We start from the raw sequence: 223,601 nt of genomic DNA on the forward strand, positions 1-223,601 counted from the left end.
GACCGCGTGCAGGATCTCGGGCCGCGAGGCGACGACCGGCGGGTCCTGCGGGTTCGCCGCCGTGAGCGGGTAGTTCGGGACGTAGCGCAGGACGACGTAGACCGCGAACGCGACGACGGCGCCGGCGGCGACGAGGAATGCGGCGTAGCTCAAAGTGAGCCGTAGGCGGGCGCTCATGGCGCGGCGAGGCGGTAGCCGGCGCCGGACACGGTGACGATCAGGTCGGGCTCGCCGAGCGCCTTGCGCAGCGTCGACATCGTCACCCGCGGCGCGGTCGTGAGCGGGTCGGCGTGCTCGTCCCACGCCTTCTCGAGCATCGTCTCCGCGCTCACCACGCCGCCGTCCGCGCGCAGCAGCAGTTCGAGCACGGCGAACTGCTTGCGGGTGAGCTTCACGTAGCGGCCGTCGCGGTAGACCTCGCGGCGGAACGGGTCCAGCGTGACGCCGGCGAACTCCAGCACGGGCGGTGCGACCGCCGGCGGCCGGCGCGCGAGGGCGCGCAGGCGCACGACCAGCTCCTCGAAGGCGAATGGCTTGGCCAGGTAGTCGTCGGCCCCGAGCGCGAAGCCACCGAGCTTGTCGTCCAGGCGCGCGGCCGCGGTCAGCATCACGATCCTCACGCCGGGGTGTTCGCGGGCCACTACCCGCGCGACCTCGTCGCCGTGGGTGCCGGGGAGATCGCGGTCCAGCACGAGGACGTCGTATTCGGTGACGGCGATGCGCGCGAGCGCCTCGTCGCCGTCGAGCGCGATGTCGGCGGCGATCGCCTCGCGCCGCAGGCCCGTCTGCAGCGCCTCGGCGAGGAAGCGCTCGTCCTCGGCGATCAGCACCCGCATCCAGTCCACTGTAGGCGGGGCGAGGTTGCGAAAAGGTATGCGAAAGCGCGTACGCGGACGCAACGGGCGCGGCGCTTGCCTGGATGGGATGAACCGCACGATTCCCCGTTGTCTCGCGGTCGCCGCCGTGGCCGCCGCCTGCTTGTACTACGCGCTCGACACCTCGGGGGCGAGCCCGTCCGCCCCGCGCGTCGTCGCGACCGCGACTCCCTCGGCCAAGGGCCTCGATCCCGCGCTCCAGCGTGCGCTGACCCGCGCGACCGCCGCCGCGCGGCGCGATGGGATCACGGTGCGCGTCACGAGCGGCCGGCGCAGCAAGCAGTACCAGCAGCAACTGCTCGACGAGGCGATCGTCCGCTACGGCAGCAAGCGGATCGCGCGCCAGTACGTCAACACCCCCGGCCGTTCGACCCACGTCAAGGGGTTGGCGGTCGACATCGGCCCGACCGACGCCGCCTACTGGATGATCCAGCACGGCCCGGAGTTCGGGCTCTGCCAGATCTACGCGAACGAGGTCTGGCATTTCGAGCGGGTGACCAAGCCGGGCGGGACGTGCCCGCCGCTGAAGGCCAACGCGGCGGGCGGTTGAGCGCGCGCCGCCTGTCGCTCCCGTGTGACCGTTCGTCGCGCCACAGCGACCGCTGATCGATTCACGGTTTCGCGATGGGCCACCGCGCGTACGTTCACCGCGATACCCCGCGGTGAGGAGGAGAGACGCGATGGTGGACTGGGATGGCATCGAGCGCTCGGAGGAGTTCCGCGAGCTGGTCAAGAAGCGGCGGAGCTTCGTCGTCCCCGCGACGATCTTCTTCCTCGCGTACTACATGGCGTTCATCATCGTGGCCGGGTACGCGCCCGACTTCATGGGCGAGTCCGTCTATGAGGGGTTGACCGTCGGCTACTGCTACGCGCTGACGCAGTTCGTCATGGTCTTCGTGCTGGGCATCTGGTACCTGCGCAAGGCCGAGAAGGAGTTCGACCCGCTCTCCGATGCGGTCGCGGCCGCCGGGGTCGCCGACGAGGAGACCGGGCGCTTCGAGCGCGGCGAACCGCGTCAGGAGGTCGCGCGATGACGCTGCTCGCCGACATCAACACCGAGGCCGTGGTGATCTTCGCCATCGTCCTCTCGATCACGCTCGGGATCACCTTCTGGGCGTCGAAGCGGGCGACGAGCGCGGTCGGCTTCTACGCCGCGGGCCGCCAGATCACCGGCCGCCAGAACGGCTTGGCGATCTCCGGCGACTACCTCAGCGCCGCGTCGTTCCTCGGCATCGCGGGCCTGATCTTCCTCTACGGCTTCGACGGGTTCCTGTACTCGATCGGGTTCCTCGTCGCGTTCCTGACGGTGATGTTCCTGCTCGCCGAGCGGATGCGCAACGCGGGCAAGTACACGATCGCCGACGTGCTCTCCTTCCGTCTGAACGAGACGCCGGCGCGCGCTGCCGCGGCCCTGGGCACGTTCGCCGTCGTGACCTTCTACCTGATCGCGCAGATGGTCGGCGCGGGCGTGCTGATCCAGGCGCTCGTGGGCATCGACTTCTCGCTCGCCGTGATCATCACCGGCGTCTTCATGCTCTGTTACGTGATCTTCGGCGGCATGGTCGCCACGACGTGGGTGCAGATCGTCAAGGCCGTACTGCTGATGGCGGGCATCCTCGTGATGTCGATCTTCGTGCTCGGCAAGGTCGGCTTCAACCCGGTCGAGCTGTTCAACCGGGCGGAGGCGAACACGACCGCCGAGTCGACGTTCTCGCTCGGCCCGGGCACCTACCTGCCCAAGCCGCTGGACACCGTGTCGCTGGGGCTCGCGCTCGTGCTCGGCACGGCCGGGCTGCCGCACATCCTGATGCGGTTCTTCACGGTGCGCAACGCCAAGGCCGCGCGCTCGAGCGTGGTCTGGGCGATGTTCATCATCGGCTTCTTCTACCTGCTGACGACGTTCATCGGCTTCGGCGCTCGCGCGTTCCTGGGCGAGGGCGGCGTGGAGGCGGCGGGCAAGGGCGGCAATCTCGCCGCGCCGAACCTGGCGGCGTTCCTCGGCGGCGGCGAGGGGACGTTCGGCGGCGATCTCTTCCTGGCGCTGATCGCGGGCGTGGCGTTCGCCACGATCCTCGCGGTCGTGGCCGGGTTGGTGCTGAGCGCGTCGAGCGCGTTCTCGCACGACATCTGGTCCTCGATCGTGCGCAAGGGCCAGGACTCCGAGCACGAGGAGGTCATGGTGGCGCGCATCGCCGCGTTCGCGATCGGGCTGATCGCGATCATCATCGCCGTCATCGGCGGCTCGGGCCTGAACGTGTCGTTCATGGTCGGCCTGGCGTTCGCCGTCGCCGCCAGCGCGAACTTCCCGGCGCTGCTGCTCGCGCTGACGTGGCGGCGGTTCAATACGACCGGCGCGATCACCGGCGTCCTGCTCGGCGTCGTGAGCTCGATCTTCCTGGTGATCGTGAGCCCGAAGGTGTGGCCCGGCGCCGACACCGTGACCGGCTCGCCGATCGGCTGGGAGCTCTCGAACCCGGGCATCATCTCGATCCCGCTCGGCTTCCTCGGCTGCTACCTGGGCACGATGCTCAGCCGCGAGCACAAGGCGGAGCGCACGTTCAACGAGCTGTTCGTGCGCTCAGAGACCGGGTTGGGATCCGAGCGCCCGATCGAGGCGGTCACGCACTGACGGGGGAACCCACAGGGGCGGAAACGAAGGGCCACGAGCTGTCCGCGCGGGTGCGAGCGCGGAACGACTGCCTCGTGGCCCTTCGCGTTGCGCGGTAGGCGCCGTGGCCGTCGGTCCGGACGAGTGCGACGACGCGTCTCCCCGCGCGGATCTCCACGAGCACCCCGCCGTGCGGGATGTGGCCGCCGCGCAGGCGGCCCGAGAAGCGCACGAGCGCGCCGTGGCGGCTCGCGCGCAACGTGCCGGCGGCGGTGACCAGCAGGCGCACGGTCGCGGCGCCGATCTTCAGGTCGCGTGAGGCGCCCGCGGGGGCGACGTAGGTGAAGCGCCCGTCGCTCGCGCTGCCGATGCTTCCCTCGCGCCGCGCCGTCGCGCCGCGCATGCGCAGCTTGGCTCCCACGTCGAGGGTCGCCCCGGCGGCTGGCGCTCCGTCCGCGCCGGTCACGCGCCCCCGGACCTCGACCCGCTTGCCGTAGGAGACCTTGATCGTTCGCCTCGAGAGCGAGACGTTGCGGACCGGTGCGATCGCGGCGGGCGGCGTGAGGGCGGGCGGCGACGGGGGCGTCGCGGCGGACGCGGACGTAGCCGCCGGGATGGTCAGCGCGGCGCTGCGGACGCTGGTCGCGCCGCCGAGGTCGGTGGCCGTCACGACCGCGCGGACAGCGTGGCCGGCGTCGGCGGCGGACACCCGGTAGCGCGAGTGCGTGGCGCTCTCGATCCCACCGCACTCGGGTGCGCAGCGCAGCCAGCGATACGTGTACGCGACGGCCTGGCCATCGAACCCGGCGGGCGTCGCCGTGAGCGTGTCGCCGGTGCGCGCGACGGTCACCTGACCCGCGACCGGCGGGGAGTTGTCGCTCATTCGCGTGACCGGCCCGTAGACCGTCTCGAGGTTGCCGGCGGCATCCTCGAGCGTGGCGCTCACGACGTGGGCGCCATCGGGAACCCGCGCGCTGTCGAACGCCAGCTCCACCGGTGCGGCCGGCGGACACGGGACCACCGCCTGGAAGCCATGTGCGTCACCCGGCAAGGACTCGCACGACAGCGCTGTCGCGCGCACGGTGCCGTCGACCGTGAGCGCCGCGCGGGCCAGCCCGGAGCCGCGGTCGGCCGCGGCGAAGGTCACCGCGGCAAGGCCGTGCGCGGTCTCGGGGAGCCCGGCGACGTGGGTGGCGGCCGGCGCCTCGGGGTCGTCGAGCTCCGCGGACAGGGCCGAGGTGCTCGTCTGCACGGGCCCGGCGCACAGGGCTGCCCGACACGTCTGACGGAGCTCGATCAGCGAGCTCCCGGCAGGCAACGCGAACGTTCGCGCGGCCTCGCCCAAGTCGCCGGCCCAGGAGGCGACGAGGCCGATGTCGGTGTCGAGCTCGACGTGTGCGCCAGGCTCACGGGCGCCGCTGACACTTCCCGTCCAGCGCACCTGCGTGAACGCGGTGCCCTCGGGCGCGCGCAGCCACCAACCGCCGGTCTGGCTCGCCGGGATCATCCCCGGCGCCCACTCGAACACGGCTGAGGACTCCGGCCCGCGGCAGCGGTCGTAGTGGTTCATCGTCGGCACCGGTACTTCATACGGCTCGAACGGGTGCATCGACAGCGGGGCGTGGTCGGGGCCGGAGCACGCATAGACGCGGTAGGGAGCCGCGAGGGCCGCCGGCGGCGCGAGGAGCAGCGCGGCCGCGGCGATGGGGAGGATGGACTTCATGGCCCTTGTAGGGCCGCGCGGCGAAAACTACTCGGCCGGCGACGCGCGAATGCGCCGCCGGCCGAGCGGTTGGGCTACGGGTTCGTCGTCGAGAGCGTGAACGTCAGCGTCTGGCTGTACGCGCCCGTCCGGAGCGGGTCGTTCGCGTCGACGTGCTGCTTGAACGTGATGCCGACGACGCCGCCGGTCACGGGACCGTTCCAGGTCGCCGGCGCCAGGTCGACCACCAGCGGGCTCGCGAGCGCGAACGCGCCATTGGCCAGGTGGCCGGGGTCGGACACGGTCAGCGCCGCGTCGGCCGCCGTCGAGGTGACCGTCGCCGTCGTGGCCGCGCTGTAGTCCTTCGTCACGCCCGGCGCGAACGCGCCGAAGCTCGCCGGCGCGCCCAGCGTCAGCGCGAGCGTCGCCGGCACCGAGCCGCCGACGGGCGCGTCGGCCGACGTCGAGACGATCGGCTTGCCGTCGGTCGCGACCGCGAAGACGTGGATCGCCGAGTTGCCCGCCGTCGGCGAGGTCAGACGGACCCACGCGGGCCGCTTGCCCGCGGCGAGCGGGAGCGTGGTCGAGTACATCGCGGCGTGGGTGGTGTCCGTCCCGGCCGTCGTGTCGCGGTAGGTCGTCTCGAACACCAGCGAGTTGTTCGCCTGCAGGTTGCCGGGCGTCCAGTCGCTGAACGACAGCGGCGCGCTCACGAGCGAGCCGTCCGTGTACGCGATTGTCGCGACCGTGTCGGCCGGGCCCTTGATCGCGGTGGCGAGGAAGCCGAGCTTCGTCGCCCCCTCGACCGGGCCGAGCGCGATCCGCTGGCCCGCGACCTCCAGGTTGTCGAAGCCGGGGGTCGGCACATCCGGCCAGGTGTAGCTGAGCCCGTCGGCGTTGATCGACGCGCCCGGCGCGGCGCCCTTGGCCGCCAGCGCCTCCTTCGAGAACGCGTGCCCGGTCCAGTCCAGCGACGCCTCCGCGTGGAACGCGTCACGCGCGATCCCGGCCTGATCGAACAGCTGGGTCAAGGGCAGCGGACCGCGCTTGTCGAGCGTGATCGCGAACACGTGGATGAAGCCGGCGCCGGCGGCCGGGAGGCTCAGCGACACGGGGGTCTTGCCCGGGTCGAGCGCGATCGCGGCCGAGAACAGGAACGCCTTCACGTTCTCGGTGCCGGTGCTGGTCGTGCGGCGCGGCGTCACCGCGACCTGGCGGTTGCCGGCCGACGGCTGCGAGCCGCCGCCGCCGAGCGTCCAGTCGCCGAACTGCACCGGTGCCTGCGAGGTGCTGCCGTCGCTGTAGGTGACCGTGGCGGTCGTCTTCGACGGGCCGTTGGCGGCAGAGCCGAGGACGCCGATCCGGATCGCGCCGGTCGTGTCACCGAGCGCGATGCGCGTGCCGTCGGTGAGGTAGTTGTCGTTCGAGCCCGTCGCGACGTCCGGCCAGGTGTAGTCGAACCCGCCGATCGAGACCTTGGCGCCGCCGCTGATGCCGACACCCGCGAGGGCCTCGCGGGAGTAGCTGTGCCCGGTCGAGTCGAACGCCGGACCGGCCGTGTGCGTGTCGGTGACCGTGCCGACGCTGTTGAACAGCGCCGACAGCGGCTTCGGATCGTCGACCGCGACCTTGGCGACGACCTTCGGCAGCGTCTCGCCGGTCGAGGCCTTCAGGCCGAGATCGAGCGTCGCCTTCGTGCCCTTCGGCGTGCTCGCGTCCGCGCTGATCGTGACGTCGGCCGTGGCGCGGGCGCCCGGGGCGAGCACGATCGGGTCGGCCGCCAGCGAGATGTGGTCGGCCGGCGCGTTGTTGAGCGTCACCGTGAGCGGCGCCGTCGTCGTGTTCTGCAGCGTCAGCGTCGCGCCGGCCTTGCCGCCCGGATCGAGTTGCAGGTTCGACGGGTCGAGCGCCGCGATCGCCGGCTGCTCCCCGCCGCGGAACGACGGCGGCAGCGGCGCGTTCGTGCCCCACGTCGTCGCGGTGTCGGTCAGGTCGTAGTCGAGCGTGTGGTCGCCGGAGATGAAGCTCTCCGCCAGCCACGGCTGGTTGTAGGCCGCGCCGTCGAGCTTGAGCGCGGCGACGTACGGCTTGCCGGCGGCCGCCGCCGGGGCGTTGATCGTCAGCGTCTGACCGCTCTGACGGTGGACGACGACCTTCGTGAACGTCGGGCTGCCGAGGATCATCTCGGCGCGGCCCGGGATCATCGGGTACATGCCCATCGCGGCGAAGACGTACCAGGAGGACATCGTCCCGAGGTCGTCGTTGCCGGGGATGCCGCGGGTCGCGGTCGTCCACAGCGTGTCCTGGACCTGGCGCACGACCTGCTGCGTCTTGGCCGGCTCACCCGACCAGGCGAACAGCCACGGTGCCCACATCGACGGCTCGTTGTTGAGCTCCGGGTGCGTGCCGCCCGCGCCGGTGAACGCCCAGTTGGCGCCGTTGTGGAAGTAGGCGTCGAGGCGCTTGGAGGCCTGTGCAGGCCCGCCGAGGGCGGCGAAGAGGCCGTCGACGTTGAACGGGACGTTCCACAGGTACTGCGCGGGGCTGCCCTCGGCGAAGTCGCTGCCGCCCGCCTTGTCCATCCCCGGCCAGGTGCCGTCGGCGGCGCGGTTCTGCACGTAGCCGGAGTCCAGCCCGTCACCCGGGACCGCCGTGACGTGGAAGATGTTCTGCCAGGCCTGCGCGCGGGTCATGAACTGCGCGTTGGTGGTCATGTCGCCGAGGCGCTTGGCCAGGTCGGCGATCGCGAAGTCCGCGGTCGAGTTCTCGAGCGTCTCGCTCGCCCCGCTCCACGCGTTGGACGGGTTCGGGTAGAAGCCGTCGAGCAGGAATCGGTCCAGCGACGGGCGCTGGCCCTTGGCGGTGTTCATCCAGCCGATATGGCTCAGGTCCGCGGGCGTCGGGACCGTCGCGGCCTTGACCAGCGACTGCAGCCCGGCCTGCGCGTTCCACTTCGTGCCGCCGAACGCCAGGACGGTGTCGACGAACGCGGGCGACGGGTCGCCGGACATGACGGACACGGCGCCGGAGTTGTGCGTCCAGCGATCCCAGCGGCCATCGGCATCCTGCGTGGACTGGTTGTAGAGCGACTGCGCCATGTCGCTGGCGACGCTCGGATCCAGGAACGAGACGAGCTGCACCTGGCTGCGGTAGATGTCCCAGCCCGAGAACGTCGCGTACTGTGCGCCCTGGCCCGGCTCGATCGTGTGCGTCTTCTGATCCATCCCGCGGTAGCGGCCGTCGACGTCGGAGTAGACGTTCATGTGCAGCAGCGAGTGGTAGAGCGCCGTGTAGAAGATCTTCTGCTGCGCGGCGGTGCCGCCGTCGATCTCGATCCGGTTCAGCTGCGTGTTCCACGCGTCGTGGGCCTTGGTGGCGACGCCGTCGAAGCTCGTGCCCTCGGGCTGCTCGGCGTCGAGGTTCTTCAGCGCGCCCGCCGGGTCGACGTAGGAGACGCCGACGCGGACGCCGACCTGCTTGTTCGCGCCGGTCGTGTCGAACTGGACGTAGGCGCCGGAGCCCTTGCCGGGCGTCGGGTTGCCGCCGGCCGTGCTGACGCCGCCCGAGCTGCCGCCGTCGTAGCTCGTGCCGCCGCTCGCGGTCTTCGCGTCGGCGGTGACCGTCGCGTCCTTCCACGTCCCGTAGTGCGTGAAGTCGGCGTCGAACTTCGCGACGAAGTAGAGCGTGTAGTAGCTCGTGCGGTCCGGGTTGCCGTCGAGGTTCTTATTGCCGCAGAAGTTCCCGGACGTCACGGAGCCGCTGATCGTGCGGGTGGCGGGGTCGATCGTCACGTCGGCGTCGCTGGAACCGACGAGGCCGGCGCTCGTGCGCACGAGCATCGTCGACTTGGTGCCGCTCGGGTAGGTGAAGCGGCCCGCGGCGGTGCGGGTCGTGGCCGACAGCTCGGCCTTGATGCCGCTGTCGAGGCTGACGGAGTAGTTGCCCGCCTTCGCGCTCTGGTTGGCGGTCGTGAAGCGGGAGCTGTAGGTCGCGTCTTTGACGTCCGCGGCGGGTGACGTGGTGACATCACCGACGTAGGGGAAGAACGGGACGTCGCCCGCGAGACCACCGCAGCCGGCGCCGGAGACGTGGGCGAGGCCGAACCCGCGGATGCGGTTCACGCCGTCGGAGTACCCGCTGGAGTTGACGTTCGCGGCCTGGTTGCCGTTCGTCTCGTCGGGGCTGAACTGCACCATCCCGAACGGCGTGTCCGCGCCCGGGAACACGTTGCCGCCGTTGGCGGTGCCGATCAGCGGGTCGACGAGGCTCGCCGGATCGCTCACCGCGGCGTTTGCCGCAGGGGCGAGCAGGGCCACCGCCGCGAGCGCGGCGGGCAGCAGCTTCTTCAACAAAGGGACGTCCTTGATTCAGGGGAGAGAGATGCGCGCGTGACGCTAGGCGCGCATCCCCGTCCAGCTGTAACCCCTGCGTGAAACGCCGTCGCGAGGCTCAGAATCGGCTCATCCGCCGAAAGTCAACTGCGCCGGGTGGGGAGGGGGGAGCGGCGAGCCACCCGTCCCGGGCTGCCGTGAGTCCGCCTCGCGGCTCGGCTCTGTTGCCCTCGAACTGCCGTGCCGGGATACCGATAGTTACGGGCTACGGAGAAGGAAAGCGTGTCCCACGCGCCCGTCTCTCGGTCGCCGTGGTCGACCGTGCGCGTTTGAGGCTCGGAGCGCGGGTTTCGATCGGGTTCGCACCGTTCGAGTTGGCGCGTAGGTAGGGGTGTATGACGAAACCCCCCACAGAGAGGGCGGTTCGTCACACACCCCCTTCGCGACCGGTGGTCGTTTGCTCGTCGGGTGGTCGGCGTGCGTGAGAACGCGCTTTCTGTCTCCGTGGCCCGACTGTCGGTATCCCGGCACGGCGCTTCGGAGCGACAGAGCCGAGGACCGAGCGGGTCCACGGCAGCCCGGGACGGGTGGCTCGCCGCTCCCCCTCCCCCACCCGGCGTAGTTGACTTTCGTCCCTAGCGTGAGGCAACGGCCTCGGGGGCGTGCAGTGCGGCCATCAGCGCGGCGACGTTGTGTGGGCGCTCGCGCAGCGAGAGCGCGATCATCGTGCCGAAGGCGATCGGCACCGAGACGGCCGCCGGTTGGGTGAGGATGGCGCCGAGCGCCGTGTCCTCGCCGACGTCGCCGATCAGCCCGGTGGCGATCATGCCGGTGGCGACGAGGGCGCCGGCGAGCATTCCCGCCGCAGCGGCGCCGGCGGTCAGGCGCGGCCACCAGACGCCGAGCAGCAGCAGCGGGCAGAACGTGCTGGCCGCGAGCGCGAAGGCCCAGCCGACGAGCACGGAGATGTCGACCTCGCGTGTGGCCAGGGCGAGCAGGCCGGGGATGACCATGCCCGTCGCGGCGGCGATCCGGAACCGCATCCGCCCCCGCCGCCGTTTGCCCGGCCAGACGTCGTGCGACACGGTCCCGGCGATCGACACCAGCAGGCCGGAGGCGGTCGACATGAACGCCGCGAACGCCCCGGCGGCGACGATCGCCGCGAGGATGTCGCCCATCGCGCCCGGCCACGCTGCCGCGGGCACCAGCAGCACGACCGAGTCGGTGTCACCCGTCACGTAGAGCTCGGGCGTGAACGCCCGGCCGAGCAGGCCGTAGACGGCGGGGAAGAGGTAGAAGGCGCCGAGCAGGCCGAGCACGCGGACGGTGGTCCGGCGGGCGGCCGACCCGTCCGGGTTGGTGTAGAAGCGGACGAGGATGTGCGGCAGGCCCATCGTCCCGAGGAACGTCGCCAGCAGTAGCGAGTAGATCAGCAGCGGCGAGCTGCGCCCGGAGTCAGAGACCGGCCGCGACCACTCCTCCCCGGTCTGCGCTTCGATGCCGTCCGCGACGGGGATCGCGGTGTCCGGCGGGATGTACAGGTCGCCGGCGGGCACGGTCCGGGTCTCGCCATTGTCCGGGAACGTCAGCGTGCGCGCGCGGTCGAGCTCCACGGTCATGCCCGCCGGGCCCGTGCGCGGCAGCTCGGAGCCGAACAGCGCGGCGCTCGCCGGCAGCCCGCCGAGGTGGATCAGCAGCAGGATCGCCGGCAGCGCGATCGCGAAGACCTTGACCCAGTACTGGAACGCCTGCACGTACGTCACGCCGCGCATGCCGCCGAGCACGACGTTGACCGCGACGATCCCGGCCACCACGGCGACGCCCACCCAGTACGGCGCACCGGTCACCGCGCGCAGCGTCACGCCCGCGCCCTTGAGCTGCGGCACGAGGTAGCAGCCGCTGATCAGCAGCACGATCGCGGCGGCGAGCAGCCGCATGTGCCGCGCGGGGAGGCGGGCCTCGGCGAAGTCGGGGATCGTGTAGGAGCCGAAACGCCGCAGCGGGGCGGCCACGAACAGCAGCAGCGTGAGGTAGCCGGCCGTGAACCCGACCGGCAGCCACAGCGCGCTCGCCCCGAACTTCAGCATCAGCCCGGCGACGCCGAGAAAGCTCGCCGCGCTCAGGTACTCGCCGCTGATCGCGGCCGCGTTCCACCACGGCGTGACGGCCCGGGAGGCGACGAAGAGGTCGCTCGTCGTCCGCGCGACGCGGACGCCGTAGGTGCCGATCCCGAGCGCGGCGCCGGTCACGCCGACGATCGCGAGGATCGCCAGCGTCACCTGTGGCCGCGGCCGGTACCGCGGTGGATCGCTGGCCAGATCACCGGGCGGGGCCCGCCAGAATCCGCTGTGGTGCCGGCCGCGGTCACTCGTCTTCCACCAGCTCGCGGAACGCTTCGTCGAGCCCGTCGGCGCGCCGCTGCTCGAGCAGGCCGATCGCGAAGAAGAGCGGGAACGGCGGGACGACGACGAGCCAGATCGGCAGCGGAACGCCGAGCAGGTGGGCGTCCTGGAGGCCCGGGAGGAGGTAGAGGATCAGCGGCAGCGCGCCGATCGCTCCCCCGAACGCGACGAGCGAGAGCAGCGCGAGCCGCAGCTGCTCGCGCCGCAGCCGCCGCAGGTAGACCGCGGCGTGGGCGGTCGCCTCGGTCAGGTCGGAGGACGGAAGGCGGCTCATGTGCGCAGGCGCCGGCGCAATTCCGCGACCTCGCGGCGCGCGATCGGCAGCTCGGCGCCGTCGGCGAGGAACAGCAGCGCGGTGCCGTTGAGCTGCGGGCGCACCTCGACGGCGCGGCGCAGGTTCACGAGGAAACGCCGGTGGACGCGGTGGAAGCCGTGTGGCTCCCAGCGCCGTTCGATCTCGCCGAGCGTTCCGCGGACCAGGAAGCGGCCGTCGGGCGTGACCACCCGCACGTAGTCGCCGTGGGATTGCAGGTAGAGGACGTCGTCGCGGCGGACGAGGCGCGTGCCGCCGCCGGAGACGTCGACCGCGAGCGTGTCCGCCTCCTCCTGCGGCGGGGAGACGATCCGCGCGAGCGCCTCGGCCACCCGCGCCCGCGACACCGGCTTGAGCAAGTAGTCCAGCGCGCGCAGCTCGAACGCCTCGACCGCCGCCGACTCGTACGCCGAGACGAAGATCAGCGCCGGCGGGCTGGCGAACCGCCGCAGCACCCGCGCCAGCTCGACCCCGTCCAGCCCCGGCATCCGCACGTCGAGGAAGACCGCGTCGTAGGCCTCGCCGGTCAGCGCGTGCAACGCCTCCTCGCCCGACGCCGCCGTGTCGACCGTGTCGACCGCCGGCTGCGCCCGCAGCACGCGCGCGAGATCGTCGAGCGCAGGCCGCTCGTCGTCGACGGCGAGTACGCGGAGCGTCACGCGGCGCGCACCCCCGCGCGGAACTTCGGGACGAGCATGCGGACGGTTGTGCCCGCTCCGGGGGTGGACTCGACCTCCAATCCGTACTCGGGGCCGAAGGTCGATTGGAGGCGGGCGTGGACGTTGGCGAGGCCGATGCCCGCCCCGCGACCCGCCAGCGCCGCCGCGGCCTCGTCCGCGCTCATGCCCGCGCCGCCGTCCCTGACGGTGAGCTCGACGTCGGCGTCGAGGTCGGCGCCGAGGATCTCGATCCGGCACGGGCCGAGCGCGGACTCGACGCCGTGGCGCACCGCGTTCTCGACCAGCGGTTGCATCGAGAGCACGGGCACGACCGCGGTCAGCACCTCGGGCGCGACGCTCACCCGCACGTCCAGCCGGTCCCCGAAGCGCGCCTGCTCGAGCCGCAGGTACTTCTCGACGTAGTGCAGCTCGTCCGCCAGCGTCACGTAGGAGCGGTTGCCGCGAAACGCGTAGCGGGTGAACTCGGCGAATTCCGTCAGCAGCTCGCGGGCCTCTTCGGGGCGGGTGTGGATCGAGTTCGCCACCGCGGCCAGCGCGTTGTAGATGAAGTGCGGGGAGATCTGCGCGCGCAGGGCTCGCAGCTCCGCCTGGGCGAGCCGTTCCTCCTGCGCGGCGAGGAACGACAGCTCGACCTGGGCGCTCACCAGCGACGCGACCTCGCTGACCACCCGCGTGTCCTCCGGCCGCAGCCGCCGCTCTGGCCCGTAGAACGCCGACAGCCGCCCGATCCGCGTCTCCTGCACGATCAGCGGCGCCACCACGGTGTGCCCGTAAGGCGGCGGGCCGTTGACCACCGCGACCCGCTCGGATTCCGGGAGCCAGTCGCCGGCGGCGGGAAGTCCGTCGGTCGCGAGCACCTCGCCCCCGGCGTCGATCATCACGCCCTCGGCCTGCGTGAGCGCGTGCAGATGCCCGATCGCCTTGCCCGCCGACTCGCGCGTGAGCCCCCGGCGCAGGTGCGGCAGCGTCGCGGCCGCGGCGTGCAGCGCGGCCCGCACGCCCTCCTCCCCCGGCGCGAGCACCCGCCGCGGTGCCGCCAGCCGGCTCACCGCCAGCGCCGACGCGGTGAGGACGACGCCCAGCAGGACACCCAACAGCACGTCCACGGAGCGAGGATACGGGCGCATCCGCGACGATGCCGCCGGTTCGCCGCTCAGCAAATCGCCACCGAAGCCGATCACGGAGGTATGCGGCTTCCGTTCAGATCAGCTCCGGTGCGGCCCGGCTTCGCCGCGCGCCTGGTCTTCGCGGTGCTGGCGTCGTTTGCCCTCGCGGGCGCCGGTGGCTACGGATTGATCAGCCGTCAGATCGAGCAGCGGGTCATCTCAGGGCACGTGAAGGACCAGCGGGCGGATGCGCGCAGCTTCGCCGCCATCGGCCGGCGGGAAGAGCGCCACGAGGCGACCATCGCCGAGATCGACGAGGTGCTGCACGCCATTCACCGCCGTCCTGGAACGCTCGAGACGCTGCTGATCGACGAGCACGGGGTGGTGCGGGCCGCCGGTGGCGATGCCAGAGCCGTCGGTGAGATCGACCGCGACTCACGCATCGACGGGGCGTTGAGCCACGGGCAGGAATACGCGGGTCGCGAGGCCGACGAGACCGCCGACACCCGCGATCTCGAGTTCGTGATGCCGCTCGTCATCCGCGGGAAGCGCTACGCGTACGAGATGACGCTCGACCACGCGAGCCTCGACGGCGAGCTCCGTGGAGCGCGCCACGGGCTGCTCTACGCCGGGCTCTTGATGTTCCTCCTCGGCGGCGGCGCCTTCTACGTCGCCGGGGGACGTTCGCTGCTCAGCAGCCATCGTCTGGCGCTGCACCGCGCGACCCGGGACGGCCTCACCGACCTGCCCAATCAGCGCGCCTTCCATCAGGACCTGCCGGCGGCGGTCAAGACTGCGGCGCGCCACGGCGATCCGCTCGTCCTAGTGCTGCTCGATGCCGACGACTTCAAGTTCCTCAACGACCGTCACGGCCACCCCTACGGCGACGAGGTCCTGCGGCGGATCGCCGACGTGCTCCGCGAGGGACGGGCGGGCGAGACGTGCTACCGCATCGGCGGCGACGAGTTCGCCCTGCTGTTGCCCCGGACCGACGCGGTGGCCGCGCGCTCGCGCTCGCGGCGGCTCATGCGCGCGCTCGCCGCGGCCAACGTGCAGATGAGCGTGGGCGTGGCCGAGCTGTCCCCCGGCCGCGGCGCCGACCTCCTCCGCCGCGAGGCCGACGCGGCGCTCTACGAGGCCAAGCGCCGGGGCGGCAATGGCGTCGTCCATGTCGAGGATGTGCGGTCGGAGGTCGTCATCACAACGAGCCAGAAGCTCGAGGCCATCCATCGCCTGCTCGAGGAGCAGCGCCTCGACGTGGCCTACCAGCCGATCTGGAACCTCCAGGGGCACGAGCTCCTCGGTCTCGAGGCGCTCGCCCGCCCGCACGCCGACTACGGCTTCGAAGGCCCGGCGGAGGCGTTCGACCTGGCCGAGCAGGTCGGCCGCGTCCCGCAACTCGACAAGCTCTGCGTCGCACGGGCGGTCGAGATCGCTCCGCGCTTGCCCGAGGGCGCGCTGTTGTTCGTGAACCTCTCCCCGCTCACCTTGGACGTGGGCGGCGAGGACGAGGACTGGCTGTTGCATGCCATCGAGGCCGTCGGGCTCGCGCCGTCGCGCGTGGTGATCGAGGTCACCGAGCGTTTCGGAGGGCGGACCGCGGGCGTCGTCAAGTGCCTGCAGCGGCTGCGCGAGCAGGGGTTCAAGCTCGCACTCGACGACGTCGGCACGGGCAACTCCGGGCTGGAGATGCTGCGGCTCGTCGACGCGGAGTTCGTCAAGCTCGACCGCAGCATCGTCAGCGCCGCTCCCGACGACGCCAATGCCCGCGCCGTGCTGCTGGCGATGGCCACGTTCGCCAGCCACACGGGCGCGTTCGTGATCGCCGAGGGGATCGAGGACGAGGATGTGCTCGAGTTCATCCGCGACATCCACCAGGGCGCGTTCAGCCGCGAGGCGATCATCGGCGGCGGGCAGGGCTATGGTCTCGGCCGTCCGTCGACCGAGCTCGACGTCGCCTCCGCGCCGGCCGAGCTCCTGGGCGCTCCGGCGGAGGCGCGCACGCGGGAGTTCCTCGCGCGCGTCCCGTAACTCCGGGGTGGTATCCCGATTGTTCGCCGCCGCCGGAGCTGGAAGGGTTTGCGGGATGCGCGCTCGCATTCTCCTGACTCTGGCGGCCTCCTTCGGGGCCTTCACCTTCCTCGCTCCCACCACCCACGCGCGGGCCCAGGCCTGCTCCGCGGACACCGTCCAGCAGGCGCTGGTCTCGATGGGCAAGCTCACGCAGGAGGACATCGACGGCGGCGTGGTCGTCGACCTCGTGCGCTGCGGCGACATCACCGCCGACGGCGTGTCCGACGCGCTGTTCACGCTCGCCAGCGGCGGGACCGCCGGCGACACGCGCTTCGGCGTGCTCAAGGGCAACGCGGACGGCACGCTCGGCGCGCGGATCCTGTTCAAGCAGGGCTACAAGGTCGGCATCGCGCGCCACAGCAGCCGCGCGTTCGACGTGATGCAGCCCTACTACGCCGCCGACGATCCCAACTGCTGCCCGAGCTCGTTCCGCCAGACCCGGTACACGTTCAGCGGCGGCAAGTTCAAGGCCGGCAAGGCGAAGAAGCTCAAGAAAGCTCCCGCGCGCTTCTACAAGCCATAGTGTCGGCATAGCCACCGCCGACTCCGCCACCACTTCGAGCAGCTCGGGCCGGACCGCGTGGGCGCGCAACCTCGCCGCGCCCATCCGCAGCTACCTGCACGACGAGACCGGCGGGGCGGTGGTCCTGGCGTCGGCGGCGATCGCCGCGCTGCTGTGGGCCAACGTCTCCCCGAGCTCCTACGCGTCGGTGTGGGAGACGCACGTCGCGATCGTGATCGGCGACCACGAGCTGGCCGCGGACCTGCGCGGCTGGATCAACGAAGGCCTGATGACGCTGTTCTTCCTCGTCGTCGGGCTGGAGGCCAAGCGCGAGCTGGACCTCGGGGAGCTGCGCGAGCGCACCCGCCTCGCGATCCCGGTGGTCGCGTCGCTGGGCGGGATGGTGACCGCCGCCGCGCTCTATCTCGCGATCAACGCGGGCGGCGACGGCGCCGTCGGCTGGGGCGCGGCGGTCTCGACGGACACGGCGCTGGCGCTCGGCGCGCTGGCGCTGCTCACCCGCGGACGAGCGATCCGCCTGCGCGTCTTCCTGCTCACCGTCGTGGTGATCGACGATCTCGCCGCGCTGCTGGTGATCGCGCTCGGCTACTCCGAGCACGTCAACGTCACGGCGCTGGCCGTGGCGATCGGGCTCTTCGGCGTCCTGCTCGCGCTGCGCTGGGCGGGCACGTGGCGCGGCCCCGCGGCGGTGCTGGTCGGCACCGGGATCTGGTTCGCGATGTTCCAGTCCGGCGTCGACGCCGTGATCGCCGGGCTCGCGATCGGCCTCGTGACCAGCGCCTACCCGCCGCCGCGCGACCAGCTCGAGCGCAGCACCGAGCTGACCCGCTCCTTCCGCGAGCAGCCGACGCCCGAGCTGGCGTACTCCGCGCGCGCGTCCTTGGTCTCGGCGATCTCCCCCAACGAGCGCCTGCAGTACCGGCTGCACCCGTGGACGAGCCGCGTGATCGTCCCGCTCTTCGCGCTTGCGAACGCGGGGATCACGATCGACGGCGACCTGCTCTCGCGCGCGCTCACCTCCCCGGTCACGCTGGGGATCGTCGCCGCGTACGTGATCGGCAAGCCGGCCGGCATCCTCGGCGCGACCTGGCTGTCGACCCACATGGGTCACGCGCGGCTGACCGTCACGTGGCCGGTGCTGATCGGCGCGGCGGCGACGGCCGGCATCGGCTTCACCGTCTCGCTGCTGGTCGCGACGCTCGCGTTCACCGGCCCGCTGCTCGACGAGGCCAAGCTCGGCGTCCTCGCCACCGCGATCCTCTCGCCCGCGCTCGCGTGGGTCGCGTTCCAGGTCGTCAAGCGACTGCCGGCCGATGTCCGCGCGCGCCAGCTGGGCAACACCGCGGAGACGATCATCGACCTCGACGACGAGATCGACGACGCCCGCGACCACATCCGCGGGCGCATCGACGCGCCGGTCACGCTGCTCGAATACGGCGACTTCGAGTGCCCGTACTGCGGCCACGCGGCGCCGATCATCCGGCGGATCCTCGACAAGCACGGCGAAGACGTCCGCTACGTCTTCCGCCACCTGCCGCTGACCGACGTGCACCCGAACGCCCAGAGCGCGGCGGAGGCGGCGGAGGCGGCGGCCGCCCAGGGCAAGTTCTGGGAGATGCACGACCGCCTCTTCACCCACCAGGACGCGCTCGCGCCGTCGGACATCTACCGCCATGCCGCGGCGCTGGAGCTCGACCTGAATCGTTTCGCGGACGACCTGCGGCGGCGCCGCCACGCGCCGCGGGTCGCCGAGGACGTGCGCAGCGCCGACGCCAGCGGCGTGTCGGGCACGCCGACGTTCTTCATCAACGGCCGGCGCCACGTCGGCGTCTACGACGTCGACACCCTCACACGCGCGGTGAAGGCGGCGCAGACGGCCGCCGCCCGCGCCGTGCCTTCGCCAGCCGGCGCTGCAACTTCCGGTTAGCGATCGGGTCCTCAGGGCCGATGTAGCAGGCCAGCACGGCGTAGAGCGGCTTCAGCCGCAGGCTCCACGGGTCCAGCTTGAGGCGGTGACCGTCGGCGATCAGGTGCAGGAGATGGCCTGAGCTGGAGCCGAGCTCGGCGTGGGTGAGCCGGTCCAGCCGCAGCGGCACATCCCAGCCGCCCAGCTTGCGGGCGTAGAGCACGTCGCCGTCGACCCACACGCGCGCCCACAGCACCACGGTCCACCCGAACACGGCGCCGAGGACGAGGACGATGCCGGCGAGGTAGCCGTCGGCGGAGTGATCGGTGAACCCCGCCACGCTCAGCGCGCCGAGGCACGCGAAGCCGACCAACGCGCGGACGCGGCCGCGGCCTACGAGGCGAGCGTCGGGTCCGGGCCGGGCGGGCGTCATGGCGAGGGCGAACGTACCGGCGAGGGCTGCGCCTCGTGGGCTTTTGCAGGTCACGCGAACAAAGTTCGGGCGGGGGGAGGCTTTGGCTGCGCGACTGGGATAGTGCACGCACCATGATCCGGTTCTTCCTCGCGCTCGCGCTCCTGTTCCTCCTCGTTCCCGCGACCGCCGAGGCGGCCTGCGGCGTTCCGGCCGCGCGCGCCGAGTACGAGACCCCTGCGGTGCAGGTGTATGCGAGCAAGCACCAGCTGATCGCGTGCTATCGCGCCACCGGCAAGGCGCGGATCGTCGGCGAGAGCTCCAATGACGGGATGGGGACGGATGAATCCGGCTCCGTCCTCGGCCTCCTCGGCGGCCGCTGGCTCTACACCAGCCTCTTCGCGTCGGCGGCGGAGTCCTCGGACGTGCGCATCGACTCGCTCATCGATCTGCGCACGAACCGGGCGGCGAAGGTGACGGTGCTCGACGAGGACACCGACAACCAGGTCGTCGCCCTGGCGGGTGCGCTCGTGAGCGCGGGGGAGCACGGCGTGGTCGCGCGCTTCACCGGCGGCCGCAAGCAGGTGCTCGGCACGGTCTCCGCGACCGGGCTCGCGGCGAGCGGCGCGCGGGTGTACTGGCGTGAGGCGGGTGCGCCGCGCACCGCGCTGCTCGACCTGCCCGCCGCCGACAGCGCCCGCCCGGCGCCGCGGGCGCGGACGATCGGGCGCTGCAAGCCGCGGGCCGGGGCAAAGCTGCTGTTGCGCGACGCACACATCGTGCTCACCCGCGCCGGCGGCGCCACGTGGGCGTGCCGACGCGGGACGACGCGCCGCCTCGGGGATACGACCGACGCCTGGATCCTCAGCGACCGCAAGGTCGCCTACGTGCGTTCCGGCGCCGTGGGTGTGCTCGACGTCGCCAACGGCAAGTTCCGCGAGCTGGAGAGCGGTGGCGGCCCGGTCGCGGCCAACGAGTGGGCGCAACTTGCCGGGACTCCGGTCGGTCTGCGCATCTGGCGTGCGAGCGGGCCGATGCCTGAGGGCGTCTCGCCGGACGTGGTCACGGCGGTCGCCCTCGGTGAAGGGGTCGGGGAGCGTTACGCCTACTGGCTGGACGCGGGCGGCGCGCCGCAGTCGGCGGTCATCCCCTACTAGCGAGCGACTACTTCTGCTCGAGCTGCGCCTTGGCGGCGTCGAGCTGCTTCTGGGCCTCGGCCGGGATCGCCGTGTTGTCGTCGACGCTGTCGATCGCCTTCGCGGCGGCGTCGTTGGCGTTGGCGACGAGCTCGTCGGCGTCGGATTGCGCCTTGGCGACATCGACGTCGGTCGTCGCGGCCTTGGTGGCGTCCTGGGCGTTCTTCATCGCCTCACGCTGGTAGTCGAGCGTCTGCTGCGTGATGTCCTTGGCCGTCTTGGAGGCCTCGTTCGTGTTGTGGTTGACGGCGACGAGGGTGCCGACGGCGATGACGGCGCTGACGCCGAGAGCAGCAATTCCGCGAACGATGAGCATGGTGGTCTGTTCCTTGCGTTTCGGGGGGTGTGGGGCGAGGGGAACTCTCTCTTTTTCACCCCCTGCGCATCGTGGAGTCACCCTGTCGGAAGGCTGGCGGTCGTCCGACACGAATCGTCGAGTTGCCCGCCCGCTACGCCTATGCTTTTTCCCGGTCGGACGGATGACTGAGGAGGAGCCGTGACGTACGAGGAGGCCGTCGCCACCCACGAGTGGCGTGTCCCGGAGCGGTACAACATCGCCGAGGACGTGTGCGACAAGCACCCGGCCGACAAGCTCGCGATGATCCATGAACACTTCGACGGGACCGTCCGCGAGGTCCGCTGGGGTGAGCTGCAGGAGCTCTCGAATCGCTTCGCGAACGCGCTCACCGCGCTCGGCGTCGTCAAGGGCGACCGCGTCGCGATGCTGCTGCCGCCGACGCCCGAGACCGCGGCGGCGTTCTTCGGCACGTGGAAGACGGGCGCGATCCTGCTCTCGATGTCGGTGCTCTACGGCGACGACGGCATCCGCCATCGCGTCAGCGACTCGCAGGCCAAGGTGCTGGTGACCAACGCGGCGAACCGCGACCGCGTCGATTCGAACCTGGTCGAGCACGTGCTCGTACTCGATGACGATGTCTTCGCCAACGCCTCGCCGGAGTTCGAGCGGGTGGACACCCTCGCCGACGACCCGGCGCAGCTCTACTACACGTCCGGCACGACCGGGCTGGCGAAGGGGATCGTCCACGCGCATCGCTACCTGCTCGCGCACGAGGAGTTCGTCTACTGCCACGACGTGCAGGACGGCGAGCGCTTCCACGGGATGGGCGAGTGGGCGTGGGCGGCGGGCATCGCGCCACTGCTCGGTCCGTGGCGCTACGGCGCCGTCCAGCTCGTGCTCCAGCGCCAGGGCGGCTTCGACCCGCGCCAGCAGCTCGACTTCCTCTCCCGCCACGAGGCGACGAACGTCTTCACGACGCCGACCGCGATGCGCTCGATGATGACGATCCCGGACGCCGGCACCACGTATCCCGAGAAGTTCCGCGTGGTCTGCAGCGCGGGCGAGCCGCTGAACCCGGAGGCGATCCGCTGGTTCCGCGAGCAGTACGGGCTGACGGTGCTCGACTACTACGGGCTCACCGAGTCCTACCCGCTGGTCGCCAACTATCCGTTCATGGAGGTCCGCGAGGGCTCGATGGGCCGGCCGATGCCCGGCTGGGACGTGCAGATCCTCGACCCCGACGAGCAGCCGGTCCCGCAGGGGGAGCGCGGGGAGATCTGCCTGCGCGCCCGCTCGAACCCGCACTATCCGCTCGGCTACTGGCGCAACGAGGAGGCGGCGAAGGAGACGTTCGGCGGGGACTGGTTCCACACCAAGGACGCCGCCAAGTTCGACGCGGACGGCTACGTCTGGTACGAGGGCCGCGCCGACGACGTGATCATCGCGGCCGGGTACCGGATCGGCCCGTTCGAGGTCGAGTCGGCGTGCCTGGAACACCCGGCGGTCAAGGAAGCGGCGGCGGTCGCCTCGCCCGACGAGCGGCGTGGCAGCGTCGTCAAGGCGTTCATCGTGCTCGCCGACGGACACGCTGGCTCGGATGAGTTGGTACGCGACATCCAGTCCCATGTCCGGTCGCGGTTGTCCGCTTACGCCTACCCTCGGAAGATCGAGTTCGTCGACGACCTCCCGAAGACCCTGACCGGCAAGATCCGGCGCATCGAGTTGCGGCAGCGTGAGGCCGAAAGCGCCTAAGGCGCCCACTCGCGCGCTGCTGCCGCAGCCGGTGGCCCGGATCGTCGGGTTGGCGGCGCTGGGCGCGCTCGGGGCCTTGGAGTGGCAGCGGCTCGTCGGGGGCCTGAGCTCCGGACGGGCGCTGTTGTGGGTGCTCGTCGCGTTGGGCGCGGCGGCGGCCGTGCTCGGCGCCGAGCGCCTTCCCGCCGGGCGGCTGCGGGTGCTCGCGCTCCCCGCGGTGACCGTGATCGCGCTGTTCCTCGGCTACTGGCTCTCTGGCGCCGGGTTGAAGCTCTTGAAGCCGCACGGGTGGGACGATCTGCTGTCCGGGCTCGGCGGCGGCCTGCAGGCGCTGGGGACGGTGCGCATGCCCTACGTGAGCGCGGATCCGTGGCCGCGGATCGTGCTCGAGCTGCTCGGCGCCGAGTTGCTGATCCTCGCCGGGCTGCTGACGTTCTGGCCGCGCTCGCCGCGGGCAGGGGACGCGCGCGTGCCGCTGACGCCACCGGAGCGCGGCTATCCCTTCGTCGCGGTCGCGGTGCTGTTCGTCGTCGTCGCCTCGCCGGTGATCTCGCTGGGCGGAACCGCCTCGTCGCTCCTGCTCGGGCTCGGTCTGGCGGCGCTGACGGTCGTCTTCCTGTGGCTCGAGCGGCTCCCGTTGCGGCCCGGATTGGGGGTCGCGGGGCTGATCGCGGTCGCGCTGCTGGGCGCGCTGCCCATCGCCGCGGCGGCCGACCGCGGGCAGCCGTGGTTCGACTATCGCTCGTTCGCCGAGAGCCTGGGGCCGGATGACCCGGTGCGCTTCTCGTGGAATCAGAGCTACGGGCCGATCACCTGGCCGCGCGACGGCAACGAGATCATGCGCGTGTCCTCCAAAGAGCCGCTGTATTGGAAGGCGCGCAACCTCGACGTCTTCTTCAAGGATGGGTGGACGACGCGCTCGGAGCCGCTCGACCCCGGCCCGGATCCGCTCTTCTCGCTCGACCTGCCGGACGATGTCCAGGACGCGCCGGCTTCGTGGACGCACACGGTCTCGGTCTCGATCCGGCGGATGCGGATCCGCGACGTGATCGGCGCCGGGACGACGGAGTCGATCACGGACGGCTCGCGCGGCGTCGAGCAGGGCATCTCGCCCGGCACGTGGGACGCGCCGAGCGTGCTGCGCCGCGGCGATTCCTATACGGCGAAAGTCTACGTTCCGACGCCGACGCAGGAGCAGCTCGCCGACGCCACGACCGGCGCGGTCGAGCGCCAGCCCGACGAGCGCGTGATCACGGTCCCGTTCAAGCCGAGCGAGGTCAGGTCGATCCCCCGCAGCGCCGCGAGCATCATCGCCAAGACCAAGGCGGGCCCGATCACGGACGCCGAGGTGCATTTCAGCTCCTGGGAGGGCGTCGGTGCCGACCGCGTCTCCTTCCCTGGCACGGGGCGCTCGGACTTCGACGTCGACTCCGTGATGAGGCGCTCGATCTACGAGCAGACGTGGGAGCTCTCGAAGAAGCTCAAGAGCGAGTCAGCGCAGCCGATGGACTACGTCCGCGCCGTCTACGACTACCTGCACGGGCCGTCGTTCCGCTACGTCGAGCGCCCGCCGCAGCCACCGGCGGGTCAGGCGCCGCTGGAGTACTTCATCAACCAGACCCACGAGGGCTACTGCCAGCACTACGCGGGCGCGATGGCGCTGATGCTGCGCATGGCCGGGATCCCGGCGCGCGTGGCGACCGGCTTCTCCCCCGGCGGCTTCTCGGCGCGCAAGAAGGCCTGGATCGTGCGCGACACCGACGCCCACGCGTGGGTCGAGGTGTGGTTCGACAAGTACGGCTGGGTCACGATCGACCCGACCCCCAACGCGACGCCCGCGCGTTCGCAGATCGCCGCGCTCGCGCCGCTCCGGGGCGCCTCGCCGCCGCCCGCCGCGGCCGACACCGGCGCCGCCGACGCGGCGGCCAACACCGAGAAGCCGAACATCTCGGTGCGCCCGGAGCTGCGGCTCGGCGTCGACGAGCCGATCTCGGGCGCAACGGCCAGCGATAGCGGCGGGATCTCGTTCTGGATCTGGGCGCTCGGCGTGCTCGTCGTGGCGGTCATCGTGCTCGCGGTGGCGCTCTTCCTGCGCCGCCCGCGCGGGAAGACGCCGATGGACCGGGCGATCAACGAGGTCGAGAACGCCTTGGAACGCGTGGGCCGGCCGGTGACCGTCGGCACCACGATGACCCAGCTCGAACGCCGCCTCGGCTCACATTCGCCCGAGGTGAAGGCCTATCTGGCGGCGTTGGCCGCGGGTCGCTACGCCCTCTCACCGCCGCCGTTGCCGCGCAGCGGCCGGCGGGCGCTGCGGCGAGCCCTGGCGCAGGGCCTCGGGTTCGGCGGCGGGTTGCGGGCGCTGTGGGCGCTGCCGCCGCGTGTCGAGCGCCCGGCTCGCGAGCCGCGGTCGCGGACCTTCGAGGTCGACACGACGGTGCGGGTTCAGAGCTGATCAGGCGGGCGGGCCGGCGTGGCCCGCGAGCACGACCCATTCGCCGGCGCGCTCGACGAACACGAACGTCACGTGCATGTCGTGGGCGCCGGGCTCGCCCGCCCGCTCGAACTCGTCGTGCATCACACCGGTGAGCACCGCGACCTCGCCCGCGACGACGAGCTCGGGCGCGACGAGGTCCTGCGCCCGCCACACCAGCGCCCCGCCGGTGTTCCCGGCGATATACGCCTCGAGGTCGCGCACGTCGCCGCGAGGGGTCGTGAAGCGGAAGTCGGGATGGTGCACGGCGCGCAGCTCGGCCGCGTCGCGCGCGACGAGGGCGGCGGAGCGGCGGCGCACGACGGCGAGGATCGCTTCGATCATGAGGCGCTGCCGCTCAGCCGCGTCGCCTCAGGCCGTCAGCGACGCGCGGCGCGACTCGCCGCGGATCTCGGCCAGGATCCGCTCCAGGCGCGGCTCGGACGAGTGGTCGACGTAGCGCATCGTCGCCGCGACCGCCGGGTGACGCTGCTCGATCGCGGTGTGCATCGCTTGCGCGACCGCGCGGTAGGACGCGTGGCCTTCGCGGGCGGAGCGCAGCTCGGTGAGGTGCATCGCCTCGCGCGCGTTGAGGTCCAGGACGTAGCGGATGCGGTAGCCGAGGCACAGCGCGTACGGGGCGGCTTCTTGGTGACCCGCTTCGCGCAGGCGCTCGTACTCGGCGCGGGAACGCTCCAGGGCGCGCTCGTAGAGCTCGCCGCAGCCGGCGTCCGCGACCTCCTCGGGGATCTCGGCGCCGAGATCCGGCGTCAGCGGCTGCCACTGGACGGTCAGCATGCGATGGCGCTGCAGGTCGCGGAACGCGCCGTAGTCGGAGACGATCTCGAAGCGGTAGCGCAGCGCCTCGAAGCCGCGGCCCGGGCGGTGGCGGCGGTTGCTGCGCTCGCCGACGAGGTCGGCGAGCATCCGCGCGCGCTCGTCGTCGCTGAGGTGCTCGACCGCGCTCAGCGCACTGGCCTCGGGCGTGCCCGCGGCCTCGAAGAGCAGCGCGGCGAGCAGGCGGTTCTCGTCCCCGTCCACGTGCACGAGCTCGACTGAGGAGCGCGCCTCGCCGGCCTCGTCGCGGTCGAGGCCGAGGCGCTCCGCCCAGCGCCGCTCCGCGGCACGGCGCTCGCTCAGGTAGTCGATCCAGACGTCACCGCGCCCCGGGCGCTCGATGCGCGAGACGAAGCTCGGGATGACGGCCTTGACCGCCTCGAGCATGCGCTGCCCGCAGACGCGCGCCTCGGGCAGCGGGTGCGCGAGCAGGTGCATGATCAGCTGCTCGTACGCCTGGCCGCTCGCGTAGATGCCCATGTGCGAGAGCGAGGCGGCGGGGAGGAGGCCGCGCAACAGGTCCAGCGCCTTGGCCTTGACCGCGCGGCGGCGGACGGCCTCCGACTCGCCGGGCGTGGTGGGGAACGTCTCGTCCACCCACGCGCTCACGCGCGGCAGGGCCTCCGAGTAGGCGGCGAACAGCGCGTCCATCGACGCGACGTACTCGGGGCCGAGCTCCGCGTCGCGGTGGTAGCGGTAGCCGCCGCCCGGCATCGGCGCGTCGTAGGCGATGTAGCGGGTGGACTGCTCGAGGTAGGACGCCAGGCGCGGGCGCTGGAGCAGCTTCGTGAGCACGTTCGAGCACCACTCGACCGCGATGTGCGCGCCGCCGAGCTGCGCCACCGAGTCATCGCCATAACCCACGAAGATCCGCTCGAAGAGCTCCGCCGCGCGGCCGCCCTCGACGTCGTCTGCGGCGTGGGCCTCACGCTGCGGGAGCGAATCCGCGAACTCGTCCAAGAACAGGCGCCGCAGCGTGCCCGGGTACCGCGAGTAGCGGGCGAACATGGCGCCCTTCACGGTTTCCGGCAGGTCCACGAGCGCGAACACCGGCCCGTCCACGTTGGAGAAATGCGGCGCCAGGCGGGCGCGTTCGGGCGCGGTGAACTCTTCCACCCCTCGACCCTAGCGAGCAAATCGGCAGAATCCGACGGATGGCGATTCCGGTTTCTGGAGTTAGCGAGCTCGTCCTCGAGGTCGTCGACCTCGAGGCCTCCGAAGCGTTCTACGCGGGCGCGCTCGGGTTTCCGGTCGTCGACCGCTGGCCCGATCGCGAGGCGATCTGGGTCATGGCCGGCGACCGTACCCGCATCGGCCTCTGGCGCCCGCAGGTCGGGCTGGAGAAGGGCCGCGGCGGCGTGCACGTGCACTTCGCGATGCACATCGCCGAGGCCGACTACGACGCCGCGGTGGCCGAGCTGCGGGCCAAAGGCCTGGAGGTCGCCGAGCACGCCTTCGGCGCCTACCAGCATTCGCGCGCCGCCTACGTCAACGATCCCGACGGCCACCTGGTCGAGTTCTGGACCTGGGACGTGGCGCACCACCTGGATTAGATATGCATCCCGCCTGAGACCTCGATGCGCTGGCCCGTGACCCAGTGGTTGCCCTCGCCCAGCAGGGCGGCGATGGCCGGGCCGATGTCGTCGGCGACCGCGTAGCGTCCGAGGGCGGTGATGGATGCGATCTGCTCCTGGAAGTTCGGGTTGTCGCGCAGCAGGCCGTCGCTGAAGTCGGTCGCGACGGCGCCGGGGGCGATCACGTTGACGGTGATGCCGCGCGCCCCGAGCTCCGCCGCCAGGTAGCGCGTCATCACCTCGACGGCAGCCTTGACCGAGCCGTAGGTCATCCGCTCCGGGTACGTGAGCCGGGTGAGGCCGCTCGAGAGGTTGACGATCGAGCCGCCGTCGGCGAGCAGCTGGTTCAGGGCCTGGGTGAGGAACAGGACGCCCTTGAAGTGGACGTCGACGAGCGCGTCGAAGTCCTCCTCGGTGATCGTCGCCAGCATGCCGCCGCGCGACATCCCGCCGTTGTTGACGAGAAAGTCGAACGTATCGCGGGCCCACGTGGCGTTCAGCGTCTCGCGGACGGTGGCGGCGAAGGCGGGGAAGGACGAGATGCCTCCGACGTCGAGCTGCAGTGCGACCGCCTTGCGGCCCAGCGCCTCGAGCTCGGAGACGACGCCGGCGGCTTCGCCGGCGTTGGTGAGGTAGGTGATGATCACGTCGACGCCGTCCTGGGCGAGGTGCAGCGCGGTGCTGCGCCCGATGCCGCGGTTGCCGCCGGTGATGAGTGCGATCTTGGAGGGCATGGCAGCGATGGTCGGTCCCCCTCGACGCCGCGAAAAGAGGTCGCTTCAGCCAGGGACGGACAATCCCTGGCTAATCGCCGGATCACGTCCGATACTGGACGGCATGGATCGCGACGACCTGGCCGACTTCCTCCGCAGGCGCCGGGAGGCCCTGCAGCCCGAGGACGTCGGTCTGCCCGCCGGGCGGCGGCGGCGGACGTCAGGCCTGCGGCGCGAGGAGGTCGCGGCGCTCGCGCACATGTCGACCGACTTCTACGCCCGCATCGAGCAGCGGCGCGGGTCGCGACCGTCCGAGCAGACGATCGGCGCGATCGCCCGCGCCCTGCGGCTCACGCAGGACGAGCGAGACCATCTGCTCGGCCTCGCCGGGTACACCCCGCCGCCGCGCGGGTTCCGCACCGAGCACGTCAGCCCGGCCCTGATGCGCGTGCTCGACCGCCTCGACACCCCCGCGCAGGTCGTCTCCGACCTTGGCGTCACGCTGCAGCAGAACGCGCTCGGTGCGGCGCTGATGGGCGAGCACACCCACCACACCGGGCTCGACCGCAGCGTCTTCTACCGCTGGTTCACGAACGACCCGATCGAGCGCGCCCTGTTCCCGGAGGAGGACCACCCGATCCACTCCCGCAGCTACACCGCCGCGCTGCGAGCCGTTCACGGCCGCACCACCGGCGACCGCGAGGCGGACGAGCTGATCGGCGCGCTGCTGCGTCAGAGCCCAGAGTTCGCCGCCCTGTGGGACCGCCACGAGGTTGCGATCCGCACGGACACCCGCAAGCGCATCCAACACCCCGCCGTCGGCCTGATGACGCTCGACTGCCAGATCCTCACCGCCGAGAACCAGCTCGAGCGGCTCGTCGTCTTCACGGCGTCCCCGGGGACTGAGGACGCCGAGCGGTTGGCGCTGCTCTCGGTGATCGGCGCCCAGACGTTCACACGGGTCTAGCTCGGGACGAAGTCAACTGCGCCGGGTGGGGGAGGGGGAGTGGCAGTGCCACCCGTCCCTGGCTGGCGTGGGTCCGCTCGGTGCGCGGCTCTGTTGGGATCGAAGTGCCGTGCTGGGATACCGGCAGTTACGGGCGTGGTGCTGACACCCCGGTCCGCGCGGGGCCTTGCGGTGATCGGTTTCGGCGAGCAACGAAGTCATGCGCGTGGGGGGTGAGGAACAAATGCGTCCTGTGAGGACGCAAATGTTCGTCACCCCCACCAGCGCGCCAATTCGACCAGTGCGAACCTGATCGAAACCCGCGATCTGTCTGTCAAACGCGCACGGTCGACCATGACGATCGGGACAACCGCGAGTGCGGGACACACTGACCAGCCCACGCCCGTAACTGTCGGTATCCCAGCACCACGCTTCGACCCAACAGAGCCGCGCCGCGACCCGGACTCACGGCGAGTCAGACCCGGAGGGTGCGCCACTCCCCCCTCCCCACCCGGCGCAGTTGACTTTCGTCCCTAACCCGGCAACGGCACGCAATCGAGCCGCTTCCCCACGAGCGCCCCGCGTTGCACCGTCGCGCTGACGAGCGACTTGTGCACTGTGAGCTGCTTGCCGCCAAGTCCGAACTTGAGCCCGATCTTGGCCGACACCGAGAGCCCCCGGGAGGTCTCGTTGACCGTGGAGACGATCGTGTCAACGGTGCCGTGTGTCGCGATCCGGTCGAGGATCACCTGCCGCATCGACCCGAGCGGCGCGGCGCGAGGGACCCCGTAGTCGTCGACCGCGGGGCGGATGTATTCGAAGTTGGCCGGATCGCTCACGTCGAGGTGTGCGGCGACCTCGGTGACGGTGTTGCCGGGCGGCTTGGAGATCGCGGTGCGCAGGACGAACTCGCGCGGCTCGCCGTGGGGCCCGCGTGTGTACTCGGCGACCCATTGGGCCTTTCCGAGGTCGACCGGCGACGACAGGAGCGGGAGGTTCACCTCGGGCGCTTCGATCGCCTGGCGGGTATAGATGGTCGTCGACCCGTCCCGGGAGCGCCGAAAGCCGACCGCGATGTTCCCCGTGGCGCTCGTGCCGCCCAGGCCCGCCGCGTGATCTTCGGAGCCGACGCTCACCCCGGCGGCGCCGGCCACTTCGGCGGCGCCCTCACCGGACCACCACGACGCGGGCCAGCGCTGCTCGTCGATGGCGTGCTCGACCGAGTGCTCCAGGAAGGCCTTGGCCGTCGCCTGGTCGGGGAACACCCACCCGCGCGCGCCCTGAATCCGGGCTCGCACCGTGCCGTCCACGCCGGCGTCGAACCGGACGGGGCCGGCTTCCCCGCCGAACCCCAGAGCGCCGGCGAAGCCCCCGGTGACCCCCGCGGTGCGCACCACGAGCACGGTCCCGTCCGACTGCGGCGTGACCGTCAGCGTCGACTTCTCGCCGAGCTCGAGGCTGAAGGCCGTGATCGAGCCCTCGTGACCCTTCAGCTCCGTACGCAGCGGACACGGCGCGAGCTTCGCGCGGCGGGCGTCCTCGGAGTTGCAGACGTCGCCGCCGACGACGCACAAGCCGTGCTCGAAGGCCTTGACGATCGCGCGGGCGATGTCGGGGGCGCCCACCGCCGGCGCGGCGAACACCAACAGCGCCGCCAAGAGGGCGACGGCGGCGATGTATTCGAGTGACGCCTGACCGGCGGTGGGATGCGATCGCACGACCCTCAGAGGAGGGCCGCGCGAAAGTTCGCCCCGGTCGGCGAGGAATTTCTACAGCAGCGACTGGATCGCGTCGCCGGCGTCCTTGGCGACGTTGAAGAGCGGCTCGGGGTAGATCCCGAACACGAGCGTCACCAGGGCGCAGACGACGGCGACGAAGACGACCTCAGGCTGGCGCAGCGTGCGGCGCACCGGCTCGGAGGTGTCGAAGTCGGACTCGATGATCGCCGAGGTCGCGCCCGGCTCGCGGCCGGCCGCGCGGGCCTCGTCGTCGGCCTCCGCGGACCCGCCCGCGATCACCGGGCGAGCGCTGGCGCGTACGAGCGGCGCCGGGGCCTCGGAGGGCGAGCGCATCCAGACCGCCGCGACCACCCGAAGGTAGTACGCCAACGAGACGGCGGAGCCGAGCACGATGACGATGCCGAGCCAGGCGTAGCCGTTGTCGACGGCGGCGTTGATCAGGTAGAGCTTGCCGAAGAAGCCGGCGGTCGCCGGGAAGCCCGCCAACGCGAGCATCGCGATCGTCATCGGCCAGGCCAGCAACGGGCGGTCGCGGCCGAGGCCGTAGAGCGAGGAGATGTCGTCGCCGATTCCGGCCTCACGCTCGCGCGCCGTGATCACCGCGAACGCGGCGAGGTTCATCACGACGTAGATCATGAGGTAGAAGACCGTCGCGGAGATGCCGAGCTGCGTGGTGACGACGACGCCCGCGAGCATGTAGCCCGCCTGCGCCACCGAGGAGTAGGCCAGCATGCGCTTCAGCGAGGACTGGCCGATCGCGCCGACGTTGCCGACGATGATCGTGATCACGGCGAGCGTCGCGAACGCGGGCGCCCAGGTCGCGGACGCGTCGATCAGCGCGACGTCGAAGAGCCGCAGGATCACGCCGAAGGCGGCCGCCTTGGTGGCCACGGCCATGAAGCCGGTGACGGGCGTCGGCGCGCCCTCGTAGACGTCCGGCGTCCACTGGTGGAACGGCGCGACCGAGGCCTTGAAGGCGAGCCCGACCATCACGAGCCCGACGCCCGTGAGGAACAGCACGTCGTCGGAGATCGAAGCGCCCGCGGCGGCGAGGTCGGCGTAGTTCGTCCCGCCGGCGGCGCCGTACAAAAGCGCCAGGCCGTAGAGCAGCGTCGCCGAGCCGACGGAGCCGATGATCAGGTACTTCAGGCCCGACTCGAGCGACTGCTCGCGGCGCATGTGCGTCGCGCAGAGGACGTACAGCGGAATCGAGAGCAGCTCGAACCCGATGAACAAGACGACGAGGTCGTTGGCCGCGACCAGCACGACCATGCCGAGGATCGACGTCAGCAACAGCGCGAAGTACTCGCCCTCACCCGCCTCGGCGGTGGCCGTCGAGCGCCACGCCAACAACACGGCCGCGATCCCGCCCGCGACGAAGATCATCATCAGCGTCAGCGTCAGGTTGTCGATCACCAGCGCCTTGGCGACGATCGCCTCGTTGACGTCCCACTGCCAGACACCCAGGCCGGCGGTCACGCCGAGCGTGATCAGCGTCAAGACCGGAACGACGTTGCGGCGGATGAACGACGAGCGCGCGAGGCCGACGAGCAGCACGATGCACGCCCCGGCCGTCAGCGCGATCAGCGGGGACAGCGCGTCCCAGTTGATGTGCGGACCCTTCACGGTCGCCTGTGCGAGCAGACCCGTCATCGCTGCGCCACCGCCTGCACCGTCGTCTTGATGGCCTCCTGCCCCGCGTCCAGCGCGAGCTGGGGGTAGAGCGCGAAGGCGAGAATCGCCAGGATCAAGGGCACGAGCACGAGGCCGTCCCGGAAGCTGATGTCGAAGGACTCGACCTTCGGCCCGACGCGGTTGTGCATCGAGCGGATGTACATCCGCAGCGCGTAGACCGACGCGAGCACGACGCCGATCGAGGCGATGAACGCGATCGCCTGCACGGAGTTGAACGTCCCGAGCAGGATCAGGAACTCGCCGACGAAGTTCGCCGAGCCCGGCATCGCCAGGGTCGCGAGCGCCGCGATCAGGAAGAGCACCGCGAGCACCGGGGCGCGGAACGCGATCCCGCCGTAGTCGCGGATGTCCTCAGAGCCCTGCGCACGATCGGCCAGCAGCGCGATCACGAAGAACAGCGGCGCGACCACGAGGCCGTGGTTGACCGCCTGCAGCAGCGCGCCCTGCGCGCCCTGACCCGCCGGGTCGAGGGCGAAGATCCCGAGCGTGATGAAGCCGAGCTGCGCGATCGACGAGTAGCCGAGGATCAGCCGCGCGTTGGTCTGCGTGAAGGCCTGCGCCGAGCCGTAGATGATCGAGACCAGCGCGAGGATCAGCAGGATCGTGTGGAAGTCGTGCGTCGCGGCCGGGAAGAGCGGCAGCACCAGGCGCAGGAACCCGTAGGCCGCGACCTTGGAGACCACGCCGGAGAAGAACGCCAGCGCCGGCAGCGGCATCGTGCGGTACGCGTCCGGCATCCAGCCCTGGAACGGGAAGGACGGCATCTTGATCAGGAACGCGAGCGCGAACGTGACGAAGATCCACTTCTGCGTCCCTTCCGGCAGCGGGTTCTGGACCAGGTCCGAGAGCACGAACGAGATCCTGCCGCCCGGGCCGGCGTGCGCGAGCGTCGCCGTCGCCACCGCGCCCGCGAGCATCAGCAGCGAGCCGACGAGCGTGTAGATGACCATCTTCATCGCCGCGGGCACCCGATCCGGCCCGCCCCACTGGCCGACCAGGAAGTAGAAGGGCACCAGCATCAGGTCGAAGAAGAGAACGAAGAGCGCCAGGTCCTGCGCGACGAACGCGCCCAGGACGGCGGTCTCGCCCAGCGCCATGTGGAACATGAACAGCCCGGGGCGATCCTGCACCGGTCGCACCGCCAGCCAGACCGCGCACGCGAACGCGATCACCGTGGTCAGCAGGATGAGCCAGAGGTTCAGGCCGTCGACGCCGAGCTTGTAGCGGATGCCGAGCTCTTTGATCCAGGCGTCGTCGGTGACGTGCTGGAGCCCGCCGGCGGTGTCGAAGTCCGCGACCATCATCACCGCGTAGACCAGCGGGATCAGCGTCGCGATCAGGCCGATGACGCGCGGGTTGAACCCGGCCAGCAGCCCGCAGACGGCGGGGAAGAAGACGAGGATGGTCAGATGGATCATGCGGAGATGAGGAAGTAGGCGCTCAGGCCCGTGAGGCCGACGAGCAGGAGCGCGGCGTAGTAGCGCAGGTAGCCCGACTGGATGCCGCGCACCGCGGCCGACAGCGCGCGAACCGCGCCGGTCGAACCACCCACGAGCGTGCCGTTGACGAACACGCGCTCGACGGTGCTGTTGGCGAAGCGCCCGAACCAGGCGAACGGCCGCACGATGAGGAAGTCGATCGCCTCATCGAAGTACCACTTGTTGAAGAAGAACTTGTGCAGGCCGCCCAGGCGTGCCTGCCAGACGGCCGCGGTGCCGCCCTTGCCCCAGATCGTCCAGGCGACGCCGATGCCGGTGAGCCCGATGACGCCGCCCACGAGCAGGCCGATCCACTCCGAAGACGTGCTCGGCTCGAGCTCCGCGTAGTAGTTGGAGTCCGCGAACGTCGGCTCGAGGAAGTGGTGCAGCTCGGCGCTCACGCCCGGGATCTGCAGGAAGCCGCCGATGATCGCCAGCAGGGCGAGTGCGCCCATCGCGATCTTCATCGGCGCGGCCCGCTCGGCGATGTGGTGCTCCGGGCCGGGGAAGCCGATGTCGGTGTCCTCGATCTCGCCGTTGGCCGGGTTGGTCGGCTCGGGCGCGTGGTAGAGGTGCCCGTGCGAGAGCTCCTCGGCCTCCGGGCACATCTCGCCGTGGAAGGCGCGGAAGATCATCCGGAACGTGTAGATCGCGGTCAGGAACGCGCCCACGTAGGCGAGCACGCCGAGGATCGTGTGCCAGCCGCCGCGGTCGAACTCCAGCGCGATGATCTCGTCCTTGGACCAGAAGCCGGAGAACGGCGGGACGCCCGACAGCGCGAGGCCGCCGACGATCATGCAGCCGTACGTGAACGGCATCACCTTGCGGAACCCCGACATGCGGTTGAGGTCCTGGTTGCCGCCCATCGCGGAGATGACCGAGCCGGCCGCCATGAAGAGCAGCGCCTTGAAGAACGCGTGCGTCATCAGGTGGAACATGCCGGCGGCGTAGGCGGCCGAGGAGACGGCCATGATCATGTAGCCGATCTGCGACATCGTCGAGTACGCGATGACGCGCTTGAGATCGGTCACGACGAGGCCGATCGTGGCCGCGATGATCAGCGTGATGCAGCCGATGATCGCGCCCACGGCGGCGGCGTCGGGCGCGCGCTCGAACAGCGGGTGCAGGCGGGCGATCAGGTAGACGCCGGCGGTGACCATCGTCGCCGCGTGGATCAGGGCGCTGACCGGGGTCGGGCCCTCCATGGCGTCCGGGAGCCAGGTGTGCAGCGGGACCTGGGCGGACTTGGCGAACGCGCCGACCAGCAGCAGGACGCAGCCGGCGACCAGCTCAGGCTGGTCGATCGTGAAGGCTTGGTCGATCCGCGCGAAGGTCTGCAGGAAGTCCAGCGTGTGGGTTCCCTGGAAGATGAAGTACGTGCCGAGCACGAGCCCGACGTCGCCGAGCACGTTGATCACGAACGCCTTGATGCCCGCCTGGGTCGCCGTGGTGCGGCGGTACCAGAACGAGATCAGGAAGTAGGAGGCGGCGCCGACGAAGGCCCAGCCGATGATCAGCACGAAGAAGTTGGCCGCCAGGACGAGCAGCAGCATGCTGAACACGAAGAAGTTCAGGTACGCGAAGAAGCGCGAGTAGCCGCGGTCGCCGCCCATGTACGCGAACGAGTAGAGGTGGATCAGCGTCGAGACGCCCGCGACGACCAGGCACATCATGATCGAGAGCGGGTCCATCAGGATCGACAGCTGCGCGTCGATGCCGACCGTCTTGGCGTAGTCCCACGCGACCGAGACGACCTGCTTGTGGCCCTCGTCGCGGTCGCCGAGCTTGACCAGCATCCCGATCGCGCTCAGGAAAGCGAGGAAGATCGCGAGCGTCCCGATCACGCCGTGCACGCGCTGCGGGAGCGCCTTGAAGGTCAGGCCGATGATCGTCGCGCCGGCAAGCGGGAAGATCAGGACCAGCCAGCCGAAGGTGGTGATGGTCAACCTTGAAGCTCCCGCAATTCATCGACGTCGATCGGCAGGCGCCGGCGGTAGATGGCGACGACGAGGCCGAGGCCGACCGCGACCTCACAGGCCGCGACGACCATCACCATCAGCGCGAAGATCTGCCCGCCCATGTCGCCGTGCGCGCGGGCGAAGGCGACCAGCGCCAGGTTCGCCGCGTTCAGCATCAGCTCCAGGCAGAGCAGGATCACAAGTGGGTTGCGGCGTGTGAGCACGCCGCCGGCGCCGATGCAGAAGATCAGCGCAGAGACGACCAGGTACCAGGTGATGCTCATGTCAGGACACCGCCTCGGGGGTCCCCGAAACCGAACGGATGGTGCCTCGCAATACGGTTGCCGGGGTCCTCATCGCGGCGTCGGGCCTCCGGAGCCGAGCATCGTCGCCTGCGTGCCGTCGCCCTCGGCGACCTGGTCGCGCAGGAACTCCTTGACGGAGATCTCGCGTGCGTCCGCGATGCCGGAGCGGCGGCGGGCCAGGATCACGGCGCCGACGGCGGCGATCAGGAGCAGCAGCGAGGCGACCTCGAACGCGACGAGGTAGTTCGTCAGGAACTGCTTGCCGATCTCGGCCGGCTCACCGAAGCCCGGCTGGTACGGCGCGCCCTCGGTGTCGAGGGCCTTGACGCCCGAGCCGATCAGCGCGATCGCGAGCTCGACGAACAGGAAGAACGCGAAGAGGACCGAGACGATCCGCAACCCGCGCCCGGTCGGGCCGGTGAGCCCGGCCTCCATGCCGCCGACGTAGCCGACGACGAAGACGTAGAGCACCATCACGGCGCCCGCGTAGACGATCACCTGCGCCGCGGCGACGAACTCGGCGCGCAGCAGCAGGAACAGCATCGCCAGGAAGATCAGGTGGCAGACGAGCGCGAGCACGCTGTAGAACGCGTCGCGCAGGATCACCGTGCCGGCGGCACCGGCGACCGCCCCGATCGCGGCGATGAAAAAGAAGACCTCGGACATGCGGCGGCGCCAGGCTACTCGTCCGCCGAGCGCAACGGCGTGCGCTCCAACGGTTCGGCGAGCAGCATCTCCTTGGTGAAGATCAGGTCGGACCGGTTGTAGTCCGCCATCTCATAGTCGTGGCCCATCGTGATCGCGTCGAACGGGCACGCGATCTCGCAGTAGCCGCAGAAGATGCAGCGCGACAGGTTGATCTCGTAGACGGCGGCGTAGCGCTCACCCGCGCTGACGCGGTTCTCGGGCGTGTTCTCGGCCGCCACGACGCGGATGCAGTCCGACGGGCAGGCCGCGGCGCACAGCGAGCAGCCGACGCACTTCTCCAGCCCCGTGTCCTCGAAGCGGTGGAGCTTGTGCCGCCCGCGGAAGCGCGGGTAGACCGGCGTCTTCTCCTCGGGGTAGTTGATCGTGTCCGGGCCCTCGATCATGCGCCCGAAGGTCATCTTCAGGCCCTTGAGGGTGGCTGCGAAGGCGCGATAGGTACCCGCCGGCGCGCCTTCACGCGGCCCACGGATCACTTCGACGACATCACCGGGGTCGTAAGGCATCAGTCGAGCACCACCACGAGGATCGCGGTCACTAGAGCATTCAAAGTCGCCAGCGGCAGGAGGATCTTCCAACCGAAGGACATCAGCTGGTCGTAGCGCAGGCGCGGAAGCGTCGCGCGGACCCAGATGAAGAAGAAGATGAAGGCGCACATCTTCGCGATCACGACGAACGGCTCGATCCAGTTCGGCTGGTCCCAGAACGGGATGTCCCAGCCACCGAAGAAGAGCGTCACGATCAGCCCGGAGACGACGACCATGTTCAGGTATTCCGCCGCGAAGAACGCCGCGAAGCGGCCGCCGCCGTACTCCGTGTTGTAGCCGCCGACCAGCTCGGCGTCGGCCTCGGGGAGGTCGAACGGCGGGCGGTTGGTCTCGGCGAACCCGGCGACGAGGAAGATCAGGAAGCCGACGAACTGCGGGCCGACCATCCAGAAGTTCGACTCCTGCCAGTGGACGATCTCGGTCAACGACAGCGAGCTGGCCATCATGATCACGCCGATGATCGAGAGGCCCTGGGCGACCTCGTAGGAGATCAGCTGCGCCGCGGCGCGCATCGAGCCCAGGAAGGAGTACTTCGAGCCCGAGGCCCAGCCGCCGAGCATCAGGCCGTAGAACGAGATGCCGCCGAACGCGAAGGCGAAGAGGATGCCGATCGACGGGTCGACGCCATACAGCCCGGTCTTGGTGCCGAAGATGTCGACGACGTCCGAGAACGGCAGGATCGCGATCGTCGCCGCCGCGGTCATCATCGAGATCACCGGGGCGATGGCGAACAGCCAGCCGTTGGCGCCCGCCGGGCGGAACTGCGCCTTGAAGACGAGCTTGCCGATATCGGCGATCGCCTGCAGCAGGCCGAACGGGCCGACGCGGGTCGGGCCGTAGCGATGCTGGAAGCGGCCCAGCACCTTGCGGTCGGCGAGCAGCGCCAGCGGCACGATGTTGAAGACCACGAAGAAGATCGCGATCGACTTGAGGATCTGCATCCACCAGGGCTCGTAGAAGCCCACCTCGGCGAACATGCGGCTCACGTGAGTTCCCTCGGCGGGATCGGCAGCGGGGCGGATTGCGGCATCTCGGAGTGGCCTTCGACGGCGGGCTGGATCTGGGCGGCGACGGCGCTCGGGTCGACCGAGCCGGCGCCGATCCGGTGCAGCTCGACGAGCCCGTGCGTGAGCACGTTCGAGCCGTTCTCGGCGGTGCCCTCGGCGAGGAAGACGCTGCCGGCCGGAACGGCGGCGCGCAGCTTCACGTTCGCACGCACCCGTGTGCCGTTTCCGACCTCGACCTGATCGCCCTCGTTGATGCCCAGCGCGTCGGCGTCGACCGGCGAGAGCTCGACGATCTGACGGGCGCGGATGAACTGCAGCACCGGCGAGAGGTCGACCTCCTTGGCCGCCCACAGCGGGCGGTAGGTGCCGAGGCGCAGCTTGCCGTCGGCCGGCGCGGGCGCGGCCTGGGGGATCTCGAGCTTGGCGATCTGCCAGTCGGGCGAGACGAAGTCCTCGCGCTCGACCCAGCGCACGCCGCGGCCGCCGATCTCCTCGAGCGTGATCCCCGCGTAGAACGGGATCGTCTCGAGCAGGCGGCGCGAGACCTGCGCGCCGGTGCGGAAGTCGCCGGTGCTGAAGCCGAGCTGGCGGGCGATGTCGGTGATGACCTGCCAGAGCGGACGCACGCCGCTGCCGGGATTGCCGTTCGCTGCGCGGGCGCGGCCGATCGCGGGCCGCAGCCGCTGCAGGCGCCCGTCCGGATGCACGAGCGTGCCCTCCTTCTCGGGGTACGCCTCGGCGGGGAAGACGACGTCGGCGAACTCGCGCAGCGTGTCGTTCATCTGCGACTCGACGGCGATCACGGTCTGCGCGGTACCCAGCGCGCGCTCCCAGAGCGGGCGGTTCGGGTAGTTGCGCAGCGGGTCGACGTGGTGCAGCCAGACGGTGTGCAGCTCGCCGGAGCCGAGGGCCTCGGCGATGCCGTCGGCGTCCCGGCCGGGGGCGGCGATCGAGTCGTAGCCCGGGCCGTGACCGGGGGCGAAGCCCGCCTCGCGGATGCCGCGGCCGTTCGGCGTGCCCGGCAGCGCCAGCAGACCCGCGCCGGAGATCGTGCCGAGGTTCAGGCGCGCGGAGATGTTCAGCAGCGCGCGGCCCGCGTTGCCGTGCAGCGCGCGCTCGCCGTAGACGATCACGACCTCCTCGCCGGCGGCGCGCAGCGCGTCGGCGAACTCGCGGATCGCCGTCGCGTTGGTGCCGGCGGAGCTCGCGGCGCCGCCGAGCTGGCCGGCATCGCCGGAGAGCGCGGCGTCGAGCGCGACCAAGAAGCCCTCGCCGCCGCCGGGCGCGAAGCGCAGCGTCGTCGCGGCGATCGGGTCCAGCGCGGTCGGGCGGGCGGAAGCGGTGATGACCTTGGTGCCGTGCCGGCGCTGACCCTTGCGGATCCGCAGGTCCCACACGGGCGCCTCGTCGATCGGGTCGCAGTCGACCAGCAGGACGGTGTGCGCGAACTCGAGGTCCGGCACGCTCGCCTGCAGCTTCGGATCGGCCAGCGCGCGCAAGACGTCGAGCGGCTGCTCGGTACCGGTGCGGGCGCTGAGGTGGCTCGAGCCGAGGTCGTCGCGGATCAGCTGCTGGAGGAGGAAGGCCTCTTCGTTGGTCGTCGTGCCGCCGGCCAGGGCGGACGCGCGATTGCCGGCCTTCTTCAGCGCGCCGGCCGCGGCCGCGAGCGCCTTCTCCCAGGTGGCGGGGAAGAGCTCCGAGCCTTCGCGCACCATCGGCGTGACGATGCGCTCGTCGGAGTGCACCGCCTGGTAGCTGAAGCGGCCCTTGTCGCACAGCCAGCCGTCGTCGACCTCGTCGTGGTCGCGGGCGAGGACGCGCAAGACGCGCTCGTCGCGGACGGTCAGCTCGACGTTGCACTGCGCGGAGCAGCCGGCGCAGACCGTGCCCGCGCCCTCGATGTCCCACGGACGCGCGCGGAAGCGATACGCCCGCGAGGTCAGGGCGCCCACCGGGCAGAGCTCGATGATGTTGCCGCTGAACGGGGCGACGTACGGGTGCCCGTCGAAGGTGCCGACGTAGGACGCCGCGCCGCGCTCGTGCAGGACCAGCTGGTAGTCCTCGGAGATCTCCTGCGAGTAGCGCACGCAGCGGTAGCAGAGGATGCAGCGCTCGCGGTCGATCGCGATCAGCGGCGAGAGCTCCAGCGGCTTCTTGAAGTGGCGCTTGGGCTCGATGAAGCGGCTCGTCCCGGGACCCCAGCCGTACGTGACGTCCTGCAGCGGGCACTCGCCGCCCTTGTCGCAGACCGGGCAGTCGAGCGGGTGGTTGACGAGCAGGAACTCGACCACCGCGCGCTGCGCCTCGTGGACGCGCTGCGTCTGCGTGTTGACGACCATGCCGTCGCGGATCGCCGTCGAGCAGGCGGTCTGCAGCTTCGGGATGCCCTCGATCTCGACCAGGCACATGCGGCAGGCGCCGACCGGCTGGCCGAGCTTGGGCTCGTAACAGAAGATCGGGATCTCGACGTCGCCGTACTTGGCGCCGTCGACCAGCATCAGGCCTTCGGGCGCCTGGACCTCACGCCCGTCGAGTGTGAAGGTGATCGTCCTGACTTCAGGGCGCGGCATCAGGCGGCGACCTCGATGGGGGAGAGCAGCGGCTTCGGGCCGGCGCTGGCGTCGCGGTTGACCTGCGGGATCGCCGCGCCGAAGCCCTGCTCCTCGCGCTTGGCCTCGATGTAGGCCTCGAACTCGGGGCGGAAGTGCTTGATCATCGAGCCGACCGGCATCGCCATCGCGTCGCCGAGCACGCACAGGCAGTTGCCCATGATCTGCTCGCAGACCGAGGCCATGATGTCGAGGTCCATCGGGGTCGCGTCGCCGTTCTTGATGCGCGCGAGCATCTTCTCCGTCCAGTTGGTGCCCTCGCGGCAGGGCGAGCACTTGCCGCAGGACTCGTGGCGGTAGAAGTGGGCCGTCTTGTAGGCGACGTCGACGATCGAGGTCGAGTCGTCGAAGACGATGATCGCGCCGGAGCCGAGCATCGAGCCCGCCTTGGCCAGCGAGTCGAAGTCGTACGGGAGCTCGAGGACCTCGTCGGTCAGCGGGAGCACGGGAGAGCTCGAACCGCCGGGGAACCAGGCCTTGAACTGACGGCCCTCGAGCGGGCCGCCGGCGAGGTCGAAGAGGATGTCGCGGGACTTGGTGCCGAGGACGATCTCGTAGTTGCCCGGGTACTTGATCTGCCCGGAGATCGAGATCAGCTTCGTGCCCGTGGAGGTCTCGGTGCCGATCTTCGCGTACTCGCCGCCGCCCATCCGCAGGATCACCGGGACGTTCATCAGCGTCTCGACGTTGTTGATCAGCGTCGGGCCCTGGTAGAGGCCCTGCACGGCCGGGAACGGCGGCTTCAGGCGCGGGTTGCCGCGCTTGCCCTCGAGCGAGTCCAGCAGCGCGGTCTCCTCGCCGCAGATGTAGGCGCCGGCGCCGCGGTGGACGACGAGGTCGATCGTGTGATCGGACCCGAGGATGTTCTCGCCCAGGAAGCCCGCCGCGCGCGCTTCGGCGACGGCCGCGTCGAGGATGTCGGCGACGTAGTCGTACTCGCCGCGGATGAAGATGAACGAGCGGGAGGCGCCGATGCAGTAGGCGCCGATGATGATCCCCTCGATGAGCAGATGCGGGTTCTTCTGCATCAGCTCGCGGTCCTTGAAGGTCCCCGGCTCGGACTCGTCCGCGTTGCAGACGAGGTACTTGTCCATCGTCCCCTTGGGGATGAAGGACATCTTGCGGCCCATCGCGAAGCCGGCGCCGCCGCGCCCGCGCACGCCGCTCGCGAGCATCTCGTCCAGGACGGCGCCCGGTTCCATCTTGAGCGCCTGCTTGAGCATCTCGTAGCCGCCGCGCTTGGAATAGACGTCAAGCGTGTTGAGCCCGGGCTCGTCGATGTCCTTGAAGAGGATCGTGTCGATGTTGTCGATCACTGCTGCTCCTGCCAGTGCTTGGAGGCGGCCTTGCGCTTGACCAGTTGCTTGTCCTCGAGGACCTCGCGGCCGGCCTTGACGTCGTCGCGCAGGCGCTCGACGTCGTCCTTGACCAGCGGGCCGACGTACTTCCCGTTGACGGAGGCCATCGGGGCGATCTCGCAGGCGCCGAGGCACTCGAACGCGCGCACATTGAAGTCCGGATCGCCGCCGAGCACGTCCTTGACGTGCGCGTAGATCTCGTCCGCGCCGAGCAGTGAGCACGAGATGTTCGTGCACACGTAGACGTCGTTGGCGCCCTTCGGCGAGAGCTCGAACATGTCGTAGAAGCTCGCGACGGACACGAGGTAGGCGGGCGTGAGGCGCATCACGCACGCGGCCTGCTCCATCGCCGTGGGCGAGAGCCAGCCGTGCTCGCGCTGGACGACCTTCATCGACGGGATCGCCGCCGAGCGGATGTCCGGGTACTTGCCCATCAGCGACTCGATCTCGGTGCGCACGTGCGCGGGCACGTACGTCGTCGCGGGATCGGGGACGACCGCCGGGTCCTTCGTCAGGTCGACGGAGGAGTCCCAGCCGGGGACCCGCGAGCCATGCGCGTAGCGCTTGACCCTGGTCGGATCGATGCTCATCGGTCGATGCCCCCGAGGATCGGGTCGAGCATGGCGAGGGCCACGATCATGTCGGCGATGTAGGTGTCCTGCACCATCGGCGCGAGCGCCTGCAGGTTCACGAACGAGGGGTCGCGCATGTGCACGCGGGCGGGCTTGGAGGAGCCGTCGGCGCGCACGAAGCACGCGAGCTCGCCGCGCGGGGACTCGACCGGGTAGTACGCCTCGCCCGGCGGGACGCGGAAGCCCTCCGTCACCAGCTTGAAGTGGTGGATCAGCGCCTCCATCGACGTCGACAGCTCGTGCCGCGGCGGCAGCGCGTACTTGCGGTCGGAGGTGATGTAGTCGCCCTCGGGCAGCCCGTCGAGCGCCTGCTCGACGATCAGCGCCGACTCCCGCATCTCGGCCATGCGGACGCGATAGCGGTCGTAGTGATCGCCGATCGTGCCGACCGGGATCTTGAAGGAGAAGTCCTCGTAGGACATGTACGGCTTGGCCTTGCGCAGGTCCCACGGGTTGCCCGCGGCGCGCAGGAGCGGGCCGGTGACGCCGTAGGTCAGCAGCGTGTCGGCGTCGACCGCGCCGACGCCGCGCAGGCGCTCGAGCACGATCTGGTTGGAGTCGATCAGCGAGCTGAACTGGTCCAGGCGCTTCGGCAGCTGCTTGCAGAACGCTCGCGCCTTGGCCTCGAAGCCGGCCGGGATGTCCTCGGCCACGCCGCCGACCTGGAAGTAGCGCGGGTGCATGCGCTGGCCGGAGCTCATCTCGAACAGGTCGAGGATCGAGTCGCGTTCCTTCCAGGCGTACCAGAAGACCGACATCGCGCCGAGGTCCAGGCCGCCGGTCGCCAGCCACAGCAGGTGCGACGCGATCCGGTTGAGCTCCATGTGGATCACGCGCAGGTACTGGGCGCGCTTGGGCACGTCGATGTCCAGCAGCGTCTCGACCGAGCCGCAGTAGGCCATCGCGTTGAAGTAGTACGACAGGTAGTCCATCCGCTCCACGAGCGGGATGACCTTCCAGTAGGACTTGTCTTCGCAGTTCTTCTCGATGCCGGTGTGCACGTAGCCGATGACCGGCTTGATGTCGCGCACGACCTCGCCTTCGAGGGTCGTGATCAGCCGCAGCACGCCGTGCGTGGCGGGATGGTGCGGGCCGAGGTTGAGCGTGAGCAGCTCGTCGTGGTCCGGGTGCTCGAGATGCTGGAGCTCGACGCTCGACTCCATCTCCCGGTAGGTCATCCCAGGGATCGCCGACGGTGCCGGCTTGTGTGTCACGTCACTCATCGCGCTCCCACCACCCCGGGGTCTGCGGCTCGTTGTGGGTGAAGAGGATGGCCTCGCCGCCCATCGGGAAGTCACGCCGCTGCGGATGGCCGACGTAGTCCTCGGGCATCAGGATGCGGCGCAGGTCCGGGTGACCGTCGAAGATCACGCCGAACATGTCGTAGATCTCGCGCTCCTGGTGGTCGGCGGTCGGCCAGTCGGCGACGACCGACGGCACGACCGGAGCGTCCAGCGGCACGCGCACCTTGACCGTCATCCGGTCGACCTCGTACATGTCGAGGAGCTCGTACTGCACGCCGAAGCGCGGCTCCTCGGGGTAGTAGTCCACGCCGTGGACGCTCGCCAGGAACGTGAAGCCCTTGCCCTTGAGGTGCTGCAAGGTCTCGCGGATCGAGCCGGCGGTGACCGTCAGCGCGGCCTTGTCGCGGAAGTAGACGGTGTCGAGCACCGCGTCCGCGTCCTTCTCGCGCAGCTCGTGGGCGATCAGCTCGAGCCCGGTGGCGTCAGGCACTGGGCGTCGTCCTCCCCAGCGGGCTGGGGATGTTCTCCGCGTTGACGGCCTCGATGCTCTCCTCGAGCACCTTCGGGTCGAACTCCTCGGTCCCGCCGCCGCCGTAGCGGGCGCGCCAGCCCTCGTCGGGCTTGGACAGCACCATCGCGCGCAGCTTGAGGATCCCGTAGACCAGGGCCTCGGGGCGCGGCGGGCAGCCCGGGATGTGGATGTCGACCGGCAGGAACTTGTCGGCGGGGACGATCGCGTAGTTGTTGAAGACGCCCATCGACGACGAGCAGGCGCCCATCGCGATCGCCCACTTGGGCTCGAGCATCTGGTCGTAGATCCGGCGGACGACCGGCGCCATCTTGATCGAGACGCGGCCGCTGATGATCATCAGGTCGGCCTGGCGCGGGGACGCGCGGAAGGCCTCGAAGCCGAAGCGCGCGATGTCCATGCGGGCGTTGACGGCGCCCATCATCTCCAGCGCGCAGCAGGCGAGGCCGAACGTGGCGGGCATGAAGGCGTTGCCGCGCGCCCAGTTCGCCGCCTTGTCGAGCGTCGTCGTCATCAGCTTCTCTTCGACGAACTTGTCGAGTTCGTCGTTCTCGAGCTCGCCGGTGAGCATCTTGCGGGCGGTGAGCTGGCGGGCGCGGAACTCGCCCTTGTCGCCGTTACCCAGCTGCTGACGGACTATTTCCATTCCAGGGCCCCTCTGCGCCATACGTAGACGAAGGCCACGAACAGCAGCACGATGAAGACACCGAGTTCGACCAGGGCGAACGTTCCGAACGCCTTCAGCTGCACCGCGACCGGGAACAGGAAGATCGTCTCGATGTCGAACAGGATGAACAGCATCGCCACCAGGTAGAAGCTGATGCCGAAGCGCATCGACTTCTTGACCTCGGAGGGGAGGCCGCTCTCATAGGGTTCCGCGGTCGCCGAACGACGGAACTTCGGTTTGGGCCCCAGGACGCTATTGAGCGTCGTGAAAGTTACCCCGAGCCCAACCCCGAGGACCACGAAGACGATCGCCGGCAGATACGCACGGATCACGTCTCGGATTTGTAGCACCTTGTGCGCCGGTGTTACTTAGTGCCAAAGCGCACCTAAAGAATGCCCTGGGCCCGAGCGGCCAGCGTGGCGACGATGAAGGCGCTCGTCGCCATCACGCCGAGTTCCCGTCGCAACACCGCTTTGACGAACGCGCGCTGCTCGGATTCCGGCAGCTTGGCGACGTCGGCGCCGCCCTCCATCCCGCGCTTGTCGAGCAGTGTCTGCGTGGCCAACAGCTTCAGCTGCTCGGCCAGGAACGCGACCGCGATCGGTGTCAGTCCATAAACCAGATGAAGGCGCGGCAGGTCCCTGCCGTCCAGCAGCAGCGCGGCGCCGGTGACGGCCTCGAGCATGATCAGCACCTGGCCGGCCCGCAGGATCCACCAGAAGGGCCGCGGGTTGCGGCTGGCGAGCCAGGCGACGAGGCCGATCAGCGCCGCGGCGACGTTGAGCCCGATCGCCAGTCCGCCGAGCCCTGAGTGGAGGTCGCTCACCGGTACTCGCCGCGGTACCAGACGAGCGGCTTTGAGCCCTCGCCCTCTTCGGCGGCGGTGACCTTCCCGATCCCGATCGTGTGATCGCCGCCGGGGATCAGCTCCTGCAGCGTGCAGCCGACCCACGCGAGCACGCCGTCGATCACCGGGATGCCGTCCTGCACCGAATGTTGCACGCCGGCGAACTTCTCGGCCTCGGGGAGCTTGGAGGCGAACAGTTGCGCGAGATCCTCCTGGCCCGCGGACAGGACGTTGACGCCGAAGCGCTTGCTGCCGGCGATCAGCGGGAGCGTCCGCGCCTCGTTGGCGAAGCAGACGAGCAGCAGCAGTGGCTCCAGCGAGAGCGAGCAGACGGCGTTGGCCGTCATCCCCACCGGGCCGGCGTCGGAGTTCGCCGTCACGACCGTGACCCCGGTCGTGAAATGGCCCATCACGGCGCGGAAACGCTGGGGGGCGACGATCTCCATCAACGGACCACCAGTGTCCCGTACATCCCGAGCTCTTCGTGGTTGGCCAGCACGCAGTACATGGTGTAGGTCCCCTTGGCGAGCTTGCGCGTCTCGGTCTTGCTCTCCCCGGGCTCGAGCGTCTGCATCGCCAGGACGTTCTTCGTCTTGCCGCGGATCCGGAACGTGTGCCCGAGGCGGCCGCGGTTGGTCACCGTGAACGTCACCTCGCCCCGCGGGACGCTGACCGTCTGGGGCCGGATCAGGTAGTCGTCGAGCGTCAGGGCGGCCTTGCTGGAGCGCTCGCGCACGGCCGCTGGAGCGCCTCCGCAGGCGGCGAGGGCAAGGGCGCACGTGAACAGCGCGAGGAGTCTGCGGGTGCTGGCGGGCATCGGTCCCCTATGCTGTCGCACCCGATGACGAGGGCTCGCCGTGTGCTGCTGATCGCCGCTTCGCTCGCCGCGACCGCGGGGGGTGTCGCCGCCTGCGGTTCAGAGGGAATCTCCCCCAAGCTCGATCCGGAGCAGCACCAGGCTGCCGTGCTCTTCGATCAACGCTGTTCGGGATGCCACACCCTTTCTGTAGCCGGTACCCAGGGTTCCGCGACCAATGTGCGCACCCGTGAGTACAAGGACGGCCCGAACTTCGACCAGCGCAAGGTCACCACGAACTGCGCGCTGTACGCGATCCGCAACGGCGGCTTCTCGTCCGGGCCGATGCCGCAGAACATCGTGACCGGCGCGGACGCGGAGCTGCTGGCGAAGTTCCTCGATCAGGTGTCGGGCTCGGACGTGCACATCGCTCCGGGCGCGACGACGCCGCCCGACTGCCCGCCCGCGGGGTAAGGCATGCTCGACCTGCGGGCGATCGCCCGAGATCCGGAGCCGACGCGGACCGCCTTGGCGCGTCGTCGCGACGGCTCTGAAGCACGGCTCGACGCCGCGCTGGAGCTGCGGTCGCGGCTGAACGCGCTGCGGCCCGAGCTGGAGGAGGCGCAGGCCAAGCGCAACGCCGGCGCCAAGGCCATCGGCGACGCCAAGCGCACCGGCGCCGACGCCTCCGCGGCGATCGCGGAGATGCAGGCCGTGAGCGCGCGGGTCAAGGAGCTCGAGCCGGAGGTCGCGCAGGGCACGGCCGATCTGGACGCGCTGAACGCCTCGCTGCCGAATCCGCCCGACCCGACCGCCGCCGACGAGGACACGGCGCTGCGCGAGTGGGGTTCTTGCGCTCCCGCGGGCCGCGACCATCTCGAGCTCGCCGGCGCGCTGATCGACATGGAGGCCGGCTCGAAGGTCAGTGGCCCGCGGTTCGCGTTCTTGAAGGGCGACCTGGTCTTCCTCGAGCTGGCGCTGGTCCGGTGGGTGCTCGAGGTGCTGCGGGGGCACGGGTTCGAGCCGGTCATCCCGCCCGTACTGGTCAAGGAGCAGGCGCTCTTCGGCACCGGTTTCCTGCCTGACACCGAGCAGCAGATCTACCGCCTCGCCGACGATCCGCTGTTCCTCACCGGCACCTCCGAGGTGCCGCTGGCGTCGCTGCACGCGGGCGAGATCATGGACGTGGTGCCGCGCCGCTACGCGGGGTTCTCGCCCTGCTTCCGCCGCGAGGCGGGTGCCGCGGGCAAGGACACGCGGGGCATCTTCCGGGTGCACCAGTTCGACAAGGTCGAGATGTTCTCTTTTGTGGAGCCGAATGCGGCTCTCGAGGAGCACGAGCGCCTGCTGAGTATCGAGGAAGAGATCCTCCAGGGGCTCGGCATCCCCTATCGCGTCGTGAACATCGCCGTCGACGATCTCGGCTCGAGCGCGGCGAAGAAGTACGACCTCGAGGCCTGGCTGCCCTCCCAGCAGCGCTACCGCGAGCTCACGTCGACGTCGAACACGACCGATTTCCAGTCGCGCCGGCTCGACATCCGCTATCGGCCTGAGGGCGGCAAGACCGCGCTCGTGCACACCTTGAACGGCACCGCGGTCGCCGTAGGCCGGACGCTGATCGCGCTGATGGAGAACCATCAGACCGACGACGGCGGGGTCGAGATCCCCGAGACGCTGCAGAAGTGGGGAGCGCCTGCGCGCTTGGGTTGACCTCGAGGGCGCGGTCAACGTCCGCGACCTCGGCGGCCTGCCCCTGGAGGGCGGCGGTGCCACCGCACCCGGTGTGCTCCTGCGCTCCGACAACCTGCAGGGTCTCTCGCCCGGCGACGTCTCGCAGCTGGTGGACGATCTCGGCGTGCGCGTCGTCGTCGACCTCCGGACGGGCGAAGAGGTGCGGCTCGAAGGCCCCGGTCCCTTGGCCCATGAGGAGCGGGTCGAGATCCGGCACCGCTCGCTCTATCCCGAGAAGGGCAAGCTCACCGACGTCCTGATCTCCAAGGCCGACGGGGAGAACCCCGCGGTCCAGTACTACCTGCGCTACCTCGCCGATCGCCCGGACTCGGTCGTGGGCGCGCTGGAGGACATCGCCGACGGTCCCGGCCCGGTGCTCGTGCACTGCGCGGCGGGCAAGGACCGGACGGGCGTCGTCGTCGCGATGGCGCTGGCCGCGGTGGGTGTGGAGCGCCAGGCGATCATCGACGACTACGTCGCGACCGAGGAGCGGATCGTCGAGATCATGGCTCGCCTGCGCGCTTCGCCGACCTACGCGCCCGACCTCGCGGGGGTGACCGACGAGTCCCGCAAGCCGCGCCCGGAGTTCCTCGGGCGGGTGCTCGAGGTGCTCGACGAGCGCGACGGTGGGCCGGTGGGGTGGCTCGCTTCGCACGGGTTCGACCCGGCTCCGTTGCGCTCGCGTCTCGTCGAGGGTCGCGGTCTGTGAGGGGTAGTTCGTTTTGGTTCACCCCCTGTGAACCAAAACGAAACACCCCCTCGAACGCGCATCGTCGGTCACCGCGCTCCCCTCATCTGCGCAGTTGACGTTCGTCCGTAGGCTCCGCCGAACATGGGCGCTCTCCCGCAGGCACTGCCACTCGCCCTGGGCGCCTCCTTCTACCCACCCGCCCTGCTGGTGCTCATCTTGCTGATGACCGGCCCAAGACCGCTCCCGCTCGTGCTCGCCTACTACGCCGGCGCGGCGCTGGTCACGCTCGGCACCGGCGTGATCGCGCTCGGTGCGCTCGACGGTGCGGGCCTGACCGAGAGCGACTCGAAGAGCGCCAGCGGCGGCGTCTACATCGTCGCCGGCCTCGCGCTCCTGGCCGTCGCCGCCTGGGCGTGGCAGCGCCGAACCAAGCCGCCCAAGCCGCCGGCGGAGGGCGAGGGCCGGGTCGCGCAGTGGTCGCGGCGTGCGACCGGCAGCCGGCCGTGGGCGTTCGTTCTGGGCGGAGCGATGTACCTTCCCTCACCGCTCTACCTGCTGGCGGTCAAGGAGATCGCCGACGACAGCGGTTCGACGGCGGGTGCGGTTCTCGCGGTCGCGATCTGCGCGGCGACCGTGCTGCTGTTCGTCGAGGTGCCGCTGGTGGCGCTGCTCGTCCGCCCGGACGGCGCGAGCGCCGCGCTCCAGCGCTTCCACGGCTGGTTGACCCGCAACGGGTGGGCGCTGGCGGCGGCCGTGGCGCTGGTAGCCGGCGTGTACGCGCTCGTGAAGGGCATCGCCGCGCTCGGGTGAATGATCGGCGGCCGCCGCCGGTTGTGGCGGGCTACACCAGCGCGAACACCCGCGACGGCGATCCGGTCCCGCCGACCAGCTTCAAGGGCGCGACGACGACGATCGCGCCCTGCGGCGGCAGCTCCGCCAGGTTCGCCAGCTGCGTGAGCCCGTACTTGCCCGCCCCGAGCAGGAAGTGGTGGACCGGGAACGGCGGGTCGAAGGAGTGGGCGGCGCCCGCGTCGGTGCCGACGGTCTCGACGCCGACGCCCACGATCGGGGAGACCTCCGCCAGCCAGCGCGCGGCCTCGGCGTCCGGGCCAGGGGTCTGGGCGCCGTTGAGGAACGCCTCCTGGTCGTGGGCGCGGGCGTCCCAGCCGGTGCGCAGGAGCAGCCAGCCGCCCGGAGGCAGCGGGCCGTGCTCGTTCTCCCACGCCTGGATGTCGGCCAGCGTGAGCAGGTAGTTCGGATCCTCGGCCGCTTCGGCGGACTTGTCGATCACCGCCGCGGGGGCGACGAGCTTGGCCGGCGGCGCGCTCGCCACGTCCTCGCCGTCGCGGCCTGTGATCCAGTGGATCGGGGCGTCGAAGTGGGTGCCGACGTGCTCGCCGACGGTCAGCGTGCTCCACGCCCAGGCGGGCCCGAGGTCGTCGTAGTGGCTGATCTCCTCGCGGCTCAGCCCCGGGGTGTTGGCGAACGGCGGCGGGAGCTGCAGCACCGGCGTCGTCTCGCTCAGGGGTTGCGTGAGATCGACGACGCGGACGGAGCCGTCCGCCAGCGCGGCGGCGAGCGTCGTAAGGGGTTCAGTGGCCACGAAATGCCTCCTCTAGCCATTCGGCACAGATGTCGGGGTCGACTTTGGCGTCCAGCACGAGCGGGCGGTCGCGGTCGGACGCGACCCACTCCCGCACCGCCTCCAGATCCTCCACGGTGCGCGCGGTGACGCCGCGGCAGCCCGCGGCCTCGGCCAGCGCGGCGAAGTCGGTGGGCGGGAACTGGGCGGACTCGACGTCGATGCCCATCGGCCGGAAGTGGTGGACCTCGGCGCCGTAGGCCGCGTCGTCGTAGACCACGACCAGCATGTCGGGCTTCACCCGCCCGAGCGTCTCCAGGTCGGGCAGCGCCATCAGCAGGCCGCCGTCGCCGACCGCGCAGACCGTCAGCCGGTCCGGCCGGGCGGCCGCCGCGCCCAAGGCGTTCCCGAGCGCGAGCCCCACGCACTGGAACGCCTGCGGGAAGACGAAGCCGTGCGCGTCCGGGACCCGGAGGTACATCGACGGGTAGCCCATGAACGCGCCGGAGTCCACGACCACGGTGCGCTCAACCGGCAGCATGGCGTCGAGCGCGATCGAGAGGTCGCGGGGATCGAGCCAGTCGCGCGACGGCTCGTACGGCACATCCCGCCACGCTCCGCCGGCGATCTCCGCCGCCAGCGCGACGCTGCGCCGCGACTCGCCGAGGTCGATGTCATCGCGCCGCGCCGTGAGCGCCGCGATCAGCGCCTCTGCGGTCTCCCGGGCGTCGCCGACGAGGCCGAAGTCGACCGCGCGATGCGCGCCGATCGCCTCCGCGTCGCGGTCGACCTGCACCAGCGTGGCGCCGGCGACCAACGCCCCGTGGCGGGTCGTCCAGTGGTTCAGGGAGGCACCGAAGGCGACGATCACGTCGGCGTCGCCGAGCAGCTTCTGGCCGACCGGCGTGGCGAACCCGCCGGAGATGCCGACGGCGAACGGGTCGTCGGCAAAGAGCCCGTTGGCGACGGCGGAGGTCGCGAGGACCGCGCCGCTGAGCTCGCCGAGGCGCCGCAGTGCCGGTCCCGCGCCGGACAGCACCGCGCCACGGCCGCCGATGATCGCCGGCCGGTCGGCGCGGGTCAGGAGGTCCGCGACCGCCTGCACCGAGGACGGCCGCACCGGCGGCAACTCCGGCCACGGCACCGGGTCGGTGAGCTCCACCTCCGCCGCCTGCACGTCGAGCGCGAACATCAGCACCACCGCGCGCCGCTCGACCACCGCGGTCCGCACGGCGCGGGTCACGTCGGCGACCACGGTCGCCGGCCCGTACACCCGCTCCGCCACCGCACCCACGGACTCCACCAGCGCCACCTGGTCGATCTTGAAGTTCGAGCGCAGCTGCACCGCCGGCGTGTCGGCGGCGAGCAGGATCAGCGGTGTGCGTGACTTCGCGGCCTCGGTGAGGCCGGTGATCGCGTTCGTCAGCCCCGGTCCCTGGTGGACCGAGGCGACGCCGAGGCGCCCGCTGACCCGCGCGTAGCCGTCCGCCATGCAGACCGCACCGGTCTCGTGGCGGGCGGAGATGAAGCGCCCGCCGGCGGCCACGATCGCGTTGGTGACCTCGAGGTTGCCGCTGCCCATCAGGCCGAAGACGACGTCTCCGCCGAGGCGTTGAAGAGTCTGGCCGATCGCCTGGGAGACAAACACGCCGCGCAACGGTACCCTTGCGCCCTTCATGAGGCGCTCCGCCCCGGTCCTGCTGCTCGCCGCGCTGCTGCTCGTCGCGGTCATGGGCGCCTGGGCCGTGCCGTTGTTGATCGTCGCCGTCCTGCTCTTGACAGGCCGGTACGTCGGCGAGGAGGTCATCCTCGCCGTCCATCGTGCGCTCGCACCTCGGGTGCGCGCCGCGAAGGTCCTTTGGGCGCGCCGTCATTCGACGGCGCTGGTTTCGCTGCTGGAGCGCGCCCCGCGCTCCCCGCGTGGTCCGCCGGCATTCGCCGCCTGACCTCAGCTACCAGCAAACCATTTCAAAGCACCTAGGAGTCATCAATGTCGCGTACGCGCGTCTCCATCCTCGCGGGCCTGACCGGCCTCGCCATCGCCGCACCGGCCGCGCAGGCCCACGTCACGCTCACCCCCCGCACCGTCACCGCCAACTCCTTCGGCCGTGTCGACATGCGCGTCCCGAACGAGCGCGACGAGACGGGCACGAAGTCCGTCGTCCTGTACTTCCCGCACGGCTTCTACTCGGTCTCGACCAAGCGGGTGTGGGGCTGGACCGCGAAGACCTCGATGCGCAAGCTCGCGACCCCGGTTCCGAGCACCGACGGCGACATCACCGAGGAGGTCGCGAAGATCACCTACCGCGCGACCACCAAGGGCGACTGGATCATGCCCGGCCAGTTCGAGGAGTTCGGCCTCTCGATGCGGATCCCGAACACGCCGAACGCGACGCTGAGCTTCCCCGCCCGCCAGACCTACAGCAACGGCGAGGTCGTCAACTGGAACACCCCGGCGAGCGGCGAGAACCCCGCGCCGACCCTGAATGTCGTCGCCCCCGCGCCGGTCGCGGCCGCCGCCCACACGCCGCTCAAGAGCGTGTCGCCGAAGCGCAACTCGACGCAGCACAAGGCCGTGGCCGACGTCCGCGCGACCTTCAAGGCCAAGATGCAGACCGGGCTCATCTCGATCACCAACGCGAGCGGCGCGACCGTCCCGCTGAAGTCCAGCGGGCTGATGTCGTCCAACAAGGCCGTCGTCCGGGGCGTGCCGACGTCGCCGCTGAAGTCCGGCACGTACAAGGTCAGCTGGCGCGCCCGCGCGAGCGACGGCCACTCGGAGAAGGGCACCTGGACGTTCAAGGTGGCCGTCTAACCTCCGCTCGGTGAAAGCGGCGGCGCCATGGGTCATCCTCGGCGCCGCCACCGCAGGGTTCGCGCTCGCGCTCAACGCCGTCGGCTTCCCGTCGCCGACGCTGTTCGCCGCGCTGGTCGTCGGGCTCGCCTTCGCGCTGATCCGCTCGCAGGCTGACGTCCACCCGCCGGGCTGGAGCTTTCTCGCCGCCCAGGCCGTCGTCGGCGTCACGCTCGGCGCCTACATGCAGTCGGAGGCGTTGACGGCGGCCGCGCACGACTGGCTGCCGGTGACGCTCGTCAGCGCCGCGACGCTGGCGATCAGCATGGCCGCCGGGCGCGTCCTGGCCCGCACGACCGCCCTGGACCTGCCCACGGCGACGCTCGGGATGATCGCCGGAGGCGCGTCCGGGATCGTCACCATGGCCGACGATCTGGGCGGCGACGACCGCCTCGTCGCCTTCATGCAGTACCTGCGCGTGCTCGTCGTCGTCCTGCTCACCCCGCTGCTGATCGCGGCCTTCGGAGGCGGGAGCGGGGGAGCGAGCGGCCCGAGCCCGAGCGCGTTCGGCGACGTCACCGACTGGGTGCTGACCGCGGGGATCGCCGCCGGCGCGGCCGTGCTCGCCCGCCGCGCCCACGTCCCGGCCGGCACGCTGCTCGGCCCGATGCTCGTCGCCGGCGCCCTGACGCTCGCGGGCGTCGACTTCGCGGTTCCACCCGTGGTCCGCGAGCTGGCGTTCGCGCTGATCGGCCTGCAGGTCGGCCTGCGCTTCACGTTCGACACGGTCAAGCTCCTCGGCCGCCTGATGTTCCCGGTCCTGGGCGCCGTGCTCGCGCTGATCGTGGGCTGCGCCGGGCTCGCCGTCCTGCTCACGCTCACCACCAGCGTCAGCTTCCGCGACGCCTATCTGGCGACCACGCCCGGCGGCCTCTACGCCGTGCTCGCGGTCGCCGTGGGAGCGGGCGCGAACACCACGTTCATCCTTGCCGTTCAGATCCTGCGCTTGCTCGTGGCGGTGCTGCTCGCGCCGCTGGCCGTCCGGCGACTCGCCAGAACCACACCAGGCCGGTGATACAGAGCGCGACGGCGACGAAGAGGTTCAGCCGCAGCCCGAAGATGTGGTGCGCCGGGTCGACGCGGATCAGCTCCGCGAAGATCCGGAACGCGCTGTAACCGGCCACGTAGAGCGCGAACAGCCCGGGCGCGCGGACCTTCCCCGTGAGCCGGACGAGCAGCGCCGCCAGCGCCAGGTTCCAGATGATCTCGTAGAGGAAGACGGGGTGAAACGTGGCGCGATCGAGATACTGCTCGGGCCGGTGCTGCGGGTCGATCTCCAGGCCCCACGGCAGGTTCGTCGGCTTGCCGAACAGCTCCTGGTTGAACCAATTGCCCACCCGCCCGATCGACTGGGCGACCAGCAGCGCGGGCGCGCCGGCGTCCATGAAGGTGGGGAGATCGGCGCCGCGGCGCTTCACGCGCCAGAGCCCGACGGCGACGCCCAGCGCGATCCCGCCCCAGATCCCGAGCCCGCCCTTCCAGACCGCGAACGGGCCCCACCACGTGTGCGGGACCTCGTTCCAGCTCGTCGCCAGGTGATACAGCCGCCCGCCGATCAGGCCGGCGGGAAAGCCCCACAGCGCGACCTCGTCGACCAGCGACGGATCGCCGCTGTAGCGGCGCTTGGTGATGATCACCGCCACGATCACGGCGATCGCGTACATCAGCCCATACGCGTGGATGTCGAGCGGCCCGAGGCTGATCGACCCGCGCGACGGGCTGGGGATGCTCAGGAGGGGTAGATGCAGAACGCTTCGTGGCTGCGGTTGAAGCAGACCATGCCCTCGAGCTGGTCGCCGGCGACCACGGGGATCCGGGTCATGCCCTCTGCGGCGACGAGCGCCATCGCTGCCGAGACCGGGTCGGCCGGCGTCACGCGTGGCGCGTCGGCGTTCACGTGCGGCCCGATCGGGCCGTCACCGCTCTCCGGCAGATCGTCCGGGGTGAGCGTGCCGAGGAAGCGGTCGCCGTCGGTGACCAGCAGCAGCTTCTTGCGCGGGCTGAAGAACGCCCGCGCGTCGGCGAGCGGCATGTCGGGGCCGACGGTTTCGGCCCCGCGCATCATCACGTGGTCGACGGTGGGGCCGGCCTCGTCGAGCGGGATGTGGATGGTCGAACTCATGGCTCTCCAAAGTGTGGCGCACGCTTGTCCAAGAACGCCAGAACTCCTTCGCGGCCGTCCGGCGCGGCGGACAGCCCGGCGATCGTCCGCGCCTCGTCCTCGAGCTGCTGCCCGAACGGGCTGGTCGAGGAGAAGCGCAGCAGCCGCTTGATCGCGCCGTGGGCGCCGATCGGCCCGTTCGCCAGCCGTTGCGCCAGCGCGTCGGCCTCGGCCTCGAGCGCGTCGTCGGCCAAGACGCGGGTGACGAGGCCGAGCTCCGCCGCGCGCGCCGAGCTCAGCCGCTCGTTGAGCAGCGCCAGCTCGGTCGCCTTGCGGTGGCCGACGATCCGCGGCAGCGTCCAGCTCGCGCCGCCGTCCATGCTGAAGCCGATCGCGGTGTAGGCGACCGTGAAGTGCGCGGTCTCCGCGGCGAGCACGAGGTCGGCGGCGATCGCGAGGCTCATCCCGCCGCCCGCGGCGGCGCCGCGCACGACGCTGATCACCGGCGCGTCGAGCTCCGCCAGGGCGAGGATCCCCGCGTGCATCGTGGTGGCCAGGCCGTAGACGGCGTCCGCGACGTCGTCGCCCGCGTCGTGCATGAACTGCAGGTCGCCGCCGACGCTGAAGTTCTTGCCCGCGCCCGTGAAGAGCACCGCGCCGACGTCGTCGCGCTCGTCGAGGCTCTCGGCGGCGTCGCGGAACGCGTGGATGACCGCCGGATTGAGCGCGTTGCCGGCCTCCGGACGGTTGAGCGTCAGGTACGCGACGCGGTCGCGGACCTCGAGGGTGACCGACTCCTTCATGGCTCCAGCACCACCTTTCCGGTCGCGCCGCGGCCGTCGATCAGCCGGAGCGCCTCGCTTGCCTGCTCCAGCGGCAGCCGTGCGCCGACGAACGGCCGCACGTGCCCCGCCGCGATCAGCTTGTCCAGCTCCGCCGCGACCTCGCCGATCAGCTCCGGCCGCGTGCCGAGGTACGCGCCCCAGCCCGCCCCGACGACGTCGATGTTGTTGAGCAGCAGGCGGTTGACCTTGACCTCCGGGATCGAGCCGCCGGTGAAGCCGACGACCACGAGCCGGCCTTCGGGCCGCAGTGACCGGAGGCTGTCCGTGAAGCGGTCGCCGCCGACCGGGTCGACGATCAGGTCGGCGCCGCCGAGCGCCTTGACCGCGTCCTTGAAGCCGTCCGCGCGAACCACCTCGTCCGCGCCCGCCGCGCGCGCCACCCGCTCCTTCTCGTCGGTCGAGACCACCGCGATCGTGCGCGCGCCGAGGCCCTTGGCGACCTGCAGCGTCGCGGTGCCGACGCCGCCCGCCGCGCCGTGCACGAGCACCGTCTCACCCGCCTGCAGGCGCCCGCGGGTGACGAGCGAGAAGAACGCCGTGTGGTAGTTGAGGATCAGCCCGGCGCCCTGGGCGAAGTCGAGGTCGTCGGAGAGCTTGAACGTGAAGTGCGCAGGCGCGACGGCGACCTCGGCGAAGCCGCCGAGCATCGGGAACGCGGCGACCCGGTCGCCCACCTCGAACCCACCGCCGGCGCGCCTCACCACGCCCGCGACCTCGCTGCCCGGGACGAACGGCAGGTCCGGTTTGAGCTGGTACGCCCCGCGCGTCTGCAAGACCTCGGGGAAGGAGACGCCGGCGGCTCGTACGTCGATGACGACGCCGTCGCCGTCGGGCTCCGGGATGTCCACGAGCTTCAGCGCCGACTCCGGCCCGCTGAGCTCGACGATCTGGATCGCCCGCATGTCGCAGACCCTACGCGAGGAACGCTGCCGACATGGGCAGTGCTGAACGAGTCCGGCCAGCGGGAGTCGGCGGGGCATGTGACAATCAGACACGGCAGTTGCCGGAGACAAAAGGAGACGAAATGAGCGCCACCGCAGTGAACGAGCGCCTGGCCGCGCTGACAGCGGCGGGCACGAGCATCTGGCTGGACCAGCTTTCACGCGGATTGCTCGAAACAGGTGAGTTGGCCCGGATGGTGCAGGAGGAATCGCTGCGCGGCGTGACCTCCAACCCCGCGATCTTCGAGAAGTCGATCCTCGGCTCCGCCGACTACGACCCAGAGCTGAAGGCGCTCGCCGACGAGGGCAAGACCGCTCGTGAGATCTACCGCTCGATGGCGCTGCACGACGTCCAGGCGGCCTGCGACGTCCTGCGCCCGGTCTATGACGCGACCGGCGGCATCGACGGCTACGTGTCCTGGGAGGTCGCGCCGCGGCTCGCCCACGACACCGCCGGCACGCTTGAACAGGGCCGCATGTACTGGGACCTGGTCGACCGCCCGAACCTGATGATCAAGATCCCGGCGACCGAAGAGGGCATGCCGGCGATCGAGGAGGCCCTGTTCGACGGCCTCAACATCAACGTCACGCTGCTCTTCAGCGTCGCGGCGTACGAGCAGGTCATGGAGGCCTACATCCGCGCGATGGAGCGTCGCTTGGAGGCCGGCAAGCCGCTGGACCGCCACTCGGTCGCCTCGTTCTTCGTCTCGCGCGTCGACACCGAGGTCGACAAGCGCCTCGAGGGCCTCGGCAACACGGAGCTGCTGGGCACGGCCGGCCTGGCCAACGCCCGCGCGGCGTACAAGGCGTTCGAGCGGATCTTCTACGGCGAGCGCTTCGCCGCGCTGAAGGCCGCCGGCTGCCCGGTCCAGCGCCCGCTGTGGGCGTCGACGGGCGTCAAGAACCCGAACTACTCGCCGACGCTGTACGTCTGGGGCCTCGTGGGTCCCGACACCGTCAACACGATGCCGATGCCCGTGGTCAAGGCCGCCGGCTCGCAGGGCGAGGTCACCGGTCCGACCGCGGCCGACGATCCGACCGCCGACCTGAAGGCGCTCGCGGACGCCGGCATCGACATGGACGACGTGACCGACAAGCTGCTGCGCGACGGCATCGAGGCCTTCATGGTGCCGATGCAGAAGCTCCTGGACGGGATCGAGACCAAGCGGGTCGAGATCACCGGCGGCTGAGCAGTCGCAGATCGAAGCCGTCGGGCAGCTCCAGGTCGTGCGCGGCCAGGAGTTGCTCGTCGGCGAGGAGTTCGAGCGTGGGGCCGTCGGCGACGATCTTGCCCGCGCTCAGCAGCACGGCCCGCTCACAGAGGGCGGCCGCGAGCGGCAGATCGTGGGTGACGATCAGCAGCGTGCGCTCGATCCGGTCCAGTGTCTCGATCAGCTCGCGGCGGGTGCGCGGGTCGAGATTGGCGCTGGGCTCGTCGAGGACGAGCAGGCTCGGGTCCATCGCCAGGACGGTGGCGATCGCGACCCGCCGGCGCTGCCCGAGCGAGAGCTGGTGCGGCGCGCGGTCCGCGTGCTCGCCCATCCGCACGGCGGCGAGCGCCGTCTTCACGCGATCCTCGACCTCGGGCTTGGCGAGGCCGAGGTTGAGCGGGCCGAAGGCGACGTCCTCGCGCACGGTCGGCATGAACAGCTGATCGTCGGGGTCCTGGAAGATCAGGCCGACGCGGGCGCGCAGATCGCGGACGTCGTCGTGGCCGACGCGCAGGCCGGCGACCTCCAACTCGCCCGACTTCGCTTCCAGGAGCGCGTTGAGGTGCAGCATCAGCGTCGTCTTGCCGGCACCGTTGGGGCCGAGGACGGCGACGCGCTCGCCGTGGGTGATGTGCAGGTCGAGCCCGTCGAGCCCCGTGACCCCGTTGGGGTAGCTGAAGCGCAGGTCGCGGGCGTGGATGGCGCAGCTCATACGAGGACTCGGATCGCGAGGAGGGGCGTGGCGAGGGCGGCGAGGAAGAGGGTGTCGGTGCGGGTGAAGGCGAGCGTGTCCAGCCGCGGCATGTTCTGCCGCCAGCCGCGGGCGAGCATCGCGAGGTGCACCCGCTCCGCGCGCTCGTAGGTGCGCAGGAACAGGGCGGTCGCGACGCGGCCGATCGCCTGCGCCTGGAGGGCGTGCCTAGGCGCGTAGCCGCGGGCGGCGAGGGCGGCGCGCATCTGCTGGACCTCGTCGATGATCGTGAACAGGTAGCGGTACATGAACGCGGCGATCAGGATCAGGAGCTTCGGCGCCTTGAGTCGCTCGAGCGCGTGCAGGACGTCCGGGAAGCTCGTCGTCGCGCCGAGGATGACGGCGCTGAGCGTGCCGAGGATGGCCTTCGCGCTGACGGTGGCGAAGGTCTCCAAGCCGTCTTTCGACACGCTGATCGGGCCGAGGTCGATCCGCTCGCCGCGGCGCACGAAGGGGAGGAAGAGCGCGACGAACAGGACGAGCGGGAGCACCACGCGGGCGCGGGCCCAGATGGTTGCTGCCGGAACTCGTGCGAGGGCCGCGATCGCGATCAGCGCCGCGGCACAGGCCGCGTACACGGGCCAGGCGTCCAGCGGCGTGCTGACGGCCACGAACGTGATCGAGGCGAGTCCGACGAGCTTCGCCCGGGGGTCGAGGCGGTGGATCGGGCTGCGCGGGTCACCCGCGACGCCGGCGTGGAGGTGCTGGCCCGTCATGCGAGGGCCGGGCGCCTCCGCGCGATCTTCACGAGGCCGAAGCCGAGCGCGAAGACGAGCACGGTGCCGGTGAAGCCGGCGAGGCCCTTGGCGAGGCGCTCGTTGTGGACGCCGGGGAAGGCGTAGCCCTCGATCGGGCCGGCCTGGGTCTTCCCGGTGTCGCCGAATGCGTGATCGTCCGCGACGCGGTTCAGCCCGTCGGGCGAGGTCGACGCGAACGGCGACGCGGCGGTGGCGAGCCCGATCGCGAGGGCGAGCGCGAGGATCGTGAAGAGCTTCATGCCAGCACCGCGCGGCGGGTGACGAGGTCGGGGCGGGTCGTGAGCACGGCGCTGACGGCGGCGGCCGTGATCACGGCCTCGCCGATCCCGATCAGCAGGTGGGTGCCGAGCATCGCCGGGAGGACGGTGTGCAGCGGCACGGTGCCGGAGATCGCGAGCTCCAGTGACACGGCGGTCGCGCCGAGCATCACGGCGACCCAGGCGCCGATCGCGGCGATCGGCACGATCGCCCTGGGGGCGAGCCGGCGGGCGTAGTGCATGACCCCGCCGACCAGCAGCGCGCCGATCACGCCCATGTTGAGGATGTTCGCCCCGAGAGCGGTGATCCCGCCGTCGGCGAACACGAACGCCTGCACCCCGAGCACGACCGCCAGGGTCAGGCACGCGAGCCAGGGCCCGAGCAGGATCGCCGCGAGCGCCGCGCCGAGGAAGTGGCCGCTCGTCCCGCCGGCGACGGGGAAGTTGAGCATCTGGGCGGCGAAGATGAACGCCGCGGTGACGCCGAGCAGCGGCACGCGGCGCTCGTCGAGATCGGTGCTCGCCTTTCTCAACCCGACCCCGACGGCGACCGCGGCTGGAACAGCGCACGCGAGCGCGACATCGGTGGTCAGGAATCCATCAGGGATGTGCATGGCCTTCCTCCTGGCATGCGCGGCAGATGCCGACGATCGGGAAGTGGGTGAAGCGCGGGCGATAGCCGGTCTCGCGCTCGATCAACTGCTTGGCGGCTTCGAGCCGGTGCGAATCGAGCGTCTCGTGGGCGCCGCAGCGCTCGCAGGTGACGTACTCGATGTCCGCTCCGGCGAGCGAATAGAGGCCGGGTCCGTGGCCGAGATGGACGTGGCGGACGAGGCCGATCCCCTCGAGCGTGTCGAGGTTCCGGTACACGGAGGCGACGTCCCCTCCGCCGGCGAGCTCGTCGGCGGTCCGCGGCCGGCGGTCCGCGTAGAGCATCGCGAGCACCTGGCGGCGGGAGGCGGAGATCCGCAGACCGGACGTGCGGAGCGCGTCGAGGGCGGACTCGAGGTCGGGCGCATGCAGCGCCGGCGCGTGATGCGACAGCGTCATGCGCGGGAGTCTTCTGCGGCCCGGTCGCAATTGCAAGTGATTCGCACTTAGGCATTGAGCGTGGGGATCGCGTGGGCGGTCAGGACGCAGCCGACGACGACGATCGCCGTGGCGCTCAGCGCGGGCAGGGCGGTCATCGCGCGGCCCGGGAGCGGGAGCTTGCGGGCGTAGACGACGGCCAGGCCGAGCGAGGTCAGCGTGGCGGCGAGGCCCGCGCTGAAGACGACGATCAGCAGCATCCCGAGCGCGATCTGGTCCTGGCTGATCGCGCCGAGCAGGACGACGAGGGCGGACGGGCAGGGGATGATGCCGGCGGCGGCGCCCATCGCGAGCAGGCCTTTGCGGTCTTGCTCGTGGTGATGGTGATGGTGATGGTGGCCGCCCGGGCCGTGCGAGTGGCCGTGGTCGTGGTGGTGATGCGCGCGCTTCTTGAGGTGGCGCCGCAGGACGCTCGCCCCGACGCCGACCACGAGCAGGCCGGAGAGCAGGTTCAGCCACGGGAAGAGGTCCTCGGGCAGGACGTATTGGCTCAGACCGAGCGTGACCAGGCCGAGCGCGAACACGCCTGCGGTGTGGGTGGCGGTGACGATCCCGCCGAGCGCGATCGCGTCCCGCGGCTTCCCGCGCGTGCCCACGAGGTAGGCGGCGACCATCGCCTTGCCGTGCCCGGGGGAGAGCGCGTGGACCGCGCCCCAGCCGAAGGCCGCGACGAGCAGCAGGAGCAGCACGCCGTGGCCGTCGTCGAGGATGTTGGCGAAGCCGTCGATCGCCGCGCCGCCCTTGAGCCGCTTCGCCCCGGGTGCGTCGAGCGTGCCGGTGCCGGGCTTGACGGTGAAGGTCGCGTCGCGCAGGTCCTCGGGGCTCTTGAGGAGGTCCTTCGGGTAGGTGCGCAGGCCGTTCGTGGGGTCCGTCGCGGGGGCGGAGGCCTTCACGGCGGTGCCGCGCCCCGGCTTGGCGATGACGGCCTTCCAGCCGACGCGGCCGGGGAACGTCTGGTCCTGCACGCGGATATCGCGCGGGTCCTTGACGACGGCGCTCAGCGGCAGCACGACGCGGGTCGTGTTCAGACCGCCCTGCCCGGGCGGGTACGTGATCGTGGGCGTCCCCGCGCGCAGCGCGGCCGGGGCGCCGTTCACGGTGACCTTCAGCCGCCGCGCGACCTCCGCCTTCGCGTCGAAGTTCTTCTGGAACGTCGGGATCTCGGCGGCGTCGAGGACGTAGGTGACGTCGATGCGCTCGCTGGACACGCTGACCTCGGTCAGGTGGTTCATCGAGAAGTTGCCGAGCGGGTGCGCGGACGCCGTCGCGGGTAGGACGAGGAGTGCGGCGAGAGCGGCGAGGACGATGCGCATGTCCTCCGTTGCGCACCTGGCGCCCCGGCGGTTATAAGACTTGTTGCGAACCCGATGCAGTAGGACTCCGGTCCATGCTCCGAAGCGCCACGACTGACGATCTCGACGCCCTCGTCGCGCTCGCGTCCCGACCCGAGATCGCGCGCACGCTGGCCTTCGACACGGCGGCGACGCTGCCGTCGGTCTTCGAGGTGGCGTCCGGGGAGGTGCTGGTCATCGAGGATGGGGGCGTTCTGGTCGGCGGCGTCCGCTGGCACCTGACCAATCACCGCTCCCGGATCGCCGAGATCCGCACCCTGATGCTCTCCCCCGAGGCCCACGGCCGCGGCCTCGCCACCGCCGCGGTCCGCGCCCTCGCCGAACGCCTCTTCACGAAACACCGGCTCCACCGCGTCGAGGCCGAGGTCCTCGGTTTCAACCTCCCCGCCCAGAGCGTGTTCGAACGCGCCGGATTCGTCCGCGAGGGCATCCGCCGCCGCGCCTACAACCGCGAGGGCGGATGGCAGGACAGCGTCTTCTTCGGCCTGCTCGCCGACGAGTTCGTGTGATTCGATCCCCCGCATGCCGAGCCTCTATGAACACGCGGGCGGGGAGGAAGGCCTCCACCGGCTCGAGCAGCTCTTCTACGACAGCGTGCTGCGCGACCCGCTCCTGCAGCCGCTCTTCGGCGAGGGCCAGCCGCAGCACGTCGACCACCTGACGATGTTCACCGCCGAGTCCTTCGGCGGGCCGGACAGCTTCAGCCGCGAGCTGGGGTTCGCGCACCTGATCGCCGTCCACCGCGGGCTCGAGATCACCGAGGAGCAGCGCCTGCGGTTCGTCGAGCTCTACGTCGCCGCCTTCGACGCCGCCGGGATGCCCGGCGACGCGCCGTTCCGCGAGGCGGTGCTGGAGCACGTCGAGTTCGGCACCCAGGTGGCCAAGCAGAACTCCCACGCGCAGTCCGACGACGAGCTGCACCCGCTCCGCGAAGTGCCCCGTTGGACCTGGAGCGGCGACGACGACTAGACCGTCGGGAGGGTCCCGCCATCGATCACGTGCTCGGCGCCGGTGATCGCGGATGCGCGGTCCGAGAGCAGGAACGCGACGAGCTCGGCGACCTCCTCGGGCTGGGCGGGGCGGCCGAGCGGGATGCCGCCGAGGGAGTCCATGATCCGCTGCAGCGCGGCCTCGCGGTCAATGTCCTCGGTCGCGCTGATCCGGTCGACCAGCGCGTCAGCCCCGCCGGTTTGGATGAAGCCCGGGGACACGGTGTTGACGCGGACACCGTGCGGCGCGACCTCGTTCGCGAGGCCCTTGCTGTAGGTCGAGAGCGCGGCCTTGGCAGCGGCGTAGGCGAGCGTGGCGTCGAAGAGGGGCATGCGCCGCTGGATCGAGCTGACGTGCACGATCGCGCCGCGGCGGCGCTCGATCATGCCCGGCACCAGACCGCGATCGATCCGGACCGCTCCCAGCAGGTTGAGGTTGAGCTCGTCGAGCCAGTCCTGGTCGGTGAGCGCCGCAAAGCCGCCGGACGGGGTGTGCGAGCCGCCGACGACGTGGACGATCGCGTCGACGTCGCCCGCCCATTCGATGACGGCGTTCGCGCCCTCGGGAGTGGACGTGTCGGCGGCGAGCGAGTGCTCGTCATCCGGGGCGGAACGGGCCGTGACGAGCACGGTCGCGCCCTCGGCGCGCAGCTTGGCGGCGACGGCGGCGCCGGTGCCCTTGGTTCCGCCGGTTACGAGAACGCTATACGAATTCATGTAGCGCTACACTAGCGATCTATGAGCGCTACACCAGAGGTCATCGCCCGCTACCTCCGCGCCGCCGACGAGCAGGACTTCGCGACGCTCGCCGACTGCTTCGCCACCGACGGGGTCGCGATCGACGAGGGGCACACGTACGTCGGCCGCGACGCGATCCGCGGCTGGCGCGAGTCCGTCATCTCGAAGTACACGTACACGACCACGGTCACCGCGACCGAGCGCGTCGGCGACGACCGCTTCAATGTCGACGTCCACCTCGTCGGAGACTTCCCCGGTGGGGAGGCGAGCCTGACCGAGGCCTTCACCCTGCGTGACGGCCTGATCGCCCACCTTGCCATCGCCTGACACAAGCCCCCGGGATCGCCTGCTGCTCGCCGCCGCGGAGCTGCTGGAGGCCGCCCAGGGCGCCGAGGTCTCGACCCGCGCGATCACCGAGCGGGCGGGTGTCCAGGCGCCGACGCTCTACCACCACTTCGGCTCCAAGCGGGGCTTGGAGGACGCGGTGGCGACCCACGGCTTCAAGCGGTTCCTGGCCGAGCGCGAGGCGGCGGGCGCTTCGCTCGACCCGATCGACGACCTCCGCGAGGGCTGGGATCTGCACGTCCGCTACGGGCTCGAGAACCCGTCGTTCTACGGGCTCGTCTACGGCCGCGCGATCCCCGGCAAGCCCTGCGGGGTGGTCGCCGAGGTCGAGGCGATGATCTTGCGGGCGCTGGAGCCCGCGGCGCGCGCCGGCCGGCTGCGGGTGCCGGCGGAGCAGGCCGCGCGCGAGATCCTCGCCGCGAGCACGGGCGTGGTGCTGACGCTGATCACGCAGCCGGGCGACGATCTCTCGCTCTCGGATGACGTGCGCGACGCGGTCCTCGGCCGGATCGTCACCGCGGACGGCCCGGTCGCCGAGGCCGCCGCCGCGCTCGACGCCGTGCTCGGTCAGAGCGAGCTGAGCGAGGCCGAGACCGCGCTCTTGCGGGAGTGGCTCGCGCGCCTCACGCAGTGACGACGTGGTGCGCCTTGGCGCCCGGGTGGGCCCAGCGCACGAGCTTCTCGCCCTCCTCACGCACTGCGTCGTCCGCTGTGCCGGTGAGCGTCAGCGTCGCCTCGCGGCGCTTGACCTCGATCCCCCAGATGCCGGCCACGCGGCCGTCGACGAGGAACGTCGGCTTGACCTGGAGGTTCTTGCGCAGGTAGACGAGGTCGCGCAGCTCGTCCGGCACGATCCGCGTGCGGCGGTTGGAGGGGTAGGCGAGCAGGGCGGAGTCGAAGGCGGCGAGGAAGCGGGCCGGGGCGGGTGTGCCGGGGTCGGGGCGCGGCGCGTCGGGCAGGTCGAAGAGGCCGCCGTCGAACGTCTCGAGCTCCAGTGCCTGCAGTGCCGCGCGGACCGGTGGCACCCGCCAGCCGATCCAGCTCGCGACGTCCTCCGCCGAGGCGGGTCCGAAGGCCCGCAGGTGGCGCCGGATCACGGTGTCCAGGGCGCCGTCGGGCGCCGCCACGTCCGGCGCCGCGACGATCGCCGCGGGTGTCTTGCTCGTCCACTGCCCGTCCTCCGGGACGCGGTTCAGCGCGCTCCAGCGGACCAGCGGGCGCCACTTGTACTGCCGCTGCTCCGCGAGCTCCTCGTCGGCGATCGCGCCCGGGTGCGCATCGACCCAGGCATCGGCGAACGCGGCGATCGCCTCGCCGGTGCGTGGCGTCGCCGCGTACGCCAGCAGGGCGGATCGCAGCTCGCCGGAGGACGTCGCCTTCGTCCGCCGCCAGTCCGTCAGGCCCGACCCCTCGACGACCGCGTGGTATGCCGGGTGCTCGCGGGCGGAGACGAGGTGCAGCGTCGCGCGCAGATTGATGCCGGTGACGAGCTCGCCCCGCGCCAGCGCGTCGTACAGGTCGCCCGCCTCGAAGGCCCGCATCCGCGACCACAGCGCGAACGGCGGCGCGGCCCACGCTTGCGCCTGCAGCGCGCCGATCGCCTCGACGACCTCGACCACCGGCGCGTCGAACGGCTCGAGCAACCCCTGCCGCGCGAGCAGCGCGCGATTGAGCCACCGATCAGTTTCCGTGCCTGCCATCGTCGGAACGTATATGCCACACATCAATCAGGTCTCCGTCGTGGTCATACCGGTGCGAGATCAGGAAACGGCGGTCGGCTTCTACACGCGCGTGCTCGGCTTCGAGATCCGCTCGGACTTCACCTATGAGACGGGGGAGCGGTGGGTCGAGGTCGTCGCGCCCGGCGCGCCCACGTCGCTGGTGCTCGTCAAGAGCGACGAGGCCGGCATCGAGACGCGGGTGATCCTGAGCAGCACCGACGTCGAGGGTGATCGCGCCGAGTTCGCGGCCGCAGGCGTCGACGTGAGCGAGATCCTCGGCCACGAACTGATCGTCTGGGGCGGCGCCCCGCTGGCCGGCAACCCCGCGATGTTCTTCCTGCGCGACCCCGACGGCAACTCGATCCTGATCGTCGCTTCGGCTTAGTCTGGAGACATGTCGCTTGTGATCGTCGGCGCCGGGCCGAACCTCGGCCTCGCCATCGCCCGCCGCTTCGGGCGCGAAGGATTCTCCGTGGGGCTCGTGTCGCGCAACCAGGCCAAGCTCGACGACCTCGCCGGGCAGTTGCGCTCCGACGGCATCACGGCAGCGGCCGCCGCCGCCGACATCCGCGACAGCGACGCGCTCGCCGCGGCCATCCGCTCGCTCGCGGGCGAGCTGGGGGAGGTCGAGGTGCTCGAGTACTCGCCGCTGCCTGCCCGCGAGTTCATGAAGCCGATCCTCGAGACGACCGCCGCCGACGTCCTCGGCCCGCTCGAGTTCAGCGTCCTCGGCGCGGTCGCCGCCGCCCAGGCCGTCGTCGGCCCGATGCTCGAGGCCGGGCGCGGCACGATCCTCTACACGACCGGCGGCGCGGCGATCAAGCCCTACCCGCTGCGCGCCGGCGTGGGCATCTCCTTCGCGGGCGAGGTCGCCTACGCCCGGATGCTCAACGAGGAGCTCGCGCCGCGCGGCATCCACGTCGCGCACACGGCGATCGCGGGCCGGATCGCCGCGGGCGGCGACCACGAGCCGGCGGACATCGCCGAGGTGCTCTGGTCCCATCACGTGGATCGCGGCGCGTTCCAGACGGCGATCGGCTTCTGAGCGGGGGTCGGGAGGGGATCGAACGGGGGGCGTGCCGGCGTCATAGCCGGCATGACCAGAATCGATGTCGATCCGTCCCGGCGGATCGTGAACCCCGTGCAGGGCGACGCCGTGACGTACCTCGAGACGAGCAAGGAGTCGGGCGGCGTGCGCTCGCTCGGTGAGCTCGAGGTCGCGCCGGGCGGGAAGGTCACCCCGCACTACCACCGCAGCTACACCGAGCGCTTCAAGGTGCTCTCCGGCCGCCTGACCCTGATGATCGACGGCGAGGACTGGATCCTCGGGCCCGGCGAGGAGGCGACGGTTCCCGTCGGGACGCTGCACGCCTGGTCGAACACGAGCGGCGAGACCGCCGTCGCGGAGGTCGAGCTCCGGCCCGGGCAGCCGGGCTTCGAGCTCTCCCTGCAGGTGGCCTACGGGCTCGCGCGGGACGGCAAGGTGCTCAAGAACGGCATGCCGCGCAACCCGCTGCACACCGCGCTGCTGCTCGACTGGGGCGACGGGAAGAAGCCGGGCGTCTACGCGGTGCTCGGGCTCGTCTTCCGGCTGCTCGCCGTGGTCGCGCGGGCGCTCGGCACCGATCGCCGGCTGCAGGCGCGCTACTCGCGCCCGATGTAGGCCGCCACGTCTTCGTCCTCCTGCCGGTCGCCGGTCCGCCAGGCGAGCGCGGCACACGTCACCGCGAGCGCCGCGAGCAGCCACAGGTAGGGGTGGGGCGAGAGCGTCTCGTGCAGCCGGCCGAGCTGGAAGATCGCGACCAGCAGCACGAGCCGCGCGGCCCGTCCCGCGCGGTTCGTCGTGACCATGAACACGCGCGTGCTCAGCAGGTACATGCCGATGGCGATGCACGGCAGCCAGTACGCGATCCGTGGCGGGTCCTCCTCCAGCAGCAGGCCGACGCCCGAGGCGACCAGCAGCAGCGAGAACGAGGGGAGCATGTGGCCCACGGCGAAGATCGCTCGCGCCATCGTGGGTGATCCGCCGGAGAGCTCCAGCACCTTGAGATTGACCTCGGCGGCGGCGTCGAAGTACAGCCACCACAACGCGGCCGCGAGGATCATCGCCGCGACCAGGGCGCCCCAGCCGTCGAAGCTGTCCACGTGGGCGTTGGCCGCCGCCTGGCCCGCCTCGACCACCACCTCGCCGAGCAGGATGATCAGGAACAGGCCGAAGCGCTCGGCGAAGTGGTGCGAATCGATCGCCTCCTGCGGGTTCGCCGGCACCAGTTCCTTGAAGCTGCGCGTCTCGCGCATCCGCCGCGTGGCCTTACGGTCCTCATGCAGCAGCGCACCGGACTCCTGCGCGATCGCGAGCGCCCACAGCACGTAGCGCAGGGGCTCCGGCACCCAGATCGAGACGACGAAGAGCGCGATCGAGATCCCGTAGGCGATGGTGATCCGCCCGCGCAGCACCTCCCGCCACGCGCCGCCCCAGCCGTTGGCGATCGCGAGGACCACGCGGGTGGCGGCCAGGCTGAGGGCAAACACCGTGACGTCCCCCGTCGAGGCGGGCGCGATCGCGACCGCCGCGACGCCCGTGGGCACGCTCCCGGCGAGGAACAGCAGCCGCTGCGGCGCCTTGTCGACGCCGAAGCGGTTGTAGAGGACCGAGAAGCCGATCCACGTCCACCACAGCGTGAAGAAGAGCCCGAGCGCGATCCAGACGCTGCGCATCTCCGGCTCGTCGACGATCAGGTGGGCGAGCTCGCCGACGGCGAGGACGAAGATCAGGTCGAGGTAGAGCTCGACCCACGAGACCCGCTTGCCCTCGCCGTCGTTCACACGGCGGCATCTTGCCGGACCCCGCTATCCGGCGACGGTCGGCGAATAGACGGTCCAGTGGCCGCTGGCGTTCGTGGCCGTGACCGAGCAGGCGAGCTGCTTCCCGCGGGTCTTCGTGGTGCCGGTCTTGAAGCGGCTCGTCGTGGCGCCCTTGATCGCGGTCAGCGGGTGCGGCTGCTGCGGGATCAGGTGACCCTTGAAGCGCGGGATGCCCCAGTGATAGGTGATCTTCGCGGGCGAGCCCGTGAAGGCGGGCGCGTGGCAGGTGAGCGTGGACTTGCCGGTGAGCGTGACCTTGTCCTGCGTGAAGGGCAGCAGGACGGGGTGCGCCGCGGTCAGGAAGTCGTGGAACTTCGAGACACGCATCCAGACGGCCGGCAGGTGCGCCTGGCCACAGCCCTTCTCCTTGACCTCGGAGCCCCAGCTCGTGACGCCGATCTGCACCGGCCCGTTCGGCGTTTGGGCGAGCAGCGGCCCGCCACTGTCGCCGGCGCAGGGCTGGGTGAGCGGCGCGCTTTCGTCCTGCCCGCAGATGTCGGTGTCGAGGACTGCGTGCGGATAGGCCTTCAGGCAGCTCGGCTTGCTGATCAGCCGCAGGTCGCCGCCCTGGAGCGGGAGGCGCGGCGGGAGCACGCCGGGCTTCACCGGCTGGGTGTCGCCGTAGCCGAGCAGGCGCACGCCGGTCCCGGGCTGCTCGAGTGCCGCGTCGTCGGGTCCGGCGATCGCGACCGGTGTGACGTCCGGCACCGGCCGATCGAGCAGGATCAGGGCGACGTCGTTGACCGCGGTCGCGTTCTGCGGGCGCTTGTGGGCAAAGGGGAAGGCGAGCTTGAACCCGGGCGCGATCGAGACGCCCTTGACGCCGTACGTGTCGGCCTTGGGGAGGTTGGCGAAGTCGGGATTCGCGACGCCGATCGTGAGGATGAACCGGTTGCCGACGCCCTGGTCGATGCAGTGGGCGGCGGTCAGGACGCGGTCGGGGGCGATCAGCGTTCCGGTGCAGGAGCCGAGGTTGGCGACGAACGGCACGGTCTTGACGTCGACCGTCGTGCCGCCGGAGACCGCCAGCGCGGGTGCCGCGATCGTCAACCCGGCCGCAGCCACGATCGCGAGGAGAGATGGGGAGGCTCGCATCACCTCGAAGCTACGGCGCTTTCGGGGGTGCGCCAATCGGTGATCGACCCTGGAGTTTCTTTATGAGCGTGGAGCGGAAGGGGTGGGATTCGAACCCACGGAGGACTTGCGCCCTCTCCGGTTTTCAAGACCGGTGCGATAGACCACTCTGCCACCCTTCCGAACAGCGACTTAGAGTACGCCCCCGGTTCTGGGAGATAAGGCCCGGCTGATCGCCGGTCGTGTGCTTAGGTGATCGCGCGATGGCCTTGAACCTGTTCGGAGGGGCCGGCCGGCGCCGGAACGTCGGCCGTTTGCGGTCCGGTGGCGACGTGGCCGTCGATCTCGGCACCGCCAACACCGTCGTTTACGTGCGCGGGCGCGGGATCGTGCTCTCCGAGCCGTCGGTCGTCGCGATCGACCAGCGCACCGGCGAAGTGCACGCCGTGGGCGCCGACGCGCAGCGGATGATCGGCCGCACCCCCGCCACGATCTCCGCCGACCGGCCGCTGCGCCACGGCGTGATCGCGGACTTCGAGGTCACCGAGGCGATGCTCCGGCAATTCGTCGGCAAGGTCCTGAACAACCGCTTCGCGCGGCCGCGGATGGTCATCTGCGCGCCCTCGGGGATCACCGAGGTCGAGCGGCGGGCGGTCGAAGAGGCCACTTTGAGTGCCGGCGCCCGTGAGGTCCACCTGATCGAGGAGTCCCTGGCCGCCGCGATCGGCGCCGGGATCGACATCGGCGAGCCCGTGGGGCGGATGGTCGTCGATATCGGCGGCGGGACGTCGGAGGTCGCGATCATCTCGTTGGGCGGTCTGGTCGTCGCGAAGTCGCTGCGGGTGGGCGGGTACGACCTCGACGACGCGATCACGAACCACATCCGGCTCGAGCACCGCATGGCCATCGGCTCCCAGAGCGCGGAGGCGATCAAACTCGCCGCCGGGTCGGCGATCCCGCTGGACGAGGAGATCGAGACGTCGATCCGCGGTCGCGATCTCGCGTCAGGGCTCCCGCGCGAGATCCTCTTGACCTCCGAGGAGGTCCGCCAGGCGATCGCCTCACCGGTCGCCGAGATCATGGCCGCGATCCACGCCACCCTCGAGGAGACCCCGCCGGAGCTGGCGGCGGACATCACCACCGAAGGCGTGCTGCTGGCCGGCGGCGGGTCGTTGTTGCGCGGCTTCGACCGGCGTGTGGCGGCCGAGACGGGCATGCCCGTGCGCGTCGCCGACGACCCGCTGGCGTGCGTCGCGACCGGCGCCGGGATGTCGCTTGAAGAGCTCGACAGCCTCCCTCGCGGGCGCCGTCACCGCACGGGCTGAGGCCGCGGTCTCTACACTCCGCGGACCGGGACAGGTGGCCGAGAGGCTGAAGGCACTCGCCTGCTAAGCGAGTATGGGGTTTATAGCTCCATCGCGGGTTCGAATCCCGCCCTGTCCGTGAGCCCTGGATACAGCGCGTCGACCACCTGCTGAGGCCATTCCGGCCCGGGGCGGCCGCGCTCGTAGTGGCGGGTGAAATAGCTGCCCAGGAGCGCGTCGGCGGCGACGTCGATGTCGAGTGCCGGTTTGAGCTCTCCGCTCTCGACGCCCTTTCGGAGGATGCGCCGAAAGCGCTCGACGGCCGGACCGATCATCTGCTGCCTGGCCGCCTCGAGGATCTCGGGGTGGGTCTGCGCCTCGACCAGAACGGTCGCGGTGACCGTCGGGTCGATCCGATTTCTGACCGCCTCCAGGGCTTGGACGAGGCCCTCGCGCGTTGAGTTGGTCTCCGGGTCGGGCGATTGGGCGTTCATCCGGCCGATCGCGGCGAGCGCCAGTGCCGCGGGCGTCGCGTAGCGGCGGTACACGGTCGTCTTCGCCACCCCCGCACGCGCCGCCACCCCCGGCACGGTCATCCGCTGGATCCCCTCCTCGACGAGGATCGCCGCCGCGGCCTTGACGATCGCGTCATCGATCTCGGGATCGAGCGGCCGTCCGCGTTTCGCAGTCTCTTCCGTCACAGGGGTTGCAGGCTAGTGGTGAATTACGCTACCGTTAGTTTCGATACTCAGCGTAGCGAAAGGTGATCTCGAGCATGTACCCCCACACGATCGACAACGGCCACGGCGAGCGCATGACCTTCCTCGGCGTCGACGGCGACCGCCTCCGTTTGACCTCGACAGTCGACCCGGGCGCCGGCCCGCCCATGCACATCCACCACCTCCAGACCGAGACCGTGCGCGTCGAGCGCGGCCGCATCGGCTACGTCGTCGCGGGCGGCACGCCCCAGTTCGCGGGCGTGGGCGAGTCCGTCACCTTCGAACCGGGCGTCGAGCACCGCTTCTGGAACGCCGGCGACGACGAACTCACGCTGGCCGGCGAGGTCTTCCCGGCCGACAACCTCGAGTTCTTCCTCTCGGCCATCTACGCCTCCGTCGCCGCCCACGGCGGCCGCCCCGGAGCCCTCGACGCGGCCTACCTCCTCACCCGCTACCGCACCGAGTTCGCGATGACCGCGATCCCCGCCCCGGTCCGCCGCTTCGTCCTCCCCCTCCAGGCGCTCTTCGGCCGCGCATTCGGCCGCTACAGCCACTTCGCCGACGCCCCGACCCCGGTCAACCGCCCGATGAGCGCTACACTCCCCGGCCGCACGACCAGCGCCCGTAGCTCAGCTGGATAGAGCGTCGGTCTACGGAACCGAAGGTCAGAGGTTCGAATCCTCTCGGGCGCGCTCCTCTGAAAGCCCTGCAATCGCAGGGCTTTCGTCGTTCAAGGGCCGGGAGCCGCTCTCGGCGGCGCCCGAAATCGTGCCCACATCAGCCGGCCCTCGGCGAACGAGCGTCGCACGGTGAACACGCCGGCCGCCAGGTCGACGTCGAACCACTCGGCGCCGAACGCCTCCTCGGGCCTCACGCCCGTGCCGACGCTGAAGATCGCCAGCGGGCCGAACGGACCGAGCTCGACGGCCAGCGCCTCGTCCTCGTCCCAGGTCAGGAACGGCTGGAACTCGACGCGCTCGTGTGTCCTATCGCACCATTGACCGCCACTCAGTCATGGTCTCAGCGTCGAGGATGTAAAGAGCTTCAGGGCCTCCCACCACCGCCTTGATCGGGAGAGTTCGACCTGAGAGGTCGATATCCGTTCGCTGACAGTTCTGACTAGGCGACGACACCACGCTCTTGAGGTCCTCCCAGCGTAGGTAGACCCGTCCTTCAGGTAGCGAGCGAGGGTACGGAGCAAGTGCGTTATCGACGAGCCTCTGCAAACTCGCGTCTAGCCCGCCGTACTCGACGCGAGGATCGTCGATCGCTCCCCGCGCCATGCGAAGGAGAGCGAGTCGGATGTTGTCGTTGCACGCGTCCCTGGATAGACCCTCCCAGCTGTTGCCCGAGACGTCGCCCTTTACTTCAACAAAGAAGGACGCCCCGAAGTAGTCAGGCTCGATGCGCTTGAAGTTCTTTGGACCCACGGGCGGCGGAGCGTCCCGGTAGAGCGATCCATCCCGAATCACGGAGGTCCCCCTCCCGTCCCAGCGAAGGTCGAGCTTTAGTGCGCCCGGGGGCTCATTTCTCTCAAGCGCCAGATTCAGGCGCGAGATCAGTTGTTCTGCGCTTCTCTCGGGCTGACTCGGTGCTCTCGCCATCTGTCCCCCTCGTCCTCTCGATGCGTAGCACTCTCCGATTATCGCCTCAACGTGCCGACGCGAGAGCGTCCGCCACGTTCATGCAGGGCGGTCCACGCGCGCCCTTAACGCGTGACAACTCTCTCCACAACGATCAAGCGGCCTGCGGCCGCGGCCGGGCTGCGCGCGGCTCGCGTTGCTCGCCGTGTTCGCCGGCCAACACCGGGAGCGCCAGCGTCGCAGGAGGTCGCCGATGACCAGCTCAAGGACCGCGAGGGTTACGGCTAGCTCCGCCACGAGTACTGCCCGAAGGGTCGCCAAGACGCAGACGGCTGGCAGGCGGACCGGGTCTACTTCCTCGCCTTCTCCCCTCGCGGGGACCGGATCCGTCCCTTTACCGCGAGGTCGGCCAGCCAGCCGAGGAGTGTGCCCGATCGCGAGAAGACCGCGGGTGCGCGGCGTGCCCGCAACGCGCCCAGTCGCTTCAGACGAGCCCGAATCAGGCGCTGTCCACGGCGGCGTCAGCCGCGCCGCAGAGCCAAGTGTGTGCCGCGCACACCCGGTTTTCAGCCGACGGAGCCCAAGGTCAGAGGTTCGAATCCTCTCGGGCGCGCTTCAAAAGCCCTGCTTACGGGAGGGTCTGTTGTTTGTGGAAGTTCGATCGGGCATGAGCATGTCCCGATTCGTCCCGAACCTCTTCCGGCCCACGGCCCACGGCCCGCGGCGGGCGCGCGGTCGCGATGCGGGCGCCGTTCTGGACGTGGCGTGTGGGTGCTCCTAGCGGAGCGCGGCTGCGAAGCGCGGGACCGTGACCGCGAGTCGGTCGAGCAGCCCATCCTTCGTCATCGGCGGTCGCCGGAGGACGGCGGCCTGCCGGTCCACGACCTCTGCGACGACGGATCGCGAAAGCTCGTAGAGGTCGAGCAGGAAGTCGTCTGGATGAATCGCCTCGATGGCGAACGGTTCGCAGGCCTCCGGCGGGAAGTCCTTGAGGTTGAACGTCACGATCGCCTGCGCGTCGCTTGCCACTGCCGCGGCGAGGACGTGGCGGTCTTTCGGGTCGTTGGTCATCGCCGGCTCGAGTCGAGCAATGCTGTCGTCCGTCACCGCCGCGCCAACGAACGCTGCGTCCATGGCAGCCGCCAGTCTGGCGGCCTGGCCCTCGGTGGCTCGGCCGTCGAGCATGAGGTTGCGGACAACCTCATCGAGGACGCGCTCGCTCCAGTACGGGTCGTAGAGCTCCGTCTCGGCGATGCGCAGGAGCGTGTCGCGCAAGGGGAGCGGATAGAGCACGTTGGCGTCGAGAACCGCAGCGAACGGCATCGACTGCTGAGCCTAAGCTGCGCGTCGGCGGCTTCTCGGGTTAGCGGTAGCCGCCCTCAAGCTCTTCGGACAAGCGCGTCAGCTCGTCCAGCTTCTCGCGGCGGGTCCGCGCCCGCTGCTCGCGGTAGTCGAGGACGTCCTCGATCCGCACACGGCGATGCGTTCCGACCTTGTGATGGGGAATGTTCCCCGCATCGAGCAACTTGACTAGATGCGGCCGCGAGACGTGCAGGATGTCCGCGGCCTCCTGGGTCGTGAGTTCCCTGCCGTGGGGGATGAGCGTCATCGTCTGCCCGCGCGCCATGCCCTCGACGATGACCTTCAGCGCGTTGAAGGCCGATGCCGGCAACGCCATCGTCTCGCCGTCGGGCCCAACGAGTCGTGCGGTCCCGTGCTCGCGGAGGATGCCGTCGAGTCGGCCGCGGAGCGCCTCAATCGCCTCGCCCTCATCAGGCGTCGAGTGGAGCAGCGTGTCGGGCAGTTGAAGGGGTGAGCCAGTCACAACCTGTCACAGCATAGTCGCAAACGAAACGAACGCAACAACCGCAACAACCGATACGCGCAGTCAGTGTTGCGCTCGATCCACGGCCACTTCACCGCGGCGCTGAGCGCCTGCCAACACCAGGACGACGAGCGCAGCAAATGCACTCGGCAAGCCGCCCACCCTCCCGGCCTCGCGGGTGGCCCCTTATCCGATTGCGATCGGTCGACGACGCGGGCAGAATTCGCGCCGGGTCAGAACGAAGTGTGACTGAAACGGGCCGGGGCGCGAGATGGGCCTACCGCGCGGCATCATCGATGCCGATCCTCGTCCTGTTCGCTCTCCTCGCCGCGACCCGCCTCGATGCGAGCTACGACGTGATCACGACCCTGATCGTCATCGGGTTCATCCCGCTCGTGCTTGACGTGATCGTGTTCCTCACAACGCTCGACCTCGACACGTAATCTCGCTCGAACGGGCAAGGCGGCGTGCGGTTGAGCGCGTGCCTGCCGGCACGCGCTCACGCACTTCAGGGCCGCGACCGGGTCGCGCTAGGGGGTCGTCGTGGACAGGGTGAACGTCAGCGTCTTGCTGTAGCTGCCGGTGCGCAGCGGCTCGTTCGCGCCGATCGGCTGGCGCAGCCCGATCGTCACCGGGTCGTGGCTAACCGGGACGCTCCAGGTCAGCAGGCTCAGGGGGTCCGCGGAGACCGGGCCGAACGCTCCGCCCGGACCGGCGGCGGGCGAGCTGGCCTGCACTTGGACCGGCTGCTCGAGCGTGAAGGAGCCGTTGACCAGGTGTCCCGCGGCGGGGCCGGTGTCGCTCACCGAGAGCGCGGCGTCGCCGGCGGTGCTCACCACGTCGGCGGTGACCGACGTGTCGTAGCTCTTCGCCACGCCCGGCGTGAAGGCGCCGAAGCTCCCCGGCGTGCCGAGGCTCAAAGCGAGCGTCGCGGGCACGGACCCGCCCGCTCCTCCGCCCGTGACGGACGTGGAGAGCGGGAGCGCGTAGACACCGCGCCCGTAGTTGGCGACGAACAGCGTCGAGTGGTCGCCGCTGAAGGACAGGTCGAGGATCGGCGCGTTCGGCATCCCCTCGCTGAGCTTGTACCAGTGGGCGCCGTCGTCGCTGCTTTCGAACACGCCCACGTTCTCGCCGACGTAGAGGACCCCGGTGGGCTGGTCGTAGAGCACGTGCCAGACCGGCGCGTTGGGCAGGTCTGAGCTGATGTTGTGCCACGTGGCGCCGCCGTCGGTGCTCTCCCAGACGTTCGCCGCCCGGTCGCCCTCCTTGTAGCTCGAGAAGCTGGCGTAGACGTGGGCGGCGTTGGTCGGGTCGACGGTGATCGAGGTCACCCAGGTCCCCGGCAGGACGCCGGCGCCGAGGCGCGTCCACTGCGGATTGGCGGAGGTGGCGTTCGTCGTTTTCCAGACGAGGCCGGTGTCGGTGCCTGCGTAGATCGTGCTCGCCGGGGTCGTCGCCGTGCCGGTCGTCTTGGCCGGGGCGATCTGCGTCACCGCGCCGTACTCGTTCGCGTAGTAGGTGTCGCGATTGATCTCGTTCTGGGGGACGACGCCCGGCAGGCTGGCCGGGTCATCGGGAGTGGCCGGGCTGATGATCGTCCACGCGTTCACGACGCCCTGGCCCGAGCGGGCGATCGACGTGCCGCCGACGTAGACGACGCCCGGGTCGGCCGGGTCGAGGACCATCGGCATCGCGACGGAGACGCGGGTGTCCAGCGGCCACGACGGGGTCGAGAAGTTCGACGACGTGCTGGACGTGGAGCCGGTGGCCGCCGCGTCCACCCGCCGGGCGCAGCTGATCCGCGGCGGCGTGGGCTGCAGGCACTCGTAGTAGCGCAGCTGGTTGGTCGGGTCGATCTGGACCTCGAAGCCGTCGCCGCCGCCGTACTGGTTCCAAGCGGAGAGGTCGGTGGGCTCGACGCCCGGCGTCCACGTGCGGCTGGAGCCGTTGTCCTGCAGGCCGATCGCGAGCCGCTGCGCGTCCTGCTGGGACACCGCGACGTGGTAGGGCTGCGTCCATGGCTCGACGGACCCGTGCAGCCAGTTGCGCTTGGTCGCCAGGCTCGAGGTCGGAAGCTGGCCGTTGGGCTGATCGCCGTTGGTCGTCGACGCGTAGACACCGCCGTCGTTGCCCACGAAGACGTGCTTGGGCACGCTCGGGTCCCACGCCATCGCGTGCTGGTCGGCGTGCAGCGTGTCGAGCGCGAACGTCTTGGGCTGCACGACCGCCGAGCTCCACGCGGTGTTGTTGACCCACGTGTTGCCGCCGTCGGCGGTCTCGCGCATGTCGACGTCGGCCGCGAACACGTGGTTCGCGTCCGCCGGGTCCACCCACAGGCGGGAGAACACCCACTCGTAACCGCCGGTCGTGGTGCCGGGCTCGCCACCGCCGCAGGTCCAGGTCGCGCCGCCGTCGTTGGACACGTAGAACCCCTTGTCGGGACCGTTGGCCTGTGCGAAGACGATGTAGGCACGGTTGGGATCGTTCGGCGCGAAGGCCATGCCGATATGGCCGAGGTCGGCGTCGGCGTTGAGGCCCGACTTCGTGGCATCCCAGCTGCAGACCGGACCGTGGACGTCGGAGTTGTCGAGGCGCGTCCAGGTCTTGCCGTCATCGGTGGAGCGGTACAGGCCCGAGTCGACGCCTCCGTAGTAGAAGCTGCCGTTGTTGCGGTAGTGATCCCACATCGACGCGAGGATCACGTGCGGGTTGCCCGGCTGCAGCGCCACGTCGACGGCGCCGTCATGGTCCCCGGTCGGGGCGAGTGCGAGCTGCCACGTCTGGCCGCCGTCGGTCGAGTGGTAGAGACCGCGCTGGCCGGAGACCCAGGTCAGCGAGCCGGTGGCCGCCGCCCACACCTCCTTCGGGTCATCCGGGTTGACGACGATGCGGCCGAACGCCCCGCTGTCCGGGAGCCCGGAGAGCTGCCAGCTCGCGCCGCCGTCGGTGGACTTGTAGAGGCCGTCGCCCATGAACGTCGACCCGCCACCGGACGGGTTCGCGCCCTCGCCGGTGCCGGCGTACAGCGTGCCGTCGGACCCGCGGGCGAGCGCGCCGACCGCCTGGTTGTTCCCGGTCGGCCAGGCGGGCGTCCAGACGTTGCCGCCGTCGGCCGACTTGAACACGCCGCCGCTGCCGACGGACGCGTAGACGGTGCTCGGGCTCGTCGTCGGATCGACCGCCAGGTCGGTCACGCGCCCGCCGACGTTGGACGGGCCGGCGAACTGCCAGCGCGAGCTCGCGGCCTCGGGCAGAGCCGCGGCCTGCGCGGTCGCCTGCTTGACCTGATCCTGCGTGACGCTTTGGCCCGTCGAGGCCTCGAGGTCGAGCAAGGACTGCGGGCCGTCGCTGTCGACGGCTCCGGGAACGCCATCCCAGACTGGCGGCTCGCTGCTGTGCTGCGAGGAGTGTGTGACGGTTGTCGACCGCGTCGTCGCGACGACCGCGACAACAACGACAGCTAGCAACAAGGTCGCGATGCGTTTCACGGGACTCTCCACCTTCGAGGGATCGAGGCACAGGCTGTCCGAGCTGTGGCCAGATGTCTTCTTGCAGCTGTCAGACGATCGCTCGCGCAACTCCTACAAACGGGGTGTAATCGACGTTAGTTCGCCTCTCATGCGGACATTTATGAACGCACAGTGACACCGACAGTACGTAGGAATATGGCGCGCGTCTCAGAGGCGGTCCGCGAACGCGGCGATCCGGCGGCCCGCCTCTCGCAGGCGGTCCTCGGGCTCGTTGGTGAAGATGAGCCGCACGAGATGCTCACCGAAGTCGTCGGCGGCCCCGGCACCCGCGCGCCCGCTCACGGAGGTCGTCGAGATCGAGCCAGTCGGTGGACCGCCGCTGGAACCTCGCCATCCAGGCGCTGTTCGGCGGACTGAGAGGGCCTAAACTGAGAGACCCTGTCCGGAACGAGCGAAGAGGCTGACACCCGCTTGCGGCGCGCAGACGCCCGCCGCAACCGCGACACGATCCTCGAGACTGCCCGTGACGCGTTCGCGGAGGGCGGCAGCGCGGTCTCGATGGCCGAGATCGCGCGGCGCTCCGGGGTCGGGATGGCGACGCTGTATCGCAATTTCCCCAACCGCCAGGCGCTGCTGGAGGCGCTGTACCTCGGCAATGTGAGAGAGCTCGCGCGCTCCGCCGAGGACCTGAGCGACCGAACGCCCTGGGACGCGCTCACCATCTGGCTGCGCGCGTTCGCGACCTACTTCGCGACCAAGCAGGCGATCGCCACCGAGTTGCTCGACCACGGCGACGCCGGCGACCCCGTCTTCACCGACAGCCGGAAAGCGCTCTTCGCCGCCGCGCAACCGCTCCTCGAACGCGCTCAGGCATCGGGGGACGTGCGCGCCGACGCCACGCTGGATCAGGTGATGGACATGATCGTCGGCATCGCCAGGATCCCGTCCTCGCAGCCCGGCCACGTCGACCACATCCTGGACATCGCGCTCGACGGACTGCGCGGCCGTTAACAGACGGCGGGGCGCCGCTCTCGCGAGCGACGCCCCGTCGGTCCTACGTCAAGCGAACTACGGCGTCGTGCCGACGCCCGGGCCGGTGAACTCGACCCAGTTGAGGTTGAACAGGTTGCCGCCCGTCGCGCCGTTGGTGACGGTGCGGAACACGAGGAAGTACTCGTGCGTGCCCGCCAAGGCGCCCGTCGGGGCGATCGGGAACGTCTGGCTGGTCCAGGTCGCCGCGGCGCCCGTGGAGACGAGGTTGTTCGTCTGCACGATCGGGCCGGTGGTCGGGTTGTCCTCGCGGATCTCGACCGCCGCGAGCGGGGAGCCCGCGGTGCGACCGTCCGCCGCGTCCGCGACGCGGTAGGTGATCGAGTTGATGGTGTCCAGGTTCAACGGGCCGTTGAGCTGGATCCAGTCACCCGCCGCGAGGCTGCCGCGGTGCACGCCGGTGGTACCCGGCGCGCTCGGACCGCCGTCGTTGTTGTTGCCCGTGTTCGTCCCGGACTGGTTGACGGCGAACTCCACCTCCTGATGCTTCTGGCGGATGTTGTGCTGCGCGGTCGTCGAGAGCGACGGGGTGCCGCCGACGCCGCCCTTGTCGGCGTAGGTCGCGCTGACGATGCCCCACACGTTGCCGCCATGGCTGACGTCGCCGGGGAGGGTGTGCAGGACGCCGGTGCAGCCGGTCGCGCCCTCTTCGGCGTGACCGTGGTTGTCGTGGCCGAGCACGAAGGTCACGGCGACCCTCGAGCAGTCGATCGCGCCGTCCTCGGGGTCCGTCACCGTGACGGTGTACCCGACGTTCTGGCCGAAGCTGAACAGGCCACCCTCGACCGGCGTGTTGACCGTCACCGTCGGCGAGGTGTTGCCGGCGGTGATCTTCAGGCTCGCCGCGGCGGTCTTGCCCGACGAGGCCGTCACCGTGAGGACGGCGGTGAAGACGCCGGCCTTCTCGTACACGTGGGTCGGGTTCGGGTCGGTCGACAGCGGGGTGCCGTCGCCGAAGTCCCAGCTGTAGCTGATCGACTCGCTCGGCTCGGGCGTGTTGGACCCGACGCTCGAGAACTTCACCGTCAGCGGCAGCGCGCCGTCGGTCTTGTCGGCCTTGACCACGGCGACCGGCGGGCGCTGGCCCTTCTGGTAGGACCACTTGAAGATCGCGGCACCGGGGTTGATGTTGAAGAACCCGTTGCCGTAGGTCATCAGGTAGAAGTCGCCGTCGGAGCCCCAGAACATGTCCATGGGGTTGGTGCATTCGAACGGCGTCGTCGGCGAGCCGAGCGTCGCCGCCGTCTGCGCGGTGCAGTTCATGAACTGGTTGATCTTCTGGACGTGGTTCTGGGAGTCCAGGATCAGCTCGCGCAGGGTGTTCTGGCCGAACTCGCCGAGCACGATCTTGTCGTCGTAGTACGGCGGGAACTTCGTCGTGTTCGGGTTCAGCGGGTCGTACTTGTACTTCGCGATGCCGTGCGGAGCCACGCCGCCCGTGTAGAGATCCGGGAACAGGCGCGGGCACGGGGTGGTCGAGCCCTTGGCGATCGGCGCCGTGTTGGCGTCCGGGCCGTACTCGGTGAAGCACGGCGTGCCGAGCGGGGCCGAGGTGGTGTTGTCGCGGTAGGAGTACCAGACGTCCGGGGCCGTGAGGGCGGGCGTCTGGGTCAGGCCGGGCTCGATGCCCGGGCCGCCGTTGGTGTTCCAGTAGTCGTTGTTCGGAACCGTCGCGCCACCGCACGAGTACGGCTGCGGGGTCTGGCCCGCCGGCACCGGCTGGTGGGTGAGCGCGTTCATCGGGACCTGGAGGTTCACGTTCCAGGGGTACTCCGGCAGGTCGGGCTTGAAGCAGTACGGCCAGCCGTAGTTGGCGGGGTGACGCACGATCTCGTAGCGACCCGTGCCTGCCGGGCCGTGGTACTGCTGCGGCGTCTGCGAGTCGGGCGAGTAGTCGCTGACGTACGCGACGTCGTTCTCGTCGACGGTGATCCGGAACGGGTTGCGGAAGCCCATCGCGTAGATCTCCGGCCGCGTCTTGGCCTGCGGCGCGCCCCCGACGAGCGGGAACAGGTTGCCCTTCGGGATCGTGTACGCGCCGTTGCCGTTGCCCGTGAGGTCGACCTTGTTGAAGTCGGCCGGGGCGATGTCGCCCTCCTTGATGTGGATCCGGTTGACCTTGCCGCGCAGGTCGTTGGTGTTCAGCGCGGAGCGGGCCGAGTCGGTGTGCGGAGCGCGGAACCAGCCGCCCTCACGCGTGGTGACGATCGCCGCCGCCGGCGTGGTGCCGGTCAGCGTGCCCGTGTTGGCCGTCAGCTGCGCGACGTCCTTCTCTTCGTAGATGCCCTTGAAGAGCACGGTCTGCGCCGCGGTGTCGACGGTGCCGGTACCGGTCACCTGCACGTTGCCGGCGCCGACGTTGGGCAGCGCCTCGAGCGCCGTCTGAATCGCGGCCGCGCTCGCGTTGGAGGCGAGCGGAGCGGTCGTCTGCGGCCCGGCGCCCTGGCTGAGCGTCAGCGTGAACGTGCCGCCCGTGGCGCCGTTGAGGCGCACGGTCTGCGTGTCGTCGTACTTCTGGTCGATGCTCTGGCCCCAGGAGCCGGCGTCGCCGCTGCCGGCGGCGCTGTCGTCACCCGTGACGAACCAGAGGTTGTTGTGCTTGTCGAAGGCCATGTCGCCCGCGACGTGGCAGCACGCGCCACGGTTGTTGTTGACGCGCAGGATCTGCTGCTCGGAGCCCATGTCCAGGTGCGCGGCGCCGTTGCCGTCGTCGACGAACTTGAAGCGGGAGAGCTGGAAGTAGCCGATCCACTGATCCCACGCGCTGAGGCTCGCGGCCGCGGCGGGAGCGGAGCCGATCGGGTCGGTCGTCACGGTGTGGCCCGTCGTGCCGTCGGCGAACTTGATGTTGTCGACGGTCGGCGGGGCGTAGTAGACGTAGACCCAGTGGTCGGTGGAGAAGTTGTTGTCGATGCCCGGCCCGTAGAGGCCGTCCTCGCTGTTGGTGTAGACCGGGATGGTCGCGATGGTCGACGTGATGCCGGTCTTCGGGTCATGCAGGCGCAGCGTGCCGCGCCGTGAGGTCTGCAGGATGCGCCCGTCGGGGAGCTGCGTGAAGCTGACCGGCTCCTCGAGGTTCGGGTTGCGGGTGACCGGGGTCTGGACGTAGTTGGCCAGGACGGTCGCGCCGCAGTCGCTGGTGATGGGGTCGGCGACGCCCGCGGTCCAATCGATCGCGCCCTTGAGCAGCGAGGCGAAGCTGCCGCCGCGGAAGCTCGTGGAGGTGGACCCGACACCGCTGTAGAACGAGCGCCCGTTCTTGAAGTCCTTGCACCACAGGACGGGGTGATCGGAGCCCATCGTGCCGCCGGAGATGCCGTTCAGCGCCGGGCCCTGCGGCTGCGCCTCGAACGGATCCTCGACCACGGTCGCGAGCACGTGCGAGAAGCCGCGCACGTTGCTCGAGTAGTTGTAATAGACGTCCTGGTGGTTCCAGTACTCCGGCAGTGACTTGGAGGCCTCGTGGACCTTGTCGGCGACGACGACCGTCGCCGCCTGCGAGCCGCCCGCGGTCGTCGTGGAACGGGTGCCGAGGACGTCGGTCAGGAACTGCCAGCTCGGGTCGGTCTCGATCGCCGAGCCGATGCCGAAGAAGCCGCCGCCGCGCTGGTAGTAGCGCTCGAACGCGGCGCGTTGGGCGTCGGAGAGCCCGCTGCTCGCGCCCGTGTCGAGGAAGATCACGGCGCGGTAGTTGTCGAGCGTGGCGTCGGTGAACATCGGCTTGGCGTCAGCCGGCGCGTCGACCGTGAACTGGTTGTCGCCGCTGCTGGCGTCCGCGACCGCCTTGATCGCGCTGATGCCCGCGCGGGTGATCGCGTCGTCGGTGTTCGTGAAGACGAGCACCTTGAACGCCTTCGTCTCAGGCGTCGGCGTGGGCGTCGGCGTTGCCGTCGCGGACGGGGTCGGCGTCGGCGTCGGGATCACGCTCGAGGCCGGCGTCGATGGCGTCGGCACCGGCGTCGCAGTCGGGCTCCCCGCCGGGCTCGTGAGCGACTTCTTGACGGTCACGCGGCGAGCGGAATAGAGGCACGCAGCCTTTTCGCCGCTGAACGTCGCGCAACCGCGGACGTAGTACGCGGCCTCCGCCAGCTTCGTCGGAAGCTTGACCTTGACCTTGTAACTGAGCGTCTTGCGTGACTTGACGCTGACCTTCGCGCTGCCCACCGTCGTGGCGGCCCCGCTCTTCGTGCGCTGCAGCGTGACCTTGATCGTCGCGCTTCGCTTCTTACTGGTCGAGTTGGTGACCCGGCCGGAGAGTGTGAAGCTCGCGCCCGGCGCCGCCGTGGTGGGCGGCGCGCTGATCGAGTTGAGCTTCGTCGGCGGCGTCTTCGTTGCCGCGGCTGCCACCGAGTCGACTGACCTCGCCTGGGCTGCTACTGGCGCGAGCAGCGCAAGGGCGACGGGGACGACCGGGGCCAGCCGGTGTGCTGATGAGAACAAAAGCGACCTCCTCCCGAGGACTGCGAGCGGCAATCCGATACCCCCACTCGCATCACTACGGGCGAAAGACTAAGCAATTCCATGCAAAAGATCCAATCTAACGGCGCGAATCATGACCACTTATTACGGTCCAACGGACAAAAGTGAGAAGACCGTGTTAATTGCTGGTGACACGTGTGAGCATCGTGCGCCCCTCAGGTCAGGGACCGGACCGCACCGTCCGCCCCACGCCGAGCGCATCGAGGATCGCGGCGGCCAGCGACTCGTCGGGTTCGCGCCGCGCGCAGCGGTCCAGCCCGGTCACGAGTTCGTCCTCGGCACCGCGCAGATAGACCAGGACGCCGGCCCGGGCCGCGGCGATCTCCCGCATCGCCTCGCCCAGCCGGACGGCGCAGTCGCAGACCAGCGAGCCGAAGCGCTCACCCGCCGGGCACGCCGCGTGCACGCGCACCAGCGGCTCGACGGCGGCCGCGGGATCGCCGTGGACCAGCGCGAGCTGATGCCGGTCAGGGTGCTCAGGCGTCGCGAAGGCCGCCGCCCGGAAGTCGCCGTGGCGCGTCGGGAGACGGGCGTCGGCCAGCCGCAGGACCGCACCCCGAAGATCGTCGGCGGTGAGGAACTCGAGGTCGTGGCGATCGGCGAAGCGGCAGGCCTCGACCGTGCCCGCCGGCGCCCCGTCGTCGTCGAGCAGTTCCGCGACCGCCGCCGCCGGGCGCAGACCCGCCAGCCGCGTGAGCCGCACGCCGGTCGCGGCCGTCGCGCGCACCGGGAACACGTGGCCGGGGCGCACGAGGTCCGAAGGGCGCGAGGCCCGATCGGCCAGCACGCGCAGCGTCCATGCCCGGTCGGTCGCGGACACTCCGGAACCGGCCCGCGTGGCGGCGTCCACGCCGAGGCCGTCGGCCAGCTCGAGCCGGTCGAGCAGCGCCGCGTCGGCGGCGAAGCGGAGGATGCCCGACGTATGGCGGACGACGTGGGCGATCCAGGCGGGCGACGCGAGCTGCGCCGCCGCGACCAAGATGCTCTCCTGACCGCCCAGGACGATCGGCCGCCCCGACGACAGGGCGTCGACCGCCCGCAAGAGGCGCTCGCTCATGCCACCGCCGCCAGAGCCGCGGCCGGCGCGGCGGCGAGGAGCAGCCGCGTGTACTCGTGCTCCGGCGCCGCGAAGACCCGCTCGATCGGCCCGTGCTCGACCACCGCGCCCTCGTACAGCACGACGACGCGGTCCACGACGCCCGCCATGCTCGCGAGGTCGTGGGAGATGATCACGAGCGCCGCGCCGAGCTCGTCGCGCAGCTCGCCGAGCGTGCGCAGCAGCGCGCCGCGGTTGCTCGCGTCCAGCGCACTCACCGGCTCGTCGAGCAGGATCAGCCGCGGCCGCGTGACCAGCGCGCGCGCCACGGCGACCCGCTGGCGCTGCCCGCCTGAGATGTCCCCGGGGATCCGCTCGAGCAGTTCGGGGCCGAGGCCGACGAGCGCGAGCGCCCGCTCCGCCTCCATCCGCCGCTCACGCGCGCTCAGCCGCCCGCGCACGGCGAGTCCTTCGGTCACGGTCTGCGAGATCCGGACGCCCGGATCGAGCGAGCGCAGCGGATCCTGGAAGACCAGCTGGATCGCTCCCGAGCGGCGGAACGCCCGGCGGCGGCGCCCGTCGCCGAGCGCCACCAGGTCGGTCGCCTCGTAGCGGATCGCTCCCGCCGAGGGCTTCACGAGCCCGACCACGCTGCGCGCGAGGGTCGTCTTGCCGGACCCGGTCTCACCGATCACGCCGACGATCTCGCCGGGTGCGACGTCCAGGTCGACGCCGCGCAGGACGTCCTGGGCGCCGAAGCGCACGCGCAGACCGCGGATCTCGAGCAGCGCGGAGCTAGGCGACGGCATGCACGAGCCCTCCAGGAGCGCCGGCCGCGAGCAGCGAGCGCGTATAGGCATGTTGCGGCGCCGAGAGCAGCTCCGCCGTCGGCGCCGTCTCGACGATCTCGCCGTGACGGAAGACCGCGATCCGATCGCACAGCTCGCTCACGACCGCGAGATCGTGTGACACGAACAGCAGCGAGAGCCCGAAGCGTGCCCGCAAGGAGCGCAGCAGCGCGACGATCTCCGCCTGCGTCTTGACGTCCAGCGCGGAGGTCGGCTCGTCGGCGATCAGCAGGTCCGGGTCGCAGGCGATCGCGATCGCGATCATCACCCGCTGCTGCATCCCGCCCGAGAGCTGCGACGGGATCTGCCGGCGCACGACCTCCGGCCGGCGCAGTCCGACCGCGGCGAACAGCTCGAGCACCCGCGCACGCGCCTCGCGGCGCGACAGCCCGCCCTTGACCCGCAGTACCTCGCCCAGTTGGCGCCCCACCGGCAGTGACGGGTTCAGGTACGACGCCGGGTCCTGGAAGACGGCACCGACCCGCGTCGAACGCAGCTCGCGCCACCCGCGGGCGTCCAGCGTCGTCAGGTCGACGCCGTCGAAGTCGATCGACCCGGACGCGACCGCGCACGCTCCTGGCAGCACACCCAGGATCGCGCGGCACGTGAGCGTCTTGCCGCTGCCGGACTCGCCGACCAGCCCAAGCGCCTCGCCGCGCGCGACGGTCAACGACGCGCCGTGCACCACTTCACGCCCGCCGGCCGTGACCCGCAGGCCCCCTACGTCAAGCAGCATCTTCCACCCCCGAGCGAACCTGCAGGCGGTCGCGCAGGCCGTCGGCCAGCGCGTTCAACGACCAGACGGTCAGGCCGATGAACAGGCCCGGCCAGAGCGGCGCGAGCGTGTCCTCGGCGAGGTACTCGACGTTGGAGGCGAGCATGCCGCCCCACGTCGGATCGGGCGCCTGCACGCCGAGGCCGAGGAACCCGAGGCTCGCCGCGGCCAGGACGGCGAAGCCGGCCGACGTCGCGACGGTCACGGCGATCGTCGGCAGGACCTTGCGCCAGATGTGGTGGCGGATGATCCACCAGCGCGATGCCCCGAACAGCCGCGCGGCCTCGACGTACTGCGTCTGCGCGAATCCCAGCGTCTCCGCGCGCGAGACGCGGAAGAAGCGCGGGGCGAGCAGGACGCCGATGGCGACGATCGCCGCCGTCAGCCCGTCCGTGAACAGCCCGGCGACGGCGATCGCGAACACGATCGGCGGCAGGCTCATCAGCGAGTCCGTGAAGCGCTGGAGCGCGAACTCCGTGCCGCGGCCCGAGAACGCCGAGAGCACGCCCGGCACCGCGCCGAGCGCGAGCCCGACGCCGACCATCGCCAGCGCGCTCAGGACCGACGGCCCGGCACCGGCGAGGAGCCGGGAGAGGACGTCACGGCCGTTGTAGTCCGTACCGAGCACGTGCCCGGCGGAGCCGGCGCGGGCGAACGTGCCGTCGGCGTTCATCCCGAGCGGGTCGTGGGGCGCCAGCCGCGCGCCGAACACGGCGACGAGCAGCACGACGCCGAGCACGGCCAGCGCCACCCGCGAGTACCAGTCGCGCATCACGCCCTCCGCGTCGCGGGTCGCAGCCACCCGAGCAGGCCGTCGACCGCGAGGTTGGAGACGAGAACGATCGCGATCGTCACCACCAGTACGCCCTGGATGACCGGGATGTCGTGGTTCGTCGCCCCGTTGAGCGCGAGCTGCCCCAGGCCCGCCAGCCCGAAGATCGACTCGGCGATCACGGCGCCGCCCAGCAGGGTCGGCACCGCGAGCCCGAGCACGGCGACCGCGGGCGCGGCGGCGTTGCGCAGCGCGTGGCCGAAGAGCACCCGCCGCGGCGAGAGGCCGCGAACGCGGGCGCCGAGCACGAAGTCCTCGTCCAAGGTCGCCACGAGCGAGGTGCGCAGCTGGCGCGCCACGCTCGCGGCGACGGTCAGGCCCAGCGACCCGCCGGGCAGCGCCATGTGTTGCAGCCAGGCGACCGGGTCCTGCGTGAACGGGATGTAGTCGCCCGAGGGCAGCCAGCCGAGGGTGACCGAGAAGAAGACGATCGACATGATCGCCAGCCAGAACTCGGGGATCGTCACCAGGACGGAAGCGACCGCCGTCACCGCCCGGTCGACCCACCCGTCGCGGCGCACCGCCGCGACGATCCCCGACGTGAACCCGACCACGACCGCGACGACGATCGCCACGATCGTGATCGAGAGGTCCACGGGCAGCCGCTGGCCGATGCTCTCGGCGACCGGCACGTCGCTGAAGTACGACACCCCGAAGTTCCCGTGCACCGCGCCCGACAGCCACGAGCCGTACTGCTCCAGGAAGCCGCGGTCGAGCCCCCACTCATGGTTGAGCCGGGCGATGTCGGCCGGTGTGGCGTTGTCGCCCAGCTTCTGCGCCGCCGGGTTGGCGGTCGCGAGGTAGGTCATCGCGAACACGATCAGGGTGCTGATCAGCGCCACGGGCACCGCTCCCAGCACCAGCGTGCGGCCCAGCCGTCTCATTTCGCGAGTCGCACCCCCTCGAGCCGCGCCGCGACGATGTAGGGGCGCAATCCGCTGACCTTCTTGGTCGCGAGGAAGACCGTCGGCTGCGTGAACAGGAACACGACCGCGCTCTCCCGTGCCGCCCGTGCCGTCGCCTTCTGCAGCGCCGCCGGGTACTCGGCGCTGTCGAGCGGGTACTGCGCGGCGTCCTTGAGGTCCTTCGTCAGCTCCGGGCTCGCCTTGCGACCGGGGTTCAGCAGGCCCTCGGCGCCGTACTGCACGTTGAGCATCTGCAGCGGCGATTCACGCCCGACGATCCCGTTGGGGTTGAACGCGACGTCGTGCTTGACGTAGACCCGCTCCGCGGCCTGCGCGAGCGGCAGCGTCTTGAGCTTCGAGCGGATCCCGGCGGCCGCGAGCTGCGCCTGGATCTGCTCGGTCAGCGCCTTGTAGCCGAGCGCGTCGAAGTACGTGATGTCGATGTCGAGCCCGTTCGGATAGCCGGCTTCGGCGAGCAGCTGCTTGGCCTTGGCGACGTCGTGCGGGTAGAGGTTCGCGACCTCCTCGCTGTAGCCGACGTAGCCCTTCGGGAAGGGCTGGAACGCCGGCTCCCCGAGCCCGCCGTTCTGGGTCTTGATCAGCGCCTCGCGGTCCAGCGCGTAGTTGATCGCCTCGGCGACGCGATGGTCCGTGTACGGCTTGAGCGCATCGTTGATCTCGATCGAGGCCGCCGACAGGCTGGGGAACGTCGAGACGTTCAGGCCGGCGCGCTTGGCCGCCGCGATCTGGTTGCCGGTCGAGCTCGCGATGTCGATGCTTCCGCTCTGCAGCCCGGCCAGGATCGCCTGCGGATCGTTGAGGTAGCGCAGCTCGACGCCGTCGAGGTGGATGTCCTTGGCGTCCCAGTACGTGGGGTTCTTGACGAGCGTCGACGAGCCGTCGGGGACGAAGTTCGTCAGCTTGAACGGGCCCGCGCCGACCGGCTTGCGCGGCAGCTCCTTGATGTCGCCGTCGAGCGCCTTCGGGCTGACCTGCATGCCGGCCTTGCCGCCGAGGACGAGCGGCAGCCCGTAGTCGGGGTAGCTGAGGTTCAGCCGCACGGTCGAGGGGTCGACGACGTCGACGGACTTGACCGAGTCCAGCAGCTGCGTGAGCACCGAGCCGGGCTGGTTCTTCGCCCGCTCGAGGTTGCGCTTGACGACGGTCGCGTCGAGCTTGGCGCCGTCGCTGAACGTGACGTCCGGCCGCAGCGTGAGGACCAGCTTCAGTCCCTTGTCCTCGAACTTCCAGGCGCTCGCCAGGCCGGGTGTCGCCTGGCCCTGCTGGTCGATCTGGATCAGCGCGGCGTAGACGAGGCCGAGGTGGCGCACCTCGTTGCCCGCCGCCGAGGTGACCGGGTCCCAGGACGCGTTGGCGTTGATCGCCCAGCGCAGCGTCCCGCCCTCGGCCGTCGAACTGGCGGTGCCTTGGCTCGCGTTCTCGCTCGCGCTCGACCCGCAGGCCGCGACGGTCAGCGCGACCGCCGCCAGTGCCAGGAGCCGCCTCACGCGAGCTGCCCTTCGCGCTCGAGGACCCCGGCGCGCACGCGCGGGATCAGCTCGCGGCCGTAGTCGACGGCGTCGTCGAGCGGGTCATAGCCGCGGATCAGCAGCGTCGACACGCCGAGGTCGACGTAGTCCAAGAGCGCCTCGGCCACGGTCTCGGCGGTGCCGACGAGCGCGGTCGAGTTGCCCAGCGCGCCGGTCGCCGCGGCGAGCGACGTCCACAGCGCGCGATCGTGGCGCTCCCCGCGCGCGGCGGCGTCGAGCTGGCGTTGCGAGCCGGCCGTGGCCGGGCCGTCGCCGAACCCGCGCCAGCCCTTGATCGGCCCGCCGCCGGCGGCCTTCGTGGTGTCCAGGATCCGGTGCGCGCGCTCCCACGCCTCCTCCTCGGTCGCGCCGAGGATCGGCCGGAAGGAGACGCTGATGCGCGGCGGCTCCTCGCGCCCGGCGGCCGCCGCCTCGGCCTTGATCCGAGCGATCTCCTCCTCGATCTGAGCGAGCGGCTGCGCGAACAGCGCGTAGACGTCCGCCTCCGCGGCGCCGACCGCGTACGCGTCATCCGAGGAGCCGCCGAAGTAGATCGGGATCCGCGGCTCCTGGAACGGCTTGACGTGGCTGACGTAGTCCTCGAAGCGGTAGAAGCGGCCCTCGTGCGAGAACGGCTCCTCCTCGGTCCACGCGCGCTTGAGGATCTGCAGGTACTCGCGGGTGCGGGCGTAGCGGTCGGCCTTGGCCAGGTAGTCGCCGTCGCGGCGCTGCTCGGCGTCGAACCCGCCGGTGATCGTGTGCAGGGCGATGCGACCTTCGGCGAACTGGTCGAGCGTGGCGAAGGCGCGCGCGGCGACGGTGGGGAACGTCACGCCCGGGCGGTGCGCGACGAGATAGGCCAGCCGCTCCGTGTGGGCCGCGGCGTAGGCGGCGACCTGCAGGTTGTCCGGGGACGCCGACGAGTAGCCGATCAGGACGCGGTCGAAGTCCGAGTGCTCGTGCGCGAGAGCGAACTCGCGCACGTACTCGCGGTCGATCAGCGGGCCGTCGGAACGGCGGGTCTCGGAAGCGTCCTGGGTGGCGATCAGGCCGATGAGCTCTACGGGCATGGTTCAGGCTCCAGTGCGTGGTCTGGCCGCCAGCGGGGGCGGGCCGAGGTGGGTGGGAAGGGCGTCGGCCAGGGCGACCAGGCCGGCGAGCAGTTCGTCGAGCACGCGCTCGGCGCGCTCCGTGGGCGCGCCGTCCTCGAAGTCGCGCGAGGTGAGGTAGACGCCGGTCGGCGCGGCGACGGCGCCGAACCACGCGAGCACGTCGCGCAGGTGCCAGTCGGCGCCGAGCGAGTGGTGGTCGGTCGCGCCCATCGCGACGATCGCGACCGCCTTGCCCTGCAGCGCCTCGACGGGCAGCAGGTCGAGCAGGTTCTTCAGCGCGCCGGTGTACGTGCCGCGATAGACCGGGGTGGCGAGCAGGACGGCGTCCGCTTCCGCGATGGTGGTCAGCGCCGGAGCGTCCGGCTTGACCGTGCCCGCGAAGGGCAGGGGATGCTCGGCGAGGTCGATCAGCGTGGAGGGCGCGGCGGCGCGATCCAGCGCTTCGGCGACCGCGCGCCGCAGCCGGCCGGGGGGCGTGACGCTGCCCACGACGGCGGCGATCATCGGTCCTCCAATCCGGTGTAGGCGCCGCGGTAGAAGAGCAGCGGGGCGGACGGCTCGTCCGGGTGCTCGACGGTCAGCACGCGGCCGACGACGATCCGGTGGTCACCGCCGTCGGCGATGTCGTGCAGTTCGCATTCGAGCGTCGCGAGCGCGCCGTCGAGCAGCCCGTCGCGGTGCGCGACGTCCTCCCAGGTGGCGCCCCGGCGGGCGAAGCGCTGCGCCAGCTCGCGCTGGCGCTGGTGCAGGACGTTGACGGCGAAGCGCCCTGAGTCCTGCAGCGCCGCGAGCGTCAGCGACTCGTCGCGCAGGCAGACGAGCAGCAGCGGCGGCTCGAGCGAGACGGACGCGACGGCGTTGGCGGTGCTCCCGTGGCGGCGGCCGTCGCTGCCGGCGGCGGTCACGACGGTCACGCCGGTCGCGAAGTGGCCCATCGCGGCGCGCAGGCGGCGGGCGGGCACGGTCACCGCGATCATGGACCAACCTTCGGTCCGTGGGTCCCTGGGCCGTGCGTGTGGGCCCTCGCCAGCGGGTTGCCAGGGTCGCTCATGTCGCCACCGCCTCGCGGGTGAGCGCGGCGACGTAGTCCTCGTAGGCCGTCCAGCCGGCGAGAATCCGCCCGTTGATGATCAGGGTGGGGAAGGGGTAGCGATAGTCGTCGCCGTCGGCGCGGGCCACGCCGCCGGCGATCAGGTCCAGCGGGGGGCGGCGCGTCTCGAGCCGGTCGGCCTCGACCGAGGCGAAGACCTCCGGCGCGTCGAGGTCGGCGATCAAGCGGTCGACGTCGAGGCCGATCACGGTGTCGAGCGCCTCGCGGATCCGCTCGCGGCTGTCGGCCGGGCGGCCTTCGAGGAACGTCGCCTCGCGCAGGCGCAGCAACACGGCCTCGGCGACCTCCTCCCCCTGGTGCTCCGCCGCACGGGCGGCGAGCGACTCGGGCAGCGAGGAGGACGAGACGTACTCCAGCCGGGGAGCGATCTCGGCGCCCGTGACGGCAGCGACCTCGCGCCAGTTCGCGTGCTGCTCCTCCGGACCGCCGGGGCGCGGACCGGGCACACCGAGTACCCGCCGCCAGCTGACGTCATGCGCCGCCCGCAGCCGCGCGAGCTTGCCGACGCTGCTCCACGACCAGATGCACCCCGGGTCGGTGAACTCGATGACGTCGATGCTCATGCCGCCACCAAGGACCGCTCGCGGACGAGCGAGATGACCTCGCCGTAGGCGACCGCGTCGTTGTAGGGCTCGTAGCCGCGGATCAGGAGCGTGCTCGCGCCCGCGTCCACGTAGGTGAGCAACGCGTCGGCGACCTGCTCTGGCGTGCCGACGAGCGCGGTCGAGTTGCCCGCCGCGCCGGTCGCCTTCGCCAGCTTGGTGAACAGGCGCTCGTCGTGCACGGGCCCGTCGGCGGCGAACTTCAGCAGCCGCTCGGAGCCCTCGTTGCGCTGGGTCGGGAAGCCCTTGGTGAACGCGCCCGCGCGCTCCTCGGTGACCCGCAGGATCTCCTCGGCCCGCTCCCACGCGGCCGCCTCGGTCTCCGCCACGATCGGACGCAGGCTGACGCTGAAGCGCAGGCTGCGGCCGTGCTCGGCCGCGGCGGACTGGACCTGCGCGATCCGCTCGCGCACGCCCGCCAGCGGCTCGCCCCAGAGCGCGTACACATCGGCGTGCTCGGCGGCAACGCGGACGGCGTCGGCCGAGGCGCCGCCGAAGTAGATCGGGATGTGCCCGTCGAGCGGGCGGACCGAGGACCAGGCGTCCTTGACGCGGTAGAACTCGCCCTCGTGGTCGAAGCGCTCCGTCTCCGACCACTCGCGCTTGACGACCTCGAGGAACTCGCCGCTGCGCCGGTAGCGCGCGGCCTTGTCGAGCCAGTCGCCGTCGCGGGCCTGGTCGGCGTCGTCGCCGCCGGTGATCGTGTGCAGCGCGATCCGGCCCGGATAGAAGGCGTCGATCGTCGCGTACTTGCGCGCGGCGATCGTGGGCGCGACGAAGCCCGGGCGGTGGGCGAGGAGGACGCCGAGGCGCTCGGTGGCGGCCAGCGTCTGGTCGGCGAGGATGAACCCGTCGGCCATCGCCGAGGAGTGCGGGATCAGGACCTTGTCGAACCCCGCGGCCTCATGGGCGCGGGCGAGCGCGCGCAGGTAGTCGGGCTGCACCACCGGGCCGCTGGCCGCGATCGTCTCGGAGAACTCGTGCGGGAAGACGTGCCCGATGAACTCGATCGTCATGACGGCTCCACGGGGGTGTCGAGGCTCGGCAGGTTCACGACGATCCCGTCCTGGCGGTTGCGGGCCAGCACGACCACGGCCGGCTCGTCGTGCGGGTTCTCCTCGCGGTGCGGGACGTAGGGCGGGACGAACACGTAGTCGCCCGGGCCGGCCTCGATCCGGCGCTCCACGCCGTCCTCGAGAAAGACGAACTCCGGGTGGCCGGAGACGACGTAGATGCCGGTCTCGGCGGCGCCATGGTGGTGGTCGCCCGAGTTCATGTTGGCGCCCACGTGGTTCTCGCCGAGCCACAGCTGCTCGGTGCCGCCGTGGCGGGCGGAGAGGGCTTCAAAGCGCTTCATGCCCTTGGTCTGGGCAGTGTCTGCGTCCAGCTCGCCCGCCCGCGTGTGGTGCAGCGGGCGGTGCCAGGCTCGGGTTCCGGTGTCGTCGGCGATGCCGGTCAACGGACGGTCCTTTCGGCGTCGGGAAATGGGTCGCCGCAGGCGGCGGCGAGAAGGCGTGGCGGTGGTGCTCGGGAGCGGTGCGCGCTCAGGCGCGGCGACATCGGCGGGTCGTCATGCCGCGACGCCCGCCGCTTCACGCAGTTCCCAGCTCTCCGGCGCGATGCCGAAGCGCTCCTGCAGCGCGACCCGGCCCGCGAGCGTCACCGTCACGGCGCGGCTCGCCTCACGCGTCTCGACCCACCCGCGGCGGACGAGTTCCGCGCTGAGCGCGGCCCCGAGGCTGCCGGCGAGGTGATGCCGGCGCTCGCTCCAGTCCATGCACGCGCGGGTCAACGGGCGCGGGCGCGCTTCGAGCGCTGCCGTGTCGATGCCGAGCTCGGCGAAGACGCGTGCGCCGGCGGGGCTCACGGCGTAGTCGTTGGCGTGCGGCACCAGCAGGTCCGCGGCGACGAGGTGCTCGGCCAGCGCGACCCCGGCGCGGCCCGCCAGGTGGTCGTAGCAGAGGCGGCCGCGGCGCAGATCGTCGCGCGCGTTGGCGCCCTTGAGCGAGGTGACCGGGAGCGCGGGAGCGAGCAGGATCAGCACTTCGAGCGCGTCGGCGATCGACTGGCTCGCGAGCCGGTACAGACGCTGGCGACCGCGCGGCTCGACGCGGATCAGCCCGCCGACCTCGAGCTTGCGCAGGTGCGCACTGGCCAGCGAGCGCGAGACCTCCGCGCGCTCGGCCAGGGCGGAAGCGGGCGTGAGGCCGCCATTGAGCAGCGTCAGCAGGATCGTCGCCCGCGTCCGATCTGCCAGCAGCGCGCCGATGCGCGCCAGGTCGGCCTCACCCGTCATGCAAACAGCATAAACCCGATCTAGTTCAACATGTATTGAACTATCGCGAATCGCGGCTCGGCGGCACGCCGAACATGCGCCGGTACTCGCGGCTGAACTGCGACGGGCTGTCGTATCCGACGGCGAAACCGACGCCGGCGACATCACCGGCGTCGGCCAGCAGCCGCGTCCGCGCGGCGTGCAGGCGCAGCTGCTTCTGGAACTGGATCGGGGTCATCGAGGTCACCGCGCGGAAGTGGCGGTGAAACGACGAGACGCTCATCGTCGCCAGGGCCGCGAGGTCCTCGACGCGCAGCGGCTCGTCGTAGTGGTCGCGGATCCGGCGGATCGCGCGGGCGAGGTGGGCGAGGTGGCTGTCGGCCAGCCCGATCTGGCGCACGGTCGCGCCCTGCGGGCCGGTGAGCAACCGCCAGAGGATCTCGCGCTCGAGGCCCGTCGCCAGCGCCGGAATGTCCTCCGGCGCGTCCAGGAGAGCGAGCAGGCGGGCGAGCGCGTCCAGCAGGAGCGGCGAGGCGTCGCTCACGCCCACGCCGACGGGTGCGGCGGCGTGGGGGATCGGTTGGGTGTCGAGAAGCAGCTCGGCGATCTTGTCCGCGCGCAACTCGAGCACGACGGCGAGGAACGGCGCCTGCGTGATGTGGCCGGTGACCGGCAGGTCGACCGATGCGACGAGGAACTGGCCCGCGCCGTAGGTGAACGCGCGGCCGTTGAGCGTCGTCTCCTTGGCGCCCTGGGCGACGACCGCGAGGGTCGGGCGGAGCATGTCGCCCAGCGGCTCGGTGGGTGTCGGTGCCCGCAGCACCGACACGCCTCCGAGCGCGGTCGCGGTGAGCCCCTCGCGGGCGTGGCGGGTGATCGACTCCTGCAGGCGGTCCACTGCGATGAGAGTGCCACGGTTGGCAGGATCGTGCAAGAGCGAGGCAGCATCGATCTACCACTTGGAGCACCGGCAGTGATGTCCTTCATGCCGTGACCTCTCTCGATTCCTATCTCACCCTCGGCCGCTCCGGATTGCGCGTCAGCCCGCTCTCGCTGGGCACCATGACCTTCGGCGAGGACTACGGCTGGGGCGCGAGTCCCGCGACTTCGCACACGATCCTCGCCGAGTACCTCGAGCACGGCGGCAACGTCGTCGACACTGCCAACACGTACACGAATGGGCACTCGGAGCAGATCGTCGGCGAGTTCTTCGCCGCCCGCCCCGGCCTGCGCGACCGCATCGTGCTGAGCACGAAGTTCTTCGCCAACCTGCATCCGGGCGACCCCAACGGCGGCGGCGCCGGGCGCAAGGCGATCGTCGCCCAGCTCGAGGAGTCGCTGCGGCGGCTCCAGACCCACTACGTCGACCTGTACTGGCTCCACGGCTGGGACCGGCGCGTCCCGGTCGAGGAGACGCTGCGCGCGCTCGACGACCTCGTCGCCGCCGGCAAGGTCCGCTACGTCGGCTTCTCGAACGTGCCTGCGTGGGTCACCGCACAAAGCGAGACGATCGCGCACTTCCGCGGCTGGGCGCCGGTCACCGCGCTGCAGCTCGAGTACTCCCTCCTCGAGCGCACCTCCGAGGGCGAGCTGCTGCCGATGGCCGAAGCGCTCGGTCTCGGCGTCCTGCCGTGGAGCCCGCTGCGCGGCGGCCAGCTCACCGGCGGCGGCTCACGCGCCGCGCTCACGGGCGGGCCGGACGAGCACGACCGGGTCGTCATCGACGCGGTCGCGCGGGTCGCCGCAGCGCTCGGTGTCAGCGCCGCGGAGGTCGCGCTCGCCTGGGTGCGCGGCCGGCCGGCGATCAGCTCGACGCTGCTCGGCGTCCGCACGCTCGATCAGCTGCACTCGAACCTGCGCTCCTTGGCGCTCGCCCTCAGCCCCGAGCAGCGTGCGACCCTCGACGACGTGTCGGCGCCGGTGCTGGACTTCCCCGCCGCGATCACCGCCGGACCTGGCCCGATGCTCGGCTTCGGCGGCGCGACCATCGACGGCGTCGCATATCCGACCTGGCCGCCGCTCGAGGCCAGCTCAGCCCGCTACTGACACCCGCCGGTGCAGGTCGACGATCAGCTGCGCGACCCGCACCGCCTCCTTGTCATTCATCGAGAACGCGGTCAGCGCCATGTCGCCGTGCTCCCCGGTCGGGTCCGCGACGCCGGTGAGCGCCATCAGGATCTCCTCGAGCCGCTCGCCGTCCGCCGGGTCGGCGAAGTCACTCGCCTGCAGCGGGAGCAGCAGGACGCCGGCCGCCTCGAGCCGCCGGTGGATCGGTGCGCTGCTGGCCGCCAGCGCCTCGATCGCGTTCAGGAGCCGCTCGCGCCCATCGTCCCTTGACTTCATCGTCCGCTCCATAGGCCGCTGATCGGCACCGCCGCGAGGCGATCCCCGAACGGGACGGTGCTCGCACCGGTGTACAGCAGCGCGCCGGCTCTGAACGCCTGCCCCAGCTTGTCGCGCAGAAACGCCAGACCCCTGAAGTCACGCTCGTAGACGGTCGCGGCCGACTTCACGTCGACGGCGGAAACCGATCCATCGCGATGCTCCAGGACGAGGTCGACCTCCCGCTGCTCGCGATCGCGGAAATGAAACAGCTGCGGGCGATCGTCGAGCCAGGAGATCTGCCGGTCGAGCTCCATCGCGACGAAGGTCTCGAAGAACATCCCGCCGAGGTCAGGATTGTCGGCGATGCGCGACGCGTCCGCCCCGACGAGGTACGCCAACAGGCCGGTGTCGGCGATGTGGACCTTCGGTCGCTTGATAGAGCGGGCCAGGAGGTTGTTGCTCCAGGCCGGCAGGCGCCTGATTAGGAAGAGCGTCTCCAGCAATTCGACGTGCCGGCGGAGCGTGGTCGCCGGGGCGGCCATCGTCTTGCTCAACCGTTCCACGTTGAGCTCTGCGGCGGACGTAGCTCCGATCGAAGAGAGCAGGCGTGCGACGAGCGCGCGATCGGCGACATCGCCCAGCGTTGCGAGGTCCTTGTCCATGATGCCGTCGATGTAACTCTCGAAGAAGCGTGCACGCCGATTGGGTGCCCGCAGTTGCGCCTCGGGATACCCACCCGCGGCCAGGATGTCGGCATACGCGGGCCGGCCGACACGCGCGTCGACGACCTCCGGGAAACGTCCGAGGGCGAGGTCGGGCACGAAGCGCTCCCGTCGGCCGTTGACCTCACCTTGGCTGAACGGGTGCAGCCGGAGGTACTCCGCCCGCCCGGCGAGGCTTTCCTTGACCTGCTTCATCTCGAGGAGGTTCGCCGAGCCCGTGATGGCGAATTGCCCAGGCGACTTGTCGCGATCGACACGGACCTTGATCTCGGTCATCACCTCAGGAACGCGCTGCACCTCGTCGAGCGCGACCGGGGTTTTCAGCCCCGCGATGAAACCGGCCGGGTCGGTCGTCGCGGCCGCTCGAACCGCCTGGTCGTCGAACGTGAGGATCCGGCGATCCGCCGCCTCCGTGGCGGCGACCTGCTCCAGCAGCGTGCTCTTGCCGACCTGGCGGGCGCCGAGGACCACGACGACGCGCGTGTCGGCCAAGGCTTGTTCGACGGCGCGCTGGGCGTGTCGCGGGAGCAGTCCGGCGTGCATTGGCGCAGGCTAACGGGTCGACCCGACAAATCCACCACGGGAAACCCGCGAATCCTCCACGCCTACTCCGACAAATCCGCCACGCGCAGCCCGCGGATCCGCCACGAGTCTTCCGTGCTTCACGCGGGGGTCAAGCGCAGGATCATGTGCCGGTGGCCGTTGACGGCGGGTGAGGCGAGGCGTTCGGCCGGGCCGGCGACCTCGATCGCGCGGGTCGCGTCGACGATCGCGCGGAGTGCGATCGACGCCTCCAGGCGGGCGAGCGCGGCGCCGAGGCAGAAGTGCACGCCGTGGCCGAAGCTGAGATGGCGGGCTGCACCCTCGTTGAGCCCCGCGTACGCGAGCTGGACGAGTCCGTCGGCGGGGATCGCGACGCCGCCCAGCGTGACCGGACTCGTCGCGCGGCGCCAGAACGCCGCGAACGGCGGGTCGATCGCCAGCCGGTGCTCGACGAACGCGCTGAGGTCCTCCGGGACGGGACCGCTCGCCAGCTCGGCGAGCGCGCCCGCGAGCAGATGCCCGACCGAGTCCGAGCCGGCGACGAGCACCTCGCGGCACAGCCCGGCGGCCTCGCGCGCGGAGACCGCCCCGTCGTCGACGGCGCCTCGCAGAAGCGCGAGGATCCCGCCGGCCGGCTCCTCGAGCGCGGCGAGGAAGAAGCGCATCACGTCGCGCTCGGCCACCAACCGGGCGCGCAGCGCGGCGCGGTCCTCCGTCGCGGTGTCGTCGGTGCTCGCCGCGTGCGCCAGCGCCTCGAGCGCGTCCCACCGCGCCCGCGGGAGACCGAGCAGCCGCGCGACCACGCGGAACGGCACCGGGCGCGTGAACGCCGCCACGACATCGACCGGCTCGCCGGTGACGATCCCGTCCAGCGCCGCCTCGACCTCGCCCGCGATCATCGCCCGCCACCCCTCGACCGCGCCGGGCGCGAACGAGCGGCGCAGCACCGCGCGCATCCGGCCGTGGTCGGGCGGGTCGAGCCCGACGAGCGCCTGCGGCGTCAGCGCCAGCAACTCGCGCACGCCCGCGTCCTGCGCCGCGAGCTCCGCCACCCACGTGTCGTACTCGACCGGGCGCGGCCCGTCGAAGCGGTCCGAGCTCCACTGCGCCGGGTCGTGCAGGACCGCGAGCGCCGTCGGCGCGTCGGTGATCACCCACCCGTCGAGCGTGTCGTGTCGCCGGACCACGGCGATCAAGCCTAGGATCCTCAGCCGTGACCGAGATCGACGACTCGCTGCGTACCGCGCTGGCCGAACTGGAGGACTACCTCGACGGCGTTCCCGATGAGCGGGTGGCGGAGCTGACGCTGCCGTTCGCATCCCGTTGGGTCCTGCCGGAGCTCGGCTTCGACCTGCCCCGCCTGCAGGAAGAGGCCGACACGTTCGTCAAGGCGACGCCGCTCAGCGACCGGATCCTCTCCAGCTATCCCGGCCAGGTCGGGTACTGGGTCGAGCAGCGGATGGCGCTTGACGGCGACGCGGCCACGCAACTGCGCCGCGCCGAGACGATGCTGGCCGAGCGGGCGCAGCTCGTCGAGGACGAGGGCTTCCCGCGCGTCGCGGCGGGGCTGCGACGCGCGGCCGGCGATCCGCTCTGGTCGGCGATCGCGCAGCGGATCGCCGAGTCAGTCCTCCCGTAGCATCCGCCGCACGCGCGCGGGGGTGAACGGCACCTGCCGGATGCGCTTGCCCGTCGCGTCGAAGATCGCGTTGGCGATCGCGGCCGGGCCGTTGGTGATCAGCACCTCACCCGCGCCCATCACGTCCACGTCCTTGCGGTCGATGATCCGGAAGTGCAGCTTGGGCATCGCGTTGAAGCGGATGACCGGGTAGCTCTCCCAGTCCTCCGAGGTGATCCCCTCGGGCCCCCACTTGAGCTCCTCGATCAGCGAGCGGCTGACGGTCTGCATCAGGCATCCCTCGGCCTGCGCGCGCATCCCGTCCGGGTTCAGGGCCGGTCCGCAGTCCTGCGCGGACCACACCTCGTCGACGACCACCTTGCCGGTCTTGGTGTCCACGGTGACGCCGAACACCGCCGCGTTGTAGCCGTTGTCGCCCTCGTAGACCATCGCCGCGATCCCGCGGCCCTTTTTGAAGCGCCCCGAGTCGATCTTCGAAGCTGCCGGGCGCGGCTTCCACTTCGCCATCGACGCGGCGAGGTTGATCACGTCGATCAGCCGCTGGTCCTTGAGGTGAGCGAGCCGGAACTCGACCGGGTCGCGGCCCGCCAGGTGCGCGAGCTCGTCCATGAACGACTCGTTCGCCCACGTGTTCTGGATCCGGTTGGGCGAGCGCAGCGGCCCTGCCATGAACGCGTGCTGGCCGCTGTGGCTGCGCAGCCGCTGGCTCGGGATCACGTACGACGGGCCGGAGTTGGAGTTGTCGACCGCGTTGGGCCGGCTCGCCGGCGTCAGCGGCGGCGACTTCGGCAGCGGGTTCTCCGGCAGCCCGAGGAGGACGCCGGTCGGCAGGTTCGCGGGCGGACCGGGCCGGCCGCCGCGGGTGGCCGTCCACGCGACGCCGTCCCACGCGACGACGTTGCCGTTGGCGTCCAGGCCGCCGCGCATCTCGTGCAGATACGGCTGGCCGTAGTTCTCCCACTTGTGCTCGTCCGCGCGCATGTACTGCACGCGGACAGGCTTGCCGACCTGCTGGGAGATCACCGCGGCGTCGAGCGCGACGTTGTCGGCGCCGTTGAGCCCGTAACAGCCGGAGCCTTCGACGTAGATGACGTGCACGTTCTGCTTGGGCAGGCCGAGGGCGGTCGCGATCGCGTCGCGCAGCGGGTAGACGCCCTGCGTCGAGGACCACACCGTCGCCGTCTGCCCCTCGACCGAGGCGACGGCGGCCGACGCGCCCATCGACCCGTGCATCTGGATCGGGTAGCGGTAGTTGACCTGGAGCTTCTGTGCCGCGGCGGCGAGGGCGGGCTCGACGTCGTAGGTGTTGATCAGGATGCGATCGGTGGTCGCGGTCTGGCGCTGCAGGTCGCCGTAGAGGTGCTCGAAGTCCGGAAGCGGCGCGGTCTCCCACTCCACCTTCAGCAGCGAGGCGGCGTCGATCGCCTGCTCCTCGCGCTTGGCGACCACCGCGACGAAGTTGTTCTTGACGACCGTCGCGAGGAACCCCGCGGGGTTGTGGCCGCCCGGGAAGCCGTCGACCTTCACCAGCTTGGAGTCGAGCGTCGGCGGGCGCACGACGCGCGCGTGGACCATGCCCGTCACGCGCACGTCCTGCGTGTACTCGAACGCGCCGGTCGCCTTCGCGGGTACGTCGACGCGCGGCACGCTCGTCCCCACGACGCGATAGTCCTCGAAGCGCTTCGGTACCGCGTTGCCGGTGATCTTGAGGTTGAACTGACGGTTGCCGATCAGCTCGGCGTAGGAGACCTGGCCGCTGCCGCCGTGGACGACGCCGTCCTTGACGGTCAGCGCCTCGATCGGCGCGCCGAGGCGCGCGGACGCCATGCCGAGCAGCGCCAGTCGAGCTTCCGCGGCGGCCTGGCGCAGGCCGCCCTTGGCCGCGTACTGGGTCTTGTTGGACTGGCTGCCGGCGGTGAAGCCCTGGTCGGGCGTGCGCCAGGTGTCGCCCTCGACGACCGTGAGCGCGGACAGCGGCACGTCGAGCTCGTCGGCCACGAGCTGCATCGTCGTCGTGAGCACGCCGGTCCCGAGCTCGACCTTGCCGGTGAGGACGGTGACCTTGCCGTTGCCGAGCACGGCGAGCCACGAGTCGATCAATGTCGGGTCGACCAGCGCGGGGCCGATCTGCGGCGCCTGCAACGTGGCAAACGCGGTCCGCGGGTTGAGCAGTCGCGGGAGCGTCGCGGCGACGAACATCGCGCCGGTGCCGGCGAGGAACTGGCGGCGATCGAGCGTGGCGGTCATCGCTTCGCCTCGGCGGCCGCCTTGATCGCGGCGACGATCCGGAAGTGGGTGCCGCAGCGGCAGAGATACGGGGTCATCGCCCGCTTGATCTCGTCCTCCGTCGGGTCCGGGTGCGCGGCGAGGAACGCGTCCGCCGCGACGATCATCCCGTTCGTGCAGTAGCCGCACTGCGCCGCCTGATGCGCGATGAACGCCTCCTGCACCGGGCCGGGCTTCTCCTCCGTGCCCAGGCCTTCGAGCGTCGTGATCTTGTGATCGACGACGTCGCCGACCGCCGTCACGCATGAGCGCGTCGGCTCGCCGTCGATCTGCACGGTGCACGCGCCGCACTGCGCGAGCCCGCAGCCGAAGCGCGGCCCGCGAAGGTGCAGGTCGTTGCGCAGCACGTAGAGGAGCGGCGTGTCGCGCGCGGCCTCGACCACATGCCGTTTGCCGTTCACGCGAATGGCCACCTTCGCCATCTCTGCCTCCTCCGTAAAAGTCAGACCCTGGTGCCGGACTGTTCCGACGACCGGAATTCGCAATCCGGACCGACTCGGTTCAATTGAGGCTTATAGCGGAGCTGGGACGCTCATCTTTGTCTCGCGGACCGTCAGCACCCATTCGGGCGCTTCGACGACGGCGAGCAGCGCCTCGACGACGGCGGGGTCGAACTGCGTGCCCGAGCAGCGTCGCACCTCCGCGACCGCGTCGGCCACCGGCATCGCCTTGCGGTAGGACCGGGTCGTCGTCATCGCGTTGAAGGAGTCGCAGACGGCGACGATCCGGGCGGCCAGCGGGATCGCCTCGCCGGCGAGCCCGTCCGGGTAGCCACCGCCGTCGTAGCGCTCGTGCGAGGCGCGGACCACGACGCCGACGCTCGAGAGCATCCCGCCGACGCGATCGAGCATCTTCTGGCCCTCGATCGTGTGGGTCTTCATGATCGCCCACTCATCCGCGTCGAGCTTGCCCGGCTTGTTGATGATCGAGTCGGGGATCGCGATCTTGCCGATGTCGTGCAGCAGCGCGCCGAGCTCGGTCTCGCTGCGGACCTCCTCGGAGACGCCCATGCGCTCGGCGACGCTGACTGAGAGCTCGACGACGTCGTGGGTGTGATGGCCGGTGTACTCGTCGTCGTCCTCGAGCAGATCGGTCAGCAGCAACGCGGTCCCGCGGTAGGAGCGGCCGAGCTCCAGGGTCTGCTCGATCCGCGCGTCGCGCTCGCGCGCGAAGACGTTGAGCAGCGCGACGAGCGGCAGCACGAGCGCGACGGTGACCGGCGCGGTGTCGGCGGCGATCGCGGTGAGGACGGCGATCGGCCAGAGCAGGGTGGCGACCTTGTTCGCGCGCACGTACGCGGCGGCGAGCTCGCGCGCCGGCGTGCCGGTCGCGAGCCGCGTCCGCAGCGCGAACGTGACGCAGTCGATGGCGGCGTGGGCGAGGAACGCGAGCCCGTACACCGGCAGCCAGTGCCACGCCGGGAGCTGCGCGCCGAAGGCCAGCAGCACCGTGGCGGGGCCGATCACGAACCACGAGTCGGCCAGCGGCGGGAACACGAGGCGGTTGATCGAGCGCTGGCCGAGGACGACGCTGAGCGCCTGCGAGAGCAGGTAGGCGAGCGCGACCAGCAGCGGGACGATCGGCGTCGGGAGCAGGAGCAGCATCGGGAACGCGACCAGCTCGACGGGCACGAGCGTCGCCTCGAGATACGCGAAGCCGACGCGCGACACGCCCGCCAGCATCACCACGAACAGCGCGGCCAGCGGCAGCGAGAACGCGCGCGTGGGCTCAAAGAGGAACGCGAGCGCGAGCGCGGCGACGAGGAAGGCCAGCCCGAAGAGCGTCTCGCCCAGCCGCTCACCCGCATCGAACGAGGCGCGAGGGCGGGCGCGTCCCTGCTCGATCCGGCGCGCGATGGAGTTCGGAGCGTCCTTGGACATGGGTCGGCCCAAGTGATCGGCCATCCGAGCGGCGCCTGAAGACGGCGGTCGATCGGCGCCGGAATTGTCAGGGCTAGACCCGATTCGATCCGGAGGGGGTTAACGTCGCCCGCCGATCGGCCGATAGAGCCACCATGCAACTGCGCGAGCGATTTGTGAGGCCCTCTGAGGAGACCGCACCCGCGGTCGTCGTCTCCCGCCAGCCGATCCTCGACCAGTGCGAGCGCATCGTCGGCTTTGAACTGCTCACCCCGGCCGCCGACGACTCGCGCGAGGCGACGGCGACGCTGCTCGCCCACGCGTTCGGCGACATCGGTCTGCCGCGGCTCGCCGGCTCGCGCACGGTGCACGTCAACGTCTCCCGCGACTTCCTGCTCGCCGCGCGCCCGCTGCCGCTGGATCCGGCCGGCGTCGTGCTCGAGATCGAAGCCGATCAGCCCGCCGATGACGTGCTCCTCGCGGTCATCCGCGAGGCGCGCAACCAGGGCTTCCGGATCGCGCTCGACCACTTCCGCGCCGAAACCGACGCACTCCTGGACTACGCCGACAGCGTCAAGCTCGACGTCGCCCTGATGGACGAGGACGCGATCGACGCCGCCGTCAACGTGGCGCGCGGCCTCGGCCTCGGCGTGATCGCCGGTGGCGTCGAATCGCGCGACAAGTACGGCTTCACGCGCGGCCTGGGCGTCGACTTCTTCCAGGGCCAGTACTTCGCCGAGCCGGTGATCGTGACCGGCACGTCGGTGCCTACCTACCGTTTCCGCGCGCTGTCGATGCTGGCGGCGGGCGACGCGACGTCGTTCGAGCAGCTCGAGCGCGTCATCTCCGAGGACCCGGGCCTGAGCCTCAAGCTCGTCAAGCTCGCCAACTCGGCCTTCTTCGGCGGCCGCCATCGCGCCGGGACGATCCGCCAGGCGCTGATGACGCTCGGCTCCGTCGCCGTCCGCCGCTGGGCGACGATGATGGTGCTCGCCGGTGTCAGTGACCGTCCCAGCCACCTGCTCGAACTCGGCCTGCTGCGCGCGCGCCTGTGTGAGCTCGTCGCCGCTCGGACGCCCGGTGCCGAGGCCGAGCGCGGCTTCACCGTCGGTCTCTTCTCGGTCGTGGACTCGCTCCTGGGCACCCGCATGCCGGCGCTGCTCGAGGACCTGCCGTTCGACGAGCGCACGACCCTCGCGCTCGGCGCCCACCAGGGCCCGGAGGGCCGTCTGCTCGCCGGGATCCTCGCCTACGAAAGCGGCGACTTCGACGGCTGCGTGCAGGCCGGCGTGAGCCTGGTCGACATCGCCCGCGCCTACGGCGAGGCGCTCGACTGGACCGACGGCGCGCTGGTGCAGCTCACCGCCTGAACCTATTCGGGCACGTAGAGCCGCGCACGCATGTTCTCGTCGGTCTGGGGATTGAAGTCCCACAGGCCCTTGAGCTGGGCGCGCAGGTCGTCCGGAAGCCGGTCGACCCCGTCCTGGTCGATCTCGACGAGGTTCCAGGCGGGATCGCGCAGATAGAGCTGCACGACGTCGCCGGGGAGTTCGACGAGGTGGTTGCCGAAGGCCTCCTTGTCGAACGCGTTGCGACGCTCAGCCGCCCGGTAGACCGGCTCGAGGTCGTCGACGGTGATGCCGAGGTGGTGGTGGCTCGTCGGCTGCAGATCCTTCTCGAAGAGGTGCAGCTGCGTCCGGCCGAGCGCGAGCCACTGGACCGGAAGGCCGAAGTTGGGCGTCGGGATCGGCTCCGCGGCGAGGACGTCGACGTAGAAGTCGACCGACTCCGCGAGGTCACGCGCGTTGATGGAGACGTGGTTGACGCGGGCGTTCGTCACGGCAGCGGTGGTCCTCCAGGCGCGCCGCCGGGAGCGCCGCCGGGCGCCATCAGCGTCAGCGAGGGCTCGGCGGGCAGCAGCTCGATCTCCGCGCCGGCCACCGCCGCGGCCGCCGCGCGCGCCGCCTCGGGATCCTCGCCCGGCTGGAACGCGACGATGTCGACCGCGGCCACGCTGCCGCCGCTCACCGCGTAGGACGCCACCCAGCGCAGGTTGGGGACGGCCATCCGCAGGGCCATCGTGACCTGTGCGTGCACCGCCTCGGCGTTGCCGCCGGGGGCGCGCAGCAGCAGCACGTGCAGCGCGTCGCTCATGTGCGGTTGCGCTCGCGCAGGACGAGTTGGGCCGCGACCATGCCGAGCCACTGGCTGAACACGCCGCGGTCGGTGTCGTCGTGGGAGGCCGCGAGCCCGATCTTGAGCACGTTGTCCAGCGCGGGCGGGACGAAGCCGTCGGGCTTGAAGCTGGCGGCGTCGGCCACCTGGCCGGACGTCACGAACTGGTTGTCGAGCTGGATCGCCGCGGCGACGGAGCCGATGCCCTGTAGCTCGGGGCGCATCTTTCCGTCCTCGCCGACGATGCCGCCGTCGAACACGGCCGCGAGGTCGAGCGTGCTGAGCTCCGCGTCGGAATAGCTGCGGTCGTCGTCGATCATTTCGGCGAGGGCCGATCGTACCCCGCGAGGAAGGGCCATGACAGCGGGGGTGCCAGCGCGTTGGTCAGGAACTGCTGTCGCGTCACCCACGTCGTCGTGCCGCTGCCCGGGTCGTTGACGAGGATCGAGTCGCCCTGGGCGCGCAGGCCCATCACGTAGTGGGCGGTCACCGTCGGGCCGCCGCCGATCAGGATCGGGACCTGGATGCCCTGGTCGAGGAAGCCGATGATCGACGTGACCGCCTTGTCGACCTCGCCGCCCGCGGGGTTGACCGGCGCGATCGCCGTCACCAGCGTGAACGCGTACGTCACGCCGGTGGCGGAGGAGATGTCGTTGAGGTCGGACTCGACCCACGCGCCCTGGCCGGCGGTGCCCAGCGGCGTCGGCATCGAGCCGTGGCCGATCAGGATCGCGCCCTGCTCGAGCGTCATCGGCAGGTTGGTCCAGCTCGCGCCGCTGACCGGGCCCGCGGCCGTCAGCGAGAGGGCATAAATCGGGTCGTTCTGCGCGTGGATCGTCTGCACCGACGTCGGCCCGCACGCCATCTGCCACTGCTGCTGGATGCCCGCGGACGCGCCGCCCTGCGCCACGTTCTCGTCCGCGACGTTGAGGTTGGCCAGCAGCCACGGGCGGTCCTTGCCGCGGATCGTGTTCGCGAACGTCGCGATGTCGGCGATGCTGCGCTCGGCCGCGAGCGCCTTGCAGATGAACGCCAGCTCGGCGCCGGAGCCCGCGTAGTACATGAGCTGGCGGAACTGCAGGTAGTCGTTCTCGGGGATCTCGTCGATGCGGGCGATCGCGCGGCGCACCTGGCGGTCGTTGATGACGCCCGGGGAGATCTCGCACGTCAGGTTCAGGTTGTCCTGGCGCGTCCAGCGCTTCAGTTCCGCGCCGCGGTCGACGCAGTCCCACCACACGCGCGCGTGCGTGGCCATCATCGCCGGCAGCCGCTCGCCGAACGAGGCCCAGATCCGCTCCAGCGCGGCCTCGTCGCGCGGGCCGACCCAGAACTGGTCGAGCAGGATCGCGATCAGCTCGAAGCGCTGTGAGTCCGAAGCGGGGGTGAAGTCGTCGATCGCCTTGATCGCCCCGATGTCGCGGTCGGCGATCGCCTGCGCGATGCTCGCGTTGGCCTGCGGCGCCTCGGCCGTCTCCGGCTCGCGGGCGACGGTCGCGCGGGCGCTGCTGCGCGCCATCAGCGCCATCGCGGCCTGGTTGCCCATCGTGCGCTGCAGCTCGAGGATCTGCGCGACGGGCGCCGGCGGCGGCGCGGGGTCGCGCTGCCCGTGCTCGCGCTCGAGCTCCTCTTCGCGGTTGAGCCTCGTCTTCGTGATCATCGTTGGGCGGGACCGTACGTCGAGGTACCCCGCGAAGCTAGAGGAAAACGGGCAGCCTTTTGCATCGGACGTGTAACGCGCGTTGCGCGCCCTGGACTCCGGTGAGATGACCGGCCCACGAGCGTCCCGCCGCGAATGGATCGGTCTGGCCGTGATCGCGCTGCCCTGCCTCGTCTACGCGATGGACCTCAACGTCCTCAACCTCGCGTTGCCGTCGATCAGCGCCGACCTCGCGCCCAGTGGCACGCAACTGCTCTGGATCGTCGACATCTACGGCTTCATGGTCGCGGGCGCGCTGATCACGATGGGCGCGCTGGGTGACCGGATCGGCGCGCGGCGGATGCTGCTGATCGGCGCGGGCGCGTTCGCGGTCACGTCGGTGCTCGCCGCGTTTGCCACCAGCGCCGGGATGCTGATCGCGGCGCGTGCGCTGCTCGGGTTGGCGGGTGCGACGCTGGCGCCGTCGACCTTGTCGCTGATCCGCACGATGTTCGAGGATCCGCGCCAGCGGACGTTCGCGATCGGCGTGTGGGCGACGAGCTACAGCGTCGGCGCGGCGATCGGGCCGCTGGCGGGTGGGGCGGTGCTGGAGTTGGCGTGGTGGGGCTCGGTGTTCCTGCTCGGCGTGCCGGTGATGGTGCTCACGCTCCTGCTCGGCCCGCGGCTGTTGCCGGAGCATCGCGAGGGTGAGACGGGGCGTGTGGACGTCTTGAGCGCGGCGCTGTCGCTCGTCGCGATCCTGGCTGTGATCTACGGGCTCAAGCACCTCGCCGTCGGCGGGTCGCTGCCGGGGCTGTGGGTCGCGCTGGGCTTCGTTGCGGGGGCATTGTTCGTGCGCCGCCAGCAGCGCCTGTCGGACCCGCTGATCGATCTCTCCCTGTTCCGGCTGCCGGCGTTCAGCGCCGCGCTGGCCACGAACCTCGTCGCGTTCTTCGTGATCTTCGGGATGGCGCTCTTCACCGCGCAGTACGCGCAGTCGGTCCTCGGCTACTCGCCGCTGATCGCGGGGCTGCCGACGGTGACCGAGGCGCTCGGGTTCGTCGTCGGCTCGATGCTCACCGCCCGGCTCGCCGCGCGTTTCTCGGCGCCGGTGTTGATCTCGGCGGGCATGGGGATCGGCGCGTTCGGCTACCTGATCGTGGCGTTCACCGACCAGTCCCTCACGCCGCTCTTCGTCGGGCCGACGATCGGCGCGATCGGGCTTGCCTTCGTGATCACACTGGTCGCCGATCTCGCCGTCGGGGCCGCGCCGAAGGAGCGGGCGGGTGGCGCCGCGGCGACCTCGGAGACGAGCTCTGAGCTGGGCGGCGCGTTGGGGCTCGCGATCCTCGGCAGCATCGGTGCCGCTGTGTATCGGGCGGGTGTGCCGGCGCGGGCGCCAGAGACGATCGGGGATGCGGTGGGTACGTCGTTCGCGGATCCGGCGCGGGACGCGTTCGGGACCGCGCTGACCGCGACCGCGTCGCTCAGCGCGGCTGCGCTGAGCGTCGCCGCGGTGGTCGCGTTCGTGCTGCTGCGGCGGTCGGCGGCCGCGGCTCCCGCCGCGGCCGCCGCCTCCTCCGAAGGCGTCGGTTAGGCGACGAGCGCCTCGGAGACCTCCCACAGGCGCTCGGCGTTGGCGGGGTCGAGCGCGTAGGCGGCGACGCCGGAGCCGGGGTGGGGGATGACCGGCGCCTCGACGATCGGTGCCTCGTTGCCGTGCTCGAAGTAGTGGCCGCCTTGGCCCTCGAGCGCGGGCCAGGTGGCGAGGAGCACCGAGGTCGCCGCGCCTTGCTGCAAGGTCTTGAAGCGGTAGCTGCCGGAGGTGCGCAGCTGTTGCAGGACCGCCGGGTCGATGTGGCGGGCGAGGTTGGACTCGAAGATCGCGCCGGGGTGCACGGCGTTGGCCGTGATGCCGTCGGCGCCCCAGCGGCGTTGCGCCTCGACGGCGAAGAGGACGTTGGCCGTCTTCGATTGGGCGTACGCGATCATCGGGTCGTAGTCGCGGCGTTCGAAGTGCAGGTCCTCGAAGTCGACCGGTGCGCTCAGATGCCCGACCGAGCTGAGCGAGACGATCCGCGCCTTGCCCGCGGCCTTGAGCGCGTCGTGGAGCCCGGTGGCGAGCGTGAAGTGGCCCAGGTGGTTGGTCGCGAACTGCAGCTCCCAGCCCTCGGGTGAGCGCGTCAGCTCCTGCAGCGCCATCACGCCCGCGTTGTCGACGAGGATGTCCAGCGGGCCGTCCCAGGCGGCGGCGAACGCCTTCACGGACGGTTGATCGGCGAGGTTGAGGTGGCCGACGCGAACGTCGCCGTCGATGTCGTTGGCGACCCGCTCGCCCGCCGCGGTGTCGCGGACCGCGAGCGTCACCTCGGCGCCGGCACCGGCCAGCGCGCGGGCGGTTTCGATGCCGATGCCCGACGAGCCGCCGGTGACGATCGCGCGCTTGCCGGTCAGGTCGATGCCCTCCACGACCTCCGCGGCGGTCGATTCGAAGCCGAACGGGGTGGTGATCAAGGTCTCTGGCATGGAAGCTCCTAAACTCTGGTGACAACCGGAAGTCGATTCCGGTTCCAGATACTGTACCACCTAAGCGGAAATGGATTCCGATTCCACATCACCGATGCGCGCCGACGCGCGCCGCAACCGCGACCGCCTGATCGAGGCGGCCCGCGAGCTGTTCGCGCACGGCGGCACGTCCGTCCCGCTCGCGGACGTCGCCAAGGCCGCGGGGGTCGGCACCGGCACCGCGTATCGCCACTTCCCGACGCAGGAGGCGCTGGTCGAGGCGACCTACCGCGACGAGATCGCGCGGCTGCGCGGCGCCGCGGACGAACTGCTGAACGACCACCCGCCCGACGAGGCGTTGGCGCTCTGGCTGCACCGCTGTATCGACTACCTCGCGACCCAGCGCGGCCTGTCCGAAGCGATGCGCGCCGTCGTCGCGTCCGGCGCCGCCGTCCACGCCGACTCACGCGCAGTGATCGTCGCGGCGCTCAACCAGCTGCTCGACGCCGCCCAGGCCGCCGGCACCGTCCGCACCGACGTCGACGCGCTCGACGTCGCCGCCGCCCTCGGTGGCATCTACCTGGTCTCCGACCCCACCCGCGCCCACCGCGTGCTCGCCGTCTTCACCGCGGGCCTCCGAACCTTAACCCCACCTAAGGGGCCAGACCCCTTAGGTTCCCTTTAGGTCGCGTTCGCCGCACAATGCCGGTTCCCGGGCCGCGCGGAACCTAAAGCCGAGCTAAGGGGTCTGGCCCCTTAGGTGGGCTTTAGATAGGCGGGTGGGGTCGGCGAGGAGGTCGATCTCGGTGATCAGGCCGCCCGCGATCGTGAAGCCGGCCACCGCGTAGACGCGGTCGGTGTCGGCGACGACGAAGCCTGGGGCGCCGTTGACCAGTGCGGGGCGGGCGAGTGGGGCGAGGCGGTTGAAGGTGACCGCCTGGCGTGCGACCTCCTCCGCGCCGCGGGTCTCACGGGAGAGCGCGCCGCGGTCGACGCGGATCAGGACGTCGGGATGGAGGACGGCGACGAGCGCTTCGAAGTCGCCGTCGCGGGCGGCGGCGAGGAAGGCGTCGACCACGGCACGCTGCGCGGAAAGGTCCGCGTCCGGCTCGGGTACCGCGCCGCGCACGCGCCGGCGGGCGCGGCTGGCCAGCTGGCGGGCCGCGGCCGGGGAGCGATCGACGATCGGCGCGATCTGGTCGAACGGCACCGCGAACATGTCATGCAGCACGAAGGCCAAGCGCTCGGACGGCTCCAGCGTGTCCAGCACGACGAGCAGCGCCAGCCCGACGGAGTCGGCCAGCAGCGCCTGCTGCTCGGGCCCGTCGCCGACGATCGGCTCCGGCACGTGGACGCCGAGCGGCTCCTCGCGGCGGGCGTTGCGCGAGCGCAGCATGTCGAGGGCGATGCGCGCGACGACGGTCGTCAGCCAGCCGCCGAGGTTCTCGATCCCCTCAGGCGAGCGGCTGAGGCGCAGCCACGCCTCCTGGACCGCGTCGTCGGCTTCGCTCGTCGATCCGAGCATGCGGTAGGCGACCGCGCGCAACTGCGGCCGGTTGGCCTCGAACCGCTCTGCCAGCCACTCGACTTCGCCCATTGGTCACATCCCTTCGTCGTGATGCGTCAAGGGGGTGACGAACCACGACCGCCCGATGTGACCGAAGGAGGCACAGCTCATGCAATCACCCGTACCGCACGACCGCCGTTGGCTCGCCCTGGTGGTGATCGGCATCGCCCAGCTCATGGTGGTCCTCGACGTGACCATCGTGAACATCGCGCTGCCCTCCGCCCAGCGCGAGCTCGGCTTCTCGTCGGACGACCGCCAGTGGGTGATCACGGCCTACGCGCTCGCCTTCGGCAGCCTGCTGCTGCTCGGCGGGAGGATCGCCGACCTCTTCGGCCGCAAGTGGACCTTCATCGCCGGATTGCTCGGCTTCGCCGCCGCGTCGGCCGTCGGCGGTGCGGCGGACAGCTTCGGCGTGCTCGTCGCCGCACGGGCGACGCAGGGCGCGTTCGCCGCGTTGCTCGCCCCCGCCGCGCTGTCGCTGCTCACGACGACGTTCACCGATCCCGCCGAACGCGGCAAGGCGTTCGCCATCTACGCCGCGATCGCCGGCATGGGCGGAGCCATCGGCCTGCTCCTCGGCGGCGCGCTGACCGAGTTCCTCGACTGGCGCTGGTGCCTGTTCGTGTCCGTCGTCTTCGCCGTGCCCGCGGCGCTGGCGGCGCTGCGCCTGCTGCGTCACGTCCCCACGCCCAACCGCGCGCGGCTCGACGTCCGCGGAGCCGTCACCGCCTCGGCGGGGCTGTTCGCGCTCGTCTTCGGCCTGTCGCGGGCGGAGACCGACGGCTGGGGCGACCCGACGACCGTCACCGCCCTGATCGCGGCCGCCGTGCTGCTCACCGGGTTCGTGCTGTTGCAGGCGAGGACCGCGCAGCCGCTGCTCCCGTTGCGGGTGGTCACCGACCGCGACCGCGGCGCCTCGTTCCTGGCCATCGGCACCGCCAGCGCGGGGATGTTCGCCGTCCTGCTGTTCCTCACGTTCTATCTGCAGGTGACGAAGGGCTTCAGCGCGCTCGAAACCGGCCTCGCCTTCCTGCCGATGAGCTTCTCGATCGCTCCCACCGTGGGCGTCGTGACTACGAAGCTCCTGCACCGGACCGGTCCGCGCCCGCTCGTCCCGGCGGGAATGCTCACGGGTGCGCTCGGAATGCTCCTGCTCACCCGCATCGGCCCCGACACCGCCTACGCCACCCACGTCCTGCCCTCGCTGATCCTGATCGGGATCGGGTTCGGGCTCACGCTCGCGCCGTCGTTCGTCACCGCCACCCACGGCGTCCCGGTACACGACAGCGGCATCGCGTCGGCGATGGTCAGCACCTCCCAGCAGATCGGCGGGTCGATCGGCACGGCGCTGCTGAGCACGCTCGCCGCCGCCGCGGCCACGCCGGTGGACGGCTACACGACCGCGTTCACCTGGGCGGCCGTGATCCTCGCCGGCGGCGCGGTCGTCTGCGGGAGCCTGCTGCGCTCGAGCACCCGCCCCGAGACGTCCCACGGCCCCGGAGCAGAGCCGGTCGCCGCGTGAACATAAAGAGGGTCTGACCCCCTTTAGGGTTGGGATTCCTGGAATACGTGTAATCTCAGGGATGTGGCAACTGACGCTGAACTCGATTTCGCCGATCAGGTGGGGCGGTACTTCGCCCGCCAGTACGGCATGCCGCCGGCGACCGGACGGGTCGCCGGCTGGCTGTTGCTCTGCGACCCGCCGGCACAGACGGCCGGGGAGATCGCCGAAGCGCTGCAGATGAGCCGGAGTGCGGCGGGCTCGGCGGTCGGCACGCTCGAACACTGGGGGATGCTCCGGCGCTTCCGCGCGGCGGGTGAGCGGGCGGACCGCGTGATGATCCACCCCTCCTACGGCCTGCAGTCGCTCGAGAGCGCGGGTGAGTACGAGGCGCTGGCCGCCATTACCCGCAAGGGACTCAAGGCCATCGCCGGCGCCCCCGTCGAGCGCCGCGCCCGCCTCGTCGAGATGACCGCGCTGTGCGAGTTCCTGATCGAGCGAATGCCGAAGCTCGCCGACGAATGGCGCGAACACCGCGAAACCCTGCGTGCTTCCGGAGAGCTTCCGTGACCCCCGCCATCGCTGCCGAAGGTGTGCGACACACCTTCGGCGACGTCGTCGCGCTCGACGGCCTCGACCTGACCGTCGAGCCCGGAACCGTCTTCGGCCTGCTCGGCCCCAACGGCGCCGGCAAGACCACGCTGGTCCGCGTGCTCGCCACGCTGCTGCAACCCACGAGCGGGAGCGCGAGCATCCTCGGTCACGACGTCGTCGCCGAGCCGCTCGCCGTGCGGCGGCGGATCGGCCTCGCCGGGCAGTTCGCCGCGGTCGACGAGGAGCTGACCGGCCGCGAGAACCTCGAGATGATCGGCCGGCTCTACCGGCTGCCGCCGCGCGAGGCCAAGTCCCGCGCGGGCGACGTGCTCGACCGTTTCGGGCTCGCCGACGCCGCCGACCGCCGGGTCTCCACCTACTCCGGCGGCATGCGCCGGCGGCTGGACCTCGGCGCGAGCCTCACCGGCCGCCCGCCGGTGATGCTGCTCGACGAGCCGACCACCGGCCTCGATCCCCGCACCCGCCAGGAGCTCTGGAACACGGTCGACGAACTCCGCCGCGACGGCACGACGATCCTGCTGACCACGCAGTATCTGGAGGAGGCGGACCGGCTCGCGCAGCGGATCGCGGTCGTCGACCACGGCCGGATCGCCGCCGAAGGCACCGCGTCGGAGCTGAAGGCCACGATCGGCAGCGAGGTGCTGGCCGTGCGGGTCGATCCGGCCCACGCGGACGCCGCCGCCGCGGTCCTCGCCGACCTCACCGAGGAGCCGATCGTCGATCAGGCCGCGGGCGAGATCCGCCTGGCGGTCACCGATTCCAGCGCGTCCGCCGAGGCGGTCCGCCGGCTCGACGCCCGCGGGCTCCCGATCGCCGCCATCGAGCTGCAGCAGCCGAGCCTCGACGACGTGTTCCTCAGCCTGACCGGAAAGCGAGCCGCATGATCTCCTCCGAGCCGACCCGGCTGACCTTCGCGGAGGTCCTCGCCGACAGCCGCGTGATGGCCGGCCGCCAGTTGCGTAAGACCCTGCGCAAGCCGGTCTACGTGATCTTCGCGTTCGTGCAGCCGGTGATGTTCGTGCTGCTGTTCCGCTACGTCTTCGGCGGCGCGATCGACACCGGCGACGTCGACTACGTGGACTTCCTGATGCCGGGCATCATCGTCCAGACCGCGGTCTTCGGCGCGTTGATGACCGGGATCGGGTTGAACACCGATCGCGCGACCGGCGTGGTGGATCGCTTCCGCTCGCTGCCGATCTCGCGCTCCGCGGTTCTGTTCGGGCGCACGGCGGCGGACATCGTGCAGAACGTGATGACGCTGATCGTGATGCTGCTGGTGGGCGTGGCGGTCGGCTTCCGGCCGAGCGAGCCGGTCTGGAGCATCGCGCTCGCGCTGCTGATCGTGCTCGCCTTCTCGTACACGTTCTCGTGGATCAGCGCGTTCGTGGGACTGAGCGTCAAAGACCCGGAGACCGCGCAGTCGGCGGGTTTCATCTGGGTCTTCCCGCTCACGTTCGTGTCGAGCGCATTCGTGCCCGCGGACTCGATGCCCGGCTGGCTGGAGGCATTCGCGAACGTCAACCCGATCACGCTGGTCGTGGACACGGTCCGCGCGCTGATGATCGGCCAGGGAGATGTCGCCGGTCCGCTGCTCGGCACGCTTGCCTGGCTCGTCGGTCTCCTAGCCGTATTCGTACCGCTGTCCATGCGCGCCTTCCGGCGCGCTTGAGAGGACGTCGCCGACCACCGCGATCGCATGGTCGATGTCGGATGTGTCGACGTCGAGGTGGGTGACGGCGCGTAGCCGGTCGCCCACCGGGCCGATGCGGACGCCGCGCCGCTCCAGCGCGCCGAGGAAGTCGCCGTGGTCGGCGCTGAAGAAGACCATGTTGGTCTGCGGGTCGGGCGTGTGGACGTCGAGGCCGAGCTCGAGGAGGCCGTCCGCCAGTCGCCGCGCGTGGGCGTGATCCTCGGCGAGGCGTTCGACGTGGTGGTCGAGCGCGTAGACGCACGCCGCCGCGGCGATACCCGCCTGGCGCAGCGCGCCACCCACCATGTGCTTCAGTGCGCGCGCCCGCTCGATGAAGTCCGCGTCGCCCGCGAGCACGGCGCCGATCGGGGCGCCGAGCCCCTTGGTGAAGCACAGCCACACGGAGTCGACGAGCGCGCAGTAGTCACTCGCGGGCGTGCCGGCGGCCACGACCGCGTTGAGCAGGCGGGCGCCGTCCATGTGGATCGCCAGGCCGGCGTCGCGGGCGGCGTCGGTGACCGCCTGCAACTCATGCAGCGGCCAGATCGTGCCGCCCGCGAAGTTGTGGGTCTGCTCGACGCAGAGGAGCGCGGTCCGCGGCTCGTAGAGCGTGCCGCGCGCGGCACGGCGTGTGACGTCCTCGGGGGTGAAGTGGCCGTCGGCGCCGTCGAGCGCGTCGATCAGCACCCGCGCGAGCACCACCGGCCCGGCGCTCTCGGAGCGGATCAGGTGGGCGTCGTGGTGGGCGAGCACCGCCTCGCCGCTGCGCGCGTGCACGGCGACCGCGATGTTGTTGGCCATCGTCCCGCCGGGCAGGAAGAGCGCCGCCTCCTTGCCGGTGAGCTCGCACACGCGTCGCAGGAGCGCGTTGACCGTCGGGTCCTCGCCGCGCTGCTCGTCCCCGACCTCGGCGGCGGCGATCGCGGCGCGCATCGCGGCCGTCGGGCGAGTGAGCGTGTCGCTGCGGAGATCGATCATGCGTCGCATCGTCGTCGGCGACGAGGCAAAGCACAAGTTGCGATCTCTGTTGCGATGCGTAAGCTGCACTTTGCTCATGCTCGACGTTCGGAGGCTGCGGGTGCTGCGCCAGGTCGCCCACGACGGGACGATCGCCGAGGCCGCGCGCTCGCTGCACATGACCGGGCCCGCGATCTCGCAGCACCTACACGCGCTCGAGCGCGAGGCGGGCGCGAAGCTGCTGGAGCGCGACGGCCGGACGTTGCGGCTCACCGCCGCGGCACAGACCCTGGTGGCGCACACGGAGACGATCCTCGCCCAGCTCGAGCTCGCGCAGGCCGACCTCGACGCGAGCGAGGCGCGCTTCGGCGGGGAGCTGCGGGTCGCGGCCTTCCCGACGGCGGCGCTGGCGCTCCTCGCTCCCGCCGTCGGGTCGCTGCTGGCGCTGCATCCGGCGCTCCGCGTGCGGGTCGACGAGCTCGAGCCCGACGACGCGCTGCCGCGGCTGCGGGCGGGAGACCTCGATCTCGTCATCGCCCACTTCTATGACCGCGTCCCGCGGCGGATCGACGCGTCGCTCGAGACCGTCGAGCTGCTGCGCGAGCCGCTGTGGCTGGCGGTCTCCGGCCCGGGTGAGCGGCTGGGGGACTTCGCGGAGCATCCGTGGATCGCGCCGCCCGCGGGGATGACGTGCGCCCGCCAGGTGGAGCGCACGTGCGCGGGTGCGGGCTTCGAGCCCGACGTGACGTCGCGGGTGCTCGGCTACGACCAGGTCCTCGCGTTCGTCGCGGCGAGCGTGGGGGTCGCGCTGGTTCCCGATCTCGCGGCCGTGCCGACCGATGGCGTCCGTTTCATCGCCCTCGACGGTGCTTGCCGCACGGTCTTCGCCGCCACGCGGCGCGGGTCCGCCTCCCGACCAGCGCTCATGGAACTCCTCGCCGCGCTGCGATCATCACCCCGGTGCTCGATCGCCACCTAGGCCCGAAGGCCCTTCTTGTCGTGGTCGTCTTCGCCTTCGTTCTGGCCTGGGGCCTGTCCCGGCTGATCACGGGCGGCAAGGACGATCCTCCCGCCTCGACGTCCACGGACGTGACCGCCACCGCCACGCCGTGCGTGAAGGTTGCCGACCCGTTCGGCGCCCCGCCGGACACCTTCACGTACGAGAAGGTGAGCGAGAAGACGCGCGCGAGCACGGTCAAGGCGCTCAACCTCGACGAGGCGGGCGGGAAGGTCGAGATGCGCGCCGCGCAGCGCACCGGGCTCACGCTCGGGACGCTCGTGCGGGTGCCGAGCGATGACCCGGGCGCGTATGAGACCCAGCTCGTCGACACGGCGAAGCGGGGCGGGGCGCCGATCCAGCAGGGCAAGGGCTACAGCGTGCTGCCGCTGCAGGGCGGGTCCGTGGTCGCGGTCGGCGTGCGCGGGTGCAGCACGATCCTGATCAGCGCACAGGACCCGAAAGCGGTCCCGTTCCTCGCCGACGCGGTGTTCGCGGGGTAGCGTGTGATGGATGGCCTCCGATCTCGACACGCTGCGCGCGGAGCTCGAGGACCGTCGCGACCGGGCGCGCGAGACGATCGCCGGTCTCGCCAAGACGCCTGAGCGCGGGACGGCGCAGGGCTTCGGCAAACGGATCGGAGACGGGACGGTCGAGGCGATCAGCCGGCTGACCGAGATCGGTGTGGGGACCTCTCTTGAGGCGGGGCTCGAGCGCACCGAGCGGGCGCTGGTGAAGCTCGACGAGGGGACCTACGGCGTGTGTGACGTGTGCGGGGAGCCGATCGCCGAGCGGCGGTTGGCGGCCATGCCGGACGTGGTGACGTGCGTGGACTGCGCGAGCGGGCAGCCGCGGGTTCGCCCGCCGTCGCGACGGCAGTAGGGTTGATCGCATGGAATCGACAAGCGCAGGCGAGCTCGTCAAGGTCGCGACGGCCGGACCTTTGCTCGACGCGATCGTCTTCGACACGCCGAGCGCCCACAAGGCCGTGGTCGCGCTCATCGATCGCTCGCGTGGCCCGGTGCTCCGCACGGTGAACGTCAACACGCTCAGCGAGCGGACCGAGGCCGGGCCCGACGACCGCGCGCTGCTTCAGCTGATCCGGCGCACCCCACCGCCCGCGCACCTCTCGGCGCGGGGTGCCGCGGGCGTCGGCCGTGGTCAGGACGCGCACTCGCGCGGCGCATCGCACCGGCCGACCGGCAAGTAGTTCGCTTTTACGCCTTGGCGGCGCGGATCGCTTCGATCAGCGCCGTCCGCGCGGCCGCGCCCTCGGGCGGGCCGAGGCCGACGTAGAACGAGCCGCGTCCGTTTCCTTCTGTGCCCGAGACCGGGAAGCCGTTGACCGACATGCCGTCGTCGGCGGAGATGCCCGAGAGCTCGCTCAGGCGCTCGGACATCGCGCTCACGTCGGTGTCGTCGAGGCGGGCGGCGAGCACGGCCGTTCCGCGCTTTTCGCCGTGGGTGGCGACGAGCACGTCCTTGGCGCCGATCACGAGCGCGGTGTCGTGTGCCTTGTCCTGGTCGCCGCCGAGCATGCGGTTGAGCATCCCGCTGCGCTTGAGCTTGCGGCTGTGGGTGAGGAAGGCGGGCGCGTCGTCGGCCACGGTCAGCTGCAGGGACTCGGCCTTCGCGCGGACGGCGGCCCGGATCGGCTCCGGCAGCGAGCCGAAGGTCATGGACGTCGTCGCGCGTTCGTACTCGCTCATCGCGGGCGCGAATCTAACTCAAAACACGCCGTGCGGGTCGTATTTCGCGCGGAGCTCCTGCAGCCTCTGGTGGTTGCCGAGGTGGTACGCCGGGTCCCACGGGTCGCGGTCGGGCTCGGGGAAGTTGGGGTACACGCCGCCGGTGCCCTCGTCGCTCGGGAACGCGGCGTCGACGGTCGCCTGATCGCGGCCGGCGACCTTGAGCAGGAAGCGGGCGTCGCGGTGGGGGAAGGCTGTGGCGTCCGGCGCTTTCCGGTTGTAGGCGCCGCCGAGGGGGGAGAAGTCGAACTCGAGGCCGTGCGCGTTCGGGAGGACCTCCAGCGGGTTCGCGAAGAAGCCGGAGCGGTGGAAGGGCAGATCCTCGCCGTCGCCCGGGCCTGTCGCGGCGAGGCGGCGTTTGACGTCGCGGTAGGGGAGTTCGTCGAGCTGCGGGTGGCCTTTGAAGGGCGCGAGCAGGTGGGCGGCCTCGGCCTTCGTGCCCACATGCGCGCCGAAGATGTGCACGCCGCCGCCGACGACCAGCAGGCTCGCGGCGAGCTCGTCCGGCGCGTCGTCGAGCTGCTGCCAGAGGTGGAGCGCTTCATCGGCTTGGGCGAGCGGGAGCTCGAGGTGGACGACGGTCGCGTTCGGTGCCGCTTTGGTGCTCAGGACGAGCCGGGTGACGACGCCGAATCGCGCTCCGCCGGCACCTCTTAGACCCCAGAACAGCTCTGCGTGCCGCTGCTCGTCGCACCACACGACTTCGCCGTCGTGGAGGACCACTTGCGCGGCTTCGAGCTGGTCGCACGTGAAGCCGTGCAGCCGTCCGAGGATGCCGATCCCGCCGCCCAGCGTCAGCCCGGCGACGCCGACCGTCGGCCCGCAGCCCGCGGCGACCGTCCGGCCTCTGGCATCGAGGGCGTCATAGAGCTCGCCGAGCCGCACGCCGGCGCCGACGGTCACGCGGGTGCCGTCGATCTCGATGTCGTGCATCGGGCGGGTGTCGATCAGGACGCCGGTCGTCGAGGAGCGTCCGGCGAAGTCGTGCCCGCCGCTGCGCACGGCGATGGGCAGACCACGCTGTCGAGCTGTGGCCAGCGCCTCGGCGACGTCCTGCGGGGAGGCGCACTGGGCGTGGACGCGCGGGCGGATGTGCTCGAAGCGGGGCAGGGCGGGGCGGGTGAGGTCCTGGTCAAGGAGGGCGTCCGCGAACGCGACGATCTCGTCGTGTCTGTGGAGCCGCTCGCGCCAGCTCTCCGGGATGCCGTCTGCGCCGTAGAGCGCCCCGGCGAGCTGCCCGTAGATCGCGGCGGTGGTGTCGGCGTCGTCGCCGAGATTGACCGCGGCGAGCACGCCGTCCTCGAACGTGGAAGTGCTGCGCAACGCCCACAACGCGGCCTCGAGCGCGTCCACCACGTACCCGCCGCCGCGCACGGCGGGTGGCTCGCGGGTGGAACGCAGCGCGGCGGTGACGCGTGGGTCGAGCGCGGCGAAGGCGGGTGCGCCGAGCGCGGCGGCGACGACCCGGTCGTAGCCGGGGTCTCCGACGTTGCGCGGCCAGCTCCCGTTGAGCGCGGCCAGCAGCAGCGTCGCGAACGCGCGGCAGGCGTCCGCCGCCTCGCGCGCGCCGTGGGTCGTGCGCGCGCTCCCGCCCGCGTGGCGGATCGCCTCGGCCGGTTTGGATGCGTACGCGAGCACGATCGGCGCGAGTTTCATCAGCGGCCCGTTGCCGGCGGCGTCGGGCGCGGCGTCGCCTGGGTAGGGCTCGCCGGTCTGTTCGAAGCGCTCGAGCGCGGCGCGGGTCGCATTGCCGATGTCGAAGCAGCGCCCGGTGCTCGACCAGTGGCCGTCGCGGTACCAGCGCACGTAGCGCTGCAGCTGGTCGACCGGGTCGAACGTGCGGCGCTGGACGAGCGATTCGGCGAGGCAGAGCGCCATCGAAGTGTCATCCGTCCACGCGCCGGGCGGGAGCGAGAACGGGCCGCCGCCGACCATGTCGCGGACCGGGGGGAACGTGCCGGGCGTCGCGAACTCGACCGTCGTGCCGACCGCATCACCGACGGCGAGGCCGAGCAGTGCGCCCCGGAATCGATCGCGTCGCGTCATTCCGTCAGCATGGCATGCGAACATGTGTTCGTGTCAATTCTTCATGCGGATGCGGATTGCTTCTTCGCCTCGGTCGAGCAACGGGATGACCCGCGGCTGCGCGGGCGGCCGACGATGGTCGCGACGTGGGTGGTGATGGCGGCGAGCTATGAGGCGCGCGCGTTCGGCATCCACAGCGCGATGCACGCTTCCGAGGCGCGGCGGCTGTGTCCGGAGGTGGTGGCGGTCGAGCCGCGCAGCGCGGCCTACGCCGAGGCGAGCGAGGCGCTGTTCGGGGTCTTCGAAGCGGCCTCGCCGGTGGTCGAGCGCCATGGGATCGAGGAGGCGTTCCTGGAAGGTCCGCCGTCGCTCGCCGCGCGGCTGCGGGAGGCGGTGCGGCGCGAGGTCGGGCTGCCGGTGACCGTCGGCGTCGCCGGCACGAAGATCGCGGCGAAGATGGCGAGTCGCGCGGCCAAGCCGGACGGGTTGAAGATCGTCGAGGACGGGTCCGCGTTCCTGCACGCGCACCGGGTCGAGGAACTCTGGGGCGTCGGCCGGGCGACGGCCGCGAAGTTTCATGCCCGTGGGATCGAGACGGTCGGAGAGGCCGCGGCGCTGTCGTTACCCGCGCTGATCGCGCTGCTGGGGGCCGGCAACGGCCGGCGGGTGCACGCGCTGGTCAACAACCGCGACCGCGTGCCGGTCCAGCGCGCGCGACCGCGGCAGGCGTTCGGGTCGACGCGATCCCTCGGCCGTGGCGATCATCCACCCGCAGTGCTGGATCAGGCCGCGGTGCGGGTCGCCGAGCGCCTGCGCGCGACCGGGGTCGCCGGCCGCACGATCACGTTGCACCTGCGCTTCAGCGACCGCACGACCGCGACCCGTTCGCGCACGCTTCCGGCGGCGGTCGACGATGCGACGGTGATCGGGGCGACGGCCGCGTCGCTGGTGGACACCGACCGCCCACTCACCCGCATCGGCGTGAGCGTCTCGAGCTTGGAGGTGGCCGATAGGTTGCGCCTGTGGACAACCTGATCGACGTGCTGCTCGAGGCGCGGCGCCTGATCGCGCTGCCCGGCAATGACTTGTCGTGGTCGTCGTTCGTCGACCAGGAGTCGGCGCTGGCGGAGATCGACAGGCACATCGAGCGCGTGCGGGCGGGCGGCTCCGACACGGGCTCGATGGCGGTGTTGTTCCTGCCGACCGGCCCGATCCAGGAGGTCAGCGTCAGCAGCGGCTGGGGAGACGAGTTCCTCGCCCTCGCGGCCCGCTTCGACAGCGCGTGCTGTGTCGTGGCCGGCAAGGCGATCCACTTCTGCTGGCTGTGCGAGAAGGAGGCGGCGCGGCTCACCTGCGTCGAGGGCGAGTTCCGGCGCGAGACCTTCACCGGCACGCTGACCCAGCCCGAGACCCCGTCCGTCCGCCGCGCGATCGCCGACGCCGCGGCGCTCTACGCGCACGACCCCGAGCTCGCGCCGTTCTACTGCCCCGACTGCCGCCACAGCTACTGCGGCGACCACTGGCGGCGCGAGGACGTCTTCGAGGACGACTCCTTCCACGACAGCATCCGGGGCACGTGCCCCGAGGGCCACAACCGCATGCTCGAGGACTAGCGCCGAGTCGCAGGTTCATAGGCGCCTGCCAGACGCCTCGCCGCGCCTGCCGGGCGCCGCCGATCGCCGCAGCGCGGCGGGTACGAGACAGCTCGCCGCCCCACGTCGCCACGACCATGCCGGCCGCTTGCGCGTGCGAACTTACGATCGTGATGCGGCCGCTGTGGGGACGGACGTCAACTGCGCCGGGTGGAGAGGGGGGAGTGGCGCGCCGGGATACCGACAGTTTCGGGCTACGGAGAAGGAAAGTGTGTCCCTCGCGCCCATCTTTCCGTCGCCGTGGTCGACCGTGCGCGTTTGAGGCTCGAGTCGTTGGTTTCGATCAGGTTCGCACGGGTCGAGTTGGCGCGCGGGTGGGGGTGCGGAACGAGAGCTGCCCGAGAGGCAGCTCTGGTTACACACCCCCTCGCCGCTGGTGGATCGGCGAGCGTGAGAACGCCCTTTCTGTCTCCCACCGAGGCAGTTGACTTCGGCCCGCTAGCGGTGAGCCTTCATGACGCGGCGCTGATCGGCATCGGGAATGCGCAGGAGCGCTTCGTTGCCGGCGAGGGGCAGTCGCTCGTAGGTCTCGAACGTCGTGCGAGTGGTCTGCGCGCCACCCGCGCCGAGCGACGGCTTGATCCGGTAGGTCACCTGCACCGGAACGTACGTCTCGGCGTCGACGAGGTACTCGACGCGCACGGCGAGTTGGACCCCGCGACCGTCCGGTAGGACCCGTCGGGGGCGGTCGCCGCGCAGGAGCAGGACGCGCCGGCCGTTCACCTCGGTCTCTCCCGCGGGAGCGAGCTTCCCACCGGCCAGCAGCGCGCGGACACCGGCCACCGGGTCCGCGCCCGCGTCGAGCGCGCTTTCCGACCCAGTGTTGGCCGCCACGTAGCCGGCGAGCTCTTCCGGCGACAGCTTGTGCTCGCGCAGGTAGTCGTCCCACGACCAGGCGCTGCGGAAGACGCCGTCCGCATAGTCGCTCTCGGTCATCCGCGGCGTCCCATCTTCGGCGGGCGTGATCGTCATTCGTGTCCGGGTGCGCAACGGATCGAGCGCCGCCCACTGCTCGACGTTGCTCTGTCCGATCGCCTTCCCATTCTCGTCGAACTGCTGCGTCCGCACGATCGTGTGGACGATCTCGCCAGGCGCCCCGAGCGCCGCCCGCGCCTCGGCGACGACATCTGGCGACGACCCACGTCCGAGGAGCACGACGACCGCGGCGGCGAGGGCGGCGGCGAACACCGGGACGAGCACGCGCAAACGGCGCCGAAGACGCGGCCGCCCGGGCGGGCAGGAAGTGGCGCCGCCCGCGGGCGCCGGGTCGCGGGGCGCCGCCGGGTCGGCGGGCGCCGATTCGCGAGGCGCCCCCGGGCGGGCCTCGGCGGCAAGGTCGCGGGGCGCCGTCTCGGTGGTGGCCTGTAGGCGCGGCACCAACCATTCGATCGGCGGAGCGGTGACCGGGTCGGGGACGGGGTCGGCGGCGCGCAGGCGGTCCATGAGGTCGGTCATCGGTCTTCCTCCAAGGCTTGGGCGAGCCGCTTGCGGGCGCGGTGCAGGCGCACGTGGAACGTTGCCGCCGAGCAGCCCGCGGCACGCGCGGCGCGCTGCGTCGACAGGCCTTCCCACGCGGTCAGCAGGAGCGCTTCACGATCGATCGGGCGCAGCGTCGAGAGCGCCGCTCGCAGGCGCGGGTCCGGCGCGTCGTCGTCGGCCGGCAGCGGTTCCGCGGCGAGCCGGGACTCCAGGGCGGTTCGGCGGCGCACGGAACGCAGCCGGTTGCTGACCACGTTGCGCGCTACCGCGTAGAGCCATGGCAGTGCGTCCGGCGGGACCTCGTCGCGTCGGCGCCACGCGATCAAGAACGTCTCGGCGAGCACGTCTTCGGCCTCGTCGGTGCCGCAACGCCGGCGCGCGTACGCGAGGACCGCGCCGGCGTGCGCTTCATAGAGCTCCACGAAGCGGGTGTCGGGCATGGCGGCGACCGAGGAGACCGAGGTCATATCCGCTTCTGTCCGGCTCACGTCAGGACTTACCGGAGCATTTCGACGACGCCGGAAATCGAAGAATCTCGTACGTGATACGTGAAAGCGTATACCGTACGGAGTACCTCATGCCGGAAGCGAGAGACAACCACGCCGCACCGCGCAGCATCGAGCTTTTGTGGCGCAATCACGGGTCCTCGACCAGGGGGCCGAGGCCAAGGCTCGACCTCGACCAGATCGTTAGGGCGGCAATGAACGTTGCAGACGACGAGGGGCTCGAGCCGCTTTCAATGCGAAAGGTGGCTGAGAAACTCGGGGTCGGGACGATGTCCCTCTACACGTACGTGCCGGGCAAGGGCGAGCTGCTGGATCTGATGTTCGACCAGGCCGTCGCGGGAGCCAACGAACTCGGCGAGGGGACCTGGCGCGAGCGTGTCGAACGAATCGCACACGAGAACTGGTGGCGCTGTCACCGGCACCCCTGGCTGCTCGAGATCACCCCCACGCGCCCAGTCATGGGGCCAAATGTCGTCGCCCGCTACGAGCACGAGCTCGCCGCGCTCGACGGCATCGGCCTGACCGACCAAGAGATGGACGCCGTCGTCAGCCTCGTCGCGGGCCATGTCGAACGCGCGGCACGGACCGCGCTCCGGTCGGCGCGTATGGCCGCCGGCGCGGCGGCGCTCGAGCCTCGTGTCACCGCAGGCCAGTTCCCAACGGTCGTGAGAGTGGGTGCAGCGGCGGGTGAGGAGCCAAACGAGGCCTACGCACCGGAGCATTCGTTCGAGTTCGGACTGAGCTGCATCCTCGATGGCGTCGCAGCGTTGGTGCAGGGTCGATCTTCGGTCGGCTAGCGGCAAATCCTGTTGACGAACTGTCGATTGTCGCTGGACTTTATTTCTCTCATTTGAAATAAGTCCGGGGGTCGGAGGAATCAACGGAGGAGAGCCGTTACTCATGCGCACGCTGCGGTCCACGCTGCTCGCACTCGCCGTCGCCCTTGTGGCCGGCGCCCTAGGGACGGGAACAGCGTTCGCTGACACCGTCGTGGTCGACGCGGTCGATACACCGCTACCGGCCTTCATGCCGGCGAACACGTCGATTCATACCGGCGACACGGTGCGCTTCGAATTCGACAGCGCCACCGCGACCCACACGGTCACGTCGACGAGTCCGAACTGGACGATCAACGAGGCCGTCGGGGCGGGCGGTGCGCCGATCTCGCGCACCTTCAGCACCCCCGGCACCTACACGTTCGTCTGCAGCGTCCACAACGGGATGAGCGGCTCGATCACGGTCGCCGACGCGCCCGCCACGCTCAGCAAGGTCCTGGTGTTCAGCAAGACCGCGGGCTTCCGGCACGACTCGATCCCGCAGGGCATCGCGGCGATCCAGGCGCTCGGCACGGCCAACGGCTTCACCGTCGACGCGACGGAGGACGGCGCTCAGTTCACCGACGCCAACCTCGCCCAATACGACGTCGTCGTCTTCCTCTCCACCACCGGCGACGTCCTGACCGACCCGCAGCAGACGGCGTTCGAGCACTACATCCAGGCGGGCGGCGGCTACGTCGGCATCCACGCCGCGACCGACACCGAGTACACGTGGCCCTGGTACGGGCAGCTGCTCGGCGGCTACTTCCGCAACCACCCGGCCGGAACGCCGACCGCGACCGTCAAGGTCGAGGACGCCAACGAGCCCTCGACGACCGGTCTCCCGGCCTCCTGGAGCCGCGTCGACGAGTGGTACAACTTCCAGCCGCCGACCAACCCCGTGGTCAACGGCGGCGGCAACGACTACAGCCCGCGTGACAGCGGCGTCCACGTGCTGATGACGGTCGACGAGTCGACCTACGCCGAGGACGACGGCAACACCACCGACGACGACCACCCGGTCTCGTGGTGCACCGACTTCGACGGCGGCCGCGCCTGGTACACGGCGATGGGCCACACGCAGGCCTCGTTCGCCGAGCCGGACTTCCGCGCCCACATCCTCGGCGGCCTCAAGACCGCCGCCCGCACCGTCACCGCCGACTGCGGCGCGCCTCGCCAGGCGCCGCCGGCCGCGAGCGACTTCGAGGTCCGCGCGATCGACGACGACACGAAGAGCCCGATGGAGCTCGCCGTCGCCAGGGACGGCCGCGTGTTCTACGTCGAGCGCATCACCGGTGAGGTCAAGGTCATCAAGCCTGACGGCACGGTGCTGACGGCCGGCGTGATCCCGGTCTCGAGCGTCCAGGAGAACGGTCTTCTCGGTATCGCGCTGGACCCGAACTTCGACGTCAACCACAACGTCTTCGTCGCCTACACGCCGCTGCCGGACTCCTCGACGGAGACCCGCATCGCGCGCTACACGCTCAACGGCGACCTGCTGGACACCGCCTCGCAGAAGGTCATCTTCCAGATGCAGAACCAGCGCACGGAGTGCTGCCACTCCTCCGGCTCGCTGGCCTTCGGCAAGGACGGCAGCCTGTACCTGTCCACGGGCGACAACACGAACCCGTTCGCCTCGGACGGCTTCGACCCGATCGACGAGCGTTCGGGCCGCGCCTTCTGGGACGCCCAGCGCACGTCGGCCAACACCAACTCCTACAGCGGCAAGATCCTGCGCATCATGCCGCTCCCGAACCCGACGGCTCCGGGCGTCGGCACGGGCTACACGATCCCGACGGGCAACCTCTTCAACGAGGCCGACGACACGACGAACAAGACCCTTCCCGAGATCTTCGCGATGGGCTTCCGCAACCCGTTCCGGATCACGGTCGACCCGATCTCCGGCAAGGTGCTGATGGGCGACTACGGCCCGGACGCCAGCGCCACCAACCCCAACCGCGGCCCGCAGGGCAGCGTCGAATACAACGTCGTCACGCCGGGCTTCTATGGCTGGCCGTACTGCATCCGTGACAACGTCCCGTACAACGACTACGACTTCGCCACCAGCGTCTCCGGGCCGAAGTTCAACTGCGCGGCGCCGGTCAACAACTCGCCCAACAACACGGGCCTGACCAACCTCCCGCCGGCCAAGCCGGCGGTGGCCTGGATGGGCTACACCGAGACCGACCCCCGCAATCCGGGGCTCGGGACGGGCGGCGCCCCGACGGGCGGCCCGCGCTACCACTTCGACGCGAGCCTCAACTCCGACACGAAGTTCCCGGCCTTCTACGACCGCCAGTGGTTCATCGGCGAGTGGAACAACGGCTGGATCAAGACCGCCACGCTGAACACGGACGAGTCGGCGGTGACCAACGTCGCGATGACGCCGTGGCAGGACACGTTCGCTCGCGTCCACGAGATGGAGTTCGGCCCCGACGGCTCGCTCTACGTCATCGACTGGGGTAGCGGCTTCAACGGCAACAACGCCGACTCCGGCATCTTCAAGATCGACTACATCAAGGGCGCCAGACGCCCGATCGCCCACGCGGCGGTGGACAAGGACAACGGCCCCGTCCCGCTGGCGGTCCAGTTCTCGAGCGCCGGCTCGGTCGACCCCGAAGGGACGTCGCTCACCTACGCCTGGGACTTCGACGGCAACGGCACGACCGACTCGACCGCGCCCAACCCGACGCACACCTACAGCACCGCCGGGACCTTCAACGTCAAGCTGACGGTCACCGATCAGGCGGGCATGGTGGGCACCGACACGCTGACCGTGACCGCGGGCAACACACGGCCGACGGTCAAGATCGACTTCCCGGAGGACGGCCAGTTCGCCGACTTCGGTGACACGATCGCCTACAAGATCACCGTCACCGACCCCGAGGACGGCACGATCGACTGCACCAAGGTCTCGCTGAACATCCAGCTCGGCCATGACGAACACGCCCACCCGCTGTCCACCAAGACGGGCTGCGAGGGCACGTTCCAGACGGCCTCGGACTCGGGCCACGACCCGAACATGAACATCTTCACGTCGATCGTGGCGACGTACACCGACAAGGGCGCCGGCGCGGCGGGCGCGCTGACCGGCCAGGACGACGTCGTCCTGCACACCCGCCGCAAGCGGGCCGAGCACAACAACGGCACCGGCCGCATCCCCGGCTCCACCGCGACCGGCGATCCGGGCACCCAGGAGGAGGCCACCCAGGACGCTGGTGGCGGCAACAACGTCGGGTTCATCGAGAACGGCGACTACATCTACTTCAACCGGATGAACTTCGAGAACCTCACGCGGGTCGACTTCCGCGTGGCCTCGGGCGGAGCAGGCGGCAAGGTCGAGCTCCGGATGGACTCGCCGACCGGCGCGACGTTCGCCTCCGCGGACGTGGTCCCGACGGGCGGCTGGCAGAACTGGGTGACGGTGTCGGCGCCGATCACCAACCCGCCGCAGGGCACGCACGTGCTCTACATCGTCTTCACCCACCCGACCGATCAGGGCGGCCTGATGAACCTCAACTGGTTCCAGGTCCACGGCAAGGGCGCCGCGGTCTCCGCGCCGCCCGACGTGACCGCGACGGCCACGCCCGCGACCGGGCAGGCGCCGCTCAACGTCGCCTTCGATGCGACGGCGACCGACCCCGAGGGTGAGGCGCTGACCTACCTCTGGGACTTCGGCGTGACCGGCACGAACACCGACACGTCGACGCTCCAGGACCCGAGCTACACGTACGTGAACGCCGGCACCTACACGGCCAAGGTCACCGTGACCGACGCCCAAGGCATCAAGGCGAGCACGACCGTCGACGTCCGCGTGACCGGCGCGCCCAACCAGTGCGACCAGAACGCCAAGTCGGACGAGTTCAACGGCACGGGGCTCGACCTCAACCGCTGGACCGTGCGGCGCAGCCTGAACAACATCAGCGTCACGAACGGCGAGCTCGTCCTGCCGATCGACAACGGGTCGATCTACCAGGGCGGCACCAGCGCCGGCAACATCATCACCCAGCCGACCCCGGCGGGCGTGTGGACGGTGACCGCGAAGGTGCGCGTCGCCGAGCTCAACCAGAACTACCAGCAGGCCGGCCTGCGCGTGTACTCCGACGACGACAACTGGGCGTCGGTGCACATGATCTCCGCGGGCGGCACCCGGACGTTCGAGTTCATCTACGAGAACGCCGGCAGCCCACGCAACACGGCGGCTGACAACGTCGGCGCCTTGCCCGAGACGGCTCCGCTCTCCTACTACGTGCGGATCCACTCCGACGGCACGAACCTGACGGCGTCCTACTCGTTCGACGGCGACACGTACCTGCCCGTCGGCCAGCCGGCGCCGCTGAGCACGTTCTCCAACCCGCAGATCGGCCCGGTCGCACTCAGCGACCTCGCGGCCAACAAGCCGAACTCCTACTTCGACTGGGTCCGGTTCGATCCAGACACGCCGGCCGGCGGTGGCAACACCGTGCTGGAGGAGTTCAATGGCACCGACGTCGCGACGCCGCCGTGGGACGTCGTGCGCCGTGACCAGGCGATGACAGTCGGCGCGGGGGCGCTGCACATCCCCGCCGCACCGGGTGACATCTACGGCGACAAGAACGACGCCAAGAACCTCGTCCTGCGGGCGGCGCCCACGGGTGCCTGGACCGCCACCACGAAGGTCGCCTTCGAGGGCACCGACCAGTGGCACCAGGCCGGCATGATCCTCTACACCGACGACGGCAACTTCGTGAAGTTCGGCCGCATCGCGACCGAGACCGGAGGCACGGGCGTCGAGAAGTTCGAGTTCATCGCCGAGACCAACGGGACGCCGCGAAACGACGCGGCGGACTCGACCCCGAGCATCCCGGCCGCGTTCCCGAAGGACTACTACCTCCGGATGGTCTCGGACGGGACGAACGTGACCGGCGCCTACTCGACCGACGGGACGACGTGGACCCCGGTCGGGCGTGCGGCGGCGATCCCGGCGGGCGCGAAGATCGGCATGTTCGCGTTCAGCAACGCGGCGGCGACGTCGCCGGTCGCGGACTTCGACTGGTTCCGCATCGAGGGTCCGGGCGGTGGCGGCGGTACGCCGTCCGGCCCGAGCCGCGACGACGACTTCTCCGGCACCTCGCTGGACAAGTCGCGCTGGAACGCCATCGTGCGTGACAACCCCGCCTCTTACAACGTCAGCGGCGGCAACTTCAACCTGACCACCGAGCTCGGCGACATCTACACGGGTGACACCAACCCGCCGCCGAACAACTTCATCCTGCAGTCCGCGGACCACGCGGGGGCTGACTGGGTGATCGAGACCAAGCTGTCCTCGACGATCACCGACGGGTACGCCCAGGGCGGCCTGATCGCCTACGTCGACGGCGACAACTACGTGAAGTTCGACGCCATCTCCGACGTCGGCAACACGCGCATCAACCGCCTCGAGCTGCGTTCCGAGGTGGGCGGTGCCATCCAGAACCCGACGCCGGCCGACCCGGCCGTCGCGGCGGGCACGACCAACATCTGGCTGCGGCTGAAGAAGGCCGGGACGACCTACTCGGGCGAGTACTCGTTCGACGGCACGACCTGGACCGCGGTGGCCACCACGACCCCGAACCCGATGCAGTCGCCGAAGTTCGGCCTGTTCTCGTTCGGTCCGCAGGCGCCGGGTGTCGGCGACGTCACGTCGTTCGACTACTTCACGCTCGACGGGCAGGACCCGCCGAGCGGGTGCAACTGCAACGGCCCGGGCGACGAGTTCGACGGCACCGCGCTGGACGCGTCGAAGTGGAACGCGATCCTGCGTCCCGACAACACGAAGGCCAAGCTCGAGGACGGCAAGCTGAAGATCACCACCGTCCTCGGTGACATCTACACCAACGGGGACCCGTCGGCGACGCGGAACTTCATCCTGCAGCAGCCGACCAAGGCGGACTACGTCCTCGAGACCAAGGTCGACGTCACGCAGCTCAACGGCGGCTACGCCCAGGGCGGCATCCTGGTGCGCACCGACGACGACAACTACGTGAAGTTCGACGCGATCTCCGACGTCGACAACCCGAAGTTCAACCGGATCGAGCTGCGCTCGGAGCAGGCCGGCGCGATCCTGAACCCGCAGCCGCAGGTGACCGCCGGGTTCCCGGCCGTCGTCACCGACGTGTGGCTGCGCCTGACCAAGACCGGCACGACCTATAAGGGCGAGTACTCGCTCGACGGCTCGACCTGGACGGCGCTGTCGGACACGGTCACCAACACGCAGACCAACGCGCCGTTCGGCCTCTTCACGCTCGGCGTGCAGATCGCCGATCGCGTCGTCGGCTTCGAGTACTTCAAGGTCGACGGCTCGACGGGCTGCCCGCCCACCGAGCCGGAGAACAGCGCGCCGGTGATCTCCGCGATCTCGGCGACGCCGTCGACCGGGTTCGCTCCGCTGCCCGTGAAGTTCGACACCACGGCGTCCGACGAGGACGGCGACGACCTGACGTACAGCTGGGACTTCGGTGACGGCAGCGCCGCTTCCACCGCCGAGGATCCCTCGCACACCTACACCACACCCGGCACCTACAACGCGAAGTTGACGGTGACCGACGGCGAGGACCCGGTGTCCCGTACGGTGGTCGTCAACGTGTTCGGGCCCGACCAGGGCGGCGACCGGTTCCGCGTGCTCGTCTTCTCCAAGACGACGGGCTTCCGCCATGACTCGATCCCGGCGGGCATCACCGCGATCAAGAAGCTCGGGACGGACAACCACTTCGGTGTCGACGCGTCCGAGGATTCGGCCGCGGTCTTCACCGATGCCTTCCTGGCCCACTACGACGCCGTGGTCTTCCTCTCGACCACGGGCGACCCGCTCGACGACACCCAGCAGGCGGCGTTCGAGCGCTACATCCGCGGTGGCGGCGGCTACGTGGGCATCCACGCCGCGGCTGACACCGAGTACACGTGGACCTGGTACGGCAAGCTCGTGGGCGCGTACTTCCGCAACCATCCGGCCGGCACGCCGACCGCGACGGTCCACATCGAGGACACCGATCACCACTCCACGACGGGTCTGCCGAACCCCTGGCAGCGCGTGGACGAGTGGTACAACTACCAGGCGCCTGACGGGGCCGTGGTGGGCGGCGGCGGCACCGACTTCTCGCCGCGTGCCGCGGGTGTCCACGTGCTCGCGACGGTCGACGAGTCGACCTACGACGAGGACGACGGCAACACCACGGATGACGACCATCCGATCTCGTGGTGCCATCGCTACGACGGCGGTCGCTCGTGGTACACGGGCATGGGTCACACCCAGGCCTCCTTCGCCGAGGCGCCGTACCTGAAGCACCTGCTCGGCGGCCTCGAGGTCGCGGCGGGCGCGGTCGACGACGCCGACTGCGGCGACGTCGGTGGCAACCACGCGCCGACCGTGACGGCGCAGCGCAACCCGTCCGGTGACGTCTCGCCGGGCGACCCGGTGGCGTTCACCGCGCAGGGCACCGACGCCGACGGCGACACGCTCACCTACGAGTGGGACTTCGGCGACGGCGGCAAGGCGACCACCAAGGACGCCATGCACACCTACAACGCGGTCGGCGTGTTCTACGCCAAGGTGACGGTCTCCGACGGCAAGGGCGGCAAGGACAGCGTCCTGCTGCAGGTCAACGTCCAGCCGGTGGGTGACAACACCGAGGAGGTCGGGGTCGGTGGCCTCGTGCCGGGCGTCCTGGCGCTCGACATCACCGGCTCGGCGAACTTCGGGACGTTCATGCCGGGCGTCACGAAGGACTACACGACGAGCCTGGCCGCCACCGTGACCACGTCCGCGACCGCGGCCGAGTTGACGGTGCGCGATGCCACCTCGAACCACACCGGTCACCTGGTCAACGGCGCGTCGTTCCTGCCGCAGCCGGTGCAGGTCAACGCGACCGACGCGGCCACTCCGACGTCGGCGTTCAAGCCGGTGAGCGAGTCGGGCGCGCGGGTGAGCCTGCTGGCGTTCCCGGCGCCGGTGAGCGCGCACCCGCTCACGATCGGCTTCAAGCAGTCGATCGCCGCCACTGACTCGCTGCAGGTCGGCGGGTACGGCAAGACCCTGGTGTTCACGCTGTCGGCCACGACGCCGTAAGCGCTGGAGGACTCGCCCGGCCGCTGAACGGCGGCCGGGCGGGGTAGGTTCTTCGCCATGCGAGTGGCGATTGCCGGTGGAGGATTGGGCGGTCTCGCGGCCGCCCTTTTCCTGTTGCGCGCCGGCGTCCGCGACGTCCAGGTCTTCGAACAGCAGCCGCAGCTCGGCGAGATCGGCGCCGGCATCCAGGTCGGCCCGAATGCCGTGCGATTGCTGCAGCGGCTCAGCTTGGGTGCGGCTTTGACGGATGTCGCGGTGCCGTTCGAGGTGGCGTGGGAGTTCCGGCGCTGGCAGGACGGGCGGGTGCTGTTCTCGGAGTCGTTCGGGGCGGCGGGCGCGGAGCGCTTCGGAGCGCCCTACCTGGCGCTGCACCGGGTGGATCTGCTGTCCGTGCTCGCCTCCGCGGTGCCCGCGGGCGTCGTCGCGCTCGGTCGCCACGTCGAAGGCGTCGACGGCGATCGCTTCGTGTTCGCCGACGGCTCTTCGTCGGACCCCTACGACGCGCTGATCGGCGCCGACGGCATCCACTCCGTCGTGCGCTCCGCGATCGCCGGGCCGGGGGAGCCGGTGTTCACGGGGCTGGCGGCGTATCGCGCTCTGGTGCCGGTCGAGCAGGCGCCGGAGTTCGCGCGCCGGCCCGTCTGTTCGATCTGGCTCGGGCCCTCGAAGCACTTCGTCCACTACCCGGTGTCCGGCGGCTCACAGGTGAACCTGGTGACCGCGAACCCGGCGGGCGACTGGCGCGAGGAATCCTGGATCGCCGAGGGCTCGGTGCCGGATTTCCTCGCCGAGTTCTCCGGGTGGGACGCGGCGGTCCTGCAACTGATCGGCGCGGCCCGCGAGACCCGCCGCTACGCGTTCTACGCGCGCGAGCCGATCCCGCGCTGGGTGTCCGGTCGCGTGGCGCTGCTCGGCGACGCGGCGCACCCGATGCTCCCCTTCTTCGCCCAGGGGGCGGGGCAGGCGATCGAGGATGGAGCGGTGCTGGCCGGGTGTCTGCGGGGCGTGTCGGCGAGCGAGGTGGTGGGCGCCTTGAAGCGCTACGAGGCGTTGCGGATCGAGCGCGCGACGCGGGTGCAGCGGATGTCCGGCGAGCGGCGCGAGCACCACCACATGCCCGACGGCCCCGAGCAGGTCGCGCGCGACGCGGCGTTGGGTTCGCAAGACCCGCTCAGCCACAACGAGTGGCTGTATGGGCACGATGTTGAAGCAGACTTGTAACACCCACGTGTAGATCCGTCACAGGCGATCGGGCGACGATGCGGGGGTGCCTTACAAAGCGCCCCACATAGGGGGCAAAACGTCGAAAACCCCCACACGCGCGGCGCTGATCGCCGAGCTCGCCGCGCGGCAGCACGGGGTCGTGCGGGTCGAGCAACTGCGCGGTCTCGGGATCGATCATCGCGCGATCTCGCGCTGGGTTCGGGACGGACGACTGCACCGCGTTTACCGCGGCGTCTACGCCGTCGGGCACGTCGGTCTCTCGCGCGAGGGACAGTGGCTCGCCGCCGTGTTCGCCTGCGGTGAGGGTGCGGGGCTGTGCGCGGAATGCGCGTCGGATCTCTGGGAGGTTTCGCGCAGACCGGCCTCCCTCATCGATGTCGTTGTCCCTCGTCAGCGCCGAACCCACCCCGGGACGCGGCTGTTGATCTCGCGCACCCTCGAACCAAGCGACATCGTCATCTACCGCGGCATTCCAGTGACCCATGTCGCACGCATGCTCGTCGACCTCACCGCGACCAAGACTCCGCACCAGCTCGCGAACGTCATCTACGAGGCGGCGTATCGGAAGCGCTTCGATCGACGGGCGACCCGCGCGGCAATAGCGCGTGCCCGCGGCCGCCACGGCGTCGCGGTGCTCGAACGGGCGTTGGAGCTCAACGCCGCCGGCAGCGCGGGTACGAAGAGCGATCTCGAAGACGCGTTCCTTGCTCTGCTGGGCTCCGTCGGCTTCGCGGAACCGCTCGTGAACACCCACGTCGAGGGCGAGGAAGCCGATTGCTGCTGGCCCGACCGGCGGCTGATCGCCGAAGTCGACGGTCCGGGTCACCTGCGTCCGCGGGCGAAACGCAACGACGCCCGTAAGGAGGCGATCTGGCGGGCTGCGGGCTACGAGGTGCTGCGGTTCACGGACAACGTGATCGAGCGGCAGCCCGATCACGTCGTCCATGTCCTCAGTGCGTCGTTCTAAGGTGCGGTCGTCGTCAGGGTGAAGGTGAGCGTCTTGCCGTAGGTGCCGGAGCGCAGGACGTCGGTCGCCGCGATCGCCTGGCGGAAGCCGAGCGTCACGGGATCGCCGTTGACCGGGCCGGCGTAGGTGAGCAGGTTGGTCGGTGCGCCCGCGGTTTCCGACAGCGGCGCGTACGCCTGGGTCAGGTTGGATGCGTTGATCGCCCGCACGTTCAGGACCGACGGGAGCGAGAACGCGCCGTTGACCAGGTGGCCGGTGACGGTGGCGCTCGCGTCGGTGACCGACAGGGCGGCGTTGCCGGCGGTCGAGGTCACGGTCGCGGCGACGGCGGTCTCGTAGCTCTTGGCCACGGTCGGGGCGAAGGTGCCGAAGCTGCCCGGTTGCGTGGGCAAGCTCAGCGCGAGCATCGTCGGCACGTCGCCGCCGACGGTGGTCAGGGCGTCGCCGGTGCTCTTGGCGGCGAGCAGGATCCGCTCGACGCCGTCGTCGGAGTTCGACGTGAACTGCAGGCGCGCGACCGACGTGTAGTTGGTGCGGGTCGGTTTGAAGACGACGTTGACAGTGCACGTGCCCGACGGGACGGCGGGCTTGGCCTCGTTGACGTCGGCGGTGGCCGGGTCGTCGGCGACGGCCGGCTGGCGCGGCGCGAGCGGACCGACGTTGCCGGGGCCGAAGCAGTTCTGGGAGACGATCGCGAAGTCGGCGGCCGTGGTGGTGCCGCCGTCGAGGGCGTCGGCTGCGACGGTGATGTTCGTGATCGTCAGCGGCGCGTCACCGTCGTTGGTGACGACCACCGGGACCGCGTTCGCGGCGGAGGCGATCGTTCCGGCCGGCTGCGACGGGATCACCGGCGGGTACGCGTAAAGCGTCGGCGCCGGGTCCGCGCGCATCGCCTTCAGCGCGTTGTCCGTGTTGGTGAACGGGTTGAAGTTCGTCGGCCCGCCGATGGCGACCGGGTCGCGCTCCATGTAGTAGTACTTCGAGCGGTTCTTCGCGGCCGCGAGCATCGGTGCGAAGTCGATGCCGCCCTTGCCGATCTCGCGCTGGTCCGCGTCGCCGCAGGCCAGGCGGATGCTGGCGAGGTCGACGTCCTTGAAGTGGTAGCTGACGATCCGGTTGGTGAACTTGTTGATCATCGCGGTCACGTATGCCATGCCGGCGGCCGCGTTGGGCGGCGTGCCGAAGGCTGAGCCGCAGACGGCCCAGCCGATGTCGATCTGCGCCACGACCCAGCGCGGGTCGGTGCGGTCCATGATCAGCTCCCACGAGCTCTTGCAGTTCGGATCCGACGACGTGGTCGGGCAGCTGGCACCGGCCTCGGTGTAGCGCCGGCTGAATTCGTCGTTGTGGTTGTGGAAGTAGGCCGGGCCGAGGCCGGCCTCGACCGAGCGCTTGCCCAGGCGGTTGAGCTGCTGGGCCGTGGCCAGCAGCCGGTCCCACGTGTTGTAGCCGTTGGTGTTGTTCGGCAGCCCGGACTCGCCGAGGTGGGTCTGGCCGACGATCCGCGACGCCGCGATCTGGTTGTCCCAGTTGCTCTCCGGGAGGAAGTTGCCGTGGCGGCCGGGGAAGCGGATGCCGTACTTGTCACCGAGCGCGCGCAGCGCCTGCAGGCCGGCGAGGTTGCCGGTGCTCCCGGCGGTCGCCGTCGGGAACGGGTTCCCGGGATAGCTGTAGAGCTCGACGTTGCGGATGTCCTTCGTCTGCAGCCAGGACAGCACCCGCTCGAGGCGGGTGGCGTTGGTCGTCGGAGCGGGCGGGGCGACGCAGTTCGGCGTGGGCGTCGCGGGCGGCGCCGGGCACGTGATCTCGCCTGCCCCGTTCGTCAGATAGCCGTTGAAGTCGTAGAGCTGGATGCCCGTCGCACCCCAGGGCGTCCCCGGTCCCACGCTCGCGGGTCGCTGCGCGTGCGCCGCCGGCGCACAGGCCAACAGCGCTCCCACAGCCGCAACCGACACCTTCCGAAGTCCGGCCATGACCCTCTCCTCGCGTCCGCCCTACTTTTAGACCCGCAGACACCGGAAGGTCTACCACTATGCACCGTAGTAGTGCAAGTTTTGTTGGCGACTAAGGCAGAAACTTCACCCAAGCCACATACGGAGCTGTTCGGCGACCGCCGGGTGATTGAGCAGCGCGAGGTGGTGCGTCCCGCCGAGCGTCAGCCCGTCGTCGAACGTCAGCCGGCTGCGGCCGGAGGCGCTGCCGGAGAGGACCAGCAGGTCGCCCACGAGCCGGCCGACGGGGTGGGCTTCGCTGCGCGTGACCGTGGCCGCGACGAAGCAGTGTGTGGCGCCGTCCAGGAGCGGCACTTCCGACAAGGCTTTGGCTCTAAGCGCGTCGGGGTCCTGGCCGCGCCAGTCCTCGTCCACGAGCGAGCCGCGCCGCAGGTCGCGGATGCCGGCGCTGCGGCGGCGCAGGAAGCGCGAGAACGGGCGCGTCTCCGGCGCGAGGTGCAGCGCGGCGCTCATCGCGTGGACGGCCTGCTCCAGTGGTGCGCCCAGGTGCGGCGTGCCGAGCGAGATCACGTGACGGACGTGCGCGGTCCACGCCCCGCCGCGGTGGCATGCGCTGCGCGCGATGAGGCCGCCCATCGAGTGCCCGATGATGGTGATCCGCTCGACCTCCACCGGCCACTCGGCAACCAGGTCGTCGAGGAGCGCGGCGAGGGCGGCGCCGTTGTCGGAGATGTGGCGGCCGGTGTTGAAGCGGATGAAGACCGGGGTCGCGTCAGCGAGGAGGTCGCCGTAGTTGGGCGAGCCCCAGGCGTACTCGGTCTCGCCCAGCCCGTGCAGGAAGACGACGAGATGGGGCGTCACGGTCGCGCCGATGCGCCGGGCCTGCATCGGGATCGCGAGCGGGCTGCCCTCCGCCGCGAGCCGGTCGCCGTAGAGGCCGTTGAGCGCGGCGAGCGCCATGGCGCCGCGCGGCGTGTCGCTCAAAGGCGTCTCGCCCACGCGGGTGCGCGCGGCCGCGCCCGCGGCGTGCGCGCCGAGCCAGAGGCCGCCGCGCACGCTCTCGTAGACGCCGCGCGTGACGGCCCGGTGCATCACCCGCACGGGCGCCGCCGACGGCCCGAGTGCGCCGAAGACCCGGTCCGCGATCGCGCCGTGGATGTCACCGATCCCGCGCGGGAGCTCGGACAGCTCCTGCGCGGCGAGCCGGCTCAGCGCTCGCGCTTCGACCTGGGCCTGCGTCATCTCGAATCGACTACCCCAACCGCTGCACGACGCTACCCGTCGCGACCAGCCGTCCCGTTGATTCCGTGACCCTGACCTCGCTGAACACCATGCTGCGACCGCGCCGCGTCACGGTCGCGTGGGCGGCCAGGTCCTGACCGCGGGCGGCCGTGAGATAGCTCACATTGAGCGTCACGGTCGATCCATTGAGCGTCTCGGGCTCCGCGTCGGACGCCCAGCACGCGGCCATGCCCGCCGTGTCGATCAGCGCCGCGATCGCGCCGCCGTGGACGATGTCGTCCTGCGTCGCGAGTTCCTCGCGGTACGGCAGGACGAGCGTCGCCTCATCGGTCCCGATCGACTCGAGCCGCATCCCGAGGTGGCCGACGAGCGGCGAGTGCGGGATGAACTGCTCGATGATCTCGCGCCGGTTCACTCGCCGCTGGACTGCGCCCAGATGTTGATGCCCGCGTCGATCGCGTACCTATCGATCTCGGCCAGCTCATCGTCGGTGAACGCGAGGTTGTCCAGGGCCGCGACGTTGGTCTCCAGCTGGGCGACGCTCGACGCGCCGATCAGCGCGGACGTGACCCGCGGGTCGCGCAGCACCCACGCGATCGCCATCTGCGCGAGCTTCTGTCCGCGCCCCTTGGCGATCTCGTTGAGCGCCTTGACCCGCGCCATGTTGTCCTCGTTGATGAAGTCCTTCTTGAGGTAGAAGTCCTTCGCGGCGCGCGAGTCCTCGGGGATGCCGTCGAGGTAGCGGTCGGTCAGCATCCCCTGGCCGAGCGGGGAGAACGCGATGATGCCGACGCCCTCCTCGCCGCAGGTGTCCAGCACCTCCGGCTCGATCCAGCGGTTCAGCAGTGAGTAGCTCGGCTGGTGGATGAGGATCGGGGTGCCCAGCGAGCGGGCGAGCTCGACCGCCTCCTGCGTCTGCTCGGCCGAGTAGGAGCTGATGCCGGCGTAGAGCGCCTTGCCGTGGCGGACCGCGGTGTCGAGCGCGCCGATCGTCTCCTCCAGCGGCGTCTCGGGGTCGAAGCGGTGCGAGTAGAAGATGTCGACGTAGTCCAGGCCCATGCGCTTCAGGCTCTGGTCGAGGCTCGCGGTCAGGTACTTGCGCGAGCCCCACTCGCCGTACGGGCCGGGCCACATGTCGTAGCCGGCCTTGGTCGAGATGATCAGCTCGTCGCGGTAGGGCTTGAGGTCCTCGGCGAAGATACGGCCGAAGTTGCTCTCCGCGGAGCCGTAGGGCGGGCCGTAGTTGTTGGCGAGGTCGATGTGGGTGATGCCGAGGTCGAACGCGCGGCGGATGATCGCGCGCTGGTTCTGGATCGGCGTGTCATCGCCGAAGCGGTTCCACAGCCCGAGGCTGATCGCGGGGAGCTGGATGCCGCTGCGCCCGCAGCGGCGGTAGGGCATCGAGTCGTAGCGATCTTCAGCGGCGACGTAAGTCATGGGGGGATTGTGACCATCTGGCACCGGGGCGCCAGCCCGCCGCGACGATGTACATCGCCGCGAGACCCTGGAATGGCGTGTAGAGGTCGAGGACGGTCTTGAACTCTTCCTCGGTCACGCTGCCCGTGCGCACGCCCGCGACCCGCGCGTAGGCGTTGCGCATACCCACGTCCTTGGCCAGCGGGACGTCGTAGCGCCCGCGGCCGAACAGGTTCAGGTGGGCGATCGTCCACTCGCCGACGCCGGGCATCGCGGCGAGCCTGCGCTGATCGTCATCGTCCGGGTCGAGCTGGTGGGTGGCGACCGCGCGGGCCACCTTGGAGAGCGTGCGCGACTGGGTGGGCGCGAGGCCGGCGGCCTCGAGCGCGGCGGCGTTGGCGAACTGCTCCGCCGTGGGCGCGATCCAGGGGCCTTGCGGATGCTGGGTTCCGTGACGGCGGGTGAACGCCCAGGCGATGTTCCCGGCGCGCTGCGTGTCGATCAGCTGCTCGATGATCGCCCAGGCGAGCGCCTCGAACGGCTCGGGTTTGCGCAGCAGCCGCAGCTTCGGCCTCGCCTTGATGATGCGACCGAGGAGCGGGTCGCGGCGATGCGCGCGGTGAAACGGCTCGAGGTCGTCGTCGAGGCTGAGCACGAACCGCATGCGGGCGAGCGCGTGTCGCGCCGCGTCCTCGGTGTCGGCGTGCGCGCGAAGCAGGACCTGGTCATCGCGCCAGGCCGCCTCGACGAGGGCGAGCTGGCCGTCGCTGCGCATTGCCCGCCGGGCGACGCCGCCGTCGAGCTTGACCAGCCCGCCCGGACCGGCCGAGCGCGGCGGCTCGCTCGGCCACGGGGGTGCGACGGTGAGGTCGACGATCACGCTGCGCGCGCTCGCAGCACCAATTCGAGCTCGAACCGCGCATCCGGCTCGTCCAGCGCCGCTCCGAACAGCTCTCTGAGTCGCCCGAGCCGGTACCGGACCGTCTGAGGATGGACGTCGAGCTCGCCCGCGACGGCGGCGATCGTCCCCGCGTGCCGCAGCCACGCGAGCAGCGTCGCCTCGAGCCGCGCGCGTGAGTTGACGGTCTCGGCGCTGAGCGGGGAGAGCCGTTCGGCGGCGAGCTCCGCCACGAGGGCCGGCTCCGCCCGCCACAGCAGCTCGACCCGGTGCGCGTCGGCGGCGAGGGGCGCGTCGATGCCGCGGTCCTCGGCCAGCGCGAGCGCCGCGCACGCGAGCCGGAACGACCGCGCCGCATCGGCCAGCGGCACGGCCGGCCCGATACCGGCGGGTCGGCCGTCGAGCGCGGAAGGCAATTCGCGCGCGGGTCCGGCGAGGACGGCGCAGGCGAGCCCTTCGACGGTCGCGCGCAGGGCGTCGGCGGGCAACGCGGGACGAGCCGGAGCGGCGGCGGGTGACGAGAGCGCGTCGGCGGGCGATGAGGCCGTGGCGGCGGGGGACAACGGCGCGCCGGCGGGCGATGAGGCCGTGACGGCGGGCGACAACGGCGTGGCGGCGGGCGCGGCCAGGCCATCGGGCGCCTCGTGCTCGCGCCACACCGCGATCGCCACCGTCGTGGGCAGGCGCCAGTGGGCCGCTTCGGCGGCCGCGGCCACCGCGCCCGCATCGGGCGCCGGTGTCGCGACGAGCAGCTCGGCGAGTGAACGGCGGCGGCGTTCCAGCTCGCCCGCCCGCTCCGCCTGCTCGCGCGCGAAGCCCTCCGCCGACTCCGCGGAGAGCTCGTCGACGTAGGCGAAGATCGCCTCGGCCAGCACGACGAGGGTCTCCGGTGCCAGCCCCGCCTCCAACCCCAGCGCGGCCAGCCGCCGCCACGCCACCCGCGCGCCGGTTCGGTAGGCCGACAGCAGCGCGTCCAACGACCGACCCGCGCGGACCTCGCGGCGGCCGAGGTCCACCGCGACCGCCCCGCGGACCGCCACCGCGCCCCCGCGCGAGAGCTCGACGAACTCCGCCAAAGCGCTGTGCACGCCCCGCCGCACCGCTCCCGACCCGCGGGCCAGGGGCCGGGCGTACTCCGGGACGTCGGCGGCGATCGCGGCGACGATCTCGTCGGCCAGCGCCGGAAGATGAGCGGCGAGCACATAGGCCTCGCCTGGAAGTTCCGGAAGTTGTACGAGATTCATAAGTTCTGCATCCCGTGAGCGCGCACACCCACAAGATACGGCGCGCTTTCATCCATATTGTTTAGATCCTATGGCGAGTGAACCTTTGGAGGCAGTAACCGAGCCCTTGTCCCAGGGCTCGTTCTCGATGGAGCTCAATCAGGACCAGCTCGACGTGCGCGAGTGGGTCCATGGCTTCGCGGAGAACGTCGTCCGGCCGGCAGCGGCCGAATGGGACGAGCGCGAGGAGACGCCCTGGCCGCTGATCCAGGAAGCGGCGAAGATCGGGCTCTACAGCTTCGAGGCGCTCGCGCAGTTCTACGCGGACGAGACGGGGCTGATGCTGCCGATCGTCAACGAGGAGCTGTTCTGGGGCGATGCGGGCATCGGCATGTCGATCATGGGCACGACGCTGGCCGTCGCCGCGATCTTCTCCTCCGGCACCGGCGAGCAGTTCGGCGAGTGGGTCCCGCAGTGCTACGGCACTCCTGATGACCCGAAGGTCGCCGCGTTCTGCGTATCGGAGCCGGACGCGGGCTCCGACGTCAGCTCGCTGAGAACCCGGGCGAAGTACGACGAGAAGACCGACGAGTGGGTCATCAACGGCCAGAAGGCGTGGGCGACCAACGGCGGGATCTCCGACGTGCACGTGGTGATCGCGTCCGTCGACCCTGAGCTCGGTGCCCGCGGCCAGGCCGGCTTCATCATCCCGCCCAACACACCCGGCCTGAGCCAGGGCACGAAGGTCAAGAAGCACGGCCTGCGCGCGTCGCACACCGCCGACGTCTTCCTCGACGACGTCCGCCTTCCCGCGCGGATGGTGCTCGGCGGCAAGGAGAAGCTCGACGAGCGCCTGGCCCGCGCGCGCGAGGGCACGCGCGGGAACCGGCAGGCGGCGATGCAGACCTTCGAGGCCACGCGCCCGAGCGTCGGCGCCCAGGCGATCGGCATCGCCCGCGCGGCGTATGAGTACTCGCTGCAGTACGCCAAGGACCGCAGCCAGTTCGGCCGCGCGATCATCGAGAACCAGGCGATCGCCTTCGCGCTGGCCGACATGCGGATGGAGATCGACGCCGCCCGCCTACTCGTCTGGCGCGCGTCCTGGATGGGCCGCACCGGGCGCAAGTTCGAGGCCGCCGAGGGTTCGATGAGCAAGCTCAAGGCGGGTGAGGTCGCCGTGTGGGCGACCGAGCGCGCGATCCAGATCCTCGGCGGGAACGGCTACACCCGCGAGTTCCCGGTCGAGCGGATGCACCGCGACGCGAAGATCTACACGATCTTCGAGGGGACCTCGGAGATCCAGCGCCTGGTCATCAGCCGCGCCATCTCCGGCGTCCACATCCGCTGAGCTCTTAACGAACAAGGGCCCCGGCAGCGCCGGGGCCCCTGGATTCGTTACCCCGTTGGACTTACGGAGCGGTGGTGGACAGCGTGAACGTCAGCGTCTTGGCGTAGTTGCCGGAGCGCAGGACGTCCGCGGCGCCGATCGCCTGGCGGAAGCCGATCGTGACGAGGTCGCCGTTGACCGGGCCCGTGTAGCTGAGCAGGTTCAGCGGCGTGCCGGTGACCTCGGCGAGGGGCGCGTAGGCCTGCGTCGGGTTGCTCGCGTTGATCGCCCGCGCGTTGAGCGGGGACGGGAGCGAGAACGCGCCGTTGACCAGATGGCCCGGAGCGACGGTGGCCGGGTCGCTGACCGAGAGGGTCGCGTCGCCGGCGGTGCTGACCACGGACGCCGCGACGGCCGTCTCGTAGGACTTGGCGACGGTCGGGGCGAACGTGCCGAAGCTGCCCGGCTGCGACGGCAGGCTGAGCGCCAGCATGCTCGGGACGTTGCCGCCCACGGTGCTGATCGCGTCGCCCGTGCTGGTGCCGGCGAGCGGCACGACCTCCATCGCGTCGTCCGAGTTCGAAGCGAACGTCAGGCGGGCGAGGGACGTGTAGTTGGTGCGGGTCGGCTTGAAGCCGACGTTGATCGTGCACGTGCCGGCGGCGACCGCGGCAGCGGTCTCGTCAGCGGGCGTCGTCGGATCGTCGGCCACCGCGGCCTTGGCCGCGGCCAGGGTCTTGCCGGAGCAGTCCTGGCTGACGATCGCGAAGTCGTCACGCGTCGTGTTGCCGCCGTCGTCGGCGTTGGCGGCGAGCGCCGGCGCGGCCGAGGTGAAGACGAGCGGCGCGTCACCGGTGTTGGTGACCGTGATCGGCTTGACGTTGTCGGCGGCCGCCGTACCGGCGGGCACCGACGTGAACTGCGGCGAGCGCGCGTACGCGACCGGAGCCGGGTCGCCCTGGAGGGCGGCGAAGCTCTTGTCGGCCGACGTGAACGGGTTGAAGCCGCCGTTGTTGCCCGGGGTGACCGGGTCGTACTCGTAGAGGTAGTAGCGGACCTTGTTCTTGGCCGCGGCGAAGATCGGCGCGAAGTTGATGTCGCCGTCGCCCAGGGCGCGCAGGTCGGCCGTGCCGGCCGCCGGACGCGGGTTGACGACGTCCTTGACGTGGAAGCTGATGACACGCGCCACGTAGGTCGGGTTGCTCACCAGGTTCACGACGTCCTGCAGGGTCGAGCCGGAGACGGCCCAGCCGAGGTCGATCTGCGCCTTGACGTAGCGCGGATCGGTGTGGTCCATCAGGAACTGCCACTGCGTCTTCATCACGCCGGCGTCGTTGATCTTCGCGGTGAAGGACGACGCGTGGTTGTGGAAGTACGCCGGGCCGACGCCGGCCTCGACCGAGCGCTTGCCGATGCGGTTCATCTGCTGCGCGTTGATCAGGTTCTGCTGCAGGCTCGTGCTACCGGCGTTGAGCGGGTCCGCCGCGCCGATCACTTCCTGGCCGAGGATGCGTGCCGCCTCGATCTCCTGGCCCCAGTTGCCCTCGGCGAGAGTGCCGTGGCGGGAGACGAAGCGCAGGCCGTACTGGTCGCCGCGGGCGCGCAGGTCCTGCAGGCCGGCGGTGTTCAGCGGCGTCGCCGGGTTGGAGCCGGGGAACGGCGCTCCCGGGTAGCCGTAGAGCTCGACGTTGCGGACGTTCTTAGACGCCAGGTACGCGAACGTGCGCGTCAGGCGGCTGTCCGTGGTCGACGGGGCGGGCGGAGCCACGCAGTCCGTCGTGGGCGGCGCGGGCGCCGCGGGGCAGGTGATCTCACCGGCGCCACTGGAGATGTAGTTGCTCCAGTCGTAGAGCTGCACGCCCATCTGGCCCGACGGCGCGCCCGCGCCGAGGTCAGCGGGGCGTTGTGCCTGCGCCGTGGCGGCGCATGACAGAATCGCGCCCGCAGCCACAATGGCCGCGCCGACGCGCACACCGAATCCGTTCAATGCTGTTTCTCCTCACTCCCGGCCGCGCGACCCCCGCGCTGCCGAATTAGACCCAGAAACCCCATATCTACAACAGTGCAAAGCTATACCAAATTGACGGCGGATCGGCAAACTTTCGCCTCACCAACGTACAAAACAGGACGCTGATGGATCTCGACTCGATCGAAGTCCGCGTGTTGGGGTGCCTCATCGAGAAGCAGCGGACCACCCCAGACGCGTATCCCTTGAGCCTCAACGCCCTGCGGCTCGCCTGCAATCAGAGCACCAATCGCGACCCCGTCGTCGCCTACGACGAGGAGATCATCCGCGGCGCGCTGCACCGGCTCGGGCGGCGGCGCTTCACGCGGCTGACCACCGGGCACACCAGTCGCGCCGCGAAGTACCGGCATCTGCTGGATGAGGAATTGCGGATCGATCGAGCAGAACAGGCCGTGCTGGCGGTGCTGCTCCTGCGCGGCGATCAGACCCCCGGCGAGCTCAAGCAGCGCACCGAACGCATGCAGCCGTTCGACAGCATCGACGAGCTCGACGACGTCCTCACCAGCCTGATCGACCGCGGGTACGTCGTGCAGCTCGCCCGCCGTCCCGGCCAGAAGGAGGAGCGCTTCCACCACACGCTCTCCGACGAGGCCGACGACGTCGAGGCGCCGGCGCTCGCCGCGCCCGCCGCGGCCGTCGTCCCACCGCCGCCGCGCCGCGACGAGCGGCTGGACAAGCTCGAGCGTGAGGTGGCCGAACTGCGCGCGGAGGTCGCCGCGCTGCGGGCCGACCTCGGCGCGTGAGTACCTTCGAGGTTCCACCGGAGCGCCTCGGCGCGTGGCTCGCCCGCTGGGCGCAGGAGCACGACGCCATCCGCACCGAGACGCGTCCCGGCCGCGTGACGTTCACCGGCGCCGACGGAGCGACCGTCATCGCCGAACCACCGTTCCCGCCGCTCGCTTCGCACCCGCCGATCGAGCGCTTCGCACCGGAGCCGCTGCTCGAGCACGCGCGGCGCGACCGGATCGTCGGCGTCCTGCTGGTGCGCCTCGGCGGGTACGCGGCGGGTGTCTTCAACGGCCGGCGTCTGGTCGACTCCAAGGTCGGGACCCGCAATGTCCACGGCCGCAGCGCGGCGGGCGGGCAGAGCCAGAAGCGCTACGAGCGGCGCCGCGACGGGCAGTCGCGACAGGCGCACGACGCGGCGGCCGAGGCCGGCGCGGGCGTGCTGCTGAACCACTTCGAGGACCTCGAAGCCGTGGTCCTCGGCGGCGACAAGTTCGCGCTCGCCGCCGTACTCGAGGACCCGCGCCTGCGCAAGCTGTCCCGGCTCACCACGGAGCGGGTGCTCGACGTACCGGATCCCCGCTTGGCCGTCCTGCGTTCGACACCTGATCAGTTCCGATCCACGATTCTCCAGACACTGGACCCTCGGTCAGCCCCGTAGAAGACCGCACCGTGTAATGTCGCGCGATGCTCGTCATCGCTGTGACAACTTGGGTCTGGGTGTGCGCCATCTTCGCGCTCGTGGCCCTGCTGGTCGTGGCGATCGCTCGCCGCGCGTGAGGACTACAGCTCCGCGCCGTCCTCGACGGTGCGCGGCCCGGTGAGCTTGACGTCGCCGCGGGCGACCACGCCCGCGCCGAAGCGCACGTCGCCCTCGACCTCGAAGCGGTCGCACGCCACCAGCGAGGGCGGGCCGTCCGGGAAGCGCTCCTCGAAGTCGCGCAGGAGCTTGAAGTAGTCGGGGTCGAGCGCGACGAAGGGCACCGTGGTGCGGTCGCCGGCCAGTACGACGCGGGCGTCGGCGGTCAGCTCGTAGGCGTCGGAGCGCAGCGCGAGCAGGTCGTCGGTCGTCTTGACCGGCGCGAATCGCCGGCGCGGGACGCGCAGCGCGCGGGCGCCCTCGAAGACCTCGATCGCCGCGCCCATCGCGGTCTCGATCTGGTAGACGGCCGGGGAGGACTTGTCGCTCGGGTCGACGGTCTTGGCGTTGCGGATCATCGGCAGTCCGAGGACGCCGTCGCGCTCGCGCATCGCGGCATCCAGTGCGCGCAGGCTGATCCAGAGGTTGTTCGTGTTGACGTAGCGGTGACGGCCGATGTCCTGCAGCGCGGCGAGGTCCTCCTTCGGCGTCTGGGCGGTCTCGCGCAGCACGAGCCGGCCGTCGGAGCGCCGGCGCGCGATGTGCCCGCCCTTGCGGTCGGCCTCGGTGCGGTCGGTGACCTCCATCGCGAACGGCACGTTCTCCGCCCGCATCCAGGCGAGGATGCGGGTGTCCAGGACCGCGCCGAGATTGTCTGAGTTGGCCATGAACGCGTACTCGAAGCCGCGCTCGAGCAGCGACTCGAGCATCCCCGAGGTGACGAGCGCGGTGTAGAGGTCGCCATGCCCGGGCGGGCACCATTCCAGGCCGGGATCGTCGGGCCACGAGGCGGGTGTGAGCCCGTCGACCAGCAGCTTGGGCTCCTTGTTCTGCAGGAAGTCCAGCGGCAGGCCGACGTCCAGACCGGGATGCTCGCTCAACGCCGCGAGCGAGTCGTCGCGCGTCGAGAACGAATCCATCAGCACGAGCGGAAGCCGGGCGTCGTGCGCCTCGCGCAGCGCGAGCACCTGGCGGGCGATGATGTCGAGGAAGCTGAGCCCGTCCTTGGCCTCGAGCACCGACTTCGCGCGCGAGAGCCCCATGCTCGTGCCGAGGCCACCGTTGAGGCGCAGCACGATCGCCTTCTGCAGCGCGTCGCGCTCGGCGCCGGGATCGGACGGCAACTCGTCGAACTCGACCGGGTCCGTCACCGGCTCGATCGAAGCCTCGGGCATCAGCCCGGTCTCACCCGCCTCGAGTTGGCGGTAGTAATGCTCGAAGGCGCGGATCGCCGCTTCCGCGACGCCTTCGGAGCGCATCTTCTCGACGCCGGCGCGCAGGCCCTCCTCGCTCACGGCGGGGACTCTAGCCGCCGCCTGAACGTGCCCGCGCCTTCCACCGCGGCGCCGAGCGCGCGTACGCGCGAGACCAGTTCGGCGTCGGAGGTCACGACGAGCGCGTCGGGGTCGGTTTCGACGAGCCGGACGATCTCGTCGTCGGCCGCATTGCGCCCGCGTCGCGGCGCGCGGACGACGGTCACGGATCCGACCGTGCCGAGCAGATCGTCGGGTCCGGTGTCGAGCACGACGGTGACTGGCTCGTCGCCGGCCCATGCCGAAACCTGATCGACCAGCTTTCTCGTCGCGCCCTCACGGTCGCGCCACCAGCCGTCGGGCCGGGAGCCGATGACGTTCATCGCGTCGATCAACCAGCGCATGAGAATTAATTCTGGATTCTCACTCAAGGACCGTGGACGTATGGCCGATGGGGTGATCAATCCAATGCGCGTCGATACGTCTCTCCTCCAAGGCATCACCGCGGCGAACCAGGCAACCCAGGTCTCCACCGCCTCGCTGAAGTCTTCCGGCACCACCACCTCGTTCTCGAGCCAGCTCAAGGCGGCTACTGAGAAGGAAACGACCAAAGCCGTCCCGGGCACCAACTACGCCGAGATCCTCACGGGTCCGCGTGCGGGCCTGTACCTGAATACGGGCGGCGGGCCGCGTGATGGTGAGGCGTTCGTGCTGGTCAAGCATGACGGCAAGGAAGACCACATCTACGGGACCGGCGACGATCGCAAGGTCATCAGCGTCGGCGGCTCGAGCTCCTCCGACAGCTCGGACACGAGCACGGACACCTCCTCGACCGCCGGGTCGACGTCCGAGAAGGCGCCGTCGAGCGAGAAGACCAAGCCGATCGAGGGTCGCGCCTACGCCGACATCACCGCCGGCCCACGCAAGGACCTGTACTTGAACACGAGCGGCAACGCCCGTGACGGCAAGACCTTCGTCCTCGTCAAGAAGGAAGACCGCGAGTACCACATCTATGGCACCGGCAAGAATCGTGAGGTCTTCGGCGTGAAGATCCCGACGGCGGCGCCCTCGACCGACTCGACCACCTCGACCGCGCCCACCTCCGACTCCACGGCGGCCACCGGCGACACCACCACCGGCTCGCTCGTCACGAGCAACCCCACTTCCTAGAACTTCCTCCCCGCAGCAAGGGCCGGCGGGATGTCCGCCTGCCGTCCCAGCAGTTGATCGGCCACGAGCCGGCTCGAAGCCGGCCCCAGCGTGATCCCCCACGCCCCGTGGCCGCTCGCGATCACGAGTCCCTCCACCTCCGGGAGGGGCCCGAGTAGCGGCCAACCGTCCTCCGAAGACGGCCGCGCGCATGCCCGCAATCCTCTCGGCCTGACCCCCTCCAGTGCCGGGAGGAAGCGGGTGGCGTTCCTCATGATCTCCGGAGCCACCGCCTCCGCGTCTGGCTTGTCCCGGGTGAACGTCGACCCGATGGCCGAGATGCCGCGAGCCGTGACCGCCGAGAACAGCGTCGCCGGCGGACCCGCCTCGCTCGTCAGCACGTCGATCCCGGCCTCCTCGAGCACATGCGTCGGCGCGCCCGGCAGCTCGAACTCGACCACGACGCCCCACAGCGGCGAGATCGCGTCAACCGGCGTCCATGGGCCTGCGGCGATGGCGACCGCGCCCGCCGGGTGATGCGTGTCGCCGATCGTCACACCGGTCGCGCGGCCGTGCTCCACGTGCGCGAACGCGGCCTCGCCGACGCGCAGCTGCGCACCCGCCTCGTGGGCGCGCAGGGCGAAGGCGTTCGCCGCCGCGGCGGGCGGGACGGGGCGGCCGGTCTCCAGCCGCCAGGCGGTCAACCCCTCCGCGAGGGACGGCTCGAGCGCGCGCAGGTCGGCGCCTTCGAGGTAGGTCGGGTTCAGCTCGGGAAACGCGTCGGGCTTCGCGCTCGGCTCCTCTGAGAGCAGCAGCAGACCCACGTGGTCCGCGGGGAACGTGAAGCCGCGGCCGAGCGTCCGGTAGTGCTCGAGCGACTCCTCGTAGAGGCCGGCGAGCTGCGCGTCGAGCGGGTGCTGGACGACGCCGGAGTTGCGCCCGGACGCGCCCGCGGCGATCGCCTCGCGCTCGTAGAGGACGACGGACGCACCCGCCTCGGCGAGGAACGCCGCGAGCGAGCAGCCGACGATCCCGCCGCCGATGACGGCGAAGTCGGGCGCGCCGCTCACGGCTGCGCCTCGCGAGCGTCGAGTCTCTCGAGTACAGCGCGAGAAAGTCGACGCTCGGCGGCTGCGAGGGCCTCCGGCGTGTTCACGCTCGCGACGAGTTGCGGGTCGACGTCGAGGCGCGGCGGCGCGAGGCGGGCGAGCGTGCGGCGCAGGCCGGCCTCCTCCGTCAGCGCCTCGCGCAGGACCGGCAGTTGCGCCGGGTCGTAGTAGCCCGGGAACGGGTCGTACTCGCCGTTCACAGACGCCACCGCGCGCGCCGCCATCAGCGCGGACAGCAGCTCGCCCGTCACCCACGGCTGGTCGCAGGCGACGGCGACGCACGGCCCACGTTCGAGCGCGGTCACCAGGCCCGTCAGCGGATGAAACGGCTCGTCCGGCTCGATCCAGACGGGCACGTCGAGCGGCGGCAGGACCGTGTCGCGCTTCGCCACCACGACCGGCTCGAACCCGCTCGCCGCCCGCAGAACCCGCGCGAGGAGCGGTTCACCACCGAGTACCGCGGTTGGCTTGGCGCCGCCGAGCCGGCTCCCGCGCCCACCCGCCAGCACCGCGACGATCACGCGCCGACGGCGTCCGCGCCCAGCAGTTTGCGCAACTTGACCTGCAGTTGCAGCGGGGAGAACGGCGTCGAGAGACGCTCGTCCGCGCCCGCGGCGCGCGGGTCGCGACCCGCGGACTCGTCGACCACCAGCAAAAGCTTCGAGTCCCGCGTCAGCGGGTCCGCCCGCAGCGCGCCGACGATCTCGGCGGCGCCGAGGATCACGAGATCGGGCCGTGCGTCGCGCGCCGCGTCCAACGCGCCCGCGCTGGCGGCCTCGCGCATGTCCACCCGCCCACCCAGCGCGACGTGGGCGATCGCGCGCGTCGAGGCGTCGACCCCCGCGAGCAGGACGCGCGAGCGGCGCGCGTCGCGGACCTCCTCCAGCGGCGCGCCGGTGGTGCTCGCGCGCCGCGGCGGGAGCGTCTCGGAGAGCGGTCCGGCGGACTCGACGACCGCCTTCGCCGCGGCCATCAGCTCCGAGCAGGTCTGAAAGCGCCGGTCCGGGTTCTTGTCGAGCGCCTTCGCGATCACGTCGTCGAAGCCGTCCGGCAGTTCCGGGCGCACGCGTGACGGGCGCGGCGGCGGCTCCGACAGGTGCGCGTAGATGACGGCCACGTCGGTGTCGCGCTCGTACGGCATCCGTCCCGTCAGGCAGTGGAAGAGCACGCAGCCGAGCGAGTAGACGTCGCTGCGCGCGGTCACCTCGCGACCTTCGATCTGCTCGGGCGCGACGTAGTGGATCGTCCCGACGACGTCGCCCGCCATCGTGACCTGGGTGCCGCCGAGGCGTTTGGTCAGCCCGAAGTCGGTCAGGTACGCGTTGCGGCCCTCGATCAGCACGTTGGCCGGTTTGACGTCACGGTGGATCAGGCCACGTTCGTGGGCGGCGTCGAGGGCGTCGCCGATCTGGCGGCAGACGTCGATCGCCCGGTAGGGCTTCAGGCGGCCGTCGGTGGCGAGGATCCGCGCGAGGTCCGAGCCCTCGATGAATTGCATCGCCAGATACAGCGTGCCGTCGACCTCGCCGGCGTCGTAGACGGTGACGATGCTCGGGTGCGTCAGCGCCGCCGCGACGCGCGCCTCGCGCGAGAAGCGCTCGCGGAAGCCCGAGGACTCCGCGAGGTCGGGCGCGATCACCTTCAAAGCCGCCACACGCTCGAGGCTCAGATGGTGCGCGCGATAGACGACACCCATCCCCCCGCGGCCGATGCGCGAGTCGATCCGGTAACCGGCGATGACGGAGCCGATCCGCCGGTCGTCGCTCGCGTCCGCCATGATGCGGTCCAGTATGGACGACGCCGACGCGCTCGCGGGCCTGAGGTTGCTCGTTGCCGGCGGGGACCTCGCGGCCGTCCAGGCGGCGCAGACCCGGCTGGCCGAGCTCGGAGCCGACGCGACGGCGCTGGCGGGCGACGTCGAAGCCCTCGCCCGAGCAGCCATCGCGTCGCCGCCCGCGGCCATCGTCGTCGTCGACGCGACCGAGTCCCGGCTGCGTGACCGGCTGGACCCGTTCGACCTCAAACAGGGCCCTGCCGTGATCGGCCTGAACGCGATCGTCGCCGCCGACGAGCAGCTCGGCGCGGTCGCCGCCGGCCGCCTGCGCGCGGTCATCGGCCAGCGCGGTCTGCGGGCGCGGATGGCCGAGCTGGAGGCCGCGCTCGCGGCCCAGGCCCTCACCCGCCGTCGCGACGCCGCGGCGGCGCAGGAGGAGCTCCTGCAACGGCTCCTGCGCGCCGCCGAATACCGCGACGACAACACGCACGAGCACACCCAGCGCGTCGCCGACCTCGCCGCCGGCCTCGCCCGCGAGCTCTCGCTGCCGGATCGCCAGGTCGCGCTGGTCCATCGCGCGGCGCCGCTGCACGACATCGGCAAGATCGCGATCCCGGACTCGATCCTGCTCAAGCCTGGACGTTTGACCGATGAGGAATTCGAGGTCGTGAAGACCCACGCGGTGCTCGGTGCGCGGGTCCTCCAAAAGGGGGACTCCGACGTCATTCAGACCGCCGAGGCGATCGCCCGCCACCACCACGAGCGCTGGGACGGCGGCGGCTATCCAGGTGGCCTGTCAGGCGAAGCGATCCCCATGCCGGCGCGGCTCGTGCACCTCGCCGACGTCTTCGACGTGCTCGTCCACGAGCGTCCGTACAAGGAGTCGTGGACGGTCGAGGCGGCGGTCGAGGAGATCGAGCGTGGTTCGGGCTCTGACTTCGACCCGGCGGTGGTCCGCGCGTTCCTGCGCTCGATTGACGCGTAGACGCTCCAGCTTCTGAGCCGGCTGCCGATTACGGGGAGCGTGAGCCCTCGGATTCGCATATTCCTCGTCGCCTTCGCCGTCCTGATCTTCGCCGTTCCCACCGCGCAGGCCCTCGCTTCGCCGTTCTCGGTTCCGAGCACGTGCACCTCCGCGGCCGGTCCGTACGCGCTCGGCTCCGATGACATCGCCCCGTCCAGCGCCTGGCAGCAGGGCACCGCGGGCACCGTCTCGGTCCCGCTGGCCGGCACGGGCGTCGACAAGTGGGAATGGAAGATCGACTGCGGCAGCACGCAGACCGGGACGACCGGGAGCATCGCGATCACCGGCGACGGCACGCACATCCTCAGCCACCGCGCGCAGGACTCGGGTGGCGGGTCGTGGACGCCGTGGGTCGACGACACGGTCAGGATCGACCACGGAATCCCGACCAACACGAGCGCGCCGCTCACCGGCTGGGTCCGCGGGCCCTACAACTTCACGGTCACCGGCACCGACACGCTCTCCCCGGTCACCTACGAGTGGCGCGACGGCAGCACCGGCCCGTTCACCACGGGCAACGTCGCGACCGTCACCGGCACAGGCACCCATACCTTCTACACCGCGGTCGTGGACGCCGCGGGCAACCGCAACGAGGTGCCGCACACGATCAAGGTCGACGGCACCGCCCCGACCGACTCGACGACGGCGCCCACCGGCTGGCAGCACAACACCGTCGACATCACCGTCGCGGGCTCCGACGCCGAGTCCGGGATCTCCTACGTCCAATGGGACGTTGACGGCGTGGTCAACTCCGGCGCCATCGGCGTCGTGCTGCACATCACCCAGCAGGGCACGCACACGGTCAAGACGCGGATCGTCGACAACGCCGGCAACGACTCCGGCTGGACGACCCACATCGTGCAGGTCGACATCAACGGCCCGACCGACACCACCTCGGTCCCGTCGGGCTGGGTGCAGACCGGCACGGTCAACGTCAACGTCTCCGGCACCGACCTCAACGGCTCGGGCATCACCCGCATCCAGTGGGACCTCGACAACAACGCGAGCTCGGGCGACGTCGCGGGCGCCGGCCCGGTCCCGGTCGCCGTCACCGGTGACGGCGTGCACACGCTCAAGACGCGCATCACCGACGCGATGGGCGACGTGAGCGGGTGGAACACGTACGCGATCAAGATCGACACGGTCAACCCGACCGACACGACCAGCGTGTCCTCAGGCTGGCAGCCGCAGACCTCGATGCAGGTGACCATCCAGGGCACCGACGCCCACTCGGGCATCGACTACATCGAGTACAAGCTCGACGGCGTCGTCGGCACGTCCAACGGCACCGCCACGCAGGTCGTCAACGTCACCGGCCAGGGCGAGCACACGGTCGAGACCCGCGTCGTCGACAAGGCCGGCAACACGAGCCCGTGGACCGCGCGCTACGTCCGCCTCGACGCCACCTCGCCCGACAACGTCACGCCCGTGATCGGCTCGACCGGCTGGCGCACCACCTCCTACTCGGTCGTCCTCAACGGCACCGACTCGCTCTCCGGCATCGACTCCGTCTACTGGAAGGTCGACAACGGCGTCGAGCACTCGGGCACCGTCTCGATCGAGACCGCCACGGTGAGCGGGAACGGCATCCACGTCCTGCAGACGCGCGTCAAGGACGTCGCCGGCAACTTCTCCGGCTGGCGCTCGGAGACGGTCAAGATCGACAACGTCGCCCCGACCGACACCACCAACCTCCCCTCCGGTGCCGTCCCGAACGGCCGCAAGATCCCGGTCACCGGCACCGACGCGGACTCCGGCTTCGGGAGCGTCGAGTGGCAGCTCGACAGCGACGAGGTCAAGACCATCACGCAGGCCACGATCCTCGGCTCCAACGGCGCCCACACGCTCAAGACGCGCGTCCAGGACAACGCCGGCAACTGGAGCAACTGGCGTACCGCGTCGTTCACGATCAACGCGAACCTCCCGATGGAGGACACCGACCCGCCGGTCGACACCACCTCGATCCCGACGAACTGGCGCACCGCCGCGTACACGGCGACCGTGTCCGGCGACGACAACGGCGGCACCGGAGTCGACTACATCGAGTGGCGCGTCGACGGCTCGGCGATCGACAGCGGCCCGGACGGCAGCACCTTCACGGTCTCCAGCGACGGCGAGCACGAGGTCGAGACGCGGGTCTGGGACCTCGCCCACAACCACAGCGAGTGGCGCACGCAGACGCTGAACATCGACCGCACCCAGCCCGTCATCACGACGACCGTCCCGGCCGCATGGACCGACACCCGCGTCGTGACGCTGAGCGCGACCGACGCGACCTCTGGCGTGGACCACATCGAGTACACGATCGACAACGGGCCGACCCAGACGATCAACGCCGCGAGCGGCAGCTTCACGCTCTCCGGCGAGGGCGACTTCACGATCAAGCAGCGCGTCTACGACGTCGCCGGCCAGGTCACCACGTGGAGCCAGTTCCACTACAAGATCGACACCGTCGACCCGATCAACACGACCGTTCCCGCGCCGACCGCGTGGCAGACGACGACGCTCTCGCTCGACCTCACGGGCACCGACGCGGCGTCCGGCTACGACCACGGCGAGTGGCGCGTCGACGGCGGCGCGATCCACTCGGGCACGACCGCGACGGTCTCCACCCAGGGCACGCAGACGCTCGAGACGCGCATCGTCGACGTCGCCGGCAACGTGTCGGCGTGGAACACCGAGACGATCAAGATCGACGCCGTGCGGCCGGTCAATACCACGCCGCGCCCGAGCTCCGCCTGGAGCAAGACGGACTACGCGACGACCATCACCGGCACCGACGCGAGCCCCGGGTCGGGCATCAGCCGCACCGAGTACAAGCTCGACGGCGGGGCGGTCGTGACGACGCCTGGCGTGTCGATCGCCACTGAGGGCGGCCACGCGCTCCTGAGCCGTGTGGTCGACGCCGCGGGCAACGCGTCCGATTGGCGCGTCGACGAGATCGGCATCGACAAGGCCGCTCCGACGCTCGCCGTCGACTGTGGGTCCGAGGCGTGGCGCAACTCGCCGGCGACCTGCACGGTGTCCGGCTCGGGCGGCGCGTCCGGCCTGCCGACGCTGACCGGCCAGATCGGCTCGGGCTCGGTCAGCGCGGTGATCGGCGGCGCCTACGCGGTCGACGCCGACGGCGCCCTGACGATCAACTTCCGCGCCGTCGACGGCGCCGGCAACGAGCGCCTCGCCTCCGCCAAGGTCAACATCGACCACACCTCGCCTTCGCCTGCCGTGACGTGCAGCCCGGGCGCGGGGACGACCTGGTTCTGCATCGCCTCCGCGGTGGATTCGCAGTCCGGCGTCGCCGCGCTCGCCTACTCGGTCGACGGCTCCACGCCGGTCGCCCCGGCGGCTGACGGCAGCTTCACCGTCAAGAAGGGCTCGGTCACCGTCTACGCGAGCGACAACGCGGGCAACGGCGCCGCCTCGGCGCCCGTCTCGCTGGCGGATCGCACGCCGGCCCCGGTGAAGCCGGTCGACCCGCCGGCCCCGCGCGTGCACAGCGAATCGGTGCTCCTGCGTAAGGGCGGCGCAATCGCCTTGCGCCTGGTCGGGCAGCTCTCGCTCTCAACGCTCGATTCCGCGACCACGGTCGATCTGCGGCCGCTGGCGATCGGCAAGGGCAACTTCCAGTTCGTCCTGAAGATCAAGACCGGCAAGAAGACCAAGACGGTCACCAAGACCCAGGCGATCAAGACCGGCTACTCGACCCGCATCCAGGTCAAGCTCGGGGCGGTCACGAACGCCACGGTGACGCTCACGGTCCGCAGGAAGTCCGGCAAGAGCTGGGCGACCTACGCCGGCAGCACCGTCAAGCTCTGACATCGCGGGTTGACGTTCCCCGCTCGCTTGCAACAATTGTGGCAAGCAAGCCGAGGGAGCGTGTCCCGCATGTCAGAAGAGGCCAAGGTTCTCGTCGTCGCCAACAAGACCGCCGCCACCCCGGCGCTGATCGAGGCGGTCCGTTCGAGGGCGGCCCGCGGCCCGGCCAGCTTCACCCTGCTGGTGCCGAACAGCGCCCACGGCCTGCACGCCCTCGTCGACCCTGAGGATCAGGGCCAGACCGAGGCCGAGGCGACGCTCGAGCTCGCACTCCCGTTGCTGGAGCGCGCCGCCGGCGGGACGGTCGAGGGCATGATCGGCGTGCCGGAGCCGCTGGCCGCGATCCAGGACGCGATCAACATCCACGGCTTCGACGAGCTGATCATCTCGACGCTGCCGCAGCGGGTGTCGAAGTGGCTCAAGCTCGACCTGCCGTCGAAGTGCGCGGGGCTCGGGCTGCCGGTCACGACCGTGATCGCCTCCAGCCGCGAGGGCGCGGTGGCCTAATAGCCTGAGGGGCCTTGAACCGCCTCTGGATCTGGATGCAGGTGATCATCGTGATCTGCGTGATCGCCAGCCTCATCATCGCGATCATCAAGCTCTGAACCGGCACGCCGGCCGTGTGAGCGGCCTATGATCGCGCCATGTTCCGATCCATCGTCGTGGGTACTGACGGCTCGGACACGGCCGGCAAGGCCGTCGAAGAGGCGATCGATCTCGCCAAGGCCGTCGGCGCCGCGCTGTGCGTCGTCTCGGCGTACGAGCCCGTGCCCAAGGCCCGCCTGCGCGAGGAAGCGCGGCAGACGCCTTCGGACCTGCAGTGGATGGTCAACCCGCGCGAAGAGGTCGATCAGACCTTGAGCGACGCCGCCGACCGCGTGCGCGCGACGGGAGTGGAGGTCGAGACCTTCGCCCGCGAGGGCGACCCGGCCGACGCGATCCTCGACGTCGCCGAGGAACGCGACGCCGATCTGATCATCGTGGGCAACAAGGGGATGACCGGCGCCCGGCGCTTCCTGCTCGGCTCGGTGCCGAACAAGGTCTCCCACCACGCTCCGTGCTCGGTCCTGATCATCAGGACCACGTAGCCTATGTGACCGGGATAGCTGGATCCGTCGCTGCTGCGGCGTTCAGCAGGCCAGCGCCGTAGTGCGGGTCCTTGCCGGGCGGACCGAGGTCGCGCGCGGTCTGCTCGAGGCGGCGCTCGATCGCGTCCGGCGTGGGGTCCGGGCCGAGGATCCCGGAGGCGACGACGAGCGCGGCGGTCGCGGCCACGTGCGGCGCCGCCATCGAGGTGCCGATGAAGCCCGTCGGGAGGCCGAAGCGGCGGTACCCGTTGGTGTGGGTGAAGGTCATCTGGAAGATGTCCATGCCCGCGGGCTCGGAGGGGCGGCAGTTCGGATCGTCGTCGAGCGCGTTGTCGACGCCGCCGCCCGGGGCGACGATGTCGAGGTCCGTGCCCTCGTTGGAGTAGTCGGCCTGGCACCCGTGCTGCGTCGTGGCGCCGACCGAGAGCACGTCGCCGGAGCGCGCCGGGTAGGCGACCGCTGCCGCCGCCGCGTTGCCCGACGCTCCCACGACGAGCACGCCCTTCGCCTTGGCATGCCGGATCGCGTCGAGGATGTTCGGGATCTGCGAGCGCGTGATGTCCGTCGGGAACTCGAACGAGAGGTTGATGATCTTCGCGCCGTGGTCGGCCGCGTAGCGGATGCCCTGCGCGATCCGTGCGGAGTCTCCCTCGCCGTCGCGGTCGAGCACCTTGACCGGCATCAGCTTCGCGCCGAACGCCAGGCCGGTGAGCGCGATGTTGTTGCCGGTCCCCTCGGCGATCGTGCCCGCGACGTGGGTCCCGTGCCCGTTGTCGTCGTTGGGATACGGGTCGCCACCGACGAAGTCCCAGCCCCGCACGAACCGGTACTGCGAGAAGTCCGGCGAGCGCTTGAAGCGGCCGCGGTTCGCGTAGGCGATCCCGGTGTCGACCACCGCGACCGTGACGCCGGCGCCACCCGGGCGACCCACGTCGAGCAGGTGCTGCCAGGCGTCCGGCGCGTCGACGCCGGTCTCGGGCATGAAGTTCCACTGCAGCTGCGACCAGCCCGCGGGGATGCCCGCGGAGCCCGGATCGGGCGGCACCCACCCGGAGATGTGCGCGACGTAGTTCGCGGTCGCGCTCAGCACGCCGGGCCTCGTCCGCAGCTTTTGCGCGTACTGCGCGACGGTGAGACCGCGGGGGACTCTGAGGACACGCGTCTTTGGCACCGCGCCGGCGCTCGAGGCGTGCGCCCCGCCGTAGCGCACGACCACCTGGCGGGCGCGGTAGCGCTCTCGCGTGGCCTCGCTCGGCAGCACGACCCCGCCGCTGATGCCCGCGAGCGCCGCGGCCGTGCTGCTTGCGCCGGCACCGCCGCCGCTCGCCTCTGCCGCGCCGGTTCCGCCCGCTGCGGCGCCGGCTCCGCCCGCCACGCCGTTCGCTGCCGCGCCGGTTCCGCCCGCTGCCGCGCCGGTTCCGCCCGCTGCCGCGCCGGCGCTCGCCGCGCTCGCTCCGCCCGCGTTCACTCCGCGCGCGGTCTCTCCCGCCATCGCCACGGGGGCCATCGCGGCGGCTAGCGCGGTCGCGCACAGAAGGGTGGAGAGCAGGGGAGAGCGCGAGGGCATGGGCGGGCGCGGGGCGGTGGGTCGGACGTGTCGGGCCCGCTGGTTCCTACAACATGATCGACCGCAGGAAGTTTCTGAACAACCCCTGTTTGCCAATTCTTCGTGACAACTTCGCCACTACATGAGCACGAGCCGCGGATGCGGCTCGCGATCGAGGAGGCCCAGCGGGCGCTCCTGCATGATGACGTGCCCGTCGGGGCGGTCATCGTCGGGACCGGTGGCGAGGTCCTCGGCACCGGCCACAACGAGCGCGAGCTGCTCCAGGACCCCAGCGCGCACGCCGAGATGCTCGCGATCCGCGCCGCGGCGCAGCAGATCGGCTCATGGCGCCTGCTCGAGACGACGCTCTACGTGACGCTCGAGCCGTGCGCGATGTGCGCTGGGGCGATCGTCCTCGCCCGCATCCCGACGGTCGTCTACGGCACCGCCGATCCCAAGGCGGGCGCCGCCGGCAGCGTCCTCGACATCCTCGCCGAACCCCGCCTGAACCATCGCCCGGAGGTCCTCGGCGGGGTCCTGCAACCCGAGTGCGCGCGCCTGCTGCTGGACTTCTTCGCCGCACGACGCCGCTGACTCGCTACCCTCCCGGTCCTCACGCCCGGAGGGGTGCGAGAGTGGTTGAATCGGGCGGTCTCGAAAACCGTTGAGCGGGTAACCCCTGTTCCGAGGGTTCGAATCCCTCCCCCTCCGCTTCGAGCCGCAATTCCGCTCCAGCAGCGGGGTTGCGGCTTTCGTCGTCGTAGGCTCGGTCCGCCTGTCGGGGGTCAGCGGAAGTCGGTTGAATCAGGCCGTGGCGGGCGTCTCTTTCCCCCGGCTTTCCCCCGGCGGCGGTCAGACGCGGGCGGGAGAAGTGCGACGGCTGGCTGGCCGATCTCGCGGTAAGGGGCTAAAACCGGTCCTCGGAAGAGGAGAAGGCGAGGAAGTAGACCCGGTTGGCCCGCCAGCTTCGCGTCGTGTCTTGGCGGCCCTTCGGGCAGCAGGCCTGGCGCAGCCACCTTGACCGGCGCATCAGCGGAGGCGGCCGGCGGGGTCAAGTGGAGCCCGTCAGGGCCGAGCGTTAGCGAGCTGCGAAGCAGTCCTCTTGACGCCGACGGACGTCGGAGCTAGCCGTAAACGTTGCGGGGCTCGAGCTGTCGTCGGCGCACTCCTGGCGCTGTTGGTCCCCGGTGTTGGCCGGCGAGCACGGGCGAGCGAAGCGAGCCCGCGCGCAGGCGGCCGCGGCCGAAGGCCGCCTTGAGCATGTAAGGAAAGTTGGTCTAAGTTGCGCCGCCTGACGCGCTGGTCGAGTTGCGTGCTCGGTGGCCGTGTCTGGCTGCCGTCTACGGCGAGGTTCCTTCGGCCGTGGAGAAGCCTCGTTCAGCCGTCCGCAGAGCTGCCAGTCAGCAGAATGGCCACCGCCCCACGCCATTCGGGGAACTGACCGAGGAAGTGCGTGTGGGCGGGCATTCTCTCGCCGAGCAATACGCCGAGCCGAGCCGCATCGACATTGGGTTCGTCGACGAACTCGAAAAGTGAGCCGATCGCGTCGGGCTCGGAGTTCATTCGTCGGGCAGTGTCACGCGCGGCATTACCTGCGGTCGTCCAATAGGCCAGATGCGCCTCCTGGCGGAGCGCTGCCGCGATGTTGACAAGAAAGTCGAAAGAACTGAGGTGGCCGCGCGGTTGTCCGTCGCCGTCGAAGAGCTCTGGGTACCGGTCGGACAGCCAGCCGAACCCGGCGACGGTCTCGTGGAGGTGCTCCCAGTCGCCAGCATGGAACTTCTTCCCGCGATTCGTCGAGTGGATCTGAGCGATTGCTTGGCCGAGGCTGCCACCGTGTCGAAGTAGAAACTCAGTGCGGTGACCGTCGCTCACGGTCACCGTGGCGATGGTCAGCGCGTCGTCCCACCGCTCGAGGCGAGCCAGAATTGCGCCGACGGTGTAGCCGATCGCCCAACCAGTCCACCTTGCCTGGCCGTGCCAGTGGCCGTGTAGCTGACGCGATTCGATGCTGCGCGTCAGAGCTCTCAGGGTTGCTGTGAGCTGGCGTGAGTCGTGAAATGCGACGGGCAGAATCGAAGCCAACCGGCGTTCGAGGATCGCGACGATGTCGGGAAGCGCTGCTTCGATGGCAGCAAAGCTGTTGCCACTGTTGGCGTGAGTGGCGGTCCACGCGGTCATCCCCGCGTCATATGCGTGGTGCTCACGTCGGAGCGATTCGGTAAGCCCGACCTGGTCTCCGCTCTGGAGCAACGCAAGGATCTCGTCGTGAACCGTGGCGGGTGTGTGGCCCGACGGGTGCTGCTTGTACACAGCGAGTCGGCCTCGGAGGTCGGCGAAGAACTCGCTAGCCGACTCTCGAACGATGGCACGCCCGGCAGTCCGTTCGAGAAGTTCGGGAATCGGCGCGCGCGGCGGATCGCTGCGACTCAGCCACCAGAGTCCGTACCGGCTCCGTCGGGCGCACAGCGCTCGGCGGATCGCTTCGTCATTTCCGGAGTAGCCGACCAGGAGGACGCCGTAGCGATCGAGGATCGCCTGCAGTTCCGCCGCAACTCCGGGCTCAAGTTCGGCGAGCTCGCCGGGAGTGTTGCGGATCGTCTCCTGTTGGTAGTCACCGTGTGCCTTGAGTAGGAAGCATGTCGCATGCTCGCGACGGGGCATCGCTGCAAGGCTGGAGTCGTCGGAAACGACGATTGGCTCAATCCCACGCGCTGCCAATGCCTGCTCCAGAAGCCGATCGAAATTGGTCGTAACGACGACGCGCACGAGGCCGTCAGCGATGAGGTCCGCTACGTGTTGATGCGTTGCTCCAGGGCTGGCATCGGCAAAGTAGCCGGCGATGTAGGTCCTCCGCGTCGCCGCGTCCGGAACTATGTCTTCCAAGAGTCGGGAGTAGTTGAAGTCCGCTCGGCCCGTCTCCGTCAACCACCTCTCCACGTCATCAGCGGAGAGCGGTTCGACGTCGCCTTCTTCAAGCCGTCGCAATCGCTGGACTCCATCGACGTAGATATCCCAGCCTGTCGGAATGCCAGCGTCGACAGAGACTCCAGAGCCAAGGAAGAGTGCGACGCTGCCGGGCGCCTCGGCAAGCGAAACTGACAGCGACACGATCGGGTCTAACGTCACGACTGCGAACGTACATTCCGGCGCGGCGGAAGGGCTGAGTGCTGAGAGCGCGTCGCGATGTGCGAAGCCGGTAGGCGAGAGGGGTCGCGGCTTTGTGTCATCCGGGCCGGGTGATCCAGCCGTCACCCATGCACGCTCTATGTTCGGGCCATGCCCGAGCCCGGAACCGCGTCCGAGGACGGCGCGTTAAAGGTCGCGATCATCACGGGCGCCTCGCGGGGGATCGGCGCCGGGCTCGTCGCCGGGTTCCGCGGCGCGGGGTACGCCGTCGTCGGCAGCTCGCGCTACATCCTCCCCTCCGACGCGGCCGACTACCTCACCGTGCCCGGGGACGCCGCCGATCCCGACACCGCCGAGCGGGTGATCGAGGCCACGCTCGAGCGGTTCGGGCGGATCGACAGCCTGATCAACAACGCCGGGATCTTCATCGGCAAGCCGTTCACCGACTACACGCCGGAGGACTTCGAGGCCCTCACCAGCGTCAACCTCGCCGGGTTCTTCCACATCACCCAGCGCGCCATCGGGCACATGGTCGATCAGGGCGGCGGGCATGTCATCAACGTCAGCACGAGCCTCGTCGACCACCCGAGCAGCGCCCGGCCGGCCGCGCTGTCGGTGCTCACCAAGGGCGGGCTGGCCGTGGTGGCGCGGTCGCTCGCCGTCGAGTACGCGTCACGCGGCGTGCGCGTCAACGCGGTCTCGCTGGGCGTCATCCAGACGCCGGCGCACGACCCGGACACCTACGCGGGCATGGCCGCCCTGCATCCCGTCGGCCGGCTGGGCCAGATCAGCGATGTCGTCGACGCGATCCTCTACCTCGAGCGGGCGACGTTCGTCACCGGCGAGGTCCTGCACGTCGACGGCGGTCAGGCCGCCGGCAGCCGCGGGTCCGCGTCGTCGTAGAGGCGGGCCGCGGCGAGCTTGCCGCTCTCCCCGCGGACGTGCACGGCCACGCCGGCCTGCGGGGGCAGGTGCGTCGCGCCCCAGCGCACGACGTTGTACTCCAGCGCGCACACCCGCCCGTCGTCGATGAGCCTGCAACGTTCGAGCGGGATGCCGCCACCGTTGGAGAACCATCGCTCGTATTGCGCCCGCGGACCGTCCGGTTCGAACGCCGCGAGGATCGCGTCGACGTCGCCGCTCGCGAGCGCTCCCAGGTACTCGCCCACCACGTCTGACCCGTGCAGCTCGGGGTCCGGCTGCAACACGGGTGGGCGGTTCACGTGGCGGCCGGTCAGCGGCACGCTGCTGTAGTAGATCCGCAGCTCGTCGATGCGTCCGTCCGCTTCGCGGTCGGCGACGATCACGAACGGAAGCGCGACGCGGCCGTGCTCACCGTCGAGGTGCACGATCACCTCTTCGAAGCCGTGTCCCCCGAGGACGACGTGCTCCAGGTCCTCGATTGAGGCGTTGCGCTCCTGTAGCCACGCCCTCGTATGGGCAGCGAACGCGTTGAACGCCTGCGCGCCCTTGACGCGTCCTCGAATCGGGTCGTGGATCTCGGGCTCGCCCGCGAAGGACTCGAGCAACGCGCCCGGCTCGCCCGAGAGCAGGCCGTCGAAGTAGGGCACCGCGACGAGCCGCTCACGCCGGCGCTTGTCGAGCAGCTCCTGCAGCACCGGCGCACTGAACGTCTCGGGGACCCAAGGCATGCGCACAAGCGTCCCATATCGCGGCCCCGCGACCGCGCTCAGGCGTTGAAGTGCGTCTGATAGACGCGCACCGGATCCTCCCAGGTGGCTTCGAGGTACTCCTCGCCGGGCAGGACGTCGTCGCGGTTCTCGGAGTGGTGGCGTTCGAGCGCGGTGGGGAGGAAGTCGTGCACGTCCTCGTCGCTCATCGCCAGACCCCTGCGCTCGTCTTCGGGGAACTCGACCGGGATCGGGTCCGGGCGCCCGTGCAGATAGACGTGCCAGCGGTGCGGATGCCCCTCGACGCGCTCGTGATGGGAGATGTTCAGGTGCGGCATGGCCAGCTCATCGTCATCCGAGCGCGGGTGACGCCGCCTCGCCCGGCGCGGATGAACGACTTGCGTAACCCGAGAGTTACGCGTAAGGTGTAACCCATGAGTAACGCCTCGATTGTCACACCACAGGAATGGGAAACCGCGCGCCAGGAGCTTCTCGTCAAGGAGAAGGCCCACACCCGGGCGGGCGACGCGCTGGCCGCCGAGCGGCGGCGGATGCCGCGGATGCCCGTCGACACCAGCTACGCGTTCGAGGGACCGAACGGGCCCGCGAGCCTGCTCGACCTGTTCGAGGGGCGCAGCCAGCTGATCGTCTACCGGTTCTTCTTCGAGCCCGGCGTGGGCACGTGGCCTGAGGGCGGGTGCGTCGGCTGCTCGCTGATGGCCGACCAGGACGCCCACCCGGCGCATCTCAACGCCCGCGGCATCACGTTCGCGTACGTGTCGCGCGCGCCGCAGGCCGAGATCGCCCGGCTCAAGGAGCGGATGGGCTGGGACGTCCCGTGGTACACGCTGACCGACAGCTTCGACGCCGACTTCGGCGTGGACGAGTGGCACGGCACGAACGTCTTCCTCCGCGAGGGCGAGCAGGTCTTCCGGACCTACTTCGTCAACGGCCGCGGCGACGAGGCGCTCGGGAGCACCTTCAGCTACCTCGACGTGGCGCCGTTCGGGCGTCAGGAGGAGTGGGAGGAGTCACCCGCCGGCACCCCGCAATCGCCGACCTACCGGTGGTGGCGGCGCCACGACGAGTACGGCACCGAGGCGGGGAAGTGGGACGACACGCTGGACCGCGTGCTGGGCGCCGGCGAGCAGAAGCGGGCCTAACCCGCCCACACGATCACGACCGGCGTCGTGACCACCGCGAGCAGCTCCGCGACGGCCAGCACAGCCTCGCGGAGCAGCCCCGGCCCGACGCACTCGGGGTGCACCGGCGCGCCGCCGTCGGTCGCCAGCGAGCAGACGACGCAGCTCATCCCGCCGCCAGTTCGCGCAGCCGGAATTTCTGGATCTTGCCCGTGACGGTCATCGGGAAGCTCTCAACGATCCGCCAGTGGGCGGGGATCTTGAACGAGGCGATCCGCCCGCGGCAGGCGGCGACCAGGTCAGCCGCTGAGACCGAAGCGCCCGCCGCCGGCTTCACCCACGCCATGACCTCCTCGCCGTAGCGCTCGCTGGGCACGCCGATGACGTGGGCGTCGGCGACGGCCGGCAGCGCGTGCAGGAACTCCTCGATCTCGCGCGGGTAGATGTTCTCGCCGCCGCGGATGATCATGTCCTTGATGCGCCCGACGATGCTCAGGTAGCCGTCGTCGTCCATCACCGCGAGGTCGCCGGTGTGCATCCAACCGTCCTCGTCGATCGCCCGGCGCGTGGCCTCCGGATCGTCCCAGTAGCCGAGCATCACGCTGTAGCCGCGCGTGCACTGCTCGCCCGCGACGCCGCGCGGGACGGTCTCGCCCGTCTCGGGGTCGACGACCTTCAGCTCGACGTGCGGGTGCACGCGGCCGACGGTCGACACGCGCTTGTCGACCGGGTCGTCCGGCGTCGTCTGCGTCGACAGCGGCGCGGTCTCGGTCATCCCGCACACGATCGCGACCTCGCCCATGTGCATGCGCGAGCGGACCGCCTTCATGACCTCCACCGGGCACGGCGCGCCGCCCATCATCCCCGTCCGCAGGCTGGAGAGGTCATACAGGTCGAACCCCGGCTCGTCGAGCTCGGCGATGAACATGGTCGGCACGCCGTAGAGCGCCGTGCACCGCTCCGCCTCCACCGTCGCGAGCACGGTCGCGGGCTCGAATGACTCGCCCGGCACGACGATGCAGGCCCCGTGGGCGATGCACGCGAGGCTCCCGAGCACCATGCCGAAGCAGTGGTAGAAGGGCACCGGCACGCACACCCGCTCGTGCTGGCTGTAGCCCGCCCGGAGCCCGCTGAAGTACGCGTTGTTGAGGATGTTGCGGTGCGAGAGCGTCGCGCCCTTCGGGGCGCCGGTCGTGCCCGACGTGTACTGGATGTTGATCGCGTCGCCGGGGCGCAGGGCGAACTCCCGGGCGACCAATTCGTGCTCCGACACCATGTCGCCGTCGTCCAGGAAGCGCGACCAGTCGTCCTCGAGCACGATCGTCTCGCGCAGCGCCGGACACGCGCCGCGCACCTCGTCGAGCAGCGGCAGGTAGGCGGTGCCCCGGAACCCGCGGGCGAGCACCAGCAGGCTTACCCCGGCGGCGTTGAGCGCGTGCCGCAGCTCACCCGCCTTGTAGGCGGGGTTGATCGTGACGAGGATCGCGCCGACGCGTGCGGTCGCGTACTGGACGACGACCCACTCGAACCGGTTCGGCGCCCAGATGCCGACGCGGTCGCCTGCCCGTACGCCGTGGGCGATCAGCGCGCGCGCCGCCTGGTCGACCTCGCGCCAGAGCTCGGCGTACGTCGCGCGATAGCCCTGGTGCGGCACCACCAGCGCCTCGCGGTCGGGGAAGCGGGCGACGGTCCGGCGCAGCGCCGTGCCGATCGTCTCGTCGAGGAGGGGGATGTCGGAGTGGCCGCGAGCGTAGGACAGATGCATTGCTCAACGATCCCGTCGCAGCGCCGCCATCGCCATTGAGCACGCCGACCGTCGGTGGCGGACAACCGCCATCCGTGGTCGAGCCACCCGGTGGAATAGCCGGATCCGCTTGACGGACCTTGTTTGTCCAACAGACAATGTTCGTCGTGACACCCTTTTCTCACCCCCGGGCGACCCGCGCCGCGGGGCAGCAGACCCGCCGCGCACTGCTCGACGCCGCCGGCCCGCTCTTCGCCGCGCGCGGCCTGGCGGGCGTCTCGCAGGCCGACATCGCGGCCGCCGCGGGCACGTTCCCGAGCCAGGTCACCTACTACTTCGGCAGCAAGGAGGCGCTGTTCGTCGAGGCCGCGTGCCGCGGCGTCCTGCGCGCGGCGACCGAGGTCGAGCGGGCGGGAGACCGGACGCGCACGCCGCGCACCTACGTCCGCGCGCTGGTCGACACCGCGCTCGCCTCACCCGCCCTGCTGACCTTCGTGGAGGCATCGCTGCTGGTGCGCCGCCGGCAGGAGCTGGCGCCGCGGGTGCGGGAGACGTTCGCGCGGTTGCACGCCGAGGGCGAGCGGGCGGTGGTGGAGAACCTCGCCAAACGCGGGTGGCAGATCCGCACCCACCCGGGCGAGGAGGCGCGCGGGTTCTGGGCCGCGATCCTCGGCGTCGCGCTCGAGAGCGCGGCGTCGGGCGAGGCCTTCAGCGCCGCCAGCGCCGACGCGACCGTCCAGCTCGTCCTGAGCCTCTACGCGCCATGAGGATCGTGATCGCCGAACACTCGTTGCTCGCGCGCGCCGGGCTCGTCCGCTTGGCCGAGGAGGCGGGGTTCGAGGTCGTCGCGGAGGCGGGCGACGGGGTCGAGCTGCTGCGCAAGGTCCGCGGCCACCGGCCGGACGTGGCGGTGCTCGGCGACGAGGCGCTGGCGGCGGCGCGCACGGTCCGCGCGGAGATGCCGTCGGTCGGCCTGCTGGTACTCGCCCACCAGGCCGATCCAGCGCAGCTCACCGGGCTCGGGAACACCGGCATCGGCTACCTGCTCCGTGACCGGATCTGCGAGCCCGGCCGCCTCACCGACGCGATCCGCGAGGTGGGGCGAGGCGGGTCGGTGCTCGATCCCCAGCTCGTCGGCCGGATGGTCGACCGGCGGCGCCGGGCCGACCCGTTCAGCGGCCTGACCCGGCGCGAGCGCGAGGTCCTCGCCGGCATGGCCGACGGTGAGAGCAACCGCGGCATCGCCTGCCGCCTCTTCCTGTCTGAACGGGCCGTGGAGCGCCACATCACGGCGATCTTCGCCAAGCTCGCGGTGCCCGAAGACGGCCACCGCCGGGTGCTCGCCGTGCTCGCCTACCTACAAGCTGCCTAACAGCCGGCGCCGCTCCACTCGCCGAAGCCGTCGTGGCTGAACTTCCACGCCGCGGCGCGGGCCTGCCACTTCGCGGAGTAGATCGACTTCGCGCCGACGCCCATGCGCGCCAGCGTGCTCGACCACGTCGACGGCAGGAACTGGTAGAGCCCGGTCGCTCCCGAGCCGCCGCCGTTGCGGGCGTACGGGCTCAGGCCGGATTCAGAGCGCGCGCAGGCGACGTTGTGGGCGAAGCTGCCGCCGTACGTACGGGTCGCGGAGCGGATGCAGTTGACGACCTTGCCCTGCGTGCAGTGATACAGCGTGCGCCAGCGCATGAGCCGGCGCTCGGTGTGCCGCGCCGCGACGGTGCCCCTGTGGCCCTGCTTCTGGCAGTGCCGCATCTTGGCGAGCCGGTGCTTCGCGCTGCGCGAGACGCTCGCGCGGTGGAACACGCGGATGGCGTAGCGGTGGTGAGCGGAGACCGTGAAACCGTGGGTGCATCCGGCGGGCAGCGCCCGGGCCGGTGCGGCGGTGGTCGCCGGCGTATCGGCGGCGAGCGCGCTCGCCGTGCAGGCGAGCGTGATGGTGCAGCAGGCAGCCGCAAGGCTGCCGAGACGGCGGAACTGCATATATCCGGACCGCACGAAGTGCTGTCTTTGCCGCGGGGGCGTGTTTCAGCTGGCCCGGGCAGGAGCCTGCCGCTTATTCCCGTCCGTGACGGTCGCGCGTTCGCGCTGACCGGGGACGTGTGTCGCGCTGGGATGCTGTGCCCGTCGGGGGCGCACGGCAACGCAGCACTGGCGGCCTTCACGTGATCCTGTCTGTCCTCCTGGGTGTCGTAGTCAGTGACCGTCGCAGGGCGAGCGGTCAGGCGGTAATACGTATCGACACCCCGTCAAGAATGCTTAAGCCCGATCCCCCAAACCGGTGACGAGGCAGTCGGACAGCGCGCTCGCCTGGGTGCCGTCCGGGTCCAGATCGGGATCGAAGACGGTGATCTGCACGCCGACCACGGGGCCCTCCAGGAGCGTGCGCAGGAGCGCCGAGAGCTCCTCGAAGGTCAGCCCGCCGGGAGCGGGGGAGTCGACCGCGGGCAGCAGTGCGCTGTCGAGCACGTCGGCGTCGACGTGGACCCAGTACGGGACGGCCGGGACGACCGGTCCGCGCGCCCGCAGCTCGTCGAGTCCGAGCGCCGTGATGCCGGTCTCCGCCACCGCGGCGACCTCCTCCGGCCAGCGCTCGCGGTCGCCCATGTGCACCGTGTCCGCGTCGAGCACGTACGGCCCGAGCCCGTCGAGGTCGGACAGCTCCGCCTCCAGGCGCCCGGTGACGCCCGCGAGGTCCTCGCCCGCCACCGCACCGATCCCGCCGGACCAGCCGGGATGGCGGAAGTCGAGGTGCCCGTCGACGTGGACGAGCCCGTGCCGCGCCCGGCGCCGCAGCGCGAGCATCGCGCCGAGCAGGATGCTGCAGTCGCCGCCGAGCACCAGCGGGCGCGCGCCGGCGTCCACCAGTTCCCCCACCCGATCGGCCAAGACCCGCGTGTAGCCGCTCAGCGCCGCGCGGTTGACCGGGACCGAGACGTAGGCCGGCGCGTCGACCCGCCCGGCGTCCTGCGCCCCGAGGCGCTTGACCAGCCCGCACGCTCGCAACGCGTCGGCGAGCCGCCGCACGCCCGGCTCAAGGCCCGGCGCGGGTGGGCGGAGCCCCAGGTTGCAGGGCGCGTCGAGGACCGTGAACGTCACGCCGCCAGGTCGGGTCCGTCGTCGCGGCGAGGACGGTGGATGACGATCACGGGCACGTCGGCCTCGTGCATGACGTGGTTGGAGACCGAGCCGAGGACCGCCGCGGACACCCGCCCGCGGCCGCGCGAGCCCATGACGATCACGTCGTGCTCGCCGTCGCGGGCGGCGCGCAGGATCTCCCGTGCCGGGTCGCCATCGAGCAGGCGCGTGGTCAGCGAGAGGTCGTCCGGGACCTTGTCGGCCGCCGCGCGCAGGCGCAGGTCGAGCTCGGCCTGCTCAGAGTCGTGCACCCCCTGCATCCCGCCTGGCGCCTGCCACGAGAGCAGCGGCGGAGGCGGCACGACGGTCACGACGGCGAGGCGGGCATGCGACGCTTGGGCGAGCGCCACGCCGTGCGCGAGCGCGAGCTCGGCGTCGAGAGATCCGTCGAAGGCGACCAGGACGTGACGGTAGCGCGGCGGCACGGCTGCATCCTCGCACCAGCTACGCTCGCCGTGCCATGGACGATGTCACTCTCGCACGCTTCGCTGAGCTCGCCGTCGACTTCGGGGCCAACCTCCAGCCGGGGCAGATCGTCTCGCTGAGCGGGGCGCCGGGCAAGGAGCGGCTCGTCCGGGCGATCGCTGAACGGGCGTACGTCAAGGGCGCGAAGTTCGTCGATCTCGCCTGGTTCGACCCGTGGATCAAGCGCGCGCGGATCGAGTACGCGGCCGACGACACGATCGAGTACGTCCCGCCGTGGTACGGCGACCGGATCCTCGCGATCGGCCGCGAGCGCGGGGCCGCGATCACGCTGAGCGGCCCGGTCGCGCCCGGCCTGATGGACGATCTGGACCCGGTGCGCTCCGGCCGTGACCGGCTGCCCGCGATCCGCGAGACCGGCGAGGTCGTCGGCCGGCGTCAGATCAACTGGACGATCCTCCCCGGCCCCACCGCCGCGTGGGCCGAGCTCGTGCACCCGGACCTCGAGCCCGACGCCGCGCTGGCCAAGCTCGAAGAGCAGCTGCTGCACGTGCTGCGCCTGGACGAGGAGGACCCGGTCAGCGCCTGGAAGGCCCGCGCCGACCGGCTCGTGGAGGTGGCTCGCAAGCTCACGGAGCGCCGCTTCGACGCGCTGCACTACACGGGTCCCGGCACCGACTTCACCGTCGGGCTGCTGCAGGCCGTCCAGTGGCAGGCCGCGCGCTTCTCGACCGCCGACGGCATCCCGCACATGCCGAACCTCCCGACCGAGGAGGTCTTCACCTCGCCCGACCCGACCCGGGTCGACGGCGTGGTCTCCGCGAGCAAGCCGCTCGTCCTGATCGACGGCACCGTCGTCCGCGACCTCGTGGTCAAGTTCGAGAAGGGGCGCGTCGCCCGGCTGGACTCCTCGACCGCCCAGGAGACGATGCGCACGATCATCACCCGCGACGACGGCGCCGCGCGCCTCGGCGAGGTGGCGCTCGTGGACCGCGAAGGCCGCATCGGCGCCCTCGACACCGTCTTCTACGACACGCTGATCGACGAGAACGCGGCCTCCCACATCGCCCTCGGCCGCGCCTTCCCGTTCCTCACCGACGACGAGGAAACGGCCTCGCGGATGAACGAGTCCGACATCCACATCGACTTCATGATCGGCCGCCCCGACCTCACGGTCACGGGCATCACGACCGACGGCGACCGGGTGCCGGTGTTGGTCGACGGAACCTGGCAAATCTAGTTCGCGCTAGCCTGTCGCCGTCGTTGGAGAGGTGCCGGAGCGGCTGAACGGGCACGACTGGAAATCGTGTGACGGGGAAACTCGTCCGGGGGTTCGAATCCCCCTCTCTCCGTAGGAGTTTCTATCCTCGCGCTGTGAGCCACCCGCCCGTCAGCGTGCACGCAGACATCCCCGACGGCCTGCCGGGGCGCGAGTTGATCGTCGCCGGTCTCGACGACCTGCGTGCCGGGCGCGACACCGTCGAGGCGATGCTGGTCGCGACCGGGGCGCCGCGTCTGCGCGCCTGCGGTATCGACGTTCCAGGAGTCGACCGGCCCGACTCGGGCCTACGGATGTACAAGTTGCTCGGCGAACGCGGCGCACCGGGCGCCTACGGCACCTACAACGCGCTGCGCAGGCGGTTGAGTTCGTTCCTGGTCTCGTTGGAACAAGATGCGCGCCGAAGCCACCGCTGAACGCACGCTTGCGCTGCTCACAGAACTCGGCCGTGCCACCAGCGGTGCCCGCTTGTATCTGACCGGCGGCCGGGAGGCTCGCCGCCCAGGTCACCGCAGCGCTTCCGGGCTAGAGCGCGTGGGCTCACACCCGGTGGAAGCGTCCCTGCGGTTCCTCGTTAGCGGTCGATGCGCAGGTTGACCGAGCCGCCGGGTACGGCGGACACGGTCACGGTCGCGTCTCCGACCGCGAACTGGTGGGCGGGACCTTGCCCGCCGGAGACGCCGAGCGCGACCGCGGCGTCCATGCCGTCGCGGAGTTCGCGCGCCGCGGCCGCGTCGAGCTTCAGGCGGGCGGGCGGGCCGCTCGGAGCGGGGACCACGAGGGTCGTGGTGCCGTCGCCATTGGCCTCGAAAGTGAACGGTGCGCTCATCGGTAAGACCGTACCGCGCAGCGCGCGCCAATCAGGTTTGTCGCTGCGCGAACCACGGCCCAGCGCCGCCTAGGCATCCCGTAGATGCGACCAGGCGATGTCGCGCATCCTCGCGCGTAACGGCGGCAAGGACGACGACGACGTGGAGACCGGCGGCGTCGCACTGCTCACCGAGCCTGAGACGGAGATGACGGAGACCGAGCCCGACGAGACGGAGACCGCGGCGGAGGTCGAGACCGTTGTCGCGAAGACGCTCGAGGAGTCACCGGTCGAGACCGAAGAAGAAGCCCGGCGAAAAGCAAGGCGGAGGAACTCGATTGTCCGGGACGGCGATCGTGTGGCACATCCCGAACGGGCCCGGCTAGGTCCCGACGGGGTGCCAGGCGGTCTTGAGCTCCATGACCGCTTCCAGCCGCGAGAGCGGATCGGTATCGGGGGTCGGGCGCGAGACGCGCTTGACGGTCTCCGAGGCGAGTTCGTCGATCGTGACCGCCAGCGAGGGGTCGCCCGTCGCGTCGACGATCGCGTTGACGTCGCGATGACCGCACAGCGGCGCCAGCAGCTCGTCCATCCGCCCGCACAGGAGGTTCAGGGCGCCGGCTGGGACGTCGGAGACGCCGGCGACCTCGCCGAGGTCCAGCCCGCGCAGCGGCCAGCGGCGCGAGAGGATCGCCACGACGGTGTTGCCGGCCGCCAGGACCGGGGCGATCTCGCGCACCAGGCCCAACACGTCCGGCTCGTCGGGGGCGAGGACCGCGACGACGCCGGTCGGCTCGGGCGTCGAGAACGAGAGGTGCGGCCCGGCGACCGGGTTGATCCCGCCCATCACGACGCTGAGCTTGTCCGTCCAGCCCGCGTAGTGGACCAGCAGGTCGACGGCCGCGCCGAGCTCGGCGCGGGCCTCGGCCAGCGACGCGTCGCGCTGCGCGACGGCGGCGCGCGCCAGCTCATCGGAGCGCGACTCCAGTGCCTCGGCGAAGCGGTAGAGCACCTGACCGCGGTTGTAGGCGGTGCGCTTGGACCACCCGCCGAAGCCGCCGCGGGCGGCCTTGACCGCGTCGCGGACGTCCTTGCGGGAGGAGCGGGGAACGTTGGCGAGGTGCGCACCCGCGTGGTCGGTGGCCGGATCGCTACGTCCTGACTCCGAGCGCACGAACGCGCCTCCCAGGTAGAGCTTGTACGTCTTGGCGACGAGCGAGCGGCGGCTCATGCCGAGCCCACCTTGAGGTACGGCAGCAGGCCGGACGGGCCACCCTCGCGCCCGAAGCCGCTCTCCTTGTAGCCGCCGAACGCGGCCGTCGGGTCGAACTTGTTGTAGGTGTTCTGCCAGACGACGCCGGCCCGCAGCTTGCCGGCCACCTCGAAGGCCTTGGAGCCGTTGTCGGTCCACACGCCCGCGGCCAGGCCGTACGCGGAGTTGTTCGCCCGTTCGACGGCCTCGGCGGGCGTCCGGAACGTCGTGACCGACACGACCGGCCCGAAGATCTCCTCGACGGCGATCCGGTTCGCGGGCGCGACGCCGAGGAACATCGTCGGCGGGAACCAGTAGCCGTGCTCGGGCAGCGCGCAGGAGATCGAGCGGCGCACCGCGCCCTCGCGCTCGCCTTCGGCCACCAGCGACGTGATCCGCTCCAGCTGCGCGGCGGAGTTGATCGCGCCCACGTCGGTGTTCTTGTCCAGCGGATCGCCGACCCGCAGGCGCTCCATCCGCGCCCACAGCCGCCGCACGACCTCCTCGGCGACGCTCTCCTGCAGCAGCAGCCGCGACCCGGCGCAGCAGACGTGGCCCTGGTTGAAGAAGATGCCCTCGATGATGCCCTCGACCGCCTGGTCGAGCGCCGCGTCCTCGAAGACGATGTTGGCCGACTTGCCGCCGAGCTCCAGCGTCAGCCCGCGGCCCGTGCCGGCCAGCGCGCGCTGGATCTCCTTGCCGACCGCGGTCGAGCCGGTGAAGGCGACCTTGTCGACGTCTGACCGCACCAGCGCCGCGCCCGCGGCGCCGTCGCCGGTGACGATGTTGACCACGCCCGGCGGCAGGTCCGCCTCCTGGATGATCTCCGCCAGCAGCAGCGCGGTCAGCGGCGTCGTCTCGGCGGGCTTCAGGACGGCGGTGTTCCCGCAGGCCAGAGCAGGCGCGAGCTTCCAGGCCGCCATCAGCAGCGGGAAGTTCCACGGCACGACCTGCCCCACCACGCCCCGCGGCGCGAACGACCGCCCGCCGAGCGCGTAGGACAGCTTGTCCGCCCAGCCGGCGTAGGAGAAGAAGTGCGCGGCGGCCAGCGGCACGTCGACGTCGCGCGACTCGCGGATCGGCTTGCCGCCGTCCAGGGACTCGACGATCGCCAGCTCCCGCGCCCGCTCCTGAATCAACCGGGCGATCCGGAACAGGTACTTGCCGCGCTCCAGCGCCGGCAACGCCGCCCACGACGCAGCGGCTTCGCGCGCGGCCGACACGGCCAGCGCCACGTCGCCCGGCCCTGCGAAGGAGACCTCCGCGAGCGCTTCCTCGGTGGCGGGGTTGATCGTCTGCACCCGCGTGCCGTCGGTCGGCGCCACGAACTGGCCGCCGATGAAGAGGTCGTAGCTCTCACGCAGCGTCGCCGCGTCACGCGACTCCGGCGCCGGCGCGTAGTCCCAGGTCAATGCCGCTCGAGGGGTCACCGTGGCCATCGAGTCACTCCTTCGAGAAGTCCTCGGCGCGCCCGTAGTGGCCGCCGTCGAGCTTGGCGTACTGCATCAGCAGGTCGTTCAACAGCGACGACGCGCCGATCCGGAAGCGGTCGGGCGTGAGCCAGTCGTCGCCGAGCGTCTCCTTGACGAGCACGAGCATGTGCAGCGCCGTCTTGGTGTTCGACACGCCGCCGGCGGCCTTGACACCCACGACGCGGCCCGTCTTCCACAGGTGCTCGCGCACGACCTCGAGCATCACCAGCACGACGCCGGGCGTCGCGCCGGAGGTCGACTTGCCGGTCGAGGTCTTGATCACGTCCGCGCCCGCGGTGATCGCCAGCTCGGAGGCGTGCCGGATGTGCGCGTAGGTCGGCAGCTCGGCGGTCTCGAGGATCACCTTCAGGTGCGCGTCGCCGCACGCCTCCTTGACGGCCTCGATCTCACGCGCGACCCGCGCGTCGTCACCCGCCAGGTAGGCCTCGCGCGAGATCACCATGTCGATCTCGGTCGCGCCCGCGGCGACGGCCTCGCGCGTCTCGACGACCTTCACGTCCAGCGACGTCTGCCCCGCCGGGAAGCCGGTGGCGACGGAAGCGACCTGCACACCGGTGCCGCGCAGCGCCTCGGCGGCCACGCCGACCAGCGCCGGATACACGCAGACGGCGGCGACGGAGGGAATCTCGGGCCGGGAGGGGTCGGGACAGACGGCCTTCGCGCACAGATGCCGGACCTTGCCGGGCGTGTCTGATCCCTCGAGCGTCGTCAGGTCGATCATCGACGTCGCGAGCTTGATGCCCTCGCGCTTCGCGGTGGTCTTGATCGAGCGGCGCCCGAGAGCCGCGGCGCGTTCGTCGACCCCGACCCGGTTGACGGGGGTGAGGGAACGGCTCATGTGACCAGTGTCGCAGCAGGACGTGGGAGGGTGAACCGGTCATGCCGCACATCGCGACAGGTAGGGCATGAACGCCACCGACGATCGCGAGCTCCTCGCCGCCGTTGCCGCGGGCGACCGGCGCGCGCTCCGTGCGCTCTACGAGCGCCACGGGCCGTGGCTCACGCTGCGCCTGCAGCGCCGCTGCGCCGATCCCGACCGCGTCGACGACGCCATCCAGGACACGTTCCTGGCCGTCTGGCGCACCGCGCGCCGGTGGGACGGCTCGGGCGAGGTCGGCGCCTGGATCTGGGGGATCGCGATCCGCCGGCTGATCGACTCGCTGCGCAGGCATCCCGTGCGCGGCGTGTTGCACGGCGGCGACGCCACCGAGCCCTCCGCGGAGGAGGCCGTGCTCGCGGGTGTCGAGTACGGCGATCTCGCGGGTGCGCTGAATCGGCTCTCGCCTGAACTGCGGGCGGTCGTCCAGGCCACGATCCTCGACGATCTCACCACCAAGGAGGCCGGCCGGCTGCTCGGCATCCCGGCCGGAACGGTCAAGACGCGCATGATGCGCGCGCGAGCCCAGCTTCGGGAGGAACTGACATGAGCACGCACTTGGAGCACGACTGGCTCGTGCGCTACGCCCGCGGGGAGCTCGATCAGGCCCGGTCGTTCTCCGTCGAGGCCCATCTGCCCGCTTGCGGGGACTGCCGCGCGGCGGTCGCCGGCCTCGTCGACACCACCCGCATGGCGCGGACCTGGGACGCGATCGAGGATGCGATCGACGTGCCGCCGCGGACGTTCGTAGAACGTGCGCTGGTGCGCGCGGGCGTGGGCGAGCCGACGGCGCGCCTGCTCGCCGTCACGCCCGCGCTGCGGCTGTCCTGGCTCGCGGCGATCGCGATCGTGTTGACGCTCGCGGTCGTCTCCGCCCGCGCTCGCGGCGAAGAGGGCGTGATGGTGTTCCTTCTCGTCGCCCCGCTCTTGCCGCTGGCCGGAGTCGCGGCCGCGTACGGCCCGCTCGTCGATCCGGCCTTCGAGCTCACGCTCGCGGCGCCGCTCGGATCGTTCCGGCTGCTCGTGTTGCGTGCGCTGGCCGTGGTCGCCGTGACGGCGCTGATCGCCGCGGGCGCCGCGCTGGCGCTGCCCGGGTTGGATTGGACGGTCGCCGCGTGGTTGCTGCCGTCACTCGGTCTCACGCTCGCGGGGCTCGGCCTCGCCACCAGCATCGGCCCGGCGGTGTCGAGCCTGCTGGTCGCCGGCACGTGGGTCTTCGTCGTGCTCGGCGCGTGGCAGGCGTCGGGGGATCCGCTGAGCGCGTTCGGCGACGCCGGGCAGCTCACCTCACTTGCCGTCGGCGTGGCCGGGCTCGCCGCCGTCCTCGCGCGACGCGATAACTTCGACATCAGGAGCCACGAATGAGAACCGCCGTGAGCATGGACGGCTTGACCAAGGCGTATGGGCGCAAGCTCGCGCTCGCCGGCGTCACGCTCGAGATCGACCGGGGGATCACCGGGTTGCTCGGCCCCAACGGCGCGGGCAAGACGACCCTGATGCGGATGCTCGCGACCGTGCTGCGCCCGAGCGGGGGAGCGCTGCGGCTGCTCGACCGCGACCCGCGCGACACCGGCGAGCGAACGGAGATCCGGCGGCGCCTCGGCTACCTGCCGCAGGACCCCGGCTTCCACCAGCACTTCACCGCGTTCGAGTTCGTCGACTACATCGCGACGCTCAAGGAGTGGGTCGACCGCGACGCCCGCCACGCCGAGGTGCGGCGGGTGCTGCGCGCGGTCAGCCTCGATGAGGTCGCGCATCGCCGGATCCGCGCGCTCTCGGGCGGCATGCGCCGCCGCGTGGCGCTGGCGCAGGCGCTGCTGGGTTCGCCCGAACTGCTGGTGCTGGACGAGCCGACCGCCGGGCTCGATCCCCAGCAGCGGCTGCAGTTCCGCGAACTGGTCTCCGACGCGGCGGAATCGTCCGCGGTGGTCCTCTCCACGCACCAGACCGAGGACGTCGCGGCGCTGTGCTCGCGGGTGGTGGCGCTGCGCGACGGCGCCGTCGCCTTCGACGGCTCGCCCGCGGCGCTGGCCGATCTCGCCCGCGGCCGCGTGTGGGTGTCGGACATGCGTGATGCGGGAGCGACGGTCGCCTGGCGGACCGGCGACGGTGCGCATCGCCACGTCGGCGCGGCGCCGGCGGGCGCGCGGATCGTCGAGCCGACGCTGGAAGACGGCTACCTGATGCTGCTGGGCACGGCGGCGCTGCCTGCGGTGGCGGCATGACCGCCACCGCCGTGGTGCTCGAACTGCCGCAGCGGGTCACGACACCGCGTCGCGTCGTGGGTGCGCTCGCGCGCCTGGAGGCGCTGCGGATCGTCCGCCATCCCGCCTTCCTGCTCGGGTTGCTCGGGACCGTCTACACGCTGATCCAGGAGCGCGGGGCGGACATGCAGCAGTACTGGATGCTGTCGGGCCAGGCGTTCGCGACGCTCGGCGCGACGACCTTCCTCGCTGGCTTCCTCAACGCGAGCCGCGTGTCGCGCGACCGGGCGGGCGAGCTGTACGCGGCGCTGCCCGGGAGCGACGCCATCCGTACGGGAGCGATCCTGCTCTCGCTGGCGGCGGCAGCGGCCGTCGCGACGGTTGTCACTGTCGTCGCCTGGCTGCTCGCGGTGGGGCCGGACGGGCGGATCATGATCGAGCTCGAGACGCTCACGCCGTCGCTGCTGGAGCCCGCCCAGGCGCCGCTGATCGTCATGGCCTTCGGCGCGCTCGGCGTGTGCTTCGGCCGCTGGACGCCGCAGCCGATCCTCGCGCCGCTGCTGACGATCGTGGTCTGGGTCGGCCCGGTCGCATGGAGCATCCCGTGGGTGTCGATGGAGACGGTGCCGTCGCTGCCGTACAACACCGACTGGGTCGTCGGCTCGGCCGCGTGGCATCTGGTCTTCCTCGCCGGGGTGATCGCGACGGCCTCCGGGCTCGCGCTGCTGCGCGATGTACGCCGCCCGGACACGGTGCTGGTCGCGGCGGGCGGAGCGCTCGCGGTGGCCCTCGGCCTCGCGCTGGCATGACGCATGCGCAGCGAAAGAAGCGTTAGCCGTGTAGAGCACGATCAACCTTGCTCTCGCCGCGCCGGGACCGCCCCGCGGCCGGCGGAGGCGAGCTCGCGGGCGGTCATCGGCGCCGTCGGGCCGGCGTGGCCGAGCCTGCGGGCGGCTGCCGCGCCGGCCGGGATCGCGGTCGTCGGCGCCCTCGCGTTCGTGGTGCTCGCGCCGCAGCGCTGGCCCGGCTGGGCGGCCGTGCTGTTGGCGCTCCCCCTGCTCCGGCTGCTCGACGACCCGGCCGGGGCGCTCGCCACCGCCTCGCCCACGTCGCTGCCCCGCCGCCGCGGTCCCCGGCTGGCGGTCGCACTCCCGCTCGCCGCGGCCGCCTGGCTCGGCGTGCTGGCGCTGAGCGACGCCCGTGCCGGCTCGCTCGAGGCCGCGGCGCTGGTCGCGACGGTCCTCGGCCTCGGAGCGCTTGCGGTCCGTGCCGGCTTCGGGGAGCGCGCCACGCTCCTCGCCGCGCTCCCACCAGTCGGCCTCGTCGCCCTCCTGCGCCCCACCGGCACGCCGATCTGGGTCGCGCTGCTCGTCGCCGGCGCGCTCGTCCTGGTCTGGGCGAGCCGTCCGGAATAGCGGCGTCGGTACGCTCCGCCCTGATGGCGAAGAGCGAGTACACGATGCTCGAGGTCGCCGGGCACGAGGTCCGGCTCTCGAACCCCGGCAAGGTCTACTTCCCCAAGCCCGGCTGGACGAAGCTCGACCTGGTCGAGTACTACCTGGCGGCCGCCGACGCCGTGTTGGTCCACCTGCGTGAGCGCCCGACCGTGATGAAGCGGTTCGTCAACGGCATCAACGAGGACCCGATCTGGCAGAAGCGGGTGCCGAAGAACCTGCCCGAGTGGCTGCAGACGGCGACGGTCGCCTTCCCGAGCGGCCGCACCGCGGAGGAGCTGGTCGCCAACGACGAGGCGCACCTGGCGTGGGCGGTCAACCTCGGGGTGATCGACTTCAACCCGCACCCGGTGCGCCGCGACGATCTCGACCACCCGGACGAGCTGCGCGTCGACCTCGACCCGACACCCGACGTCGGCTGGCCCGAGGTGCGCAAGACGGCGATGGTCGTCAACGAGGTCCTCAACGATCACGGCCTGCGCGGCTATCCGAAGGTCAGCGGTTCCAAGGGCATCCACGTCAACGTGCGGATCGAGCCGATCCACGACTACATCGAGGTCCGCCGCGCCGCGCTCGCCCTCGCCCGCGAGGTGGAGCGGCGCGCGCCCGACCTGGCGACGAGCAAGTGGTGGAAGGAAGAGCGCCACGGCGTGTTCGTCGACTACAACCAGAACGCCCGCGACCGCACCGTCGCCTCCGGCTACTCCGTCCGGCCGACCCCGGACGCGCGGGTGTCGTGCGCGCTGGCGTGGGACGAGGTGCCCGATGCCGAACCGGGCGAATTGCGGCTCGACACGGTCCCGCAAAGACTGCAGACGGTTGGCGATCCGGCCGCGGACATCGACCTCGTGCCCGGCTCGCTCGACGCACTGCTGGACCTCGCCCGCCGCGACGAGGAGGGCGGGCTCGGGGACGCTCCCTGGCCGCCGCATTTCCCGAAGCAGCGCGGGGAGCCCAAGCGCGTGCAGCCGTCGCGCGACACCGACCGCCCCACCCACCGCGGCCGCGCCGGCGACCCGCAGCCCGGCGGCCCGCCTCCGGGCGTCACGCTCGGCAACTCGCAGCGGGGCTTCGGTTCAAAACCGCGAACGGGCCAGGGCTACGAGGACGACTGGTCCGAGAGCGAGAAGACGTGAGCGCGCCACGGGCCCAAACCCACCTGGAGCTCCGGGCCTGAGCGCTCGAACTGCGCGCCGGTCAGCACGTCGGTGAGCGTGCCGTCGACCGCGAACTGCACCCGGCCCCACGCCTCGACATCGCTGAGGTTGACGACGACCAGGTAGCCGGTGAACGCCCAGGCGACGAGCTGATCGCTGTCGTGGACGTCGAGCAGCCGCCAGTCGGTGACCTCGAGCCCGACCAGCGGCGCGTAGAGCGCCCGCACCAGCGGATCGGGCGTCTCGACCGGGCCGCGGGCGAGGAAGACCGGGATGTGGGTGCGGTAGCCGTCGAGCTGGCCGTCGTGGTAGAGCCGCCCGCCGGGGACGGTCGACATCACGACCGCCGCCGCGCGCGCCCGCTCGCCGAACTCGCTCGCCGCGCGCGGCTCGTCGTGGTTCTCGACGAAGCGCAGGAGCTTGGCCTGGTAGTCGGGGTGCGCCTGCAGGTGGCCGCGGACCGACGCCGCGTCCTCGTGGGCGAGCCGGTCGTAGAGCCGCTTGTCGTAGCAGTAGTCGAAGCCCTGCTGCTGGAGCGTGTACTCCATGTCCCAGTAGGCCTCGGCGATGAACGTGAAGTCCTCGCGCACGCTCGCGATCAGCGGCGGCCAGAACTGGTCCTCGGGCTCCTCGAGCCTCCAGGTCCGGGCGAACACGGCGTTGTCCATCAGCATCGCCATGTCGCAGCGCAGGCCGTCGCACTGCTCCGCGATCCCCCGCAGCAGCTCCCCGACCGCCGCCCGCAGGTCCGGCGAGAACGCGTTGAGCTGCACTACGTCCGGCCAGGCCGGGAAGTAGGGGTCGCGCCCGCGGGCGACGATCGAGTCGCCCACCCGCAGCCACGACACCGGATCGCGCGCCAGGTCCGCCTCGCTGCCTCTGATGAAGAACTCCGGGTGCGACTCGATCCATGGGTGGTCGGGCGCGACGTGGTTGGGCACGTAGTCGAGGATCAGCTTGCACCCGCGCTCGGCCAGCGCGGCCCGCGCCGCCGCCAGGTCGCCGAAGCGCGGATCGACGACGTAGTCGCGCACGCAGTAGGGCGAGCCGATCACGTCCTCGTCGCGCAGGTCGGGCAGCGCGGAGCGCATCCCGGACAGCAACTCCGGGTTCTCGCGCGCGATCGCCAGCCCCGCCGGCGAGCGCTCCCACACGCCCATCAGCCAGACGGCGTCGACGTCGGGCAGGAAGCCCCAGTCGATCTCCTCCAGCCGCCGCCCGCCGAGGAAGACGGCGGTGTTGATCTCGTAGATCCTCATCCCGCGATCCGCAGCACCGTGGCGACCGAGCCGGTCCAGCCGGTCTGGTGCGAGGCGCCCAGGCCCGCGCCGTTGTCGCCGTGGAAGTACTCGTGGAACAGGATCAGGTCGCGCCAGTGCGGGTCGTCCTGGAACTTCTTCGATCCGCCGTACACCGGCCGGCGGCCGTCCGGCCCGCGCAGGAAGGTCGAGGAGAGCCGGCGCCCGAGCGCCAGCGCGACCTCGCGCAGGTTCATCTCCTTGCCTGACCCGGTCGGGAACTCGATCTTGAAGTCGTCGCCGTAGTAGCGGTGCAGGTTGAACAGCGCCCGCAGGATCACCAGGTTCATCGGGAACCACACCGGCCCGCGCCAGTTGGAGTTGCCGCCGAACATGCCGGAGTCCGACTCCGCCGGCAGATAGCGGACCTCGTAGTGCTGGCCGTCCCAGTCGAACTCGTACGGATGGTCGAGGTGGTAGCGCGAGATCGCGCGGATGCCGTGAGGCGACAGGAACTCCTCCTCGTCGAGCATCACGGTGAGGATCTGGCGCAGCTGCGTCTCATTGACCAGGGCGAGCAGGCGCCGCCCGTCGGCGTTCGCGCCCGGCAGGTGGGCGAGCACGGGCACGCTGTCGCCGAAGTGCTCGGCGAACTTCAGCGCCCGCTCGACGAGACCGGGCTGTCCGTCGAGGGTCTCGGGCTCGAAGACGGTCGCGGCGCACATCGGCAGCAGCCCGACGAGCGAGCGCACGCGCAGCGGGATCGTCGTCCCGTCGGGCATCCGCATCACGTCGTAGAAGAAGCCGTCGGTCTCGTCCCAGAGCGGCGTGTCGGCGCCGGGTGGCGTGAGCGCGACCGCGATCCAGCCGAAGTGGGTGACGAACTTCAGCGCGATGTCGGCGTGGCTCGAGTCGTGCTTGCCGAGCTCGACCGCGATCTGCAGCATCCACTGGCAATAGAGCGCCATCCACGCGGTGCCGTCGGCCTGGCGCAGCGTCCCGCCGCCGGGCAGCGGCGCGGAGCGGTCGAAGATGCCGATGTTGTCGAGCCCGAGGAAGCCGCCCTGGAAGAGGTTGCGCCCGTCGGGGTCCTTGCGGTTGACCCACCAGGTGAAGTTGGTCAGCAGCCGCGCGAAGACCCGAGCGAGGAACTCCCGGTCCCCCTCGCCGCGGATCTCCTCCTCACGCTGGTAGACCCACAGCGCCGCCCACGCCGTCACCGGCGGGTTGACGTCGGAGAAGTTCCACTCGTACGCCGGGATCTGCCCGTTCGGGTGCATGTACTTGGTCTCGAGCAGCAGCTCGACCTGGGCCTTGGCGAAGTCGACGTCGACCAGCGAGAGCGGCGCGCAGTGAAACGCCAGGTCCCACGCGGCGAACCACGGGTACTCCCAGGTGTCCGGCATCGAGATGACGTCGCCGGCGACCATGTGGAACCACGGGACGTTGCGAACGTCCGGCGCGTTGGCGTCCCACGGGTTGACCTCGTGCTCGCGCAGCCAGCGGTGGACGTCGTACTCGTAGTACTGCTTGCTCCACAGCAGCCCGGCCAGCGCCTGGCGCATCACGAGCTTTCGGTCGGCGTCCAGTGCGGGCGGGATCACCTCGGCGTAGAACGCGTCGGCCTCCTCGATGCGCGTCTTGAAGACCGCGTCGGCGTCGACGGCCTCGTCGCTCGCGGTCAGGCGGAGCACGATCGTCGCGGAATCGCCGCCGGCGATCTCGAGCACGTGGTGGGCGGCGCACTTGGTCCCCGCGGTCGCGCTGAGCGGCGCACCGTCGACGACGTGATCGTTGATCGCCGCCTTGGGGCCGGTCTCGTTGTCACAGAACAGGAACGGGGCGTCGGCCTCGAAGCGCCACGCGCCGAGCTCGTCATGGCGCGCGACGACGGCGTCGCCGTCGAGCGTGAGCGACGGCTTGGCGCCGCCCTGCGCCCACGTGTTGCGAAACCACAGCGTCGGCAGCAGGTGCAGCGGCGCCGCGTCCGGCCCGCGGTTGTGGGCGGTGACGCGCATCAGGATGTCGTCGTGCGCGGCCTTGGCGTACTCGACGATCACGTCGAAATAGCGGTCCTCGTCGAAGATCCCGGTGTCGAGCAGCTCGTACTCGTAGTCCAGCTTGCCGCGGTGCCGGTTGGTCTCGACCAGGTCGGTGTACGGGAACGCGGCCTGCGGATACTTGTACTGGCACTTCAGGTACGAGTGCGTGGGCGTGGAGTCCAGGTAGAACCAGTACTCCTTGACGTCCTCGCCGTGGTTGCCCTCGGTGTTGGTGAGCCCGAACATGCGCTCTTTGAGGATCGGGTCGGCGCCGTTCCACAGCGCCAGCGAGAGGCACAGCCGCTGGCGCTCGTCGCAGACGCCCGCAAGCCCGTCCTCGCCCCAGCGGTAGGCGCGAGAACGGGCTTGATCGTGCGTGAAGTGGTTCCACGCGTCGCCGTTTGAGCTGTAGTCCTCGCGCACCGTGCCCCACTGGCGTTCGGAGAGATACGGGCCCCACGCCTTCCACGCGACTTCGCCGGTCCGGGACTGCTCCAGCCGGACGTGTTCAGGTGTCTTCGCGGGGGCCATGGCGGCAATCTACGTCGTCAGCACCTCCGCGAGTCGGCCGGGCATCGACGCGAACGGCGAGTGGCTCGAGGGCAGCGAACGCACCTCGAAACGGTTTCCCGGCGTGAACGCGTCGGCCTCGGCGATCATCCGGTCCTGCAGCGCCAGCGGCACGGTCCGGTCCTCGGTGGTGCGGATGAACGTGCGCGGCACGCTCCCCCAGCGCTCCGGCGTGCCGCGGGCGTCGTCGAACGCGACGGCCATCGGCAGGTCCGGGTTCAGGTAGGACGCGAAGCGCAGGTACTGCTCGGTCGAGACGTCGCCGTAGAGCGCGAGCCGGCCCTTCTCGACGTACTCGGGGTCGGCGTCGCGCGGGTTGATCCGCATCGCGCCGGTGGCCATCGGGTCGCCGACGAGGATCGCGCCCGAGATCGAGGACGCGCCCTCCGGCAGCGCCGCGAGCGTCGCCCCGTTGGCCTGCTTGGCCGGCACGTAGGCCGTGAGGTAGACGAGGCGCTCGATCAGCTCGGGCACGACCTCGGCCGCCTGCGTGATCGCCAGGCCGCCGAAGCTGTGCCCGACGAGCGTGACCCGGCCGTGCTCGCTGAGCCGCTTGATCTCGGTCACGATCGCGTCGCGGTAGTCGCTGAGGTGCACGCCGCCGACCGGCGACGGCTCCGTCGCGAAGGCCTCGAAGTCGTTGTTGAGGTAGGAGCGCGGGAAGCCGGCGTCGAGGCCGCTGCCCGGCAGGTCGAGCGCGTGGACGCGATGGCCCTGCTCGGTGAGCTGCTCGGCGACCTTGTTCCAGTGCGCGGCGGTGTGCCAGGCACCGTGGACGAACAGGAAGGTGCGCGCGTGCTGATGGAAGAGGCCCATGGTCACGCCACCACGGTCCGGCCGCTGGGGGTCTTGGCGGCGGCGAGCAGCAGCATGAAGCCGGAGATCGCCAGGTAGAGGCCGAACACGATCGCGAGCGTGACCGCGCCGATGCCGGGCCAGACGACCAGCGCGACGCCGGTCATGATCGAGAGCACTCCACCGGCGATCTCCCAGCCCCAGCCGTTGCCGTTGAACTTCGACAGGCGGCCGACGACGGCGAGCTCGGTGCCGCCGAGCGTGATGGCGTAGATGCCGATGACGACGGTCATGACGGCGGCGGTGGCGCCCGGGTAGAAGACGGCGACGCCGGCGGCGATGACCTCGATCAGCGCCCGCAGGCCGAGCAGGGCGCGATCCGATCCGCAGACGCCGTGCTGGAAGGCGCGGACGAGGCAGACGCCTGCGTCGACGACGGTGTAGATCGCGAACAGCGCGATGATCGTGCCGATGGTGATGCCGGGCCAGACGGCGAAGGTCGTGCCGAGGCCGACGGCCAGGATGCCGCGCAGGGCGGCGTGACCCCGTGACAGGGGTGCGGTGAACGACGAGAGCATTTCGCTCCTTGTGGTTGAGGGGATGGTGGGGAGGAAGGTCAGGCGGCGAGGCGCGCGGCCGCCCCGCCGAGCTGCGCGACGGCGACGTGAGTGCTGTGCTCGCGGCGCAGGAGGCGGCCGAGGTCGGCCGCGCACGGGGTGAGCCTCGTGGCCGCGGTGATCGCGTCGGCGAGGTGGGTGAGGTCGTCGACGGGCTTCGGCGCGGCGCCGGTGGTGTGCACGGCGCGCGCCCAGAACGGCTGGTCGACGCCCTGCGGGACGATCACCGCGGGCTTGCCGGCGCGCAGGCCGGCGCCGACGGTTCCCGCCCCGCCGTGGTGGACGGTGACCGCGACGCGCTCGAAGAGCCACTCGTGCGGGACGTCCTTGACGGCGAGCATGTCGTCGGCGGGCGCGATGTCCATGCCCGCGATCAGTCCGCGCACGCCGGCCCGGCGCAGCGCCGCGACGACCTGGGCGCCGGTGCCCGGTTCGGTGGGCATGCTGCCGAAGCCGACATAGACGGGCGGAGCGCCGGTGCCGAGGAAGCGCTGCAGCTCGGGGTCCGGTTTCCAGCTCGGGGCCGGTGGGAGGAACCAGTAGCCGGTCACGATCGTGTCGGCGCGCCAGTCGCTCGGCCGTGGCAGGACGGCCTCGCTGTATGCGTACAGCGTGATGGTGGTGGGTCGAGGTCCGTGGGGTGCGTGGGGGAGGTCGAGTGTCTCTTCGCGCCAGGAGGCGACGGTGCCCTTGTAGGTCCGGGCCGCAGCCGCGGCGAGCCGGTAGCTCGCGTGGTTGAGCGCGGGGCCGAGGCTCGCCGCCTTGACCAGGCCGGGGACCGGGAAGGCGCGCGTGGGCGTGAGCATCGGCACGGCGCACGCCGCGTAGGCCGGCACGCCGAGGCGCTCGGACAGGTGCGGGCCGGCGAGCGACTTCGGGTGGTGGACGATCGCGTCGGTGTCCTGCGCGGCGACCCACGCGTCGTCGAGCATGCGGCGGATCATCGGCGCGGCGAGCTTGCGCATCCTGCGTGACGCGGTGAGTGGATTTCCCTTCAGCGCCGCGCGGCCCTCGGGGGTGTCGGCGAGGGTGAGGTAGTCGGCGCGAAGCGGGCTGAACGGGACGCCATAGGCTCGGGCGAACGCTTCGAACTCGGCGTTGGCGGCCAGCGTCACGTCGTGCCCCGCGTCCAGCAGGCCGAGCGCCAGGGCGACGTACGGCTGCACGTCGCCGCGCGTCCCGGCGGCGAGGATGGTGACGTGTGAACTCATGCTGCGAAGGGTCCCGTGGGCCGGGATCCTTCGCACCGGCGAAATCACCGGTCGAGCATCGCCAGTTGCGTGCGCGACGTGACGTTGAGCTTCTGAAAGACCTTGCGCAGGTGGTAGTCGACGGTCCGCGGGCTGATGAACAGGCGGCCCGCGATGTCGCGATTGGTCGCACCCTCGGCGACCATCCGCGCGATCTGCAGCTCCTGCGGCGTGAGGTCGTCGAGCGTGCTCGCGTCGCGCTTGCGGGCGGTCTCGCCGGTCGCTCGCAGCTCGGCTGCCGCCCGGCGTTCCCAAGGGGTCGCGCCGAGCTGGGCGAAGAGGTCGAGCGCGGCGCGGAGGTGACGGCGGCTGTCGGTGCGGCGGCGCGCCCGCCGGAGCACTTCGCCCATGCGCAGCTCGAGCCGGCCGCGCTCGAAGGGGAGCGCGATGTGGGTGTGCGCTTTGACAGCGTCGTCGTAGGCGGCCTCGCCCTCGAGCTGCACCCGCGCCGTCGCGGCGAGTGCGGTCCACCACGCTGAGCCGCTCTTCACGGCCCAGGTGTGGAGCTCGTCGTAGGCGGCGGTGGCATCGCGATCGCATCCGACCGCGGCCTCGACGAGGTCGCCGACGAGGAAGAGCCGCCGCGCCGGATGCGCGGCGGGAGCGCTGAACTGCGCGTGCAGCCGGTCGAACGCCTCCTCGAAGCGCCCGTCGGCGAGGTCCAGCAGCGCGAGCGCACGGTGCGCGGACTCGCCGGCGAGCCGCGACGGTTGCGCGGTTGCGCGGGTCGCCACGGCGCGCGCCGCACCGGCGATGTCTCCGAGCTGCGCGGGTGCGCGGGTGGTCGCGTCGCGGGTCGCGCCGGGTACGTCTGCGAGCTGCGCCGTTGCGCCGGTCGTCGCGGTGCCGGCCGCGCCGCGATCGCCTGCGAGCTGCGCCATTTGCGCGGTCGCGCGGGCGTCGTCGGGGTCGCCGCGGACTGCCGCCAGCCACGCGAGCAGCACCTGGCAGTGCGCCGCGGCGGCCTCTTCGCCGCTCTCGAGCGCGAGCGCGAGGCCGTCACTCGCGTCGGTCGCCGCGACCGCGAAGCGCCCCTCCAGCAACTCGACGTTCGCGAGCACCTGGAGCGCGAAGGCGACGTCGCCGATCGCGCCGCGGTCGCGGGCGACCGCGATCGCGCGGGTGAGGGCCTTGCGGCCGCCGAGCAGGTCACCCGTGTAGATCGCGCCGATCGCGGCCCAGGTGATCAGCTGCGGGTCGTCGCCGGCCAGGTCGAGCGCGTCGGCGAACGGCTCCCGCGCGCCCCCCGGATCGTGGCTCAGGATCAGGGCGACGCCGTTGATGAACGCGACGACCGAGCGGTCAGGCGCGGCGTCGCCCCCCGGCAGCGAGGCCGCCCAGCGCGCGTTGGCGATCGCCGCCTCGTGGCGCCCGGCGAGCGCCCCGGTCTCGGCGGCCAGCGCCGCGATCCGCAGAGCGAGCCGCGGCTGGGCCGGCGCGAGCGCATGGGCGGCGGCGCGCAGATCCTCCTCACCCGCCTCGAGCTCGCCGCGGTGCGCCCGGATCGCCCCGCGGATCGCGGTCGCGTGGGCGACGCTGACCGGATCGGCCATCAGGCGCAGCACCTCCCCGGCCAGCGCCTCCGCGTGGCCCACGTCTCCGGCGAACCGCGCCGCGTCGGCCGCGGCGACGAGCCGCCGCGCGCGAGGCGCGTCGTCGGCGGTCAGCTGCGCCGCGCGCTCCAGCGTCGCCGCGGCGGCCGCGTACCCGCCCCGGGCCCGCGCCCGGTCCGCCGACCGCTCGAGCTCGGCCGCGACCGCCGCGTCCGGCGCCGCCACCGCACCGGCGAGATGCCACGCCCGCCGGTCCGCGTCGGCGGACGCGGTGAGCGCGCCCCCGAGCCGTTCGTGGGCGTCGCGCCGCTGCTCGAACGTCGCGGCCCCGTACACCGCCGACCGCACCAACGGATGCCGGAACACCACGCGCCCGTCCACGAGCCGCACGAGCCCGGCCGCCTCCGCGGGCCCGAAGGCCCCGACCGACACCCCCGGACTCGCCGGGGCGCCGCCGGTCGCGCCGCCGCCCGTCGCGCCGCCGCCGCCACGCACCTCTTCGCCCGCCAGCGCGTGCAGCGCGGTTCTTCCCTCCGGGTCGTCGTCGGCCGCCGCCAGCAGGAGCGCCGTCCGCGACGCCTCGGGCAGCGCGGACACGCGGTCGGCGAACGCGCGCTCCACCGTGCCCATCTCCGCCTCCGGGCCGCGGGGGAGTTCGAGCAGCGCGAGCGGGATGCCTTCCGCGGCGTCGAGGACGCGTTCGCGGTCGGCCGGTGCCAGGCGGCCCGCGCGGTCGAGCACCGCGCGGGCGTCGGCGCGGTCCAGGCCGGACAGCGCGAGCACCTCGAACCGCGCGAGTCCCGCCGGGACCGTGTCGCGGAGCGCGAGCAGCAGCGCGATCGGTTCGGCGTCGAGGCGGCGGGCGACGAACCCGAGCGCCTCCGCCGACGGCCGGTCGAGCCACTGGAAATCGTCGACGACGCACAGCAGCGGCTGCGCCTCGGCCGCCTCGGCCAGCAGCGCCAGCACGCTCGCCGCGACCACGAACCGGTCGGCACCCGCGCCGAGCCCGAAGACCCCCTCCAGCGCTGTCCGCTGCGGCAGCGGGAGCCGGGAGAACAGGGGCTCGAGCGGGCGCAGGAGCTGGTGCAGGCCGGCGAAGGCGAGCTCGCTCTCGGCCTCCACGCCCTCCGCTCGGAGGACGCGGAAACCGACCGCCGCGCCCGACGCCGCGTCCAGCAACGCGGTCTTGCCGACGCCCGCGACCCCGCGCACCACGAGCACCCCGCTGCGGCCGTAGCGGGCCGTCTCGATCACCTGCTCGATCGAGGCGAGCTCGTTCCGGCGGCCGATCAGGGGTGCTGACGCCAGGCTCCCGATTCTCTCCTACGCGAGCACCCGCTCGCGTTCGCGGCGCGGCTTGGGCTCGGGGAGCTCGACGAGGATCGCGCCCTCGCCGGTGGCGTAGGCCTCCTCGCCGTGGGCCACCAGGTCCATGCCCAGCGCCTCTTCCTCCGCGTTCGCGCGCAGCGGCGCCACGAGCGCGATCAGCTTCAGCAGCACGTACGTCGCCGCGAACGCATACGCGGGCGCGGCCAGCACCGCCAGCAACTGCTTGCCGAGCTGCCCGAGGTCGCCGTACAGAGCACCGTCGGCGACCCCGTTCCAGGACTGCTGCGCGACCAGCCCGATGAAGACGATCCCGGTGAGCCCGGCGATGCCGTGGGCGGCGAGGACGTCGAGCGTCTCGTCCACCCGCCAGCGCGGGCGGAACATGATCACCGCGTAGCTGGGCAGCGCCGCGACGATGCCGAGCACCATCGCCCACAGCGGCGAGATGAACCCCGCCGCGGGGGTGATCCCGACGCAGCCGACGACGATCGCCGTCGCCGCCCCGATCGCCGTCACCTGGCGCGAGCGCAGCAGGTCGAGCACGAACCAGGTCGCCAAGGCGCAGGCGGGCGTCAGCAGCGTGTTGACGAACGCGAGCACGCCCGCGTCCGACGCGCCGAACCCGGACCCGCCGTTGAATCCGAACCACCCGAACCACAGCAGCCCCGCGCCCAGCAGCACGAACATCGAGTTGTGGGGGAGGAACGCCTGGCGCCCGTAGTCGCGCCGCGCGCCCACCACCAGCGCCGCCGCCAGAGCCGAGAAGCCCGACCCCATCTCGACCGGGATGCCGCCCGCGAAGTCCAGCGTCCCGCCCGACTGAAGCCACCCGCCGCCGAACGCCCAGTGCGCGAGCACGCCGTAGACGAGCACCGACCACAGCGCGGCGAAGACGAGGAACGGCGCGAACCGCATCCGCTCGACCACCGCGCCCGCCACCAGCGCGGTCGTGACGATGCAGAACGTCGCCTGGAAGGCGAAGAACAGCAGGTGCGGGATCTTCGTCCCCTCACGCGGCGCGAACGCCACGCCGTCGAGGAACGCGTGCCCGAACCCGCCGATGAAGCCGTTCCCCGGAGCGAACGCGAACGAGTACCCGATCAGCGCCCACGTGATCGTCGCCACCGCCAGCGCGGCGACGCACATCATGAACGTGTTCAACGTGTTCTTGGAGCGCACCAGCCCCGCGTAGAAGAGTCCCAGCGCCGGCGTCATCAGCAACACCAGCGCGGTGGCGGCGAGCATCCAGGCGGTGTCGCCCGCGTCGATCCCCGGCGCCATCAGGCACCCACCGGCGTGACCGCGGCGTTGTCGGTCTCGCCGGAGCGGATCCGCACGACCTGCTCGAGGTCGAGCACGAAGATCTTGCCGTCACCCACCTCGCCAGTCTGCCCGCCGGAGCACAGCGCCTCGATCGTCGGCTCGACGAAGTCGTCGGACACCGCGATCTCGAAGCGGACCTTCTCGGTCAGCCCCACCCGGACCGTCGTACCGCGGTAGGTCTCGACCCGGTCGAACTCCCCGCCATGCCCCTGCACCCGGCTCATCGAGAACCCTCGCACCTCGGCGCGGTAGAGGGCTTCCAGCACCTCGTTCGTCTTCTCGGGACGGACGATCCCGATAACGAGCTTCATCTGAAGTTGTCTCCCAGCTGTGGATCGGACTCTCCGCCCAGGAGCCTTTCCGCATCCGGGCCGAGCGTCTTTATCCACGTGTACGAACCGTCCGCCGAACGCTTATCCCTCCGTCAGACGAGCCCGGACCGCGGCTTGGAGGCCGCAGGTGTCCTCGGCCTCGTCGCGGAGCAGGAGCAGCGCGCGCCGATCCAGGCTGAGCGCGCGGTCCTGCTTACCCGCCACGAATGCCAGCCCCGCGCGGGCGTGAAGCACGTGCGCCTCGGTGTGTGAGCGCTCGTCGGCCGCGACGCCGGCGAGCATCCCGTCGGCCTCGTTGAGCAGCCCTTCGATGCGCGCCGGGTCGCGCAGCGCCTCGTCGACCCACGGCACCACGAGGCCGAGGTGCGCCTCGGTGTCCGCGTCGCCGGCCGCCAGGACCTCCAGCAGCGCCTCGGCGACGGTCGTCGTCTGGTGGGCGAGGGCGAGGCGATCGAGCGGATCGAGCAGGTCGCGGCGGGCGGCCTCGCAGCGCGCGCGGTCGCCGAGCCACCCGTGGCCGAGCGCGGCCACGCCGAGCAATTGGTAGGCGTCCGACCACGCGTTGCCGCGGCGCTCGGCCGGCAGCGCCTCCTCGCCCCGGGCGATCAGGTCGCGCACGAGTTGCGCGTAGCGCAGGACCGTCTCCCGGTCGAGAGCGACGGCCCCGACGTTCTGCAGGATCCGCCGCGCAGCCGCCACCAGCGCGGCCGGATCGCGCGGGGCGTCCGGGCCTTCGTGCGCCGCGGCCTCGGCGGCCAGGAGCCGTACGCGGTCCTCGACCGTCGCCAGCCCGTTCGCGGGCCAATAGAACGGCACGCCGTTGTCGTCGCCTGCCAGCCGCAGCAGCGTCCAGACGCGGAACAACGCCTCCGGCGCCTGCGGGCCGTAGACGTCCTCCAGAGCTTGCACGTAGCGGCGAGCGGCGCGCCGGACCGACGCGTCGTCGCCGTGCAGCGCGCGCCAGAAGGCCGCGTCGCGGAAGCGATAGCGGAACAGCGACCGATCCGGCGCCTGGAAGAAGCCCAGCTCGTCGAGCGGGGCGTCCGGGTGCTCGTCATCCCACACGAGGTGATCGTCGAAGAGGTCGCTGAGCGCGTCCTCGTCCTCGTCGAGCACCCGCGCGAGCGCGGCGACCGTGAACTCCCGCCCTTCGAGCGCGGCGATCCGCAGGGTCTGCCGCGCGACCTCGTAGCCCTTGGCCTCGGCCTCGGGGCCGAGCGGGGCGAACGCGCGCCGCAGTTGCTCGTGCGCATCGTCGGCCACCGGCGCGGCTCCGGGGTCGAGCACCTGCAAGAGCCCTGTCTCGGAGAGCTCGGCGACGATCCCCACGTCCAAACCGGCGGAGGAGATCGTCGCCACGACCACCAGCGGATGCGCGCGCAGCAGCGGCGGCAGCGCGCGCAGCAGGAAGTAGTCGCTCCAGTTGATCGTCGGCAGACCGAGGTCGAGGTCGGTCAGTGTGAGAACGGCGCCGTCCGATCCCAACCGCTCCTGCAGTGCGGCGATCAGCGCGTCCGGGTCCGTGTACGTCTCCTCGCCCGCCACGAACGCGCCACGCGCGCCCGGCTCGTCGAACCCGCCCGTGAGCAACTCAGGCCCAGGCGCGCCGACCCGCCCCACGGGCGAGTCGGTTTCGAGCAGCAGCACGACGCCGCGGCCGTCGCGCGAGGCGGCGGCGACCGCGTCCTCGATCGCGCCGAGGACGTCTGGAGTGAACGGGTACACGCCCGAAGCATGACGCCAGAAGGGTCCTGAACGTCAACTGCGCCGGGATACCGACAGTTACGGGCCACGGAGAAGGAACGCGTGCCCCGTCGCACGCCTGGGCCCGGTCGCCGCGGTCGACCGTGTGCTCGATCAGGTTCGCTCGCGACGCGAGCGTCGAGTTTCTCGCGCTCTGCTCACGAAAGTCGACGCTCGCTCACCATCCCACCGCAGCGGCCCTTCCCACCCGGCGCAGTTGACGTTCGTCCCTCTACGCGCGGAACGCGTCGTCGATCGCGGCGCCGGAGACGTCCGCGGCGTAGTTGGCGAGCGTCGTGTAGGCGACCTGCGCGATCACCTCGAGCGTCACCTCCGGCGAGAGCTCACTCGCGACGTGCCCGCGCTGCTCGAGCAGCGATTGCGTGAACGCCCGCAGCGCCTCGAGCCCCGAGTCGGCCATCGGCTCACCCGCCACCAGCGCGGCGATCAGCGGCTCGTCGCCGCCCTGCTTGCGCGCGAACGTGCTGTGCGCGGCGAGCGAGTACGCGCAGTCGTTGTGCCGGCTCACGGTGATCCCGACGACCTCGCGCTCGAGGCCGGTGAGCGTGGTCGAGCGCAGCGCCGTCTGCAGGCCGACGAAGCCCGAGAGCGCCGCCGGCGAGGCCGCGATCGCCGCGGCGAGGTTCGGGATGAAGCCGATGTTGCGCTCCAGCGCCTGCAGGGTCTCGCCGGAACCGGGGTGAATCGTGAAGGTCGTCATGCCGAGCAGCCTGCGGGGGATCGGGGCGCCCGACAATTCCCTCCGAGGGAAGTGCGCAACGCCCGCCGCGGACTTACAGTCGGCGGCGTGCAACCCAGCCCCGTCGGCGCCCTCCTGCAGCACTGGCGCGCCCAGCGCCGGATGAGCCAGCTCGCGCTCGCGACCGAGGCGGGCGTGACGGCCCGCCATGTCTCCTTCGTCGAGAGCGGAAGAGCGAACCCGAGCCGCGAGATGGTGCTCACGCTCACGCGCGCCCTCGACGTCCCGCTCCGCGAGCGCAACCAGGTCCTGCTCGCCGCCGGCTACGCGCCGCAGTACCGCGAGACGGGCCTCGACGACGCCGCGATGACCCACATCAGCAAGGCGCTCGACCGCATGCTCGAGCATCACGAGCCCGATCCCGCGGTCGTGATGGACCGCCACTGGAACGTGCTGCGGACCAACCGCGCCGCAGAGGCATTGTTCGCCTGGCTGCTCGACGGTGAGCACCCCGGCGACCCGCCCAACGTCGTCCGGCTGATGTTCGGCCCGCTGCGCCCGCACGTCGCCAACTGGGAGCAGACCGGCGAGGCGCTCGTGCAGCGCATCCACCGCGAGGCGATCGGCGGCGTGCCCGACCTCGTCACCCGCGCCCTGCTGGAGGAGGTCCTCGCCCTCCCCGGCGTCCCGCCGGCGTGGCGCACGCCCGACTTCGCGACCACCCCGCTGCCCGTCCTCCCGGTCGTCTTCGCCAAGGACGGCCGCGAGCGCCGCTACTTCTCGATGGTCACGACGCTCGGCACCCCGCAGGACATCACGCTGCAGGAGATCCGGGTCGAGTCGTTCTTCCCCGCCGGCTGACCGCCTGCCAGACTCGCGCGTCATGTTTCGAGCCGCCCTTCTCGCCGTTCTCGTGCTCTTCATCGCACCGACGGCCGCCCGCGCCGCCGACGTCCGGGTCTACTTCACCAAGGGCGAACAGCTCGCGTACGTCACGCGCGACCTCGAAGCGACCCCGACCGCGGCGCTCGCCTCGCTGCTCGCGGGCCCGACCCCCGCCGAGCAGAAGAAGGGCTACGGCACGACGATCCCGCTCTCGGTCGTGCTGACCAGCGCGAAGGTCGACGGCGAGCGGGCCGACATCGAGCTGTCCGGCCCGTTCGAGGCCCCCGAGCCGATGCTCCACGCCCGCCTCGCGCAGATCGTCTACACGGTCACCGCGGTCGACAGCGACATCACCGACGTGCGCATCCTCGGCAAGACCTACACCCGTGCGGACTTCGGCCCCGAGCCGTTCACCCAGCCCAAGCCGCCGACCAAGAAGACCGCCGCGCCCGCCAACCCCAAGGACGTCCAGACCAAGCTGGCGAGCCTCGGCTACCTCCCGACCGACGCCGTGACCGGCACGTGGGACTACCGGACGATGCAGGCCGTGATCGCCTTCCAGGCCTGGAGCGGCCTGTCGCGCGACGGCGTCGTCGGGCCGCAGACGCTGACCAAGCTCACCGCCGCCGGCCGCCCGCTCCCGCTGGACCGCACGAGCAAGGGCAGGCGGGTGGAGATCTACCGTGCCCGCGGCGTCGTCCTGCTGATCAACAGCGGCAAGGTCGTGCGCGCGATCCACACCTCGACCGGCATCGGCGGCGACAGCCCGGACATCGGCACCCCGCCCGGCAAGTGGAAGATCTACCGCAAGGAGGTCAAGTCCTGGTCGGTCCCGTACAAGACCTGGCTGCCGTATGCCGCCTACTGGGTGGGCGGCTGGGCGCTGCACGGCTACGCCGACGTCCCCGCCCAGCCCGCCTCGCACGGGTGCGCGCGGCTGCCGCTCCCGGAGGCGAAGATCGTCTACGACTTCGTGTCCATCGGGACGCCGGTCCAGGTCATCTAGGGTTTCAGTCATGGAGGCATCGGAGCCGCGCCGTCGTCGCCCCGCGATCGTCGCCGTCGACGACGAGCCCGCAGTGCTCGCCGCCGTCGCGCGCGACCTGCGGCGCCAGTTCGGCGAGCGCTACAGGATCGTGCGCGCGACCTCGGGCGCGGAGGCGCTCGACGCGCTCAAGGAGCTCGTCACCCGCGGCGAGCAGGTCGCGCTGCTGGTCGCCGACCAGCGCATGCCCGGCATGGCCGGGACGGAGTACCTCGTCGAGGCGCGCAAGCTTGTTCCGGACGCCAAGCGCGTCCTGCTGACCGCCTACGCCGACACGGAGGCCGCGATCCAGGCGATCAACGAGGTCGACCTCGACTACTACCTGCTCAAGCCCTGGGACCCGCCGGAGGAGCAGCTCTACCCGGTGGTCGAGGACCTGCTGACCACGTGGGAGGCGGGCGCGGCGCTGGAGTCCGGCGGCGTGCGCGTGATCGGCCATCGCTTCAGCCGCGACTCGCACGACCTGCGCGACTTCCTCGCCCGCAACCGGGTCCCGATGCGCTGGCTGGACGTGGAGCGCGACGCCGAGGCGCGCGAGCTGCTGACGATGACGGGGGTCGAGAAGGAAGGGCTCCCGGTCGCGCTGCTGGAGGACGGCACCGTGCTCGAGCACCCGACCGTGCGCGAGCTCGCCGAGCGCCTCGGCGTGTCGGTCGCGCCGACGGCCGAGCACTACGACCTCGTGATCGTCGGCGGCGGCCCGGCCGGCCTCGCCGCCGCCGTCTACGGCGCGTCGGAGGGCTTGAAGACGGTCCTGGTCGAGCGCGAGGCGCCGGGCGGGCAGGCGGGGATGTCGAGCCGGATCGAGAACTACCTCGGCTTCCCGAGCGGCCTGTCGGGCTCCGATCTCGCGCGCCGTGCGGTCGACCAGGCACGCCGCCTGGGCGCCGAGCTGCTGACGATCCAGGACGCGGTCGGCCTCACCGCCGAGGGCGCCGGCCGGCTCGTCGAGCTCTCCGGCGGCAGCACGCTGAGCGCGAACTGCGTGCTCGTCGCCTCCGGCGTGTCCTATCGCCAGCTCACGGTGCCGGGCTTCGAGCGCCTGACCGGCAAGGGCATCTACTACGGCGCGGCGCTGACCGAGGCGCGCTCCTGCCAGGACCAGCACGTCGTCGTGATCGGCGCGGCCAACTCCGCCGGCCAGGCCGCGGTGTTCTTCAGCCGGTACGCCGGCCGCGTCACGATGCTCGTGCGCGGCGAGAACCTCGAGAAGTCGATGTCCAGCTACCTGATCGACCAGATCGCGGCGCTTGAGAACATCGAGGTCCACACCAGCGCGCAGGCCGTGCTGGCCGAGGGCGACGGGCACCTCGACACGCTGACGATCCGCGACGTCAATGGCGAGCGGCGGGAGAAGGTCGACGCCGCGTTCGTGTTCATCGGGGCGGCGCCGCGGACGGAGTGGCTCGAGGGGGTCGTCGCGCGCGACGAGCACGGCTTCATCCTCGCCGGCCTGGACGCCAAGGCCGCGGGCTGGCCGCTCAAGCGCGACCCGTTCCTGTTGGAGACATCCGTGCCCGGCGTGTTCGTCGCCGGCGACGTGCGCTCACGCTCGATGAAGCGCGTCGCCAGCGCCGTCGGCGAGGGCTCGATGTCCGTCTCGCTGGTCCACGAGTACCTCGCCGAATGACCGTTCAGGATGAGCTGCGCCGGATGGACCTCTTCGAGGGGTTGACCGACGCGCAGCTCGACGCGTGGGCCGGCGTGGTCGAGATCCGCGACTACGCCGACGGCGACCGGATGCTCACGCAGGGCGAATCGCCCGGCCCGCTGCTGCTGTTCAGCGGGACGACGCGCGGCTACCGCGAAGCGGACGGGCACATCGACCCGATGACGCCCAACCACGGGCCGACGTGGATCGGCGCGATCGCCGCGATCACCGAGGACCGGCTCCCGCTCAACGTCGATGCCGACGGTCCCTGCCGCGCGGCGATCGTCCCGCGCGACGCCTTCATCGACCTCGCGTGCGCGCAGCCGACCGTGCACCGGAAGGTCATGCGCGTGATCGGGCCGGTCATGCGCGGCATCAACGCCCGCGAGTCCTCGCGCGAGCGGCTGACCTCGCTCGGCACGATGGCGGCCGGGCTCGCCCACGAGCTCAACAACCCCGCGGCCGCCGCTCGCCGCGCGGCGAGCGATCTCGTCGACGCCGTCGAGGTCATCAACCACGCCCTGCAGGCGTTCGTGGAGAGCGGCATCGAGCGCGTCGACGCCGAGAAGCTGCTCCAGCTCCAGCAGGAGGCGCTCGGCATGTGCATCGTGCGCGGGAGGCTCGACGCCCTCGACGCGACCGACGCCGAGGACGCGATGCTCGACGCGCTCGAGGACCGCGGCATCGAGGACGCGTGGCGCTTCGCCGAACCGCTCGCGGCCGTCGGGCTCGACGCGGACTGGGTCGACCGCGTACAGGCCGTCGCCGGCCCGGCGACGGGGAAGACCCTCTCGTGGGTGGCCGCCTCGCTGACCGCGCACGAGCTGGCGAGCGAGCTCGTCGAGTCCACCGAGCGCATGTCCGGCCTGGTCAAGGCGATCAAGACCTACGCCTACATGGACCGCGGCGGCGTCGTGCAGGCCGACGTCCACGAGGGCCTCGAGAGCACGCTGGTGATGATGGGCCACAAGCTCAAGCACACCCAGATCAAGGTCACGCGCGACTACGACAAGTCCCTGCCGCAGCTGATGATGTACGGCTCAGAGCTCAATCAGGTCTGGACGAACCTGCTCGACAACGCGATCGGCGCGCTCGGGGAGGACGGCGCGATCCAGATCACGACGAGCTCCGACAACGGCTGCATCAAGGTCGACATCGCCGACGACGGGCCTGGCATCCCCGCCGACGTCCGCTCGCACATCTTCGACCCGTTCTTCACCACCAAGGCCCCGGGCAGCGGTACCGGCATGGGCCTGGACACGGCGCGGCGCATCGTCGAACAGCGCCACCGCGGGTCGATCTCGTTCGACACCGGCGACGGCGGCACGACCTTCCACGTCTGGCTACCCCTCGATGGAGTGAAGAAATGAGCACCTGCACCCACCTGGACACGATCGAGATCACCGAGCTGCCCGAGGAGGTCGCGGGCTGCGAGGACTGCCTGGCGACCGGCGGGGTGTGGCTGCACCTGCGGATCTGCCTCGCCTGCGGCCACGTCGGCTGTTGCGACGACTCGCCCAACAAGCACGCGAGCGCTCACGCCTCGCTCGAGCATCCGATCATCCGTTCGCTCGAGCCTGGTGAGGACTGGTGCTGGTGCTTCGAGGACGAGATCGGGATGCGCATCCCGCAGGTCACAGGATCGACGCGGATTCCTCCCTCGCCGATGCTGTCGCGCTGAACAGCGCCTCGGCGGCGGCGAGCACCCGGCCCTCGCTCCAGGCGGGTCCGGTGAGCTGCACGCCGACCGGGAGCCCGTGCTCGTCGAAGCCGACGGGCACGGCGGCGCTCGGGAGCCCGGCGAGGTTCTGCGGGACCGTGTAGGGCAGCACGGCGTCGCGGAAGGACTGGGCGCCGACGCCGCGGAGCTCCGGCGGGAGCGCGTGGATCGGCGTCAGCAGGAGGTCGGCGGCGGCGAACACGCGGGCGAAGTTCGTGCGCAGGCGCTCGCGGGTCGCGGTCGCCTCGACGTACTCGTCGACGGTCACCGTCCGCGCCCGCTCGATCCGGGCGGCGACGTCCTCGCCGTACTCCGCCTTGCGGGTGGGGAAGAGGACGGAGTGCGCGAGCGCGGCCTCGACCGACTGGATGGCGACGAACGCGGGATAGATCCGCGCCGCTTCGTCGAAGCCCACTTCGAACGCGCCGAGTGCCGTGGCGGCGCCGTCGAACGCGCGCTGGATGCCGGGGGTCAGCGGGTGCAGGTGCAGGTCGGGGCAGATCGCCACGCTCGGGGCCGCGTCGAGTGGGTGGGTGCGGCTGCCGGTGAGCGCTGCGTAGAAGAGCCGGACGTCGGCGGGCGTGCGGCCCATCGGCCCGGCGTGGTCGAGTGAGCGGGCGAGCGGGAAGACGCCGGTGGCGGGAATCTGGTTGTAGGTCGGCTTCAGCCCGGAGACGCCGCAGAACGCGGCGGGGATGCGGATCGAGCCGCCGGTGTCGGTGGCGAGCGCGAGCGCGGCGCCGCCGGTCGCCAGCGCGACGGCGCTGCCACCGCTCGACCCACCCGGGATGCGCTCGGCGTCCCACGGGTTGCAGCACGGCGGGAAGTGCGGGTTGTTGGACGTGATGCCCCAGGCGAACTCGTGCGTGAGCGTCTTGCCCACGACGATCGCGCCGGCGCTCTTGGCCCGCTGCACCGCGAACGCGTCGGCCTTCGGCACGTGGCCCTTGAAGATGCTCGACCCGTAGGTCGTGGGGACGCCCTCGGTGTCGTAGAGGTCCTTGACGGCGAGCGTCAGGCCTTCGAGCGGGCGGGCGGTGCCGTCCCGGTAGGCGCGTTCGGCGGCCTTGGCCTCCTCCCGCGCGCGCTCGAGCGTCAGCGTCACGAACGCGCCGAGCTCGGCGTGCTCGGCAGCGGCATCGATCAGTTCGACGGGGGACAGTTCGCGCGCGGCGAACGCCGCTCTGAGCTCGACGGCGGTCTTCACCGCAGGAAGTCAAGCAGCAGCGCGTTGACGCGCTCGGGGGCGTCGAGCTGCATCCAGTGGCTGGCGCCGTCGATGCGCTCGTAGCGCCACTCGCCCGCGACGAACTCCTCCGACCCGGTGACGTTGGCCTCCAGCAGGAAGGCGTCGCCGCTGCTCCACAGCCCGAGCGTGTCGGCGCGGACGGGCGGGAGCGGGAGCCGGCTCAGCTCCTCCCGCGGGTGCAGGTTCGCCCGGTACCAGTTCAGGCCGGCGGTGACGTCGAAGTGCTCGAGGTCGAGGTCCGGGTGGCTCGCCGCCCATTCCTTGAAGAACGCCCAGTCCTCGCGGCGCAGGATCTGCTCGGCCTCGGGGAACTGGAAGAGCAGCATGTACCAGGACTTCTCGCGCTGGGCCATGCTCTTGGGCACGGACGGGTGGCCGACGGAGAGCACCGCGAGCTTCTCCAGCCGCTGCGGCGCCATCAGCGCGAACGCCCAGGCGACGCCCGCGCCCCAGTCGTGACCGACGATGTGCGTCGACTCGATCTCCAGGGCGTCGAGCACCTTGGTCAGGTCGGAGACGCTCTTACCGACGCGATAGGCGTCGACTTCGTGCGGCTTGTCGGACGCTCCGAACCCGCGCAGGTCGGGTGCAACGACGCGGAAACCCGCGTCCTTCAGGATCGGGATTTGATGCCGCCACACGTGGGAGGAATCGGGGAAGCCGTGGAGCAGGAGGACGGGTGTCCCCTCGCCTTCGTCGAGCACCGCGAGCTCGACGCCGTCGCCGGTGATCCGTCGCATGTTTGGGCAGCCTACGAGGTGTGTAGGGTCCTCAACAGGCAAGTGCATTGAAACCGTCCGACCGCACAGGCATAAGTCAGGGTGTGAAGGCCACCGAAACGCGCGAACGGGTCGTCGTGCGAATGGCAGGAGACTCAGGCGACGGCATGCAGCTCGCCGGCAGCCGCTTCACCGACGCGACCGCGGTGTTCGGCAACGACCTCGCGACGCTGCCCGATTTCCCGGCGGAGATCCGCGCGCCGGCCGGCACGGTCGCGGGCGTGTCCGCGTTCCAGATCCACTTCGCCTCGCGCGACATCCTCACCCCGGGCGACGCGCCGGACGTGCTGGTGGCGATGAATCCCGCCGCACTGAAGGCGAATCTCGGACTGATGCGGCGGGGCGCGACGATCCTCGTCAACGAGGACGCGTTCAGCGTGCGGGCGGTCCAGAAGGCGGGGTACAAGGAGTCGCCGCTGGAAGACGGGACGCTCGAGGGGTTCACCGTCAAGCGGGTCCCGATGAGCTCGCTGACCACGCGCGCGGTCGAAGGTGTGGACGGTGCCTCGTCGCGCGACGCGCAGAAGGCCAAGAACCTGTTCGCGCTCGGCCTGCTCTCCTGGCTGTACGACCGGCCGACCGAGGTCACCGAGAAGTGGGTGCGCGCCAAGTTCAAGGGTCCGGTGATGGAGGCCAACCTAGCCGCGTTCCGGGCGGGCTGGAGCTTCGGCGAGACGTCGGAGATGATCGACGTGCAGGTCAAGGTCGCGCGCAACACCGAGGTCGCGCCGGGGACCTACCGCAACCTCAACGGGACCGAGGCGACGGCGCTCGGCCTCGTGGCGGCATCGATCAAGTCCGGGCTGCCGCTGGTGTTCGGCGCGTATCCGATCACGCCCGCGTCGGACCTGTTGCACGCGCTGTCGCGCCGGCAGGACCTCGGGGTGCGCACGATCCAGGCCGAGGACGAGATCGCGGCGGCGTCGATGGCGTTGGGCGCGGCGTTCGGCGGCGCGCTAGGCGTGACGTGCACGTCCGGCCCGGGGCTGGACCTGAAGACCGAGACGATCGGGCTGGCGGTGATGCTCGAGCTGCCGATGCTGATCATCGACGTGCAGCGCGCGGGCCCGTCGACCGGCATGCCGACCAAGACCGAGCAGTCCGACCTGCTGCAGGCGCTGTACGGGCGCCACGGCGAGTCGCCGCTGCCGGTGCTCGCGTCCTCCTCGCCCGGGCAGAGCTTCGAGATGGTCTACGAGGCGGTGCGGATCGCGGTCACCTACCGCACGCCGGTGATCCTGTTGAGTGACCTCTTCGTCGCCAACTCGAGCGAGCCGTGGAAGATCCCGGCCGCGTCGTCGCTGCCCGCGATCAACCCGCGCTTCCGGACCTCGCCTCCGGGCGAGGATCCGTTCCTCCCGTACGCGCGCGACGACCGGCTGGCCCGGCCGTGGGCGATCCCCGGGACGCCCGGCCTGGCGCACCGCATCGGCGGCCTGGAGAAGGCCGACGGCACGGGCGCGATCTCCTACGACGGGCCCAACCACGCGCGCATGACCGAACTGCGAGAGGCGAAGGTGGCGGGGATCGAGGTGCCGGACGTCGAGGTGCTCGGCGAGGTCGACGCCGACCTGCTCGTGCTCGGCTGGGGCTCCTCCTACGGGACGATCCGGGCGGGCGCGCGGCGGGTGCGCGAGCGCGGCGGGCGGGTGGCGACGGCGCACCTGCATCACCTCAATCCGATGCCGGCGAACCTGGGTGAGGTGCTGCGCTCGTACGAGCGCGTGCTCGTACCCGAGATGAACAGCGGGCAGCTCGCGCACGAGCTGCGCGCCAAGTACCTGGTTCCTGTCGAGTCCTACGCCAAGGTGCAGGGCCAGCCGCTGCTGCCGTCGGAGATGGAGAACGAGATATGGCAGCGACTGAGCTGACCAAGGCGGACTTCCAGTCCGACCAGGAGACGCGCTGGTGCCCGGGCTGCGGCGACTACGCGGTGCTGGCGGCGGTGCAGGGCTTCTTCCCCGAGCTGGGGATCCCGCCGGAGCGGGTGGTGTTCGTGTCCGGGATCGGGTGCGCGGGGCGCTTCGCGTACTACATGGACACCTACGGGATGCACGGCATCCACGGCCGCGGACCGGCGTTGGCGACGGGGCTGGCGGCCGCACGCGAGGACCTGTCGATCTGGGTCGTGACCGGGGACGGCGATGCTTTGAGCATCGGCGGCAACCACCTGATCCACGCGCTGCGGCGCAACGTGCCGGTCAAGATCCTGCTCTTCAACAACCAGATCTACGGGCTGACCAAGGGCCAGGCGTCGCCGACGTCCGAGCTGGGCAAGGTGACCAAGTCGACGCCGTTCGGGTCGATCGACGCGCCGTTCAACCCCATTTCCCTGGCGCTGGGCGCCGAGGCGACGTTCGTGGCGCGCACGATCGACACCGACAAGCAGCACCTGCCGATGGTGCTGCGCGCGGCCGCCGCCCACGAGGGTGCCGCGCTGGTCGAGATCTACCAGAACTGCCCGGTGTTCAACGACGGCGCGTTCGACGCGCTGCGCGACAAGAAGCGCGGCGAGGTCAACCGGATCTACCTCGAGCACGGCGAGCCGATCCGCAACGTCACCCGCGACGCCGACGGCGTGCTGCGGATCGGGGGCGACGGCGCTCCGGTGATCCACGACGCGCATCGCGCCGATCCGTCGTTCGCGTTCGAGCTCTCCCGGCTGTCCTCCTCGCCGGACGGGCCGACGCCGATCGGGATCTTCAGAGACGTCGCGCGGCCCGTGTCCGGGCAGGAACTGACGCATCAGCTGGCGCAGGCCCGGGCGGGTGCGGACGACTCGACGCTGGACGCCGTCCTGCACGCCGGGGATACGTGGACGATCGCCTAGCGCTCCGCCGCAGCGAGAAGTGGAGCAAGTACCCGGCCGACGTGCTCCCGGCGTTCGTGGCCGAGATGGACTTCGCGCTCGCGCCGGCGGTCAAGACCGCGTTGCACGCGGCGATCGATGCTGACGATCTCGGCTACATCGGGCGGATCGACAGCTTGCTGGAGGCGTTCTGCGGGTTCATGGCGCGCCGGCTCGGCTGGACCGTCGACCCGGCGCAGGTCACGCTCATCACCGACGTCATGGTGGGCGTCGAGGAGCTGCTGCTCGCGCTGACCTCGCCGGGTGACGGCGTGATCGTCAACCCACCCGTCTATCCGCCCTACTTCGTCGACATCCCGCACGCGGGGCGGCGGGTGGTCGAGGTGCCGCTGCTGGTCGATGGCGCGTTGGACGTCGACGGGATCGCGGACGCGTTCGCCCGCGGTGCGCGGGCGCTGCTGCTGTGCAACCCGCACAACCCGACCGGGCGGGTGCCGACGCGGGACGAGCTGACCGCGATCGCCGCGGCCGCCGACGCGCACGGCGCGTGGGTGATCTCCGACGAGATCCACGGGCCGCTGACGTTCCCGAACGAGGAGTTCGTTCCCTGGCTGACAGTGTCCTCGCGCGGCGGCGCGGTCACTTCCGCCTCGAAGGCGTTCAACCTCGCCGGGTTGAAGCTCGCGATGATCGTCACCCCGTCGGTGCAGTTGCCTGACGGGCTGCGGGACAAGGCGGGCTACCTCGGGACGATCGCCGCCGAGGCCGCGTTCCGCGAGGGCGACGCGTGGCTCGACGAGACGCTCGCGACGATCGCCGCCAATCACGCGCGGCTCCCGTCCCTGCTGCCGCCCGGCGTGACCGTCGCGGTGCCGCCGCAGGCGAGCTTCTTGACCTGGCTGGACTGCCGGGCCGCGGGACTTGGAGACGATCCCGCCGCGGTCTTCCTGGAGCGCGGGCGTGTCGCCTTGGAGACCGGCCTGCGCTTCGGCTCCCAGGGCGCCGGGTTCGCCCGGTTGAACGTCGGAACGACGCCCGAGCTCCTGGAGGAGGCGGTCAGACGACTGGAGGCGGCGTTGACGCCGTGAACTCCGCGCTGAGGATCTCCTCGACGATCTCGACCTCGCCCAGTTCGATCACGAGCACGACGTGGCGCGTCGCCAGCGCGAGGTACTCGTGTTTTTCCGGCTCACGCGTGGAGTCGAGGTAGGTCACTTGGGCGTCCGTCAGCGGGAGGAAGTCGTCGCCCTGCGTGTTCAGAAAGTCCGTCATGCGGGAGCGGAAGCCCTCGTACGGGAGCTGCAGCGTCCCCTCGATCTCGTGACGCGCCGTCTCGATGCGGACGCGCTCGCGGCGGAATGGCATCAGCTCAGTATCGCGCGGCGCCGGTAGGGTCCACGCCCCATATGTTGGACATCGACGCCCTCCTCCGTCCCTACTGGGACTCGCTGCAGACATCGCACGGGCCCTTCGACCTGTTCGACGCCCACACCCACATCGGGCAGGACGATCCGGACGGGATGAAGCAGACCCCCGACGAGCTGATCGACGTGATGACGCGCGCGGACGCCCGCGCGGTCGTGTTCCCGATGCACGAGCCGTCGGGCTATCCCGGGCCGAATGACGCCGCGATCGCCGCGGCTCTGGGCTCTTCCGGTCGCCTGGTGTCCTTCTGCCGGCTCGACCCGCGCGTGTCGCCCGCCGAGGAGGCGCGGCGGTGTCTGGACGCGGGCGCGGTCGGCATCAAGCTGCACCCGCGCGCCGAGCAGTTCACGCTGCACGAGCCGGGCGTGCGCGAGATCGTCGCCGTCGCCCATGAGCGTCGCGTGCCGATCCTGATCCACGCGGGTCGCGGGATTCCGGCGCTGGGGCAGAACACGGTCGAGCTGGCGACGGAGTTCCCCGACGCGCGCCTGATCCTCGCCCACGCCGCGATCTCGGATCTGGCGTGGCTGTGGCACGTCCTGCCCGACCATCCGAACGTCTTCATCGACACCGCCTGGTGGAACCCGGCCGACCACATCGCGCTGTTCTCGCTGGTCGACCCGTCCCACATCGTCTGGGCCTCCGACTCGCCCTACGGCCTGCCGGTCCTGGCGGCCTGGACCCACGCCCGGGCGGCGTTGCAGGCGGGTGTGAGTGACGAAGCCCTGCGCTGCATCATGGGCGGCCAGACCGAGCGGCTCGTGACGGGTGCCGACCCGCTGTGGGTGGGCCCGGCGCCGGGCGCGTCCGAAGCGGCCCTGCACCCGCTCCTGGACCGCGTCGTCACCCACCTGGTCTCGGCCATCGGCCGGGCCTTCGGCGGCGGCAACCCGGAGGAGCCTCTGGCGCTGGCGCGCCTGGCCTGCGCCGTGGGCGAGGACGCCCCGCACGCCGACGTCTGCGCCGCCGTCCTCCAGCTCCTCGACCTCTACGAGGAGCACCTCGCCCCACCACCCCCAGGCCGCCCGTTCCCACTCGCGGGCCGCTTCATCATCGCCGCCCTCACCGTCGCCCGCACCCCGGCCGTCCCACTCCCGCCACTGGATCTCCCCGCGCCCACGCGCGAAACCGCCGACGCGTAGTCGACGATTCGCTCAGCCTTCGCCGCCGCCGGTGATCGGCGGCGACGGGGCGGTGTCGTGCTGTGGGGTCGCCGCGGGCGTGCAGCGGCGGTAGTTGCGCTCTACCGAGAAGCGCTCCCCGCCGGTCGTCTCCCCGCTCACGCTCACACGGCCCTGGTGAGGGAGGCGCACGGTCACGCTCGCCTCCTGCGTCACGCCGGTCAGATGCACGACCTCGCGGCCACCCGCGCGGATGTGCACGGGGCTGAGGATCGCGTTCGACGGCGGGACGATCCGGATCGTCACCCGCGTGCCGGTGAGGCAGCCGCGGTGCAGATCGATCTGCAGGTCGGTGTCGCCGCCGCCCTGGGCGAGGGCCGTTGCTCCGAGGCCGATGCCGAGGCCCGAGCCGAGTGCCAGCAGGATCGTCGCGCGCCGCCTCACACGCCGACCGTACTCCACTCACCCGGCGGTCGTCTAGCCTGGCGAGCGGGGTGTCGGACTCGTTCCCCTTCTATGTGGCCCGGCGGGCCCTCGCGGTGATCGGCGTGTCGGTGGCGCTGACCGCCCTGACGTTTCTGATGTTGCACCTGCTCACGCCGGAGAGTTTCCCGGACCCGCGGCCGCTGCACGTCGAGCTGCTCACCTACCTGCGGGACGTGTTCGTGCGAGCCGACTTCGGCGACTCGACCCAGCGCCCGTTCCTCCCGGTGCGTTCGATGCTCGCCGACGCGCTGCCCGCGGATCTCGCACTGCTGATCGGCGCGATGGTCATCGGCTCCGTGCTCGGCATCGCGGGCGGGACGGTGTGCGCGCGGCGGCCGCGTACGTTCGTCGCTCGGGCGCTCCAAGGCCTCGCGGCGCTCTTCCTCTGCGCGCCCGTCTACTTCGTCGGCTACCTCGTGATCCTGCTCTTCGCGCCGAACGTCGGCGCGCCGATCCCGATCCCGCTGGTCACGGTGAACACCTACCAAAGCCTGGGCGAGGACCCCGTCGCGTGGCTGCACTCGCTGCTCGTGCCGTGGCTCGTCGCGGGCATGCCGCTCGCGGCGCTGTGCCTGCGCATGGTCCGCGCGACGCTCCCGGAGGTCGTGGCCGAGGACTACGTCCGCACGGCGACGGCGAAGGGCGTCTCCCCGCGGCGGATCACGATCGTCCACACGCTGCCGGTCGCCCTGCCGGCGACGATCGCGCTGATCGGCACCTACATCCCGATCCTGCTCGCGAACGTGATCCTCGTCGAGGCCGTGTTCGGCATCCCCGGGATCTACCGGCTGATCCCGAACGCGGTCGACGGCCGCAACTTCCCGGTGCTGATGGCGATCGTGATCGTCGGGTCGGTCCTGGTCGTCGTGGCGAACGCGATCGCCGACATCCTGCAGGCCGCGCTCGACCCGCGGGTCAGGCCGTAGCGGTCACCACTCGAGCGGGCGACCGTCGCGGAAGAACCCGCCGGTCGGCCCGTCGTCGGGCAGCTCGACCGCCCAGACGACGCTCGCGGCCCCCTGCTCGACCGGCCGCCCGCCCTGGCCCATGTCGGTGTCGGTCCAGCCCGGACAGATCGCGTTGACGAGGATGCCGTGCGGCCGCAGTTCGGCGGCGAGCAGGCGGGTGAGGGCGTTCAGCCCGGCTTTGCTGACGCTGTAGGCGGGGGTGCCGCCGCTCATGCCGCCGAGTGAGCCGCTCTCACTCGAGACGTTGACCACGCGCGAGTGCGCGCTGCGCCGGAGGTGGGGAAGGAACGCCTGCGTCGTGCGCCAGGCGCCGAAGAGGTTGGTCTCCAGCGCGGTGTGGACCTCGTCCAGATCGGCGGTCTCCGCTCGCGCCCAGGTGTCGTAGAGGATCGCGGCGTTGTTGACGAGGACGTCGAGCGCGCCGATCTCGCCCGCCGCTCGCCGCACGCTGCTGTCGTCGGCGACGTCGAGTTCGACGACCCGCAATCCGCCGGCCACTGCGCGCCCCTTGGCGACATCGCGCGAGCCGAGGATCACCTCGTGGCCGTTGCGGGCCAGCTGGCGGCAGACCTCGAGCCCGATGCCGCGGTTGCCGCCGGTGACCAGCGCGATGCTCACTCCGCGAGTGCGAGTACCTGCGCGCCCGTCGCCTTCGCCAGGTCGGCGGGCGCGATCGGGAAGACGGCGTGGGGGTGACCGGCCGCGGCCCAGACCGTCTCGAAGCGCAGCAGGTCCTCGTCCATCACGGTGCGCACGTGGTGCGGGTGCCCGACGGGCGGGATGCCTCCGATCGCGTATCCGGTCACCTCGCGCACGTAGGCGGCGTCGGGGCGTTCGACCGGCTCGTCGATGGCGGCCTCGATCAGCGCGACGTCGGCGCGGTTGTCGCCCGAGACGAGCGCGAGCACGGGGGCGTGGCTCGTCGTCCCGCGCATCACCAGCGACTTGACGATCGCGCCGAGCTCACAGCCGACCGCGGCGGCGGCCTCCGGCGCGGTGCGGGTGGAGTCGGCGAGCCGCACGATGTCGGCGGGCAGTCCGAGCTCGATCAACGCGGCTCGAACCCGGCGCGCGCTGCGCGGAAGAATGTCAGCCTCGGTCACGTCCTAGACCGTATCCATGTGGACCGTCAGCCCCGAATCCGAACACGTCCCCGACGTTCACGCCCTCGTCCGTGACTACTTCGCGGAGCTCACGGTCCGCTACTTCCGCCGCCCCACCGACGAGGCGGAGATCGACCTCACCCTCGAGGAGTTCCCGGCCAACGGCCTCGGCGTCTTCCTCGTCCTGCGCGCCGCCGGCGTCGCGGCCGGCCACCTCGGCGTCTACCCGACCGGCGAGCTCACCCGCTTCTACGTCGCCCCCGAACACCGCCGCGGCGGCGGCGCCCGAGCCCTCCTCACCGCCGCCGAGACCTGGGCCCGCACCCAACAGCTCCCCCGCCTCTTCCTCGACACCCGCCACGACCTCGTCGAGGCCCGCAGCTTCTACGCCTCCTGCGGCTTCACCGAGTTCCCCCCTCCCGCCACCTCCGGCCAGTTCCAAGACCACTGGTTCGAAAAACCCCTCTGACACCGCGCGCCTTAAACAAAGGGGTCAGACCCCTCAACATTGTTTTTGGCTCTGCAGCGCCGTTTGAATTGTTGAGGGGTCTGACCCCCCCTTGTGGGTGGGGGCGAGAAAGGTCGGTGGGCGGCCTAAGGAGGGCATGCCACGAAAGCCGCGTATGGAAATCGCAGACGGGATTCATCACGTCTGGGCACGGGGGAACGACCGTCAGCTGATCTATTGGGACGACGAGGACTGCGTGCTGTACCTCAAGCTGCTCGCCGCGGAGGTGGTGCGGAAGGGGTGGCGGTTCTTCGCGTACTGCCTGATGGAGAACCACCTCCATCTGCTGCTGCAGACGCCGGAGCCCAATCTGGGGAAGGGGATGCAGCGGTTGCACGGGGACTATGCGCTGCTCTACAACCGCCGCCATAGGAAGGTCGGGCATGTGTTTCAGGGGCGGTACGGCTCAAAGCCGATGGCCGACGACGATCACTTCTGGACGACGGCGCGGTACATCCTGCGGAACCCGGTCGAGGCCGGATTGTGCCGGACCGCGGAGGAATGGAAGTGGAGCAGCCACCGTGCCGTGCTCGACGGGACGGCGCCCCCATGGCTAGATGCGACCCGTTTGCTCGAGCGGTTCGGGGTGACGGGCGGCGACCCGCACACCGTCTATCGAGCCCTCGTCGACGGATGATCGACCGGTCGGCCGCAAGGCCGCGGCGAATCGGCCGATTAGAAGGGGCGTGGAGGCGCGCTACGTGATTTTCGATCTCGACGACACGCTCGTGCACTCGGATGCCGTGCGGGAGGCGTTCTGGGTCGTCGCGCGCGCCTACGAGATCGATCGCGCCAGGCTGACCCGCACGCTCGACGGCCTGCCCGGCCGCCTCGCGTGGGAGGTCTTCGTCGCGCTCGGGCTCAGCAATACGCGGGCGAAGGCGGCCACGAAGCACTTCCTCGCGGTGCTGGACGAGCTCAACACCGTCGCCCCGCCGGTCGCCTACCCCGACGCCGACACGACCCTGCGCGAGCTCGCCGCCCACGGCGCGCAGCTGATGCTCTCGACCGGCTCGAGCACCGAGCGCGCCAAGCGGGTGCTCGACCACGAGGGCTGGGACGCGTTCACCGTCGTGCTCGGCTCAGACGGGCAGTGCAGCAAGGGCGACGCGCACTACGACCGGATCGCGCAGCAGACCCCCGACCGCGAATGGACCCACCACGCGGTCACGGTGGGGGACAGCCCGCAGGACATGCGCCTCGGCGCCGAGCACGGCGTACCGGTGCGGATCGGCATCGATCGCGACGGTAATCCACAGACCCTTTTCGCCGCCGGCGCGACCCACGTTGTCAGCGCTCTGGCAGAGGTCGTCTCGATCGTCGCATCGATCCAGATTGCGGCATAACGGCGTGTACGCACGCGGACAATCAGGTAGTAGGTCGAATGAGTGTCCAAACGCCATACGACGTCATTGCCTTCTCACCTTGATGATGCTACGAACTACTCAATGGCGGGAGCACGGATGCAGAAAGTGGTAGTCACAGGCGGGCTGGGCTTCATCGGCTCACACGTCGTCGACGCCCTGCTGGCGGCGGGCCGGCAGGTCACGGTCATCGATTCGATGGTCGCCGCGGTCACGGATGGCCGCGAGTACGAAGTCTTCCCCGGCTGCCAGGTGCACCGGGTCTCGATCGCGGACTATCTCGCGCAGGGCGGGAGCTTCAAGGACCAGGACCTGGTGGTCCACGCGGCCAGCCACGTCGGCCCCGCGGGCATCCTGAAGTACCAGGGCTCGCTCGGCGCGGACATCGTCGCCGTCACGCAGCAGGTCATAGAGGAGTGCGTCACGCATGACGTCGCCCTGATCTCCTTCTCGAGCGCCGAGGTCTACGGCCGCAGCGGCATGCTGGCCGAGTCCGACGACATCATCGTCCCGACGCACTACAACGCTCGCCTCGAGTACGCGATCGCCAAGACGCTGACCGAGGCCGCGACGATCAACAGCCGCCACCGCGGCCTGCGTGGCTTCGTCATCCGCCCGTTCAACGTCGTCGGCCCGCGCCAGTCGCGCGCGGGCGGCTTCGTGATGCCGACCTTCGTGCAGCAGGCGATCGCCGGCCGTCCGCTGACGGTCTTCGCCGGCGGCGGACAGGAGCGCGCGTTCCTGAGCGCGACCGACCTCGCCCGCTTCATCACCGAGCATGCCGGCGCCGCGTTCGAGTCCGACCGCCCGATCTTCAACATCGGCAACCCGCTCAACACCATCACGGTGTGGAACCTGGCCGAGCGGATCATCGAGCGCCTCGGGTCCACGAGCAGCATCGAGCACGCCGACGCGCGCCTGATCCACGGCCCGCTCTACGAGGAGGCGGAGTCGATCCAGAAGCTCCCGGTCCTCGACGCGGCCAAGGCCGTCGGCTGGGCACCGACCATCACGCTCGACGAGCTGATCGACGAGACCGCGCTCTATTACCGCGTGCGCGACGACGCGCGCGAGGCCGCGGCCGTCCCGCTCGACGCGGGTGCTCGGGTCTAGCTTGCCGAAATCGGCGGTCGTCCTCGCGCCACACGCGGACGACGAGGCCATGGGCTGCTCCGGGCTCATGGCCAAGCTGGCGGAAGCCGGCAGCCGCATCCACGTGGTCTACCTCGCCGTCGACGGCTTCCACCACTACGGGGTCAACGGCGAGACGTCGCTGCAGCAGCGCCTGGACGAGATCGAGGACGTCCTCGCCCTCTTCGGCGAGAACACGACGTACGAGATCGCCTACAAGGACCAGGACCTGATCGAGAAGCTCGACACGCTCCCGCGCCGCGAGCTCGTCGACCGCTTCGAGAAGGTCCTGATCGAGCACAAGCCCGAGCTGCTGCTGCTGCCCGCGCTGCCCGACTACGACCAGGATCACCAGGCCGTCTTCTACGCCGCCCACGCCGCCGCCCGCCCGATCGCCAAGCAGTTCGGCAACCACCTCACGCCCAACGTCCTCGCCTACGAGATGACGAAGATCCAGTGGGCGGCCGAGCCGCTGCCCCGCTTCGCCGCCTTCACGGACATCACCGATCACATCGAGACCAAGCTCGAGTCGGTGAAGCGCTACAAGACGATGCTGCGCCCGAGCCCGCACATCCGCAGCCTCGAGTCCGTCAAGGCGCTGGCGACGATCCGCGGGGCGGAGATCGGCGTGACCTACGCCGAGGCGTTCGCGGTCCTACGCTCGACCTTTTAGCCGCTCGACCGCGCGCGGACCGACGACGCTGCCCGCCAGCAGCGCCCACGCGTCCGGCTCGCGCACCAGCGACGGCTCCCGCCGCGCGAGGTCGGCGAGCCCGCGCAGCGTCGGCACGAACGGCCGCTCGGGCAGCGTCCGCTCGCGCACGCGGTAGACGAGGTCGCGCCGCAGCGCTCGGTCCGCGAGCCTCTCCAGCCCCGCCCGCCGCGGCCCCGCCGGAACGGTGAGCGCGTGGCGGCGCTTGACGTCGTGCACCTCGCGCAGCGTCTTCTCGGCCTGGAGATAGCCGTGATCGGTGACGTCGGCGACGCCGGCGGTGAAGCTCCCGCTGTGGATGCGGTAGCGGCAGAGCACCTCGCCGATCCACGCCACGTCCCACGTCTCCGACATCCGCAGCCAGAACGCGAAGTCGAACGGCGGGTAGTCCTCCTGGCGGAACGCGCCCTCGGGGACGGCGCTGCGCCGGATCAGCGCGGTCGACGAGCAGACGCGGCACCCGTGCAGCATCGACTTCTCCACGAACATCGCACCCGGCTCCAGCGCCGGCGACGGCGTCCCGAGCCAGTCCTCCTCGCGCATCAGGTACTCACCGCGCGCGTCGATGAGCGCAAACCGCGCGTGCGCGAACCCGGCCGACGGCGACGCGTCCAACGCCGCCACGGTCCGCGACACGAGCGTCGGCTCGGCGATGTCGTCATCACCGAGCTGGATCACGTAGTCGGTCGTGGCGCCCACCAGCGAGCGCGTGAAGTTGCCCACGATCCCGGCGTTGTCGGCGTGGCGGATGTACCGCAGCCGCTGGTCGGAGAACTCCGCCACGACGCGCTCGACCGAGTCGTCGGGCGTCGCGTCGTCGTGGACCTCGAGCACGAGGTCGGTGTACGTCTGCCCGAGCGCCGATGCGATCGTCTCCGCCAGCCACTGCGTGCGCCGGTAGGTCGGAATGCAGACGGTGACGCGGCTGCTCACAGGACCACCTCGCCCGACACGCACGTGACGGTGCCGCCCGCGATCCAGATCTCCCCGTCGGCCTGCGTCACGTGCACCCGCCCAGCCCGGCCCAGCGCCGTCCCCTGATGCGCGAGATACGGCGCCGTCACCCGCCCGCTCTCGAGCAGCCACCCGGCCAGCGACGCGTTCAGCGACCCGGTGACCGGGTCCTCGGCGGTGGCCCCGTCCTTCGGGAAGAACGCCCGCACCTCGAGCACCCCGTCGGGATGGAACCCGGCGACGCCCACGTCGAGATCGACGTACGCGGGCGAGAGCGCGAGGACCTCGGAAGCGGAGCCGAGCAGCACCGCCACCCACCCAGGCCCGTTGTCCGCCCACGAGGCATCCAGCACGGCGGCCCGCTCCACACCCAAGACGCGGCACACGTGCGAGACCAGCGACTCCTCCACCGGCCCGCCCCGCAGCAACGGCGGCGCGGCGAACGCCAGCCCGTCGACGGTCCGCCGGATCGGGATCAGCCCCGCCTCGCACTCCTGCACGATCACGTCGGCGCTCGCGGGCACCCCACCCGCCTGCAGCCACGCGTGGCAGGTCCCGAGCGTCGGGTGCCCCGCGAACGGCAGCTCACGCGCGGTGGTGAAGATCCGCGCGCGGTAGTCGGCGACGTCGGATTCAAGAACGAACGTCGTCTCCGACAGGTTCGTCCAGTGCGCGAACCGCTGCATCTCCTCGGTCGACAGCCCATCACCGTCGAGCACGACCGCGACGGGATTGCCGAGATACGGCGTCGACGTGAAGACGTCCACCTGCGCGAAGGAACGCGGCACGGCGCCGCACTTTAACGCGAGCTACAAGCGCTGCAGCGCGCGGGCGACGTGGCGGTGGCCGACCGTCTCATAGCCCAGGATCGTCACCGCCGGCACGAGCGTGAGCACGAGCAGGCAGATCGCCACGCTCACGCCCACCGCCGCCAGCGCGACCGTGAGCACGAGGAGCGCGGCCGAGCCGGCGAGCAGGCCCAGGTGGAGCGCGTCGTGTTCGCGCAGCAGGACCGAGTACAGGCCGTAGATGGCCAGGATGAAGATCCCCACCGGGATGGTCACGCTGAGCACGATCGCCGTCTCGGAGATCTCCACCTCGCCCTCTAGGGCGAAGGCGGCGACGTGGAGCCCCGCGCCCATCGCTGCCAGCGGGGCGAAGATCAGGAAGTGCCCGTAGCCGAAGACGAACATCCGCTGCCGCAGGCGGGCGAGCGGCTCGCCCCACGGCAGCGCGAAGTACACCCACCAGCAGCCGAACGCCAAGCCCACGCCGGCCACCGCCAAGAGCGCCGCGTCGAGCGTCCAGCCCGCCTCACCGTGGACGAGCGCGTTCAGCGCCGCGACGGTGCCGATGATCACCTCGCCGAGCGTGATGATCACGAGCAGCCCGTAGCGCTCAGCGATGTGCTCCGCGTGCCACGGCGTCTGGGCCTTGCGCTCGGCGAGGAACGGGCCGACGACCTCGAGCGCGAGCAGCGCACTCATCGCGACGAACGTCGTGGCGATCGGGAGGTCGAGGAAGACCAGCGCCACCCAGCCGGCCTGCGCGATGCCGATCGTCGTCATGTACGACCGTGCCGCGGGCGCTCGCACCGGGTCGTTCCGGGACACCTGCCACCACAGGAACACGAGCGCGACGCGCATGACGACGTAGCCCGCGACCATCACGCCGTTGTCGAGCGTGTCGCCGTGGTCGATCGACTCGAACATCTGCGGCAGGCCGAGCGAGAGCACGATCACGCCCACCATCTGCACGAACGTCGCGAGCCGGAACAGCCAGTCGTCGGTGTCATACGCCGATGCGAACCACGAGTAGTTCACCCACGCCCAGATGACGGCGAAGCACGCGAAGACGAAGCCGCCGATCCCCGCCCACGCATGGCCTTCGGCGATGAAATGGGCCAGCTCGTCCGCCGCGGTGCCGAACGCGACCACGATCGTCAGGTCGTACAGCAGCTCCAGTGGCGTGGAGGCGCGGTGATCTTCCTCGGGGTCGCGGCCGCTGAAACGGCGCCGGCGGTGGGCCACCTGTTGAGACATCGCGGCGGATTCTGATCGAACGGGCAGATGAGAACCGTCGCCGAACCTCTCATCTCCATGTAGCGTCGCCGCATGGCCAGTTGGACTACCGCGGACATTCCCCGTCAGGACGGCCGGAACGCCGTCGTGACCGGCGCCAACAGCGGGCTCGGCTACCACGTGGCCCGCGAACTCGGCCGAGCCGGAGCACACGTCGTGCTCGCATGCCGCGACACGCGGCGCGGGCAGGAGGCGATCGGGCGGATCCTCGCCGACGTGCCCGGGGCGGACCTCGAGGTGCGTGCGCTCGATCTCGCCAGCCTGGCGTCCGTGCGCGCTTTCGCTGCAGCCGCGCCGGAGCGGATCGACCTGCTGATCAACAACGCCGGCGTGATGGCGCCGCCGTACCGCACCACCGCCGACGGCTTCGAGCTGCAGTTCGGCACGAACTACCTCGGCCACTTCGCGCTCACCGGGCTGCTGCTCGAGCGCCTCGAGGCCACCGAGGCGCCGCGGGTCGTGACCGCCGGAAGCAACATGCACAAGCTGGGCAAGCTCACCTGGGACGACCTGCAGAGCGAGCGCAAGTACCGCAAGTGGAGCGCCTACAGCGCGTCCAAGCTCGCGAACCTCTTGTTCGCCTTCGAGCTCCAGCGCCGCGCGACCGCCGCCGGCTCAAAGCTCCACTCGAGCGCCGCGCATCCCGGCTGGGCCGCGACCGATCTCTACGTCAAGGGCGCGCGCGTCGGCAACGCCACGCTCCAGGAGAAGGTCATGTCCATCCCGACCCGCTACCTCGCGCAGAGCAGCGCGAACGGCGCGCTGCCGACGCTCTACGCCGCGACGGCGCCCGGCGTCCCACCCGGGGCGTACACCGGGCCGAGCAAGCGGATGGAGACCGTCGGCCCCCCGACGCTCGTCAAGGGCAACGCCCGCTCGCGCGACGAGGGCGACGCCCGCCGCCTCTGGGAGGTGTCCGAACGGCTCACCGGCGTCCACTACGAGTTCGAGGCCGCCAAGGTGGCCTGAGCGCGACGCTCAGCGGACGCCGACGGTCTGGCGCTCCGGTTCGATCACGGCGACGACGCGTTCCTCTTGCCGGGAATAGGGCGCGCCGATGTACTTCATCGAGATCCGGTCGATGATCTCCCAGGCCGCGTCGCCGTCGAGCCATTCGACGACCCGCCCGCGGATGACGACCGGCGAGAACGGGTTCTCGACAGGCGCGATGGACAGGGCCATCCGAGGGTCGCGGCGAAGGTTGCGTGCCTTCAGTGAGTGCGGACCGGTGAGGAAGACGACCTGGTCGCCGTGGGTGTCGACCCAGAGCGGCACCGTGTGGGGCGAGCCGTCAGGCAGCACGGTGGCGAGATGGGCGATCGAGGTGCCGTCGAGGACACGGCGCACGTCGGGGTCGAGCAGGGTCATTCCTCCGCCTTTCCTAGTTCCTTGAGGAGACTCCGGAACCGTACCAGGCGAAGTTCCTTTAGGGAACTCCGATTGCTACGCTGGCGGGCATGCAACGCACGAACTTCGGCGAGATGGCGTGTTCGATCGCGCGTACGCTGGACGTGATCGGAGAGCCTTGGTCGCCGCTGATCCTGCGCGACGTGTGGGTCGGGTTCACCCGGTTCGAGCAGATCCAGTCGGACCTCGGCATCTCGCGCAAGGTCCTGACGGAGCGGCTGAACCACCTCGTCGAGCATGGAGTGCTCGAGCGCCGGCCCTATGACCAGAGGCCCCGCTACGAGTACGTCCTGACGGACAAGGGCACCGAGCTCGTCGACATGCTGATGGTGATGGTCGGCTGGGCCGACAAGTGGCTCGCCGGTGAGGCGGGTCCTCCGGTCCTGTACCGCCACCACGCGTGCGGGGAGATCAGCCACGTCGACCTGCGCTGCGCGCACTGCGGCGAGCCGATGCACGCCGGGGACGTCGAGCTCCTTCCCGGCCCCGGCGCCGCGGCCTGACACTGACGGATGCACCCACAGGCGCTCAGCGAGGAACGGCTCCGCTCGGTCGATCACCCGCGGGAGGATGCCCCGCGTCAGCTGAATGGCTCGCCGGCCCGCGCGCGGGCGGCCTGGCGGACCAGGTGGTCGCGCTCGGCGACGTTCGTCGCGCGCCGGGAGGCCTCGGCGTACGCCGTGGCGGCGGCGGGCAGGTCGCCTTCGAGCTCGTGCAGGTGGCCGCGCACGGCGTGCCACCGGTGGCGGTCGCCGAGCACCTCGTGCAGCCGATCGGTCTCGAGCAGTCCCGCGGCGGGACCGTGGACGTGGCCGACCGCGACCGCGCGGCCGAGCATGGCGGCGGGGTCCTGGCGCACCGGGTCGCCGGCGAGGGCGATGAGGTCGTCGTACCAGGCGAGGATCTGCGGCCAGTCGGTCTCCTCCGCGGCGGCCGCGTCGTCGTGCAGGGCGGCGATGGCGGCCTCGATCTGGTAGCGCCCGGGGCGCTGGACGGCCAGCGCCGACTGCAGGACGCGCACGCCCTCGGCGATCTCGCGGGTGTCCCACAGGCCGCGGTCCTGCCGGTCGAGCGTGACGACGCGGCCCTTGGAGTCAAAGCGCGCCGGGAGGCGCGCGTGGTTGAGCAGCATGAGCGCGAGCAGCCCACGCGCCTCCGGCTCCTCGGTGGCGAGGGTGAGTTGGCGGGCGAGCCGGATCGCCTCGCGCGCGAGGTCGACCCGGTCCGTGTGGCCGGTCGAGTAGATGAGGTAGAGCACGCGCAGCACGACGGCGAGGTCACCGGGCTGGTCCAGCTGGAGTCCGCGCACGGTGCGCTTGGCCCGGCTGATCCGCTGCGCCATCGTCGCCTCCGGCACGAAGAAGGCGTCGGCGATCTCCCGCGTGGTGAGGCCGCCGACGGCGCGCAGGGTCAGCGCCACCTGCGAGGCTGGCGCGAGGTCGGGATGGCAGCAGCAGAAGAGCAGGAAGAGCGTGTCGTCGCCCTCGTCGGCACTCGCCCCGTGGCGCGGCTCCGCGTGGATCTCCTCCTCGCGGCGGTGGCGGGCGGCCTCGCTGCGGCGCGCGTCGACGAGCCGCCGGGTCGCGACCGTCGCCAGCCACGCGCGCGAGTCGTGCGGCGGGTGCTCGGGCCACACCCGCAGCGCCTCCAGCAGCGCCTCCTGCAACGCGTCCTCAGCGGCATCGAAGTCCTCGCCCCGGCGGACGAGGCTCGCCAGCACCCGAGGGACGAGGGCGCGCAGCGCGCCCTCGTCCAGCCACCGCGCCGGCTCCTCGATCACGCCGCGTCAGTCGTCTGAGGGCGCTCCCACATGATCTCCCGGACGTCGATCCACTCGTACATCGGCTCCCCACCCGGCCCGGGCTCGGAGGAGACGTAGGCCGCGAGCTCGACCGCGCGCTCGTACGAATCGACGTCGATCATCCACCAGCCGGCGACCAGGTCGCTGGTCTCGGGATGCGGGCCGTCGGTCGTGACCGGCGCGGCGTCCGGGCCGCCGTAGCGCACCCACGTCTGCGCCGGCGCGAGTGCCCGCGTGTCGACGTATTCGCCGTTGGACTCCAGCAGCTCGCTGACGTGATGCTGGAAAGCGACATGCGCCTCCACGTCCTCCGGGGCCCACTCGTCGATCGGCGGCACCTTGCGATGCTGCTCGGGGCCGCCGCGATAGTGCTTCAGAAGCAGGTACTTCGGCATCGTGTTCTCCTGGTGTCCTGGGCCGCGCCTGTCGCGGCCCTTCACCTGGTGAGCGGAGCCGGCCGGCGCTTCTCGACATGGAATCACTGATTCCCGCGGCGAGAGCCTCTACGGCTGAGACCTAGAGATGCCAGAAGCGACGGAGTGCCTGCTCTTGCGCCCTCTGCATGCCGCGAATCCAGGCGTCGAACTGCGGGTCGTCCTGCGGGCCGAAGTAGGCCGGCTCCGGGACGGCGAGTGTCTTGTCGATCCGGTCGCCCTTGAGGTCGCGGCACAGCTTCTCGAACTGGCCGCCGTCCAGGTAGTCGACCGTGACCTCCAGGCCGGCGATGCAGACGCCGGCCGAAGGCGGATTCGCCAGCAAGTCCTTGCGCAGGTCAGCGCCGGTGTCGAAGCGGGCGTACTCGACGAGCGGCCCGGCCATCTCGCAGGTGATCGTCGCGTGCTCGGCGGCGCTCGGCCACGTCGGCTTCTCGGAGATCACGACGTCCGCGCAGCTCGGGTCCCAAGCGATCATGCCCTTCACCCGCTCAGCGCCCGACTGCGGCCTGAGTACGAGCCACGCGCCGACGGCCAGCGCGGCGACCGTGAGCGCGGCGACGAGCTTCCTCACGCTTGCGCAGCGTAGAACGGATTTCGGGAATACG

221 protein-coding genes and 5 tRNA genes (1 of these 226 cut by a window edge) are annotated in these 223,601 nt (G+C 71.0%); 91 read left to right on the top strand and 135 right to left on the bottom strand.

Annotated elements, in window-relative coordinates; translation table 11 throughout:
* Together OM076_RS03515 and OM076_RS03520 are read right to left on the bottom strand one after the other, a co-directional pair.
* Positions 1–177, bottom strand: partial view of a sensor histidine kinase gene (locus OM076_RS03515; protein ID WP_270038003.1) — the start only. It extends 903 nt beyond the left edge of the window; 177 of the gene's 1,080 nt are visible here — the first part of the coding sequence; the start codon lies at positions 175–177; the stop codon falls past the left edge of the window.
* The gene (locus tag OM076_RS03520) at positions 174–836 is read right to left on the bottom strand and encodes a response regulator transcription factor (RefSeq protein ID WP_270038004.1); all 663 of its coding nucleotides are present in this window, start codon (positions 834–836) and stop codon (positions 174–176) included. Before OM076_RS03520 ends, OM076_RS03515 begins: the two co-directional genes overlap by 4 nt.
* An 88-nt stretch (positions 837–924) precedes the next feature.
* Here OM076_RS03520 and OM076_RS03525 point away from each other — a divergent pair, with 88 nt between their 5' ends.
* The 3 genes from OM076_RS03525 (at position 925) to OM076_RS03535 (ending at position 3,504) form a co-directional block, all read left to right on the top strand.
* Positions 925–1,425, top strand: coding sequence for a M15 family metallopeptidase (locus OM076_RS03525; RefSeq protein WP_270038005.1), 501 nt, complete (start codon positions 925–927; stop codon positions 1,423–1,425).
* A gap of 130 nt (positions 1,426–1,555) precedes the next feature.
* Positions 1,556–1,909 carry a DUF485 domain-containing protein gene (locus OM076_RS03530; RefSeq protein ID WP_270038006.1) on the top strand — a complete coding sequence of 118 codons (354 nt, stop codon included), beginning with the start codon at positions 1,556–1,558 and terminating at the stop codon, positions 1,907–1,909.
* 14 nt (positions 1,910–1,923) lie between these two features.
* Positions 1,924–3,504 carry a solute symporter family protein gene (locus OM076_RS03535; RefSeq protein ID WP_372517994.1) on the top strand — a complete coding sequence of 527 codons (1,581 nt, stop codon included), beginning with the start codon at positions 1,924–1,926 and terminating at the stop codon, positions 3,502–3,504.
* Here OM076_RS03535 and OM076_RS03540 read toward each other — a convergent pair.
* The 6 genes from OM076_RS03540 to OM076_RS03565 form a co-directional block, all read right to left on the bottom strand.
* The gene (locus tag OM076_RS03540; protein WP_270038008.1) at positions 3,494–5,206 is read right to left on the bottom strand and encodes a hypothetical protein; all 1,713 of its coding nucleotides are present in this window, start codon (positions 5,204–5,206) and stop codon (positions 3,494–3,496) included. The two genes, OM076_RS03535 and OM076_RS03540, sit on opposite strands and share 11 nt — an antisense overlap.
* A gap of 74 nt (positions 5,207–5,280) precedes the next feature.
* On the bottom strand, positions 5,281–9,534 hold the full coding sequence (locus tag OM076_RS03545; RefSeq protein WP_270038009.1) for a GH92 family glycosyl hydrolase: 4,254 nt from the start codon (positions 9,532–9,534) through the stop codon (positions 5,281–5,283).
* A 617-nt stretch (positions 9,535–10,151) separates the two neighbouring features.
* Entirely contained in the window at positions 10,152–11,795 is a 1,644-nt protein-coding gene (locus OM076_RS03550) for a sodium/solute symporter (protein ID WP_270038010.1), read from the bottom strand.
* An 85-nt stretch (positions 11,796–11,880) separates the two neighbouring features.
* Positions 11,881–12,192, bottom strand: a complete 312-nt coding sequence (locus tag OM076_RS03555; protein ID WP_270038011.1) for a hypothetical protein — start codon at positions 12,190–12,192, stop codon at positions 11,881–11,883.
* A complete protein-coding gene (locus tag OM076_RS03560; RefSeq protein ID WP_270038013.1) occupies positions 12,189–12,890 on the bottom strand; it encodes a LytR/AlgR family response regulator transcription factor in 702 nt (233 codons plus the stop codon). The genes OM076_RS03555 and OM076_RS03560 overlap by 4 nt, the downstream gene beginning before the upstream one ends.
* On the bottom strand, positions 12,887–14,017 hold the full coding sequence (locus tag OM076_RS03565; RefSeq protein ID WP_270038016.1) for a sensor histidine kinase: 1,131 nt from the start codon (positions 14,015–14,017) through the stop codon (positions 12,887–12,889). Before OM076_RS03565 ends, OM076_RS03560 begins: the two co-directional genes overlap by 4 nt.
* Before the next feature lie 108 nt (positions 14,018–14,125).
* Between OM076_RS03565 and OM076_RS03570 the strand changes: the two genes are divergently transcribed.
* The 3 genes from OM076_RS03570 to nhaA all read left to right on the top strand — a co-directional run bounded on the left by OM076_RS03570 (position 14,126) and on the right by nhaA (position 18,540).
* Entirely contained in the window at positions 14,126–16,048 is a 1,923-nt protein-coding gene (locus OM076_RS03570; RefSeq protein WP_270038017.1) for a bifunctional diguanylate cyclase/phosphodiesterase, read from the top strand.
* Between the two features lie 55 nt (positions 16,049–16,103).
* Complete coding sequence (locus OM076_RS03575) at positions 16,104–16,613, top strand: hypothetical protein (RefSeq protein WP_270038018.1); 510 nt, start codon at positions 16,104–16,106, stop codon at positions 16,611–16,613.
* Positions 16,614–16,707: 94 nt separating this feature from the next.
* On the top strand, positions 16,708–18,540 hold the full coding sequence (nhaA, locus tag OM076_RS03580) for a Na+/H+ antiporter NhaA (protein WP_272597576.1): 1,833 nt from the start codon (positions 16,708–16,710) through the stop codon (positions 18,538–18,540).
* On the opposite strand, the gene OM076_RS03585 is transcribed toward nhaA, so the two are convergent.
* Positions 18,461–18,952: a hypothetical protein gene (locus tag OM076_RS03585; protein ID WP_270038019.1), complete on the bottom strand. Its 492-nt coding sequence runs from the start codon at positions 18,950–18,952 to the stop codon at positions 18,461–18,463. The genes nhaA and OM076_RS03585 overlap by 80 nt on opposite strands.
* A 113-nt stretch (positions 18,953–19,065) precedes the next feature.
* Here OM076_RS03585 and OM076_RS03590 point away from each other — a divergent pair, with 113 nt between their 5' ends.
* A complete protein-coding gene (locus OM076_RS03590) occupies positions 19,066–20,088 on the top strand; it encodes a hypothetical protein (protein ID WP_270038020.1) in 1,023 nt (340 codons plus the stop codon).
* A gap of 7 nt (positions 20,089–20,095) precedes the next feature.
* On the opposite strand, the gene OM076_RS03595 is transcribed toward OM076_RS03590, so the two are convergent.
* Positions 20,096–20,443: a hypothetical protein gene (locus OM076_RS03595; RefSeq protein WP_270038021.1), complete on the bottom strand. Its 348-nt coding sequence runs from the start codon at positions 20,441–20,443 to the stop codon at positions 20,096–20,098.
* Positions 20,444–20,623: 180 nt separating this feature from the next.
* On the opposite strand from OM076_RS03595, the gene OM076_RS03600 reads away from it, so the two are divergent.
* Both OM076_RS03600 and OM076_RS45840 read left to right on the top strand, forming a co-directional pair.
* The gene (locus tag OM076_RS03600; protein WP_270038022.1) at positions 20,624–22,177 is read left to right on the top strand and encodes an acetate--CoA ligase; all 1,554 of its coding nucleotides are present in this window, start codon (positions 20,624–20,626) and stop codon (positions 22,175–22,177) included.
* Positions 22,158–24,632 (top strand): transglutaminase-like domain-containing protein, encoded by a 2,475-nt coding sequence (locus OM076_RS45840; RefSeq protein WP_270038023.1) that lies wholly within the window; start codon positions 22,158–22,160, stop codon positions 24,630–24,632. Before OM076_RS03600 ends, OM076_RS45840 begins: the two co-directional genes overlap by 20 nt.
* Here the strand turns inward: OM076_RS45840 and OM076_RS03610 are convergent, their stop codons facing one another.
* Together OM076_RS03610 and OM076_RS03615 are read right to left on the bottom strand one after the other, a co-directional pair.
* Positions 24,633–24,995 carry a nuclear transport factor 2 family protein gene (locus OM076_RS03610; protein WP_270038024.1) on the bottom strand — a complete coding sequence of 121 codons (363 nt, stop codon included), beginning with the start codon at positions 24,993–24,995 and terminating at the stop codon, positions 24,633–24,635.
* A gap of 27 nt (positions 24,996–25,022) precedes the next feature.
* Positions 25,023–26,603: an FAD-dependent thymidylate synthase gene (locus OM076_RS03615; RefSeq protein ID WP_270038025.1), complete on the bottom strand. Its 1,581-nt coding sequence runs from the start codon at positions 26,601–26,603 to the stop codon at positions 25,023–25,025.
* 38 nt (positions 26,604–26,641) lie between these two features.
* Here OM076_RS03615 and OM076_RS03620 point away from each other — a divergent pair, with 38 nt between their 5' ends.
* Entirely contained in the window at positions 26,642–27,040 is a 399-nt protein-coding gene (locus tag OM076_RS03620) for a VOC family protein (protein ID WP_270038026.1), read from the top strand.
* Here the strand turns inward: OM076_RS03620 and OM076_RS03625 are convergent.
* Complete coding sequence (locus OM076_RS03625; protein ID WP_270038027.1) at positions 27,037–27,795, bottom strand: SDR family NAD(P)-dependent oxidoreductase; 759 nt, start codon at positions 27,793–27,795, stop codon at positions 27,037–27,039. The two genes, OM076_RS03620 and OM076_RS03625, sit on opposite strands and share 4 nt — an antisense overlap.
* A 103-nt stretch (positions 27,796–27,898) precedes the next feature.
* On the opposite strand from OM076_RS03625, the gene OM076_RS03630 reads away from it, so the two are divergent.
* Positions 27,899–28,741, top strand: a complete 843-nt coding sequence (locus OM076_RS03630; protein WP_270038028.1) for a helix-turn-helix transcriptional regulator — start codon at positions 27,899–27,901, stop codon at positions 28,739–28,741.
* 512 nt (positions 28,742–29,253) lie between these two features.
* Here OM076_RS03630 and OM076_RS03635 read toward each other — a convergent pair.
* From OM076_RS03635 to OM076_RS03720, 18 genes are all read right to left on the bottom strand, one after another.
* Positions 29,254–30,438 carry a hypothetical protein gene (locus OM076_RS03635; RefSeq protein ID WP_270038029.1) on the bottom strand — a complete coding sequence of 395 codons (1,185 nt, stop codon included), beginning with the start codon at positions 30,436–30,438 and terminating at the stop codon, positions 29,254–29,256.
* Positions 30,439–30,489: 51 nt separating this feature from the next.
* Positions 30,490–32,112, bottom strand: coding sequence for an NADH-quinone oxidoreductase subunit N (locus OM076_RS03640; RefSeq protein WP_270038030.1), 1,623 nt, complete (start codon positions 32,110–32,112; stop codon positions 30,490–30,492).
* Positions 32,109–33,572 carry a complex I subunit 4 family protein gene (locus OM076_RS03645; protein ID WP_270038031.1) on the bottom strand — a complete coding sequence of 488 codons (1,464 nt, stop codon included), beginning with the start codon at positions 33,570–33,572 and terminating at the stop codon, positions 32,109–32,111. Before OM076_RS03645 ends, OM076_RS03640 begins: the two co-directional genes overlap by 4 nt.
* On the bottom strand, positions 33,569–35,578 hold the full coding sequence (nuoL, locus tag OM076_RS03650) for an NADH-quinone oxidoreductase subunit L (RefSeq protein ID WP_270038032.1): 2,010 nt from the start codon (positions 35,576–35,578) through the stop codon (positions 33,569–33,571). Before nuoL ends, OM076_RS03645 begins: the two co-directional genes overlap by 4 nt.
* A complete protein-coding gene (gene nuoK / locus OM076_RS03655; protein ID WP_270038033.1) occupies positions 35,575–35,874 on the bottom strand; it encodes an NADH-quinone oxidoreductase subunit NuoK in 300 nt (99 codons plus the stop codon). The genes nuoL and nuoK overlap by 4 nt, the downstream gene beginning before the upstream one ends.
* A 69-nt stretch (positions 35,875–35,943) precedes the next feature.
* Positions 35,944–36,561: an NADH-quinone oxidoreductase subunit J family protein gene (locus OM076_RS03660; RefSeq protein WP_270038034.1), complete on the bottom strand. Its 618-nt coding sequence runs from the start codon at positions 36,559–36,561 to the stop codon at positions 35,944–35,946.
* A 14-nt stretch (positions 36,562–36,575) separates the two neighbouring features.
* Positions 36,576–37,106 (bottom strand): NADH-quinone oxidoreductase subunit NuoI, encoded by a 531-nt coding sequence (nuoI, locus tag OM076_RS03665; protein WP_270038036.1) that lies wholly within the window; start codon positions 37,104–37,106, stop codon positions 36,576–36,578.
* A complete protein-coding gene (gene nuoH, locus OM076_RS03670) occupies positions 37,106–38,125 on the bottom strand; it encodes an NADH-quinone oxidoreductase subunit NuoH (RefSeq protein WP_270038349.1) in 1,020 nt (339 codons plus the stop codon). The genes nuoI and nuoH overlap by 1 nt, the downstream gene beginning before the upstream one ends.
* A 5-nt stretch (positions 38,126–38,130) precedes the next feature.
* Positions 38,131–40,725, bottom strand: coding sequence for an NADH-quinone oxidoreductase subunit NuoG (nuoG, locus tag OM076_RS03675; RefSeq protein WP_270038037.1), 2,595 nt, complete (start codon positions 40,723–40,725; stop codon positions 38,131–38,133).
* Positions 40,725–42,080, bottom strand: coding sequence for an NADH-quinone oxidoreductase subunit NuoF (gene nuoF, locus OM076_RS03680; protein ID WP_270038038.1), 1,356 nt, complete (start codon positions 42,078–42,080; stop codon positions 40,725–40,727). The genes nuoG and nuoF overlap by 1 nt, the downstream gene beginning before the upstream one ends.
* Positions 42,077–42,712 (bottom strand): NADH-quinone oxidoreductase subunit NuoE family protein, encoded by a 636-nt coding sequence (locus tag OM076_RS03685; protein WP_270038039.1) that lies wholly within the window; start codon positions 42,710–42,712, stop codon positions 42,077–42,079. The genes nuoF and OM076_RS03685 overlap by 4 nt, the downstream gene beginning before the upstream one ends.
* A complete protein-coding gene (gene nuoD, locus OM076_RS03690; protein ID WP_270038040.1) occupies positions 42,709–43,977 on the bottom strand; it encodes an NADH dehydrogenase (quinone) subunit D in 1,269 nt (422 codons plus the stop codon). The genes OM076_RS03685 and nuoD overlap by 4 nt, the downstream gene beginning before the upstream one ends.
* Entirely contained in the window at positions 43,970–44,488 is a 519-nt protein-coding gene (locus OM076_RS03695) for an NADH-quinone oxidoreductase subunit C (protein ID WP_270038041.1), read from the bottom strand. The genes nuoD and OM076_RS03695 overlap by 8 nt, the downstream gene beginning before the upstream one ends.
* Positions 44,481–45,173: an NADH-quinone oxidoreductase subunit B gene (locus tag OM076_RS03700; RefSeq protein WP_308214331.1), complete on the bottom strand. Its 693-nt coding sequence runs from the start codon at positions 45,171–45,173 to the stop codon at positions 44,481–44,483. The genes OM076_RS03695 and OM076_RS03700 overlap by 8 nt, the downstream gene beginning before the upstream one ends.
* Entirely contained in the window at positions 45,164–45,526 is a 363-nt protein-coding gene (locus OM076_RS03705; RefSeq protein ID WP_270038042.1) for an NADH-quinone oxidoreductase subunit A, read from the bottom strand. The genes OM076_RS03700 and OM076_RS03705 overlap by 10 nt, the downstream gene beginning before the upstream one ends.
* A gap of 53 nt (positions 45,527–45,579) precedes the next feature.
* On the bottom strand, positions 45,580–46,020 hold the full coding sequence (locus OM076_RS03710) for a hypothetical protein (RefSeq protein WP_270038043.1): 441 nt from the start codon (positions 46,018–46,020) through the stop codon (positions 45,580–45,582).
* A complete protein-coding gene (locus tag OM076_RS03715) occupies positions 46,017–46,487 on the bottom strand; it encodes a flavin reductase family protein (protein ID WP_270038044.1) in 471 nt (156 codons plus the stop codon). Before OM076_RS03715 ends, OM076_RS03710 begins: the two co-directional genes overlap by 4 nt.
* Positions 46,487–46,858 (bottom strand): cupredoxin domain-containing protein, encoded by a 372-nt coding sequence (locus OM076_RS03720; protein WP_270038045.1) that lies wholly within the window; start codon positions 46,856–46,858, stop codon positions 46,487–46,489. Before OM076_RS03720 ends, OM076_RS03715 begins: the two co-directional genes overlap by 1 nt.
* Positions 46,859–46,882: 24 nt before the next feature.
* On the opposite strand from OM076_RS03720, the gene OM076_RS03725 reads away from it, so the two are divergent.
* From OM076_RS03725 to OM076_RS03740, 4 genes are all read left to right on the top strand, one after another.
* Positions 46,883–47,311 (top strand): c-type cytochrome, encoded by a 429-nt coding sequence (locus OM076_RS03725; protein WP_270038046.1) that lies wholly within the window; start codon positions 46,883–46,885, stop codon positions 47,309–47,311.
* Positions 47,312–47,314: 3 nt separating this feature from the next.
* On the top strand, positions 47,315–48,547 hold the full coding sequence (gene serS / locus OM076_RS03730; RefSeq protein ID WP_270038047.1) for a serine--tRNA ligase: 1,233 nt from the start codon (positions 47,315–47,317) through the stop codon (positions 48,545–48,547).
* A complete protein-coding gene (locus tag OM076_RS03735; protein WP_270038351.1) occupies positions 48,531–49,277 on the top strand; it encodes a tyrosine-protein phosphatase in 747 nt (248 codons plus the stop codon). The genes serS and OM076_RS03735 overlap by 17 nt, the downstream gene beginning before the upstream one ends.
* 123 nt (positions 49,278–49,400) lie before the next feature.
* Positions 49,401–50,069, top strand: coding sequence for a GAP family protein (locus OM076_RS03740; RefSeq protein WP_270038048.1), 669 nt, complete (start codon positions 49,401–49,403; stop codon positions 50,067–50,069).
* Between the two features lie 31 nt (positions 50,070–50,100).
* On the opposite strand, the gene OM076_RS03745 is transcribed toward OM076_RS03740, so the two are convergent.
* Both OM076_RS03745 and OM076_RS03750 read right to left on the bottom strand, forming a co-directional pair.
* Positions 50,101–50,862, bottom strand: coding sequence for a cyclase family protein (locus OM076_RS03745; protein ID WP_270038049.1), 762 nt, complete (start codon positions 50,860–50,862; stop codon positions 50,101–50,103).
* Positions 50,852–52,519, bottom strand: a complete 1,668-nt coding sequence (locus OM076_RS03750; RefSeq protein ID WP_272597534.1) for a thiamine pyrophosphate-binding protein — start codon at positions 52,517–52,519, stop codon at positions 50,852–50,854. The genes OM076_RS03745 and OM076_RS03750 overlap by 11 nt, the downstream gene beginning before the upstream one ends.
* Here OM076_RS03750 and OM076_RS03755 point away from each other — a divergent pair.
* Genes OM076_RS03755 through OM076_RS03765 form a run of 3 tightly spaced genes read left to right on the top strand, consistent with a single transcriptional unit; the run spans position 52,518 to position 54,710 of the window.
* Positions 52,518–52,787: a hypothetical protein gene (locus OM076_RS03755; RefSeq protein ID WP_270038051.1), complete on the top strand. Its 270-nt coding sequence runs from the start codon at positions 52,518–52,520 to the stop codon at positions 52,785–52,787. The two genes, OM076_RS03750 and OM076_RS03755, sit on opposite strands and share 2 nt — an antisense overlap.
* Positions 52,788–52,831: 44 nt before the next feature.
* The gene (locus OM076_RS03760) at positions 52,832–53,656 is read left to right on the top strand and encodes a DUF1775 domain-containing protein (protein ID WP_270038052.1); all 825 of its coding nucleotides are present in this window, start codon (positions 52,832–52,834) and stop codon (positions 53,654–53,656) included.
* A 10-nt stretch (positions 53,657–53,666) separates the two neighbouring features.
* Entirely contained in the window at positions 53,667–54,710 is a 1,044-nt protein-coding gene (locus tag OM076_RS03765) for an AbrB family transcriptional regulator (protein ID WP_270038053.1), read from the top strand.
* On the opposite strand, the gene lgt is transcribed toward OM076_RS03765, so the two are convergent.
* From lgt to OM076_RS03785, 4 genes are all read right to left on the bottom strand, one after another.
* Positions 54,616–55,359 carry a prolipoprotein diacylglyceryl transferase gene (gene lgt / locus OM076_RS03770; protein WP_270038055.1) on the bottom strand — a complete coding sequence of 248 codons (744 nt, stop codon included), beginning with the start codon at positions 55,357–55,359 and terminating at the stop codon, positions 54,616–54,618. The two genes, OM076_RS03765 and lgt, sit on opposite strands and share 95 nt — an antisense overlap.
* Before the next feature lie 65 nt (positions 55,360–55,424).
* Positions 55,425–55,817 (bottom strand): CBS domain-containing protein, encoded by a 393-nt coding sequence (locus tag OM076_RS03775; protein WP_270038056.1) that lies wholly within the window; start codon positions 55,815–55,817, stop codon positions 55,425–55,427.
* Positions 55,814–56,599, bottom strand: a complete 786-nt coding sequence (locus OM076_RS03780; protein ID WP_270038057.1) for an enoyl-CoA hydratase/isomerase family protein — start codon at positions 56,597–56,599, stop codon at positions 55,814–55,816. The genes OM076_RS03775 and OM076_RS03780 overlap by 4 nt, the downstream gene beginning before the upstream one ends.
* Positions 56,596–57,543 carry an NADPH:quinone oxidoreductase family protein gene (locus OM076_RS03785; RefSeq protein WP_270038059.1) on the bottom strand — a complete coding sequence of 316 codons (948 nt, stop codon included), beginning with the start codon at positions 57,541–57,543 and terminating at the stop codon, positions 56,596–56,598. The genes OM076_RS03780 and OM076_RS03785 overlap by 4 nt, the downstream gene beginning before the upstream one ends.
* 122 nt (positions 57,544–57,665) lie before the next feature.
* On the opposite strand from OM076_RS03785, the gene tal reads away from it, so the two are divergent.
* Positions 57,666–58,772 (top strand): transaldolase, encoded by a 1,107-nt coding sequence (gene tal, locus OM076_RS03790; protein ID WP_270038061.1) that lies wholly within the window; start codon positions 57,666–57,668, stop codon positions 58,770–58,772.
* On the opposite strand, the gene OM076_RS03795 is transcribed toward tal, so the two are convergent.
* From OM076_RS03795 to OM076_RS03820, 6 genes are read right to left on the bottom strand one after another with little or no spacing between them, the layout of a single operon-like run.
* On the bottom strand, positions 58,759–59,505 hold the full coding sequence (locus OM076_RS03795; RefSeq protein WP_270038062.1) for an energy-coupling factor ABC transporter ATP-binding protein: 747 nt from the start codon (positions 59,503–59,505) through the stop codon (positions 58,759–58,761). The genes tal and OM076_RS03795 overlap by 14 nt on opposite strands.
* Complete coding sequence (gene cbiQ / locus OM076_RS03800; RefSeq protein WP_270038063.1) at positions 59,502–60,260, bottom strand: cobalt ECF transporter T component CbiQ; 759 nt, start codon at positions 60,258–60,260, stop codon at positions 59,502–59,504. Before cbiQ ends, OM076_RS03795 begins: the two co-directional genes overlap by 4 nt.
* The gene (locus OM076_RS03805) at positions 60,257–60,541 is read right to left on the bottom strand and encodes a PDGLE domain-containing protein (RefSeq protein ID WP_270038064.1); all 285 of its coding nucleotides are present in this window, start codon (positions 60,539–60,541) and stop codon (positions 60,257–60,259) included. The genes cbiQ and OM076_RS03805 overlap by 4 nt, the downstream gene beginning before the upstream one ends.
* Positions 60,538–61,173: an energy-coupling factor ABC transporter permease gene (locus OM076_RS03810; RefSeq protein WP_270038066.1), complete on the bottom strand. Its 636-nt coding sequence runs from the start codon at positions 61,171–61,173 to the stop codon at positions 60,538–60,540. The genes OM076_RS03805 and OM076_RS03810 overlap by 4 nt, the downstream gene beginning before the upstream one ends.
* Positions 61,160–61,609, bottom strand: coding sequence for a Fur family transcriptional regulator (locus OM076_RS03815; RefSeq protein ID WP_270038068.1), 450 nt, complete (start codon positions 61,607–61,609; stop codon positions 61,160–61,162). The genes OM076_RS03810 and OM076_RS03815 overlap by 14 nt, the downstream gene beginning before the upstream one ends.
* Before the next feature lie 47 nt (positions 61,610–61,656).
* Positions 61,657–62,961: a nickel/cobalt transporter gene (locus tag OM076_RS03820; RefSeq protein ID WP_270038070.1), complete on the bottom strand. Its 1,305-nt coding sequence runs from the start codon at positions 62,959–62,961 to the stop codon at positions 61,657–61,659.
* 74 nt (positions 62,962–63,035) lie between these two features.
* Here OM076_RS03820 and OM076_RS03825 point away from each other — a divergent pair, with 74 nt between their 5' ends.
* Both OM076_RS03825 and OM076_RS03830 read left to right on the top strand, forming a co-directional pair.
* A complete protein-coding gene (locus OM076_RS03825; RefSeq protein ID WP_270038072.1) occupies positions 63,036–63,509 on the top strand; it encodes a GNAT family N-acetyltransferase in 474 nt (157 codons plus the stop codon).
* A gap of 13 nt (positions 63,510–63,522) precedes the next feature.
* Entirely contained in the window at positions 63,523–63,969 is a 447-nt protein-coding gene (locus OM076_RS03830) for a group II truncated hemoglobin (RefSeq protein WP_270038073.1), read from the top strand.
* Here the strand turns inward: OM076_RS03830 and OM076_RS03835 are convergent.
* The gene (locus tag OM076_RS03835) at positions 63,966–64,706 is read right to left on the bottom strand and encodes an SDR family oxidoreductase (protein WP_270038074.1); all 741 of its coding nucleotides are present in this window, start codon (positions 64,704–64,706) and stop codon (positions 63,966–63,968) included. The two genes, OM076_RS03830 and OM076_RS03835, sit on opposite strands and share 4 nt — an antisense overlap.
* A 21-nt stretch (positions 64,707–64,727) precedes the next feature.
* Between OM076_RS03835 and OM076_RS03840 the strand changes: the two genes are divergently transcribed.
* Both OM076_RS03840 and OM076_RS03845 read left to right on the top strand, forming a co-directional pair.
* Positions 64,728–65,054, top strand: a complete 327-nt coding sequence (locus OM076_RS03840; protein ID WP_270038076.1) for a nuclear transport factor 2 family protein — start codon at positions 64,728–64,730, stop codon at positions 65,052–65,054.
* Complete coding sequence (locus OM076_RS03845) at positions 65,041–65,706, top strand: TetR/AcrR family transcriptional regulator (RefSeq protein ID WP_270038078.1); 666 nt, start codon at positions 65,041–65,043, stop codon at positions 65,704–65,706. The genes OM076_RS03840 and OM076_RS03845 overlap by 14 nt, the downstream gene beginning before the upstream one ends.
* Here the strand turns inward: OM076_RS03845 and OM076_RS03850 are convergent.
* Positions 65,696–66,772 (bottom strand): winged helix DNA-binding domain-containing protein, encoded by a 1,077-nt coding sequence (locus OM076_RS03850; protein ID WP_270038081.1) that lies wholly within the window; start codon positions 66,770–66,772, stop codon positions 65,696–65,698. The two genes, OM076_RS03845 and OM076_RS03850, sit on opposite strands and share 11 nt — an antisense overlap.
* A gap of 13 nt (positions 66,773–66,785) precedes the next feature.
* Here OM076_RS03850 and OM076_RS03855 point away from each other — a divergent pair, with 13 nt between their 5' ends.
* The 3 genes from OM076_RS03855 to OM076_RS03865 are packed head-to-tail and all read left to right on the top strand — an operon-like array spanning position 66,786 to position 68,456.
* The gene (locus tag OM076_RS03855; protein ID WP_270038083.1) at positions 66,786–67,178 is read left to right on the top strand and encodes a VOC family protein; all 393 of its coding nucleotides are present in this window, start codon (positions 66,786–66,788) and stop codon (positions 67,176–67,178) included.
* A gap of 9 nt (positions 67,179–67,187) precedes the next feature.
* Positions 67,188–67,838: an SDR family NAD(P)-dependent oxidoreductase gene (locus OM076_RS03860; RefSeq protein WP_270038084.1), complete on the top strand. Its 651-nt coding sequence runs from the start codon at positions 67,188–67,190 to the stop codon at positions 67,836–67,838.
* A 51-nt stretch (positions 67,839–67,889) separates the two neighbouring features.
* Complete coding sequence (locus tag OM076_RS03865) at positions 67,890–68,456, top strand: cupin domain-containing protein (protein ID WP_270038086.1); 567 nt, start codon at positions 67,890–67,892, stop codon at positions 68,454–68,456.
* On the opposite strand, the gene OM076_RS03870 is transcribed toward OM076_RS03865, so the two are convergent.
* The 3 genes from OM076_RS03870 to OM076_RS03880 all read right to left on the bottom strand — a co-directional run bounded on the left by OM076_RS03870 (position 68,438) and on the right by OM076_RS03880 (position 70,914).
* Complete coding sequence (locus OM076_RS03870; RefSeq protein ID WP_270038087.1) at positions 68,438–69,619, bottom strand: low temperature requirement protein A; 1,182 nt, start codon at positions 69,617–69,619, stop codon at positions 68,438–68,440. The genes OM076_RS03865 and OM076_RS03870 overlap by 19 nt on opposite strands.
* Before the next feature lie 24 nt (positions 69,620–69,643).
* Positions 69,644–70,753, bottom strand: a complete 1,110-nt coding sequence (locus OM076_RS03875; protein WP_270038089.1) for a S1 family peptidase — start codon at positions 70,751–70,753, stop codon at positions 69,644–69,646.
* Positions 70,754–70,827: 74 nt separating this feature from the next.
* Positions 70,828–70,914, bottom strand: a tRNA-Ser gene (locus tag OM076_RS03880).
* Positions 70,915–70,995: 81 nt separating this feature from the next.
* Here OM076_RS03880 and OM076_RS03885 point away from each other — a divergent pair.
* Together OM076_RS03885 and OM076_RS03890 are read left to right on the top strand one after the other, a co-directional pair.
* A complete protein-coding gene (locus OM076_RS03885) occupies positions 70,996–72,057 on the top strand; it encodes a rod shape-determining protein (protein WP_270038090.1) in 1,062 nt (353 codons plus the stop codon).
* A 28-nt stretch (positions 72,058–72,085) separates the two neighbouring features.
* Positions 72,086–72,175: transfer RNA gene (locus OM076_RS03890), tRNA-Ser, on the top strand.
* Here OM076_RS03890 and OM076_RS03895 read toward each other — a convergent pair.
* A complete protein-coding gene (locus tag OM076_RS03895; protein ID WP_270038092.1) occupies positions 72,138–72,737 on the bottom strand; it encodes a TetR/AcrR family transcriptional regulator in 600 nt (199 codons plus the stop codon). The genes OM076_RS03890 and OM076_RS03895 overlap by 38 nt on opposite strands.
* Positions 72,738–72,811: 74 nt before the next feature.
* Here OM076_RS03895 and OM076_RS03900 point away from each other — a divergent pair, with 74 nt between their 5' ends.
* Both OM076_RS03900 and OM076_RS03905 read left to right on the top strand, forming a co-directional pair.
* A complete protein-coding gene (locus OM076_RS03900; RefSeq protein WP_270038093.1) occupies positions 72,812–73,396 on the top strand; it encodes a cupin domain-containing protein in 585 nt (194 codons plus the stop codon).
* Positions 73,374–73,447: transfer RNA gene (locus tag OM076_RS03905), tRNA-Arg, on the top strand. The genes OM076_RS03900 and OM076_RS03905 overlap by 23 nt, the downstream gene beginning before the upstream one ends.
* A 38-nt stretch (positions 73,448–73,485) precedes the next feature.
* Here the strand turns inward: OM076_RS03905 and OM076_RS03910 are convergent.
* The 4 genes from OM076_RS03910 to OM076_RS45845 all read right to left on the bottom strand — a co-directional run bounded on the left by OM076_RS03910 (position 73,486) and on the right by OM076_RS45845 (position 76,163).
* The gene (locus tag OM076_RS03910; protein ID WP_270038094.1) at positions 73,486–73,629 is read right to left on the bottom strand and encodes a hypothetical protein; all 144 of its coding nucleotides are present in this window, start codon (positions 73,627–73,629) and stop codon (positions 73,486–73,488) included.
* Positions 73,630–73,741: 112 nt separating this feature from the next.
* Positions 73,742–74,359 carry a hypothetical protein gene (locus OM076_RS03915; RefSeq protein ID WP_270038096.1) on the bottom strand — a complete coding sequence of 206 codons (618 nt, stop codon included), beginning with the start codon at positions 74,357–74,359 and terminating at the stop codon, positions 73,742–73,744.
* Between the two features lie 756 nt (positions 74,360–75,115).
* Entirely contained in the window at positions 75,116–75,661 is a 546-nt protein-coding gene (locus OM076_RS03920; protein ID WP_270038098.1) for a VapC50 family PIN domain-containing toxin, read from the bottom strand.
* Between the two features lie 40 nt (positions 75,662–75,701).
* Entirely contained in the window at positions 75,702–76,163 is a 462-nt protein-coding gene (locus OM076_RS45845; protein WP_270038099.1) for a helix-turn-helix domain-containing protein, read from the bottom strand.
* Between the two features lie 296 nt (positions 76,164–76,459).
* On the opposite strand from OM076_RS45845, the gene OM076_RS03930 reads away from it, so the two are divergent.
* The gene (locus OM076_RS03930) at positions 76,460–76,606 is read left to right on the top strand and encodes a hypothetical protein (protein ID WP_270038100.1); all 147 of its coding nucleotides are present in this window, start codon (positions 76,460–76,462) and stop codon (positions 76,604–76,606) included.
* 87 nt (positions 76,607–76,693) lie between these two features.
* Here OM076_RS03930 and OM076_RS03935 read toward each other — a convergent pair whose 3' ends face one another.
* Both OM076_RS03935 and OM076_RS03940 read right to left on the bottom strand, forming a co-directional pair.
* Complete coding sequence (locus tag OM076_RS03935; protein ID WP_270038101.1) at positions 76,694–79,498, bottom strand: WD40/YVTN/BNR-like repeat-containing protein; 2,805 nt, start codon at positions 79,496–79,498, stop codon at positions 76,694–76,696.
* Positions 79,499–79,843: 345 nt separating this feature from the next.
* Entirely contained in the window at positions 79,844–79,978 is a 135-nt protein-coding gene (locus OM076_RS03940) for a hypothetical protein (RefSeq protein WP_270038103.1), read from the bottom strand.
* Positions 79,979–80,107: 129 nt separating this feature from the next.
* Here OM076_RS03940 and OM076_RS03945 point away from each other — a divergent pair, with 129 nt between their 5' ends.
* Positions 80,108–80,647: a TetR/AcrR family transcriptional regulator gene (locus OM076_RS03945; protein WP_270038104.1), complete on the top strand. Its 540-nt coding sequence runs from the start codon at positions 80,108–80,110 to the stop codon at positions 80,645–80,647.
* A 57-nt stretch (positions 80,648–80,704) separates the two neighbouring features.
* Here OM076_RS03945 and OM076_RS03950 read toward each other — a convergent pair whose 3' ends face one another.
* The 15 genes from OM076_RS03950 to OM076_RS04020 all read right to left on the bottom strand — a co-directional run bounded on the left by OM076_RS03950 (position 80,705) and on the right by OM076_RS04020 (position 97,088).
* A complete protein-coding gene (locus tag OM076_RS03950; protein ID WP_270038105.1) occupies positions 80,705–85,033 on the bottom strand; it encodes a ThuA domain-containing protein in 4,329 nt (1,442 codons plus the stop codon).
* Between the two features lie 292 nt (positions 85,034–85,325).
* Complete coding sequence (locus tag OM076_RS03955; protein WP_270038106.1) at positions 85,326–86,222, bottom strand: 3,4-dihydroxy-2-butanone-4-phosphate synthase; 897 nt, start codon at positions 86,220–86,222, stop codon at positions 85,326–85,328.
* Positions 86,219–87,010, bottom strand: a complete 792-nt coding sequence (locus tag OM076_RS03960; protein ID WP_270038107.1) for an ABC transporter ATP-binding protein — start codon at positions 87,008–87,010, stop codon at positions 86,219–86,221. Before OM076_RS03960 ends, OM076_RS03955 begins: the two co-directional genes overlap by 4 nt.
* Positions 86,997–87,785, bottom strand: coding sequence for an ABC transporter ATP-binding protein (locus tag OM076_RS03965; protein WP_270038109.1), 789 nt, complete (start codon positions 87,783–87,785; stop codon positions 86,997–86,999). Before OM076_RS03965 ends, OM076_RS03960 begins: the two co-directional genes overlap by 14 nt.
* On the bottom strand, positions 87,775–88,626 hold the full coding sequence (locus OM076_RS03970) for an ABC transporter permease (protein ID WP_270038111.1): 852 nt from the start codon (positions 88,624–88,626) through the stop codon (positions 87,775–87,777). The genes OM076_RS03965 and OM076_RS03970 overlap by 11 nt, the downstream gene beginning before the upstream one ends.
* Positions 88,596–89,540 (bottom strand): ABC transporter permease, encoded by a 945-nt coding sequence (locus tag OM076_RS03975; RefSeq protein ID WP_270038112.1) that lies wholly within the window; start codon positions 89,538–89,540, stop codon positions 88,596–88,598. Before OM076_RS03975 ends, OM076_RS03970 begins: the two co-directional genes overlap by 31 nt.
* On the bottom strand, positions 89,537–91,069 hold the full coding sequence (locus OM076_RS03980) for an ABC transporter substrate-binding protein (RefSeq protein WP_270038114.1): 1,533 nt from the start codon (positions 91,067–91,069) through the stop codon (positions 89,537–89,539). The genes OM076_RS03975 and OM076_RS03980 overlap by 4 nt, the downstream gene beginning before the upstream one ends.
* Complete coding sequence (locus tag OM076_RS03985) at positions 91,066–92,160, bottom strand: LLM class flavin-dependent oxidoreductase (RefSeq protein ID WP_270038116.1); 1,095 nt, start codon at positions 92,158–92,160, stop codon at positions 91,066–91,068. Before OM076_RS03985 ends, OM076_RS03980 begins: the two co-directional genes overlap by 4 nt.
* Positions 92,161–92,163: 3 nt before the next feature.
* Positions 92,164–92,706 (bottom strand): NADPH-dependent FMN reductase, encoded by a 543-nt coding sequence (locus OM076_RS03990; RefSeq protein ID WP_270038118.1) that lies wholly within the window; start codon positions 92,704–92,706, stop codon positions 92,164–92,166.
* Positions 92,703–93,179, bottom strand: a complete 477-nt coding sequence (locus OM076_RS03995) for a flavin reductase family protein (RefSeq protein WP_270038119.1) — start codon at positions 93,177–93,179, stop codon at positions 92,703–92,705. Before OM076_RS03995 ends, OM076_RS03990 begins: the two co-directional genes overlap by 4 nt.
* A gap of 70 nt (positions 93,180–93,249) precedes the next feature.
* Complete coding sequence (locus OM076_RS04000) at positions 93,250–93,876, bottom strand: DsbA family oxidoreductase (RefSeq protein WP_270038121.1); 627 nt, start codon at positions 93,874–93,876, stop codon at positions 93,250–93,252.
* Entirely contained in the window at positions 93,873–94,931 is a 1,059-nt protein-coding gene (locus OM076_RS04005) for an LLM class flavin-dependent oxidoreductase (protein ID WP_270038122.1), read from the bottom strand. Before OM076_RS04005 ends, OM076_RS04000 begins: the two co-directional genes overlap by 4 nt.
* Positions 94,928–95,365: a cupin domain-containing protein gene (locus OM076_RS04010; protein ID WP_372517995.1), complete on the bottom strand. Its 438-nt coding sequence runs from the start codon at positions 95,363–95,365 to the stop codon at positions 94,928–94,930. Before OM076_RS04010 ends, OM076_RS04005 begins: the two co-directional genes overlap by 4 nt.
* A 120-nt stretch (positions 95,366–95,485) precedes the next feature.
* Positions 95,486–96,211 carry an ArsR/SmtB family transcription factor gene (locus OM076_RS04015; protein WP_270038125.1) on the bottom strand — a complete coding sequence of 242 codons (726 nt, stop codon included), beginning with the start codon at positions 96,209–96,211 and terminating at the stop codon, positions 95,486–95,488.
* Positions 96,212–96,251: 40 nt separating this feature from the next.
* Positions 96,252–97,088, bottom strand: coding sequence for an AraC family transcriptional regulator (locus OM076_RS04020; protein ID WP_270038126.1), 837 nt, complete (start codon positions 97,086–97,088; stop codon positions 96,252–96,254).
* A gap of 92 nt (positions 97,089–97,180) precedes the next feature.
* Between OM076_RS04020 and OM076_RS04025 the strand changes: the two genes are divergently transcribed.
* Complete coding sequence (locus tag OM076_RS04025) at positions 97,181–98,236, top strand: aldo/keto reductase (protein WP_270038127.1); 1,056 nt, start codon at positions 97,181–97,183, stop codon at positions 98,234–98,236.
* Here OM076_RS04025 and OM076_RS04030 read toward each other — a convergent pair.
* From OM076_RS04030 to OM076_RS04040, 3 genes are all read right to left on the bottom strand, one after another.
* Positions 98,222–98,533 (bottom strand): hypothetical protein, encoded by a 312-nt coding sequence (locus tag OM076_RS04030; RefSeq protein WP_270038129.1) that lies wholly within the window; start codon positions 98,531–98,533, stop codon positions 98,222–98,224. The genes OM076_RS04025 and OM076_RS04030 overlap by 15 nt on opposite strands.
* Positions 98,530–99,780, bottom strand: coding sequence for an ATP-binding protein (locus OM076_RS04035; RefSeq protein ID WP_270038130.1), 1,251 nt, complete (start codon positions 99,778–99,780; stop codon positions 98,530–98,532). Before OM076_RS04035 ends, OM076_RS04030 begins: the two co-directional genes overlap by 4 nt.
* A 119-nt stretch (positions 99,781–99,899) precedes the next feature.
* On the bottom strand, positions 99,900–100,976 hold the full coding sequence (locus OM076_RS04040) for a cytochrome P450 (protein ID WP_270038132.1): 1,077 nt from the start codon (positions 100,974–100,976) through the stop codon (positions 99,900–99,902).
* Between the two features lie 17 nt (positions 100,977–100,993).
* Between OM076_RS04040 and OM076_RS04045 the strand changes: the two genes are divergently transcribed.
* Entirely contained in the window at positions 100,994–101,419 is a 426-nt protein-coding gene (locus OM076_RS04045; protein WP_270038134.1) for a hypothetical protein, read from the top strand.
* Here the strand turns inward: OM076_RS04045 and OM076_RS04050 are convergent.
* The 3 genes from OM076_RS04050 to OM076_RS04060 form a co-directional block, all read right to left on the bottom strand.
* Positions 101,405–103,666 carry a xanthine dehydrogenase family protein molybdopterin-binding subunit gene (locus OM076_RS04050; protein WP_270038135.1) on the bottom strand — a complete coding sequence of 754 codons (2,262 nt, stop codon included), beginning with the start codon at positions 103,664–103,666 and terminating at the stop codon, positions 101,405–101,407. The genes OM076_RS04045 and OM076_RS04050 overlap by 15 nt on opposite strands.
* Positions 103,663–104,127: a (2Fe-2S)-binding protein gene (locus OM076_RS04055; protein WP_270038137.1), complete on the bottom strand. Its 465-nt coding sequence runs from the start codon at positions 104,125–104,127 to the stop codon at positions 103,663–103,665. The genes OM076_RS04050 and OM076_RS04055 overlap by 4 nt, the downstream gene beginning before the upstream one ends.
* 90 nt (positions 104,128–104,217) lie before the next feature.
* Positions 104,218–105,585 carry an HD-GYP domain-containing protein gene (locus OM076_RS04060; RefSeq protein ID WP_270038138.1) on the bottom strand — a complete coding sequence of 456 codons (1,368 nt, stop codon included), beginning with the start codon at positions 105,583–105,585 and terminating at the stop codon, positions 104,218–104,220.
* A gap of 155 nt (positions 105,586–105,740) precedes the next feature.
* Here OM076_RS04060 and OM076_RS04065 point away from each other — a divergent pair, with 155 nt between their 5' ends.
* Positions 105,741–106,934, top strand: a complete 1,194-nt coding sequence (locus OM076_RS04065; protein ID WP_270038140.1) for an EAL and HDOD domain-containing protein — start codon at positions 105,741–105,743, stop codon at positions 106,932–106,934.
* A 2-nt stretch (positions 106,935–106,936) separates the two neighbouring features.
* Here OM076_RS04065 and OM076_RS04070 read toward each other — a convergent pair whose 3' ends face one another.
* From OM076_RS04070 to OM076_RS04085, 4 genes are read right to left on the bottom strand one after another with little or no spacing between them, the layout of a single operon-like run.
* A complete protein-coding gene (locus tag OM076_RS04070) occupies positions 106,937–107,404 on the bottom strand; it encodes a VOC family protein (RefSeq protein WP_270038142.1) in 468 nt (155 codons plus the stop codon).
* Positions 107,401–107,718 (bottom strand): hypothetical protein, encoded by a 318-nt coding sequence (locus tag OM076_RS04075; protein ID WP_270038144.1) that lies wholly within the window; start codon positions 107,716–107,718, stop codon positions 107,401–107,403. Before OM076_RS04075 ends, OM076_RS04070 begins: the two co-directional genes overlap by 4 nt.
* Positions 107,715–108,059: a hypothetical protein gene (locus OM076_RS04080; protein WP_270038146.1), complete on the bottom strand. Its 345-nt coding sequence runs from the start codon at positions 108,057–108,059 to the stop codon at positions 107,715–107,717. Before OM076_RS04080 ends, OM076_RS04075 begins: the two co-directional genes overlap by 4 nt.
* Positions 108,056–109,396, bottom strand: coding sequence for a hypothetical protein (locus OM076_RS04085; protein WP_270038147.1), 1,341 nt, complete (start codon positions 109,394–109,396; stop codon positions 108,056–108,058). Before OM076_RS04085 ends, OM076_RS04080 begins: the two co-directional genes overlap by 4 nt.
* Before the next feature lie 106 nt (positions 109,397–109,502).
* On the opposite strand from OM076_RS04085, the gene OM076_RS04090 reads away from it, so the two are divergent.
* Positions 109,503–110,972: an MFS transporter gene (locus tag OM076_RS04090; RefSeq protein ID WP_270038148.1), complete on the top strand. Its 1,470-nt coding sequence runs from the start codon at positions 109,503–109,505 to the stop codon at positions 110,970–110,972.
* Here the strand turns inward: OM076_RS04090 and OM076_RS04095 are convergent.
* Positions 110,969–111,901: an SDR family NAD(P)-dependent oxidoreductase gene (locus tag OM076_RS04095; RefSeq protein ID WP_270038150.1), complete on the bottom strand. Its 933-nt coding sequence runs from the start codon at positions 111,899–111,901 to the stop codon at positions 110,969–110,971. The two genes, OM076_RS04090 and OM076_RS04095, sit on opposite strands and share 4 nt — an antisense overlap.
* A 70-nt stretch (positions 111,902–111,971) precedes the next feature.
* Between OM076_RS04095 and OM076_RS04100 the strand changes: the two genes are divergently transcribed.
* Positions 111,972–112,565: a TetR/AcrR family transcriptional regulator gene (locus OM076_RS04100; protein ID WP_270038152.1), complete on the top strand. Its 594-nt coding sequence runs from the start codon at positions 111,972–111,974 to the stop codon at positions 112,563–112,565.
* Between the two features lie 54 nt (positions 112,566–112,619).
* Here OM076_RS04100 and OM076_RS04105 read toward each other — a convergent pair whose 3' ends face one another.
* Positions 112,620–113,477, bottom strand: coding sequence for a sigma-70 family RNA polymerase sigma factor (locus tag OM076_RS04105; protein ID WP_270038153.1), 858 nt, complete (start codon positions 113,475–113,477; stop codon positions 112,620–112,622).
* A gap of 79 nt (positions 113,478–113,556) precedes the next feature.
* Between OM076_RS04105 and OM076_RS04110 the strand changes: the two genes are divergently transcribed.
* From OM076_RS04110 to OM076_RS04125, 4 genes are all read left to right on the top strand, one after another.
* Positions 113,557–114,969 (top strand): MFS transporter, encoded by a 1,413-nt coding sequence (locus OM076_RS04110; protein ID WP_270038154.1) that lies wholly within the window; start codon positions 113,557–113,559, stop codon positions 114,967–114,969.
* Between the two features lie 63 nt (positions 114,970–115,032).
* Positions 115,033–115,518, top strand: coding sequence for a GbsR/MarR family transcriptional regulator (locus OM076_RS04115; RefSeq protein ID WP_270038156.1), 486 nt, complete (start codon positions 115,033–115,035; stop codon positions 115,516–115,518).
* Positions 115,515–116,447, top strand: coding sequence for an ATP-binding cassette domain-containing protein (locus OM076_RS04120; protein ID WP_270038157.1), 933 nt, complete (start codon positions 115,515–115,517; stop codon positions 116,445–116,447). The genes OM076_RS04115 and OM076_RS04120 overlap by 4 nt, the downstream gene beginning before the upstream one ends.
* Entirely contained in the window at positions 116,444–117,232 is a 789-nt protein-coding gene (locus tag OM076_RS04125; protein WP_270038159.1) for an ABC transporter permease, read from the top strand. The genes OM076_RS04120 and OM076_RS04125 overlap by 4 nt, the downstream gene beginning before the upstream one ends.
* Here OM076_RS04125 and OM076_RS04130 read toward each other — a convergent pair.
* The gene (locus tag OM076_RS04130; RefSeq protein ID WP_270038160.1) at positions 117,185–118,231 is read right to left on the bottom strand and encodes a threonine aldolase family protein; all 1,047 of its coding nucleotides are present in this window, start codon (positions 118,229–118,231) and stop codon (positions 117,185–117,187) included. The two genes, OM076_RS04125 and OM076_RS04130, sit on opposite strands and share 48 nt — an antisense overlap.
* Positions 118,232–118,307: 76 nt before the next feature.
* Between OM076_RS04130 and OM076_RS04135 the strand changes: the two genes are divergently transcribed.
* From OM076_RS04135 to OM076_RS04150, 4 genes are read left to right on the top strand one after another with little or no spacing between them, the layout of a single operon-like run.
* Positions 118,308–119,189 carry a LysR family transcriptional regulator gene (locus tag OM076_RS04135; RefSeq protein ID WP_270038162.1) on the top strand — a complete coding sequence of 294 codons (882 nt, stop codon included), beginning with the start codon at positions 118,308–118,310 and terminating at the stop codon, positions 119,187–119,189.
* A complete protein-coding gene (locus tag OM076_RS04140; RefSeq protein WP_270038163.1) occupies positions 119,171–119,710 on the top strand; it encodes a hypothetical protein in 540 nt (179 codons plus the stop codon). Before OM076_RS04135 ends, OM076_RS04140 begins: the two co-directional genes overlap by 19 nt.
* Positions 119,711–119,720: 10 nt before the next feature.
* Entirely contained in the window at positions 119,721–120,089 is a 369-nt protein-coding gene (locus OM076_RS04145; protein ID WP_270038164.1) for a TraR/DksA family transcriptional regulator, read from the top strand.
* 10 nt (positions 120,090–120,099) lie between these two features.
* Entirely contained in the window at positions 120,100–120,417 is a 318-nt protein-coding gene (locus OM076_RS04150) for a hypothetical protein (protein ID WP_270038165.1), read from the top strand.
* Positions 120,418–120,424: 7 nt separating this feature from the next.
* Here OM076_RS04150 and OM076_RS04155 read toward each other — a convergent pair whose 3' ends face one another.
* Both OM076_RS04155 and OM076_RS04160 read right to left on the bottom strand, forming a co-directional pair.
* Positions 120,425–120,916, bottom strand: coding sequence for a hypothetical protein (locus OM076_RS04155; RefSeq protein WP_270038166.1), 492 nt, complete (start codon positions 120,914–120,916; stop codon positions 120,425–120,427).
* Between the two features lie 18 nt (positions 120,917–120,934).
* Positions 120,935–123,001 (bottom strand): ADP-ribosylglycohydrolase family protein, encoded by a 2,067-nt coding sequence (locus tag OM076_RS04160; protein ID WP_270038167.1) that lies wholly within the window; start codon positions 122,999–123,001, stop codon positions 120,935–120,937.
* Between the two features lie 30 nt (positions 123,002–123,031).
* Between OM076_RS04160 and OM076_RS04165 the strand changes: the two genes are divergently transcribed.
* Positions 123,032–124,015 carry a Y-family DNA polymerase gene (locus OM076_RS04165; protein WP_270038168.1) on the top strand — a complete coding sequence of 328 codons (984 nt, stop codon included), beginning with the start codon at positions 123,032–123,034 and terminating at the stop codon, positions 124,013–124,015.
* The gene (locus OM076_RS04170; protein ID WP_270038169.1) at positions 124,003–124,593 is read left to right on the top strand and encodes a hypothetical protein; all 591 of its coding nucleotides are present in this window, start codon (positions 124,003–124,005) and stop codon (positions 124,591–124,593) included. Before OM076_RS04165 ends, OM076_RS04170 begins: the two co-directional genes overlap by 13 nt.
* 477 nt (positions 124,594–125,070) lie before the next feature.
* Here the strand turns inward: OM076_RS04170 and OM076_RS04175 are convergent, their stop codons facing one another.
* Positions 125,071–126,087 carry a hypothetical protein gene (locus tag OM076_RS04175; protein ID WP_270038170.1) on the bottom strand — a complete coding sequence of 339 codons (1,017 nt, stop codon included), beginning with the start codon at positions 126,085–126,087 and terminating at the stop codon, positions 125,071–125,073.
* On the bottom strand, positions 126,084–126,599 hold the full coding sequence (locus OM076_RS04180; protein ID WP_270038171.1) for an RNA polymerase sigma factor: 516 nt from the start codon (positions 126,597–126,599) through the stop codon (positions 126,084–126,086). Before OM076_RS04180 ends, OM076_RS04175 begins: the two co-directional genes overlap by 4 nt.
* A gap of 53 nt (positions 126,600–126,652) precedes the next feature.
* On the opposite strand from OM076_RS04180, the gene OM076_RS04185 reads away from it, so the two are divergent.
* The 4 genes from OM076_RS04185 to OM076_RS47155 all read left to right on the top strand — a co-directional run bounded on the left by OM076_RS04185 (position 126,653) and on the right by OM076_RS47155 (position 137,706).
* Positions 126,653–127,414 (top strand): TetR/AcrR family transcriptional regulator, encoded by a 762-nt coding sequence (locus tag OM076_RS04185; protein ID WP_270038172.1) that lies wholly within the window; start codon positions 126,653–126,655, stop codon positions 127,412–127,414.
* A 103-nt stretch (positions 127,415–127,517) separates the two neighbouring features.
* On the top strand, positions 127,518–135,515 hold the full coding sequence (locus tag OM076_RS04190; RefSeq protein WP_270038174.1) for a ThuA domain-containing protein: 7,998 nt from the start codon (positions 127,518–127,520) through the stop codon (positions 135,513–135,515).
* Positions 135,516–135,572: 57 nt separating this feature from the next.
* Positions 135,573–136,736, top strand: coding sequence for an FAD-dependent monooxygenase (locus tag OM076_RS04195; RefSeq protein ID WP_270038176.1), 1,164 nt, complete (start codon positions 135,573–135,575; stop codon positions 136,734–136,736).
* 46 nt (positions 136,737–136,782) lie between these two features.
* The gene (locus OM076_RS47155) at positions 136,783–137,706 is read left to right on the top strand and encodes a type IV toxin-antitoxin system AbiEi family antitoxin domain-containing protein (protein WP_505017718.1); all 924 of its coding nucleotides are present in this window, start codon (positions 136,783–136,785) and stop codon (positions 137,704–137,706) included.
* Here OM076_RS47155 and OM076_RS04205 read toward each other — a convergent pair.
* The 6 genes from OM076_RS04205 to OM076_RS04230 form a co-directional block, all read right to left on the bottom strand.
* The gene (locus OM076_RS04205) at positions 137,703–139,679 is read right to left on the bottom strand and encodes a sugar phosphate isomerase/epimerase family protein (protein WP_270038179.1); all 1,977 of its coding nucleotides are present in this window, start codon (positions 139,677–139,679) and stop codon (positions 137,703–137,705) included. The genes OM076_RS47155 and OM076_RS04205 overlap by 4 nt on opposite strands.
* Before the next feature lie 105 nt (positions 139,680–139,784).
* Positions 139,785–140,900, bottom strand: coding sequence for a lipase family alpha/beta hydrolase (locus OM076_RS04210; protein WP_270038181.1), 1,116 nt, complete (start codon positions 140,898–140,900; stop codon positions 139,785–139,787).
* Between the two features lie 10 nt (positions 140,901–140,910).
* The gene (locus tag OM076_RS04215; protein WP_270038182.1) at positions 140,911–141,315 is read right to left on the bottom strand and encodes a PaaI family thioesterase; all 405 of its coding nucleotides are present in this window, start codon (positions 141,313–141,315) and stop codon (positions 140,911–140,913) included.
* Entirely contained in the window at positions 141,312–142,337 is a 1,026-nt protein-coding gene (mgrA, locus tag OM076_RS04220; protein ID WP_270038183.1) for an L-glyceraldehyde 3-phosphate reductase, read from the bottom strand. The genes OM076_RS04215 and mgrA overlap by 4 nt, the downstream gene beginning before the upstream one ends.
* The gene (locus OM076_RS04225) at positions 142,318–143,196 is read right to left on the bottom strand and encodes a DNA-3-methyladenine glycosylase family protein (protein ID WP_270038184.1); all 879 of its coding nucleotides are present in this window, start codon (positions 143,194–143,196) and stop codon (positions 142,318–142,320) included. The genes mgrA and OM076_RS04225 overlap by 20 nt, the downstream gene beginning before the upstream one ends.
* Positions 143,193–144,458: a PucR family transcriptional regulator gene (locus OM076_RS04230; RefSeq protein WP_270038185.1), complete on the bottom strand. Its 1,266-nt coding sequence runs from the start codon at positions 144,456–144,458 to the stop codon at positions 143,193–143,195. The genes OM076_RS04225 and OM076_RS04230 overlap by 4 nt, the downstream gene beginning before the upstream one ends.
* Positions 144,459–144,585: 127 nt before the next feature.
* Here OM076_RS04230 and OM076_RS04235 point away from each other — a divergent pair, with 127 nt between their 5' ends.
* On the top strand, positions 144,586–145,785 hold the full coding sequence (locus OM076_RS04235; protein WP_372517996.1) for an acyl-CoA dehydrogenase family protein: 1,200 nt from the start codon (positions 144,586–144,588) through the stop codon (positions 145,783–145,785).
* A gap of 61 nt (positions 145,786–145,846) precedes the next feature.
* On the opposite strand, the gene OM076_RS04240 is transcribed toward OM076_RS04235, so the two are convergent.
* On the bottom strand, positions 145,847–147,751 hold the full coding sequence (locus OM076_RS04240; protein WP_270038187.1) for a sugar phosphate isomerase/epimerase family protein: 1,905 nt from the start codon (positions 147,749–147,751) through the stop codon (positions 145,847–145,849).
* Positions 147,752–147,897: 146 nt separating this feature from the next.
* Here OM076_RS04240 and OM076_RS04245 point away from each other — a divergent pair, with 146 nt between their 5' ends.
* Positions 147,898–148,533 carry a YceH family protein gene (locus tag OM076_RS04245; protein WP_270038188.1) on the top strand — a complete coding sequence of 212 codons (636 nt, stop codon included), beginning with the start codon at positions 147,898–147,900 and terminating at the stop codon, positions 148,531–148,533.
* Positions 148,530–149,177 (top strand): acVLRF1 family peptidyl-tRNA hydrolase, encoded by a 648-nt coding sequence (locus OM076_RS04250; protein ID WP_270038189.1) that lies wholly within the window; start codon positions 148,530–148,532, stop codon positions 149,175–149,177. The genes OM076_RS04245 and OM076_RS04250 overlap by 4 nt, the downstream gene beginning before the upstream one ends.
* A gap of 122 nt (positions 149,178–149,299) precedes the next feature.
* On the opposite strand, the gene OM076_RS04255 is transcribed toward OM076_RS04250, so the two are convergent.
* Positions 149,300–150,670 carry a UTP--glucose-1-phosphate uridylyltransferase gene (locus tag OM076_RS04255; RefSeq protein WP_270038191.1) on the bottom strand — a complete coding sequence of 457 codons (1,371 nt, stop codon included), beginning with the start codon at positions 150,668–150,670 and terminating at the stop codon, positions 149,300–149,302.
* Positions 150,667–151,032 carry an NYN domain-containing protein gene (locus tag OM076_RS04260; protein ID WP_270038352.1) on the bottom strand — a complete coding sequence of 122 codons (366 nt, stop codon included), beginning with the start codon at positions 151,030–151,032 and terminating at the stop codon, positions 150,667–150,669. The genes OM076_RS04255 and OM076_RS04260 overlap by 4 nt, the downstream gene beginning before the upstream one ends.
* Here OM076_RS04260 and OM076_RS04265 point away from each other — a divergent pair.
* A complete protein-coding gene (locus OM076_RS04265) occupies positions 151,001–151,798 on the top strand; it encodes a hypothetical protein (protein WP_270038357.1) in 798 nt (265 codons plus the stop codon). The genes OM076_RS04260 and OM076_RS04265 overlap by 32 nt on opposite strands.
* Here OM076_RS04265 and OM076_RS04270 read toward each other — a convergent pair.
* Genes OM076_RS04270 through OM076_RS04280 form a run of 3 tightly spaced genes read right to left on the bottom strand, consistent with a single transcriptional unit; the run spans position 151,795 to position 154,663 of the window.
* Entirely contained in the window at positions 151,795–152,847 is a 1,053-nt protein-coding gene (locus OM076_RS04270; protein WP_270038193.1) for an NAD(P)/FAD-dependent oxidoreductase, read from the bottom strand. The genes OM076_RS04265 and OM076_RS04270 overlap by 4 nt on opposite strands.
* Entirely contained in the window at positions 152,844–153,407 is a 564-nt protein-coding gene (gene mobA, locus OM076_RS04275) for a molybdenum cofactor guanylyltransferase (protein WP_270038195.1), read from the bottom strand. The genes OM076_RS04270 and mobA overlap by 4 nt, the downstream gene beginning before the upstream one ends.
* Positions 153,404–154,663, bottom strand: coding sequence for a serine/threonine-protein kinase (locus OM076_RS04280; RefSeq protein WP_270038197.1), 1,260 nt, complete (start codon positions 154,661–154,663; stop codon positions 153,404–153,406). Before OM076_RS04280 ends, mobA begins: the two co-directional genes overlap by 4 nt.
* 13 nt (positions 154,664–154,676) lie before the next feature.
* On the opposite strand from OM076_RS04280, the gene OM076_RS04285 reads away from it, so the two are divergent.
* The 4 genes from OM076_RS04285 (at position 154,677) to OM076_RS04300 (ending at position 160,588) form a co-directional block, all read left to right on the top strand.
* The gene (locus tag OM076_RS04285; RefSeq protein WP_270038198.1) at positions 154,677–155,645 is read left to right on the top strand and encodes an HD-GYP domain-containing protein; all 969 of its coding nucleotides are present in this window, start codon (positions 154,677–154,679) and stop codon (positions 155,643–155,645) included.
* Positions 155,646–155,684: 39 nt separating this feature from the next.
* Positions 155,685–159,500: an OmpL47-type beta-barrel domain-containing protein gene (locus OM076_RS04290; protein WP_270038200.1), complete on the top strand. Its 3,816-nt coding sequence runs from the start codon at positions 155,685–155,687 to the stop codon at positions 159,498–159,500.
* A gap of 69 nt (positions 159,501–159,569) precedes the next feature.
* Entirely contained in the window at positions 159,570–160,007 is a 438-nt protein-coding gene (locus OM076_RS04295; protein ID WP_270038201.1) for a hypothetical protein, read from the top strand.
* 137 nt (positions 160,008–160,144) lie between these two features.
* The gene (locus tag OM076_RS04300; RefSeq protein WP_270038203.1) at positions 160,145–160,588 is read left to right on the top strand and encodes a universal stress protein; all 444 of its coding nucleotides are present in this window, start codon (positions 160,145–160,147) and stop codon (positions 160,586–160,588) included.
* Between the two features lies 1 nt (position 160,589).
* Here the strand turns inward: OM076_RS04300 and OM076_RS04305 are convergent, their stop codons facing one another.
* A complete protein-coding gene (locus OM076_RS04305) occupies positions 160,590–162,095 on the bottom strand; it encodes a S8 family serine peptidase (RefSeq protein WP_270038204.1) in 1,506 nt (501 codons plus the stop codon).
* A 162-nt stretch (positions 162,096–162,257) separates the two neighbouring features.
* On the opposite strand from OM076_RS04305, the gene tadA reads away from it, so the two are divergent.
* Complete coding sequence (gene tadA / locus OM076_RS04310) at positions 162,258–162,728, top strand: tRNA adenosine(34) deaminase TadA (RefSeq protein ID WP_270038206.1); 471 nt, start codon at positions 162,258–162,260, stop codon at positions 162,726–162,728.
* 27 nt (positions 162,729–162,755) lie between these two features.
* Positions 162,756–162,845 (top strand) — tRNA-Ser (locus OM076_RS04315).
* Between the two features lie 666 nt (positions 162,846–163,511).
* On the opposite strand, the gene OM076_RS04320 is transcribed toward OM076_RS04315, so the two are convergent.
* The gene (locus OM076_RS04320; RefSeq protein ID WP_270038207.1) at positions 163,512–165,263 is read right to left on the bottom strand and encodes an SIR2 family protein; all 1,752 of its coding nucleotides are present in this window, start codon (positions 165,261–165,263) and stop codon (positions 163,512–163,514) included.
* 150 nt (positions 165,264–165,413) lie between these two features.
* On the opposite strand from OM076_RS04320, the gene OM076_RS04325 reads away from it, so the two are divergent.
* Positions 165,414–166,166 carry an SDR family NAD(P)-dependent oxidoreductase gene (locus OM076_RS04325; RefSeq protein ID WP_270038209.1) on the top strand — a complete coding sequence of 251 codons (753 nt, stop codon included), beginning with the start codon at positions 165,414–165,416 and terminating at the stop codon, positions 166,164–166,166.
* Here OM076_RS04325 and OM076_RS04330 read toward each other — a convergent pair.
* Positions 166,130–166,915 (bottom strand): nuclear transport factor 2-like protein, encoded by a 786-nt coding sequence (locus tag OM076_RS04330; RefSeq protein ID WP_270038210.1) that lies wholly within the window; start codon positions 166,913–166,915, stop codon positions 166,130–166,132. The two genes, OM076_RS04325 and OM076_RS04330, sit on opposite strands and share 37 nt — an antisense overlap.
* A gap of 38 nt (positions 166,916–166,953) precedes the next feature.
* Positions 166,954–167,232: a hypothetical protein gene (locus OM076_RS04335; protein ID WP_270038212.1), complete on the bottom strand. Its 279-nt coding sequence runs from the start codon at positions 167,230–167,232 to the stop codon at positions 166,954–166,956.
* Positions 167,233–167,328: 96 nt separating this feature from the next.
* On the opposite strand from OM076_RS04335, the gene OM076_RS04340 reads away from it, so the two are divergent.
* Positions 167,329–168,057, top strand: a complete 729-nt coding sequence (locus OM076_RS04340) for a DUF899 domain-containing protein (RefSeq protein WP_270038214.1) — start codon at positions 167,329–167,331, stop codon at positions 168,055–168,057.
* On the opposite strand, the gene OM076_RS04345 is transcribed toward OM076_RS04340, so the two are convergent.
* Together OM076_RS04345 and OM076_RS04350 are read right to left on the bottom strand one after the other, a co-directional pair.
* Positions 168,054–168,206, bottom strand: coding sequence for a hypothetical protein (locus OM076_RS04345; protein WP_270038216.1), 153 nt, complete (start codon positions 168,204–168,206; stop codon positions 168,054–168,056). The genes OM076_RS04340 and OM076_RS04345 overlap by 4 nt on opposite strands.
* Positions 168,203–169,801: an AMP-binding protein gene (locus tag OM076_RS04350; RefSeq protein ID WP_270038218.1), complete on the bottom strand. Its 1,599-nt coding sequence runs from the start codon at positions 169,799–169,801 to the stop codon at positions 168,203–168,205. Before OM076_RS04350 ends, OM076_RS04345 begins: the two co-directional genes overlap by 4 nt.
* Before the next feature lie 146 nt (positions 169,802–169,947).
* Between OM076_RS04350 and OM076_RS04355 the strand changes: the two genes are divergently transcribed.
* Both OM076_RS04355 and OM076_RS04360 read left to right on the top strand, forming a co-directional pair.
* The gene (locus OM076_RS04355) at positions 169,948–170,547 is read left to right on the top strand and encodes a TetR/AcrR family transcriptional regulator C-terminal domain-containing protein (protein ID WP_270038220.1); all 600 of its coding nucleotides are present in this window, start codon (positions 169,948–169,950) and stop codon (positions 170,545–170,547) included.
* The gene (locus OM076_RS04360; RefSeq protein WP_270038221.1) at positions 170,544–171,152 is read left to right on the top strand and encodes a response regulator transcription factor; all 609 of its coding nucleotides are present in this window, start codon (positions 170,544–170,546) and stop codon (positions 171,150–171,152) included. The genes OM076_RS04355 and OM076_RS04360 overlap by 4 nt, the downstream gene beginning before the upstream one ends.
* Here the strand turns inward: OM076_RS04360 and OM076_RS04365 are convergent.
* The 3 genes from OM076_RS04365 to OM076_RS04375 all read right to left on the bottom strand — a co-directional run bounded on the left by OM076_RS04365 (position 171,149) and on the right by OM076_RS04375 (position 173,343).
* Positions 171,149–171,763: a transglycosylase SLT domain-containing protein gene (locus OM076_RS04365; RefSeq protein WP_270038222.1), complete on the bottom strand. Its 615-nt coding sequence runs from the start codon at positions 171,761–171,763 to the stop codon at positions 171,149–171,151. The genes OM076_RS04360 and OM076_RS04365 overlap by 4 nt on opposite strands.
* A gap of 276 nt (positions 171,764–172,039) precedes the next feature.
* Positions 172,040–172,879 (bottom strand): arginase family protein, encoded by an 840-nt coding sequence (locus tag OM076_RS04370; RefSeq protein WP_270038223.1) that lies wholly within the window; start codon positions 172,877–172,879, stop codon positions 172,040–172,042.
* A complete protein-coding gene (locus OM076_RS04375) occupies positions 172,876–173,343 on the bottom strand; it encodes a universal stress protein (RefSeq protein ID WP_270038224.1) in 468 nt (155 codons plus the stop codon). The genes OM076_RS04370 and OM076_RS04375 overlap by 4 nt, the downstream gene beginning before the upstream one ends.
* A gap of 35 nt (positions 173,344–173,378) precedes the next feature.
* On the opposite strand from OM076_RS04375, the gene OM076_RS04380 reads away from it, so the two are divergent.
* The 3 genes from OM076_RS04380 (at position 173,379) to OM076_RS04390 (ending at position 175,036) form a co-directional block, all read left to right on the top strand.
* The gene (locus OM076_RS04380) at positions 173,379–174,581 is read left to right on the top strand and encodes an aminopeptidase (protein ID WP_270038225.1); all 1,203 of its coding nucleotides are present in this window, start codon (positions 173,379–173,381) and stop codon (positions 174,579–174,581) included.
* A gap of 25 nt (positions 174,582–174,606) precedes the next feature.
* A tRNA-Ser gene (locus OM076_RS04385) sits at positions 174,607–174,693 on the top strand.
* A 22-nt stretch (positions 174,694–174,715) separates the two neighbouring features.
* Positions 174,716–175,036 (top strand): hypothetical protein, encoded by a 321-nt coding sequence (locus OM076_RS04390; protein ID WP_270038227.1) that lies wholly within the window; start codon positions 174,716–174,718, stop codon positions 175,034–175,036.
* Positions 175,037–175,194: 158 nt separating this feature from the next.
* Here OM076_RS04390 and OM076_RS04395 read toward each other — a convergent pair whose 3' ends face one another.
* The 4 genes from OM076_RS04395 to deoC all read right to left on the bottom strand — a co-directional run bounded on the left by OM076_RS04395 (position 175,195) and on the right by deoC (position 179,011).
* Positions 175,195–175,449, bottom strand: coding sequence for a hypothetical protein (locus tag OM076_RS04395; RefSeq protein WP_270038228.1), 255 nt, complete (start codon positions 175,447–175,449; stop codon positions 175,195–175,197).
* A 361-nt stretch (positions 175,450–175,810) separates the two neighbouring features.
* Complete coding sequence (locus tag OM076_RS04400; protein ID WP_270038230.1) at positions 175,811–176,659, bottom strand: aldehyde dehydrogenase family protein; 849 nt, start codon at positions 176,657–176,659, stop codon at positions 175,811–175,813.
* Positions 176,656–178,119, bottom strand: a complete 1,464-nt coding sequence (locus OM076_RS04405) for an aldehyde dehydrogenase family protein (protein WP_270038231.1) — start codon at positions 178,117–178,119, stop codon at positions 176,656–176,658. Before OM076_RS04405 ends, OM076_RS04400 begins: the two co-directional genes overlap by 4 nt.
* A gap of 4 nt (positions 178,120–178,123) precedes the next feature.
* On the bottom strand, positions 178,124–179,011 hold the full coding sequence (gene deoC, locus OM076_RS04410; protein ID WP_270038232.1) for a deoxyribose-phosphate aldolase: 888 nt from the start codon (positions 179,009–179,011) through the stop codon (positions 178,124–178,126).
* 67 nt (positions 179,012–179,078) lie between these two features.
* Here deoC and OM076_RS04415 point away from each other — a divergent pair, with 67 nt between their 5' ends.
* Genes OM076_RS04415 through OM076_RS04440 form a run of 6 tightly spaced genes read left to right on the top strand, consistent with a single transcriptional unit; the run spans position 179,079 to position 183,844 of the window.
* On the top strand, positions 179,079–179,600 hold the full coding sequence (locus OM076_RS04415; protein ID WP_270038233.1) for an RNA polymerase sigma factor: 522 nt from the start codon (positions 179,079–179,081) through the stop codon (positions 179,598–179,600).
* A complete protein-coding gene (locus OM076_RS04420; RefSeq protein WP_270038234.1) occupies positions 179,597–180,415 on the top strand; it encodes a cupin domain-containing protein in 819 nt (272 codons plus the stop codon). Before OM076_RS04415 ends, OM076_RS04420 begins: the two co-directional genes overlap by 4 nt.
* On the top strand, positions 180,412–181,275 hold the full coding sequence (locus OM076_RS04425; protein WP_270038235.1) for an ABC transporter ATP-binding protein: 864 nt from the start codon (positions 180,412–180,414) through the stop codon (positions 181,273–181,275). Before OM076_RS04420 ends, OM076_RS04425 begins: the two co-directional genes overlap by 4 nt.
* Complete coding sequence (locus OM076_RS04430) at positions 181,272–182,063, top strand: hypothetical protein (RefSeq protein ID WP_270038236.1); 792 nt, start codon at positions 181,272–181,274, stop codon at positions 182,061–182,063. The genes OM076_RS04425 and OM076_RS04430 overlap by 4 nt, the downstream gene beginning before the upstream one ends.
* Positions 182,064–182,066: 3 nt before the next feature.
* Entirely contained in the window at positions 182,067–182,669 is a 603-nt protein-coding gene (locus OM076_RS04435; protein WP_270038237.1) for a hypothetical protein, read from the top strand.
* Positions 182,670–182,692: 23 nt separating this feature from the next.
* Positions 182,693–183,844, top strand: a complete 1,152-nt coding sequence (locus OM076_RS04440; RefSeq protein ID WP_270038238.1) for a DNA polymerase domain-containing protein — start codon at positions 182,693–182,695, stop codon at positions 183,842–183,844.
* Here OM076_RS04440 and OM076_RS04445 read toward each other — a convergent pair.
* From OM076_RS04445 to OM076_RS04490, 10 genes are all read right to left on the bottom strand, one after another.
* Positions 183,808–185,124, bottom strand: coding sequence for an alpha-amylase family protein (locus OM076_RS04445; RefSeq protein ID WP_270038239.1), 1,317 nt, complete (start codon positions 185,122–185,124; stop codon positions 183,808–183,810). The two genes, OM076_RS04440 and OM076_RS04445, sit on opposite strands and share 37 nt — an antisense overlap.
* Positions 185,121–187,676 carry an MGH1-like glycoside hydrolase domain-containing protein gene (locus OM076_RS04450; RefSeq protein ID WP_270038240.1) on the bottom strand — a complete coding sequence of 852 codons (2,556 nt, stop codon included), beginning with the start codon at positions 187,674–187,676 and terminating at the stop codon, positions 185,121–185,123. Before OM076_RS04450 ends, OM076_RS04445 begins: the two co-directional genes overlap by 4 nt.
* Before the next feature lie 9 nt (positions 187,677–187,685).
* The gene (locus OM076_RS04455) at positions 187,686–188,531 is read right to left on the bottom strand and encodes an alpha/beta fold hydrolase (RefSeq protein ID WP_270038353.1); all 846 of its coding nucleotides are present in this window, start codon (positions 188,529–188,531) and stop codon (positions 187,686–187,688) included.
* 2 nt (positions 188,532–188,533) lie between these two features.
* Positions 188,534–189,088 (bottom strand): HdeD family acid-resistance protein, encoded by a 555-nt coding sequence (locus OM076_RS04460; protein WP_270038241.1) that lies wholly within the window; start codon positions 189,086–189,088, stop codon positions 188,534–188,536.
* 38 nt (positions 189,089–189,126) lie between these two features.
* Positions 189,127–190,338 carry a glycosyltransferase gene (locus tag OM076_RS04465; protein ID WP_270038242.1) on the bottom strand — a complete coding sequence of 404 codons (1,212 nt, stop codon included), beginning with the start codon at positions 190,336–190,338 and terminating at the stop codon, positions 189,127–189,129.
* 44 nt (positions 190,339–190,382) lie between these two features.
* A complete protein-coding gene (locus OM076_RS04470; RefSeq protein ID WP_308214332.1) occupies positions 190,383–193,250 on the bottom strand; it encodes a helix-turn-helix transcriptional regulator in 2,868 nt (955 codons plus the stop codon).
* Positions 193,251–193,256: 6 nt separating this feature from the next.
* Positions 193,257–194,543 (bottom strand): ammonium transporter, encoded by a 1,287-nt coding sequence (locus OM076_RS04475; protein ID WP_270038243.1) that lies wholly within the window; start codon positions 194,541–194,543, stop codon positions 193,257–193,259.
* A complete protein-coding gene (locus tag OM076_RS04480; protein ID WP_270038244.1) occupies positions 194,543–194,896 on the bottom strand; it encodes a P-II family nitrogen regulator in 354 nt (117 codons plus the stop codon). The genes OM076_RS04475 and OM076_RS04480 overlap by 1 nt, the downstream gene beginning before the upstream one ends.
* A gap of 102 nt (positions 194,897–194,998) precedes the next feature.
* The gene (locus OM076_RS04485; RefSeq protein ID WP_270038245.1) at positions 194,999–196,642 is read right to left on the bottom strand and encodes a hypothetical protein; all 1,644 of its coding nucleotides are present in this window, start codon (positions 196,640–196,642) and stop codon (positions 194,999–195,001) included.
* A gap of 250 nt (positions 196,643–196,892) precedes the next feature.
* Positions 196,893–197,381: a carboxymuconolactone decarboxylase family protein gene (locus OM076_RS04490; protein ID WP_270038246.1), complete on the bottom strand. Its 489-nt coding sequence runs from the start codon at positions 197,379–197,381 to the stop codon at positions 196,893–196,895.
* Positions 197,382–197,468: 87 nt separating this feature from the next.
* Here OM076_RS04490 and OM076_RS04495 point away from each other — a divergent pair, with 87 nt between their 5' ends.
* From OM076_RS04495 to OM076_RS04515, 5 genes are read left to right on the top strand one after another with little or no spacing between them, the layout of a single operon-like run.
* A complete protein-coding gene (locus tag OM076_RS04495; protein ID WP_270038248.1) occupies positions 197,469–198,221 on the top strand; it encodes a helix-turn-helix domain-containing protein in 753 nt (250 codons plus the stop codon).
* A 22-nt stretch (positions 198,222–198,243) separates the two neighbouring features.
* The gene (locus OM076_RS04500; protein WP_270038250.1) at positions 198,244–199,251 is read left to right on the top strand and encodes a peptidoglycan-binding protein; all 1,008 of its coding nucleotides are present in this window, start codon (positions 198,244–198,246) and stop codon (positions 199,249–199,251) included.
* A 10-nt stretch (positions 199,252–199,261) separates the two neighbouring features.
* Positions 199,262–200,920, top strand: a complete 1,659-nt coding sequence (locus tag OM076_RS04505) for an FAD-dependent oxidoreductase (protein ID WP_270038251.1) — start codon at positions 199,262–199,264, stop codon at positions 200,918–200,920.
* Positions 200,917–202,311, top strand: a complete 1,395-nt coding sequence (locus tag OM076_RS04510) for an ATP-binding protein (protein WP_270038253.1) — start codon at positions 200,917–200,919, stop codon at positions 202,309–202,311. Before OM076_RS04505 ends, OM076_RS04510 begins: the two co-directional genes overlap by 4 nt.
* Entirely contained in the window at positions 202,308–202,622 is a 315-nt protein-coding gene (locus OM076_RS04515; protein WP_270038254.1) for a UBP-type zinc finger domain-containing protein, read from the top strand. Before OM076_RS04510 ends, OM076_RS04515 begins: the two co-directional genes overlap by 4 nt.
* Here the strand turns inward: OM076_RS04515 and OM076_RS04520 are convergent.
* Entirely contained in the window at positions 202,576–203,868 is a 1,293-nt protein-coding gene (locus OM076_RS04520) for an amidase (RefSeq protein WP_270038256.1), read from the bottom strand. The genes OM076_RS04515 and OM076_RS04520 overlap by 47 nt on opposite strands.
* The gene (locus tag OM076_RS04525; RefSeq protein WP_270038257.1) at positions 203,865–204,650 is read right to left on the bottom strand and encodes an alpha/beta fold hydrolase; all 786 of its coding nucleotides are present in this window, start codon (positions 204,648–204,650) and stop codon (positions 203,865–203,867) included. The genes OM076_RS04520 and OM076_RS04525 overlap by 4 nt, the downstream gene beginning before the upstream one ends.
* Positions 204,651–204,772: 122 nt before the next feature.
* Between OM076_RS04525 and OM076_RS04530 the strand changes: the two genes are divergently transcribed.
* The 3 genes from OM076_RS04530 to OM076_RS04540 are packed head-to-tail and all read left to right on the top strand — an operon-like array spanning position 204,773 to position 208,586.
* Positions 204,773–206,560 (top strand): 2-oxoacid:acceptor oxidoreductase subunit alpha, encoded by a 1,788-nt coding sequence (locus OM076_RS04530; protein WP_270038258.1) that lies wholly within the window; start codon positions 204,773–204,775, stop codon positions 206,558–206,560.
* Positions 206,542–207,519: a 2-oxoacid:ferredoxin oxidoreductase subunit beta gene (locus OM076_RS04535; protein ID WP_270038259.1), complete on the top strand. Its 978-nt coding sequence runs from the start codon at positions 206,542–206,544 to the stop codon at positions 207,517–207,519. The genes OM076_RS04530 and OM076_RS04535 overlap by 19 nt, the downstream gene beginning before the upstream one ends.
* On the top strand, positions 207,504–208,586 hold the full coding sequence (locus OM076_RS04540; RefSeq protein ID WP_270038261.1) for a MalY/PatB family protein: 1,083 nt from the start codon (positions 207,504–207,506) through the stop codon (positions 208,584–208,586). The genes OM076_RS04535 and OM076_RS04540 overlap by 16 nt, the downstream gene beginning before the upstream one ends.
* Here OM076_RS04540 and OM076_RS04545 read toward each other — a convergent pair.
* Positions 208,555–208,863, bottom strand: a complete 309-nt coding sequence (locus OM076_RS04545; RefSeq protein ID WP_270038262.1) for a DUF6812 domain-containing protein — start codon at positions 208,861–208,863, stop codon at positions 208,555–208,557. The two genes, OM076_RS04540 and OM076_RS04545, sit on opposite strands and share 32 nt — an antisense overlap.
* A 41-nt stretch (positions 208,864–208,904) precedes the next feature.
* Here OM076_RS04545 and OM076_RS04550 point away from each other — a divergent pair, with 41 nt between their 5' ends.
* Positions 208,905–210,065: an amidohydrolase family protein gene (locus OM076_RS04550; protein ID WP_270038264.1), complete on the top strand. Its 1,161-nt coding sequence runs from the start codon at positions 208,905–208,907 to the stop codon at positions 210,063–210,065.
* Positions 210,066–210,077: 12 nt separating this feature from the next.
* Here OM076_RS04550 and OM076_RS04555 read toward each other — a convergent pair whose 3' ends face one another.
* Positions 210,078–210,488, bottom strand: coding sequence for a hypothetical protein (locus OM076_RS04555; RefSeq protein ID WP_270038265.1), 411 nt, complete (start codon positions 210,486–210,488; stop codon positions 210,078–210,080).
* Positions 210,489–210,538: 50 nt separating this feature from the next.
* On the opposite strand from OM076_RS04555, the gene OM076_RS04560 reads away from it, so the two are divergent.
* The gene (locus OM076_RS04560; RefSeq protein WP_270038266.1) at positions 210,539–211,456 is read left to right on the top strand and encodes an ABC transporter permease; all 918 of its coding nucleotides are present in this window, start codon (positions 210,539–210,541) and stop codon (positions 211,454–211,456) included.
* A 3-nt stretch (positions 211,457–211,459) separates the two neighbouring features.
* Here the strand turns inward: OM076_RS04560 and OM076_RS04565 are convergent, their stop codons facing one another.
* Together OM076_RS04565 and OM076_RS04570 are read right to left on the bottom strand one after the other, a co-directional pair.
* On the bottom strand, positions 211,460–212,116 hold the full coding sequence (locus OM076_RS04565) for an SDR family NAD(P)-dependent oxidoreductase (protein WP_270038267.1): 657 nt from the start codon (positions 212,114–212,116) through the stop codon (positions 211,460–211,462).
* Positions 212,113–212,601, bottom strand: coding sequence for a YbaK/EbsC family protein (locus OM076_RS04570; protein ID WP_270038269.1), 489 nt, complete (start codon positions 212,599–212,601; stop codon positions 212,113–212,115). The genes OM076_RS04565 and OM076_RS04570 overlap by 4 nt, the downstream gene beginning before the upstream one ends.
* A 16-nt stretch (positions 212,602–212,617) precedes the next feature.
* Here OM076_RS04570 and OM076_RS04575 point away from each other — a divergent pair, with 16 nt between their 5' ends.
* The 5 genes from OM076_RS04575 to OM076_RS04595 all read left to right on the top strand — a co-directional run bounded on the left by OM076_RS04575 (position 212,618) and on the right by OM076_RS04595 (position 216,277).
* Complete coding sequence (locus tag OM076_RS04575) at positions 212,618–213,070, top strand: GNAT family N-acetyltransferase (RefSeq protein WP_270038271.1); 453 nt, start codon at positions 212,618–212,620, stop codon at positions 213,068–213,070.
* 154 nt (positions 213,071–213,224) lie between these two features.
* On the top strand, positions 213,225–213,746 hold the full coding sequence (locus tag OM076_RS04580; protein WP_270038272.1) for a transposase: 522 nt from the start codon (positions 213,225–213,227) through the stop codon (positions 213,744–213,746).
* 64 nt (positions 213,747–213,810) lie between these two features.
* Positions 213,811–214,455 (top strand): HAD family hydrolase, encoded by a 645-nt coding sequence (locus OM076_RS04585; protein ID WP_270038273.1) that lies wholly within the window; start codon positions 213,811–213,813, stop codon positions 214,453–214,455.
* Between the two features lie 117 nt (positions 214,456–214,572).
* Positions 214,573–215,586, top strand: a complete 1,014-nt coding sequence (locus tag OM076_RS04590) for an NAD-dependent epimerase/dehydratase family protein (protein ID WP_270038274.1) — start codon at positions 214,573–214,575, stop codon at positions 215,584–215,586.
* Position 215,587: 1 nt separating this feature from the next.
* On the top strand, positions 215,588–216,277 hold the full coding sequence (locus OM076_RS04595) for a PIG-L deacetylase family protein (protein ID WP_270038275.1): 690 nt from the start codon (positions 215,588–215,590) through the stop codon (positions 216,275–216,277).
* On the opposite strand, the gene OM076_RS04600 is transcribed toward OM076_RS04595, so the two are convergent.
* The 3 genes from OM076_RS04600 to OM076_RS04610 are packed head-to-tail and all read right to left on the bottom strand — an operon-like array spanning position 216,260 to position 219,312.
* Positions 216,260–217,249 (bottom strand): glycosyltransferase family 2 protein, encoded by a 990-nt coding sequence (locus tag OM076_RS04600; RefSeq protein WP_270038277.1) that lies wholly within the window; start codon positions 217,247–217,249, stop codon positions 216,260–216,262. The two genes, OM076_RS04595 and OM076_RS04600, sit on opposite strands and share 18 nt — an antisense overlap.
* On the bottom strand, positions 217,246–218,058 hold the full coding sequence (locus tag OM076_RS04605; RefSeq protein ID WP_270038278.1) for a PhzF family phenazine biosynthesis protein: 813 nt from the start codon (positions 218,056–218,058) through the stop codon (positions 217,246–217,248). Before OM076_RS04605 ends, OM076_RS04600 begins: the two co-directional genes overlap by 4 nt.
* 21 nt (positions 218,059–218,079) lie before the next feature.
* Complete coding sequence (locus OM076_RS04610; protein ID WP_270038280.1) at positions 218,080–219,312, bottom strand: low temperature requirement protein A; 1,233 nt, start codon at positions 219,310–219,312, stop codon at positions 218,080–218,082.
* A 72-nt stretch (positions 219,313–219,384) separates the two neighbouring features.
* Here OM076_RS04610 and OM076_RS04615 point away from each other — a divergent pair, with 72 nt between their 5' ends.
* Positions 219,385–220,320, top strand: coding sequence for an oxidoreductase (locus tag OM076_RS04615; protein WP_270038281.1), 936 nt, complete (start codon positions 219,385–219,387; stop codon positions 220,318–220,320).
* 9 nt (positions 220,321–220,329) lie between these two features.
* Here OM076_RS04615 and OM076_RS04620 read toward each other — a convergent pair whose 3' ends face one another.
* Positions 220,330–220,713 (bottom strand): PPOX class F420-dependent oxidoreductase, encoded by a 384-nt coding sequence (locus tag OM076_RS04620; protein WP_372517997.1) that lies wholly within the window; start codon positions 220,711–220,713, stop codon positions 220,330–220,332.
* Positions 220,714–220,808: 95 nt separating this feature from the next.
* On the opposite strand from OM076_RS04620, the gene OM076_RS04625 reads away from it, so the two are divergent.
* Positions 220,809–221,261: a winged helix-turn-helix transcriptional regulator gene (locus OM076_RS04625; protein WP_270038284.1), complete on the top strand. Its 453-nt coding sequence runs from the start codon at positions 220,809–220,811 to the stop codon at positions 221,259–221,261.
* Between the two features lie 77 nt (positions 221,262–221,338).
* On the opposite strand, the gene OM076_RS04630 is transcribed toward OM076_RS04625, so the two are convergent.
* From OM076_RS04630 to OM076_RS04640, 3 genes are all read right to left on the bottom strand, one after another.
* Positions 221,339–222,538 carry an RNA polymerase sigma factor gene (locus OM076_RS04630; RefSeq protein WP_270038285.1) on the bottom strand — a complete coding sequence of 400 codons (1,200 nt, stop codon included), beginning with the start codon at positions 222,536–222,538 and terminating at the stop codon, positions 221,339–221,341.
* Positions 222,535–222,954, bottom strand: a complete 420-nt coding sequence (locus OM076_RS04635) for a YciI family protein (RefSeq protein ID WP_270038286.1) — start codon at positions 222,952–222,954, stop codon at positions 222,535–222,537. Before OM076_RS04635 ends, OM076_RS04630 begins: the two co-directional genes overlap by 4 nt.
* A gap of 121 nt (positions 222,955–223,075) precedes the next feature.
* Positions 223,076–223,567 (bottom strand): hypothetical protein, encoded by a 492-nt coding sequence (locus tag OM076_RS04640; protein WP_270038287.1) that lies wholly within the window; start codon positions 223,565–223,567, stop codon positions 223,076–223,078.
* Positions 223,568–223,601 lie beyond the last annotated feature (34 nt).

The organism is Solirubrobacter ginsenosidimutans (genome assembly GCF_027587205.1).

Bases quoted from the DNA above. Each gene is read 5' to 3' on its own strand.
- OM076_RS03520 (WP_270038004.1), bottom strand. From the start codon at position 836: ATGCGGGTGCTGATCGCCGAGGACGAGCGCTTCCTCGCCGAGGCGCTG.
- OM076_RS03525 (WP_270038005.1), top strand. From the start codon at position 925: ATGAACCGCACGATTCCCCGTTGTCTCGCGGTCGCCGCCGTGGCCGCC.
- OM076_RS03530 (WP_270038006.1), top strand. From the start codon at position 1,556: ATGGTGGACTGGGATGGCATCGAGCGCTCGGAGGAGTTCCGCGAGCTG.
- OM076_RS03540 (WP_270038008.1), bottom strand. From the start codon at position 5,206: ATGAAGTCCATCCTCCCCATCGCCGCGGCCGCGCTGCTCCTCGCGCCG.
- OM076_RS03555 (WP_270038011.1), bottom strand. From the start codon at position 12,192: ATGAGCCGCCTTCCGTCCTCCGACCTGACCGAGGCGACCGCCCACGCC.
- OM076_RS03575 (WP_270038018.1), top strand. From the start codon at position 16,104: ATGCGCGCTCGCATTCTCCTGACTCTGGCGGCCTCCTTCGGGGCCTTC.
- OM076_RS03585 (WP_270038019.1), bottom strand. From the start codon at position 18,952: ATGACGCCCGCCCGGCCCGGACCCGACGCTCGCCTCGTAGGCCGCGGC.
- OM076_RS03590 (WP_270038020.1), top strand. From the start codon at position 19,066: ATGATCCGGTTCTTCCTCGCGCTCGCGCTCCTGTTCCTCCTCGTTCCC.
- OM076_RS03595 (WP_270038021.1), bottom strand. From the start codon at position 20,443: ATGCTCATCGTTCGCGGAATTGCTGCTCTCGGCGTCAGCGCCGTCATC.
- OM076_RS03610 (WP_270038024.1), bottom strand. From the start codon at position 24,995: ATGATCGAAGCGATCCTCGCCGTCGTGCGCCGCCGCTCCGCCGCCCTC.
- OM076_RS03620 (WP_270038026.1), top strand. From the start codon at position 26,642: ATGGCGATTCCGGTTTCTGGAGTTAGCGAGCTCGTCCTCGAGGTCGTC.
- OM076_RS03625 (WP_270038027.1), bottom strand. From the start codon at position 27,795: ATGCCCTCCAAGATCGCACTCATCACCGGCGGCAACCGCGGCATCGGG.
- OM076_RS03630 (WP_270038028.1), top strand. From the start codon at position 27,899: ATGGATCGCGACGACCTGGCCGACTTCCTCCGCAGGCGCCGGGAGGCC.
- OM076_RS03640 (WP_270038030.1), bottom strand. From the start codon at position 32,112: ATGACGGGTCTGCTCGCACAGGCGACCGTGAAGGGTCCGCACATCAAC.
- OM076_RS03645 (WP_270038031.1), bottom strand. From the start codon at position 33,572: ATGATCCATCTGACCATCCTCGTCTTCTTCCCCGCCGTCTGCGGGCTG.
- nuoK (WP_270038033.1), bottom strand. From the start codon at position 35,874: ATGAGCATCACCTGGTACCTGGTCGTCTCTGCGCTGATCTTCTGCATC.
- OM076_RS03660 (WP_270038034.1), bottom strand. From the start codon at position 36,561: ATGTCCGAGGTCTTCTTTTTCATCGCCGCGATCGGGGCGGTCGCCGGT.
- nuoI (WP_270038036.1), bottom strand. From the start codon at position 37,106: ATGCCTTACGACCCCGGTGATGTCGTCGAAGTGATCCGTGGGCCGCGT.
- nuoH (WP_270038349.1), bottom strand. From the start codon at position 38,125: ATGTTCGCCGAGGTGGGCTTCTACGAGCCCTGGTGGATGCAGATCCTC.
- nuoG (WP_270038037.1), bottom strand. From the start codon at position 40,725: ATGCCGCGCCCTGAAGTCAGGACGATCACCTTCACACTCGACGGGCGT.
- OM076_RS03685 (WP_270038039.1), bottom strand. From the start codon at position 42,712: ATGAGCATCGATCCGACCAGGGTCAAGCGCTACGCGCATGGCTCGCGG.
- nuoD (WP_270038040.1), bottom strand. From the start codon at position 43,977: ATGAGTGACGTGACACACAAGCCGGCACCGTCGGCGATCCCTGGGATG.
- OM076_RS03700 (WP_308214331.1), bottom strand. From the start codon at position 45,173: ATGGAAATAGTCCGTCAGCAGCTGGGTAACGGCGACAAGGGCGAGTTC.
- OM076_RS03715 (WP_270038044.1), bottom strand. From the start codon at position 46,487: ATGGAGATCGTCGCCCCCCAGCGTTTCCGCGCCGTGATGGGCCATTTC.
- OM076_RS03720 (WP_270038045.1), bottom strand. From the start codon at position 46,858: ATGCCCGCCAGCACCCGCAGACTCCTCGCGCTGTTCACGTGCGCCCTT.
- OM076_RS03725 (WP_270038046.1), top strand. From the start codon at position 46,883: ATGACGAGGGCTCGCCGTGTGCTGCTGATCGCCGCTTCGCTCGCCGCG.
- serS (WP_270038047.1), top strand. From the start codon at position 47,315: ATGCTCGACCTGCGGGCGATCGCCCGAGATCCGGAGCCGACGCGGACC.
- OM076_RS03740 (WP_270038048.1), top strand. From the start codon at position 49,401: ATGGGCGCTCTCCCGCAGGCACTGCCACTCGCCCTGGGCGCCTCCTTC.
- OM076_RS03755 (WP_270038051.1), top strand. From the start codon at position 52,518: ATGAGGCGCTCCGCCCCGGTCCTGCTGCTCGCCGCGCTGCTGCTCGTC.
- OM076_RS03750 (WP_272597534.1), bottom strand. From the start codon at position 52,519: ATGAAGGGCGCAAGGGTACCGTTGCGCGGCGTGTTTGTCTCCCAGGCG.
- OM076_RS03760 (WP_270038052.1), top strand. From the start codon at position 52,832: ATGTCGCGTACGCGCGTCTCCATCCTCGCGGGCCTGACCGGCCTCGCC.
- lgt (WP_270038055.1), bottom strand. From the start codon at position 55,359: ATGTACGCGATCGCCGTGATCGTGGCGGTGATCATCACCAAGCGCCGC.
- OM076_RS03775 (WP_270038056.1), bottom strand. From the start codon at position 55,817: ATGAGTTCGACCATCCACATCCCGCTCGACGAGGCCGGCCCCACCGTC.
- OM076_RS03780 (WP_270038057.1), bottom strand. From the start codon at position 56,599: ATGAAGGAGTCGGTCACCCTCGAGGTCCGCGACCGCGTCGCGTACCTG.
- OM076_RS03785 (WP_270038059.1), bottom strand. From the start codon at position 57,543: ATGCGGGCGATCCAGATCGTCGAGCTCAGCGGGCCGGAGTCGGCGCTG.
- tal (WP_270038061.1), top strand. From the start codon at position 57,666: ATGAGCGCCACCGCAGTGAACGAGCGCCTGGCCGCGCTGACAGCGGCG.
- OM076_RS03795 (WP_270038062.1), bottom strand. From the start codon at position 59,505: ATGAGCTGCGCCATCCACGCCCGCGACCTGCGCTTCAGCTACCCCAAC.
- cbiQ (WP_270038063.1), bottom strand. From the start codon at position 60,260: ATGACGGGCCAGCACCTCCACGCCGGCGTCGCGGGTGACCCGCGCAGC.
- OM076_RS03805 (WP_270038064.1), bottom strand. From the start codon at position 60,541: ATGAAGCTCTTCACGATCCTCGCGCTCGCCCTCGCGATCGGGCTCGCC.
- OM076_RS03810 (WP_270038066.1), bottom strand. From the start codon at position 61,173: ATGCACATCCCTGATGGATTCCTGACCACCGATGTCGCGCTCGCGTGC.
- OM076_RS03815 (WP_270038068.1), bottom strand. From the start codon at position 61,609: ATGACGCTGTCGCATCACGCGCCGGCGCTGCATGCGCCCGACCTCGAG.
- OM076_RS03820 (WP_270038070.1), bottom strand. From the start codon at position 62,961: ATGCGCATCGTCCTCGCCGCTCTCGCCGCACTCCTCGTCCTACCCGCG.
- OM076_RS03825 (WP_270038072.1), top strand. From the start codon at position 63,036: ATGCTCCGAAGCGCCACGACTGACGATCTCGACGCCCTCGTCGCGCTC.
- OM076_RS03830 (WP_270038073.1), top strand. From the start codon at position 63,523: ATGCCGAGCCTCTATGAACACGCGGGCGGGGAGGAAGGCCTCCACCGG.
- OM076_RS03835 (WP_270038074.1), bottom strand. From the start codon at position 64,706: ATGAATTCGTATAGCGTTCTCGTAACCGGCGGAACCAAGGGCACCGGC.
- OM076_RS03840 (WP_270038076.1), top strand. From the start codon at position 64,728: ATGAGCGCTACACCAGAGGTCATCGCCCGCTACCTCCGCGCCGCCGAC.
- OM076_RS03850 (WP_270038081.1), bottom strand. From the start codon at position 66,772: ATGGCAGGCACGGAAACTGATCGGTGGCTCAATCGCGCGCTGCTCGCG.
- OM076_RS03855 (WP_270038083.1), top strand. From the start codon at position 66,786: ATGCCACACATCAATCAGGTCTCCGTCGTGGTCATACCGGTGCGAGAT.
- OM076_RS03860 (WP_270038084.1), top strand. From the start codon at position 67,188: ATGTCGCTTGTGATCGTCGGCGCCGGGCCGAACCTCGGCCTCGCCATC.
- OM076_RS03865 (WP_270038086.1), top strand. From the start codon at position 67,890: ATGACCAGAATCGATGTCGATCCGTCCCGGCGGATCGTGAACCCCGTG.
- OM076_RS03875 (WP_270038089.1), bottom strand. From the start codon at position 70,753: ATGCGAGCCTCCCCATCTCTCCTCGCGATCGTGGCTGCGGCCGGGTTG.
- OM076_RS03885 (WP_270038090.1), top strand. From the start codon at position 70,996: ATGGCCTTGAACCTGTTCGGAGGGGCCGGCCGGCGCCGGAACGTCGGC.
- OM076_RS03900 (WP_270038093.1), top strand. From the start codon at position 72,812: ATGTACCCCCACACGATCGACAACGGCCACGGCGAGCGCATGACCTTC.
- OM076_RS03915 (WP_270038096.1), bottom strand. From the start codon at position 74,359: ATGGCGAGAGCACCGAGTCAGCCCGAGAGAAGCGCAGAACAACTGATC.
- OM076_RS03920 (WP_270038098.1), bottom strand. From the start codon at position 75,661: ATGCCGTTCGCTGCGGTTCTCGACGCCAACGTGCTCTATCCGCTCCCC.
- OM076_RS03930 (WP_270038100.1), top strand. From the start codon at position 76,460: ATGCCGATCCTCGTCCTGTTCGCTCTCCTCGCCGCGACCCGCCTCGAT.
- OM076_RS03955 (WP_270038106.1), bottom strand. From the start codon at position 86,222: ATGAGCGAGCGCCTCTTGCGGGCGGTCGACGCCCTGTCGTCGGGGCGG.
- OM076_RS03960 (WP_270038107.1), bottom strand. From the start codon at position 87,010: ATGCCGTCGCCTAGCTCCGCGCTGCTCGAGATCCGCGGTCTGCGCGTG.
- OM076_RS03965 (WP_270038109.1), bottom strand. From the start codon at position 87,785: ATGCTGCTTGACGTAGGGGGCCTGCGGGTCACGGCCGGCGGGCGTGAA.
- OM076_RS03975 (WP_270038112.1), bottom strand. From the start codon at position 89,540: ATGAGACGGCTGGGCCGCACGCTGGTGCTGGGAGCGGTGCCCGTGGCG.
- OM076_RS03985 (WP_270038116.1), bottom strand. From the start codon at position 92,160: ATGCCCGTAGAGCTCATCGGCCTGATCGCCACCCAGGACGCTTCCGAG.
- OM076_RS03990 (WP_270038118.1), bottom strand. From the start codon at position 92,706: ATGATCGCCGCCGTCGTGGGCAGCGTCACGCCCCCCGGCCGGCTGCGG.
- OM076_RS03995 (WP_270038119.1), bottom strand. From the start codon at position 93,179: ATGATCGCGGTGACCGTGCCCGCCCGCCGCCTGCGCGCCGCGATGGGC.
- OM076_RS04000 (WP_270038121.1), bottom strand. From the start codon at position 93,876: ATGAGCATCGACGTCATCGAGTTCACCGACCCGGGGTGCATCTGGTCG.
- OM076_RS04005 (WP_270038122.1), bottom strand. From the start codon at position 94,931: ATGACGATCGAGTTCATCGGGCACGTCTTCCCGCACGAGTTCTCCGAG.
- OM076_RS04015 (WP_270038125.1), bottom strand. From the start codon at position 96,211: ATGACGGGTGAGGCCGACCTGGCGCGCATCGGCGCGCTGCTGGCAGAT.
- OM076_RS04030 (WP_270038129.1), bottom strand. From the start codon at position 98,533: ATGAAGTCAAGGGACGATGGGCGCGAGCGGCTCCTGAACGCGATCGAG.
- OM076_RS04035 (WP_270038130.1), bottom strand. From the start codon at position 99,780: ATGCACGCCGGACTGCTCCCGCGACACGCCCAGCGCGCCGTCGAACAA.
- OM076_RS04050 (WP_270038135.1), bottom strand. From the start codon at position 103,666: ATGACCGCCACGCTCGATCGCCGCCAGTTCCTCGCCGGCACCGGCGCG.
- OM076_RS04055 (WP_270038137.1), bottom strand. From the start codon at position 104,127: ATGGCGAAGGTGGCCATTCGCGTGAACGGCAAACGGCATGTGGTCGAG.
- OM076_RS04060 (WP_270038138.1), bottom strand. From the start codon at position 105,585: ATGTCCAAGGACGCTCCGAACTCCATCGCGCGCCGGATCGAGCAGGGA.
- OM076_RS04075 (WP_270038144.1), bottom strand. From the start codon at position 107,718: ATGAGCGACGCGCTGCACGTGCTGCTGCTGCGCGCCCCCGGCGGCAAC.
- OM076_RS04080 (WP_270038146.1), bottom strand. From the start codon at position 108,059: ATGATCGACGACGACCGCAGCTATTCCGACGCGGAGCTCAGCACGCTC.
- OM076_RS04085 (WP_270038147.1), bottom strand. From the start codon at position 109,396: ATGATCACGAAGACGAGGCTCAACCGCGAAGAGGAGCTCGAGCGCGAG.
- OM076_RS04090 (WP_270038148.1), top strand. From the start codon at position 109,503: ATGACCGGCCCACGAGCGTCCCGCCGCGAATGGATCGGTCTGGCCGTG.
- OM076_RS04095 (WP_270038150.1), bottom strand. From the start codon at position 111,901: ATGCCAGAGACCTTGATCACCACCCCGTTCGGCTTCGAATCGACCGCC.
- OM076_RS04100 (WP_270038152.1), top strand. From the start codon at position 111,972: ATGGATTCCGATTCCACATCACCGATGCGCGCCGACGCGCGCCGCAAC.
- OM076_RS04105 (WP_270038153.1), bottom strand. From the start codon at position 113,477: ATGGGCGAAGTCGAGTGGCTGGCAGAGCGGTTCGAGGCCAACCGGCCG.
- OM076_RS04110 (WP_270038154.1), top strand. From the start codon at position 113,557: ATGCAATCACCCGTACCGCACGACCGCCGTTGGCTCGCCCTGGTGGTG.
- OM076_RS04125 (WP_270038159.1), top strand. From the start codon at position 116,444: ATGATCTCCTCCGAGCCGACCCGGCTGACCTTCGCGGAGGTCCTCGCC.
- OM076_RS04130 (WP_270038160.1), bottom strand. From the start codon at position 118,231: ATGATCGATCTCCGCAGCGACACGCTCACTCGCCCGACGGCCGCGATG.
- OM076_RS04135 (WP_270038162.1), top strand. From the start codon at position 118,308: ATGCTCGACGTTCGGAGGCTGCGGGTGCTGCGCCAGGTCGCCCACGAC.
- OM076_RS04145 (WP_270038164.1), top strand. From the start codon at position 119,721: ATGGCCTCCGATCTCGACACGCTGCGCGCGGAGCTCGAGGACCGTCGC.
- OM076_RS04150 (WP_270038165.1), top strand. From the start codon at position 120,100: ATGGAATCGACAAGCGCAGGCGAGCTCGTCAAGGTCGCGACGGCCGGA.
- OM076_RS04155 (WP_270038166.1), bottom strand. From the start codon at position 120,916: ATGAGCGAGTACGAACGCGCGACGACGTCCATGACCTTCGGCTCGCTG.
- OM076_RS04160 (WP_270038167.1), bottom strand. From the start codon at position 123,001: ATGACGCGACGCGATCGATTCCGGGGCGCACTGCTCGGCCTCGCCGTC.
- OM076_RS04175 (WP_270038170.1), bottom strand. From the start codon at position 126,087: ATGACCGACCTCATGGACCGCCTGCGCGCCGCCGACCCCGTCCCCGAC.
- OM076_RS04190 (WP_270038174.1), top strand. From the start codon at position 127,518: ATGCGCACGCTGCGGTCCACGCTGCTCGCACTCGCCGTCGCCCTTGTG.
- OM076_RS04195 (WP_270038176.1), top strand. From the start codon at position 135,573: ATGCGAGTGGCGATTGCCGGTGGAGGATTGGGCGGTCTCGCGGCCGCC.
- OM076_RS04205 (WP_270038179.1), bottom strand. From the start codon at position 139,679: ATGGCCGGACTTCGGAAGGTGTCGGTTGCGGCTGTGGGAGCGCTGTTG.
- OM076_RS04210 (WP_270038181.1), bottom strand. From the start codon at position 140,900: ATGACGCAGGCCCAGGTCGAAGCGCGAGCGCTGAGCCGGCTCGCCGCG.
- mgrA (WP_270038183.1), bottom strand. From the start codon at position 142,337: ATGACTTACGTCGCCGCTGAAGATCGCTACGACTCGATGCCCTACCGC.
- OM076_RS04230 (WP_270038185.1), bottom strand. From the start codon at position 144,458: ATGAATCTCGTACAACTTCCGGAACTTCCAGGCGAGGCCTATGTGCTC.
- OM076_RS04235 (WP_372517996.1), top strand. From the start codon at position 144,586: ATGGAGCTCAATCAGGACCAGCTCGACGTGCGCGAGTGGGTCCATGGC.
- OM076_RS04245 (WP_270038188.1), top strand. From the start codon at position 147,898: ATGGATCTCGACTCGATCGAAGTCCGCGTGTTGGGGTGCCTCATCGAG.
- OM076_RS04265 (WP_270038357.1), top strand. From the start codon at position 151,001: ATGACGTTCATCGCGTCGATCAACCAGCGCATGAGAATTAATTCTGGA.
- OM076_RS04260 (WP_270038352.1), bottom strand. From the start codon at position 151,032: ATGCGCTGGTTGATCGACGCGATGAACGTCATCGGCTCCCGGCCCGAC.
- OM076_RS04280 (WP_270038197.1), bottom strand. From the start codon at position 154,663: ATGGCGGACGCGAGCGACGACCGGCGGATCGGCTCCGTCATCGCCGGT.
- OM076_RS04285 (WP_270038198.1), top strand. From the start codon at position 154,677: ATGGACGACGCCGACGCGCTCGCGGGCCTGAGGTTGCTCGTTGCCGGC.
- OM076_RS04295 (WP_270038201.1), top strand. From the start codon at position 159,570: ATGTCAGAAGAGGCCAAGGTTCTCGTCGTCGCCAACAAGACCGCCGCC.
- OM076_RS04300 (WP_270038203.1), top strand. From the start codon at position 160,145: ATGTTCCGATCCATCGTCGTGGGTACTGACGGCTCGGACACGGCCGGC.
- OM076_RS04305 (WP_270038204.1), bottom strand. From the start codon at position 162,095: ATGGCCCCCGTGGCGATGGCGGGAGAGACCGCGCGCGGAGTGAACGCG.
- OM076_RS04325 (WP_270038209.1), top strand. From the start codon at position 165,414: ATGCCCGAGCCCGGAACCGCGTCCGAGGACGGCGCGTTAAAGGTCGCG.
- OM076_RS04330 (WP_270038210.1), bottom strand. From the start codon at position 166,915: ATGCCTTGGGTCCCCGAGACGTTCAGTGCGCCGGTGCTGCAGGAGCTG.
- OM076_RS04335 (WP_270038212.1), bottom strand. From the start codon at position 167,232: ATGCCGCACCTGAACATCTCCCATCACGAGCGCGTCGAGGGGCATCCG.
- OM076_RS04340 (WP_270038214.1), top strand. From the start codon at position 167,329: ATGAGTAACGCCTCGATTGTCACACCACAGGAATGGGAAACCGCGCGC.
- OM076_RS04345 (WP_270038216.1), bottom strand. From the start codon at position 168,206: ATGAGCTGCGTCGTCTGCTCGCTGGCGACCGACGGCGGCGCGCCGGTG.
- OM076_RS04350 (WP_270038218.1), bottom strand. From the start codon at position 169,801: ATGCATCTGTCCTACGCTCGCGGCCACTCCGACATCCCCCTCCTCGAC.
- OM076_RS04360 (WP_270038221.1), top strand. From the start codon at position 170,544: ATGAGGATCGTGATCGCCGAACACTCGTTGCTCGCGCGCGCCGGGCTC.
- OM076_RS04365 (WP_270038222.1), bottom strand. From the start codon at position 171,763: ATGCAGTTCCGCCGTCTCGGCAGCCTTGCGGCTGCCTGCTGCACCATC.
- OM076_RS04380 (WP_270038225.1), top strand. From the start codon at position 173,379: ATGGACGATGTCACTCTCGCACGCTTCGCTGAGCTCGCCGTCGACTTC.
- OM076_RS04395 (WP_270038228.1), bottom strand. From the start codon at position 175,449: ATGAGCGCACCGTTCACTTTCGAGGCCAATGGCGACGGCACCACGACC.
- OM076_RS04400 (WP_270038230.1), bottom strand. From the start codon at position 176,659: ATGAGCCGCCGCTCGCTCGTCGCCAAGACGTACAAGCTCTACCTGGGA.
- OM076_RS04405 (WP_270038231.1), bottom strand. From the start codon at position 178,119: ATGGCCACGGTGACCCCTCGAGCGGCATTGACCTGGGACTACGCGCCG.
- deoC (WP_270038232.1), bottom strand. From the start codon at position 179,011: ATGAGCCGTTCCCTCACCCCCGTCAACCGGGTCGGGGTCGACGAACGC.
- OM076_RS04415 (WP_270038233.1), top strand. From the start codon at position 179,079: ATGAACGCCACCGACGATCGCGAGCTCCTCGCCGCCGTTGCCGCGGGC.
- OM076_RS04420 (WP_270038234.1), top strand. From the start codon at position 179,597: ATGAGCACGCACTTGGAGCACGACTGGCTCGTGCGCTACGCCCGCGGG.
- OM076_RS04425 (WP_270038235.1), top strand. From the start codon at position 180,412: ATGAGAACCGCCGTGAGCATGGACGGCTTGACCAAGGCGTATGGGCGC.
- OM076_RS04430 (WP_270038236.1), top strand. From the start codon at position 181,272: ATGACCGCCACCGCCGTGGTGCTCGAACTGCCGCAGCGGGTCACGACA.
- OM076_RS04435 (WP_270038237.1), top strand. From the start codon at position 182,067: ATGCGCAGCGAAAGAAGCGTTAGCCGTGTAGAGCACGATCAACCTTGC.
- OM076_RS04440 (WP_270038238.1), top strand. From the start codon at position 182,693: ATGGCGAAGAGCGAGTACACGATGCTCGAGGTCGCCGGGCACGAGGTC.
- OM076_RS04445 (WP_270038239.1), bottom strand. From the start codon at position 185,124: ATGAGGATCTACGAGATCAACACCGCCGTCTTCCTCGGCGGGCGGCGG.
- OM076_RS04450 (WP_270038240.1), bottom strand. From the start codon at position 187,676: ATGGCCCCCGCGAAGACACCTGAACACGTCCGGCTGGAGCAGTCCCGG.
- OM076_RS04455 (WP_270038353.1), bottom strand. From the start codon at position 188,531: ATGGGCCTCTTCCATCAGCACGCGCGCACCTTCCTGTTCGTCCACGGT.
- OM076_RS04460 (WP_270038241.1), bottom strand. From the start codon at position 189,088: ATGCTCTCGTCGTTCACCGCACCCCTGTCACGGGGTCACGCCGCCCTG.
- OM076_RS04465 (WP_270038242.1), bottom strand. From the start codon at position 190,338: ATGAGTTCACACGTCACCATCCTCGCCGCCGGGACGCGCGGCGACGTG.
- OM076_RS04475 (WP_270038243.1), bottom strand. From the start codon at position 194,543: ATGGCGCCGGGGATCGACGCGGGCGACACCGCCTGGATGCTCGCCGCC.
- OM076_RS04480 (WP_270038244.1), bottom strand. From the start codon at position 194,896: ATGAAGCTCGTTATCGGGATCGTCCGTCCCGAGAAGACGAACGAGGTG.
- OM076_RS04490 (WP_270038246.1), bottom strand. From the start codon at position 197,381: ATGACGACCTTCACGATTCACCCCGGTTCCGGCGAGACCCTGCAGGCG.
- OM076_RS04500 (WP_270038250.1), top strand. From the start codon at position 198,244: ATGTTTCGAGCCGCCCTTCTCGCCGTTCTCGTGCTCTTCATCGCACCG.
- OM076_RS04505 (WP_270038251.1), top strand. From the start codon at position 199,262: ATGGAGGCATCGGAGCCGCGCCGTCGTCGCCCCGCGATCGTCGCCGTC.
- OM076_RS04510 (WP_270038253.1), top strand. From the start codon at position 200,917: ATGACCGTTCAGGATGAGCTGCGCCGGATGGACCTCTTCGAGGGGTTG.
- OM076_RS04515 (WP_270038254.1), top strand. From the start codon at position 202,308: ATGAGCACCTGCACCCACCTGGACACGATCGAGATCACCGAGCTGCCC.
- OM076_RS04525 (WP_270038257.1), bottom strand. From the start codon at position 204,650: ATGCGACGGATCACCGGCGACGGCGTCGAGCTCGCGGTGCTCGACGAA.
- OM076_RS04530 (WP_270038258.1), top strand. From the start codon at position 204,773: ATGGCAGGAGACTCAGGCGACGGCATGCAGCTCGCCGGCAGCCGCTTC.
- OM076_RS04535 (WP_270038259.1), top strand. From the start codon at position 206,542: ATGGCAGCGACTGAGCTGACCAAGGCGGACTTCCAGTCCGACCAGGAG.
- OM076_RS04545 (WP_270038262.1), bottom strand. From the start codon at position 208,863: ATGCCATTCCGCCGCGAGCGCGTCCGCATCGAGACGGCGCGTCACGAG.
- OM076_RS04550 (WP_270038264.1), top strand. From the start codon at position 208,905: ATGTTGGACATCGACGCCCTCCTCCGTCCCTACTGGGACTCGCTGCAG.
- OM076_RS04575 (WP_270038271.1), top strand. From the start codon at position 212,618: ATGTGGACCGTCAGCCCCGAATCCGAACACGTCCCCGACGTTCACGCC.
- OM076_RS04580 (WP_270038272.1), top strand. From the start codon at position 213,225: ATGGAAATCGCAGACGGGATTCATCACGTCTGGGCACGGGGGAACGAC.
- OM076_RS04590 (WP_270038274.1), top strand. From the start codon at position 214,573: ATGCAGAAAGTGGTAGTCACAGGCGGGCTGGGCTTCATCGGCTCACAC.
- OM076_RS04610 (WP_270038280.1), bottom strand. From the start codon at position 219,312: ATGTCTCAACAGGTGGCCCACCGCCGGCGCCGTTTCAGCGGCCGCGAC.
- OM076_RS04615 (WP_270038281.1), top strand. From the start codon at position 219,385: ATGGCCAGTTGGACTACCGCGGACATTCCCCGTCAGGACGGCCGGAAC.
- OM076_RS04625 (WP_270038284.1), top strand. From the start codon at position 220,809: ATGCAACGCACGAACTTCGGCGAGATGGCGTGTTCGATCGCGCGTACG.
- OM076_RS04635 (WP_270038286.1), bottom strand. From the start codon at position 222,954: ATGCCGAAGTACCTGCTTCTGAAGCACTATCGCGGCGGCCCCGAGCAG.